Here is a 227841-nt window from a genome sequence, read left to right as displayed (position 1 = left end):
CACCCCAACCCCTCTCCCGCCGGCGGGAGGGGGGAAAGCAAGAGCACAGCAAGGCAGCAGCAGCGGCGTTCGCGCGCTGCATGAATTTCCCTTCTCCCGTACGCGGGAGAAGGTACCCGAAAGGCGGATGAGGGCAGCTTCTGCTCTTCCATCCCAACACCGTTTTTCACTATCAAGAGAGTCATGCAATGAAAATCGCTTTGATGCAGGAGTTCAGCCAGGCCGCCAAGAACCCGGTGGTGCTGGAACAGCTCAACACCGTGGCCGCCACGCAGGGCCATGACGTGTTCAACGTCGGCATGGACGGTGACAGCGATCACCGCCTGACCTACATCCACCTGGGCATCTGCGCGGCACTGCTGTTGAACGCGAAGGCAGTGGATTTCGTCGTTGCCGGTTGCGGCACCGGCCAGGGCGCACTGATGTCGCTCAACGCTTGGCCGGGTGTGTACTGCGGCTACTGCATTGAGCCGACGGATGCCTTCCTGTTTGCGCAGGTCAACAGCGGCAATGCGCTGGCGCTTCCGTTTGCCAAGGGCTTCGGTTGGGGTGCGGAAATCAACATTCGTTACATCTTCGAGAAGGCGTTTGCCGGTGAGCGCGGCCAGGGTTATCCGGCTGAGCGCAAAGAGTCGCAGATGGCCAATGCCGGCATCCTGGCGCAGGTGAAGCAGGGCGCCTCGAAGGACTTCGTTGAAGGCCTGAAGTCGATCGATCAGGAGCTGGTGAAGCAGGCCGTCGGTGGTGAGCGCTTCCAGAAGGCGTTCTTCGACAACGCTCAGGACGCGGACATCGTGGCCTACGTGAAGGGCGTGCTGGGCAAGTAAGCCGCCCTGCATTGCCGCATTGCCTTGACGGGCAGACAAGGGCGCCTGTTGGCGCCTTTGTTGTTTGTGCAGAGGCGTGATGGTTGCCGCGCTGGCAAAACCGCCCTCACCCCAACCCCTCTCGCGTACATGGGAGAGGGGCTTTGAACAGAAGCAAAACATGAAAATCAACGTGCTGTTTCTGGTTGTCGTTTGTTCTTTGGCCAACATTGCCCGAGCAGACGAATCCACCCATCGCGTCTTCATTGCCGCCGATTCCACTGCCGCAACCTACGGCCCGGAACGCGCGCCGCAGGCCGGTTGGGGGCAGGCATTGCAGAGCTGGTTGGACCCGGCGCAGTGGCAGGTGCGCAATCACGCTGTCGGTGGGCGTAGCACGCGCAGCTTCATCAGCGAGGGGCGGTTGGATGCCATCGACAACGCGTTGCAGGCCGGTGATGTGTTGCTGATCCAGTTCGGCCACAACGATGCCAAGGCCGAAGACCCCACGCGCTTTACCGACCCCGATACCGACTACGCCCGGTTCCTGTCGCGCTACATCGCGGTGGCGCGGGGAAAAGGCGCGACGCCCGTGTTGGTTACGCCCGTAGCGCGGCTGCTTTACGACTTCGGTGCATTGCTCGATACACATGGCCGCTACACCTTGGCGATGAAGCGCGTGGCGCGTGAGCAGAACGTGCCGTTGATCGACCTCAACGCCAGTTCGATGGCGTGGATACGCGCGCTGGGTGAGCAGGGCGCCAAGCCTTATTTCATGTTCGTGCCCGAGCAGAACAAGGCCGACGGCACCCACTTCAGTGTTGCCGGCGCCTATGCCGTGGCTTGTCTGGTGATGCGTGACTGGGTAGACGTGCAGCCGCAGATGAAAGCGAGCCTGAAGCGCGATATCGACTGTGGTGTGATCAATGTGCCGGCTTCCCCTGCAGCGCCGGCATCCGCACCACGGCCTTCCGCAGCGGCACCCATCCGCAAAACCGAGGTCGCCAATCCGCAGGGTTCACAGGTGATCCGCGAGCAGGACATCGCACGTGAGCAGCCCGGCCCGCACGGCGGCGCTGGCCCGACCACGGCGTACTCATTCTTCGCCGACGTGGGAGATCTTCCGTTCGTCATGCGCAAGCGCGTGCTGCACAAGGGGGCGGGCATCGGCCTGCATCCGCAGCACAAGGATGAGATCTATTACATCGTCAGCGGTCGCGGCTTGTACGTGCTTGATGGTCAGCAGTACGACGTGGGCCCGGGCCACGCACTGCTCACGCGTGCGGGCAGCAGTCACGCGCTGCAGCAGACCGGAGAGGAAGACCTCGTGGTGATGCTGGCGTATCCGGCAGCGGCCACGCGGTAGGCGTGTTGCCAACCTTGGATCGGACTTTATTGGGTGCTTTCCTGGGCCGCATTTTCGAGCCCGGCGCGGATCGCCCGGCTCATGCTTTCCACATCACCCGATAGCAGCATGCGCCAACTATCGCCGTAGGGCTTCATGCTCACTACTTCCATCTTGGTCAGTTGGGCGCTGCCCAGGGTGACGGCACTGCGGGTGACCAGATGGATCAACTCGCCTTCGCGCACGGAACCCAGAATCTGCAGATCATCCACGCGAGGCTCGGCGTCAGGCATCTGTGATTCAGCCAATTTGACGACGTTCGCCATGAACACCGCAGGTGGCATTTTGCGTACGGTTTCGGCGGTTGCGTCCTTTCCGAAGAATTTGCGCAGCAGCCAGGTGGTGCTCTCGGAGGGATTTTCAATGAACAGCGGCGCCAGTGTGTTCTTGAAGCGCTGCAACTCGTCGGGATGGATGAAATCCGCCATCGCTGCCATGCCGCGCGCGTTGGTGGCTTCGGCCGAAGCGCGGGAAACCTCTTCCGGTGTTTGTGGTGCCTGTGCATTGGCAGAGCAGATACCGCCGAACAGGAGCGCCACGGCAAGCAGACAAGTTCTCATCGTGATTCCACGGAGGGCAGTGCCAGGTCAGGCGGGGCGCAAGCATAGCCCGGTCAACCGCTGTCCGTTTTCGCCAGGAACCCGGGGGGCTTTGGCGCTTTTCCACACAGACGATGACGGCCTGTGATGTACGGGCTCGCTCGGGCATTACCCGCGCGATGCGGCGGCTTTCGTAAGAGCCGGTGAGTGGTTCGGAAGGGCAATTTCCGGCTCGCCGCCAGGCCAAGTTGACAGCGCGCATGGCTGCCTTCAATGTGCCGCGCAAAGGGGATCTGAAGCCATGCCGTTCTGGCGCTGCCATGCAGCGCCCGCCAAGGGCATGTTCCAGACAGGGGACGCCGCGAACGTAACGTCGAGCCAGCTGCACCTCTTGGGTAAGCGGTAACGGATTTCCGGATCAATCCAAAGGAATGCAGATGAATAAACTCGCAGCAGTTGTTGTCCCCCTGGTGTTGATTGCCGGCGCCTCAACGGCGCATGCGCAATCCATCTCTTCCGGCTGGACCACCTATCGCGCCCAGCAGCAGGGCCAGCAGGTGCAACCCGTTTCCACGACGTCGTCCGACGGCACCTCGCAAACGGTCGCCGCGGCCGCATACGCGAGACCCTCGGCACAGCCGGTTCAACGGCAACGGGTTGAACAACCGCGAGGCGGTTTCTTTGTCGGCGCGCAGGCGGGTGCCGGCTGGGTGATTGAAGATATTGACCAGCGCGTGCTGTCGTTCAATGCGGGCTACCGTTGGCAGGCTGGCGATTTCACTCAGGTGGGCATCGAAGTGGCTGCCAGCAGGTTGGAAGACACGGAGTGGCGGGGTTACGAAATTCCGAGCCTGAACTTTGTCAGCGTTGGCGCCAATGCCCGTTTCAACTTTGGTCCCGACAGCGCATGGTTCGGCATCGTCCGCAGTGGCTATTGGTATGCCGAGTCGGATGACTGGTTTGGCGAAGGTGGCAACATCGACGGTGGTTACGCAGGCCTGGGTATCGGTGTGGACATCAACCGTCACTTCAACCTGCAGCTCATGTACACCGCGTACCTGTATTCCAACCCGTATTACAGCTATTACGACGGTGACCGGGTGAACCGCGCCGACGTGCTGACCCTGGGCGGCGAAGTCCGCTTCTAAGCCGACGTGTTGGGTTGGTGCCTGTAGAGCGGAGCCACGCTCCGCTGCGGCACCACGGGCAAAGCCTCGGCCGGGCATGGCTCGGCACCCGGGCGAGCTTCATTCGGCGTATGCGGCCGCCCAAGGTGGTTGTTCCAGGCGCGCGGCCAGGTAGTCGATCAGCGCCTGCACGCGCGCCGGCCGGTGCAGGCCGGGCGGGGTGATGATGCTCAGGGCCAACGGCTCGACCTTCCAGTCGCTCATCACGGCTTCCAGCGCGCCGTCACGCAGTTCTTCCCACACCAGGAATTCTGGTTGCAGGGCAAGCCCAAGCCCGGCGCGCAACGCGGCATCGAAGACTTCAGCGTTGTTGGCCTGTAGCTGGCGCGGCACGGTCTGTGCGAATTCACCGTGGCGGCTGTGGGCGAAGCGCCACGTGTTGCCGCTACGCGTGTAGCTGTACTGGAAGCCGCGATGACGGGCCAGGTCGCGCGGATGCTTGGGCCGCCCGTGTTCTTCAAAATAGGCCGGGGCACCGACCAGCAGGATGCGCACCTGGCACAGCCGGCGCGCGCGCAGGCTGGAGTCCGCCAGCGTGGCGATGCGTAGCGCCAGATCGAAACGCTCGCCCACCATGTCCACCATCTCGTCGCTGAGCTGGATGTCCAGTTCCACATCGGGATGTGCCTGCATGAACTCCGGCAGCAACGGCGCCAACCGCGATACGCCGAACGACATCGGCGCCGCCAATCGGATCAACCCACGCAATGCTGCCGAACGGTCGGCAACTTCGGCTTCCACGGCCTCGCCCTCGTCGAGGATGCGTGCCGCGCGCTCCCGCGCTGCATCACCTGCGCTGGTCAATGACATCCGCCGCGAGGTGCGGTGGAACAGCGTGGTGCCGATGCGGGTTTCCAGCCGGGTGATGGCTTTGGAAACGGTGGCCTGCGACAGCTGCAGTTCTTCGGCGGCACGGGCGAAGGAGCCTGCCTCGGCCACTTTGGCGAAGATGGCCCAGGCTTCAAGGTCGGGGAGTTGGCTCATGGCAGGCGTATGTGGGGTCGTGGCGTGATCATGTCATAAATGGAATGGATGACTTTCCATTGGTTCTATTCTCGCCTTGCGGCTGCGCGCCTAGACTGCGCCCATCGAATCCCACTGCCCGCAGGAGAACGCCATGATTGAACATCGCCCCTTTGCCAGCCTTGGTGGAGCCAATCACGGTTGGTTGGATGCCAAGCATCATTTTTCCTTTGCCGAATACCACGACCCCAAGCGCATGCATTGGGGCGCGATGCGGGTCTGGAACGACGACACCATCCAACCCGGTACCGGCTTCCCGCCGCACCCGCACGCGGAGATGGAAATCATCACCTACGTGCGCGAGGGCGCCATCACCCATCAGGACGACCAAGGCAACAAGGGCCGCACGGAGGCCGGCGATGTGCAGGTGATGAGCGCCGGCAGCGGCATCCGCCATGCCGAGTACAACCGTGAGCCGGGCATCACCCGCATCTTCCAGATCTGGATCTTCCCGGATGAGCGCGGTGGCAAGCCGTCATGGGGCACCAAGCCGTTCCCGAAGGGCGAGCGCTCAGGCAGCTTTGTCGCACTGGCCAGCGGTATGCAGGGGGATGACGACGCGCTGCCCATCCGCGCCAACGCCCGTGTGCTGGGCGCCTCGCTCAAGGCCGGTGAAACCACGGAGTACCGGTTCACCGACGCAACCCGCCACGGCTACCTGGTGCCGAACATTGGCAGGGTTGAAGTGGACGGTGTGACCCTGGATGCGCGCGACGGTGCCGCTATCACCGGTGTGGAAAGCATCCATATCCGCGCGCTGGAAGACACCGAACTGGTGCTGGTGGATACGGCGGCCTGAGCCGTCCGTTGCGGGTATAACGTATGACGCAAAGGCGCAGGCGACTGCGCCTTTGCTGTTCCTGCCAACGTGGAACTTCGCGAGTGGGTGTGGCAACTCGTGCCGAGGCGTATCCGCGCTACGTCGATTCGCCCGTATTTTTCTTCTTTCGCGGCGTGCTCTTGCGCTTTGCCGGTGCGCGGCCCGTTGCAAGGTTGCCGCCTTCGCCACGACTCAGCTGATCCATCCACGTCAGCACATCGACATAGGCAACGAAGTGCTGCAGGTAGTCCGGTGAGATGTCCTGCATCAGCGCCATGGCACGGTAGGTGAGCACGCTGGAATGCAGCGGGCCGGCGTCTTCGGGTAGCGAATCCAGACATTGGCGCAGCAGGCTTTCGATGCGGATGCGGCTCCACAGCTGCTGGAATTCATCCAGCGCCGGCAGCAGCGTCGAGTCGCTCACCTCATTGCTGTCGCCATCCTGTGCCGTGCCAATGTTTGAGCCGTGCAAAGGCAGCGGGTATTGAAGTGGCACCGCGTTCAACTGCTCCAACAACGCACTCAGCGGGCTGGTTGTCGCGGTGACCTGCGCTGCCATAGGTGCATGTTTCGCGATCACTTCGGCATAGGCATCGGCCAGCGTTGATAACCGCGCATCCAACCGCTGCCGTACCAGGCCTTCGTGGCGTTCGGCGCGATCGGCGAGCGCACGCATCAGGTGGAAACGCAGCGGATCGACACGGTCGGTGCCGGCGGCACGCCAGGCTTCCAGCCGCGACTGTGGCGTGGCGGCGTTACTTTGCATCCGCCGTGCCGTCCTGCTTCGGGCGCGGGATGGGCGCGATTTCGACGCGCCGGTTCTTCGCGCGGCCGGCCTCATCGTCGTTGGAACTCACCGGTTGCTCGGCACCGAACGCGGCGGCGAATACCGACGCGGCCGGCACGCCGTCGGCAATCAGCGTACGGGTGACGGTGAGTGCGCGCGCTGCCGACAGTTCCAGGTTGTCGGCGAAGCGGGCGTTGGCCACGCGCACCGGCTGGTTGTCGGTGAAGCCGCTGACCATGAGGATTTCTTCGCGCGCATGCAGGTAGTCGCGCAGCGGATTGGCAATGCTTTGCAGCAGCTCGCGGCCTTCCGGCTGCAGCTGGTCGGAATTGAGCGCAAACAGCACGCTGCCGCTGATGCCGATACGGCCATTGATGACGGTGACGCGGCCAGCGGCCAAGGGTGCGGCCAGGGCCTGCTCCAGCGTCTTGAGTTTGGCGGTCTGTTCCTGTCGCTGTTTCACTTCCTCATCCAGACGGTTGTGCAGCAACAACTGGATGCCGATGACGCTGGCCAGGATCAACACAAACGCGCCCAGCAGCACCGACATCAGATCGCCGAAGGCCGCCCAGGTGGTGGCGGTGGATTCGGCGTCAAATTCGATCTCGTCGCTCATGCGTGGCCGGCCCCGTTGCCGTCACGGGCCACGGCCAGTTGCTGCAGCTCACCGATGATCTGTTTCTGCGAGAGCATGCTGAGGTCGATGACTTCGCGTGCCTGTGCGACGTAATACGCCAGTTGCTCATCGCTGCGTGCGAGCGACTTGTCCAGTGCTGTTTCGATCAGCTGCAGGCGTTCGTTCAAGGTCTCGGTGGACTGCCCGAACAACTGCACCGCGCCGCCAAAGGCTTCGCCCAGGCTGGCCACTTCCACGGCGCTGCTGGTGACATGTGCGGCGGCGTTGTCGAGCTTGCCGGTCTCGGTTTCGATCTGCGCGGTGAAGCGGCTGCCGACGCGTTCCAGCAGGTCGGCCGAGGTGCTGACCAGTGCATCCACGGCGGTACGCTGCTCGTTGGAGGCGTGGTTGACTGCGTTGAGCAACGTTTCCAGCGTGGACAGCAGGTGGCTGCGTTCTTCCAGCATGGCAGTGTCGCGCACCATGCTGTCGGACAGTTTCTGGCGCAGCTCGGCGACCACTTCGGCCGCGGCGCGTGGCGCCTCCGAAGCGCTCTGCACCAAGCGCGACACCTCGGCGATGGTGTCGCGGGCCTGCGCCTGCGATTGCTCGCTCATGGCCTGCGTGGTCTGTGCCAACGTGTCGCAGATCTGCTGTTGACGCTGCGCGACCTGTTCGCCATTGCGCTGCCAGCTTTGGTCCAGCGCGGCGACCATCGTGGTGAGCGTCTGCGACCAGTTCCCCAGGCGCTGTGTGTCGTTGGCGGCGAAGGCCGACTGCAGCTCGGCATGCGACTGCTGCAGAGCATCGAGCAGCGACCGTGAGTGGCCTTCAAAGCTGGCCGAGGCGCTGACCAGCGCCTGCTCGTTGCGCTGTGCCAGTGCTTCGTGTGCCTCGTGTTGCCGCGCGAGCGCGCTGCTCCAGGCCTCGGCCGTACGGCCGGCGTTGTCTTCCATGCGCGAGGCGACGCCATCGAGCAGCGTGGCGGAGCGTTGTTCAAACGTGGTGGTGAACTGCTGCAGTGCCTGCTGCAGTTCGCCGGTGAGCGAGTGGTTGCTGCGTTGCTGTTCGGTCAATGCGGTGCTCCAGCTTTCGCTGGCTGCCGTTGCAGCGCCACGCACGGAAGCATTGAGCCCATCGAGCTGTTTCTGCACCGCGTTGTCGATGGCGACATGCAGCGCATGTGATGTCTCGGCCAAGCCGTTCATGGTGGCATCCACCACCGGTTGCAGTGCCGCGCCCACGGCATTGGCCTGCTGGCTGATGCCATGCTGCATCGATTGCTGCAGCGACGACGCCAGCTGCGTATACGCCGCTTCGGTGCGCTGGTGGAATTCCTGCTGGCCGCTGTGCAGGCGCTCGTTGTTGCTGTGCTGCTGCTGCTCGAGGCTGGCCATCATCGCCTGCAGGCGATCCACCAGGGTCGGCATCAGCGCGTTCTGTTCCTGCAGCAGACGGAAGGTCTCGTTGCGCTGGAATGCCTGCGAATGCACGCGCAGATGCGCGGCGATGCCGGCGTCCAGTTCCTGCACCGCATTGCTGCGTTCGCGACGCAGCAACGCCGACAGCAGGCCGAGCGCGGCCGATGAGGCCACGCCGGCAATCGAGGTGCCGAAAGCGAAGCCCAGGCCTTTGACCGGGGCTGCCAGCGAGCTGCGGATGGCGTCCAGGTCGGTCGCGCTTTCCAGTGCCAGGCCGGTGCCACGCAGCGTGGCCATCATGCCCAACAGCGTGCCCAGCATGCCCAGCAATACCAGCAGGCCGACCAGGTAGGGCGTCAAGGCAGGCGCCGGCAGGCCGACGCGCTCGCCCTGCACGCGCAGGCGCACGGCGTTGCGCAGGCCCGGGTTCAAGCGCGACAGCCAGCCGTCGAGGTTGTCGCTGCCTTCATGGATGGCCGGCAGTGCCTGCAGCAGCGTGGTGGTGGCCTGGCGGTAGCGGAACAACTCCACAGCGCCGACCAGATAGCAGGCGGCAATCACCGAGGCGACCACAGCGGCCAACGGATGCGTGCCGGCATAGCCCACGCCGATCCAACACACGGCCAGCAGGCCGACAAGGAAAACAACGACAGCGACGAAATTTCTGAGCATGGGCGTTGGGTTACCGGGTACGCAGGGCTGCGAGCAGACCTTCGATGGGGTGGAAACGGACATCCAGCTCGGCCAGCAGCGCGATGCGCAGGTCCTGACGGAAGTTGGCCAGCCAAGGGCCGGTGGAGGTCGTGAGGGTGTCCGATGCAGGTGCATCGGCAGGGATTGCGGTGTTGCTGTCGTGCAGGCGCTCGAAATACAGGCCGAGCAGGGCAGGGACGTTGCCCAGCAGGGTGTGCTCGCGCGGGCTGAGCGTGGCTTCCATCACCGCGTCCACTTCGGCCAGTTGCGCCTTGGCCTCGGACTGCCGCGCCAACATGTCGCGTAGGCGGCCGCGCAGCTTGCCGGTGGCGATCTGCATGGAACGCTGCTGCTTGAGGCAATGCTGGCGGTACGGCGCGAACGCGGCCTGCGCGGTGGTTTCAGCCGCCGGCGCGTTGCGTGGCGGGGTCATGTCGATGTCGGCGTGGATGGCATCGGTCAACATAGCGCGGATACGGGCGCACTCGGCGTCCTGTGCTTCGTCAAAGGCGGGGCCTTCCGGCGGCGAGGGCGCGCGGTTGTCCAGCGCCCGCGACAAGGTGATGGCGCGGTTCCAGTCGAACCATTGCGCCAGCCGCTCGGGCACGTCCGGCGCTGCGCGCGAGACGGCATCGTCCTTGAAACGGGCCAGCAGGCGAATGAACGCCGGGCCCAGAACGGGCGCCCGTTGGATAGCTTTCGCCATGTGTCCTGACTAAAAAATCAGCATTTTACATGGCGGTGGAAGCTTCGCCCCGGCGGCGGCATTCAGGCAGAGGGAAGGGGCGGCTTGATATAGGTCATTGTTGAGAATGGTTATTATTCGTACAATGCGGCCCATCAGCCGCTGCCCCGCGCAGTCAGCCAATACTCGCTCTTATCAGTAGGTTGACTCCGTGTCCTTCCCCCGTTGCTCTGCCGCCGTCCGGCCGGCGCTGTTGTCCATGGCGGTTGCCGTGGCCTTGTTCCCCCTCGCCGTGTCCGCTGCCGCACCCGACGTGGGCGAGGCACCCGCCGATCCGGCGCGCACGCTCGATGCGGTGCACGTCAATGCCTACCGCACCACGGCACATGCCTCCAGCGCGACCAAAACCGATACCGCCATCGCTGAGACCGCGCAGTCGGTGTCGGTGATCGCGCGTGAGGAGCTGGACGCCCGTGGCGTGCAGAACCTCAACGAGGCCATGCGCTACGTCGCCGGCGTCACCCTGGAAAGCAGCGGCATCGACAACCGCGTGGATGACTTCCGCATCCGTGGCTTCAATGCCGGCAGCTGGTCCAACAACGTCACCGTTGATGGCATGCGCGCACCGCAGGGCAGCCAGTGGAACCGCACCATGGTCGACAGCTGGAACCTGGACCGGGTGGAAGTGCTCAAGGGCCCGTCGGCGGTGATGTACGGGCAGGTGGCTCCGGGGGGCATGGTCAACCAGGTCAGCAAGACGCCGACACCGGACCAGCAGCAGGTGCTGCGTCTGGGCATCGACGGCAACGGCCAGTACAACACTGCGTTCGATGTCGGCACCGGCACCGACGACAACCGCCACCTGCTGCGCTTGGTCGGGCTGTACCGCGACGGTGACACCCAGATTGATCACACCGAGCAGCAGCATTGGTTTCTGGCGCCGAGTTACACCTTCCAGATTGCCGAACGCACGCGTCTGACTCTGCTCGGCCTGTACCAGAAGGACGATGGCGGCTCGACCTATCAGTTCCTGCCGATGGACGGCACGCTGGTGGCCACGCCCTTTGGTCGCATGAAGAACACCACTTTCATCGGCGAGCCGGGTTGGAATACCTACGACCGCACTATCTGGACCGCCGGTTACCTGTTCGAGCACAGCTTCAACGGCAACTGGACGCTGAGCCAGAGCGCGCGGCATACCGATGTCCAGTCGCTGTTCCGCACCGTCGTCACCAACGGCGGCCTCAATGCCGATGGCCGCACGCAGAAGCGCCGCGGTACCTGGGGTGAAGGCGATTCCAAGGGCGACACGGTGGACACGCGCATCACCGGCAAATTCAGCACCGGTGCGGCTGAGCACACCTTGCTGCTGGGTGTGGATTGGCAGAAGGCTGATTGGACCGGCGCGCGTGGCGCGATGCTCAACCCGGCCGACATCGACATCTTCAATCCGGTCTATACGAACTACGTGCCGGTGACGACCAGCATCAGCTACTCCGGCGGAATCAATCGCCAGACCGGTGTGTACCTGCAGGACCAGATCGCGCTGGACAAGTGGCGGTTGACCTTCGGTGGCCGTTACGACTGGACCAAGGACGACACCTGGACGCGCAGCTATACCGTGGCCACGGGCCGCTACGGCGCGGTCGTGCCGACCCGGATCAAGGACGATGCCTTCACCGGCAATGTCGGCCTGCTGTTCGTGGCCGACAACGGCCTGACGCCGTATATCAGCTATGCGGAGTCGTTCCAGCCGTCGGGCACCAACACCAACATGAGCCACACGCTGTCGCCGTTCGACCCGGTGACCGGCAAGCAGTGGGAAGGCGGCATCAAGTACCAGCCGGCTTCATTCGATGGCCTGCTGACGTTGTCCGGTTACGACCTGCGCCAGCAGAACATCCTCACCAATGATCCGGACACCACGCACAACACCTGCGGTGCCAATGGCGCCAGCCAGTGCCAGGTGCAGGACGGTGAAGGCCGTGTGCGCGGCGTCGAACTGGAAGGCCGTATCACCCCGCTGGAAGGCTTCAGCGTGATCGGCGCCGCCAGCTGGATGGATTCGGAAGTCACCCGCAGCAACAACGGCTACACCGGCAAGCAGTTGGCGATGGTGCCGGACTGGACCGCTGCACTTTGGGCCGACTACACCTTCCAGGTGGGGGGGCTGGAAGGCCTGAGCCTGGCTGCGGGCGTGCGTTACAACGGTGAGAGTTACGGCGACAGCGCCAATCTCTATCTGATTCCGTCATACACGCTGTGGGACGCGGCCATCCGCTACGACGTGGGCCAGCATGGCGCTGTGGGCACGCAGTTCGCACTCAACGTCAGCAACCTCGCTGACAAGCGTTTTGTTTCCACCTGCGGCGGTGTGTCCTCGTGCTACTACGGCACCGGCCGCACCGTGACTGCCACCGCGCGCTTCAGTTGGTAATGCCATCGCGCCCGCCGGGGAAACCCGGCGGGTGTTCTTCATCGCCAACCTCTGAGCCCGATCGAATGAAAACCCGCCTTCCAGCCAGTGGCGCCACGCCATGAACCTGCTGCTGTCCCTCGTTGCCACCAGCGCGTGCATCGTCGCGGCATTGCTGTTGTACATCGCGTCACCACAGCAGCAATTACGCGCGGCCGGGCGGTGGCCGACGCGCCATGCATGGTGGCCGGGCACGCTGCTTTCACTGGTCGCGTTGCTGCTGATGTGGCCGCTGCTGGCGCCGCTTGAGGCAATCACGGCGTGGCTGGTGCTGTTGATGCTGGTGGGGTCGGTGTTGCCGTTCCTGGGTGCCTGGCGTGCCCGAGTGCGCGCACGGAGCGCAGCATGAGCCAGACGTGCGTGCGGCTGCAGAGCAGCCATTGGTTTGGCAAGACCTGCGCGGGCACGGTATTGGGTTTCGGCCTGGCGCTGGCATTGTCGGGCCTGTTCGCGTGGCTGGGCCCGGATGGCATCCATGCGGGCAGCGGCAAGAACCAGTTCAACATGTGGTTGATGGCGCCGATCTGGGCGACGGTGCTGTCCTTCGTCTACCTGTTCCGCAACAGCCTGCGTGCGTGGTTGTGGCTGGGCGCGGCCAACGTGTTGGCATTCGGCCTGCTGTGGCTGACGCGTTGGGTGATGGCGTGAGGGCACCGGCATGAAAATCCGCAGCGACATCATCAAGGTCTACAAGGACGTCCACATCTGGATTGGCATCGTCAGTGGGCTGATGCTGTTCATCGCCTTCTACGCGGGCTCGATCACCATGTTCGAGAAACCGCTGGAACGCTGGGCGGCGCCGCCATCGGCCTTGGCCGCCGCACCGTCGCTGCAGCAGGCCGATGCGCTGGTCGAAGCCGTGTTGGCTGAGCATCCAAAGGCGGCATCGCGCTACTTCATCTCGGTGAAGCCCGGTGCTGATCAGACGGCGCGCGTGTACTGGCAAGAGCGCACGGGAGGGCGGCGTCAGTTCAAGGAGTTCGCCGCAAGCTTCGGCGCCGACGGCAGCCTGCAGGTGGAGCAGACGCGCAAGGCACCGGTAGCGCAGCTGGTGGACACATTGCACCAGCTGGTCGGCCTTCCGTTTGCCGATGCGATCTCACGGCCGATCATGGGCGTGGTAGCGCTGGCCTATGCCGTGGCGCTGATATCCGGCTTGATCGTGTTGCTGCCAACGCTGACCAAGGACATGTTCGCGCTGCGCGTCGGCAAAAACATCAAGCGCATGTGGTTGGACGCACACAACGCGCTGGGCTTGTTCAGCCTGCCGTTCCATCTGGTGATCGCGCTGACCAGTGTGGTGTTCGCTTTCCATGATCAGTTCTATGACGCGCAGGACGCGGCGGTGTATCCCACGGGCATCGAATGGAGCGAGGAGCCGCACGAAGATCCGCCCGTTGGCGCCAAGCTGTTGCCGGCGGCCGAGTTGCTGCGTCGGGTAGCGGTGCAACTGCCTGGGTTTGAAGTGCAGAGCTTCGGCTTCCAGCGCAAGGACGGTCATGTCGAAGCAACGGTGACTGGCCTGGACGTCCGGCACGGCACGCGCGCGCGGCTGTACGCCAGCACCCATCTGGACCCCTACAGCGGGCAGGTGGATCCGCATGATCTGCCCGGCCACATGGACGGTTGGAATGAATCGGTCAATGCATTTTTCATGCTGCACTTCGGCAGCTTTGGCGGTAACCCGGTGCGCTGGTTGTACCTGTTGATGGGCTTGGCCGGCGCGGCGTTGTTCTACACCGGCAATCTGCTGTGGGTGGAATCGCGACGACGCAAACGCAAGGGACCGGAGACGCCCGCACAGAAACTATCGGGCTGGGTATTGGGTTGCCTGACGGTGGGTGTGTCGCTGGGTTGCGTGGCCGGCATTTCTGCCAGCCTCGCTGCAACCAAGTGGTTGCCCGCGTTGGTCGATGATTTGAAAGCGTGGCACACCGGTATCTACTACGCGGTATTCGTGGTGGCGATTGCGTGGGCATTTTTGCGTGGTGCTTCGCGCGGTGCGGTGGAATTGCTGTGGGCCAGCGCGGTATTCACGCTGGCGATACCGCTATCGAGTCTGGCCGGTGTCTGGGGCATTGGTGGTGCGTGGAGCCATGCAGGCAGCTGGCCGGTGGATGTCACCGCACTGCTGTCGGTGCCGGTGATGCTGTACATCGCGCATCGCACGCAGCGGCGAATGCAGCAGGGCCATAGCGACAGCATCTGGGCGCAGACAACAACAGCACCGGCAGGCAGCACGTTGGCGTAGGAACTGCGCAAGCTCCGTCGTTCCGGTGGGCGCGGCGGATCACTTTTCTGGCGGTGTTCGTGGAGCCCCGGTGCCGATTGCCACGAACGAAGAAGCCGCCTTCCGGCGGCTTCTCCATTTGCAAGGAATCCAACGATTCAAACGTCGCCTTCGCCCGACCAGCCTTCGCCGCTGCCGCGTTGGAACACCGTGTCGCTGTCCTGCACATCGCCTGCGGGGAAATGCGCCTGCGTGGCCAGCTGCGCATAGATCGGGGTGAAGTCCGGCTCGGTGGCAGCCATCAACTGGTCGAAGCCGTCGATGACGAAATAGCTCTTCTGGAACGTGTCGATGCGGTAGCGGGTGCGCATGATCCGCTCCAGATCAAACCCGATCCGGTTCGGTGCGGCCGACTCCAGCGAGTACAGCGATTCGCCCTTCGACGAGACGATGCCGGCGCCGTAGATGCGCAGGCCGTCGGCGGTGTTGATCAGGCCGAACTCCACTGTGTACCAGTACAGGCGGGTGAGGTTCTGCAGCGCGTCCGGGCCGATTGCGTGCGCCTTGACCCCGCCACGGCCGTAGGCGGCCATGTAGTCGGCGAACACCGGGTTCATCAGCAGCGGCACATGGCCGAACAGGTCGTGGAACAAGTCCGGCTCGGCGATGTAATCGATCTGGTCCGGACGGCGGATCCACCACGTCACCGGGAAGCGGCGATTGGCCAGGTGATCGAAGAAATCCAGTTCCGGCAGCAGGCCTTCCACGCCGACCAGCGTCCAGCCGGTGGCTGCGCCCAGGACTTCGTTGAGTTGGTCGAAGCGCGGGATCATGTGTTCGCTCATGCCCATTTCGTCCTGCGCATCCAGGAACTCCTGGCAGGCGCGGCCCACCAGCAGCTCGCGCTGGCGCTGGTACAGCGCGCTCCAGGTGGCGTGGTCGTCGGCGCTGTAGTTGTCCCACGGCTGCTCCACCACGGCCGTGGTATAGACCGGCACGTAACCCTTGTCGGTCTGTTGGTGTTCGACGCGGCGTGGGTTGGCTTCCATGGCGGCAGCTCCGTGAGGGAATAGGTAAACCCATGGTAGGAAGCTTGCCGCGCAACAGGTTTGCGAAATTGCGTCCTCAACCCTTTGTGGCGCAAGATTGTTGCGTCAATTCGATGCTGCGGAGCAACAAAGATGGCCTCAGTGACTTTGGATCGCACGGATCTGCGGCTTCTGGCCGATATCCAGCAGCACGGCCGCGCCACCAATGCCGAGCTGGCAGCGCGGGTGAATCTGTCCCCCTCCGCCTGCCTGCGGCGGGTGCAGCGGCTGGAAGCCGAGGGCGTGATTGTCGGTTACGGCGCGCGCCTGGAGCCGCGTGCGATTGGCCTGGGCCTGCAGGCCTTCGTGCGCGTGCAGTTGTCGAAGCACGGGCAAGCGGCCATCGACCATTTCGTCCAGGCCGTACAGCTATGGGATGAAGTGGTGGCCTGCCACGCGCTCACCGGCGACATGGATTACCTGCTGCAGGTCTACGTGCGCGACCTGGACCATTTCTCGGCCTTCCTGTTGGACAAGCTGCTCAACGCCTCCGGCGTGGCCGACGTCAATTCCAGCTTCGTGCTGCGCACGGTGAAGGAGTTCCGCGCGCTGCCGCTGTCGCAGTTGGGGCGGGTGTAAATCACTGCCTCTCTCCTTTTGGCCGTGGCCAAAAGGGAGGATCAAAGCGGAGTTGCGCCTCGCATCAACGTGCGGGTGCGCTGCAATCCTTCACCACGCCACGCAGCTTTTCAATGCGGCTGCGGCTGTCCTGGCAACGCTGGTGGGCTTCGGCCTGTGCGGCGCTGGTACGCACTTCGGCGGTGCGGAGGGCTGCGGCTTGCGCCTGTTGCAGGCGAGCAATGCCGGCACGGATCTGCGGCATCGCCGCCATCGCGGCCTTCTCGCCTTCAAGAATCGCCCGGCCACGTTGTTCGAAATCGGCAGCACCGATATCCAGTACCGCCGGGCGAATCACCACGTCGGCGCGGCCCAGTTCCTGCTCGCCCAGACGCTGGCCCATGATGGTGATGGACTGATTCACCGCGCCCAGCAGGCCGCTCGGGCGCTGGCCGCTGGCACGGCTGGAGATATCCACGGCGATGACGAATTCAGCGCCGAGCTGCCTTGCCGCATCCACCGGCACCGGGCTGACCACGCCGCCGTCCACATAGGTTTTGCCGCCGATGCTCACCGGCTCGAACACGCCGGGAATCGAACTGGAAGCACGCACCGCCTGGCCGACATTGCCGCGCACGAACACGGCACGGTCGCCGGTTTCCAACTGCGTGGCGACCGCGGCAAACGGCTTGCTCAGCCGCTCGGCCGGCTTGTTGCCGACCTGTGCATTGACGTAGTCCTGCAGCTTCTGGCCCTGGATCAGGCCGCCGGAGAACAGGCGCAGATCGCGGATGCTGGCTTCGTCCAGCGCAACGGCCTTCTGCTGCATGTCGAACGCATTCATGCCACTGGCATACAGCGCACCGACCACGCTGCCGGCGCTGGTACCGGACACCACCACAGGCTCGAAGCCGTTGGCTTCCAGCATCTTGATCACGCCGATATGCGCAAAGCCCTTCGCCGCCCCACCACCCAGCGCCACGCCGATCTTCACCGGCTTGACCGGTGTGGCCGGACGTACCGCCTGCGGCGGCGTGGGCTTGGTGTTGTCGCCACCACATGCTGTGAGCAGGCCAAACAGGGCAAGGGACAGCAGCAGGCGGGCGTTGCGCGGTTTCATGATGAATAGGGGTGGTTGGAAAGGGCGCCAGCATAGCGCTTTGCGTTGCCAAGGCCTGCGACGGGACAACCGTTGGTTTAGCTGCGGCTGTCATCCGCGGCCAGATTCAGCTTGCCGGAACGTACACCGTGGGCACCCAAATGATGGTCAGTATCCCCAGCACGATCACCACCCAGTACAGCCCACCCAACACCAGCCATACCCAATTTGCGGCGGTCAGTCGTGAATTTCCGGTGGCGTTGGGATCACCGCTGGCGAGGTTGGCCGCGCGCTGCGCATGGACGAGGGCCAGCGCATTGGCGACGAGCAGCAGGATGCCGATTCCGAAGCCCGGAAGGGCAGGCAAGATGGAATCGGGTAACCGGCTGACGATGCGTGCACCGATTGCTGAGACCACGTACGTGGTGGCCCACATGCCCGGTGACCACTTATAGCCCTTGTCTGAGCGGCGAAGCCGATAGTCGATTTCCTCGTTCAAGCTGTGCGCGAAGAAGATCGGAAAGATGGAGCGCGGCACCGGCCAGATGTTGAGTTTCTTGTCGCGCTTGTGCAGCGTCCAGTGTCGCCAGAACCAATACAGCGAATAGAAGCCCAGTGTCGCGACGTAGAGCAGCACGAGCTTGGTGATGGAAACCACGTAGAACGGCGGAAAGCCCGAACGTTCTGACACTTCTTCCAGCGTCAGTGACGCCTGCGGTGGAGCGTAGACATTGTCCTGCGCGTTCATGGCGTCCTGCCTTCCACTGAAAATGAATGCGGCGAGTATGGCGACGGCTTTGGAGGCCGGCAAGGTGGTCTGGCCGGCGCATGCAGGGCAACAGGAGATTGCTTCGTAATGGCAGGCAGAAGGCACCGCTGCTGCATGCGTTCGAATGCGGTTCCATAGCCCGGCGGGGCTGCACCATCACCGGGCTACGGAACTCACGACGGCATCAGAACTTGTTGTCACCATCCAGCAGGCGACCCAGCCCGCCCAGCACCGAGCCTTCGCCGCGGCTCTGGCCGCCACCTTGCGGCGCAGCGGCGAACATGCGGCCGGCCAGGCGCGAGAACGGCAGCGACTGCAGCCACACTTTGCCCGGGCCGGTGAGGGTGGCCAGGAACACGCCTTCGCCACCGAAGAACATGCTCTTCAGGCCGGCAACGCGGCGCACGTCCATGTCCACGCCAGCGTGGTAGGCCACCACGCAGCCGGTGTCCACATCGATGCGCTCGCCTGCGGCCAACTCGCGTTCGACCACGCAACCGCCGGCATGCACGAACACCCAACCATCGCCTTCCAGCTTCTGCATGATGAAACCCTCGCCGCCGAACAGACCGGTCATCACCTTGCGCTGGAAGTGCACGCCGATCTGCACACCGCGCGCGCCGGCCAGGAAACTGTCCTTCTGGCAGATCAACTTGCCACCGTGCTCGTCCAGCTTCATCGCCAGCACCGTGCCGGGGTAGGGTGCGGCGAAGGCAACCTTGGCCTTGCCGCTGCCGGTGTGCGTGTAGACGGTCGCAAACAGGCTTTCACCGGTGATCACGCGCTTGCCGGCCGACATCAGTTTGTCCATGAAGCCGCCACCCTGGCCGGTGTGCGAGCCGTCACCAAACACGGTGTCCATCTGTACCGCTGAATCCTTGAACATCAGTGCGCCGGCCTCGGCGATGGCGCTCTCGCCCGGGTCCAGTTCAATTTCGACGAACTGCATTTCCTGGCCGACGATCTTGAAGTCGATATCATCGGCGCGGTTGCGGCTGCCACCCACCGGCGGCGGCATTGGCGGTGGTGCGATCTGGCCGCCGAATTCGGGGACCTGGGCGACTGCCTGCCAGCCCTGCATGCCGTCGCGCCACGCCAGCGCCTGGCGGTTGGCCTGGGCGTACTGGCGGGCGGCTTCCTCATCGAGGGGGCCGACGCGGTCGGCCTTGCCGGGGACATGGAAATACCACTGGGTCATGGCGCATAGCCTGGAGCAGGATAGGGATGCCAAGTCTATGCATCCCGTGGACTTCACGCCCCTGACAGGCGTCATGCGGCTGAATACCTGAACGTTTGCGATACGAATGTTGTACTGCAACAATCCCGTGCTAGGCGCAGTCCCCATTTCCCCAACCAGGCTCTCTCCGCCATGTCCCCGACCCATCCCTTTCGTCGCCGTTTCCCGGTGGCGCATCCGCTGTTTGTTGCATTAGCCGCTTTGCTCCCCTCGGCCGTGATGGCCCAGGACGCGACCACCGCACAAAAGGAAGCTGCCACGTTGGATGCCGTGAAGGTCACGGCCGCACGCAAAGTGGAAAACATCCAGGACGTGCCGGTGTCGATCAGCACCGTCAGCGGTGAAAAACTCGATGCGCTGGCGTCCGGCGGTACCGACGTGCGCTATCTGTCCGGCCGCGTGCCCAGCTTGAACATCGAATCCTCGTTCGGCCGCGCTTTCCCGCGTTTCTACATCCGTGGCTACGGCAACACCGATTTCCGCTTGAACACCTCGCAGCCGGTGTCGTTGGTCTATGACGACGTGGTGCAGGAAAACCCCATCCTGAAAGGCTTCCCGATCTTCGACGTGGACCAGGTGGAAGTACTGCGTGGCCCGCAGGGTTCGCTGTTCGGCCGCAATACACCGGCCGGCGTGGTGAAGTTCGATTCGGTGCGCCCGACCCAGGAGTTCGACGGCTACGCCAAGGTCGGCTACGGCAGCGACAACCTGTGGAATGTGGAAGCCGCCGTCGGTGGTGCGTTGAGCGCGCGCTGGTCGGCGCGCGTGTCGGCGTTGTACCAGCGCCGCGACGATTGGGTAAAAAACACCGGCTCCGGCCCGAACGATGGCCTGGAAGGCTATGACGAGTCGGCCGTGCGCGTGCAGTTCCTTTACGAAGGCGACAATTTTGAAGCGTTGCTGGGCGCACACAGCCGCCACCTCAACGGCACCGCCCGTCTGTTCCGCGGCAACATCTTCAAGAAGGGAAGCAACGATTTCGTTCCAGGCTTCGACGAGAACAAGGTCTCCATCGATGGTTTGAACCATTCGGAGCTGGACAGCAGTGGTGCCAACGCGCGCCTGAGCTGGGATTTCGGCAATCTGAAGCTGTCCTCGATCACCGGCTACGAGACCGTGGACACCTTCAGCGTCGGCGACATCGACGGCACCTCGGGCCCGTACTTCACCGCTGAAGTGCCATTCGCCTCGGAGACGGCCGATGGCATTCCCAAGCACTCGCAATGGACGCAGGAACTGCGTCTGGAGTCGCTCAGCGATGGCCCGCTGAACTGGCAGGCCGGCGTGTTCTATTTCAAGGAAGACTACGACGTCGACAGCGTCAGCTACGACACCACCAACGGCAGCAAGCAGGATGGCTTCCAGCGCATCAACCAGACCAATGATGCGTGGGCGGTATTCGGCGGCGCCACCTTCCAGGCCACCGACAAGCTGGAACTGCGTGCGGGCGTGCGCTACACCGTCGACAAGAAAGACCTGACGGTGAAGGACTACTGGAACACCGGCTTTGCGCCGTGCATCGGCCCGTCGTTGGACCCGAATGGCATTCCGAAGTGCGATCTGGCCGGTCTGCTCGCGGCGCAGCAGGCGGCATTCGCCGCTGGTGATGCGGTGGACCCGTACCTGGCGGCGTCGACCAAGGACAAAAAATTCAACTGGGATGCATCGGCCACTTACGCCGTCAATGACGATGTGAATGTATATGGCCGCGTCGCCACCGGCTTCCGTGGCAGCTCGATCCAGTCGGCGGGCGCATTCAATGAAAAGACCGTGGCCCAGCCGGAAACCGTGCTGTCGTTCGAAGTGGGCGTGAAGGCCGACTTCTGGGACAACCGCGCCCGCTTGAATGCCAGCGTCTACCACTACCGCGTCAAGGACCAGCAGCTGACCGCCGTGGGCGGCTCCACCGGCAACGCCAACATCCTGCTCAACGCCGACAAGAGCGTGGGCAAGGGCTTCGAGCTGGACCTGCAGGCCTACCTCACCGACAACCTGTTGGTCACGCTGGGCAGTGGCTACAACCATACCGAGATCAAGGATGCCGACCTGAGCGTTGCCGGTTGCATGTCCTGCACCGTCACCAATCCGCTGGATGGCAATGGCAAGGTGCTGATCAACGGCAATTCGCTGCCGCAGGCACCAGAGTGGACCCACAACATGACCGCGCGCTGGTCGTTGCCGCTGGCCGACGGTGCGCAGTTCTACGTGTTCACCGATTGGGTCTACCGCAGTGAAGTGAATTTCTTCCTGTACGAGTCGAAGGAATTCACCGGCAAGTCGCTGCTGGAAGGCGGCCTGCGCGTGGGTTACCAGTGGAACGACGGTGATTACGATGTGGCGCTGTATGGCCGCAACATCACCAACCAGATCCGCGCCACCGGTGGTATCGACTTCAACAACCTCACCGGCTTCATCAACGAGCCGCGTCTGTGGGGTGTGGAGTTCAAGGCCAACTTCTGATCGTTGCAGGCAGCAGGAACGCAACACGAAGGGCGCGGATTTCCGCGCCCTTTTTTTTTGCCAACGAAGCCGGGGACGTGACCGACGCGGGATCGCCTACTTCACGTTCGCGCGTGCGTCGTGCAACCCCTTGTGCAGCACGTCCAGCAACTGCTCGTTGTCGTCTTGCCGCTGCTCCCAGTACATGATGCCGCCCAGGCCGTGCTGTTTCACGTATTCGACTTTGATCGCCAGCGAGCGTGGGTCGTCATAGCTGACCATGCGGCGCTCCTTGGGATTCCACAGCCACGGCACCTGTGCCTGCTCGTCCCAATGCTGCTCCCAGGCCGGATTGTTCAGGCGGGTGTGGACGATGTCGCGCCATGAAATGAATCCGCCCTCGCGGGTGAATTTCTGGAAGCGACCATTGTTGACCGGTGCCACATCACCAAAGGTGCGGCCGTAGAACGGCACGCCGACGTTGATCTTGTTGGCCGGTACGCCGGCATCCAGGAAGTACTTCACCGCGTCCACGGTGGTGCGGCCGGCAGGCGTGGCCAGCGGCGAACGCGACAACCCGGAATGATGGCCAGTGGTCTTGGTCAGACTGCCGTAGAAGTCGTAGGTCATCAGGTTGATCCAGTCCAGCGACTGCGCGATGCGCGGCAGCTCCAGACCTTCAGCGGCACGGCCTTCGGCGGCGGCGATGGTCAGCAGGTAGTGGCGTTGGCCGCCTTCGGCATTCAGGCGCGCGCGCAGTTGTTCCAACAACACGGTGAAGTTGTGGCGGTCATCCGGGCTGTGGCTGATGTCGGCGTCGCCCAGCGTTGGGTATTCCCAATCGATATCCAGCCCATCCAGTTTGAACTGGTGCATCAGCGCGACGCTGCTGTCGATGAAACGGGTGCGCGCGGTTTCGCTGGCGGCGGCTTCAGAAAAATTGCCGGCGCCCCAACCACCGATGGACAGCACGATCTGCAGCGAGGGGTTGTCCGCACGCTTGGCGACCACCGCGTGCAGCCGTGCCGGATCAACCTCATCGGGCAGATACACGCTGCCATCCAGTTTCACTCTGGCAAACGCGAAGTTCACCACGTCCAGTTTTTCCGCGGACAACTGCAGCGGTGCCGGGCTGTCCATTACGTAGCCGATGACACGGGGTGATTGCGCGTGTGCCGTCGCGGCGGTCAATGAAAGCAGCGCAGCGGCCAGCAGCGTGCGCAGGCCGGAATGTCGATGGAACACAGCCATGGGGATCCCCAGTACGTAAGACCCCGGACTGTAACCGGCCTGCTGTTGGCGAGCCCACGGCGGTGACGTTGGAAACCATCAGCGCATCATTTGTGGGCCAGATGAGACTCTGCCGCAGCGAATGCTGAGCCGGATGCCGCACCACACGTGGGGTGATGCGGAGCAACGCCGCGTCTACCCGCGATGCGTCTGCCGAGCATGGCTCGGCACTAGCACTGCGCGGGGAATCAACGCGCTTCGGGGATATCCGACGTCAGCGCGGCGGTTTCAGCGGCGCAGTCACGCGGCATCGGCAGCGTGAGGGTGCGCGCGTGGTCCAGCTCGCGGCGGGCCTTGACCAGGTCGGCATTGAACTCGGGGTTGTCGTGCAGGCGCGCCACGGCGGCAGCACCCATGAACTGGCCCTGCTGCACATCGCTGTACCAATGCACGTTGCACACCAAGCGGCTATGCCCGTAGTTGCGGCCGCGTTCCAGCAGCGCGGTGGCGCGGTCCGGTGCGATCTCGGCCAGGATCAGCGCCCAGGCCCAACCGATGGCGGTGTGCCCGGACGGGTAGGAGCCGTTCTTGCGCAGGTCGTCCTCGTCTTCTGGCGTGCAGGTCGGCTCATTGTTGACGGTGAACGGACGCGGGCGCTTGTAGTGGTTCTTGGCGGCTTTGGTGGCGGCGCTGGCATCGATGCGGCTGCGTTCAAGCAAGCGGTACAGCGCCGGTGTCTGCGCGGCGGTCACCGACACACCCAGCGCGCAGCTGAACTGGTCAGCGCCTGCGGGGAAGCTCAGGTCGGCGTCGGTATGTGCCTGCTGGAACCGCGCGCTGCCGCGCATGGCGATGGCTTCCCGTGCGACGGCGTCATCCAACTGCGCCCAGGCGGTGCCGGGAGCTGGTGGCGCGGGGCTCAGCGCCAGACTGTCGGGAATGGCGTCACCGTGCAGGTAGCCAGTCGCGCGGTCGGTGGTTTCCTTGCCGGGAGCGGAAGGCGAGGACGGCGTACTGGAGCAGGCGGCCAGCGCGGTGGCCAGCACGAGCGCTGCGGCAATGCGCAGCGGGGAGACGAAAAATGACATTGGAACGATGAAGGGGACAGCGGAACGGACCGGCATCATCGCACCTGCGGTAGGGCGCGGTATGCCTTCGCGGGTGCCTCCTTCAGCTGTTGCCCATCTTCAATACAGCGCCGCCGCTGCAAATCGGTACAGCGCGGTGCCGGTGACGATCACCATCGGTTCGCGATTTCCTGTGTGTCAAACCCGCTTCACATCCACCCAGGCGGTCAGCCGGCCCTCTTCTTCGCGCACTTCAATCGGCCCGCCAAAGACGTCCGACAGCGACGCCGAGCACAGCATTTGATTGCGCGGGCCGTCGGCGAAAATACGGCCGCCCTTCATCAGCACGACGCGGCCGATTTCCGGAATCACTTCTTCGATGTGATGGGTGACCAGCACCAGGGTGATGCCCTGCTGGGCCAGGTGCTGCATGGTGTCGATCAGGTGCTGGCGTGAGATCAGGTCCAGCCCGGTGGACGGCTCGTCCAGCAACAGCGCCTTGGGTTGGTTGACCAGGGCGCGGGCGATCAGCACGCGGCGGGTTTCGCCGGCCGACAGCTCGGCATAACTGCGGCCCAGCAGCGGCAGGGCGCGGGCCAGGCCCAATGCCTCGCGGGCGCGCTGGCGCATGGCATCGGTGACATCGCGGTGGGCCGGGACCACGTAGCTGGCGAAGAAGCCGGAAATCACCGCTTCCTCCACGCTCAGCCCGGGCATGTCGGACAGGTTGCTGGAGAGATCGCCGGTGACGATGCCCAGCTGCGAGCGCAGCCGGTCTACCTGCCAGCGCGTCTGCCCCAACACCTGCACCGGCGTGGGCCCGTCGGCGCGCGCCAGCGGATACAACTCGCGCGTGATCAGCTTGATGAATGAGGATTTGCCGCAGCCATTGGGGCCCAGGATGGCCGTGTGCTGGCCTTGTTCGATGCGCAGGTTGAGTTCGTGCAGCACACGCACCTGGCCGCGGACGACGCAGGCGTGGTTCAGTTCGATCAGCGGTGCCGCGATGGCGGCCGGGGCAATGGTCATTCAGGCGTGAGTTCAGATGTGAAAGGCAGCTGAGGATTCGACCAACGGACGAGCCGCAGCCGGATGAAGTTTGCAGCGGCAGGCCCCATGATGTGTAGCACTGGTTTCATCTGGCACCGACCTGCCTGGAGTTCTGCAATGTCCGAAGCGCTGCTTGCGTTCCTCACTGGTGGCATCGCCGGCCTGGGCTGGTGGGGCATGCTGGTGGTGCTGTTGGTGTTCACCCAGCTCACCATCTTCGCAGTGACCTTGTACCTGCACCGAAGCCAGGCGCATCGCGGTGTGGATTTCCATCCGCTGATCTCGCATTTCTTCCGCTTCTGGGTGTGGCTGACCACCTCCATGATCACCCGCGAATGGGTGGCCATCCACCGCAAGCACCACGCCAAGGTGGAGACCGAGGAAGACCCGCACAGCCCGGTCACCAAGGGCATCCGCCAGGTGTTCTGGCGCGGCGTGGAGTTGTATCGCGAAGCGCGCGCGCAGCGTGCCGATATCGAACAGTACGGGCGCGGCGCGCCGGAGGACTGGGTCGAGCGTCACGTGTACACCCCACATGCCAACCTTGGCCCGGTGCTGCTGTTCGCGGTCAACACCGTGTTGTTCGGTTTGCCGGGCATCGCCTTGTGGGCGATCCAGATGGCGTGGATTCCGTTCTGGGCGGCGGGGGTGGTCAACGGCCTGGGTCATTGGTGGGGCTACCGCAATTTTGAATCGGCCGACACCTCGACCAACCTGACACCGTGGGCGTTCTGGATCGGCGGTGAAGAGCTGCACAACAATCACCATGCCTTCCCGAGTTCGGCGCGGTTCTCGATGCGGCGCTGGGAGTTTGATATCGGCTGGCAGGCCATCCGCCTGCTGCAGGTGCTGCGTCTGGCCAAGGTGCTGCGCGTGGCGCCGACCATGGACATTCGCCCCAACATTGCCGTGCCCGATGCCGACACGCTGAGGGCATTGTTGTCGCACCGTTTCCAGGCCATGACCGATTACCAGCGCAACGTGTTCACACCGGCGCTGAAAGAAGAAGCTGCTGCTGCCGGTGCCAAGCTGCGCAAGTTGTTGCCGCGCCGCATGCGCAAGGGCCTGGTCAACGATGGGCGCTGGCTCAAGCCAGCCTGCCGCGAACAGCTGAACCAATGGGTGCAGCAGCGCCCCCGCATCCAGCAGCTGGTGGAACACCGCGCGCGGCTGTCGGCGTTGCTGGAAGCCCGTAGCCACGACGCTGCTGATCGCCTGCGCCAGCTGCAGCAGTGGTGCCAGGAAGCAGAGGCCAGCGGCAGTGCTGCGCTGCAGGCCTATGCGGCACGCCTGAAGGGCTACTCGCTCAGCGCGACATGAGGCCGGCATTGCTCGGCGCCTGCCTGCTGGCAGCGTTGTCGTCGCCGGTGGTGGCGCAGGTGCAGGACACCGGCCAATACCTGCAGCGCATGGATGCCGATGGCGATGGCCGGGTGAGCCCGGACGAATACCTGCAGTGGATGCTGTATGCATTCGACCGCATGGATCGCAACGGCAACCGCGTGCTTGAGCCGGACGAACAACCCGGCGGACGCGGCAAGCCGATTACCCGTGACGAACAGCGGCAGGTGATTCTGGCCCGCTTCGCACGGCAGGATGCCGATGGCGATGGTTACCTGAGTGCACGCGAGTTGATGGCGCCACCACGTTGATGCAACGGCGGCATGCGATCAGAATGCCGCCCTTGAAGGAATACAGGGGATCAAGGATGAAGCCATTGTTCGCGCCGCTTCTGGCCATGACGTTGTTTGCCATGCCGGTCATGGCGCTGGCGTTTTCACTGGGCAACAAGCCTTATGTGCAACCAGTGGAAGGGGAGCCGGCCGCCGAGGTGAGCATCGATCCCGACGTTGGCATCGTGGGCGCGCTGAACTTCAATGAGGACGGTTGTTACATCGGCCGTACCGGCGCCGAAACGCTGCGGGTGCATGCACAGCGCAAGGTCCATATGGATGCGAAAATCCGGATCGCCCGCGAAACGTGCACAGTGACCTTCGTGTTCACGCCACAGGACGGCCACCAGTACCGCGTGTATCCGGGTCTGGAGCCATCGCGGGGAGGGCAATGCTCGATGGCGTTGATGGGCAAGGGTCCCGATGGCGCCAACGAGGCGGTGGATGTGCAGCCTTTCGAAATGCGCGTGCGGGGCTTTGGCTGCCTGCGCGCAAGCGAGTAAGGCCCGCCCGGAATCAGGTTGGGGTGACGTAATCATCAGGATCGAACGATGCCAGAACTGCCCGAAGTAGAAACTACCCGTCGCGGCCTGGAGCCGCATTTACAGGGCAGACGCATCCATGGCGTGATCCTGCGTCGGCCCGACCTGCGTTGGCCGATTCCAGCGGAGATCGAACAGCAATTACCGGGGCAGCGCATCGAGGCGATCCGCCGCCGTGCCAAGTACCTGCTGCTGGATACCGATGTCGGCAGCGCGCTGCTGCACCTGGGCATGTCCGGCAGCCTGCGCGTGTTGCCGGGAGACACGCCGGTGCGCGCGCATGACCATGTAGATATCAGCCTGGAAGATGGGCGCTTGCTGCGCTTCAACGATCCCCGCCGCTTCGGCAGCCTGTTGTGGCAGCCGGCCGGCGAAACCCATGAATTGCTGCGCGAGCTCGGCCCCGAGCCACTGGACGACGTCTTCGACGGCGACTACCTGTTCCAGCGCAGCCGCGGCCGCAGCGCGGCGGTGAAAACCTTCCTGATGGACCAACGCATCGTGGTTGGCGTGGGCAACATCTACGCGGCGGAAAGCCTGTTCATGGCCGGCATCAACCCCTTGCGCGAGGCCGGCAAGGTGTCGCGTGCGCGCTACCAGCGGCTGGGTGACGCGGTGAAGGACATTCTGGGCCACGCCATCACCCGAGGTGGCACCACGCTGCGGGATTTCATCAGCCCCGACGGCGCGCCCGGTTATTTCGAGCAGGAGTTGTTGGTGTATGGGCGCGAGGGCGAAAACTGCAAGCAGTGCGGCCGCCTGCTGCGCTACGCGAGCATTGGCCAGCGTGCGACCGTGTGGTGTGGCTACTGCCAGCGGTGAGGCTACGGGATGGGTGAAGGGTGAAGCAGAGCAACCGCCCCCGGGACTCCCCTTCGCCAAGAAAAAGGCGGGCGTGAACTGCCAGCACGTGCGCGACTTATCCGCTTGCGATGACGCGGCCTCCACCTCTGCTCTTACGCGCAGGCAGCGGAGGATTGAGCAGGGGAGTTTGCCGTTGCTTCCGCTTCCACCTGCTCCCGCCCCTCTTCAATGAACTCCAGCCCACAAGCGCCAGGTACCGCCAGCACGGGCGGCCATCACGAATCCTGAAGCGGATGTTCAGTCCGCACCGGCCGGACGCTGCCGATTAACGCAACTGCGCCTAACATGCCCGCTGTCCCCATCAGCCTGCCCTCCATGCAACGACGCGACTTTCTGCGCAATGCCTCCGCTGCCCTGGCCGCCTTCGGCCTGCCGTCCTTCGCTGCCTGCGCAGCTGCACCCGCGCAGATGGGATTGCGCCGCATCGGCCAACCACAGCCATTCGACTTTGCGGCCCTGAAGGGCCAGGCGCGCGCGCTGGCGCAGGCGCCGTACAAGAGCCACAAGCGGGTGCTGCCGGCCGAACTGGAAGCGCTGGACTGGGACCAGTACCAGTCCATCCGTTACCGCCAGGACCACGCCCTGTGGGCCGACCAGCCGGGCCGGTTCCAGGCCAAGTTCTTTCACCTGGGGCTGTATTTCCACTCGCCCGTGCGCATGTTCGACGTGGCCGACGGCAAGGCGCAGGAGCTGGCGTATGACGGCGCCGCGTTCGATTACGGCAAGAGCGGCATCCACGGCAAACGCCTGCCCGCTGACCTGGGCTTTGCAGGTTTCCGCCTGAACACCCGCGCCGACACCGACCGCGACTTTGCCGCCTTCCTCGGTGCCAGCTATTTCCGTGCGGTGGGCAAGGAAGGCCAGTACGGCCAGTCCGCGCGTGGTCTGGCGATCGACACGGGCATGGGCAAGCCGGAGGAATTCCCGGATTTCATCGCCTATTACCTGGAACAGCCGGCCGACGATTCGGACACCCTCATCGTGTACGGCCTGCTTGATTCGCCCAGCGTGGCCGGCGCCTACCGTTTCGCCATCACCAATGGCGACGTGCTGCTGATGGATATCGACAGCGCCTTGTACCCGCGCCAGCAGATCGAACGCCTGGGCATCGCGCCGTGCACCAGCATGTACCAGGTGGGTGAGAACGACCGCCGCATGGATTGGGATTGGCGCCCGGAGATCCACGACACCGATGGCCTGTCGGTGTGGACCGGCGCCGGTGAATGGATCTGGCGCCCGCTGTGCAATCCGGCGAACCTGCGCTTCAACATGTTCGTGGACAACAACCCACGCGGCTTCGGCCTGCTTCAGCGTGATCGCAACTTCGACCATTACCAGGACGACGGCGTGTTCTACGAGAAGCGCCCGTGCCTGTGGGTGGAGCCCAAGGGCCAGTGGGGCGAAGGCTCGGTGCAGCTGGTTGAGATACCCACCGTTGATGAAACCTTCGACAACATCGTCGCCTTCTGGAATCCCAAGGCGAAGCCGCAACCGGGCGAAGAGCTGCTGGTCGGTTACCGCCTGTACTGGGGCGCCGAACCGCCGGCACGGCCGCCGTTGGCGCATTGCGTGGCCAGCCGGACAGGCCTGGGCGGCGTGATCGGCAAGAAGCGCGAGTATTTCTCGTGGCGCTTTGCCGTGGATTTTGAAGGCGGGGAACTGGCCAGCCTGATCGACAAGGGCGAGGTGGAAGTCGTGGTGGAAACCAGCCGCGGCAAGTTGGAAACCATTTCCGCGCGACCCTTGCGTGAGATCAAGGGCTACCGCGCCATGTTCGACCTGGTGCCGCCGGAAGGCAGTTCCGACCAGATCGACGTGCGCCTGTACCTGCGCAGTGGCGGCAAGACGCTGACCGAGACGTGGTTGTATCAATACACCCCACCAGCGGCGAACGCGCCGGAAAGAACTTTGTATTGAGGTTGTTGAAACAGTGCATAGAGCCCCAACTCAAGCGTCCAGCCAGTTCCATTTCGCTTGATTCATGCACTGATTTGGCCGAAAGCCATAGGCTGAATCCGCGTCTGTTTGTTTCAACGCTGGAATTTTCTGTCGAGCATAGCCAGTAGGAATACCGGCTATGCTGGAAAATCCGACCTGAATCAGGGTTTGTCTGTGGCAGCGGGAATGGCCATTGCGGGTGTGCCCACTTCCACCGTACCACGCCGGATCTTCATCCAGGTTTCGTCCTGCCATTCATGATAAAGCTTCGGATCCCAGTACTTTTTGTCGTAAAAGCGATCGGCTTTGATCGTCTTGGGCATCCCGCCGTCCATATAAACGACATCCATGTTGCTGGACATTGAGCCAACGCGGCTGCCTGTCATGGCGCGCAATCCCTTTGTCAGGACCTGGGCGATCCGGGGTTTGGCGACGGCGTCTCCATATTCTGCGGCCAGCAGACGGGCCTGCGCGCGCGCTGCCTCGTGTTGTTCCAAGGGCAATGCCGCCCAGTACTGGTCGCGGAGCTCGACAAAGAGTGGATAACCGCGTTCGGCGGCAACATTCATCCACGCATACGCCATCACCTTATCGGCAGGGCGTTCCACTCCGAACCAATACATTTCTCCCAAGTAACCTTGTGATGGCTTGTCGGCGTAGCGTGCGGATAGGCGGAAATTCTCCATTGCACTGTCCACCTCGCCCCGGTGCAATGCATTGACCCCCCACTGCCGATACATCATGTCCGGATGGTTATCCAGAAAGCCGGCATTGAGCAACGTACTGTCGCCTTCCGGCGGCGTTTCGGCGGCCTGGGTAGGCAGGCTCAAGGTCAACAACAGCAGGGGAGCTAAAAGCAGACGCATGGAAGGGTTTCTTCATCCTTGGGAGCAGGCAGCCTAGATGCCTATGGACGCGATGTAAATTGCCGAGCCTTACAGCGGCAACGGCGCCTGCATCGGATCAATACGGCCTTCGCCGCGGGTGATTTTCTTGAACTCAGCGCGGCTCACCGACACATAGCGCTCGTTGCCGCCAATCTCCACCTGCGGGCCGTCCTGCACGGCGAAGCCGTTCTCGTCCACGCGTACGGTCATCGTTGCCTTCTTGCCGCTGTGGCAGATGGTTTTGATTTCCTGCATCTCGTCGGCCCAGGCCAACAGGTACTGGCTGCCTTCAAACAGCTCGCCACGGAAGTCGGTACGCAAGCCGTAGCACAGCACCGGGATGCGCAATTCATCGACCACTTCGGACAGCTGCCATACCTGCGACCGGGTCAGGAACTGGGCCTCGTCCACCAGAATGCAGCCGAGCTTGCCGTGTGCGGCAATGTCCTGCTGGATCAACTTCTGCAGGTCGGTGTCGCGCTCGAATGCAGTGGCTTCAGCCTGCAGGCCGATCCGCGAGGCCACCACGCCGGCGCCGGCGCGGTGGTCCAGGCGCGGGGTCAACAACGCCACCCGCATGCCGCGCTCACGGTAGTTGTGCGCGGACTGGAGCAGGGTGGTGGTCTTACCGGCGTTCATCGCCGAATAGTAGAAATAGAGCTTGGCCATTGGATCAGGAGCAAAAGAGGGGAAATGAGGAATGAGAGCCGGAAGCAGGCGTCCTCAGGTAATGACAGAATACCCCGGAGCCGGCGGTTCGCCTTTGCCTGCTCTCGCCCCTGATCCCTGTTCACTCGCTCCTAGATGCTCGATTCCCTCAATCCCCCCCAACGCGCTGCGGCCGTACACGCTGATGGCCCCTTGCTGGTGCTGGCCGGTGCCGGCAGCGGTAAGACGCGCGTGATCGTGGAAAAAATCGCCCATCTGATCAGCATCGGCCGCTATCCGGCACGCCGCATCGCCGCCATCACCTTCACCAATAAATCGGCCAAGGAAATGCGCGAGCGTGTGTCCAAGCGGCTCAGAGGCGAGGATGCCGCCGAGGTCACCATCTGCACCTTCCATGCGTTGGGGCTGAAGTTCCTGCAGATCCAATATGAACAGGTGGGTTTGAAGCGCAGCTTCTCCATCTTCGATGCCGACGATGCCGGCGCGCAGATCAAGGATCTACTGGGCGGTACCAACGCCAAGCCCGACGACATCGAAGATGTGAAGAGCCTGATCTCGCGGGCAAAGAATGCGGGCATGTCACCGGAGCAGGCCATGGCCGCCGCGCGCAGCAGCCGCGAGAAGAACGCGGCCATGGTCTACGAGCTGTACCAGGCGCGGTTGACCTCGTTCAACGCGGTGGATTTTGATGACTTGATCCGCCTGCCGGTGCAGGTGCTGGAAGAGAACCCGGACATCGCGCTGGCCTGGCGCGAGCGCATCGGCTACCTGCTGGTGGACGAATGCCAGGACACCAACGACGCTCAATATCGGCTGCTCAAGCAGCTGGCCGGGCCGCGTGGCAATTTCACCTGCGTGGGTGACGACGATCAGTCCATCTATGCCTGGCGCGGTGCCAATCCGGAGAACCTGCAGCAGATGGCGCGCGACTACCCGGCGCTGCAGATCATCAAGCTGGAGCAGAACTACCGCTGTTCCAACCGCGTGTTGCGTGCTGCCAACGCACTGATCGCACATAACCCGCATGAACATCTGAAGACGCTGTGGTCCGACCAGGCCGACGGCGAACGCATCCGTGTGTGGGAGTGCCGCAACAGCGAACATGAGGCAGAGAAAGTCGCCTCGGAGATTCACTTCCTGGCGACCAGCCGGAAGATTCCGTGGAGTGAGTTCTGCATCCTGTTCCGTGGCAATTTCCAATCACGCCCTCTGGAAAAGGCGATGCAGCTGGTTGGCGTGCCGTACCACCTCAATGGCGGCACGGTGTTCCTGGAACGGCAGGAAGTGAAGGACACGCTGTCGTGGCTGCGCCTGCTGGTGAACCCGGACGACGACACCGCCTTCATGCGCGCAGTGCAGTCGCCCAAGCGTGATGTCGGTGCCAGCACCCTGGCCAAGCTGGCCGAGCTGGCGTCGGACAAAGACATACCGATGGCGCATGCCGCCGAAGCGATGGGTGCATTGGCGCAGTTGCCGCCGCGCGCAGCCAACAGCCTGAGCAAGTTCACCGACATCCTGCGCGCGCTGCGCATGGACATGCGCGATATGACCTCAGGCGATCTGGTGCGCCGTGTCGCCAAGGATTCAGGCCTGCTTGCAGAAATGCGCAACCAGGCCAAGGACACCACCAGCTACGAGCGTCGCGCCAACAACATTGAAGAACTGGCGTCGTGGTTCGAAAGCGGCCCGCGCGGCGCCAGCGCCGCCGACATGGCCGCGCAGCTGGCGTTGATATCACGCAACGACAAGGACGATGGCGGCAACCAGGTGCGGATGATGACGCTGCACGCGTCCAAGGGCCTGGAGTTTCCCTATGTGTTCATCGTGGGCTGCGAAGACGGCGTATTGCCGCACCAGGTCAGCCTGGACGAAGGCACGCTGCAGGAAGAACGGCGGTTGCTGTATGTGGGCATCACCCGCGCCAAGATCCAGCTGTGGATGAGTTTCAGCCGGCTGACGCGCAAATATGGCGAACACATTCGACTCAAGCCGAGCCGATTCTTCGACGAGATTCCGGCCAGCGAAATCCAGCGCGACGGTGCGGATCCAGTGGCGGATGCAGCGCACAAGCAGGAGCGGGCCAAGGCAGGATTGGCGGCCATCCAGGCGTTGTTTGACTGAGTAGTTCGCGCTGCGATTTTTCCTCTTGCCCCCTGCTTTGGTGACCGGCGCCATCCTGCAATCGCAGGAGTGATTAGGTGACATGCGCCGATTGAAGGCCCAGCCATTCGCGGGAATGGGGAGCTGATGGCAGGCCAGCGATGCTGGGAGTCCATCCCCGCCTACGGTGCAACGTCCAGCACTTGCATCGGATCGCCGAGCACACGACGCTTGCCTCCTTTGATCCCTCGGAGTGCCGGATGTTGACGTTGATTGAAACCGAACGACTGCAGCTGCGTCTTTTGCGCGACGACGATGGGGATGCCACCGGGATGCTGGCGCTGCTCAACGAACCGGGCTTCCATCAATACATTGCCGACCGCGGTGTGCGCACGCTCGAACAGGCGCGCGATTACATCCGCAAGGGCCCGTTTGTCAGCTACGCGGCCAATGGCTTTGGCATGTATGTGATCGAGCGACGCGAAGACGGCGCATGGATGGGCAACGCAGGCCTGGTGCGCCGCAACGGATTGGTACACGTGGATATCGGCTATGCGCTGCTGAGCGATTTCATCGGCCAGGGCTATGCGCTGGAAGCAGCACGCGGTGTGGTCAAGCATGCGCGCGAGGTGCTGGGAATCGAAACACTGTGCGCGATTGTGTCCCAGGGCAATGTGCGTTCGGTGGGCCTGCTGGAAAAGCTGGGATTCGTGGCGGACGGGGTGACGCGTTTGCCGGGTGAGAATGAGGACGTGTTGTTGTTTCTGTTGCCTGCGTTGGCGGGCGAAGAATGAATCACAACGCCCTGACGCAGGGTTCTTGCGCAGCGATGACGTGGCGGGATTGCCCGGGTGAATGGCAACGCCATTGGTCCTTCTACGAAGGGCTGTTCGTTCGCCGTAGCCCCTCCCCGTTTGCGGGAGAGGGGCTCAAGCAAACGTTCTGAGCTAAGCGGAAGTCACGGCATTACCGGCGGGACATACGCCAGCGTCGCGCCCAAGGCCCATAGCAATATCAACACCAACGGAATGTGTACCAGCAGCTGCACGAAAGTGAAGCCGATCAGGTCACGTGCCTTCAGGCCCAGCACGCCCAGCAGCGGCAGCATGTAGAACGGGTTGATCAGATTGGGCAGCGCCTCGGCGGCGTTGTAGATCTGTACCGACCAGCCCAGGTGGTATTGCAGGTCATTGGCCACCTGCATCACATACGGGGCTTCGATGATCCACTTGCCACCACCGGAGGGAATGAAGAAGCCCAGCACCGCCGAGTAGCTGCCCATCAGCAGCGCGTAGGTGTCGTGGCTGGCGATCTGGGTGAAGGCGGTGGAGATGATGTGCGCGACGCTGTGGCCATCGCTGCCGTTGACCGTGGTCATGATGGCCGCGATGGAGCCGTACAGCGGGAACTGGATCAGCACGCCGGTGGTGGACGGCACCGCGCGCGCCACCGCATCCAGGAAGTTGCGCGGGCGCCAGTGCAGCAGCGCGCCGAGCATCAGGAACAGCAGGTTGTAGGTGTTCAAACCAGAGATGGCCTGGATGGCCGGCTTGGTCGAGAACTCATGCACCAGCCAGCCGGCGGCCAACACCACCAACAACAGAATCAACAGCGGGCTGTGTTCCAGCCATTCGCCGGGACGCGTGGGCTTGGCTTTGGGTGGTGCAATGTCGAGCGTCACATCCACGCCGCAGTCGGCAGCGCCACGTGCGGAGCTGGCATTGGGCGCGGTGACGTACGAGATCAGCAACGACACCAGCACCAGCGCAGCCAGCAGCACGCCGGATTGCCACAGGAAGATGGTTTCGGTGAACGGGATGACGCCGGTGATCGACAGGATCGACGGCGGTAGGCTGGCCGGATTGGCCTGCAGCTGCGCGGCCGACGACGACAGGCCCAGCGCCCACACCGCGCCCAGGCCGAGGTAACCGGCGGCACCGGCGGCGCGGTAGTCCATCTTCAATTCGGTACGGCGGGCGAGGGCGCGCACCAGCAGGCCCGCGAACACCAGGCTCAGGCCCCAATTCAGCAGCGAAGCCAGCATCGAGACGATGGCTACCAGGGCGACCGCCGTGCGGCCGTTGCGGGGCACCCGCGCGAGCCGGTCGATCAGGCGTGAGGCTGGGCCGGACGAGGCCACCACGTAGCCGCCGATGACCACGAAGGCCATCTGCATGGTGAAGGGAATCAGGCTCCAGAAGCCGTCACCGAAGGCCTTGGCGGTGTCGGTGGGTGCCGCGCCGATCGACAATGCAGCGAGGCTTACGGCGGCAAGGGCGAGGGCGGCGAACACCCAGGAATCGGGGAACCAACGTTCAGCGAACTGCGCGCAGCGGATGGCGAAACGCGCTGACGCGGTGTCTTGGGTGGAAGTGTGCATGGTGACTACCGAGAGGAAACTACCGCCCGACGGTAACGCGGTGACGGTGGCTGGCGGAACTGGACCTTCGGATAGTGCGGGGTTTGTGGGGGGCTGAATTGGGCTCGGAAGGCACTTTTTTCCAGCACTCCCCATAAAACACCGCTCCCTTTCGCCTCAGGCGACGGGAGCGGTGGCTAGACCGTTGGCGATGACGCTGCTGGTCTCAGTGCTTCAACCGCGCTGGCGTTACTCCGTAGCGTCGTAGGAGAACTGAATGCCCGCCGTGCCGCCGGTGGTGATGAACAGCTCCATGAATTGCTTCGCGGTGTCGGCGCGGTTCCAGTCGCGCTGCAGTTCGCAGAAAAGCTGCGGCACGCTGATCAGCTTTGCGCCGGCCTGTTCGATGCGGCGCAGCGCGGCATCGTGGGCGGCCAATGACGTGCCGCCAACGGCATCCACCGGCACGTACACCTCGTAACCTTCGCGCAACGCATCCAGCGCGGGGAAGGTGAGGCAGGCTTCGGTCCACAGCGCGGTCATGATCAGCTTCTTGCGGCCGGTGGCTTCCACGGCCTTGCGGAATTCCACGTCTTCCCACGAGTTGATGGTGGTGCGGTCGTAGGTGGGTTCGTCCTTCAACACCTTGCGCAGCTGCGGGATCGGCGGCTTGTTCAAGCCGGTCTTTACGTTGACGGTGGAGTGCACGATCGGCAGCCCGTAGACCTTTGCGGCCTTGGCAACGCCGACGATGTGGTTGACCAGCAGCTGGCGGTCCATCGAGGCGATGGAGTTCACCTGCACGGGCTGGTAGTCGATGACGATCAGCGCTGCGTTTTCCGGGGTCAGCAGGTCGTCTTTGATGGGATCGCGTCTGGTTTCACTGGTCATAGTGTGGCTCCTCGGGTGGGGTGTGTTTCAGCGGTGGGCAACCGTGCGGGTTGCCCGGTCAAGCCGCGCCGGCCTGCGGCAATGGCAGGGCGGTGCTCCTGTACTCAGCTGCGTTGTGAGTCGAGCGGTTCGTGGTTCTGCACGACTTCCTGTGCCTTGGTGTAGCTCTCGATCAGCAACTGGTAGTTCGGGAAAATCTGCGTGTAGGCCTGCGCCCACTCGGCTGCGTCTTCGCGGTTCCAGGTCTTCTGCAGTTCCGAGGCCACGGCAGCGACGTCGATCACCACCACACCGGCCTGCATCATCCGCGCCAGCGTCACTTCCTGCGCCTGTTTGGAATAGGTGCCGGAGGCATCAATCACCGCGAACACCTGATAGCCATCAGCCACCGCAGCGATCGATGGGAATGCCATGCACACGCTGGTGATGGTGCCGGCGATGATCAGCTGCTTCTTGCCCGTGTCCTTCACGGCCTGCACGAAATCAGGGTTGTCCCAGGCGTTGATCTCACCCTTGCGCGGCACGTATTTGGCGTGGGGTGCGTTCTGGTGGATTTCCGGAATCAGCGGGCCATTCGGACCCTGCGGCACAGAGGCGGTGGTAATGACCGGAATCTTCGCCAGCGTGGCGATTTTCGCGAGTGTCGAGGCGAGCCGGCGCAGCGTGGTGAACGGCATGTCATGCACGGTCTGGAACAGGCCGCTCTGGTGGTCGATCAGCAGCATGGCGACGTTGTCCGGATCGATTACCGGCTTTGCACCATTGAAATTTGCGGCGTACGGGAAGGCATTCATCGGCGTGATCTCTTGAGAACTGAGCAGCAACATCGCGCTGCGGGAGTTATGCGGACGCGACAGCGGAATGACCGGGCGATAACGCCCGGTCGCGGGGAATCAGGCGGTGATCTGGCCGAAGCGTCCGGAGTTGAAGTCCTCCATCGCCTGACGGATTTCGTCCTGCGTGTTCATCACGAACGGGCCATAGCCGGCGATGGGCTCATCAATCGGCTCGCCCGCCAGGACCAGCACGGTGGCGTCGGTGTTGGCTTCCAGTTCCACCTCGCCGGCAGTGCGGTCAAACAGCACCATCTGGCCTTCTCGCGCCACCTGGCTGCCGTTGAACAACACCGTGCCGTGCAGCACCACCATCGCCACGGTGTTGCCTTCGGCGAAGTCCAGCGTGGTGTGGTGATCGCGCTGCAGGCGCAGGTCCCAGACATCCATCGGTGTGTGGGTGCGGGCCGGGCCACGCTGGCCACCGAACTCACCGGCAATCACGCGGACCTTGCCGGCGCCATCAGGCAGTTGGACGACCGGGATGTCGGCGTTGCTGATGTTCTGGTAACCCGGTGCGGACATCTTGTCCTTGGCCGGCAGGTTCACCCACAGCTGCACCATCTCCAGCTTGCCACCGCGCTGGGTGAAGGCTTCGGAGTGGAATTCCTCATGCAGGATGCCGGAGGCGGCGGTCATCCACTGCACGTCGCCCGGGCCGATCTCGCCGCCAGCGCCGGTGGAATCGCGGTGGGCCACTTCGCCCTCATAGACGATGGTCACTGTCTCGAAGCCACGGTGCGGATGCTGGCCGACGCCACGCGGGGTGTCGGTCGGGGTGAACTCGGCGGGGCCGGCATGGTCCAGCAGCAGGAATGGGCTCAGCTGACGGCCGTGCGTGTTGTAGGAGAACAGCGAACGGACCGGAAAGCCGTCGCCGACCCAATGCGGGCGGGGTGCGCTATAGAGGCCACTGATCTTCTTCATGTTTCTGCTCCGTTGGCGGCGCGGCTGCGCCTTTCGTTGGAGCAAAGATAGGTTTGGAACACTGCGCCCGGTAGACGGCAAAAAGTGGTCTCATAGTCCTATCTGGTGAACGATGGGGTGACCTCGATGCAGGACCTGAACGACCTGTACTACTTCGCCAAGGTGGTCGAGCACGGCGGTTTCGCCCCGGCCGGGCGCGCGCTGGGCGAGCCCAAATCCAAGTTGAGCCGGCGCATCGCGCTGCTGGAGGAGCGTTTGGGCGTGCGCCTGATCCAGCGTTCCACCCGGCACTTTTCGGTAACCGACGTGGGCCAGACCTTCTATGCCCACTGCCGCGCGATGCTGGTGGAAGCCGAAGCGGCTGCCGAGTCCATCGAGATGACCCGCTCCGCGCCGCGCGGCGTGGTGCGGCTGAGCTGCCCGACGATGCTGCTGGATTTCCGCGTGGCGACGATGGTGGCCGACTTCATGGCGCGCTGCCCCGAAGTGCAGGTGCACCTGGAAGCCACCAACCGCCGCATCGATGTGATCGCCGAAGGCTTCGACCTCGCCATCCGCGTGCGCCCGCCGCCGCTGGAAGACAGCGAGCTGGTGCTGAAGGTGTTGGCCGAACGCACGCAGTGCCTGGTGGCCGCACCCGCTTTGTTGGAACGCTGCGGCATGGCGCATGGCCCCGCCGACCTGCACATGCTGCCCAGCCTGGCGCTGGGCGTGCCGCAGGGTGAGCACGTGTGGCGGCTGGTGGGCCCGAATGGCGCCACCGCCGAAGTACCTCACCATCCGCGTCTGATCACGCGCGGCATGATGGTGCTGCACGAGGCCGCACTGGCCGGCGTGGGCGTGGCGCAGTTGCCGACGATGATCGTGCGCGAAGCACTGGACGATGGCCGCTTGAAACACGTGGCACCGGAATGGGCGCCGCCGAAGGAAATCATCCACGCCGTGTTCCCGTCGCGCCGCGGCCTGCTGCCATCGGTGCGACTGTTCATCGATCACCTGGCCACAAGCTTTGCTGCGTTGGACGAATCGTAGGCGCGGCGCGGGGCATTGCATGTGCCCCGCGTCGTGATGGAAATGGGCCGGCCGGTGATCGGCGGCGAAGGCCCACAGCTCACGGTCTTTGCGATCCGTGCGCTCAGTAGTGCAGGCAGATCTTGCCGAAGTGTTTGCCGGCCTGCTGCCGGGAAAAGGCGTCCGCAATCTGTGCCAGCGGGTAACGGCTGTCGATCACCGGGCGCCAGCTGAAGGTATCCAGTGCCCGCACCAGATCCTGCTGCTGCTCACGGCTGCCCACTACCAGGCCCTTGAGGGTCTGGTGCTTGATCATCATTTCCGTGGTGGGCACATCGCCCGAAAAACCGGTGAGCACGCCGATCAACGCAATATGGCCGCCGGCCGCGCAGGCGCGAATGGACTGCGGCAGTGTGCCGGCCCCGCCCACTTCGACCACGATGTCGGCCCCGCGTCCGCCGGTGGCGGCCAGCACCGCGTCGCCCCATTCCGGCTGCTCTTTGTAATTGATGACGGTATCGGCTCCCAGCGCCAACAGACGCTGCTGCTTCGCGTCGCTGGAGGTGGTGGCAATCACGCGTGCGCCCATGGACTTGGCCAACTGCAAGGCAAAGATGGACACCCCGCCGGTGCCCAGCACCAGAACGGTATCGCCTGCGCGGATGCCGGCATCCACCACCAAGGCCCGCCAAGCGGTAAGGCCCGCCGTGGTCAGCGTGGAAGCCTCTTCATGGCTGTAGCCCTTGGGGGCGTGGGTAAAGGCGTTGGCCGACACGGTGACGTATTCGCGGGCAAAGCCGTCCACGCCGTCCCCGGGCACGCTGCCAAAGCCGACGGGCAACGCACGACCTGCTTGCCATCCGGGGAAGAAGCAGGCCACCACGGCATCGCCCACGGCGAATTCGGTCACCGCCTCACCCACGGCGGTGACGATGCCGGCACCGTCCGCCATCGGGATGCGTTTGTCAGCGGTTGGGGAGGCGCCGGTTACCACCAGCAGGTCGTGGTAGTTGAGCGAACTGGCGTGGATGCGCACCTGGATCTCGCCTGCTGCCGGAGCGCTGGGGGCTTGCAGTTCGACCAGGTGCAGGTGGTCCAGGCCGCCGGGTTGTTGGAGTTGAATGGCTTGCATACGGATCCTTTAGGCGAGGGGGGCGCAGCCGGTTGCCATCGTGCCGCCGACCGCCGCGATCATCCTGCATGTAAAGTATCCAAATGGCGATAACGCACATTTTTGAACTGTAGTATCAAAAATGTAAGTAAAGAACGGAGCCGACCTCTTCGCGTCTGGGATGGCTCATTCAACCGATTTCTGGGCAGGTACGCATGCGACGACTGAACAATAAAAGCGGTTGTGCCGTTGAGACCACGCTGTCGGTCATGGGAGGCACATGGAAGCCGATCGTGCTGTTCCATCTTTTGGGTGGAAAGAAGCGCTTCATGGAACTGAGTCGGGCCATTCCTTCGGTTACCCAGCGCATGCTGACGCTGCAACTGCGCGAATTGGAGCAGGCAGGCATCGTCCACCGCACCGTCCATCCCGAAGTACCACCGCGTGTGGACTATGCGTTGACCGCGTTGGGTCAAACACTGCAGCCGGTGCTGTTGGCAATGCGCGAGTGGGGGATTGGCTACGCACAGGCCTTGCAGGACCAACCACTGCCCCAGGCCACATGTGTCGCGATGGATGACGAGGATAGGCTGACGGAAGAGGTCGGCTGATCACGACATCGGTCGACAGCCATGCCTAACGGCCCGTGTCAGGCCACGCAGCGGCGGCGCATCATGGCCCTCTCTGACAAAAACGAGGTTGGTGATGCATGTACTCCGTCCTGCAGTGCTGGGTTTTGCACTGATGACTGCCATGGGCATGGCGAACGCGGCACCGGATGTGCCGAAGGTGGACGCACGCGGCGTCACGATCAGCGAAGCGGCGTATCCGGGCACCCTTGTTCTGGACGTGGATGCCACCGACCTGGGGCAACGGGTGTTCAAGGTGCGGCAGACGGTACCGGTGCGCGGCGGACTGCAGCGCTTCCATTACCCGGCCTGGTTGCCGGGCAGCCATTCGCCGACCGGCCAGATCGAGAAACTGGCCGGCCTGGTCATCACCGCCAACGGCCAACGTCTGCAGTGGATGCGCGACCCGCTCGACGTTTACACCTTCAACGTGCAGGTGCCCGAGGGCGTGACCGAGCTGCGCATGGAGTACCAGTTCCTCAGTCCCACCGACTCGGCGCAGGGCCGCACGGTGATGACACCGAACATGCTCAACCTGCAGTGGAACGCGATGGTGTTGTACCCGGCCGGGCATGCAGCGCATGCCATCACCTACCAGGCCAGTGCGCGTTACCCGCAAGGCTGGGAAGCGGCCAGCGCGTTGACCGTGGCGCGCCGCGACGGCGACACCGTGCACTACGCGCCAACCAACCTGGAAATCCTGGTGGATTCCCCGGTATTCGCTGGGCGCTATCACCGCACCATTGATCTCGCCGCGGCGGGTACCCGCCCCGTGCGCTTGAACGTATTCGCTGACCGCGCCAAGGATCTGGAAGCCAAACCCGAGCATATCGAGCAGCACCGCGCGCTGGTCACGCAGGCACGCAAGCTGTTTGGCGCCGAGCACTACGACCATTACGACTTCCTGTTCGCGGTGACCAACCAGCTCGGTGGCATCGGCCTGGAGCACCAGCGTTCCAGCGAAAACAGCGAAGACCGCGATTACTTCAGCGGCTGGGATGCCAAGGTCGGCAGCAGCGACCTGCTCGGCCATGAGTACACACATTCCTGGGACGGCAAGTACCGTCGCCCGGCCGATCTGGCCACGCTCAACTACAACGTGCCGATGCAGGGCAGCCTGCTGTGGGTGTACGAAGGGCAGACCCAGTATTGGGGCAACGTGCTGACCGCACGCTCCGGCATCCGTCCGCTGGATGCTTCACGCGATGCACTGGCGCTGGTGGCAGCGACCTACGCTGACAACCGCCCGGGGCTGGAATGGCGTTCGCTTGGCGACACCACCAACGACCCGGTCATCGCCCGTCGCAAGCCCAAGCCCTACCGCGGCTACCAGATGAGCGAGGACTACTACCAGGGTGGCCAGATGCTGTGGCTGGAGGCGGATGTGCGCATCCGCAAACTCAGCGGCGGCAAACGCAGCCTGGATGATTTCGCCAAGGCCTTCTTCGGCCAGCACGATGGCCAGTGGGAACGCCCGGACACCTACACCTTCGAGGATGTCGCCGCGACGTTGGAGCAGGTACAGCCCAGCGGTGATTGGGCGCAGTTTCTGGGTGATCGCGTTGAGCGCAGGCAAGGCCTGACCGGCGGTATCGAAGCCGCTGGCTGGAAGCTGGTCTACAAGGACAAGCCCAGCGCTTACTACAAGGCGATGATGAAAGGCCGTGGCGCCAACTTCATCTACTCGCTGGGCATGGCGCTGGACAGCGCCGGGCGCGTGAGCGAAGTGCGCTGGGACAGTGCTGCGTTCAACGCCGGCATTGGCAGTGGCATGCAGGTGCTGGCAGTCAACGACCTGCAGTACAGCGCGGACGAACTGGAAGAAGCGGTGCGCGCGGCCAAAGATGGCCAGCAGTCGATTCGCCTGCTGGTGAAAGAGATGGACGTGTACCGCACGCTCAGCATCGATTACCACGGCGGCCTGCGTTACCCGGTACTGGAGCGCATCGAAGGCACTACCGATTACCTGACGCCGATTCTCAGCGCGAAGAAGTAAGCAGGAAACCTGTAGGAGCGGCGACCACCGCTCCTACAGAAACCTCGTCCCTGGCATTCACCGCAACACAGGCGGGGTTGGAATTCACGCTTGGCCGTTGGCGCATTATTCCGTTGCCTCGCGCAATGCGGCGGTGCTGGATACAGAGAGCGCTGCGCACTCTCTCCTCGCTTGCAGGGAAGAGCGGTAGGGGGTGTTTTTGATCGTTCGGAAACCCACGGCACCCTTTCCCAACCCTCCCTTTGGCGTTCGGCCAAAGGGAGGGCGGTGCTTCACGACATCACTCAGTTCTTGATCTGCACATCGTCAATGTAGACGTTGAGGTCATACGCGGTATTGGCGTGATACAGCCAGATTGCGTCGAGCTTGACGCTGGTGGCGGTGATGCTGCCGTTGCCGTTCACCCACGCGTTCCACTGCGCAGTGCCAGCCAGCGACCACGACACGTAGGTCCAGGTGTTGGCGGCGATGGCCTTGCTGGTGGAGCGCTCAGTGCCGTCGCTGTCATCGATGCCAACCCCCACGCTGGTGCCGCTGCCGCCACTCCATACCCAGAAGCCAAGCACGCCATTGCTGCGGTTCAATGCCGTGTTGCTGGCCGGTGTGCCGCCACCGGACAGCAGGCGCACATTCCAATCAACGCTGCTGGCGGTGTTGTCCTTCAGCAGCACGCGCAGTGAGCAGCTGCCGTTCTTCTGTGTGGTGCAGTCGCGCGTGGCGGTGGAGGCAGTGCTGATGCCGGTGGTGCTGCCGGAGTAGGCCGGGCTGGTGTCGAAATTGCCGACACTGCTTTCAAAGCGATCCAGGTAGGTGACTGTGCCGGTGCCACCCCCCGTGCCCGGATTGAGCAGGGCGTAGTACTTGGACCAGTTCCAGTTGATGCCCGGGTCGGTGTGGGTCTGCCCGCTGTAGTGTTGGTGGCCTTTGATCTTGACGCTGGTGGGCAGCACATTGATGCCGCTGCTGGCAGCCCCGCTATAGGCACTGGCGCAGCTGATGGCGCTGTACTTGGCGCAGAAGTGGCGTACCAACGCTGCGGACGCCTCATACATCGCGTTGGTGTACCACGAGCTGTTGTCGACAAAACCCTCGTGTTCGATGCCCAGCGTGTAGCCATTCTGGCTACCGACATGCCAAGCGGTATGCGCGTCGCGCACCATCTGCGTGACCTGGCCGTCGGAGGAGCGGATGACATAGTGCGCACTCACCTGTGCGCTGGCGTTCTTGAACCAGGAAATGGTGCCGGCATAGCTGCCCTGCGTGGTGTGGATGGTCACCGCACTGATCGCTGCCGAGCGCGAGGTGGAGTAGTTGGAGCTGGACGCCGCACTCCAGATCGCCGGGCCGTAGTCGGTACTCTGGATCGTGGCATCCAGCAGTGGACTGACCTGGGTGCCCGCACGTGTCTGCAGGGTTTCGCTGAGCGGATCAATGCGAAAGGTGTCGGTTTCAACACGGTCATTGGCCACATCCAGCCGCACCATCGGTGCGCGCAGCATGACCAGGCGCGGTGCATCGAACGCTTCTTCCCAGGCGATGGCGCGCTCGGGTACCACGATGCCGCGATCGTTCACGCCACGGTCCTGCGTGAGCAGCACGTCGTAGGCAAAGCTGGTGCGTGCGTAGTCGTCGATGCCACCGGCTTTCAACGTGGCGTTTGCCGCCACGGGTGCAAAGCCTGCGTAGCGCATCAATGCCGGACGAATGGCCTCCGCTGATGGCGCCTTGCCGCGCCGGGCGTTGGGAAAGTCCTGGCGGATCTGTGCATCCAGCAAGGCGGCCGCAGCAAGGATGTTGGTGGCTGGTTGCCTGCGCACGGTATCGGCGCTCACGCCGAGTAGACGGGCGCCTTCTTCCACCTGGTTGGTAAAACCACCACCGGCGTACAAGCCCATTACGCCCCAGCTGGGTGGCATGCGCAGATGCTCGGCATCCTGTGTGGCAGCCGGTTGCAGGTTTGACCAGCGGCTCTGCACATGGGCGATGGCTTCCAGCGTGCCGGCCGGGATGGCGGGATATTGCCGATACGCCTGTTGGAAGTAGCGCAGGTACAACGCGCGTTGCGGAGCCAGGCGTGCTTCTTCAGTATTCAACTGCGCATCCAGGGCCGTGACCTGGTTGATGCGGGATTGTGCAAAAGCTGGTGCGGTCACGAGACCGGTGATGACGGCAGACAGCAGCACTGCGGCATGGCGATGCATCATCGAGTGAACCCCTAGGCTGTGAATCCCCTGTGGCTGCCGTTCTACTGGAGTGGCTGAGCCCGGAAGTGAAGGTTTCCCCCCGTGTTGCCCACAGTGCGGACCGGTGTGCAATGTCTGGGTGATGCAGGTCACAACCTTGGGTTGAATTTCTGCCGCGGCCTTGTGCAAATGCGGCGTGAGCCCGGGAGCCGACGACGCGCGTTGATCGCGGGCGCGTCACCCGGGGCACTGCGTTACCCCGGACGATGTGAGAGGGGTTTCCTGCCGCGTAAGCGGCGAAGCAGTTGGAATCGCAACGACCGGATCAACCGGCTGCTGCGTGACGCATGCGGCGCTTCCGCATGACGTGCGTTGCGGCTTATACCGCGCCTACGGACCTGCGTCGTTCCAGCCACCACAACAGTGCGGCGACCAGGACAAAGGCGATCAGCCACGGCCAGCGCGGGCCGGGTACGGGAACACTGGGGGCGCTGTTTTGTTTGGCGTTGCCATGCAATGCATGTGTTGCATCGCGCGCCTGCTGTGCATGCAGGGCGCGTGCCTCGCCCGGGCTCAACAGCAGCAACGTTGCTTGCGCATTGCCAGCGGTGATTGTGTGCCACCCCGGCTGTGCGGGCCACCATCCGCTGCAGTTGCCGGCCTGTGGATCGGGCAGCAACGCGGTGCGGGTTCCGTCCGGTGCCACGGCCTGAGCACCGGCAGGTAATGCGCACAACGTGTTGCGTTCACCGGCCCAACCCCAGGCCGGCAGCTGCGATAGCGACGTCGCTGGCAGCGGCCGCGCCAACGTTGCCAGCACGCCGTTCCACAACTCGGCGTGACGCGGTGCGTGGCCTGCAAGAACGAGCGTGAAGCTGTCGCTTATCGGCAGCACGCCAAGCCGCCCCTGGCCGATGCCACGCCAGCTGCCAATGCCGCTACCGTCCGCAGCGTGCAGCAGCGGCACGACATCGTTACCGCTGCTGCTCAGGTTGAAGCGTTCGAGCATGGGTATCGGATTGGGGCTATCGGTGCTTTCCGCTGCATCTGTGGCGAGCTTCAGCGGTGCGGTCTGCTCACCGCCGCGTACCTCCAGCCCCCACTCGCGCAGGGCGCGGCGTGCATTGCCGTCCAGTGGACCCCCCAGGCGTACCAGCACGCCAAGCCCGGACCGCATCGCGGCGGCAATGCTGCCGCGCTGTGCTGAAGACAAGGCCGCCAGCCGTCGCTCATCGAGCAACAGCAGATCGAGTTTGGCCAAGCTGGAGGCATCCAGCGCGGCCGGCGCGTCGCCAAGCTGCAGGCCACCGCCGACCTGGATACCGGTCTGCAACGTTGCACCGGTATCGGCGGCCCAGCGTTGCAGATATTTCAGTTCCGGGCCGGGCGCCGCAGCCAACAGCCGCAATGCAGGTGCGGGAACGGCACGCACGCGCACCGGGACCGGCAAGTGATCGAGCACCTTGCCGTCGCCATCGAGCACGCGCAGGGTAAAGCGAACATCGCCTGCATCACGAGCGCTGGAGGCAAGACGCACGCGACCGTCTTTATCCGGCGCTGCAATATCGACACGGTGGCCGGAAGGATCAAGCAGTTCAACGCGCACGTCCTGCAGGCCCTGCACGCGGCTGCTCACGTCAAAGCGGGCGCCAGGCACCAGCAGTGGCGGTGCGTGCAATTCAACCAAACCACGAGGCGCTGGGCTTGCGATGAACTGCACTGCGACGGGCAGTGCGATATCGCGATCGCGTGCCGGCAGTCCCTCACCAACAATGACTACTTCGCGCGTGCCTGGGTGCTGCCGCAACGCGGTGGCCAGGTCAGGTACCTGTGCAACATCGGCCATCACCGCCGCTTCCGGCAGGCGCAGGCGCGTGGTCGCTGGCACCTTGGCCATATCAGCAGCAGTGGCATCACGGGTTGCAACAACCAACGTGCCGGTCTCAACCGGGTGTGTGGGCGGGTAGAGCGTCAGGTAGAGCAATGCCGCAGCAGCGGCCTGCAGCAGCAACAGAAGGGCAAGACGCAGGCGCGGCGGCCGCGGTGCCATGCATAGCCGCACGCTGGCGATCAACACGGCCACGCCGATGATGGCCATGGGCAACCAGGTCATCACGGGCGCTCCTGTGGTGCGGTCAAGGCGTCCAGATAGCGGCGACCCGTGGCATCGGCTGCATTGCGACGTGCAGGTGGTCCGAGCGGCCGTTGCAGTGCCGGCCACAACTGCTCACGCAGCCGCTGGCGGCAGGGTTGGCAGTCCGGCTGCTGGCGCACTTCATCAATGGCGGCGATCACGTCGAGTGGATCCGTCAATGCCTGTGGGTGCGCATCCAACCAGCGCGAAAGGGCATCCAGATCGATTTTCCCTTCACTGCGGGCCAGTGCCTGCCAGGCGTCGGCAACGGTGTTGTCGCCAGGCGGCCGCGTTGCCAATTGCAGCCCACGACTGCCCAGACCATCGCGCTTGCCGGTCATGCGCCGCGCCATGTCGACGGGTGGCAATGCGCTGCCGACGCGGGCCAGGTAGATGCGCTCGGCCTGCTGCACTTGCTTGATGAAACCCAGCGCCTTGTACGCATACGGCAGCGCCAGATCGGGATGGCCCTGGCGCAGGTGGCCCTCGGATTGCCACATCTGATCGAGCGCGGCCTTGAGGATGGCGCGCGTCTGCGGATCGAGCAACGTGGCCGCTTCGGCATGGTCATGGGTATGGCCGTACTCGGACAGCACATCGGTGGCGCTGCCGAATACCGGGGCACTTTCCGTTGAAGCACTGCCGCCGTGATCGTGGCCATCATTCTGGGTGTGCGTGTCGCCATGATCGTCGTCATGCGCATCAGCGGTGGGCGCATCGCTGGTGGGAAGATCGCCAGTGGGCGGAGCCTTCGCGCCGCCTTCGGCTTCTTCACCGAGGAACTGACCATAACGGAGGCGCAGGATGCGTTGATCCACGCCGATGGCATCCGCACGCTTGGTGAACGTTTCGGCATCCAGTGTGCCGCGTTGCTTCTGCAAGGCCTCGGCATCAATGATGATCTGCCGCTGGCTGCGGAAATAGGCCGGCATGACTTTCTTGATCGCGCCTTCCAGTTCACTGGTCTGCACTTCCTGCTCGCTGGGCAGGCGCAGGATCAAACTGGCACTGCGCGCTTCCTGCGGCAGGGGATTGCGGTTGTCGCGCACGGTCAGGCGCGCGACCAGCTCGTCACCGGGGCCGATGCCAAGCGCGGCGAGGTCCGCACGGTAGGCAAAGCGCCGCGCGGTGGCGGGACCACTGCCGCTCAAGGTGAGCTGGCGTTGCTGGAATTCGATGTTTTCGCCACTGCCCTTGGCCGTGGTGATATCCAGCGATGCGCTGTTGTTGATGCCGAAGTCATCGGTGGCTTCAAAGCGCAGCTGCCACTGGCGCTGGCCGGGTGCGGCCTGATTGAGTGTCTGCGCGGGTTCGAGCACTTTCACCTGTGGTGGCCGGTCGGCAATGACCTCCAGGCGATAGGCGCGGCCCGGGACGGCGAGCGCGGGTTCGCTGACGATGCGGTACAGGCCTGGGCGCTGCAGCAGTTCGCTTGCACGCCAGTGTTCGCCGTCGCGCTGCAGTGGCAAGCGCCGACCATCATGGAATTGCAGCCATGCCTGTTGCGGCTGTGGAGTGAATTGCAGTTGCCATTGCAGGCGACTACCTTGCACCGCGCGTACGTCGAGTTTTTCGCCAGCGCTGGCGGCCTGACCGGTGTAGGCAGGCGGCGTCACCTGCAGACGCGCGGCCCGCAAGGCTGGTGCATCCGGGCTGCGGGAAGCGGTGTCACGTGTGGTGTCAGCGGCAATCGCACGCCCATCGGCTGCACGCGGCCACCATGCAGCGCCCGCAGCGATCAATCCCGCAAACGCCAGGCACAACAACAGCCATTTCCACGGCCATGGTTGGCGCAGCTCGGGTGGCGTTTCACGCAGGCGTTGTTCGACGTGGCGGCGCTGGCGCTGCTGCAGTGGATTCAAGCTGTCCGTTGCGGTGAACAGAAGGTCCGCGCTGTCCTCGAAGCGACGGTGTTCGTTGAGGCGGGCGATCAGCCAATGCGTATCCAGTCGCCGCGCTCGCCACATCGCCACGCCGGCTGGGATCAACAAGCCGGCGGTAAGCGTCACGGTGGCCGCATCGACCGTGCTGATGCGCCATGCCAGCAGCGCCACGGCGAATGCGATGGGAATGCCGGCTGTCAGCGTGACCGCCAGTAGGCGCCGGCGCGCATTGCGCAGCAACGGGTGCGTGTTCATGCGTGCCCCCGGCGACGGCGGGCAGTGGCCATCCAGCGTTCCAACAGGAACAACAGTGCGATGGCGAGGATCAGCCACGGTGCAAGTTCACGTGCGGGCTGCGGGTAGGCATCGGCGCCCGGATGCGGCGACATTGCAGCGGCCGTCGCGCGACCGGGTGACGGCGACGCCTGCAGCTGTGCCTGCAATTGTTGCGGGAAGTGGGCATCCAGTAGCGACGGCATCGATGTCGCATCCAATGCCGTGGTCCAGCGCAACCAGCGGGCATTGGCGTGGCTGATCTGCTCCAGCAGCACGTTGCCGTTGTCGTCATGCCAACGCGTGGTGCGCTGTGCGTCGGCGGGAATGGGCGTGCGTGCATCCACCAGCAGCGTGCCGCCAGTACGGGTCCAAGCCAATGTCGCATCGGGGATGGAGCGTGCCGATAGCCAGACGCGCACTGCTGCGCCGTCATCGAACAGACGGCTGTCCTGGCGGCTATCCAACGCCGCATCCGGATGCCACGCCTGATTCACCGCGCGTAGATAACGCAGTGCCGCAGTGCCCGCCTCATCGTGGCGAACCTGCAGCTGCGGTGCCGTGGTCTTTGTGGCGGCAGGAGTGGCAGCGGGCGATTCGACAATCTGCCACTGCACCACGCGTGAAAGCCGCGGGCGCTGTGCATCCAAATCCTGCAACACCGACGGCACGATCACCGTCAGCGGTGCTTCGGGCGGCAACGTGGCATCCAGCTCACGCAGCAGACTGGCAACGGGTTGGTTCGCCGGAGGTGCGGCGGTTCCTTCGTCGATGCGCGGAAAATCCTTGGCCAACCACAGCCATTTGGCCTGCGGTGCGTCCACGGCCGCACGTGCCTTCGCCAACTCCAGGCCGGGCAACACAGCCACACGCGGCGTCGCATCGATCAAACCATTCAGTGCGGGCCGCGCCAGCAACAATGCCAACAGTGCGAGCAGCAGCAACCGCACCAGCAGCAGAGGCCATTCATCGAAACGAATGCGACGGCGTGGGCGCGGTTTGGCCGACAGCCAACGCAGTGCGGCGAAGTCGATCAGTTGTTGTTGGTCGCGTCGCGCAAGGTGAATCAGCAGTGGCAGCAGCAGCGCTGCCAAGGCGAGAAAGCCGGCCGGGAACAGCCACAGCAGGCTCACGCACCGCCTCCGCGTCTGCCAAAGACGCGCTGCAGTGGCGCGTCGATGGGTTCATCAAGGAAGCCGGTGTCATGGCGGATGCCGGCCGACTGCAAGCGCGCATCCAGCGTGCGACGCGCCTCGCCGAAACGTGCGAGATAGTCAGCGCGAACGCTGGCGCCATCACTCAGCAATTCCTGGCCGGTCTCCGGGTCGCGGAAGCGGTGACCGTCACGGAACGGAAAGTCGCGTTCTTCCACGGTAAGCAGTTGCAGGTGCACGACATCGCGGCCGGCATTGGCCAGACGCTCGACCAGTGCAACAGCCGCGTCATCGAAGCCATCGCCGATCATCACCACCAGATCGTGTGCGCCGATGCGTTCCCACACTGGTGTCAGGCGCTCCTGCGGCGGCCACTGCCCCTGCGCAGTCAGTGTGTGCAACTGCAGATGCAGTCGATCGCGCTGGCGCAGGCCGTTGCCGGCGGGTACCAGCTGCAGGCCGTCACCGCTGATGCTCATCAGGCCAAACGCATCGCCTTGCTGCAGTGCCAATTCGACCACGCAACCTGCCAGTGCCTTGGCCGCATGCAGGCGTGTCCAGTCGCGCCGTGCCTGATCAGCCTGCTGCATCGAGGCGGTGGCATCGAGAATCAGCCACACGGTGAGCGGGCTTTCGCGCTCGGATTCGCGTACGAAGAAGCGGTCCGAGCGCGCGTACAACTTCCAGTCGATCTGGCGCAGTTCATCGCCGGGCTCATACGCACGGTACTGCGCGAACTCCAGCCCGGCCCCCCGGCTGCGGCTGGCGTGCATACCGATGCCCCGGCTGCCGCTGGCGCGCTGTGGCCACAGACGCAGCGCACGCAAACGGCTGCGCACGTCGGCGGGAATCAGCGGTGGAGCATGGGGTGCCATCACTGCGTGGTATCGATCAGCCCGGGAACGGCATCGCGCGCAGCAGCGCGGCGATCACGTCATCGGCAGTCTTCTGCTCGGCTTCGGCGGCAAAGGACAGCAGCAGACGGTGACGCATCACCGGTGCGGCCAATGCCAGCACGTCCTCGCGGGTGGCCGCAAAGCGGCCATGCAGCAGCGCACGCGCTTTGGACGCCAGCACCAGCGACTGACCGGCGCGTGGGCCAGCCCCCCATTTGATCCAGGTATTGACCTCGTGTGGTGCGCCATCACCCGGGCGACTGGCACGCACCAGGCGGGTGATCCAGGTCAGCAGATCTGGGCTGACGTGCACATCGCGCACGGCCGCCTGCAATGCCTTGACCGATTCGGCGTCCATCACCTTCGGCACCACGCCGCTGTGGCTACCGGTGGTCTGCGCGAGGATGTCGCGCTCTTCATTCTCGCTGGGGTAATCCACGCGCACATGCAGCAGGAAGCGATCCAACTGCGCTTCCGGCAGCGGATAGGTGCCGGCCTGTTCGATCGGATTCTGTGTGGCCAGCACGAAGAACGGCGAGGGCAGGGTGTAGGTGGTGCCGGCGTAACTGACGGTGCGTTCCTGCATTGCCTCAAGCAACGCCGCCTGTGTTTTGGGTGGGGTGCGGTTGAGTTCGTCGGCCAGCAGCAGGTTGGTGAAGATCGGGCCTTGCTGGAAGCGGAACGCTCGCTTGCCGGTGCCGTGGTCTTCTTCCAGCAGCTCGGTGCCGAGGATGTCGCTGGGCATCAGATCTGGAGTGAACTGTACGCGCCGGAACTGCAGTTCCAGGGCCTGCCCGAGCGACCGCACCAGCAGCGTCTTGCCCAGACCGGGTGCACCTTCCAGCAAGCAATGCCCGCCGGCAAGCAGTCCGATCAGCAGCTGTTCGACCACGGCGTGTTGTCCAACCACCGCCTGCGCCAATGCGCTGCGCAGTTCGCCCAGGCGGGGCAGCAGGGAATCGAGATCGTGGGAGGGAGCAGTCATGCGGTCACCAGTGGGGTCAGTGCGTCAGTGCGTACATCACGATGTTCACGCCGAACTTCGTGTTGTCTTCGGCCAGGAAGCGTTTGTTGCGCCAGTCGTAGTCCCATTCGCAGCCGTAATCCTTGTTGCTGTAGAGCAGGCCAAGGCGGCCATCGATGTCGATGCCTTTCAGGTAGTCATGGACCAGATCGTCGCCCCAGCCATTGAGCTCGAAGCCGGTGGCGGGCGGGCCTTCCGGAAACTTGAAAAAGCTGTTGTAGAGCGCGTGGTTGTTGGGCAGTTTCTTCAAACCATTGGCACCGAAGATGCTGCGCATCTGCGCTTCGAACGAGGTGGCGAACAGCCCGTCGATGTCGTGGTTGCAGTCATCGACGAAGACGAAGCCGCCGTTGCGCACGTAGCGCTCGAAGTTGCGGCGTTCGTCCGGATTGAACTCGACCAGCTTGTGCCCGGCCAGATAGCAGAATGGCGCACGCAGCATCTTCGGGTCGGACAGTGCGATGACGTGCTCGGTGGGGTCCACGCGCAGGGTGGTGTAATCGACCAACGAGGTAATCAGGTTGGACGGCATGCGCGCGTCCACGTCCCAGTCGCCGGAGTCGTACTTCAGGCGCGTGAACCAGAAATCGTAGCGACTGGCCTGTGCCTGCGCCCGCCCGGGCAATGCAGCCGCCACCGCGCCGCCAAGCAGCAGCTGCAGAAATTGCGCACGCGTTAGACGGGACTGGAGCAAAGGCCAAGAATCTCAGAGGAACTGAAAGCCCCTCTCCCGCGAGCGGGAGAGGGGTTGGGGTGAGGGCGCTTTGAAAGCACGTAGAGCAAAAGCTCCCCTCATCCGCCCTTGCGGGCACCTTCTCCCGCACGCGGGAGAAGGGATGAAGCAAAAGCTACTAGCCGTTACACCGCATCCGACAGCGACGTAAACGTGAAGTCACGCAGCTTCATCGGCGGGATCATCATCACGAAGCTGGATTCATCACCGGCCACGCGCACCGGCTTGCCCAGCTCGTCGATGTTGTTGAGCATGATCACCGGCGATTCGTTGAAGCGGAAATTCTTCACCGGGTGCTTGATCTGCCCGTTCTCGATGTAGAACGTGCCGTCGCGGGTTAGGCCGGTCAGTAGCACGGTCTGCGGGTCCACCATGCGGATGTACCAAGTGCGGGTGACCAGGATGCCCTTCTCGGTGCCGCGTACCAGCTCGGCGATGGACTTGGTGCCGCCACTCATCAACAGGTTGCCCGGCTGTGCGTTGGCGGTCTTGCCCTGCTTCTGCGCCCAATAGCGCGAGTAGCTGAGGTTGGCGACCTTGCCGTTCTCGATGATGGCCATGCGCTCACGCGGCATGCCCTCGCTGTCCCACGGCAGCACCGCTGCGTCCGGGTGCCATGGGTCAGCGAACAGGTTCACCTGCGGGTCGTAGACCTGCTCACCCAGCTTGTTGCCGCCGCCCTTCTTGGACAGGAAGCTGCGGCCTTCATCGGCGGTGCGGGCGCTGAAGAAATTCATCATGAAGCTGACCAGGCCCGCCGCTGCGGCCGGCTCCAGGATCACCGTGTATTTGCCGGGTTCCAGCGCCTTGGCCTCGGCCGATTCGGTGGCCTTGCGCTTGGCGATCTCGATGTCCTGGTCGGCCTTGAAGTCCGAGGCGTCCTTCAGATTGCGGCCCACCCAGCCCGAGCCGCGACCGTCTTCGGTGCGCACGGTGCAGGTGTAATTGAAGTTGGTGCTCTTCTGGTAGCCGAAGTTGCCGTTGCTGTTGGCAATGGCGACAAAGCCGTTGCCGTCTTCCAGGAAGCCGGCGGCAATCAGGCCGTGGCCACGGCACGGGGTGATCGAATCGGCGGCCACTTTGGCGCGGAAATCCGGGTCGATGGCAGCGGTGGACGCGCTGAAGGTTGGGCTGGCGGTGTAGGTCTGCTTGGCGATGGCCGGCACGAACTCCGGGTTCTCCGGTGCCAGCTTGGCCAGGTCTTCGGCACGGCGCACCACGCGTTCCAGCGACGCGTCGTCGAACTCATTGATCGAGGCCGTGCCCACGCGCTTGCCGAAAGCCACCTGCACGGCGAGTTCGGCATTGCTGACAATGCCACTGGTGGAAACGTTGTTCAGCGCGAAACGGATGTTGCCGTCGACCGAGCCGGCCAGTGTGGCGGTGCATTCATCGGCCTTGGACAGCGCGATGACCTTGTCCAGGATGGCCTTGGCTTCCTGTTCGGTGAAGATGCTCATGGTTCAAAAGCTCCTTGACGATCAGCCGAGGCTGCGCGCGGTATTGATGACATTGATGCCGTCGAAACGGGCGGTGGACGAGCCATGCGACACCGCCGAGACCTGGCCCGGCTGGCCCTTGCCGTCGAAGAACGAACCGCCCAGGCGGTAGTCGCGTTCGTCGGCCACGGCGCTGCAGGCGTTCCAGAATTCCGGCGTACGGATCTGGTAAGCCACGTCTTCGAGCATGCGGGTGATCTGGCCGTTCTTGATTTCGTAGAACAGCTGGCCGCCGAACTGCGCGTTGTAACGCTGCTGATCGATGGAGAACGAGCCGTCGCCGATGATGTAGACGCCGTTCTCGACGTTCTTGACCAGGTCGGCCACCGACAGCGGGGTCTTGCCCGGCGCCATCGACACATTGGCCATGCGCTGGAACTGCACGCTGGACCACGAGTCGGCATAGCAGCAGCCATCGGATTCGGTCTTGCCGAGGATGTGGGCCTGATCGCGGATGGTCTGGAAATCCACCAGCTTGCCGTCGCTAATCAGCGGCCAACGCTTGGTCTTGACGCCTTCGTCGTCGTAGGCCACCGCGCCGAGCGAGCCGGGCTGGGTCTTGTCGGCGAAGATGTTGACCATGTCGCTGCCGTACTGGAAACGCGCTTCGCGCTTGTCCAGCGTGGCGAAGCTGGTGCCGGCGTAGTTGGCTTCGTAGCCGAGCACGCGGTCCAGTTCCAGCGGATGGCCAACCGATTCATGGATGGTCAGCCAGGTGTGCGACGGATCGAGTACCAGGTCGTACTTGCCCGGCTTCACCGACGGTGCCTTCAGCTTTTCCTGCGCCTGCTTGGCGGCAGCGATGGCGTCTTCGCGCATGTCGTACGACTGCCCATAGACAATCACGCCGTTGGGCAGCTCGGTCTTGCCGCTGGCATCGCCATCCAGGTATTCAAAGCCCAGGCCCATCGGCGAGGACAGCCCGCCACGGGTGCGGAACTTGCCGCTGGCCTTGTCGATGGCGGTGACCGTCATCGGTGCCCAGATACGGTGCACGTCCTGGTCGATATAGGAGCCATCGGTAGAGGCGAAGTACTTCTGTTCGTTGACCAGGAACAGCATGGAGTTGACGAAGCTGGCACCGGCGCCCATGGCGGCGGCGTTCACGCCCAGCAGCAGGTCGGCCTTGTCCTTGATCGGCACTTCCATCGCATTTTTCTTGATCGGCGTGCGCCAGCTGACTTCGCCGTAGCCCGGCGCCTTGGCCAACTGCACCGGCGCGGTCTGCACCTTGGCATTGGCCCGGGCGATGGCGGCGGCCTGCTGCGCGGCCTTGACCACACCGGCCGGGCTCAGGTCGTTGGTGGCAGCAAAGCCCCATGCACCGTTGACGATCACACGGATGCCGGTGCCGGTGGATTCGGTATTCACCACGTTCTGGACCTTGTCCTCACGGGTGATGACGAACTGGCGCAGGTAACGGCCGATGCGCACATCGCAGTAGCTGGCGCCCGCGGCCCGGGCCGCATTCAGCGCGTCATCGGCCAGGCGCTTTTTCAGCACCGGGTCGAGCACGGTGAGCAACTGCTCGGCGGCGATGGCCTTGCCGAAGAAGCCAGGCACCATCAGGCCACCGGCGGTGAGCCCAGTGAGGGCGAGGAAGTCACGTCTTTGCAAGGCTGCTCTCCAAGGGACACGGCCCGCGTGGCGGGCGTTACGGCAACGAACGACGATGGCTTCGCGGTGCTCTGCGAACTGTTTGATTCTTGCGGGTGGGTGTTTGCAGCGTCAAATGACTTTAGGCACAGAGAGACGAACTATCTGCATGTCAAAAGCGTGCCCCCAAGGCAGATGAGGGCAGCTGCTGCACACTTACCCCAACGACCGCGCCGTATTGATGATGTTCACCCCATCAAACCGCGTCGTCGCCGAGCCATGCGATACCGCCGACACCTGACCCGGCTGGCCCTTGCCGTCAAAGAACGAACCGCCCAGGCGGAAGTCACGTTCATCGCAGATCGCGCTGCACGCATTCCAGAACTCCGGCGTGCGGATCTGGTACGCGGCGTCCTCGACCATGCCGGTGATCTCACCGTTCTTGATCTGGTAGCAAAGCTGCCCGCCAAACTGCGCGTTGTAGCGTTGTTGATCGATCGAGTACGAACCACGGCCATGAATATAGATGCCGTTCTCAACGTCCTTGACCATCTGCGCCGGCGTCATTGGTGTCTTGCCCGGGGCCAGCGACACATTTGCCATGCGCTGGAACTGCACGCTGGACCATGAATCGGCATAGCTGCAGCCGTGCGAAGCGTTCTCGCCGAGGATGTGCACTTCATCGCGGGTGGCCTGGAAGTTGACCAGGATGCCGTCCTTGACCAGATCCCAGCGCCGGCACTTCACGCCCTCATCGTCGTAGCCCACCGCGCCGAGGCTGTAGGGCTGGGTCTTGTCGGCGGTGAAATTGACGATGTCGCTGCCCCAACGGAAAGCCGCATCGCGCTTGTCCAGCGTGGCGAAGCTGGTGCCGGCGTAATTGGCTTCGTAGCCGAGCACGCGGTCCAGCTCCAACGGGTGGCCCACGTTTTCGTGGATGGTGAGGAACAGGTTGGAAGGGTCCAGCACCAGGTCGTACTTGCCGGCCTTCACCGACGGTGCGGTGAGCTTCTCGCGGGCCTGCCTGGCGGCGGCGATGGCATCTTCCACCGGGTCATAGGTATGGCCATAGCCGATCACGCCACCGGGCAGCGAATGCTTGTCGGCGGCATTGCCATCCAGGAATTCCCAGCCCATGCCGGCCGGTGCGGACAGCCCGGCACGGGTGCGGAACTTGCCGCTGGCCTTGTCGATGGCCGTCGCGGTGAACGGCAACCAGATGCGGTGCACATCCTGGTCGATCCACGAGCCATCGCTGGAGGCGAAGTACTTCTGTTCGTTGACCAGAAACAGCTGCGAATTGATGAAATTGGCACCGGCGTTCGTCGCCGCTGCGTTGATCGACAGCAGCAGTTCCACCTTGTCCTTGATCGGCACCGCCATGGCGTTCTGGCGGATTGGCGTCTTCCACTGCACCTCACCCACGCCGGGCGTTGGCGCCAGCTGCACCGGCTTGGTCTGGATCTTCGCGTTGGCCTTGGCAATCGCAATGGCCTGCGCCACGGCAGCGGCCACGCCTTGCGCGGTGGACTGGTTGCTGGCGGCAAAGCCCCACGCACCATCCACGATCACACGGATGCCGATACCGGCCGACTCGCTGTTGGTGACGTTCTGCACCTTGTCTTCGCGAGTGACGATGGCTTGGTTGAGGTAGCGGCCGATGCGCACGTCGCAATAACTGGCGCCGCCGCGCTTGGCCATGGCCAGCACGGAATCGGCCAGGGCCTTCTTCTTTGCCGCATCCGCAGGCGCCAACAGTTCTTCGGCGGCGATCAGGCGGGCGTTGGGTAGCATGAAACCGGCGAGGCCGAGGCCGGAAAGCGCAAGAAACTGGCGGCGTTGCATGGTGGGGCAGGACTCCGATTGGGCGATGCCGGGCATCGCGCGTAACCATTGAATCTCGGCGGCAAGCGGTCATCAGCACAAGTGACCATGGTCATGCGTGGGCGCAAACCCCCTGCGCGGGCACAATCGACGCCTACATCCCTGAGCCTTGCTGCGATGAATACCAAGCCCTACGCCGAATCCTGTGACCGCAATCGCGAGCCGATCCTGGCGGTGCTGCAGCGCTACCTGGGCGGCGCCGGCAGTGCGCTGGAAATCGGCAGCGGCACCGGCCAGCACGCGGTGTACTTCGCCCGGGAGATGCCGTGGCTGCGCTGGCAGGCCAGTGACCATCGCGACCATCTGCCAGGCATTCGCCAATGGCTCGAGGAAGCCGCGCTGCCCAACACGCCGCCAGCCATTGAGCTGCAGGCGGTGGTTGGCGCGTCACCGGGGCTGCAGCCGCTGCCGATGTTGCCGCAGGCCGAGGGCGAGACAGGCTTCGACGCCATATTTACCGCCAACACGCTGCACATCATGGGCTGGGACAACGTGCAGGCATTGTTCGCAGGGCTGCCTGCGCTGATGGCGCCGGACGCAGTGTTCATCGCCTATGGCCCGTTCAATTACGGCGGCACATTCACCAGCGACAGCAACCAGCACTTCGATGGCTGGCTGAAGGCGCGCGATCCACGTTCGGGGATCCGTGATTTTGAAGCGGTGGATGCGCTGGCGCACGCGCAAGGGCTGACGTTGCGCGACGACGTGGCGATGCCGGCCAACAACCGCATGCTGATCTGGCAGCGCCTGCGGGCGTGAATGCGGGCTAGGATGCACAAACTCTGGGAGGGCGGGGCGTGGTGAAGCACGGACGTAACTGGTTGTTGCTGATGGCGCTGGGCATGGCCCCGTGGCTGGCGACACACGCGCAGCAAAGCGATGCGCAGCAGGCCACGATGGAGGTCCAGGCCAGCTATCCCGGTGTCATTGAGCTGGAGGTGGATGCCAGTGACATCGCCCGTCGCATCCAGCGGGTACGCGAGCGTATTCCGGTAGCGCCGGGCCCGCTGACGTTGTGGTACCCGCGGTGGATTCCCGGCAACCACGCACCCACCGGGCCAATCAACCAGATGGCCGGGCTGGTCATTCGCGGCAATGGTCAAACACTGCAATGGACGCGCGATTCTGGCGACATGTATGCGTTCACGCTGCAGGTGCCCGATGGCGTGAGCGTGCTGGAGATCGAGTTCCAGTACCTATCGCCGACGGCCTCCGACCAGGGCCGCGTGGCGATGACGCCGAACCTGCTCGATCTGCAATGGCATCGTGTCGTGTTGTACCCCGCCGGTGTCGACGCGCGCGGCATCCAGGTCAAGCCGTCACTGCGGTTGCCGGAGGGCTGGCAGAGCGGCAGTGCGCTGGACATTGCGCAGCGCGATCAGGGAGTCGAGCACTACGCGCCGGTGCCGTTGATGACGCTGATTGATTCACCGGTGTTCGCAGGCCGTCACTTCAAACGCTTTGCCTTGGACGAAACCGCGAAACAACCGGTATGGCTGGATGTGGTGGCCGAGAACCCGCAGGCCCTGCAGGCCGATGCCAAGGTGCTGGAGGCGCATCGCGCATTGGTGCGCGAAGCGGATGCCGTATTCGGCTCGCGGCCCTACACGCGCTACAACTTCCTGCTGGCGGTGTCCGATGTGTTCAGCGGCATTGGTCTTGAGCATGCGCAGTCCAGCGAGAACGGCATGCACGATGGCTATCTGCGCGGCGAGCGTCCCTTCAGCGACAACGATCTGCTGCCGCACGAATATGCCCATGCGTGGGTGGGCAAAGCATGGCGCCCGCGCCCGACCTGGGTGCCGCATTACAACGCGCCGATGCACAACGACGAGCTGTGGATGTACGAAGGCCAGACCCAGTACTGGGCCGTGGTGCTTGCCGCGCGTTCGGGCCTGTGGAAGCCGGACTACGCCATGGCGATGCTGGCGCAGCTGCAGGCCAATTACACCTCCCAACCGGGCCGCCAATGGCGTGATCTGCACGACACGGTCCATCAGGGCATTCTCGATTTCAATGACAAGCCGCAGGCATGGGCCGATTGGCAGCGCGCTTTCGAGTTCTACAACGAGAGCACGCTGCTGTGGCTGGGCGTGGACGCGCGCCTGCGTCTGTTGTCCAAGGGAAAAGTGACGCTGGATGACTTCGCCAAGCGCTTCCACCAAGGCGGCAAGCAGGGCGATATCCGTTTGTACGACCGTGCGGATGTGATGCAGGCATTGGAAGCCATGCAGCCCGGTGGCTGGGACGCCTTCATCGGCAATCGTCTGGATGCACGTGATGGCAGTGCGCCGGATGGATTGAAGGCCTCGGGCTGGGAGTTGCACTTCAGTGACGTGCCGAATCTGGTGGTCGCCGATGGCGAGGCTGACGGCGCAACCGACCTGCAGTACTCCTTGGGTCTGAAGGCAGGCAGTGATGGCGTGCTGCAATCGGTGGGCTGGGAGAGCCCCGCTTTCAAAGCCGGATTGGCCAAGGACATGACACTGGTTGCGGTCAACGGACTGGCGTATAGCGGCGCGCGTTTGAAGCAGGCGGTCATTGAGGGAAAGCAGGGCGGGACGCCGATCGAGCTGATCGTGCGACAGGCGGACAGCTTCCGTACCGTACGCATCGACTATCGCGAAGGGCTTCGGTACCCCCATCTACACCGGATTGCAGGCAGCGCGGATGTGTTGACGAAGATCCTGGCGGCGCGGCGGTAGGGAGCACACGCCGCGTTTGGAAGGCGCGCATCCATGGCCGCGCTTGATCTGCGAGGCCGATGGCGTGAGGTGGGCGCTGCCTATCCGGCGCCCCAAAAAAGTATGCCTTGCGCTCGGGCAAGGCATACGTTGTTTTCAGCCGATTTACGCTGCCTGCACGATATGCAGCGCCTTCGGATTACGCCATGTCGCCAGCAGCGTTGCTTCGCGGGCCTTGGCCTCGTGCAGGTGCGTTTCCTTGACGTGGCCGTAGCCGCGGATGTGCTCGGGAATGCTGGCGATATCCACCGCCAGCGACAGCCGGCGCGCATCCAACCCGCCGAGCAGTTCCTGCAAGGTCTTCTCGTAGTCGGCGATTAGTTGGCGCTCGCCACGGCGCTCTTCGGTGTAGCCGAAGATGTCGAAGCGGCCGCCGCGCAGACCCTTGAGTTTGGCCAGCAGGCCGAACGCCTTGAACATCCACGGGCCGTATTCCTTCTTCTGCAGCCGGCCCTGTTCGTCGCGCTTGGCGAACAACGGTGGTGCGAGATGGAAGCGCACTTGGTAATCGCCTTCAAACTTCTGTTCCACCTGCTTGTGGAAGTCGCCGCTGGTGTACAGGCGGGCCACTTCGTACTCGTCCTTGTAGGCCATCAGTTTGAAGAAATAGCGCGCCACCGATTCGGTCAGCGCGGTACTGCCAGGGATCGCCTGCTGCTCGGTCTTGCGCACCGCGTCGATCAACGTGCGGTAGCGGTTGGCGTAGGCAGCGTCCTGATAGTCGGTAAGGAAGATGCTGCGGCGGGCGATCAGCTCGTCCAACGAGCGCGACAGACGCACATCGTCCAGTGAAGCGAATGCGGCTTCACCCTTGATCTGGCTGGTTTCCGGCAGACCACGCACTTCATGTTCGTTGTCCGGATTGCGCGGTGCGGAGGTGGCACCGGCCTCGCTGCCTTCCCAGCCGCCCGGCGGCAGTTCATGCAGCATGTCCGGCGTGCATTCGGCCTGGGTCGACGCATTGCGAACCAGTCCGGCCGCCTGCTGCACGGCTTGCGGATCAATCGCCGCCAGCCGTCCCCACGCGAAGGCACGCTGGTTCATTGCCACGGCGGCGCCGTTGAGTTCAACGGCACGCATCAGTGATTCCAGCGACAGCGGCACCAGCCCTTGCTGCCACGCAAACCCAAGAATGAACAGGTTGGAAGCGATGGCATCGCCGAGCAGTGCGGTGGCCAGTTGCGTGGCGTCGAGCAGGATCGGGTCGCGCCCGCCCAGTGCCACCTTCACGCCGGCAATGATGTCGGCCGCCGGGAACTGCATGTCCGGGTGAGTGGTGAAGGTGCCGGGCATCGCTTCGTAGGTGTTGAGCACCACCTGGGTGCGCTCGCCACGCACCTTGGACAGCGCCCAGTAGTCGTTGACCACCACCATGTCGCAGCCCAGTACCAGGTCGGCTTCACCGGCGGCGATACGCACCGCGTGGATGTCGGCCGGGCCATTGGCGATGCGGATGTGGGTGGTGACCGCGCCGCCCTTCTGGGCCAGGCCGGTCTGGTCGAGCACGCTGGCGCCCTTGCCTTCGAGATGACCGGCCATGCCCAGCAGCGCGCCGATGGTGACCACGCCGGTACCACCGACGCCGGTGATCAGGATGTTCCAGGGCTGTGTCAGATCGCTGTGGAAGCGCGGATCCGGCAGGTTGTCGAGCAGCGCATTGGCGTCACTCTTCTGGCCCTTGCGCAGCTGGCCACCGTGCACGGTAACGAAGCTCGGGCAGAAACCGGTGGTGCAGGAGAAATCCTTGTTGCAGTTGGACTGGTCGATGTCGCGCTTGCGCCCGAACTCGGTTTCCTTCGGCAGCACTGACACACAGAAGCTCTTTTCGCCGCAATCGCCGCAACCTTCGCAGACCAGCGAGTTGATCATCGTGCGCTTGGGCGGATCGACCAGTTTGCCGCGCTTGCGACGGCGGCGCTTTTCGGTGGCACAGGTCTGTTCGTAGATCAGAATGCTGGTGCCCTTCACCGTGCGCAGTTGCTTCTGCACGGTATCCAGCTCGGCACGGTCGTGGAATTCCACATCGCTGGGGAATTCGTGACGACGCGCCTTCCACTTGGCGATTTCGTCGGACAACACCACGATGGTATGCACACCTTCCGAACGCATCTGGTGCGCGATCTGCGGCACCGTCAACGTGCCGTCCACCGGCTGGCCGCCGGTCATCGCCACCGCATCGTTGTAGAGGATTTTGTAGGTGATGTTGACGCCCGCAGCGATGGCCTGACGGATCGCCAGCGAACCACTGTGGAAGTAGGTGCCGTCGCCGAGGTTCTGGAACACGTGTTCCGTATCGGTGAACGTGGCTTGCCCGGCCCAGGTCACACCTTCGCCGCCCATGTGGGTGAAGGTGTCGGTGTCGCGGTCCATCCACGTCACCATGTAATGGCAGCCGATACCGGCCAGCGCACGCGAGCCTTCCGGCACGGTGGTGGAGGTGTTGTGCGGGCAACCCGAGCAGTAATGCGGCACGCGCGGGAACTGTGCGCGTGGCAGCGCCATCTCAGCTTCTTTCTCGTCCATCCAGCGCAGGCGCTGTTCAATGGATTCGGTATTGAAGAAGCGTTGAATGCGACGGCCAATGACGCCGGCAATGGTGGCAGGTGTCAGCTCACCGGTGGACGGCAGGATCCATTCGCCCTGCTCGTCGTACTTGCCGACGATGGACGGACGCGCGCCCCAGTTGGCCGGCCAGTTGTAGAAATATTCCTTCATCTGTCGCTCGATGAAGGCCTTCTTTTCCTCCACCACGACGATGTCTTCCAGGCCGCGCGAAAACGCGCCGATGCCCTGTGGTTCCAACGGCCAGGTCATGCCGACCTTGTACACGCGGATGCCGATCTCCGCGCAGGCCTTTTCATCCAGGCCAAGGTATTCCAGCGCCTGCAGCACATCCAGATAGCTCTTGCCGGTGGTGACGATACCCAGCCGCGCGCGCGGTGAATCCATCACTACCTTGTCGATGCCGTTGGCGCGGGCGAATGCCTGCGCGGCCTTCACCGCATAACGGTGCAGGCGCATTTCCTGATCCATCGGCGGGTCCGGCCAACGGATGTTGAGGCCGGCGGCGGGCATCTCGAAATCTTCCGGCAGGATGATCTGGCGGGCGAACGGATCCACGTCCACCGACGCCGACGACTCCACGGTCTCGGCAATTGTCTTGAAGCCGATCCAGCGGCCGGTGTAGCGGCTCATTGCCCAGCCGACCAGGCCCATGTCGAGGATGTCCTGCACGCCGGCCGGGTTCAGTACCGGCATCATCGCGCTGACGAATTCCTCTTCACTGCCATGTGGCAGGGTCGAGCTGCGGCAAGCGTGGTCATCGGCAGCCAGTGCCAGCACGCCACCGTGCCTAGAGGTGCCGGCTGCGTTGGCATGCTTGAACACATCGCCGCAGCGGTCCACGCCCGGGCCCTTGCCGTACCACATGCCATACACGCCATCGACGTTGGCACCCGGGAACAGATTGGTCTGCTGCGTGCCCCAGACCATGGTCGCGCCCAGGTCCTCGTTGAGGCCCGGCACGAACTTCACCTTGGCTGCGTCCAGATGCTTGCGCGCACGCCACAGTTCCAGGTCGAAGCCGCCCAGCGGCGAGCCACGGTAACCACTGACGAAGCCGCCGGTGTTCAACCCGGCCGCCACGTCGCGCTGGTGCTGCATCAATGGCAGCCGCACCAAGGCCTGCACGCCACTCAGATAAATGCGCCCGTCGGCCCGCGTGTATTTGTGTTCCAGCGTGTAGTCGTGGTCGCGTACGCCAATCAATGGCGTGTTGGCGGAGGCGGGAGAGGTGAGTTCGGCAGTACTGGTCATGGCTGGCCTATTGCAGAAACGGCTGGCGGCGGGCACCGCACTGCTACGCAGGCGGCGGTCGGCGATTGTAGCAGCGCCGCTTTCATCACCCTGTAACGCAGTCGCGTCAAGGGCTGTGAGCGGGTACGATCAGCCACTTGGCTTGTCAACTGTTTCACGGGGATTGCAGTCATGGGGGTAATGCAGCGAGTGGCTGCCAGCACGTTTTTACTGGCAGGAATGGTGTTTTCGAATGCGCAGGCGCAAAGCCTGCCAACGCTCGTTGAGTTCTATTTTGACGAAGATGCGGCTGCCAAGCCGATCCGTGCTGTACCACCGGAGCAGGCGGACGTGGTGGATCAGCTGATGAAGCTGCGCGAGCGCGGCCGCAAGGGGGTCGAAGCCACTGCGCAACTGGCCAGCATCGCCTATGGCGAAGGCCGCGATGAGCTGGGTGCCAAGTTGTACCAGGAGGCTACTGCCGCGGTTGCCGAGACGTCCGTGCAGGCGCGCGGCCTGCGCTGGAACCAGGGCTGGGATTTGTACCGCCGGGGAGATGCCGAAGGTGCGCTGGGCCTATGGCTCAAGGCGGGCGAGAACACACGGGGCAATCCGTCGTGGATGCCGCCGACGTTGGCGTTGGCATTGTGGAAGCTGGGCCGCAAGGACGAGGCGCTGAGCTGGTTTGCAGCAGCCGTGCGTACCGAACCGGAACAGTGGAGCGACCCGAACCGCTTCGCGCAGTTGTTGCCGAACTGGAAGGACGCTGAGCGTGCCCAGTTGGTTGACGTGCAACAGGCCTGGTTGGCCAATCCGCCGGCTTGGCCGTGAGTTGAAGGTTTGACGTCGCAGGGAGCGCGTCAAACCCCAAGGTTCGATGATGGTAGGTGCTCGGGAAAGAGCGGTGTGCCATTTCTGATCGGGCAGAAATGATCGGAGAAGGCGCATGTGCCTTGGCGTTGGCTCATGCCTTGGTGCTGGCTCTCGTCCATGCGTCTTTCGGGTGCTCTCAGTAGACCATTCCCGCGTATGCGGGAATCGCTCTGGCCCTGCGCCTGACGCCACACCATGGTTCAAGTTGTGGAGGCCGCCGGACTATGGTGGAAACCCGGCAGCCCGGGGATGACCAGCGAAAAATCCCAGTGCGCAGTCATCTGGCTCGACAGCCTTTCCGCCCGGCACTGCGACGGCATGCAATCGATGCCCGGAAAGGGCTGCGATCCGGTTTGGCTCCAAACCAGCCTCCCTATCAGACTTAGGTCTGATGCCGATTCCATCGGCTCTGTCGGCAGTGCATGCTTGGCCCATGGCCTTCGACGCATTCGCACTGATATTGGCCATGCTCGCATTGGGCATGGCCTTCGCACGGTTCCGTACCTTTCCGGACAACGCTGCCGACACCCTCAACAAAGTGGTGCTCTATGTGTGCCTGCCAGCGGCGGTGCTTACGTATGTGCCACGGCTGGAGTTGGATGTGTCGTTGGTTGGCATCATCGCCACACCCTGGTTATTGATGGTGTTGACACTCGGCTTGGTCAGCCTGGCATCGCGTCTGTTCGGCTTCGAGCGGCAGGTGCATGCGGTGCTGTTGCTGTGCGTGGCACTCACCAACTCCAGTTTCATCGGTTACCCGATGGTGCGCGCGCTGCTGGGTGACCATGCCCTGCCTTATGCAGTGGTCTACGACCAGTTCGGCACCTTTGTACTGCTGTCTACTTTTGGCTTGTACGTGTTGGCGCGGTACAGCGGTGATATGCCACCGACGACGGCACAGATACTGCTGCGCATTCTTCAATTCCCGCCGCTGTGGGCGTTGGTGTTTGCTTTGACGGTGATGCCGGCTACGCCGCCATCGTGGATTGCATCGGCACTCAAGGGGTTGGCCGACGCCATGTTGCCGTTGGTGATGCTGGCTGTTGGCCTGACCATCCAGCTGCGCCTCTCTCGCGCGGAACTGGCACCGCTTTCGATCGGCTTGCTGCTCAAACTGGTGGTGCTGCCGGCGGCGGCAATTCCGCTGTCGCTGGCATTCGGGCTGCAGGGCGAGATGCTGCGGGTCAACGTGTTGGAGACCGCCATGCCGACCATGATCACCGCCGCCGCGTTGGCGATCTCGCACCGTTTGGCGCCTCGGCTGGCTGCGGCAATGGTGGGCTACGGCATCGTGTTGTCGCTGGTTACCCTGCCGGCGTGGGTGTGGGTGCTGGGCCGGATTTCTTGATGGAATCCAACGCCCGGCTGTGAGAGGCTCGCACCGTTCCAGGACGGAGACGGGCGATGAAATGCAGGCAATGGGTTGCGTGGTGGATGGCCGCAATGACGGCACTGGGTTCCTTCAATGCGATTGCTGAAAGTGCGCCTGAGCCAGCAACGCAAGTGGCAGTCACCGATGATGTTGAATTTCAGGTGGCGCTGTTGGAGCGGGCGCGAGCAGTGGCAGCCAGCGGCCAGCCACTGGATTTGCTGGTTGCATCGCGGTTGGTGCTTCCTTCAGAGCTGCGTACGCAACCGGCCCCGTCAACGTCGCCGCGCCAAAGCGATGGTTGGCTGGACGAAGCGGTACGCATCGGCAGCGACCAGCCGGCGATTGCCCGCGCCGCCGTGACCCGCTGTCTGGGCGGAGGCAGCTGCGACGTTCCCGCTGCGATCCAGACCCTGCAGACGCGGGAGTCGGATGAAGCCGTTGCGCAATTGTTGTTATGGCGGCTGCACGTAGCCAAGGGCGATACCGAGGCCGCAAGCAATGCCTGGATGCGGGCCACGCAGGCGACACGCTATGTGGATGATTACGCGGAAGGCGTGGCATTGATGGATCGCGCTACCCGTGACGGGCAGTGGCCGGCACCTCCAGCCGGTTTCCTTCAAGGCAAGCCTGTCGACGGCGAGACGACACGCAGCATCACGGTGTTCTCATTGGCAGCAGCGTTCTGGATGCCCGGGCTTGTGGATGCCCATCGGCAGTGCCCGGCCAACGTTGTGGCCGAACGGCGGCGGCAATGCCGTCAGCTGTTCACGACTATGGCCGATAGCAGCTCGACAGTTGCCGTCAGCCTCGGCACCGCGAGGATGATTGACCTCAGCGATGGGCCGGCAGAACGCCAAAAATGGGAAGGCCGTAAACGCGATCTTGCATGGGTGTCCACGCGCTCGGCGGAACTGTTGTCGGGCGAATCCAATGGCGCATCACGGGTGAGCCTGAGTAACTACCTGCGTTGGGTGGGTGAGGCGGGGGAGTTGCCCGCGACCCGCCAGCTGCTGGCCAGCAACGACGTCGCGGCGCAACCGCCAGCCGACTGGGAGCCCCCGCGAATCACCCAGTGAGTGCGTCGGGGGAGCGTGTGTTGCGGTTGTGCAGCCGTACCTGTCGCTCGGGCAAGCGTGAGCACTCGGGAGACAGGTAACCCGTCAAGCACGCAAGGCGATGCATTACGGATGGTTCGACGTTCGTTGTCATCGGGCCCGGCGCATGTTGCTGGATGCGCTTCGCTTTGCCCGATTACCAAACGTGGTGTCGGCGCGTTCTATCTCAATCTGCTTTCCGGCCTGCACGGTCTTTCGGCTCAATCGGCCGGCACTGTCCGCTCGCGCGCCCAGTCGCGCAGGCCCTGTACCTGTTCGGACATCAAGACCGACAGTGGCCGCGTGTTGCGGATTTCCGCCATCAACAGGTCGGTGTCCAGTGGCCTCTGTTCGGCATGTGCCGCGTACAGTCCGGCTACCACCGCTTGTTCGATTTCTGCGCCGGAGAATCCTTCGCTGGCAGCGGCCAGCGGCGGTAGCGCAAAGCTGCCCGGCTCCAGCTGCCGGCGCTGCAGGTGCAGGTGCAGCAGTTCCACGCGGGTATCGGGCGAGGGCAGGTCGACGAAGAAGATTTCATCGAAGCGTCCCTTGCGCAGCAGTTCGGCAGGCAGCTCCTGCACCTGGTTGGCGGTGGCGACGATGAACACGGCACCTTTGCGCTCGGCCATCCACGTCAACAGGTAACCGAGCACGCGCCGCGACACGCCGCCGTCCTCGCCATTGCTGGCCAGGCCTTTCTCGATCTCGTCTATCCACAGCACGCAAGGCGCCAACTGTTCGGCCGAGGCCAATGCGTCGCGCAGGTTCTTCTCGGTTTCGCCGTGGTACTTGTTGTACAGCGTGCCGAAATCCAACCGCAGTAGCGGCACGCCGAAGCCGGCGGCGGTCGCTTTGGCCAGCATGGATTTGCCGCAGCCCTGCACGCCCAGCAACAACATGCCCTTGGGCGGGTCCAACCCCGGAGGTGCGTTGCCGGACACGAACACCGCCCGGCGCTGCTCGATCCAGCGTTTGAGCCGGCGCGCGCCGGCCACCTCGGCAAAACGGGCCGAGTCGTACTCGTAATGCAGGTGGCCGCTGCGGTTGAGCAGCTCGAACTTGAGTTTGGCCAGCTGCGGCAGGTCGTCGGCCCGCAATGCGCCGTCGCCGTAGATCAACTGGCGGGCGATGCGGCGGGCGTCGGTCATGCTCAGGCCGCTGAGGTTGCGCAGGATCTGCTGCACCGCGTCCTGGTCGGCCTCCACCCGGCGACCGCCGTGCTCCCTGGCGTAGCCGGCAGCCTCTTCGCGCAGCATCTTCAGCAGGGCGTTGGCATCGGGCAAGCGCGGGTTGAAGCGTGTGGCCAGCGCTTCCAGTTCTGGCGGCAGCTCGACCTTGGCACCCACCAGTACCAGCACATGCGGCTGGCTGTGACGGCGCTGGATGATGTCGCGCAGCAGCCGCTGGTGGCTGGCGTAGCCCAGATAGGGGTGGAAATCGAGCAGCAGATAGATGCCGCGCTGGTCGGCTTCCTGAATCATCCGCAGCGCCGCGCTGGCGTCGGGTGGGCCGGAGGCCTCGTCCTCGCGGTCGATATCGATGCGGCGCAAGCCCTCGGTGATGGACCAGCGGTGCAGTGCCCGCCATACGTGCATCAACGCCTGCCGGAACAGCTCGACGATGCGTGCCTCGTCCTGGGTCTGGATGACGATCAACGGCGTGTTGGCGCGGATCAGCGCGGTGAGGTCCTGCAGTTCGCTCATGGGGGTTCCATCCGGTGGCGCACACGATAGCGCAGGATCGGGCGCTTCCTCACCCGGTGACTACCTTTGGCGATGCGCTGCGGTGTACGCTGCCGACAGGTTCAGCGGAAGCGAGGCGTGCATGAAGACGATCCTGGTAGCCGGCTCCAAAGGCGGTGTCGGCAAGACCACCATCGCCACCCATTTGGCTGCTCAGTCGGCCTTGGCCGGCAAGGCCACGGTAATAGCCGACGCCGATCCACAGGGCTCCAGTACACGCTGGGCACAGCGGCGCTCCATGTTGGACAGCGCCGTGCTGCCGGTGGACGTGCACCGTAAAAAGAACTGGGAAAAGCTCATCCCCGACGGCGCCGAGCAAGTCATCATCGACGCACCGGCCGGCGCCTATGCCGAGGACCTGGAACGGTTCCTGGACCTGGCCGATGCGGTAGTGGTGCCGGTACTGCCGTCGGCGCTGGACATCGAAGCCATCGTCGGCTTCCTCAACAGCCTCTCCAAAATCAAGCGCGTGCATTCGCGGGCGTTGCCGGTGGGCCTTGTGCTCAACCGCACCAAGCCATGGACGCAGACCTCGCAACAGGCCCAGCAGATGCTGGCGCAGTGGCCGTATGACGTTGTCGCGCAACTGCGTGACAGCCAGAGTTACGTGGTGATGGTTGGGCTGGGACGCAGCCTGTTCGACTATCACTCCGCCCAGGTACGCGAGCACCAGCAGGATTGGGACCCGCTACTCAAATGGTTGAACAAGGCCTGACAGGAGTACTACCCGCCCATGCGTGAATTGATCTTGCTGCGGCATGCCCATGCCGAACCGGCCGACAACGGCCAAGCCGATATTGACCGACCGCTCTCCCCGCACGGGTTGGCCGAGGCTGAAGCCGCCGGGCGCTGGCTGCACGAGCAGCGGCTGGTACCGGACCGGGTGCTCTGCTCGCCGGCGCGGCGCAGCCGTGAAACCCTGGAAGCGGTGCTCAGCCTCACCGGCTACGTCGAGCAGCGGCTGGAAGAACGCATCTACGATGCCGCCCCCGGCACCCTGGCGGCATTGCTGGACGAACACCGCGAAGTTGAACGGCTGCTCGTCGTGGGCCACAACCCAGGGCTGGAACAGCTGGTGGCGTTGATGCACAGCGGCCAGTCCGGCGATTACCGTGGCATGCCGCCGGCAGCAGTGGCGGTGCTGTCGCTCCCGATGGAAGCCGCAATCGAGCCCGGGATTGCCCGTTTGGCAGCCTTCTGGTGGCCGTAAGTCTATGGCAGCAGTACGGGGGATGTTGCTGCTGATGGTGTGGGCACTGGCGGGCACGGCAACTGCCGGGCCGCCAGTGCCACTGCCACAGATTGATACGGCGCGGTCTCAGTTCGGCTTTGAGATACGCACCCGGTTTGGACAGAAAATCGAGGGGAACTTCCCGCGCTTTGAAGCATTGAGCACGCAGCTGTCTGATGGTCGCCACCAGGTGCGGCTGCGCATGTTTGCGCAATACGTGGAAATTCCGGACAAGCCCCGCTACACCGGATGGATGCGGGGCGAGGACTTCTTCGACGTCGCGCGTTACCCGCTCATCGAATTCCAATCTGACCCGTACTTGCCGGCCGTGATTGAACACGGCGGCGAAGTAGAGGGTTGGTTGACCATTCGCGGTATCAGCCGTCGTGAAACACTGCGTCTGGCAAAACCTGAATGCGCAAGGCCCGGCTATGATTGCGACCTCGTCAGCCGAGGTACCGTCCTGCGCGGTCGTTACGGCATGGACAGCTGGCAGATGGCTCTGGGTGATCGAGTGACCTTTATATTGCGTACGCGCCTTGTTGGCGCACCCCAACCGTGAATCCGGCAACCCGGCTTTTCCTGCTGTTGGCAGTGCTGTTGGTCGGTGGCTGCGCGTCGCTGTCACCACAGCAACGCGCGCGTGCCGAAGGCATCGCCATCTCGGCACGTTCGACCACCGTGGAATGCACGCAGCCGGACCGCTGCGCGCTGGACTCGCCGTTGCGCGCGCTCGGTGGCCGCGCCATGGCCGAATCCACCGAACAGGTGCCACGGCACTACGCCACCATCCTCGATGAGGGTGAGTTGTCGCTCGTGGCACGGCTGAACCTGTTGCGCAGTGCCACCCGCAGTATTGACCTGCAGACCTACATTTTCGATACCGACGACAGCGCGCGGCTGGTGATCGACGAACTGCTGGCCGCTGCCCGGCGGGGCGTCAAGGTGCGGGTGCTGATCGACCAGCTGTCTGCGATTTCCGATGTGCAGATGCTGGGCGCACTGTCCGGTGCCCATGCCAATTTCGAGCTGCGTGTCTACAACCCTGCCTTCGGCAAGGCCAAGCTCAATTATCTGGACTACGTCGGCAGCGTGTTGTGTTGCTTCCGCCGCTTCAACCAGCGCATGCACAACAAATTGCTGGTGATTGATGACGTAATCGGCGTGGTCGGCGGCCGCAATTACCAGGATGACTATTACGACTGGGATAGGGAGTACAACTTCCGCGATCGTGACGTGATGGTGGCCGGCCCTGAGGCGCGTGAGATGGCTGCCAACTTCCAGGCCTTCTGGGACGCACGGCGCAGTGTGCCGGCCGAACGGCTGAACGATGTCGGCAAAACGCTGCTGCGCGAGGGCGTGCCAGCCATGCCAGAAGCTGCGTTCCGCTACCCGGAGCGCATCGAGCGGGTGGATGCCGAAGCCTCCGACGCGGACTTCATCAGCCGCGAGTTCGTCGACACGGCGTTGCCGGTGAAGTCGGTGAGTTACGTGGCCGACCTGCCACGCAAACACCGCAACGAGCGCGAGGATGAACCGCTTGATGGCCAGCACCTCACCGAGCCCACGCTGGATGCCTTGATCAACTCGGCGCAGAGCGAAGTACTGCTGCAGACGCCGTACTTGGTGCTGTCAAAGCCGGCGCAGAAGTTGTTCAAAGGCCTGCGTGCGCGCGAAATGCCGCCGCGGGTGGTGGTTTCCACCAATAGTTTGGCGGCGACCGACAACCCGGTTGTCTACGCACTGTCCTACAAGTACAAGCGCCGCAACCTGCGCGAGCTGGGCTTCAACATCTACGAGTACAAACCGTTCCCGCTGGATGCGCCGGTGGACTACCAGAAGCTGGTGCCGGCACCGCTGGGTAACATGGACAAAAGCACCTCGCGCGGCAGTGTAATTGGCGGCAGCGCGGCCGGCAGCAACGTGCGCGGTAGCGGTTCGGGGCGCAAATCCACGCCCGGCGGCAGCGAAGTGGAACGCGAAGTGCTGCGTACCGAAACCCGGCCCTCGTTCCTCAGCACGCGACCGGCCAACCGCCCGGTGCCTGTCACCCGCCAGGGTGCGCGCATGGGGCTGCACGCCAAGTCACTGGTGGTGGACCGCCGCATCGGTGTGATCGGTACCCACAACTTTGATCCGCGCAGCGAGAACTACAACACCGAAGGCGCGGTGATCATCAACGACCCGGTGTTCGCCGAACAACTGGCGCAAAGCATCCTGCGCGACATCCATCCGGACAACTCCTGGGTGGTGGCACCCCGGCAGAAAGCGCTGGTGCTGTCTGGCCTCAATTACAGCCTGGGCAAGGCGTCGGAAGCGTTGCCCGTACTCGACTTCTGGCCTTGGCGTTATGCCACCGACTATGAATTCCAGCCTGGCCCGGAATGCCTCACACCCCTGCGTCGGCAAGACCCGCGCTTCCACGCCTGTTACATCGCAGTGGGCGATTTCCCCGAAGTGGACGTCGGCCCAAAGTGGTTGCTGGTGCGCATGCTGACCGCTTTCGGTGCGGGCCTGGTTCCGATTCTGTAAACAAGCTCTCCCTCTCCCCAACAGGTCATACGCATGTCCCGAGTATTTCGCGCGCCGGTTGATCTACAGCAGGTCAATACACTCAGCCGTGGCACCTTGATCGACCACCTGGGCATTGTTTTCACTGCAGCCGGTGATGACTGGATCCAGGCAACGATGCCTGTGGATGAGCGCACCCGCCAGCCTTACGGTCTGCTGCATGGTGGCGCTTCGGTGGTGCTTGCCGAGACGCTGGGCAGCAGCGCAGGCAACCTGTGTGTGGACCCGGCAAGCCAGGTCTGCGTGGGGTTGGAGATCAATGCCAACCACCTGCGCGCCGCACGTGAGGGCGTGGTCACCGGCACCGCTCGCGCGCTGCATGTGGGCCGTACCACGCAGGTGTGGGAAATCCGCATCGAGAATGAAGCCGGCAAGCCGGTGTGCATTTCGCGGCTGACGTTGGCGGTGGTGCAGAAGTGAGTGAAGGGCGGTGAGATAGGGCAGGGGCGGTTTTGCTCTGGCGGCCGCTGCGGCTCAGCGTTCGTTCTCACCTTGCATCTTCACTCGCTGCTGTCTTTCATTGTCATGTTCCGGACCCAGCTCGCCAGCGCGGCGGCCGGCAACGCCGGGGTGAAGTGGAAGCCTTGCGCGATGTGGTAACCCTGCGCGCCCAGCAGCTGTAGTTGCGCCTCATTTTCCACACCCTCTGCCACCACTTTCAGGTGCAGGCTGTGGCCGATGTGGGCGATGGCCTGGGTCAAGGTGCTGGTCACGCTGTCGTGGACGATGTCGTGGACGAAGCTGCGGTCGAGTTTGAGTTCGCTGATGGGCAACTGGCGCAGGTAGCTCAGGCTGGAGTAGCCGGTGCCGAAGTCGTCCATCGACAACCGTACGCCCAGCGCATGCACCTTGCGTAGCGTGCGCAGCGTGGTGGGGTCGGCGTCCAGCAGCACGTTTTCGGTGATTTCCAGCGTCAGATCCGAGGCGTCGAGCGATTCATCGCGCAGGATCTGGTCGATGGTGGCTGGCAAGGCCGGGCTGTGGAAATTGGTAGGCGAAAGGTTCACCGAAATCGACGGCACGACCAGGCCTTCGTGGCGCCAGCGACTCAGTTGATGGCAGGCTTCCTTCAAGGCCCATAGACCCAGTTGCCCGATGAGTCCGGTTTCTTCGGCCAGTGGAATGAAACACACCGGGGATACGTCACCCAGTCGCGGGTGGTTCCAGCGGGCGAGGGCTTCGACGCTGTGCAGGTGCCCGCTGGCGATATCAATCTGTGGCTGGTAGTGCAGCTGCAGTTGCCCTTGGTCGAGGGCTTCGCGCAGGGCGGTTTCCAGCCCCAGCCGTTCCTGCGCGCTGCGGTCCATCTCGCTGCTGTAGAAACGTGCGTGGCTGCGGCCGCTGTGCTTGGCCTGGTACATGGCCATGTCGGCGTGATGCAGCAGGCTTTCCATGTCGCAGCCGTCGTCAGGAAACACGCTGATGCCGATGCTGGCCGAAGGCCGTATCTCTACATCGCCCAACTGCAGCGGTTGCCCCAGCGCCCGCAGGATGTGCTCGCTGCGTTCGCCAGCGGCCAGACCGTCGCAAACGGCGAGTACCACCACGAACTCGTCGCCGGACAGGCGCCCGACGATATCCATCGGCCCGATTTCCTGCTGCAGCCGCCGTGCCACGGTGCGCAGAAGTTCATCGCCCCCGGGATGCCCGAAGGAATCATTGACCTGCTTGAAGCGGTCCAGGTCGATGAAGAGCATGGCCAGTGAATCGTTCCGGTGCTTGGCGGAGGCGATCGCGTTGTCGGCCTGCGCATGCAGCAGACTACGGTTTGGCAGGCCGGTCAGGTCGTCGTAGAACGCCAGCCGACGGATGCGGTTGCGCGCTTCTTCGCGCTCCAGCGCCAACGCACACAGATGCACGATCACCTCCACCAAGCGGCGGTGGAAGGTGTCCGGGTCGTGTGGTTGCCGGTAGTAGAAAGCGAACGTGCCAAGCACGCGGCCATCGCTGGCCTTGATCGGGGTGGACCAGCACGCGGCCAGGCCGTACTGCAGGGCGATATGGCTGAGGCCTACCCAGTTCGGGTCGCTGGCGATATCACGCGACAGCACCGGTTCGCCACTGTAGGCGGCACTGCCACAGCTACCGCTATGGGGGCCGATCATCAGGCCGTCGACCTGCTTGTTGTAGGCATCGGGCAGACTGGGTGCGGCCAGCGTGCGCAGCCGTCCATCCTCCAGGCGCAGCACCGAGCACAGCACCTGTGGCGCGATCCGCTCCACCTCCGCGCACATCTGCTGCATCAGCTCGACGGTGGGAACCTCGCGGACCATGGCGTCGAGCATCTTGTACTGCAGTACCTCGTGCACCTTGGTGCGGGTGATGTCCATCAACACGATGACCAGGTTCACCAGCGCGCCGTAGTCATCGAAGATCGGGTTGGTACTGACGGAGCACCACAGGGGTTGCCCATTCTTGCGGTAAACGTGCTCATCGGCCTGGATCGGGCGGCCTGCACTCAGGCGTGACGCATAGGCGGCAACGTGCGCGGACCAAGAGCCATCCGGTACCAGCAACGTTGGCACGTACTGTCCCAGCGCTTCAGTATCCAAAAAGCCGAACAAGCGCCGGAAGCCCTTGTTCAAATGCACGATACGGCCTTTGGCATCGGTGATCAGCACGGCGCTTTGGGTTTCATCGAAGCCCAGTGACAGCAGCCGCTCACGTGCCTGGGTCATGCGCCGCGCGGTGACATCGGTCACCAGCGCCATGCGGATATCGCGACCACCGCTGTGGATCTGCGACAACGTGACGCTGATCCAGCAATGGCCACCGTCCCTGCGGACCAACTGGATGTCATGCGGCGTCAACGCCAATTCCTGCACCCGGTTGCTTTCACCGGGGTAGAGGCGGGTGTCGTAGCGATCGCGCATGGACAGCGGCGCCAGCATGCCAAGGTTCTGGCCCAGCACTTCCTTGCGTGACCAGCCGGAGATCGCTTCCATGGCGTGGTTGAAGTACAGGATGCTGTTGCACTCATCGAACAGGATCACCCCGTTGCCGATCTGCTCCAGCGCCGTGGAAAAAAACTGCAGCATGTCTTCGGTCGACGACAAGAGCTGCCGGTCCATCGTTCGCCCCCTTGGCTTGAGATCCGGTTTTACACCTTATAGCGTCCTTGCGGTGTGTGCTGTGCCGTGCCGGCCAATGGCGCAGGGCGCACGCACACGGCCCCGCGCCCTGGCGTGCGCTGCCGTACGTTTCCGGGCCTGCGGCGCAGGTACTGGCGACGGCGTCCCCGCGCTGGCGGAAGCCTGACCGCATCCGGTATCGTGCGCGGATGAAATCCCCCCGTCCCGCCCGCCAAGGCGGCGTGCTTCGCGTGTTCCGTTACCTGTACCGCGTTCCGCTGTTGCTGGTGCACATCGTCCTGTTCCTGCCGTTGATCCTGCTGCTGATGCTGCCGCCGTTCGGGCGCATGGGAGGGCCTGCCGATCCCCTGGAGCACCGGGTGGTGCGCTGGTGGTCGAGTTGTTTGATGTGGATCTTCGGCTTCCGCCTGCATCGCTACGGCCAGCCCTTGCCGGGGCCGGTGTTGTTTGTGGCCAACCATGTGGGCTGGGTGGACATCAGCATGGTTCACAGCCAGCAGATGGTCGGCTTCGTGGCCAAGCGCGAGATCTCCGATTGGCCGGTGGTGGGTTGGGTCGCCAGCCGTGGCCACACCATCTATCACCAGCGCGGCAATACCGAGTCGCTGGGCGGGGTGATGGAGGAGATGGTCAAGCGCCTGCAGGAGCAGCGTCCGGTGGCGGTGTTCCCGGAAGGCCGCACCCGTGGCGGGCATGAAGTCGGGCCGTTCCATGCGCGCATCTTCCAGGCTGCCGTCGTGACCAACGTGCCGGTGCAGCCCATCGCGCTGCGCTACGGCGAGCGTGGCAACGCCCAGACCCTGGTCGCGTTCGCGCCGGGCGAGAGTTTCCTCGGCAATTTCCTGCGGTTGCTGGGCGAAGCGCCGCGTCGGGCGGAAGTACATTTTCTGGAGCCCATCAGTGGCTCGGACCTGGAAGGCCGCCGCCGCATCGCGGAGACCGCGCGTGCGCGTATCGTGGCGGTGATGGAAGGGCCCTGAGAGGATGGCGGTGGTCAACGTCGCATCCAAGCGCACCGGTGCAGCATGCACGGCATGTTGAACGCTGCCGATTACCAGCCACCGCGGTGGCTGCGCAATCCACATCTGCAGTCGATGCTGGCCTCCAGCCGGGTGCGGCTGCGTCGCGGCCAGCAATTGCTGGCCGGTACTGGCGCGGTCACCACCGAGTTGTTGCTGGACGGCGGCGACGGCGTGCGTCTGCAGGCCTGGCACAGCCGGTTGCCGGATGTGGTCCCGGTCGGCATGGCATTGCTGCTGCATGGCTGGGAAGGCAGCGCCGAATCCAGCTACATGCGCATGACTGCGGCACACATGCTGCAGAACGGCTTCGAGGTGGTGCGGCTGAACTTCCGCGACCATGGCAATACCCATCACCTCAACCCCGGTATTTTCCATTCCTGCCGGATTGAGGAAGTGGTCAACGCCGCGGGTGATATCGCCGCACGTTTCCCGATGCTGCCGCTGGTGGCTGCCGGTTACTCGTTGGGTGGCAACTTCGTGCTGCGGTTGGCCCTGCACGCGCCGGCGGCCGGTGTGCCGCTGCGGCACGTGGCCTCGGTCTGCCCGGTGCTGGACCCAGCGGTGACAATGGACAGCATCGAACGCGGGCCGGTGATGTACGACTGGTATTTCCGCCGCAAGTGGACCGGCTCGCTGCGGCGCAAACGCACGCTGTTTCCCGAGCTGGCTGATTGCGATGACACCGTACTCAAGCTGGACATCCGCGCGCTGACTGGCTGGCTGGTAGACCGGCATACCGACTTTGCCTCGCTGCAGGATTACTTCGACGGCTACTCCATCGCCGGGCAGAAACTGGCCGGCCTACAGGTGCCAGCCGCCATCTTGATGGCGCAGGACGACCCGGTGATTCCGTTTGCCACGTTCGACGAATGGCAGCTGCCGACGCACGCGCATCTGCAGATTGCGCGTTGGGGCGGGCACTGCGGTTTTATCGAAAACCTGCGTGGCGACGGCTTTTCCGAGCGCTGGGTAGCGCAGCAGCTGGCAGCGGCGATCCACGGCTGAACCGTGGTGCGGTGGACATCGCCGTTACAATGCGTTTTTTGCGCTCACGCTGGACCGCCATGCAAGACAAGATCATTGAAGCCCTGCGCCGAAACGCCGCTGATGAGGGGGTGACCCTGGCCCGTGAATGGGCGGCCGCCGAACCGCAGCAGGCGCAGGCCCACCGCTGGCTGGCGCTGGCGCTGCAGCAGCAAGGCCAGCTGGCCGATGCCCAGGCCAGCCTGGAGCAGGCTTTGGCGCTCGCGCCGGACGATGCCGCACTGCATCTGCAGCAGGCCGGCCTGTTGCTGGCGCTGCGCCAGATTGCCGCTGCGGGTGAGGCGCTGGAGCGCAGCACCACGCTCAACCCCAATGAATTCTCCGCCTATCTGATGCAGGCGCACCTCGCGCTGGCCCGTGATGATGCTGACGAGGCCGACCGCCTGGGCCGCATGGCCGCGCGCGTGGATCCGGACAGCCCCGAGTTGGCCGGTATCGAGGGCATGGTCGCGCTGCGTCGCGGCGATGTGGATCGCGCGCTGAGCGTGCTGTCGGCGGCCAGCCAAAAGTTGCCCAACGACCCGCGTCTGCTGCACGCGCTGGGCTTTGCGTACCTGGGCAAGGACATGCTGGCCTTTGCCGAACAGGCATTCCGCCGCGTGCTCGAACTGAGCCCCGGCACCCAGGCCCTGCGCGGTCTGCTGGTGCAGCTGGCCTTGCGTCAGGGGCATATCGACCGCGCTGCCGAAGTGATGCGCGAGGTGCTGGCAAATGAAGGGGGCGACAGCCCGGGCATGCGTCGCATGGCCGGTGAGCTGGAGCTGGCCTCGGGCCAGCCACTGCAGGCGCTGGAGTACCTGCGTCCGCTGCTGAGCCAGCTGCCGGGCGACCGCGCCACGCTGCAGATGCTGCTGGTGGCCTGGCAGCGTCTGAGCCGGGACGAAGAAGCGCGCACCGATCTGGAAGCCGCGCTGCTGGACAACCCGCAGCTGCATGACCTGTGGCTGGCACGTCTGGCCGTGGCGCCGGTGGGCAGTGATGAAGCGGTGGACGTGGTCGATCGCTGGCTGGCTGCGATGCCCGAACACCTGCCGGCGCTGGAAGCGCGCATGAGCCTGCACGACATGAACGAGCAGGCCGACGACGCTGAAGCCATCGCGCGTCGAATCGTGGCTTTGGAGCCGGGCCGCGTCAGTGGCGAACAACGCATTGTCGAAGCACTGCTGGTGCGCGAGCCCGCCGCTGCGGTGGCGCATGTGCAGGCGTTGTTGGACAGCAGCCCGGAGGACGCGCATCCGGCGCTGCGCACTTGGCTGGGCAGTGTGCAGGACCGTGCCGGTGATCCGGCTGCCGCACTGGCCACCTGGCTGAGCCTGCACGAAGCATTGGCGCCGACACGCCTGCCGTTGCCGCCGCAGGCCAAGGCCCCCGGCGAATGGCCGGCACTGGGTACCGTGGCTGAAGGCAATGCAACCCGTCCGATGTTCGTCTGGGGCGCGCCGGGTTCAGGCGTGGAGCGCGTGGTGGCGGTGATGAATGCCGGCAGCCGCGTGCTGCGCGGTGACCGTTTCGGCCCGACCCCGCCCAACGATGGCTTCCAGAACTTCTTCACCCTGCAGCGCCTGGCAACGGATGCGCTGAGCCCTGAGCAACTCGTGCAGCAATGGCGCGAGCAGTTGCCGTCGCGTGGCATCGAAGACGGCAACGTCATCGACTGGCTGCTGTGGTGGGACAACGCACTGTTGTGGGCACTGCGCCCGCAGCTGCCGGAAGGCCGCCTGATCATCGCCATCCGTGACCCGCGCGACATGCTGGTCGAATGGCTGGCACTGGGCGCGCCGGCACCGCTGGCGCTGACCTCCTCCAGCGAAGCAGCACAATGGCTGGCCCGCTCGCTGGAGCAGGTGGCCGAGCTGCACGAGCAGGATCTGTATGCCCACCTGCTGTTGCGCACCGATGATGCGGTCAATAGCCCCGCCGCCATGGGCGCACTGCTGGAACAGGCCTTTGGCCTGCAGTTCCCGCCGGTGCGCAGCCTGGGCCCGGGTACCATCGAGGCAGGCCATTGGCGCAAGTACGCTCAGGTGCTGTCGGCTGAGTTCTCGCGCCTGACCCCGGTTGCGGTGCGTCTGGGTTACCCCGAAGTTTGATCCAAGGAACCACAATGAAACTGGACAGCCAAAGCTTTCAAAACACGCAGCCGATCCCGGCTGAGTTTGCGGCCGGCGATGCCAATGGCTTTGCCGGCAACCGCAATCCGCAGTTGGCCTGGAGCGACGTCCCCGAAGGCACGCGCTCGTTCGCGCTGGTGTGCGTGGACCCGGACGTGCCGACCGTGCCGGAGCTGGTTGGCCGTGACGATGTCAGCATCCCGTTGGACCAGGTGCGCGGCGACTTCGTGCATTGGGTGATGGTGGATATTCCAGCCGACGTGCAGCACATCGCCGCTGGCAGCTGCAGCGAAGGCTTCACCCCACACGGCAAGACCGAGGTGGCTGGCCCGGCCGGCGCACGGCAGGGCATCAACGACTACACCGGCTGGTTTGCCGGCGACCCGCAGATGGCCGGCACCTACTTCGGCTACGACGGCCCGTACCCGCCGTTCAACGACGAGCGCCTGCATCGCTACTTTTTCCGCGTCTTTGCGTTGGATGTGGAAACGCTGCCGGTGGAAGCTGCCTTCACCGCCGCTGATGTTTACCGTGCCATGCAGGGCCATGTGTTGGCGGAAGCCGCGATCCACGGCACCTATACGCTCAACCCGGCACTTTGATGTAGTGCCGAGCGATGCTCGGCAGCTGCTCTCCCGGTGGGGCGTGGCTCCGCGCTACAAAAGCAGCAGCAGAAGAAAGGGCGCCTTGCGGCGCCCTTTTTGTGTCGCTTCGCAACGGTGAATTACTTCACCAGTTCCGAGACGACCACCATGTCCAGTACGTAGGCCTGCGACGGCGCATCGGCCGGCGGGTTCTTGATCTGGAAACGCTTCAGGCGCAGTACGTTGCGCACGCCCACCTCGTGGGTGTAGCCCTCGATGTTGCCGTAGAAGTTTTCATACGCGCCGCGCTTGCCCTGTTCCAGGCCCTTGTCGTCGTACTTCACTTCACGTACCTGCAGGCAGGTGGCGTCCTTCATCAGCGGGTGCGGGCACGGCTTGGTCTGTGCGTCCACTTCCATGAAGACCTGCTCGCCGGCGCCGCCGTAGCGGGTTTCAGCGGTCGGCTCGGCGCGGAAGGTCAGCACGTCGCCGGTGGCGGTTGCCAGGGTCAGGGTGGTGGCGTCCAGGGCGCGTACCGTCAGCTTGCCCTGCAGGCGCTGGCTGAGCAGCGCGTCCAGTTCCATCACGCCCGGCTCGGCGCAGGCCTTGTTGGTGGACATCAGGTTGCCGACGGTGAGGGCGTCACCTTCCAGCGTGTAGCCGCCACCCATGTTGTTGCAGGTGTTGCTGGCGCCAACGCGGCCGTCCTTGAAATCAAGCGTTACCGGCTTGTCCGCGCGCACGAACAGGCCATCGATGCGCTTGCCGCTGGCGTCCACGGCGTTGTCCAGCAGCCAGTGGTTGGCGCCCAGCTGGCTGGCGTCGATGCTGGCTGCCGGGGCAGTCGCGGCGGGGGCGCTGTCGGCCGGCGTGGCTTCGGTCTTGGTGGTGTTCGGCGGGTTGCTGCAGGCGACCATCATGGCCACGGGCAGGGACAACAGCAGGATGCGCTTCATGTTCAACTCCTTTGGAGCATGGGTAGGTTCGGGACGATAAACGGCCGCGTCAGAAGACCGGGGTTGCGCTTGTCGCAACGCATTCAGTTTCCAGCAGGCAAAAACAGCAGCAAGCCGATGCCCAGCGCGATGCGGTATAGCGCAAAGCCCGTGAAGGGGCGGCGTTTGATGTAACCCAGCAGCCACTTCACCACGACAAAACCGGTGACCACGGCGGCGGCAAAGGCCACGCCAACGTCGGTCCAGTTCTCGCTGCCCAGTTTTCCGTCTTTGGCAAGTTCCAGGAACGCGTAGCCACTGGCCGCGAACATGGTGGGAATGCCGACCAGGAAGACAAATTCGGCGGCGGCGGCGCGGCGGGTCAGGCCCAGCAGCATGGCCAGGAAAATGGCTGCCGCCGAGCGCGAGGTGCCCGGGAACACGCCGGCAACCACCTGGGCCAGGCCTACGGCGATGGCGATCTTCCAAGTAACGGTGTCGCGGTCGGGCATGCGTGAGGCGAAATGCTCGGCGACCAACATCCACCCGCCGCCGATGACCAGCGCCCAGGCCACCGGGGTGACGGTTTCTGGCAGTTCCCAGCCGGCCAGTCGCACCGGCAGGCCGACCAGGGCGGTGACCAGGAAGGCCACGCCGAGCTTCATGACATAGTCGCGGTTTTCGCGCTCACCCAGCCCGGTTGCCAGCGACCACAGCCGCTGCCGCAGTGCCAGGGTCACGGCGAAGATGGCGCCGGCCTGGATGACGATATTGAAGAAGTCCGAGCGGTTGCCGAGCCAGTGCTGGGCGATCAGCAGGTGGCCGGTGCTGGAAATGGGGAGGAATTCGGTGAGGCCTTCGAGGATGCCCAGCAACAGGGCAGAGAGGAGGTCGGACATGGAAAGGAATGAGAGAAAAGGCCGCCACAGCATAGTCCATTCGATGTTACGCACCAGTTTGGTGCTTCATTTCACAAGCGCACCATGAAGGTGCATTGTTCGGGTGCCAGCGCAAGTGTGTATTCAATAAAAACAACAACTTGGAAGTATTTAAAAGTTGGCACACAAGTTGCTGAAGTACAGTCACATCATCAATCCACCCGAGGTTCCACCCGATGTCCCTGGAAAACGTTGAGAAGCTGATCAAGGACAACCAGATCGAGTTCATCGACCTGCGTTTCGTCGACATGCGTGGTATTGAGCAGCACCTGACCTTCCCGGCTTCGATCGTCGAGCCTGCGTTGTTCGAGGAAGGCAAGATGTTCGACGGCAGCTCGATTGCCGGTTGGAAGGGCATCGCCGAATCGGACATGGTGCTGCTGCCGGACGCTGACAGCGCCTACGTGGACCCGTTCTACGCCGATCCGACCCTGGTGCTGATCTGCGACGTGCTCGACCCGGCCACCATGCAGGGCTACGGCCGCTGCCCGCGTGGCATCGCCAAGCGCGCCGAGTCGTACTTGAAGTCCTCGGGCATCGCCGACCTGGCGTTCTTCGGCCCGGAGCCGGAATTCTTCATCTTCGATTCGATCCAGTTCGCCAACGAGATGGGCCACACCTTCTTCAAGATCAACTCGGAAGAAGGCGCATGGAACACCGGCAAGAGCTATGACGGCACCAACACCGGTTACCGTCCGGCCGTGAAGGGTGGTTACTTCCCGGTGCCGCCGACCGACTCGCTGCACGACATCCGTGCCGAGATGTGCAAGGTGCTGGAAAAGGTGGGCATCGAAGTCGAAGTGCATCACCACGAAGTGGCCAATGCCGGCCAGTGCGAAATCGGCGCCAAGTTCAACACGCTGGTGACCAAGGCCGACGAACTGCAGCGCATGAAGCACGTCATCAAGAACGTCGCTCACCGCAACGGCAAGACCGCCACCTTCATGCCCAAGCCGCTGGTCGGTGACAACGGCAGCGGCATGCACGTGCATCAGTCGCTGGCCAAGGGCGGCGCCAACCTGTTCTCCGGTGACGGCTACGGCGGCCTGAGCCAGATGGCGCTGTGGTACATCGGCGGCATCTTCAAGCACGCCCGCGCCATCAACGCCTTCACCAACTCGGGCACCAACAGCTACAAGCGTTTGGTGCCGGGTTTTGAAGCCCCGGTGATGCTGGCGTATTCGGCCCGCAACCGGTCGGCATCGTGCCGCATTCCGTGGGTGTCCAACCCGAAGGCACGCCGCATTGAAATGCGCTTCCCGGATCCGATCCAGTCCGGCTACCTGACCTTCACCGCGCTGATGATGGCCGGCCTGGACGGTATCAAGAACCAGATCGACCCGGGTGCACCGAGCGACAAGGATCTGTACGACCTGCCGCCGGAAGAAGAGAAGCTGATCCCGCAGGTTTGCTCCTCGCTGGACCAGGCGCTGGAAGCACTGGACAAGGACCGCGAGTTCCTCAAGGCCGGTGGGGTGATGAGCGACGACTTCATCGATGCCTACATCACGCTGAAGATGAAGGAAGTCACCCAGTTCCGCGCGGCCACGCACCCGCTGGAATACCAGCTGTATTACGCAAGCTGAGTTCAGGTGGCGATGACGAAGGGCTCCCCTCCCACCTTCGTCATCGTCACCGCTTTTGTCGCTGGGGAGCCACGAAAGCGGTCTGAAGCAACACGCAAGGCAATACCAGCGGCAAGAGAAGCCGCACGCGCGTCATGGGCCGTTCCTCCCTCCCGCGTCACTGCTGCCGCCACTATCAAGCGTGGTGGAAGCAGCGAGGCCCATGCCACGTTCGGCGCAACAACCAGCGGCCGCCTTGCGGCCGGTGGAAGACACGATTCCGGCCCGCAGGCTTGGGCCGGCCTCCTCCACTTCGGGACATGCGCATGAAACTGATCTCCGCCATCATCCGGCCGTTCAAGCTAGACGAGGTACGTGAAGCACTGGGCGCCGTCGGCGTCTCGGGCATCACCGTGACTGAAGTAAAGGGTTTCGGGCGACAGAAGGGACACACCGAGCTGTATCGCGGCGCCGAGTACGTCGTTGATTTCCTGCCCAAGATCCGCATCGAAACCGCCGTCACCGACGACAGCGTGGATGCGGTGATCGAAGCGCTGCAGACTGCGGCGGGCACCGGAAAAATCGGCGACGGCAAGATCTTCGTTACTTCACTTGAGCAGGTGGTGCGCATCCGCACCGGTGAAACAGGCGCTGACGCGCTCTAAGCATCCGCACACGTTCCTGCTGCGTTCGACAGTTGGTCCGCGCGCGGTGCAGGGAATGCCGCGTATCACGCAATACGGCGCTTCCTGGTTCCGCAACGGCATGACTGGCTTCGCACGCGACAGCGCGTGATCGGGTTCTAACCCCCAACAGTCGGAGTCGAAAATGCGAACGGAATTTTTCACCGGGCTGAAAGCCCGGTTCGGTGGGCTGTGCCTGTCATTCATGCTTTCGGTGGTTGCAGCGGGTGTTTTTTCATCGGTTGCCAGCGCGCAAGAAGCTGCGCAGACGCAGTCGCTCGCAACGGAAAGCGTCGCGGTGCAACCGCTGGAAGCGACACCTGCCGCTGCGCCCGTCACCGAAAACGCTGCCGTCGAGGCAGCACCCAGTTTTGATCGCGGCGATGTCGCCTGGATGCTCACTGCCACGCTGTTGGTATTGATGATGGTGGTGCCCGGGCTTGCCCTGTTCTATGGCGGTCTGGTGCGCGCCAAGAACGTGTTGTCAGTGCTGAGCCAGGTATTGGTGGTGTTCTCGCTGGTACTGATGCTGTGGGTGGCGTACGGCTACAGCGCGGTGTTCAGTGCGGGCAACCAGTTCTTCGGCTCGTTCACGCAGTTCGCTTTCCTCAAGGGTTTCACGCCCGATTCGGTCGGCAACACGCCGATCGCGGGCCTGCCCGATTTCCTGTTCGTGGCGTTCCAGTCCACCTTCGCCGGCATCACCACCGCACTGATCGTTGGCGCCTTCGCCGAACGCATCAAGTTCCGCGCGGTGCTGTTGTTCTCGGCACTGTGGTTCACCCTGAGCTACATCCCGATGGCGCACATCGTCTGGGGCGGCGGTTATCTGGGCGAAATGGGCGCGATCGATTTCGCGGGCGGCACGGTGGTGCATATCAACGCCGGTGTCGCCGGTTTGGTGGCTGCCTGGTTTGTGGGCAAGCGGCTGGGCTACGGCCAGACCGCGTTGAAGCCGCACAACCTGCCGCTGACGTGGGTCGGCGCGATGCTGCTGTGGGTGGGTTGGTTTGGTTTCAACGCAGGCTCGGCGGCGGCAGCGGACACCGTGGCCTCGCTGGCCTTCATCAATACCGTGCTGGCAACGGCGGCGGCCGTGTTGGGTTGGACGTTGGTGGAGGCCATCAGCAAGGGCCATCCGTCGGCGCTGGGTGCGGCATCGGGTGCGGTTGCCGGGTTGGTTGGCGTGACCCCGGCCTGCGGCACCGTGGGCCCGCTGGGTGCGATCGTCATTGGCTTCGTCACCGGCGTGGTCTGCGTGTGGGGCGTCACTGGCCTCAAGCGTCTGCTCAAGGCGGACGACACCGCCGATGTATTCGGCGTGCACGGCGTGGGCGGCATCGTCGGCGCGATTCTCACCGGCGTGTTCAGCGCGCAGTCGCTGGGCGGCACCAAGGTGGATCTGGATATCGGCCACCAGCTGTGGGTGCAGGTGGTCAGCGTCGGCTTCACCGTGTTGTGGAGCGCCGTGGTTACCGCGGTGATCCTATTGGTGGTGCGCGCGCTGGTCGGGCTGCGTGTCAGCGAGGAAGCCGAACGCACGGGTCTGGATGTCACCACGCACGGCGAGTCGGCTTACGAGGTGTAAGCCTTGCTTCTGGAAGCCCCTCTCCCATTCACGGGAGAGGGGTTGGGGTGAGGACGCTTTGGCAGCGGACAGTGTGCTGCTGCAGACGCTCAGAACCCGGCCAACATCATTTCATTTCTCGGCCAGCACCAGCGCCTTCACTCTGTTGGCTTTCTCGAAATGATCCAGCCGATGGGTTTGGATCCACCACGTTGCCGCTTCCATCAGCAACGCCGGGTCATCATTCCTGTTCGCGAAAAACGCATAGAAGGACAGCCCAACCGTTGGTCCTTTCGCTGCGATCTTTTTATCGCAGGTTTCAATGATTTTCTGTTTGAGTGAATCGCGCATTGTTTTTCCATCAGACCGTCGAACACCGTTGATCTGCATAGCCTAGACACCGGCGGCAGAAATCCCCAGCGCATGTTCCTCTCTGGCACGGCGCCAGAACCCCTAACGTCATGAGCACGCCCCATGCACGGATTCGATCACGCGGCATTCCTCGGCCAATTTTCCGTTTCGTGGCCGATCGCACTTGCAAAGCCGCGCGCGGCAACGTGCAATGCCCCGCATGAACCTCAGACTCGCATTGCCGCTGGCGCTCATCGCCGCACTCACCGCCTGTACCTCCGCACCGGTACGCAATCCGCTGGCGCAGTGGGTGCCGTCGCCCAACCACAACGCCCGCAGCCCGGTGATCATCGTGCTGCACCACACCGAACAAGACTCGGTGCAGGAGAGCTTGGACACGCTGCGCTCGGCCAACAGTGGTGGCAAGGTCAGCTCGCACTATCTGGTGGGGCGTGACGGTGACCTCTATCAGCTGGTGGCCGACAGCGAGCGCGCCTGGCATGCCGGTGGCGGCCGCTGGGGTTCGATCACGGATCTCAACTCGGCCTCGCTCGGCATCGAGATCGACAACAACGGCGACAGCCCGTTTACCCAGCCGCAGATCGCCACGCTGCTGCGCCTGCTGGGCGACCTCTGCACCCGCTACAACATCCCGCGTAACCAGATCATCGGCCACGCCGATCTGGCGCCCACCCGCAAGGCCGACCCCAGCCGCTTCTTCCCCTGGCAGCAGTTGGCCGAAGCCGGTTTCGGCATTTGGCCCAACCCGGCCCACGGCCCGGCGCCGGAAGGTTTTGACCGCTGGATGGCGTTGCAGGCGCTGGGTTACTCGCTGGAGGACCGCGCCGCTGCCGCACGCGCTTTCCATCGCCGCTTCCGGGGGAGTGACACGTTGCCGTCCGAGCTGGACGTCGAGGACGCACGCATCCTGCATTCCCTGCTTTTGCAGAAGCAGTGAGCGCCAGTCTTTGCACTATATTGGTGCAATGATCGACCCCGCCGCCGCGCCCTCCGCTGAAATGATGGCCACGCCGCTCGTCTGGAGCGGCGCTGATGGCCGAATCCTGGGTGCCAATCCGGCGTTCTGCCGCTGGCTGGGCGTGAGTGTGCGGCGCCTGCTTGGCCAGCCGCTGGTCTCGCTGGAAACCCAGGGCGACATGCTGGCCGGCCGTCTGGCCCAGCAGACCATGGTCGATACCGTGCGTCTGCCCCGGCTGGCGCTGGCCCTGCCCGGTGACGCCCCGCGCTTTGCCGATGGCTGGCTGAGCACTTTCAACGGCGATGGCTGGCTGCTCGAAGCGCACCCGGTGGACGAGTTCCAAACCGCCGACCCGGCGCAGGTGCTGCCCGGTGCGTTCAGTGCCGCACTGAAGGGTCTGGCGCACGAACTACGCAATCCGCTGGCTGGGCTCAAGGGCGCGGCACAGTTGCTGGCCCGGCGTGCCGCAGGCCGCGATGCCAGCGAGATTGAGTTGATCGAATTGATCGGCTCGGAAATCGAGCGTCTGAACACCTTGCTCGAACAACTGCTGTCACCCGCACCGCCGCGCCCGCACGCACCGTTGAACATCCACGCCGCACTTGAGCGCGTGCTGCGCCTGGTTGAAAACGAAGCGGGCTGGTCGGTGCGGCTGCTGCGCGACTACGACCCCAGCATTCCCGAGTTCCCTGGCGATACCGACCGCCTGACCCAGGCGCTGCTCAACCTGGTGCGCAACGCCATCCAGGCCGGCGCCACCAGCATTACGCTGCGTACGCGCGTCGAACATGGGCTGCGTATCGCCGAACAACCGCACCCGTTGGCGCTACGCCTGGAAGTGGCCGACGACGGCCGTGGCGTGCCCGAAGAACTGGCCGAGCATCTGTTCTTGCCGTTGGTCAGCGGCCGCGCCGAAGGCACTGGCCTGGGCCTCGCTTTGGCACAGCAGGTTGCACGCGAACACCGTGGCACGTTGAGCTACCGCTCGCGTCCAGGCCATACGGTGTTCACCGTGCTGTTGCCGTTGCCTCTCGTCGAAGACACCCCGGAGGTGAGCGATGCGTGAGTCCTCGCAGGTGCCGGCGACGGTATGGGTCGTCGATGACGACCGCTCGGTACGCTTTGTGCTGACCACCGCACTGCGCGACGCCGGCTACACCGTGGAAGGTTTCGACAGCGCCGCTGCCGCGCTGGATGCCATGGCGCAACGGCCGGTGCCGGATCTGTTGTTCACGGACGTGCGCATGCCCGGCGACGGTGGCTTGGTGCTGCTGGACAAACTCAAGACCGCGCATCCGCAGCTGCCGGTGATCGTGATGTCGGCGTATACCGATGTGGCGAGCACGGCCGGTGCGTTCCGTGGTGGCGCACATGAATTCTTGTCCAAGCCGTTCGATCTGGACGATGCGGTGGAGCTGGCGCGTCGCGCCTTGCCAGAAGTTGATGCGACACCATCGCCACTCCCGCCGCCTGCGGTAGCCCGTGCCGATGACCGCGCGCCGCAACTGATCGGCGACACACCGGCCATGCGCGCGCTGTTCCGTGGCATCGGCCGCCTGGCGCAGGCGCCGCTGTCGGTGCTCATCAACGGTGAAACCGGTACCGGCAAAGAACTGGTCGCCAACGCGCTGCATCGCGAATCACCGCGTGCCAAGGGGCCGTTTGTCGCGCTCAATACCGCCGCCATTCCGGCTGAGCTGTTGGAAAGCGAGCTGTTCGGTCACGAGGCGGGCGCATTCACCGGTGCGACCAAGCGCCACATCGGCCGCTTTGAACAAGCCGATGGCGGCACCTTGTTCCTCGATGAAATCGGCGACATGCCGTTGGCATTGCAGACCCGGTTGCTGCGTGTGCTGGCCGAAGGCGAGTTCTTTCGCGTCGGCGGGCGTGAGTTGATTCGCGTCGATGTGCGTGTGGTCGCGGCCACCCATCAAGATCTGGAAACGCTGGTGGAGCAGGGAGGTTTTCGTGCCGACCTGCTGCATCGCCTGGACATGGTGCGCCTGTGGCTGCCGCCATTGCGCGAACGCCTGGGCGACGTGCCGCAACTGGCGGAAACCTTTCTGGCCAACGCCGCACGGCGTCTGGACATGCCGCCCAAGCGCCTGTCCGCACCGGCGGTGCAGGCACTGCGCGAGCATGCCTGGCCGGGCAACGTACGTGAGCTTGAAAACGTGTGCTGGCGTTTGGCCGCACTGGCTGTGGCAGACACCATTTCCGCCGCCGACGTGCGCGCCGCCCTGGCACGGGGTGGACGCGGCCCGCGCTCCACTGCAGCGGTGCCGCCGGAACAATGGGACCGCGCCCTCGCAGCATGGGCGCAGCAGCGCCTGGCCGAAGGCGCACACGGCCTGCATGCACAGGCGCGCGAGCGCCTGGATGCCGTGTTGCTGGAAGCCGCGCTGGCCTTCACCGACGGCCACCGCGCTGATGCGGCTGCCCGGCTGGGACTGGGGCGCAACACCATCACCCGCAAGCTTGGGCCCGGCCGCCGTCGCTGAGCTGTGACTGCCTGCTCGGTTGGCGGGACAGCGCTATGTATACTCGGCCCCCCATGGGGACCACGACACCGCTGGCGGACATCACGGGGCTGATTCGGCGTTGGCAATGCGGTGATCGCATCGCCGCCGAAGCGCTGGCCGCGCAGGTTTATGACGAACTTCATGCGCAGGCAGTCCGGCGCCTCGCGCGTGGCAAACACGCGGACCTGCGGCCAACCGAATTATTGAATGAAGCCTGGATACGGCTGTCGGTCAGCGCGCATCCGTTCCAGTCACGTGAGCACTTTCATGCCGTTGCCGCGCTGAAGATGCGTGACCTGTTGGTGGATCTGGCGCGCATGCAGGGCAGCAACAAACGTAAAGGTGAACAACAGGTGCTGACGTTGTCGATAGCGCTGCTGGACCCCGCGCCGCAGCCTGAAGATCTGCAATCCATTGCCGAAGCATTCGACCAGTTGTCGCAGGTGGATGAGCGCAAGGCGCAGGCCTTCGCGTTGAATGAGCTGGCGGGCTTCACCGTGGCTGAAACCGCCGAGCTGCTCGGTGTCTCCTCGGCGACCTTACAGCGCGATCTGCGCTTCACCCGCGCCTGGCTGTCGACGCGTCTGCCATGCTGAGCGCCGATGCCTGGAGCCGGCTGACCGAGTTGTTCGGGCAGGCCACCGATCTGCCCGAAGCCGAACGGGCTCGCTTCATTCATGCACAGACCGGCGATGACCTTGAGCTGCAGCAGGAACTATTGACCTTGATCGCCGCCGACGTGGACGCCACGCGGCGTCTGCGCGAGCCGCTGCAGCGCGCTGCCGAAGCCCTGTTGCAGGCTGACGAAGCTGAGGTCGTGGAGGGCACGCGGTTTGGTCCCTGGGCAGTGGAGCGGATGATCGGCTCCGGTGGCATGGGCCGGGTGTATCTGGCCCGTCGTGCGGATGGTGCCTATGAGCGCGAGGTCGCGCTCAAGCTGGTACGCACTCCCGCGCTGAGCGAACGTCGTCACGCGCATTTCGAATACGAATGCCGTCTGCTGGCACAAATGCAGCACCCGGCCATTGCGCAGATCCACGATGCCGGCATCGACCCGGAAGGGCGCGCTTACCTGGTCATGGAATACATCCGGGGCCAGCCGATTTCTGAGTGGTGCGACCAGCACGCGCTGAGCATGCGTCAACGCGTGGAGCTACTGGCCAAGGTGGCCGAAGGCGTGCAGCACGCACACCAGAAGGGCGTTATCCATCGCGACCTGAAGCCGAGCAATGTGCTGGTAGGCAGCATTGATGGCATGGCGATGCCGAAGATCATCGATTTCGGCATCGCCATGGAAACCGAAGGCACGGAGCTCAGCAACGGTGGCGGTACGCCGGGCTACATGAGCCCAGAACAGTCACAGCCAGGCAATGATGTCGACGCACGCAGCGACGTGTATTCGCTGGGTGCCATCCTGTACGAACTGGCCTGCGGCACACGGCCCGATGCCACCGCATCCTCGTCGCCTTCGCAGTACCTGCGCGGTCTTCCCGCAGCCGAACAAAAGCGGCTGACCGCAGCGCGCAGCAGCACGCCGGCGCGTCTGCTGCGCGAGTTGCACGATGGGCTGGATGCCATTGCAGTGAAGGCGCTGCGACATGAGCGCGGCGACCGCTACGCCTCGGTGTCGTTGCTGCTGGAAGATCTGCGCCGCTGGTTGCGTCACTACCCGCCGCATGCCGCCGGCCGCGCACGGCTGTTGGCCTCGCGCAAGTTCGCACGCCGCAACCGGCTGATGGTGGGTGCTGCGACGATGGTCGCCGTGGTACTGGTCGCTGGGCTGGCGGCCACGGCTTGGTCGTTGCGCGAGGCACGGCAGGAAGCAGCACGCGCCAAGGTGTCCTCGAACTTCCTGGCCTCGGTGCTGGACAGCATGGACCCGGCCATGGCCAAGGATCTGGACAAGACCTTGATGCTGCGCGTACTGGACGACGCATCACGGCGCGCGCCGCACGACCTGGCGGCGTACCCGGACATCCTCGCCGACATGGAGCTGATCATCGCGGTCAACCAGATGACGCTGGAGGAATACGACCGCGCCATCGCGCACCTGGAGTCGATACGCAAACTCGCCGACACACATCCCGGGAGACTTGAACTGCAGCGCCTGCGAGCACTGCAAGTGCTGGGCGAAGCCTATGTGGTGACCGACAACTACGCGCAGGCGGAAGCGCGGCTTGATGAAGGCATTGCCAGGGTGCGTGACGGTGATCCGGCGCACCAATGGCTGATGTACGACATGCAGTCGCGTCTGTCGTGGGTATGGTACGGGCAGGGCAAGATGGTCGACGCCTTGCGTCTGGCCAAAGAAGCATTGGACGGCTTCATCCGCACCGCGTCCGCCGATGATCAGCAGCGCCTGGATGCGGCCAAACGCTATGCCGACCTGCTGTCCAGCAGTGGTGATTACACGCAATCCATTGCATTGATTGATGACGTGGTTCAGCGGCGTACCCGCATCAATGGTGCCGATCACCCGCTGACGCTGGTGTCGCGTCGTGACCTGGCGACCACACGGCTGCGCATGCGCGACTTTGCCGGCGCTGAGCCGGAACTACGGCAGTTGCTGGCCGCCTATGAGCGCATGTATGGCCCTGACAGCGGCTATCCGGCCAATGTCCGCGGCATGCTGGGCAGCGCCCTGCGTGAACAGGGAAAAGTGGCCGAAGCCGGGCCGTACTATCGCGCGGCCATGGAATGGAACACCAAGCGTTTTGGTCCTGAATCGCAAGGCACGGTGATCGCGCGGCACAACCACGCCAATTGGTTGTTGGACGCTGGCCAGGCGGTGCAATCGCGCGATGAACAACAGGCCCTGTTGGCCATCGCCGACCGTGCGCTGGGTCGCGTCAATCCCATCACCGCTGAAATCCTGCGCGGTCTGGCCGAGGCCGAGCTGGCCTTGGGGGATCGCAACCGCGCACACCAGCACGCCACGGCTGCGGTCAAGGCCATGCGCGAGGTCTACGGTGACCAGCATGAAGGGGCGTTGCGCGATGTGCGGGCCACGCTGCAGAAGGTGGAGGCGGCCGGTGCCGGCTCGCTTCCCGCCGCTGCGCGCGCTGACTGAGCGGAGCAGACGCTCGACCGCATGCCGACAAACAGGCATCTTTACGCCGATACGTTCGCAACAATGCACTGCCGGGCCAGACTGTTGCCGGCACGCCTTTCAAAGGAGTTCCCCATGCGTCAGAGCCTCATCCTGATGACTGCCACCAGCACCTTGTTTCTGGCCGCCTGTGGTTCCGGCCCAGCCCCCAAACCCACCCCGCCTGTTCAGCAGGCCACGGTCAGCACCGCACGCATGGCCGAAGCCAACCTGGCGCCGGCCTCGGCAAGTCTGGTCAGTGGCCGCCTGGCGCTGGTACCGGAAGCCGGCGGTGTGCACATCACCGGCGTGATTGGGAGCTTGCCGCGCGGTCAGCAGGCCGCCTTTCATGTGCACGAAAAGGGAGACTGCAGCGCGGTGGATGCGAGCAGCGCGGGAGGCCACTTCAACCCGACGATGCAGGCGCATGGCCGTGCGGGCGCCGCCGCGCATCACGCCGGCGACATGGATAACCTGCAGGCCAATTCCGACGGTGTCGTGCATGTGGATGTGCATCTGCGTGGCGTGACGCTGGGCGGTGGCGCGGTCAACGACATTGCCGGACGCGCGCTGGTGGTGCACGCTGGTGCAGACGATTACCGCAGTCAGCCAGCCGGCAATGCCGGCGCCCGTGTTGCCTGCGCGGTAATTCGTGTGGTGCGCTGAATGCGCCCATCGTTTTGATCCAATCCCGTAACGGAGTAAGAACATGCGTCTGATCCACACCACACTTTTTCTCGCCAGCGCACTGGCACTGAGCGCCTGCAAGCAGGGCGCCGAACCCGATGCAGCGCAGGCTGACCCGGCTGCTGGCAGTACGCCGGCAACCACGCCGGCTGAAACGCCTGCCACCGATACGGCCGCCCCGCCGGCAATGGCCACGCCGGTGGCTACCGCCGAGTTGCAGTCCACCAAGGACAGCACCGTCAAGGGCGCCATCAGCTTCACGCTGGTCGACGGCCAGCTGCGCGCCAGCGGCGATATCAGCGGTCTGAAGCCAGACAGCGAGCATGGCTTCCACATTCATGAAAAGGGCGATTGCAGCGCGCCGGATGGCACCAGTGCTGGCGGCCACTTCAACCCGGGCAGCAGTGAACACGGCAGCATTGATGCCACCGCACATCACGGCGGCGACATGCCCAACATCAAGGCCGATGCGCAGGGCAATGCCCACATCGACGGCCCGGTGGCCAGCAATGTCAACGTCGGCAAGGGTGATGCATTCGACATCGTCGGCCGTGGTTTGATCGTCCACGCCGACCCGGACGACTACAAAACCCAGCCCACCGGCAATGCCGGCGCACGTCTGGCATGTGCGGTGATCAACAAGGCGCCGTAAGTTGCTCTGCACTCTCCCTCTTGCGGCAGCAAACGGGAGAGGCGGGAGCGGGGGGTGAGTGCGATTGACGTGTTGCGTGCAACGGCGGAAATTTTCAGAAATTCCCCTGCATTCCCTCTCCGCCTGCGGTGGAACGCGTAAAGAAAAGGGCCGCAATAGCGGCCCTTTTTCTGTACTACGCGGTAGCAATCAATGCCCCAGCAATACCTTCGCATCCTGGCCGGCATGCACGTGCACATACAGCACTTCGACGCCGTGGGCTTCCAGCACGGCGGCCATCTGCCGCTGGCGCATCAGGTATTGCTCGTAAACCCGCTGCAGGCGGTCGCAGTCGTTGTTGTCATGCGCGTAGTGTGAGCACCAGCCGGCCGGGTCGAACAGCGCCATGCGCACTTCACCGCCGACGTAGCGCAGCAGCGGTTCGGGCGGTGCTTCCAGCCAGTGTTCCTCGCCGGGCGCGAACATCGCCGTTTCCAGCACCGGCCACAATGCGGCCAGCCCCTGATTGTCGTACTGCATGGCCATCATCGCGGCCAAGTCGTTGAGGGTGAAGTAACGCGCGTGCTCGATCTGCGCGCCAAACGCGTTCTGCGCCAGCATCGCGGTGTCCGGCTGTGCCATGCCATTGGCCAACAACACGTCTTCCAGTGCGTCGCGCGTTTCCTGCAACAGGCCGGTATCGCTGCTGGTCAGCACGAACGGCACTACCCGCAGGCCACCGCCGGTCAAGCTCGCGTCGGCCTGCAGCGGCAATGGCACGTCGCCATTCACGTCAGCGCCAAAGGCCAGCAGGCGCGGGCCCTGGTTGCGGCCCGGGGCGCGCATCTGCAGCTCTTCCAGGCGGCGGTGGATCGGCCAGCCCGGGCGCAATACTTCGGCCGGATCGAAATGCGCGGCGGCCAGTACCAGATCAAGTCCACTGACCTGCGGCACCAGTTTGGCCAGATCGCGGCCGACCAGCGCGGCCAGCTCACCGGCCTGATCCGAAGGCAGCGCGGCCTTGTTCGGTTGCTGGCCACCGGCCAGTTCCAGAGCCATCAGGCCCAAAGCGTTCATGTCGGGGTTGGAATTGCTCATGGTTCGCGGTTGGCCCATCACGGCCTCGAAGCTACACTCAACGCCATTATGCCTGCTATCACCTGCAGGCCACATCGCACTCAACTTCATGTCAGGTACCCGCATGCCCAGCGCTCGTCCCGTCGCCATCCTCGGTGGTGTACGCATCCCGTTCTGCCGCCAGAACACTGCCTATTCGGATGTTGGCAATCTCGGCATGTCGGTACGTACGCTCGGCGCCCTGGTCGAACGGTTTGGTCTGCACGGCCAGCAATTGGGCGAAGTCGCGATGGGTGCGGTGATCAAGCACCCCAGTGACTGGAACCTGGGCCGCGAGGCTGCGCTGTCTTCGGGCCTGTCGCCGCTGACCCCGGGCATCACCCTGCAACGCGCCTGTGGCACGTCGCTGGACAGCATCATCACCGTGGCCAACAAAATCGCGCTGGGCCAGATTGAATCGGGCATCGGCGGCGGTTCGGATACCACCTCCGACGTGCCGATCGTCTATGGCAAGAAGCTGCGCGCGCGCCTGCTGGCTGCCAACCGCGCCAAGAGCACCGGCGACAAGCTGCGTGCGTTGACCAAGGGCTTCAAGTTTTCCGAACTCAAGCCCGAGTTCCCCGGTGTGGCTGAGCCGCGTACCGGCAAGAGCATGGGCGACCACTGCGAAGACATGGCCAAGGAATGGAACATCTCCCGTGATTCCCAGGATGAGTGGGCGGTGTCCTCGCACAAGAAGCTGGCCGCCGCTTACGAGCGCGGTTTCTTCAACGACCTGATCGCGCCGTTCCGCGGCGTGGAGCGCGACAACATCCTGCGCCCGGACACCTCGCTGGAAAAGCTGGCGACGTTGAAGCCGGCCTTCGACAAGGTCTCCGGCCGTGGCACGCTGACCGCCGCCAACTCCACCCCGTTGACCGACGGCGCCGCTGCGGTATTGCTGGCCAGTGAGGAATGGGCGCGCGCGCACGGCCATGAACCGCTGGCTTATCTGCGTGATTCGCAGGTGGCGGCCGTGGACTTCGTGCATGGGGAAGGCCTGCTGATGGCGCCGACCATCGCCGTGCCGGAGATGCTCAAGCGCAATGGTTTGACCCTGCAGGATTTCGACATCTACGAAATCCACGAAGCCTTCGCCGCGCAGGTGCTGTGCACGTTGCGTGCGTGGGAAAGCGAAGACTACTGTCGCAACCGCCTGGGACTGGACGCACCGCTGGGCAGCATCGACCCGCAGAAGATCAACCCGCTGGGTTCGTCGCTGGGCACCGGCCATCCATTCGCTGCCACCGGCGCCCGCATCATCGGCACCGTGGCCAAGGAACTTGCCGCACGCGGTGGTGGCCGCGCGCTGGTGTCCATCTGCACTGCTGGCGGCATGGGCGTTGTGGCGATTGTCGAACGCTGATTCGTTTTTTCAGGGATAGCCGAAGGCGCAAAACTGACAAAGTTCAGCGCCTGCGAAAGCCACCGCAATCATCGGGTGCCCGGTCGAGAATCATCGGCAGCGGGCACACCGCCGGCTTCGCCGCTTAGCCCGCTCTGATACAGGGGCTTTGCTGGTCAGCGTTCATCCGCCGCATCGGCATGGTCCTGCAGAAACTGGCCGATGATCTTGCGTAGCGGCAGGTCATCGGTGTTATGGGCGAATGCCTCGGCCTGCAATGCGTAGCGCCGGGCGACATCGAATTCGTCGAGATTTGAATGGCGCTCGGCCACGGCGAGGCAGATCGATGCCGCGTATTCGGCTGCGTCTGCGGCGCTGGCAAGTGGCAAGGCGCGCAGGTAGATGGCGATGGCATCGCGGTCATCGTCGGTGAAGTCAGCCAGCGTTTCCCACAGGAACGGATGGTCGCGCCCATCGGCCGCGACGGATTCGCAGTAGCGGCTCAGTTCCGCGTACAGGGACTCAGCGCCTTCTGTATCGCCGGATTGGCCGGCATCGATCATGGCGTTGGTGAGATCCACGACGCGCGTGTGGATATCGGCAGGTATGTTCATTGTGTGGGAAGCGCCGTTCGGGAACTGGATGTCACGGTTTCAGCCTTTCAGGCGCGGGAAGCCGTGTTCGTCGCGCTCTTCCGCAACGGCCTGATCCTGGATCTGCTGGCGCAAGTCGCGGCGGTTGATCGCCAGCGGGGCCTGGTTGCGACGTTGGCGCACGGCGTTGAGCAGGCATTGCCGCGCCAACGCGTCGTCGCCCTGCGCGGCGAAGCCTTCGCCGAGCATTTCCCAGGCTTCCGGACCGGCGCCCTGGGCGATGGCGCGGTGCAGGAATTCTTCGCTCTGCATCCACTGTCCCTGGCCATTGGCCAGCCGCGCCAGGGTCAGCAACAGCGCCGGGCTGGAGGGGTGTGATTGCAACCAGCGTTGCGCGCTGGCGCGGCGCGAATCGAGCTTGTCCACCGGCAGTTCGCCATAGAGCGTGACCAGTGCTTCATCCCACTGCGTGTCCAGGGTCTGCTCGATGACTCGCAGCGCCACGTCATTCCAGTTCAGGGCAGCAGCGCGCTGTGCATATCGGGCCACGGCTTCGGGGCTGACGCGCAGCGTCTTGGGCAGCACTTCCCAGCGTGCGGCCAGCACATTCACATCGGTGGCCTCATCCAGCATCTGCAGCGCAAGACGCGTTTCCAACGCGGCGATCGTGTTCGGCGGTAGCGCCTGCTGCTGGCGCAGTGCGCCCAGTTGGCCATAGGCCTCTTCGGCGCGCCCAACGCGGGCCAACGCATCGGTGCGCAGCCACAGGCCGCGCGGCGGCAGCGGCTGGACGCCGGGGGCGTCCAATGCGGTGATTGCTTCCAGTGGTTTGTCCTGCTGCAACCAGCGCTCGGCGCTGTGCAGTGCATGCAGCGCCGGGTCGGCTGCGCCCAGTTGCTGCAGGTGTTGGCCGGCGGCGTTGCTGTCGTCACGCGCTTCGGCAGCGCGCATGGCCGCGACCAAAGCGATCGGGCGTGCCTGCTTTTCGGTAGCCGCGCTTTGCAACAGCTTTTCCGCGCGCTGCCATTGGCCGCCATCCAGCGCCTGCAGCCCATCAATCAGACGCGCGCGGCCCTGCTTGCTGCGGTAGCGCGCCCAGGTGCGGAACGGGGCACTGACCAGCGTCCACACCAGCCACAACAACAACAGTGCGATCACCAGCGCCAGTACCGCCTGCGGCAATGTAGCGATGTAGTCGTGGCCGCCTGCGCGGACGATGACTTCGCCCAGCGAGCGCACCGATTCCTGCCCCAGCCATTGCGCACCGAAGATGCCGACGGCGGCGACCAGCAGGATCACCAACATGGAACGGAAGGCCTTCATGGGAATTCCTTTGCGGCACGCATGGCGCGCAGTTGCTGCAGGGTACTGCCCAATTCGGGAATTGCCGGGCGGAGTTGTGCGTCGCGCATGGCCTGCAATTGGTCGCGGTGCTGCTTGCGTTGCGGTGATTCGGGCCACAGCCGCAGCAACCAGCCATCGGTGCGGTCCAGTGCCTGTTGCCAGCCCTGCTCGTCGCCGCGTTCAAGCGCCGCACGGGCCAGGCTCAGTTCGATCTGCAGTGCATCGGTGGCGGCCATGCGCTCGGAGCGAGCGACCAGCACGCGGCTGTCGGAAGGGTGGATCTGCACCAATGGTGAAAGCAGTTGCTGCCACCATGGTTGTTCCGCGTCGGCAGCGTGTGCCACCTGTTCGGGCAGGGTGTTCAGTGAAGTGGTCCAAGCGGTCAGTTGCCCCGCGGTACTTGCACGGATACCGGGGCCGAGGGCATCAATGGCATTCCGTTCCTGGATCAAGGCCTGGCGCAGGTTGAGGTAATCGGCGTTGTCGGTGCTCTCCAGTACCTCGGCCGCCAGTGCGTACAGGCGGCGCGCACCGTCGATGTCATCGGCATAGACCAAGCGCTGTTGTGCCTGGCTGAGCAGCAGCTCGGCTTCTTCGCGGCGCACGGCCTGCGCGCCCTGGTGCGAACTGTCGGCGAGCTTGGCCACGCTGCCTTCCAGCAATGCGCTGCGCTGGCCGAGGCCGAGCACTTCATCGCGCAGCACGCGGTTGGTGGCGGCGGCATCCTGCAGGCTGCGGGCGTTGTTGCGCTGGTCGCTGCGCAGGGCCTCCATGCTGTCGCGCAACGCGCTCATTTCCTGAACGACGCTGTTGCGGGCAAGTGCGGTCTGTTGTTGCCAGGATTGCCAGGCATGCCAGCCAAACCACCCGGCCGCACACAGGGCGCCGAGCACGATCAATGGCAGCACCCAGCGCAATGAGCTGCGGTGCGTTGAGGTGGGGGAAACGTCATTCATGGAAGCACAGCATCCTTGGCAAGCAGGCCCACAACATGGGGAGTGTGACGTGGGTTTGCTGACGAAGCATCGCCCGCGCCGCTGCTTGCCTGCAAGCCGCGGGCGGTTGCCGAGTCAGCGGGGCGACGGGTGTACGGCAGCGCTGGCAGCTTCAACCAGCTGCGCCGGCAGCGGCCCAGCGGCGGTGCTGACGCGCTGAAAGCCCAATGTGTGCGCCAGAGCGGTAAGCCGCACGCTGGCGGTCACCACCGGTGTTTGCCGCCAGCGTTGTTGCAGGGCAGGGGGCAGTTGCGGCAGTACGGTTTCCAGCGCTTCGCCGCTGCTGACAGCCAGTACCGCCGGTTCTGGCAGTGCCTGCAGGCGCGCAATGCTGGCGGCGCTGACCGGCAGCGGCACGCGTTCGTAAACGTCCACCCGCAGCAGTTCGGCGCCGCGTTCACGGACCTGTGCGGTGATCATGCCGCGACCACCGGGCGCGGTGATCAATGCCACCCGCAGGCCCTGCAACGACTGCATGCAGGGCAATGCCAGCAAGCCTTCGCTGTCCATCCGCGTCGGTGCCTGCACGTCGGTGGCACCGTGCTTGCGCAGTACACGTGCGGTGCCTTCGCCCACAGCGACGACTGTACCCATGCGTAGGGTGCCCAACGGCAGCATGCGAGCAGCCGCTTCGGCAGCGGCAGGGCTGGTGAATACCAGGCGATCGCATTGCGTGGCTTCGACCAGACTGTCACGGGTAATTGAGTCATTGCGAAGCGCCAGACGCCACGGCGACAGTGCAACAGTACGTGCGCCAGCGCGGCTGGCGGCACTGCGCAGGGTGTCATGCTGCCCTTGCGGGCGCAGTGAGATCAGATGCCAAACCGTGTCGGCTGGCACATAGGCGTGGCGGTTCATTCGATGCATTATGCGTGCGCTTTCCGTTTTAGTGCTTTCTTCCATGCTCGAACACGCCGATCCTTCCGCCTTGCTTGCGCAACTCCAGGCAACCCTGTCCGCAATGCCACCGGTGGCGGCGATGGACATCCGCATTGCCGGTTACGACAGCGGTGTGCTGCGGATGCATGCGCCATTGCTGGCCAACGTCAACGACAAAGGCAATGCGTTTGGCGGCAGTCTGGCATCGGTGATGACCTTGTCCGGCTGGGCGTTGGTGAGCCTGCGTCTGGCAATGGCGGGCAAGGAGGCCGAGGTTTACGTGGCCGACAGCAGCATCCGATACCGAGCACCGGTGTACGGCGAGCTGATGGCGTCGGCCAAGGCCGCGCCGGATCAAGATTGGGAGGGTTTTCTGGCGCTGTTCAACAAGCGCGGACGTGCCCGAATAAGCATCCGTGCCGAGATCGTGGGCGGCGCAGCTGAATTGGAAGGCCGTTTCGTCGCCATCAGCAAAGGCTAGGATGGGCAACTGCCCCGGGGGATTCCATGTACAGGTACCTGCTCCAGTCCGTCACCGCGTTGCTCCTGCTCGTTAGCGCTGCCGCCCATGCTGGCGACGGCCCCAGCCGCAGTGAGCGCGCCAAACTCACCACAACGCAGGACGCCTATGTGGCCGCCGTGCGCTGGAGCGACTTCGAGGGCGCCGAGCGCTTCATCGACCCGGAATACCTGAAGCTGCAGCCGCTCACCGACCTGCAGCGCGAACGCTACCGGCAGGTGCAGGTGTCCGGCTACCGCGAGCGCTCCAGCAATGCCGGTGCTGATGGCAGCATTGAGCGACGCGTGGAAATGGGCGTCATCAATCGCAACACCTTGGCCGAGCGCACGGTGATGGTGAACGAGCGTTGGCGCTGGGACCCGGAGAACAAGCGCTGGTGGCAGGCTGCCGGCTTACCGGACCTGTGGCAGGGCCAGTGAGGCCCCGGCCGCCTTGGCGCCGGCTGTGCGACAATCCCCGCCCGCTTATCGACCCGTGACCTGAGTGAATTACGAAGAGTTGCTGGCCTTCGCCGGCCGAAATCCGATGCTGTCGCTGGCCCTGGTCGGCCTCACCGTGGCCATCATCGCCACCGAGATCGCACGCCTGTTCCGCGGCTATAAATCGCTCAAGCCCGCCGAGCTGACCCACCTGATCAATGCAGGCAACGCCGTGGTGATCGACCTGTCGGCCAGCGGTGAGTTTGAAAAGGGCCACATTGTCGGCAGCCGCAACGTGCAGCCGGCTCAGCTGACTCCCGCGCACAAGCTGTTGGCCTCGGCCAAGCAGTCGCCGGTGGTGTTGGTGTGCCGCACTGGCAACGCCTCGGCGACCGCCGCCAAGACGCTGAAGAAAGCCGGCTTCGAGCAGGTTTCCGTGCTCGACGGTGGCATTCCCGCATGGCAGGCGGCCGATCTACCGCTGGTCAAAGGCCGCGGCTGAGCAGTTAATTTGCGTTAAGGCCTTGTGCAGGGCGCGCGTCGCCCCCATCGCTGGTCTGGTACCAATCCCATTAATTGAACAAACAGTTCTGGAGTCTTGAGAAATGTCCGAAGAGAACACCAACGGCGTAGTCCCGGCTGACGAGTCCGCCAACGGCCCGGCTTTCACCATCGAGAAGATCTACGTCAAGGACGTCTCTTTCGAATCCCCGAACTCGCCGGCCATCTTCAACGAGAACGTGCAGCCAGACCTGCAGCTGAACCTGAACCAGAAGGTGCAGCGCCTGTCCGAGACCGCCTTTGAAGTGGTGCTGGGCGTGACCCTGACCTGCAAGGCCGGTGACAAGAATGCCTACGTTGCCGAAGTGCAGCAGGCGGGCGTGTTCGGCCTGATCGGCCTGGAGCCGCAGGCAATCGACGTGCTGCTCGGCACCCAGTGCCCGAACATCCTGTTCCCGTACGTGCGTTCGATGATCAGCGACTTGATCCAGGCCGGCGGCTTCCCGCCGTTCTACCTGCAGCCGATCAACTTTGAAGGCCTGTACGCCGAAACCCTGCGTCAGCGTCAGGCTCAGGGTGAAGGCACCTCGCTGGCCGACTCCGAGCCGGCTGGCAACGCCTGATCGGCGTTAGCGACATCGAATGAGTACGACTGACGCGAACAAGATCGCCGTCCTCGGCGCGGGCTCCTGGGGCACCGCGCTGGCCACTCTGTTGGCCCGGCACGGTCACACGACCGTGCTGTGGGGGCGTGATGCAGCCATGGTTGAGGCCATCGACCAGCGTCATGAGAATCCCCGGTATCTGCCGGGGATTCCCTTGCCCGAATCTCTGCGCGCCAGCACCGACCTCGCTGCCACCGTTGCCGGTGCCAAGTGGATCCTGGTGGTGGTGCCTTCGCATGCCTTTGCCGAAACCGTGCGCGCGCTGGCGCCGCTGCGGCCGGCCGGTGCGGGCGTGGCCTGGGCGACCAAGGGCTTCGAGCCCGGCTCGGGCCGCTTTCTGCATGAAGTCGCGCGTGAGGTGCTGGGGCCGGATGTTCCTTTGGCCGTGGTCACCGGGCCGTCTTTCGCCAAGGAAGTCACCCTGGGCCTGCCCACCGCGATCACCGTCCACGGTGATGACGAGGCGTTCGCCCAGGACGTGGCCGACGCCATGCATGGCCCGGCGTTCCGCGCCTATACCGGTGACGACATGGTCGGTGCCGAGTTGGGTGGTGCGATGAAAAACGTGCTGGCTGTGGCCACCGGCGTGGCCGATGGCATGCAGTTGGGCCTCAACGCCCGCGCCGGCCTGATCACTCGTGGCTTGAACGAAATGCTGCGTCTGGCCGCCGCCATTGGCGGCAAGCCGGAGACGTTGATGGGCCTGGCAGGGTTGGGCGACCTGGTGCTGACCAGCACCGGCGACCTGTCCCGCAACCGCCGCCTGGGTTTGGCGCTGGGCCGCGGGCAGAGCCTGACCGATGCGGTGAAGGAAATCGGCCAGGTGGTGGAATCGGTGCAAACCGCCGATGAAGTCATGCGGCAGGCTAGCCGCCATGGCATTGACCTGCCGATTTCCAAGGCAGTGCAATCGGTACTGCATGGCGATATCAGCCCTTCCGAAGGCCTGCAGCAGTTGCTGGCCCGTGAGCAGAAGCCGGAGTATCCGGATACGCTGTTCAAGTAAAAATCGGCGACGGTCAAGGAAAAAGCCCGGCAATGCCGGGCTTTTTCATGTCTTTTGTCTGGCTTAAGGCCACCTCTAATTCGCTCTCCCCATGGCTTTTGGCGCAAGCGAGGGCGGCTCCGGCAGCCCCGAAGACTCGCAGTGCCGACGCTTTCCCTGCCTTCTTTTGACCAAAGGCCAAGGGAAGGGCGAGGCGCACAAGCCATCAAAGCCCACAAAAAAAGAAGCCCGGTCTGGGGGAGACCGGGCTTCCAGGGCGCGTGGGAGAGAGATCACACGCCTTTGCAACACTGTGCAGCTATCGCTTACCAGGTGAAGCGCGGGCCGACGAACCATTCCTTGTCGCCAGCCTTGGCCAGCTTCACTTCGCCGGTCAGGCCCCAGTTCGCGTTGAACTTGCCGGTCGCGCCGACGCGGCCGTAGAACTCGCCGTCCGGGTTGTAGCCGTTCTTCTTGCTGTAGTCCTCGTAACCGGCCAGTGCATAGGCTTCGAAGTTCGGGGTGAAGGCCGTGCGCACGCCAACTTCAGCGCTGTAGCCGTTGAACTTGGTGCCGTACTCCGGATCAAACTTCTGGTACGCAGCGCGGGCCAGCAGGTCGGTGTTCGGGGCCACGGTGTAGTTGTAGCCCACGCCCAGACGCCACTGGTCGACGTCTACGTTGCCCTTGTCGGTTTCCTGGGCGTTGTATTCACCGAAAATGTGGAAGTTCGGGTGCACAGCCACCGAACCCTTCAGCGCCCAACCATCGGCGTCGCCACCACGGGCGTCGGTGTTGGCGTAACCGCCTTCCACATAGTTGTAAGACAGGCCGTCGGCAGCAGAGGCAGCGAACGGCAGGGCGGCCAGCAGGCCCAGAGCGATCAGGGAAGTCTTCATATTCGGGATTACCTTTTTTTATTGGTTTGGCCGATGCCGCGTGGAAACGTTTGCGGCTTGGCTGATGTGAATTATCCGTTAGCCAACGGAATAAACCCTGAATATCAAACTGACCAGTACATAAATTAAGGGGCGTTTTCGGGAACTTCCCTAGGGCCATGGGTTGACTTGTTTGCAGACGTGGATTCCCCGCAGTCAGGCAAGACTCGTGGCTGCATGGCTTTGTGCACTGCTCGTGCTGATGGCGACTCCCGGCGCGCGTCCAGCAGAGGGCGACATCATCCCGCTGTATCGCGTGGAGACGGCCGCCTATTCGGTGGTACCGCCGCTGTTGCGCGAGACCAGCCTGGCCAGCTTTGGCACATTCCATGAGCGGCAGGGCGAGCAGCGCCTGTTGGCGGGGCAGGGCGGCATGCGCGCGGTATGGCGCGATTGATTGGGCAGAGCCACGAGCAGCATTGGCAAGGCGATGCGCAACCTGGCTTCGATGGCGATATCCAAGGCATCCAGGCGGGCTTGGATCTGTATGCAAATGCCGAGGAGACGCACCGCGATCAGTTCGGCGTGTTCGTCGGCCGCACCCGTGCGCAGGGCAATGTCAGTGGCTTTGCGATCGGCTGGGAAAATGTGGCGGTCGGCCGCTCGCGGTTGGACGACAAGCATGTCGGCCTGTACTGGACACGTGTGGGCAGCGAAGGTGGCTATCTCGATGCAGTGGTGATGCAAAGCCACTACGACGGCGATGCACGCTCTACGCGCGGGTTGGGCATCGACATCGGCGGTGATGGCACCACCGCCTCGCTGGAAGTGGGCAAGCCGCTGCTGCACTTTGGTGAATCTGCATGGTGGCTGGAACCGCAGCTGCAGGTGATCTGGCAGCGCACCGATCTGGATGAAGCCCGCGATGCCGTTTCCAGCGTCCGTTTTGCTACCGACAACGCGTGGACCGGGCGTATCGGCTTGCGGCTGACAGGCGACTACGACATCGCCGGCAACGGTTGGCAGCCGTACGTCAAACTCAATTACTGGCAGACGTTGGACGGCGAGGATCGCATCGACTTCGACAGCAACCGCATTACCAACCAGCAAGGTTCCCGTGCATGGGAAGTGGGGGCCGGCGTGGTGGCGCGGTTCAACCGCAACGTGAGTGCGTTCGCGGTTGCCGATTACACCCGTGACCTGGAGAGTAGCCGGCAGAAAGCGCGTAGGACCGTCGAAGGCAATATCGGCCTGCGCTTCGATTGGTAAGACAGGCAGGCAATCACTGGCGCCGGCAGAATCCGGGGCCAGTGGATGCCGCTCAGGTGATCAGTTCGACGTGTTCGCCGGCCGGGCCGCGCACGCTGCGACGATTGCCGATGGCGGTGACATGCCAACCTGCATCGCGCAGCGTGATGTCATCGACGCGGGGCAGGCGCAGACACAGGCTGTGCTGCCCGGCGTGGCGCGTGGTTGCGGCATGAGGCAATTCCACCTGGTCGATCTCGACCATGCATTGGCCGGGCATCGGCACCACGGCGACGGGGTAACGGCCTTCCAGCGATTTGCCGTAAGCGCGGTTGAGCACGGTGATCTTGGTATCAAATGCCCAGCCTTTGGCACCGAGTAAGGCCGACCACGCGCGTTGCGATGCATCGCGGTCGGGCGTGGTCATCACGCCGATGAAGGTGGACGCGACGGTGGCGTCGGTCATTGGCAGGTCGAATGGCGGAACCGGTGCTTTGATCTGGGTGAGATAGAGCAACTCACCGCACGGGCCAAGCACCTGCGCGGCGCGGATGGCATCACTGAGTTCGAGGTTGGCAGCAGCACCCAGCACGGTGAACGGTGCCTGCAGTCCAGCGGCCAGTGTGTCGATATCGCCAACCAGCACTTCCAGCGACAGCCAGCCGTGGCGGAACATCGGTTCGCTGATGATGGCCAGTGGATCCTCAATGACGCGCAGCACCGGCTCGTCGAAACTATTGGCCAACCATGCGAGCGGTGCGCCGGTCAGATGTTGCAGATCGAGTGCGGCGGCATCGTCGGCATTGAGTGTGCTGCGCTCGTGCAGGCGCATTGCCAGCTGCGTGGTGTAGGCAGCAATCACCTGCTCACTATCGGGTGCAATCAAGGTGGCGTGGACGATGCCTTGAGGTAGCGCGCTCATGCGCGGCGCTCGGCAGCGAGTTTGCGTTCCAACCACGGCATCAGCCCGCCGCCGGCGACGATTTCCATCAATTCGGTAGGGATCTTTTCGCAGATGAACTCACGGCCGCTGCTGTGATTGATGATGCGCCCTTCAACCGGTCGCACTTCCAGCGTATCGCCCCGTGCGGCTTCAATATCTGCGCAGACCAGCGCAGGTACCCCGAGGTTGAGTGCGTTGCGGTAGAAGATGCGCGCGAATGATTTGGCAACGATGGCGCCGACGCCAAGTTCGGCCAGTGCCTGCACCGCCTGTTCGCGCGAGGAGCCGATGCCGAAGGATTCACCGCCGACCACGATGTCGCCGCGCCTCACATCTTTGGCGAAATCCGCATCTACTGCTTCCAGACAATGGCTGGCGAGCACGCTCAATGGCTCACGCATGTAGGGGCCGGGGGCGAGTACATCGGTATCGATGCGGTCGCCGAAAACAAAGGCCTTGCCACGGACGTTCATGCGCTTTCCCCCAGCAGTTCGCGCGGATCACAGATTTCACCTTTTACCGCAGCAGCGGCCACGCTGTACGGTGAGCCCAGGTAAACCTGCGCCTCGGCCGAGCCCATGCGGCCCTTGAAGTTGCGCGCGGTGGTGGACAGGCACACTTCGCCGCTGCTGAGCATGCCCGCACCCATGCCGGCGCACGCACCGCAACCGGAGGGCAGCAGGATGGCGCCCGCTTCGGTGAGCGCGCTCAGCGTGCCTTCGGCGGCGGCCTGCGCGGTCATCGCCACCGAAGCCGGTGCGATCAATAAACGGGTGCCCTTGGCAATCTTGCGGCCCTTCAGGACTTCGGCCGCCATGCGCAGGTCGGTGAGCTTGGCGCCGGTACAGGCGCCTATGTACGCCTGGTCGATATGCACCTTGCCGTGCTCGTTTACCGGGCGGCTGTTGGCCGGGCTGTGCGGTGCAGCGATATGCGGTGCGATCTGTGTGGCGTCATAGCGGTGCAGATGCAGGTAGTTGGCATCGACGTCGCTGCGCCACTGTGCGATGTCACCGCTGAAGGGTTTGCCTGCCAGCTCCAGTGCGGCAAGCGTGACCGCATCCGGTTCGACGATGCCGGTTTCGGCACCGAGCTCGGCAGCCATGTTGCACAGGGTCAGGCGTTCGTGCATCGGCATTGCCTGCACCGCGCTGCCGCCGTACTCAAACACCTGGCCTTCGTTGCCCATACCGTGCTGGCCGCACAGCATCAGCATCACGTCCTTGGCGCTTACGCCGCGGGCGAGCACGCCGTCGAGTTGCACACGGGTGGTCTGCGGTACCCGCAGCCAAACTTCGCCGGTCACCAACGCGCCGGTGATATCGGTGGCGCCCATGCCCACCATGAATGCACCAAACGCACCGCCGCTGGGCGAGTGCGAATCACCGCCGACGCAGAACATGCCGGGCTGCACGTGGCCGTGTTCCTGCAGCACCACATGGCAGATGCCGAGCATGTCGTAGTGGGTGACACCCTGTGCCTGCGCCCATTTGCGGGTGAGCGCGAGGATGTCGGCACTCTCCATATCCACGGCTGGCACGAAGTGGTCCGAGACCACCACGATTTTGTCCGGATCCCACACTTTGGCGCCGAGCTTTTCGAGCCGCGAGGCCACCCGTCGCGGACCGCCGGAGTCATGCATCATCAGCAGGTCGAGTTTGGCGGTGAGGATTTCACCGGCACGCACGGCCTCACGCCCGCAGGCACGGGCGAGGATTTTTTCGGCAAGCGTTGCGCTCACAGTTGCGCTCAAACGGGTGTCTCCGGGTTGAAGGCTTCGTAGTCCAGGCGCATCTGGTAGCGCAGCTGGTCAGGGCGATATTGGATTTCGAGCAGGTCAAGCAGTTGTTGCTCAGGCCCGTAGGAGCTGCGTTCCAGCGTCATCACCGCCTGGCCGGGGGCCATCTCCATGTGCGCGGCGGCCAGTGCGCCCACGCGCAGTGCCGACACGGTCTGCTGCACCTGCACGAAATGGATACCGCAGCGGCGGAACAATTCGATACGTGGGCCATGGGCCAGCTGGTTGGCGTTGAAGTCTGGGTGCGCGGTGCGAGTCCAGCTGGTGTAGTAGCCGAAGGGATGACCGTGCCGCGAACGCACGCGCACGCAGCGCACCAGCATTTCGTCCTGTGTGCTGCCGAACAGTTCGCGAATAGGCTCCGGTGGTACTGCGCGTTCCCAGTCGAGCAATCGCACATGGGTGTTGCCTGCCAGCGTGTCCAGGCTGTGCATCAGCTCCCCCAAGGGCGCCTTCAGCGGCATGGGAATGGTGGACGTGCGCACCTTGCCGCCAATCACCCGTGTGCCACGGCCTCGCTGGCGTATCAGCAAGCCATCGTCGGCCAGCACCTGCAGGGCCTGTCGCACCGTCACCCGCGAAATGCGCAGGCGCCGCGCCAGTTCCTCTTCGCGCGGCAACTGCTCGCCGTCGCCGATCTCGCCGCGCTCGATCAACGTGCGCAGGAATCCTTGCAGCTGGTGATACAGCGGCATGTGCAGGTCGCGGCGGAGGATGCCTTGCAGAGATTGAGTGGTGAGCGGATCCACGGGGAGTGGCCAATGCCTGGAATAATCTTAATGATATATCTATATAACTATATTTGACCGTTACCGCAAACCCCCACGGCGCTTTCATCCGTGGGCTGGCATGTGCGACTATTTGTCCGGACATTGTTGCTGTGACATGCGTGACCGCTCGCCCTCCGTTACCCAAGGGATGCCGATGAAACGTTGTTACCCGTGGCTGATCTGTGTCGTGGCCATGCTGATGCTTGCCATCTCCAACGGCATGACCATGACTGGAATCACCGCCTTCGATCCGTCATTGCTGGATGAATTCGGCTGGAGCCGAGGCCAGCTCAAGTTCCGCGACATGTTCAACCTGTTGCTGGCGGCAGCACTTTCGCCCTTTGTCGGCGCACTGATCGACCGCATCGGCGTACGCACTCTGGCGTTGTTCGGCAGCGTGCTGCTTGCCGTGCTGTACGCGGCCTACTCGCAGGTGCATTCCATCGCTCATGTGTATCTGATCCACGTCGGCTTCGCAGCGGTGGTGGTGAGCAGCGGCTTGAGCGTGGCGGTGATCCTGGTGTCGCAGTGGTTCCACACGCGGCGTGGCACAGCATTGGGAATCGCGCTGGTGGGCAGCAGCCTTGGCGGCATGCTGGTTCCCAAGGTCATCGTTGCCTTGTTGCCAGAGCATGGGTGGCGCGGGAGCTTCCTGCTGATGGCGGTAATCCCGATGGTGCTGTTCTTCGTATGCCTTCTGCTGGTACGACGGCCCAGCGAGGACATGCGACCGTGGGGAGAGGGTCGGGCAAGCGCCGACACCCGGCCAGGCGTGTGCAGTTCGCTGCCGGACCTGAGCTATCGGCAGGCGCTGCGTACCCGCACGTTCTGGGCACTGGCGCTGGTGGCGATCACCACGTTCTGGGGAATCATGTCGTTGTCCTCGCACCTGATCCTGCACATGAAGGACCTGGGCTTCAACGACAAGCAGGCGGCCGATGGCATGTTCCTGCTGTTCGGGTTGGGCATGGTGGGCAAGTTTTTTTTCGGCTTCCTGGCTGATATGACCACGCCGAAAAAAGTATTCGTCTGCAATGTCGCCTTGATGTCGGTGGGCGCTGTGATCATCGCCCTGCAAAGACCGGAGCTGTTGTGGACCGGCCTGGTGGTGATGGGCCTGGGCTGGGGCGGGCTGTACGCGATCCTGCAGCTGCAGATCGTGGAAGCGTTTGGCCTGAGTGCTGCCGGCAAGATCCTCGGTACCATTTCCTTGATGGACGCGACTTCGGCGGGCCTGGGTATCTGGCTGACGGCGGTGATGTTCGACCACTTCGGCAATTACCGCGTGGCTTTCATTGTGATCGCGGTGCTGGTGGTGATCGGCCTGCTGGCCTCGGTGCTGGTACGCGATGAAAGGCGCCGCGCATTCGTAGCATCTGCGGGTGGAACGGCGGGCGACGCGGCGGTACAGCGCGGCATCGCCTGAGGCGCGGATGGGCGGGGAGTCGTGCGGCTTGAATGCACCGCTTCCCACCGCTTCCCACCGCTTCCCTTGCCGATAACAAAGGAGGGGAAGGCTGTTGCGGTGACTCTCCAACACCCGCCTAGAACAAAGGCCCGCTTGCGCGGGCCTTTGCTCATTCAAGATGCAATCACCGCCGCTGCTCAGAACGGCTTCAACTTCCCCAGCACCATGATCGCCAGAATGATCATCCAGATGCACAGCACCGGGAGCTTCACCCGCGCGACCAACTGTTTGAGTGCCTGCTGCTCGGCGTCGCTGGCGGTGTTGTTGACTACTTTGCCGAACAGCGGCCCGAAGGGTCGCAGTTGGATGCGCACCAACAGCCCCATGCTGATGATGACGGCGAACAACACCAGCTTGGCACCCAACCAGCGGCTCTGCGCGATGAACCCACCCTCGGTAAATGCATCGATGCCTGCAGCAACGCAACCCACCAGCACCAGCAGGCGCAGATAGAAGTCGACACGGGCGATGCGGTGGCCAACCGCGGAATGCTCCTTGACGAACGCAGCCCACGCCAAGGCCAACCAGGCCAGCGTGACCAACCACACCAGCCACAGCCAACCCTGCAGGGGTAGCAAACCGGCCAGCGTGGCCACGGTCAGGCCGGTGCCGAACGCCATGATCAGGCAGGTGCGCGGGATCATGTCGAGCAGCATCATCGCCTTGGCCGAGAACAAACGCACCGGCAGTGGTTGTGCCGGGTCAGCAATCTTGCCGGCGATGTAGAAAACACCCACATCGCCACCCAGCCAGTAGCCGCCGATCAGCAGGTGCAACAACAACAGCAGTTGATATTCCATCGTGATCTCCAAAAATAGCATCGCCCCCTTGCGGGAGCGATGTGTGTAGCAAACGGACAGGGCTTACCAGAAGCGGTACTTGAACTCGGCACCATAGGTGCGTGGCACGTTCGGGTAGATCACGCCTACGCCGAGGTTGGCGATATCAAAACCACCGGTGGAGGAGATTTCGTCGCTGAGGTTCTTCCCCCACAGCGCCACCGACCAATTCGCCTCACGCGGCTCGTAGGAGATGCGTGCGTTGTACTCGGTATTGGCGCGGGTCATGATCAGCCGCGACGTGTCCTGGTTTTGGTAGTACTCGTCGGTGTGGCGTGCCTGTGCGGAGAACACCAGGTCGGCATTGCCAACGGGCTGCACATAGGTGCCGGCAAGCGTCCACTGCATGTCCGGTGAGCTCTTCATCGAGCGGCCGTTGAAGTACGCTGCGTTGACGGCGGAGTAGTTTTTGTACTCACCATCAATGGTGCCGATGCTGGCATCCACGCGCAGCTTGTCGGTCAGCTGTGCCTGTGCATCCACCTCGAAGCCCTGGATCAACGCGCCGGTGGCATTGGTCATCACGAACACGCCATCCTGGTTGACAGCGGTGAGCTGGATGCCGTCGTAGTCCAGCCGGTAGTAGTCAGCGTTCAGACGCAGGCGGTTGTCCCACAGTGTGGATTTGACGCCCACTTCATAGGCCCGCAAGGTTTCGGCATCCACCGGGGTGATGGTGGCGAAGGTCGTGCCGCGGCCATTGAATCCACCGCTCTTGAAGCCGGTGGTGACGCTGGCATAGCCCATCACGTTGTCGCTGAAGTTGTAGGACAGCAACGCTTTCCAGTCGGGGCGGTTCCAGCTCTTCTCCAGGTTCTTGGTGAAGTTGGGGTCACCATTGGCGCGGACCGCACGCAGTGAGAAATCCTTGTTTTCGTAGCTGTAGCGGCCACCCAGGGTCAGCGTGAGCTTGTCGTTGAACTTGTAGTCGCCCTGCGCGTACACCGCATAGGCCGTGGTGTCCTGCTGGATGTAGTTGGTGCCTCCGCGAGTGAAGATGTCGTTGCGGGTTGGCTGATCGTTGTGCTCCCAGAAGGTGAACACGCCGGCCACCCAGCTGAAGGGGCCTTCCAGCTGCGAGGTGAACTGCGCTTCATAGCCGCGCTGGTTCTGCTTCTGGTCCTGCTCCAGGTGGTAACGCATCTGGTCGGTGCCATCCACGTCCATGTAGAAGTGATGGTCGAGCGTGCGGTAGTGCAGGATGCTGCGCCAGGAGAACGTGCCGAAGTCGGTTTCACTGGTGAGCGCCACACCGAACTGATCCAGGTCATTGATGCCCAACGTATCGGAGCGGGTCTTGTAGAAGCTGCCGAGTTTGGGAATGACATGGTCGTTGGCATCGAGCATCACCGGCGTGCCCCAGGCCGGGGTTGAACGCTCGCGCAGACGATCGATGCTCAAGGTGGCATACGACGCTTCACCCCAGGTGGAAGCAAACGCCAATCGCCCAGCGAGCACATCCTGGTCGTTCACCCATCGGTTCTGGGCGATGTCACGCATGATGCCGTCGCGGTTGCGGCTCAACACTGCCGCGGAAACGTCGAGTGTTTCGCCGATGCGGGTGGCAAACATGGCACGGCCATCGAAGCGGCCGAGGTTGCCGACACTGCCATCGAAGCTCAGCTTGTCTTCGCCGGTGGGTTTCTTTGAAATGTAGCGGATGGCGCCACCGGTGGCGTTGCGCCCGTACAACGTGCCTTGCGGGCCGCGCAGTACTTCAATGCGGTCGACATCGTACAGGTCGAGCATCGCACCGTTCTGGCGAGCAATGTAGACATCGTCGATGTACAGCGCCACCGCTGGGTCGTTGGTGAACATCGATTCGTCGGCGCCTACGCCGCGCATGATGATCTTGGCACCGGAGCTGGTGCCGGTGTTCTGCTCGATGATGATGTTGGGCGTGGTGAACTTGATGTCGTCCACGCGTTTGATCTGCATGCGGTCCAATGCAGGCCCCGTGATGACGCTCATGCTCAGCGGCGTCTTCTGCATCTGCGCCTCGCGCCGCTGTGCAGTGACACTGACCTGATCCAGCTGCACGGCATCCTTGCTGGACGATTGGGCATAGGCGTTGCCGCTGCCGATGGCTGCCACGATCGCGACAGCCAGAACACTCCTGTACAGAACATCTCTCATGACTCGCCTCGTAGCGTGAATGGAGGAAAAGCTCTAACGAGTGGGGGGAAAGCATCGCCATATAGATATATCAATGCTTCCTAGTGAGTATTCCGTCATTTGTCCGGACAATCAACCGGACTATTGCAACGCCGTTACAGCCCCTGTGCGAACCGGGATATCGCTTCAACTGGCTGAATTAATTGACTTTAGACAACATTAATAGGGGGTTTTGTTTGTTCTATAGGTACGGTGCCTATGTCATTTGCCTGCGGATTGCGGCGGTGGCACACGCCACATGAGGAGCTTGGTGGTAGGTGGGGAGGGACGATAAAGATCGCGTTGTTTATTGATATAACAATGTGTGTCTCCATCCTTCCGGATTGCATCCCATGCAGACAGATGTGTTGATCAAGCGCCAGTTCGTGCGCATCGGAAATCGTCATGTGCATTACCGCTACGCGGGCCATGGGCCAGTGCTGTTGCTGCTGCACCAGTCGCCGCAGAACTCGCGGATGTGGCTGTCGATGATCGAGCGCTTTGCCAGCCGCTATACGGTGATCGCACCGGATACGCCGGGTTTTGGCTACTCCGATCCTTTGCCGGATGACGCACCAGGCATCGAGCAGTTCGCCAACGCAACGCTGGAATTTGCCGACGCATTGGGCATTGATCGCTTCGCACTGTTCGGCATGCACACGGGTGGCTTGATCGGCATGCACCTGGCATGGACCGCGCCGCAGCGGCTGCACTGTCTCATCGTCGATGGCTATGCGTTGTTCGACGACGCAGAGCGCGCGCGCTACACCGACCGTTACCTGCCGCCCTTTATTCCGAGTTGGGATGGCAGCCACCTGCGCTGGTTGTGGTCGCGCATGCGTGAGCAGCTGTACTTCTTCCCATGGTGCGATCCGTCTGCCGAATGTGCGATCCGCCTGCCGCCTTACAGCGCTCAGGGCACGCACGATGCGGCCATGGACATCCTGGATGTCGGTGATAACTACCGCAGTGGCTACGGTGCTGCATTCCGTTACACGCAGCGCCAACGTGTGGGTGAACTGCGCTGCCCAACGTGGCTGGTCTATCGCAGCGATGACGTGTTGCTGACCCACCGGCAGCGGCTGCCGACATTGCCGGCCAACGTCATCAGCGTTGAAGACCCCGATGGCGTGGATGGCCTGCACCGGCGCATGGACGAGATTCTGCAGGAGACCACCTCCGACGCAGTGCACGGGGCGACGCTGGAGGCGCGTGATGTCAGCGGCTGGTCACGACGCATGGTGGCAACCTCGGTCGGCGAGATTGCCGTGTGGTTGAAGCCGGGCGAAGGCACGCTGGTGCTCCACCTGCATGCGCCGGGACAGCAGCCAACGCGGCCAGAACTGCAACGCGACGATGAGTGCATGCACGTGGCGGTCGAGTTGCCTGGTCACGGCGCGTCTTCGGAAATCACGGTAGCGCCATCGGCGGCTGTCATGCATGGCGTGCTGCAGGCGATATGCACACAGTTTTCGTCGACGCTACCGGTTGTCGTGCATGCGCATGAAGCTGCGTGTGCCTACCTCCCCGCACTGGCGCGGTGGTTGGGCGTACGGCTGCAGCAGATCGTGCTGCACCAGCCGTGGCTGCTGCAGGCAGCCGAATGTGCGACGTTCCTGCAGCAGTTGCCTGATCCGCAGGTACATGCCGCCGGAGGCCACATGGCCGAGGCCTGGCAGTGGGAACGCGAACGTCATTTGCTGTGGCCGTGGCTGGCACCGAGTGCACAGGCGCGGCGCCTGCTGGCAGGTCCGGGTACCGCGCAGGTGCATGCCAACGTGGTTGAACTGCTGCGCTTGGGTCAACGCATGCGGCCACTGTTCGTCGATGCGGTAGTACCGCACTTGGCCGAGCAGATTCTTGCGTTGGACGTACCCGTGCGCTTGATCGCGAGCGACGAGGACGATTACGAAGGCCGCATTGCCCTATTGCGCACACAGCGGTTGGTGACGGCATGAACAGCAGCATCCAGCACTGACGCTGCTGGATGCTGCCAGCGATTCAGAGCCGTGGCTGGAACAGCTCCAACTGTTCGCCATCCGGGCCGAGGACGGTAGCGACATCGCACTCACCGAAACCCGGCAGTGCCAGCGTGCCGCGTGCGATGCGTTCTGCGCCCAGTGCGGTGAGCGTTTGCAGGTCCGCGTCCAGGTCGGTACTGGCCAGTGATGCGGAGAGAATGCCGATGTTCGGCGGCACTGCCAGGTCGCGCAGGGGCGCGTCGGGCAGATGCTCCATGTCGAGGTAGCCGAACATCTCCACGCGCCCGGGCACGATGTGGCCGTCCTTGATCAGGTTGACGTTGTGGATGCGCACCGGACGGTCGGTGCCGAGCAGGGTCTGCAGCTCGGGGAAGTCGAGCACGCGGTCGAACAACACCTCAAAGCCGAGTGCCTTGTAGAACGCGACCGCGCGTGGCACGTCGCGGGTAGCGATGGCGATGGTCTGCACCACGCTGACCTCGGTAGTCAGTGGTCCACGCAGATCGCCGCCCTTCTCGTAGGAGAACACGTCCAGGCGGATGCCATCGGGGTCATCGTTGATAGAGTCTCGTACCGCGACTTGGTCGCTCACTTCCCAATAGCTGGGCGCGTGCGCGCTGCTGCCGCCGGCAGCGTTGACGGCCTGCATGGTTGCCAGGGCGTCGCGGCAGCGGAAATTCAACGCGTAGAAGCCATTGCCGTTGTAGAGGTTGTCGGCGTTCCACAAACGCTGGCCAGGCGTGTCGAAGGCCACCAGACGAATGCGCCCCAGCCCGGAATCGTCGGGCGCGAGCATTGCGTACTCGCCCTTGAGCGCGGGGTCAAAACGCCACAGTGGGGCCAGCGCAGGTGTCAGCGCCCCGCGTGTCTGCACGCGGTAGCCCAGGGCGTGTTCGTAGAAGGCGCAGGCGCGTTGCAGGTCGCTGACGCCAAGGGTGACTGCTTTCACTTCGGACAACATGCGGGACTCCCAGTGCAGGATCGAGGAAGGGTCGTGCCAGTCCTGATCCTGCAATATGTCCGGACAAATTGTCCAGCCGTGTCAGGTGGAGTCCGCTATCGGGGCCATCCGCACAGCAGCGGCCACATTCGCACCCTGAAGAAACCCTTCCTCAGTCGTGCCCGCCGTCGTCCACGTCCAGGGTCATCTGGTAGGTGAACTGATCCGGCCGGTACTGCACGTTGAGCAGGTCCACCATGCGGCCGTCGCCGTCATAGGAGCGGCGTTCGAGTGCGAGTAGGGCGGTGCCCGGTTCCACCTTCAGGTGCATGGCGCTGATGGCATCGGCATTGACCGCTGACAGCACCTGTTCCACCTGCTTGATGTGGATGCCGGCCGTTTGGAACAACTTCAAACGCGAGCTGTTGGCCAGCCCGGCTTCGTTGAAATCCGGGTGATCGGTGTGGGTCCAGCTGATGTAGTAGCCGAACGGGGTATCGCCGCGGCGGCGCAGACGGATGGCCTGCACCAGCGGGTCGCGCGGGCCGGTGTCGAACAGGTTGCGGATCGGCTCCGGTGGCACGGCACGGCGGAACTGCAGCAGCTGCACCTTGGTGTGCTCGGCCAGCACTTCCAGGCTTTCCAGCAGGCCGGTGAGCGGGCTGTGCATCGGCTTGGGGCGGGAGCGATGGATGACGTGCGTGCCCTTGCCGCGACGGCGCTCGACCAACCCCTCGGCAGCCAGTTCATCCAGTGCCCGCTTGGCGGTGATGCGCGACACGCCAAAGCCTTCGGCCAGGTCGAACTCGGTGGGAATGCGCGCGCCACGCGGGATCTCACCGTTGAGGATGCGGTCGCGCAGCAGGCTGAACATCTGGTGGTAAAGCGGTGTCGGCAGGTCGTTGCGCAGCAGCTTGTGCGCGTTGGTACTCAACAATGCGGCCAGCGTGTCCTGGGACATCTCGCTTCACCCTCCTTTGGCTTAATGCTATAACGATAGAACAAACAGGGTAGACCATGACGACTGACAATGCCGTGATTTCCTGGAGCCGCGACGGGGCAGTTGCCCGCATCGGCATCCATCGACCGGACAAGCGCAACGCCTTGGCTACCCGCCATTGGGCGGCGATCGAAACCGCACTGGATGCCATCGCCACCAGTGACGCCCAGATCGTGGTGTTGACCGGCGTTCCGGGTGCTTTCAGTGCGGGTGCCGATATCGACGAGCTGGGACAACTGCTCACCGCACCGGACGCCTTCGCCGCCAACAACGCCCAAGTGCAACGCACCCAGCTCAAGCTGCAACGCCTGCCGCAGACCACGTTGGCCGTCATCGACGGTGCCTGCGTGGGCGGCGGGCTTGGCCTGGCGCTGGCCTGCGACCTGCGCCTGTCCAGCGCACGCAGCCGCTTTGCCATCACCCCGGCCAAACTCGGCCTAGTCTACAGCGCCGACGACAGCCGCCGGCTGGTCAACACGGTGGGCATGGCCCGCGCCCGCGAGATGCTGCTGACCGGGCGCCTGCTTGATGCGGCCACCGCGCGGGATTGGGGTCTGGTCAACCAGCTGGCCGATGCCGATGGCCTGGAAGCGCTGGAGCAGACGCACGTGCAGCAGCTGCTGGCGACATCCGGACAGGCGCGGCGTGCGATCAAGACCGTACTTGGCCACCTCGGTGGCGATGCCAGCCTGAGCGCAGCGCAGGCCGATGCCGCGTTCAACGACGCTTTCAGCAGCCGTGATTTCGTCGAAGGCGCCGCTGCGTTTCTCGAAAAGCGCGCGCCGCGTTTCAGCTGAGCCCGCCATGCCTGCCTACCTGATCATCGAAGCGCACATTACCGACCCCAAGGGATTCGCCGCCTACGCGCGCGCCACACCCGCCGTGGTCGGCCGATATGGCGGCCACTACCTGGTGATGGGCGGCGAGCAGCGCCGCCTTGAAGGCGAGCCCGCTACCACCCGCACGGTGGTCTCTTGCTGGCCCAGCCGCGATGCCGCGCTGGCGTTCTGGCATTCGCCGGAATACGCAGCGATCAAACCGCTGCGCGATGGCACCGGCACGTTCCGTGTACTGCTCGCCGACGGCGTGCAGACCCAACCGCTTACCGACACCGCAACCGAAGGTACCGCTCCATGATCGACGCCTACCGCGCGCTGGCACTGCAAACCACCTGTCGCGCCATCAACGCCTGTGCCACGCCGGAAGACGCTGCCCTTGCGGTGGCCGACAACATCACCCGCATTGGCCGCCAGATCCGAGCCTCCAAGGCCTTCATCGGCGCGGACCTGAAACTGGTGGTGCTGCCGGAATACTTTGCTACCAGCTACCCGCTGGGTGACACCATTCCGGGCTGGGCGGCCAAGGGCTGCTTTGCGATGGACGGTGCCGAGTACGAACAGCTGGGCCGTATCGCCCAGGACAACGGCGTGTACCTGTGTTCCAACGCTTATGAGCGCGACCCCAATTTCCCGGAGCTGTACTTCCAGTCATCGGTGATCCTGGATGACAGCGGCAACCAGATTCTGCGTTACCGCCGCTTGATCTCGCTGTACGCGCCAAGCCCGCATGACGTGTGGGACAAATATCTCGATGTGTATGGCATTGATGGTGTGTTCCCGGTGGCGCGCACGCCGATCGGACGACTGGCCTGCATTGCGTCTGAAGAAATTCTCTATCCGGAAATCGCCCGCGCGCTGGGTTTGCGTGGCGCCGAGGTGATCCTGCACTCCACCAGCGAAGTGGGCAGCCCGGAGTTGACGCCCAAGGACATCGCCAAGCGCGCCCGTGCCATCGAAAACATGGCCTACGTGGTATCTGCCAACACGGCCGGAATCAGTGGTGTGGATATTCCGCTCGGCAGCGCGGATGGCATGAGCAAGGTCGTCGATGACCAGGGCCGCGTGCTGGCTGCCGCCGGTGCCGGTGAGTCGATGGCGGCCTATGCCGATCTGGACATCGCCGGCCTGCGCCGTCGCCGGTTGCGCCCGGGCATGGGCAACTTTCTGTCACGTCTGCCGCAGGGGGCGATCACTGCCGGCCTGGCCAGCACGGCACTGAAGCCGAACGCGCTGCTGGATGGCAACACCGTGAAGATTCCGCAGCGAGCGGATTTTGCCGCCCGCCAGAAGGCCACCCTCGATGCACTGCTGAGCGCCGGAGTACTGGGCAATGACTGAAGCCACCACGCTGCCATTGCGCAACCCGCGCACCGGCCAATCCGACGGCGAACTGCCGGTCACCGCCGCCATTGACGTTGCTGCGCTGGGCGCGGCGCTGCGGCAGGCGCAGCCGGCATGGGCCGGGCAAAGCATCGAGCAGCGTTGCCAACGTTTGAGCGCACTGGGAGACGCGCTGGCCGCACGCCGCGAAGGCTTCCTCGCTGCCTTGCTGGCCGATACCGGCCGCTGGCACGAATCGCAGATTGAAGTGGACGGCACCATCGGCGCGATCCGCCGCTGGGCACAGCAGGCACCGGCCTGCCTGGCCGAGAAACCAGTGCAGCAGGAAGCCATTCCCTTCATCCAGACCCAGCAGACCTGGGTGCCGTATGCGGTAGTGGGCGTCATCAGCCCGTGGAATTTCCCGCTGATGCTGACCTTGATTGATGCGGTGCCGGCGCTGGCGGCCGGTTGCAGCATCCTTGCCAAGCCCAGTGAAGTGACCTCGCGCTTCGTGCCGTTGTTGCGTGATGCGCTTGACGAAGCGGGAATGGGCGAGGTGTTCAAGCTCGTCACCGGTGCCGCTACCACCGGCCAGGCCGTGATCGATGCCAGTGATCAGATCTGCTTCACCGGTTCGGTTGCTACCGGTCGCAAGGTCGGCGAAGCCTGTGCACGGCGCTTCATTCCCGCATCGCTGGAACTGGGCGGCAAGGACCCGGCGTTGGTGCTGTCCGATGCCAACATCGAACACGCCGCGCGCGCGCTGGCGTGGGGCAGCTTCGTCAACGGCGGCCAGAGCTGCATGTCCATCGAGCGCGTCTACGTCGAAGCGCCGGTAGCCGATGCCTTCATCGCCGCGTTGGTAAAAGAAGCCGCTGCGTTGGAACTGGCATGGCCGGATCCAATGCAGGGCCAGATCGGCCCGGTGATCGCTGCATCGCAGGTGGAATTGGTGCGCGCACAGTTGGCCGATGCCAAAGCCAAGGGCGCACGCGCACTGACCGGTGGTGAGCTGATTGATCATGGCGGGGTGTGGTGCCCGCCGACGGTGCTGGTGGATGTCACCGATGAGATGGCGGTGGTGGCCGATGAAAGTTTCGCCAGCGTGCTACCGGTGATCGTGGTGGCCGATGAGAACGAGGCCATCGCGCGTGCCAACGCCACCGAGTTCGGCTTGTCCGCTGCGGTATTCACGCAGAACCCGGAACGCGCGCAGCGTGTTGCACGTCAACTGCAGGCCGGTGGCATCTCGATCAATGATGCCTGCCTGACCGGCATGGTGCAGACCGCCGAGAAGCAGAGCTTCAAACTGTCCGGCATGGGCGGCTCGCGCATGGGCACCGCTTCCATCCGTCGCTTTGTGCGGGCACGTGCGCTGCTGATCAACACCGGCACCGCCTCGCCATGGTGGTTCCCCGCAGCCTGAGCAGCTGCGTCAGCAGACCAGGACAAACCGGCCGAGGAAGATTCCGGAGCCCAGCAGCCACATCGCCAGCATTGCCGGAATGCTGGCGATACGCAGCGTCCAGCGCCACGGCGGCCGCGCGCTGCCGGTGGCGCGGAATACCAACCACGGCAGCACCGTGCCGGCGATTACGAACAGCGCGAAGACCGCCCAACCGAGCGCCCAGAATGCAGAGGATTTCTCGCCGAATTCCGGCGGACATTGCTGCATGGCCGACGCGGCACCCGGCACCATGACTGAGCCCATCAGCAAGATCTTCTTGAACACATGCAACGGTCGCAACGCAATGCCCCCGAATTGGTCGGTAGCGCATCCTGCCACAGCAGGCGTGCAGGGAAGGTCAGGCCAGGGAAGCCGTCCGCAAACGCATGTGAGCGTTCAGGGCTCCGGTGTTGCTGCCTGCGCCGCTTCTCAACAGTAACCCCGGCAGCTACAGGCCAAGGACGCCGGGGTTCATTCGTGCCTTCGGATCCAGCTGCTGCTTGATCCCTCGCAGCAGCGCCAATGGCGCCTGATCCAGTACCTCGACGAACGGGTAGGTGCGCCCGATCTGATTGGACGCACCGCCCTGTTCGGCGAACAGAGCGCAGGTCTCCTCTCGCAACTGTGCCACCAGGGCACGTGCGGGTAGGTTGGCTTCTGGCGGAGTGAACCCTGCCAACAGCGCAGCATCCACCTTTGCCTCGTGCAGCGGATGCCACGTGTCATGCCAATGAAACACCGCTTCAAAGCTGAAGCTGTAGGTGCACAGCGCCGAGCATAAATACGTCACGCGCACGCCGTGGGCCTCCATCGCGGCGCGGTGACATTCGATCAGCTGCTGATGCGCGGTGATCAACCCTGCGGCACGCGAATGCGCGACCTTGACGTTGAGTGCGGCCCAGCGGCTGCCATTGGCGCCTAGCACCGCATTGAGGCCGGGGAAGGGATCGGCACGTGCCATGCGCGGCACGGTCGCAGCGATGCGGCTGCCGCCCTGTGCCGATGCCAGGGTCTGCGCATGCGCAAGATCGTGCTCGACGGTTGCACGGCAGTTGCCGGTCGCCACCAAGTGCAGGGTGAATGCGTTATCCGGGATCACGCGCCGGCCCGCCGCAATCAGGCCGGCCATTGCCTTGAACTTGCCGCCGATTCCCCGTGCAGTGCCCAGTACCAGACGCAGCGCACGCCAGGCTGCCGACAGACTGCGGTCGCGCTCCACGTTCGCGGCCACCGCGCCGGCATCCAGTACGTAAACCTCGTCGGCCAGACCCGCGCGTGCAATCGCCGACAAGGCCTTGCCAGCGGCCTCGAAATCGGCAAACGCGAACGACGCAAAGCCCGTGTGCGCTGGCAATGGAATCAACCGGAACGCAGCGCGGGTCTTGACGCCGAAAGCACCGCCGTCGTGCATGAACAGACCCGTGGTATCGGGGCCGAAGTTGCGGAACACCGGCTCGGCATTGGCCTTCAACGCCCATTGCCCGGTGCGCAGGCGGGTGCCGTCGACAGTGATCACCTCCACACCCAATACGTTGTCGGCTGCCGAGCCATGACGCGCGCTGCCGAAGAACAGCGCGCCGTGACTGAGACCACCGCCGATGCTGGCGCCCGCGCCGGAGAACGTGCCGAAGCAGGGCAAGCGCAGGCCCAGTGGCGTGAGCGCATCATCCAGTTGTTTCCAGGTGACACCGGCCTGGGCGACGACGTACATATCCTCGGTGCTGATCTGTTCGATGCGATTCAGCGCGGACAGATCAACGACCACGCTGCGTGCCGGCTCGCAGGCATACCCGCCGGTGTAGCTCAGGCCGCCGCCGCGTGGCACCACGGAGGCACCGCTGGCGGAGATGGTAGCCACGGCCGCGCCCACAAGGGTGTCGTCGACGGGGCGGATCACCGCCAGTGGCAGGGGCCCGGATGCATACAGGTCGCTGGCCATGAGTTGCAGCGACTGAGTGTCGGTCCGCACCGCAGCGTCACCAAGAATCTTCCGCAGGCTTGCGACCAACGCAGGCGCATCCACGTTCATGCCGGTTTCCAGATGCTCACCGCCACGATGGCGGCAATGAACAACCACAGCACTGCCAGCACCGTAGTGGCCCTGACATAGGTACGTCGGATGACGGCATTGGTGGTGTCATTGGGGCCTTCGCTGGCCATGACTTTCCAGGTACGGAAATGGCTGATCAGGGCCAGGCGGATGCCAACACCCGATGCCATCACACCGGCATACAGCGCCAGCTTCCAGCGCAGCCATGCCGGCATGTCCCAACTGCCGCCCAGCAGGCCGGTGGCCAATGCCAGCAGCACGGCCATGAAGACGTAACGCGAGCCGCGATCGATGTTTCCCAGCATCATGCCCACACGCGCGTGGCGCAGCCGATGCACCGCTTCCACAAAGCCAAGCCACAACACGCACAGCACGCCTGCAATGGCCGCAGTGGTTTCAGCGCCAGGCACCAGCCCGTACAGCGCTGCCAGCGAGAAGCCCAGCCCGGCCTGCAGCACCAGCGCGTAGCGCACATGCTGATCCACGTGCATCACGTGTTCCATCAAACGATTGCGCTCGGCAAACGGGATGTGGCTGCCATAGGACACATAGCGGTAGGTGCTGTTGATCACCAGCTCGGCGCCCAGCCAATAGCCGAGCACGGCGATGTGCGCCACCAGCAGGATCTGCAGCAGCATGCTCAGTGCTCCACGACGGCGTAGCTGTCCAGCTCATAGGCGGTCTGCATGTAGCCGGTGACCGTGGCACGCAGCACGATGTAATGCTCGTCGGCCGTCACCCACAGGTCGTAGTCCGGATGTTCTTCGGGCATGCCGACATCCAGGATGCGGAAGTGGCGCGCTTTGAAACGTCCGGCGATCACCTCGATCTCCTCCTCGCCGACATATTCGATGGCCAGCGATACCGGGAAGATCATCGGCCCGGTTGCGCCACGGTGGTCGGGCGAGGACAGCAGCATGAAGAACGTCTGTTTGCCTGGTCCCTGCGACAGGTCATACAACGACATCGCATAGCTGTCGTTGATGATGGCGTGGTTGCCGAATGCCTGTAGTGGCGCCTGCAGCGGGAACCGCTGGGAGATGCGTCCCTCGACCGTGGTGGTGGATTCGCACTGCGCTTCGGTTGGGCCAAAAGCGAACCAGCCCGAGCCACGGAACTGCCCGCCCACGGCGATGCGCACGAAGCACTCCTGCGGCAGGTTGTTGGCATCCAGGCGCAGGTTGACGTCGCGCACCACCGCCGGGGCATCGTCGATCTCGCAATGCGCGGCCAGCACGCGTGAACCGTCACGGTGCACGTCCAGTCGGAAGGATTCACGGCCGCGTTCCACACCCATGCGGTGGGCTTGGTTGCTGGTGTAACGCAAGGTGCCGGTAATCGAACGAATCACACCACTCATGCTGTTGCCTCCTCGGCTAACGGGTCGATCTGCAGGATGCTTACCGGCACGTTGTCCGGGTCGTAAACGATCATTTCGCGGTAGAGACCGGCAGGCGAACGTTCGCTTGCCACCCGCTTGGGATAGGACAGTGGTGGTGTCAGGAACCGATAGCCGCCGGTGGTCAGTGCGCCATGCAGCGCATCGAAGTCCGTGGTGGACAGCACCAGCGCGGTTTGTCCGTGTGCGGGCTTGCCGGTAGGTACGTCGAGGGCATCAATGGCAACGTCGCTGATCTCGAACAGGCCAACGATCACTGCTGTATCGCTTGCCGCAGCCAGCAACGCGATGCGCATCGTGCACGGCGGCAACTGCAGCAGCCCACCGGCCATTGCGCCCTGCAGTGTCTTCTCTTCAACCACGACCAGTCCCAGCGTGTCGCGGTAGAAGCGCAACGACGCTGCCATGTCACGGCAGAACAACGTGAAACGTTCGAACTGGAGATTCATGCCACTCCTTATTGCGGAGGTGGCCCGGCCGGGAGCAGGTCCCGGGGCGGGCGCAGCCACGGGAAGGAAACTCAGGGGGTGGAGAGATACTCGATCAGCGCCTGGCGTCGCGCCGGATCAGGCACGGCGATGACCATGCGCGTACCGGGCACCATGCGGGTGGGCGCGGTGAGGTAGGTATCCAACGTCTTCGCATCCCAGACGATGCCACTGGCCTGCAGCGCCGGCGAATATGCAAAGCCCGTGCTGCTGCCGGCCTTGCGGCCGACCAGCCCCTGCAGGCTGGGACCCATGCGTTGTGGCGCACCGGCCTGGCGGCTGTGGCAGGCGCTGCACATGGCGAATGCCTGCTCACCGCTGATGGTTGCAGCCGCCGTCGTGGAGGCGACTGCCGGGGCAACATCCATGGTCGGGGCTGCTGCTACCGGCGGCGGGGTCGGACTCTGACCGCCACAGGCAGCCAACAACAGTGAAGCTCCCAAGATCAACAGATGACGCATGTTCGTGTCCTTGCGGTGGAGTCAGAAGTGCGAAACCACGCCCAGAACGGCGGCGCTTATTTGTCCGGACATTAAGTAGCAGAATGCCGCCGCGAATAAAAGCTGCAAGGTCCCATCCTGTGCATTGGTTGCCCCCTTTCATGGGGATGCCGCGCCGCAGCTTCTTGTGAATAGGGAAATGACCTAGGCTTCAGGCCAGTCCAACTGACCGCTGGGGAGTTGTCATGGAGAAGGGGATCAGGAACGTCATGTTCCTGTTGCTGGCGGTATGTGGAAATGTGGTGGCATCAACGGCAGCTGCACAGGCCGTACCGGTGGAGGCGTTTGCCAAGGCCAGTCCATTCTCGATGCCGAGACTGTCGCCGACCGGCGAGTATCTGGCGTTTGCAACCGACTTTGGTCAGGGCAATCACGCGTTGCAAGTGCTACGGCTGTCGGACATGCAGCGCACGGCGGTGCTGCGCCTGCCGATCTATCAGTCGCCGTTCCAGATTGCCTGGGTCAGTGACAAGCGGTTGGTGATCGCCAAGGGCCGCAAGTACGGTTCGCTGGAGAAGCCAGTGCCCTCGGGCGAGATCATCGCCAGCGATTTCGACGGCCAGAATCAACGCTACATCTATGGCTACGAGCAGCAGAACGCGGCGACGGGGCTGGACCGTGGCTTTGGCTTCATCGAAGGCATTGCCCAGAGCAACGATGGCCGCTTCTACATGCGCCAGCTCAAGCGTGTCCCAACCTCGTCAATGCTCTACGCCGTCGACACACAGCGACCAAACTTCAAGTTGATTGCCGATATCAACGTGCCAAGCCTGGAGTTCGTCATCGACCGAAATGGCATCGCACGCTATGCCACGGGGCGCGATGAGGACGACAATTACCTGCTGTATACCTCTGACGATGGTCGCCGGTGGGAGCCAATGTCACCGGCTTCCGGAGGCATCTGGACACCGCTGGTGTTCTCGGCGGACAACAGCAAGGTGTATGCCACATACAGCCGCAATGAAGGGCCGATGCAGCTGGTCGTGAGCGATCCAAAAGCCACCGACCTGGATGTTTTGCTCGCCGATGATTTCAGCAACATTGGCTATCTGCAGTGGACCGCATCGCCGTCGATTCCTTTTGCCGCGGCATTGCAGAGCGGGCGCCCTCGCCTGGACTACTTCGATGCCGGTCGTCCGGATGCCCAGTTGCACAAGAGCCTGTCCGACCTGCTGCCGCAACAGCATGTGACCTTCGATGACATCAGTCGCGACGGGCAGACGGTGCTGCTGCATCTGGACAGTGATAGCGACCCCGGGAGCTGGTATGTGTTTCGTCGCTCCACCAACAAACTGGAGAAGGTGCTGTCGCCGCGTGAGGCGATTGATCCTGCCTTGATGGCCGAGCGCCGTCCGGTGCGTTTCACCGCCAGCGATGGCTTGGAGCTGGAGGCCATTCTTACCACTCCACGCAACAGCGAAGGGCGTCGTCTGCCGACCGTACTGCTGCCACACGGTGGTCCGCATGGCGTGAGCGATGACTGGTTCTACGACACAGCCGCCCAGTTCCTGGCCAATCGTGGCTACCTGGTGGTGCAGGTCAACTACCGGGGCAGTGGCGGACGTGGTCGGGCATTCCAGCGGCAGGGCTACCTGCAGTGGGGCACACGCATCCAGCAGGATCTGTTGGAGGGGCTGGATGATGCGGTGGCCAAGGGGTTGGCTGACCCTGCGCGCGTGTGCACGTATGGCGCCAGCTTTGGTGCTTACTCGGCGATGATGTTGGCCGCGCGTTATCCCGAGCGCATCCGTTGCGCGGTGGGTCTGGCGGGTGTGTACGACTTGAAGATGATGTACAAGAAAGGCGACATCAAAGACGACGCGTACGGTCGCAATTATCTGACGCGAGTGATTGGACGAAGTGATGAAGAGCTGGTTGCCAACTCACCGGTGAGCCTGGCAGCACGTATCAAGGCGCCGGTGTTTCTTGCACATGGCGAGCGTGACGAACGCACCCCGATCGCTCAAGCCAATGCGATGCGCAGCGCATTGACCGCCGCTGGCAAACCACCGCAATGGATGGCTGTTCCTGGCGAAGGCCACGGTTTCTACAACGATGAAAACAGCATCGCCTTCTATCAAACGCTGGAGACATTCCTGCAGGAACATATCGGGCAGTGAGCGGCCCGCGCGCATTCCCGTTCGTCCGGCGAGAATGCGCGCGGCAATCCTGGTTTGTGTGCATACGGGGAAGGCGTCGAGCGATCGGCGATTGCGCTGCGCCGCGCGCCGGATTTTGATGGCCGCCCCGGAGCGCCCCGGGATTCGATACGCGCATTTCACCTGGGATTTCCACGCCGCTCTGCAGACTGATCACCCCGGCAACCGGCGTGAACGCATCGGTTGCTGTCTTCCGTACAGCGCCACGCGGGTCTGACAGGAGCAAGCCGCCGATGAATCTTCCCTCGCAGTTCGACCTCAATGGCAAAGTCGCCATCGTTACCGGAGGTGGCAATGGCATCGGCCGTGCGTGCGCTTTGATGCTCGCAGCCTATGGCGCCGCGGTGGTGATCGCCGACCTGAAGCTGGCCGATGCCGAGAGGGTCGCCAGTGAGATCACCACACATGGTGGCCGTGCCTTGGCGCAGGAATGCAATGTGCTGAAGGATGAGGACCTGGTGCAGCTGGTGGAGTACACCACCGCCGAACTGGGTGGCATCCATATTTTGGTCAACAACGCGGGCGGCGGCGGAGGCGGGCATGAAAGCCCGTTCGAGATCACGCTGGAGCAATTCGAGCGGCCGTTCCAGATCAACGTGTTCAGCGCCTGGCGGTTGTCGCAGTTGTGCGCGCCGCACATGAAACGCGCCGGCTATGGTTCGATCATCAACATGTCGTCAATGAGTTCCATCAACAAAAGCCCAGCGATCAGCGCCTACGCTGCCTCCAAGGCGGCAATCAACCACATGACAGCGAATCTGGCACACGACTACGGCCCGGAAATCCGTATCAATGCGGTAGGGCCCGGTGCGGTGCGTACCGGTGCGCTGGCGACGGTGCTGACCCCGGAGATTGAAGCGCGGATGTTGTCGCATACGCCGATCAAGCGACTCGGCGAGCCGGATGATATTGCCGGTGCGGTGCTGTACTTCGCTGCACCGATTTCGAACTGGGTCAGCGGGCAGACCTTGTTCGTCAATGGCGGTGGCGTGCAGACGCTGGATTGATGCCCGCGTTACGAAAGAACACCGAGCGGTTCACTGCTGCTCGGGCAATGCTGACAGGTACTCGATCACCGCTTGGCGGCGTGCCGGATCGGCGGTTGTATTGACCATTTTGCTGCCGGGCACCTGCTTGGTCGGCGACTTGAGGAAGGCATCCAGGGTTTGCGCATCCCAGGTGATGCCGCTGGCCCTCATCGCTTCGGAATAGTGATAACCCGGCGCAGTGCCGGCCTTGCGGCCGATCACGCCGTGCAGGTTGGGGCCGACGCGGTGGCCGAGGTTGGGGCGCGTGTCATGGCAACCAGCACAGATGGCGAAGGCGCGTTCCAGTTCGCGCTGATGCGGATCGGCACTGGCCGAGTGGTTGAAGGCATCGCGTTGACCGCAGGCGCTCAGCGATAGACAGATTCCCAGTACCAGCAGGCGTGACATCGTTTCCTCGTTGCGACGGCAACCGCGTGGCTGCGGCGGGGAATGATGGCCGGTGATGGGTGGGGAAAGCAAAGGCGGGGAGGGGACGCCGAGAAGCAGAAGCGGAGAAGCAGAAGCTTCCCCTCATCCGCCCTTCGGGCACCTTCTCCCGCTCGCGGGAGAAGGGATGCATTCGAGCATTGCTTGAGCTTCGGGTCCGCGGCTCAGCCAAAGCCCCAAAAGCCCCAAAGCCCCAAAGCCCCAAAGCCCCAAAGCCCCAAAGCCCCAAAGCCCCAAAGCCCAAAGCCCAGAGCCCAAAGCCCAAAGCCCAAAGCCCAAAGCCCAAAGCCTCAATCATCCAGCCCCGTCAAACCCCACTCACTTCTTCGCAGCAAAGGTCTGATCCAGACTCTGCTCGAACGTGTGATAGCCGATCCGCTCGTACAGCTCCTCGCGGGTCTGCATGGTCTCCACCACGTTGCGCTGGTGGCCATCACGGCGGATCGCGGTGTACACGTTCTCTGCGGCCTTGTTCATCGCGCGGAACGCTGACAACGGGTAGATGCACATCGCCACGCCCACCGAGCCCAGCTCTTCGGTCGAGAACAACGGTGTCTGGCCGAACTCGGTGAGGTTGGCCAGCACCGGCACCTTCACCGCATCCGCGAAACGCTTGTACGTCTCAAGGTCGTACGACGCTTCGGCAAAGATGCCATCGGCGCCAGCTTCCACGCAGGCCAGCGAACGCTCGATGGCCGCGTCCACGCCTTCCATCTGGATGGCGTCGGTGCGGGCGATCAAGAAAAAGTCCGGATCGGTCTTGGCATCGGCGGCGGCTTTGACGCGGTCCACCATTTCGCCCAGCGACACGATTTCCTTGTTCGGGCGGTGGCCGCAACGCTTGGCGCCTACCTGGTCCTCGATGTGGCAGGCCGCCGCGCCCGCTTTGATCAGCGACTTCACCGTGCGCGCGATGTTGAACGCGCTCGGGCCGAAGCCGGTGTCGATGTCCGACAGCAACGGCAGGTCGCACACGTCGGTGATGCGTCGGATGTCGGTGAGCACGTCGTCCATGGTGTTGATGCCCAGGTCCGGCAGGCCCAACGAGCCGGCAGCGACACCGCCACCGGACAGGTAGACCGCACGGAAGCCCGCACGCTTGGCCAGCAACGCATGGTTGGCGTTGATGGCACCCGGGATCTGCAGCGGACGTTCTTCCCGCAACGCCGCGCGGAAGCGGGCGCCTGGACTGACAATGCTCATCGAAACTCCTGTGGTTGGATGGCGATGCTTACATCGCCGGGTAGTTCGGTCCGCCGCCACCTTGCGGGGTCACCCACACGATGTTCTGGGTCGGATCCTTGATGTCGCAGGTCTTGCAGTGCACGCAGTTCTGCGCGTTGATCTGCAGACGCGTGTCGTTGCCTTCGCCGACAAATTCATAGACGCCCGCCGGGCAGTAACGCGCTTCCGGGCCACCGTAAGTCGCAAGGTTCACGCTCACCGGGATGCTCGGGTCCTTCAGCGTGAGATGGCTGGGCTGGTCTTCTTCGTGATTGGTCGAAGACAGGAACACCGAGCTCAAGCGGTCGAAGGTCAGCACGTTGTCCGGCTTCGGGTAGTTGATCTTGGGCTGCGTGGCGGCTGGCTCCAGGCACTCGTGGTCGGCCTTGGTGCGGTGGATGGTCCACGGCGCGGTACGGAAGCCAAGCATTGGCAGCACCAACTGTTCGATGCCGGTCATCAGCGTGGCCACGGTGCGGCCCTTCTTGAACCACTGCTTGAAGTTCTTGGCCTGCATCAGCTCGGCCTTCAGCCAGCTGTTCTCGAAGGCTTCCGGATACGCGCTCAGTTCATCGCGCGAACGGCCGGCCACCAATGCATCGAACGCCGCCTCGGCAGCGAGCATGCCGGTCTTGATCGCGGCGTGGCTGCCCTTGATGCGGCTGACGTTGAGATAGCCGGCTTCACAGCCGACCAGCGCGCCGCCCGGGAACACGGTCTTGGGCAGCGACAGGATGCCACCGGCGGTGATCGCACGCGCGCCGTAGGCGATGCGCTTGCCACCTTCCAGGTGCTTGCGGATCGACGGATGCGTTTTGAAGCGCTGGAACTCTTCGAACGGGCTCAGCCAGGGATTCTTGTAGTCCAGGCCAACCACATAACCGATCGACACTTTGCCGCCTTCTGCGTGATACAGGAACGCACCACCGTAGGTGTCGTTGTCCAGCGGCCAGCCAGCGGCGTGCACCACCAGGCCCGGTTCGTGCTTGGCCGGGTCGATCTGCCACAGCTCCTTGATGCCGATACCGTAGGCCTGCGGGTCCTTGCCGGCGTCGAGCTTGAACTTGCTGATCAACTGGCGGCCGAGGTGGCCGCGTGAGCCTTCGGCAAACACGGTGTACTTGGCGTGCAGCTCCATGCCGCGCTCGAAGTTCGGGCCGGGTGTGCCGTCTTTGTGGATGCCCATGTCGCCGGTGGCCACGCCCATCACTGCGCCGGTGTCGTCGTACAGCACTTCGGCGGCGGCAAAGCCCGGGAAGATGGAGACCTCCAGTGCCTCGGCCTGCTGCGCCAGCCAGCGGCTCACTTCGCCCAGGCTGATGATGTAGCTGCCCTCGTTGTGGAAGCACTTGGGCAGCAGCGCGTTGGGCGTGGTCTTGGCGCCGGTTTCATTGAGGAACAGGAACTCGTCGCGGGTGACCGCCTGCTTCAGCGGTGCGCCGCGTTCGGCCCAGTCCGGGAACAGTTCGGTGAGCGCACGCGGGTCCATGACTGCGCCGGAAAGGATGTGCGCGCCCGGCTCGGAGCCTTTCTCCAGTACGCAGACCGACAGTTCCTGCCCCTTTTCCACCGCCAGCTGGCGCAGACGGATGGCAGTGGCCAGGCCAGCGGGGCCGGCGCCAACGATGACGACGTCGAACTCCATCGCTTCGCGCGGCGGCAGTGCGGAGGTGGCTTCAGTGTTCATGCAAGGGCTCTTGGGTAAAGGCCGGCGCGTTGGCGACGACGGTTGCCTGGAACCGCCGCCTCAACGTGAGGCGGCGATGATCTCCGAAGGTGCAGCGTTCCAGATCAGCCCCGCGCGGTCGGCCAGATGGGCGAACACGCGTTCCAGGTGCTTGATGCGGTGCGGCTGGCCCATCACCCACGGGTGGATGTTGAGCGCGAGCAGGCGTCCCTGACCGGTGTGCTGTGCTTCCTCAAGCAGGAAGTCGCAGGCATCCACCATCTGGTCCGCATACTCGGCCTCGGCATGCAGATTTTCGCCGACCACGAAGCGATCTTCCAATTCCAGTGACAACGGCAGTGCCGTCATCGGGCCGTGCGCAGTCTGGAATGGGTAGGGCAGCTCGTCGTTTACCCAGTCGGCAAACCACTCAAGACCCATCTGCCGCAGCAGTTCCGGCGTGTTTTCCGATTGCGAGCGGGCCGGTGACAGCCAGCCCCGGAGGGGTACATCGGAATATGGCGCCAAGGCCGCCAAAGTGCGCTGGATGTATTCAGCTTCGCGCGCTGGCGCCAAACCGCCGTAGTGCACGCTGTCCATGTTCCAGCCGTGCGCCACCAGTTCGGCGCTGCGCGCCTTGAGCCGGCGCAGCAACGCGGGGTAGCGTTCGGCCAGTTCGCCATTGACGGCGGTGCTGGCGCGCAGACCGTACGTTTCCAGCGCATCCAGTACGCGGAACACGCCAACCCGGTTGCCATAGTCGCGCAACGTGTAGTGGCGAAGGTCCGGGTAGGGCATGACCATCGCGCCGTGCGGCTTGAAACCGTCACCCTTCGGGTTGAGCGGAAAGTGCTCCAGCGTCAGGTTGATCCACAGCGCCAGCGGCTTGTCGCCGGGCCAGCGCACGGGCGGGCGCTGCGCCAGCATCGACCACGCATAGCGGTCGTGGTCCATGCCGTGGCGCAGTTGCGGGTACTCCAGGAAGCTGCGGTCCAGGCTCATGCGGCGTCCTCCGCGTTGACGGCCGCCATCGAGGCCAGCGCGTCGTCGTAGTGGTTGTCCAGGTAATGCCGGGCGATCTCGCGGCCGGTGGCCTTCCACACCTTGTCGTGGCTGCAGATGTAATCCATCGCGTCCTGGAAGGCGGCCAGGCGATGCGGGTGGCTCACCTGATAGGCATGCAGGGGCACGCACATCACCGTGCCAGACTGCTCGCCCTCGGCGTACAAACGGTCGAACGCGTCCTTGATCATCTGACCATAGCGCCGCGGCTCGATCTTGTTGGTGACGTAGACAATGGTGTCGTTGAGTTCCAGCGAATACGGCACCGACACGAAGCGTTTGCCGGAGCGCGTTTTCACCGGCGTCGGCTGATCGTCATGGAACAGATCGCAGGTGTAGTTGCCACCGGCTTCAGCGAACAGGTCAATGGTGGCATCGGAATGCGACAACGCCGGCGCCAGATAGCCATCGCAATGCTGGCCGGTGTGCTCGGCAATCAACGCCATCGAATGCGCGATCATCTCCCGCTCCTGCGCCTCGTCCATGCCGTAGGTGTAGCGGGTGTTGTAGATGCCGTGGCTGAAGAATTCCCAATCGCGTTCGGCCGCCATCTGGATCACTTCCGGATGGTGCTTGAGCACGGCCGTGGACAACGATACCGAGCCGCGCAGGCCGTATTGGTCCATCACCCGCATCATGCGTTGATGGCCCACGCGGTTGCCGTAGTCACGCGTGCCGTAACTTTGGATGTCCGGCAACGGGCGCGGCCACGGCTTGCGCTGTGGATTGGTCGGCGGCGCGTATTCGTAGAACTCGATGTTGGGCGCGATCCACAACGCCACCCGCGCGCCACCGGGCCATTCGATCTTTGGCCGGCTGTCGTAAGGCCAATAGTCGAACAGGCCCGGGTCGGATTTGCTCGCGGCATTCATGCGCGCAATGCCTGCAGCTGTGCGGCGACATGGTCGACCGGCTCCACATCGCCGTACTTGAGCATGATGTCGCTCAGGTTGGCGAAGTGTGGAATCTCGTGCTTGTCGGCCACGCACTCTTCCGGAACGATGCTGCGATAGCCACGCGACAGGCTGTCGATCACGCAGGCGCGGATGCAGCCAGAGGTGGAGCCGCCGGTGATGATCAGCGTGTCGATCTTGTGGAAGGTCAACAGCGACCAGAGGTTGGTCTCGAAGAACGGGCTGGCCATGCGCTTGTGCATGACAATGTCGCCCGGCTGCACGTCGGCACGCGGGTCGAACTGCGCACGCTCGGAGCCGTGCTTGATGTTCTGCAGCGAATCCGGCGTGTTGGTGCGCGTGCCCCAGGTGCCGGCGTCCTCACCCGATTCCAGATAGGCCACATAGGTCCACACCACCGGCAGGCCGAGCGCACGCACCTGCGCCGACAGCGCATTGATGTGTTCGATCTGGCGTGGGTCGGTTTCATAGGCGGTCTTGAATGCGGCCAGGTCGGTATACGCACGCTGCACATCGATATTGACGATGGCCGGGCGCGCGCCGAAGCCGAACTTCGCACGATTGGGATTGGCCTTGACCTGCTCCCAGTACTGGCGAGCGGTGAGGCTGGACGTTTCCATCACGGGCATGGGGTCTCTCCGTTGCGTCGGGGCGGTATCAGGGCTTGGCCAGGCGCGCGCGTTCGTCGCGCACCAGCGTGGCGGCCAGCAGGGCGAGCACGATCAGCACGCAGATCAGGCTGAAGGCGATGTGGTAGCTCTTGGTCACGTCGAAAATCTTGGCGGTGACCCAGATGCCAAGCCCGGCGGTGGTGGCATCGAGCAAGGTGATGGTGCCGAGGATCTTGCCGGCCGCCGTCAGGCCAAATGCGTTGACGGCCAGCAGCTGGATCATCGTGTACAACCCGCCCCAACCCAGGCCAAACAGCGCCAGCGAATACCAGATCAGGTCGGCGCGCATTGTTGCCAGGATTACCGCACCGGCAGCCATGATTGCCAGATTGAGCAGGAACACACGCTTGGCCGGAAGCACGTCGGCGAGGAAGCCGAACAGGAACTTGCCCACCATTGCCAGACCGAACATCAGGCCCAGCGCGTTGCCGGCCTTGGCCGGTTCAAAGCCGAGGTCGCGCATGTGCAGGAACAGGTTGGCCGACACCGCCATGATCGAGAAGAACGTGGTCATCGCCACGAAGGCCAGCACCCAGAAAGTGCGCGTGCGCATTGCCTGCTGGTAGCCAAGGTCAGCCAGCGGGATAGCGACGGGTTTGCCACTGATGGCATCGGCGGCAGCCTTGTCCGCGCCCCATGGCGGGATGCCACCCGGGCGCGGGCTGCGTGCAAACAGGAAGGCCACGACCAGGAACGCCACCGGCACGGCGGTTTCCCAGACAAAGGCCGCGCGCCAGTCCATGGTCTGCATCAAATGCACGCCGAGCTTGGGGAATACCATGCCGCCCAGGCTGGTGCCGACCAGAGCGATGCCGATGGCAGTCCCGCGATGGGTGACGAACCACTGCGAGACGAAGATCACCGCCACATTCAGGCCCGCGGCGACCAGCACGGCGGCAAAGCCGACGTGGATCCAGTACAGATGGGTCAGCGAATGCACGTGCGCATAGGCGAAGTACAGCGCTGCCAGCAGCGCCAGGCCGCCCAGGATCAGTTTGCGCGGGCCCACGCGGTCGATCAGTGCGCCCATGAACGGCGACATCCAGCCGGCCAGTACCAGGGTGATCAGATCGCGCAGCTTGAGCTCGCTGCGGGTCCAGCCGAACTCTTTGAGCAGCGATTCATCAAACGCTGTCAGGCCGGTAATGGTCAGGCCGTTGGAGACCAGCAACACCAGCATCCCCATTACCGCCATCAGCCACGGGTAGTAACGCTTCATCCAGGCACCTCAATCAATTGGGTTATGGCAAGTAGATACGCCGGTGGGGGAATTCCGCCGCCGGCGTTGACCGGGGGCGAATGGCATGCCTACACTTTGTCCGGACAAAGTGTGCCACAGTCTTTTACCCGGGAGGAAGCCATGCAAACCGTAATTGTTCTGTTCAACCTCAAGCCGGGTGTCAGCGCCGAGGAATACGAAGCCTGGGCGCGCGCCAGCGATCTGCCGGTGGTCAATGCGCTGCCATCGGTGGAGCGGTTCGAGGTGCTCAAATCCAGCGGCCTGTTGATCGGCGAGGGCAAACCGCCGTACGACTACATCGAGATCATGCGTATTCCGGACATGGCAGCGTTCGGCAAGGACCTGGGCGACCCGGCCGTGCAGGCGGGGGCAGCGCAGTTCCAGCAGTACGCGGACAATCCGTTGTTCATCCTCACCAGCGCGCTGTAAGCGCACAAGGAACTTTGGTCATGGCTCGATTCCCCGAACTTCAAGGCAAGGTCGCTCTGATCACCGGCGCTGGCCGCCGCGCCGGCCTGGGCGAGGGCATTGCCCGTCGTTTGCTGGAGGAAGGCTGCAAGGTGGTGCTGACCGATATCGGTAGCGTGCGCGGCGCCGAGATGCCGGTCACCGCTGTAGGCACCGACGAAGAGATGGCGCAGGTCGCCGCCGAGTTGTGCGCAGCCACCGGTGGCGAATGCGTGGCGATGGCGCTGGACGTGCTGGAAGAGGCGCAGGTGGAAGCCGTGATCAAGGCCACCGTCGAGCGTTTCGGCCGGCTCGACATTCTGGTCAACAACGCCGGCATTGGTTACCTGATGAAGTCGCTGGTGGACATCGACGTCAAGGAATGGGATGCAGTGCTGGGTGTGAACCTGCGCGGCGCGTTCCTGACCATCAAGCACGCGGGTCGGCAGATGATTGCCCAGGGCGGTGGCCGCATCGTCAACATCGCATCACAAGCGGCTAAATCCGCTTTCCCGCACGCGGCGGCTTACTGCTCATCCAAGCACGGCCTGGTCGGCCTGACCCGGGTTGCCGCGCTGGAACTTGGCGCGCATGGCATCAACGTCAACGCGGTCTGCCCGAATCACGTCACCACCGGCCTGGGCGCCTGGCAGAACGAATACTTCGCCGCCAAGCAGGGCAAGAGCGTGGAGCAGTACCTGGCCGACATGCGTGCACGCATTCCACTGGGCCGCCCGGGGCTGCCCTCGGATACCGCCGCCGCGACTGCTTTTCTGTGTTCGGACGATGCGGTCTACATCACCGGCGAGGCGATCAACGTCTCTGGCGGCGAAGAGAACCACTGAGTCCACTTACCTCCCCCGATTCTGAGAGAGCCATGTCCAAACCCGCCTATCAGTGGCCCAACAATGCACGTCTGGCATTGTCGGTGGTCGTCAACGTCGAGGAACTGTCCGAGTACAACGTCGGCCAGGGTGACAAGATCACCGAGCCGGTGGACGAACTGCATGTCACCCTGTCCAAGCCGGTGCGCAACTACGGCAACGAATCCAACTACCGTTACGGCGTGAATGAAGGCCACGCGCGCGTGTCCGCGCTGCTGGACAAGTACGGCGTCACCTCCACGTACACCGCGGCTGCCGTGTCGTTGGAACGCGCACCGGAAATCGCTGACTACCTGCGTGGCAGCCGTCACGAAGTGTGTTCGCACGGCCATCGCTGGATTCACCAGTTCCGTTTCAACGAGGAACAGGAACGTCAGTTCATCCGCGACGCTGCCGACAGCATCGAGCAGACCACTGGCGTGCGCCCGGTCGGCTGGTTGTCGCGCTACCTGCACACTGCCGCCACCCGTCGCCTGCTGCAGGAGGAAGGCTTCCTGTACCACATGGATGACTACTCAGCCGATGCGCCGTTCTGGGGTGACGTGGAAGGTGCCGACACGCCGATGATCGTGGTGCCGTACCAGCTCGATACCAACGACATGAAGATGTGGGTGGCGCCGTCGTACCTGCCGAAAGACTGGCTGGACTACGCCATCGACAGCTTCGACACGCTGTATGCCGAAGGCGAGCACACCCCGAAAGTGATGTCGCTGGGCCTGCACCTGCGCATCATCGGCCGCCCGGGTCGCATCGGTGCGTTCGAAAAATTCCTGCAGTACGTCGCACAGAAGCCGGATACCTGGTACGCCACGCGCCGGCAGATTGCCGAACACTTTGCTGCGCAGGTAGCCGCACCATGATCGCGCCCCTCCGCAATCCGCGTCGCTGCCTGTTGTTTGTGCCGGGTTCGCGCCCGGAGCGTTATGCCAAGGCAGTAGCCACTGGCGCTGACCAGGTCTGCATTGATCTGGAAGATGCCGTCGCGCCTGCGGACAAGGAAAGCGCCCGCGCTTCGCTGTTCGCTTTTCTTGCCGGAGGCCATGAAAGCCACAGCGAAATCGGCCTGCGCATCAACCCGCTGTCCACCGCGTTGGGCCAGGCTGACCTGAAAGCACTGGCGGCATCCGGACTGACGCCAGCCTTCGTCATGCTGCCCAAGGTGGAAACCGTCGCCGAACTTCAGCAGGCAGACGCCGCGCTGGCGGCTGTCGATACGGTCTTCATCGCCCAGATTGAAACGCCGAAAGGCCTGCTGGATGCACGCGCGCTGGCCATCGCCATTCCACGTTTGCAGGCACTGATGTTTGGCGGCTTCGATTACATCGTCGCGCTGCGGGGCCGCGCCGGTTGGGAAAGCTTCTTTCACCCGCGCGTGCAGCTGGCAACCATCGCTGCCGAAGCCGGCGTAGGGTGTCTGGATGTGCCGTACCTCGACATCAAGGACGAGGCCGGGCTCATCAGCGAAACCGACCGCGTGATTGATCTCGGGTTCACGGCCAAGGCCGCGATTCACCCGGGCCAGGTTGAACCGATCCAGAGTCGCTACTTGCCCACCGCCGCCGAGTACGACCGCGCCCAGCGCGTGATTGCCGCACTGGCCGCCAGCGGCGGTGAAGCCCTCCAGCTCGACGGAAAGCTGGTGGATCGCCCCATCGAAATCGCCGCCGAACGGGCCATCGCGCTCGGTGCCCACGGCGTCCGCGCCGGCTGATCACACCGCTTCATTGAACACCTGTTGATTGCCTCTCTTTGACCAAGTTGCGCCCAGCGCCAGCCCAAACCGCACGAAAAAGGACATTGCCATGGTTCAGAACGTCAAGCAGATCTCCGAAAACCGTTTCCGCGAAACCTTCGGCCGTTACTACGAAGAGTTCAACGTGGGCGATATCTACGAGCACCGCCCCGGCCGCTCCATCACCGAAACCGACAACACCTGGTTCACGCTGCTGACGATGAACACCCACCCGATGCACTTCGACAAGGAGTACGCCAAGGCATCGGAGTTCGGCAAGGTGATTGTGTGTTCGCCGTTCACCGTGGCGCTGATGGTGGGCATGAGCGTCACCGACGTCAGCCAGAAGGCCGTGGCCAACCTGGGCTGGAGCGAGATCAAGATGACCCATCCGCTGTTTGTCGGCGACACGCTCATTGCCGAGTCCGAGGTTCTTGAGAAGCGTGAATCCAAGTCGCGCCCGGGTGCTGGCATCGTTACCTGCCGTACCGATGGCTTCAACCAGGACGGCAAGCTGGTCTGCACCTTCAATCGCACCATGTTGATCGCCAAGCGCGGCCACTCGGTGGAAGACAAGGTCAACTACTGAGAGCCCAATGATGAGCACCGACATGGAACAGCTGTGGGGCCCGGACGAAGAGCGGGCGTTGCTGGATGCAATCGATCATTGGGTCGAAAAGTCCGTTGCGCCCATCGCGCTGGAATACGACCTGGAAGACAAGTACCCGCATCATCTCGTTGAAGAGATGAAGGACCTGGGTCTGTTCGGTGCCACCATCTCTCCGGAGTACGGCGGGCTGGGCCTGCCGGCACGCATCTACGCCAAGATCGTCATCAAGGTGTCTTCGGTTTGGATGGCGCCGACCGGCATCTTCAACTCGCACCTGATCATGGCTGCGGCGATCGAGCGCTGCGGCACTGAAGCGCAGAAGCGCAAGTACCTGCCGCGTATGGCGACCGGCGAGCTGCGTGGCGCGTTGGGTTTGACCGAGCCGAATGCCGGTACCGATCTGCAGGCCATTCGTACCGTGGCCAAGCGTGACGGCGAGCATTACGTGATCAATGGTGCCAAGACCTGGATCACCAACTCCCTGTACGGCGACATGGTGCTGCTGCTGACCAAGACCGACCCGGAGGCGCAACCGCGCCATAAGGGCATGACCATGTTCATCGCTGAAAAAGGCGAGGGTTTCATCGTCGCCAAGAAGATGAAGAAGACCGGTTACCGCGCCATCGATACGTGCGAGCTGGTATTCCAGGATTACAAGGTGCCGGCGGATTGCATGCTCGGTGGCGAGGAAGGCATGGGCTTCCAGCATGCCGTGGGTGGTCTGGAGCTGGGTCGCATCAATGTGGCCGCGCGCGGTTGCGGCATTGCCGAGGGCGCGTTGCGGCTGTCGGTGCGCTACGCACAGGAACGCATGACCTTTGGCAAACCGATTGCCGAGCATCAGGCCATCCAGCTCAAGCTTGGTGAAATGGCTTCAAAGGTGGAAGCATCGAAGTTGCTGATCGAAAGCGCCGCCAACGCCTATGACAAGGGTGAGCGCTGCGACATGGAAGCCGGCATGGCCAAGTACTTTGCTACGGAAACCGGCGCCTACTGCGCGCAGGAAGGCATGCGCATCTTCGGTGGCTACAGCTATTCGGTGGAATACGACATCGAACGTTTCTACCGCGATGCCATGCTGATGTGCATCGGTGAAGGCACCAACGAAATGCAGCGCATCATCATCGCCAAGCAACTGGTGGCGAGAAACAAGATTTAAGGCGCGCAGCGCCAAGGCGCAAAAAAGGCGCTACAGGCGCGAAGAAGCTACAAGCGCTAGAAAGCTAGAAAGCTAGAAAGCTGGAAAGCTAGAAAGCTAGAAAGCTAGAAAGCTAGAAAGCTAGAAAGCTAGAAAGCTAGAAAGCTAGAAGGCTAGAAGTGCTGGAATGCTAGAAGTACTAGGACTGCTGGAAGCCCCTCTCCCGCGAGCGGGAGAGGGGTTGGGGTGAGGGGAAGCTCTTGGCAAGAAAGGCCAAAGAGCCCCCTCATCCGCCCTTCGGGCACCTTCTCCCGCATGCGGGAGAAGGGCTCAGGCGACAGCCAAAGCAAAGAGCTAAAAACCAAAGCAAAAGCAAAAGCCAAAGCAAAAGCTAAAGCCAAAGCAAAAAGCCAAAGCAAAAAGCCAAAGCAAAAAGCCAAAAGCCAAAAGCCAAAAGCAAAGCCAATGCCAAGCGATCCCTTCACCGCAGTCCTCAACCAGCTGCGGTGCTTTTTAAAAGCCAGAGGCCACACATGAAAGACCTTCCCCTGCAGGGACTGCGCATCCTTGCCGTCGAACAGTACGGTGCCGGCCCCTATGGCTCGATGCACCTGGCCGACCTCGGCGCTGAAGTCATCAAGATAGAATCCCCGCCGGGCGGCGACATCTCGCGCGCCACCGGCCCGTACTTCCTGGGCGAAGGCGACAGCCTGTTCTTCCAGACTTTCAACCTCAACAAACGCTCGCTGCGACTGGACCTGAAAGCGACCGAAGGCCGCGAAGTGTTCGAGAAGCTGGTCGCCAGCGCAGATGCAGTGCTCAACAACCTGCGTGGTGATCAGCCCGCCAAACTCGGCCTGGACTACGTCACGCTGTCCAAGCTCAACCCGAAGATCGTCTGCGCCCACCTGTCCGCCTATGGCCGCGACAACGAACGCGCTGCATGGCCGGGCTACGACTACCTGATGCAGGCCGAAGCGGGCTTCATGGCGCTCACCGGTGAACCCGACGCGCCCCCGGCACGCTTTGGTCTGTCGATGGTCGATTTCATGACCGGCACCACCATGGCAATGGGCCTGCTGGCTGCGATCATCGGCGCCATGCGTACCGGCGAAGGCCGCGACGTCGACGTGAGCCTGTTCGACGTGGCCCTGCACCAACTCAGTTACCCAGCCACGTGGTATCTCAACGAAGGCCATCGCACCGAACGCCTGCCGCGCAGTGCGCATCCGTCCACCGTGCCGTGCCAGGTCTACCGCACCGCCGATGGCTGGGTGATGGTGATGTGCATGCTGGAGAAGTTCTGGCAGACCTTCGTTGAAGGCATCGGCAACCCTGCCTGGGCGTCGGAGTCGCGATTCAGCAACTTCGCGGCGCGTCGTGATGTGCGCGAAGAACTCACCGTGCGGGTTGACGAAATTCTGACCACCCAGCCCACCGCGTACTGGACGCAGAAGTTCGCCGGGCGCATTCCCATCGCACCGGTGCTGGACATCGCCCAGGCGCTGGACAATCCCTATGTGCGCGACGTGGACATGCTGCAGGAGGTCGCGCATCAGCAGGGTTCGCAACGGTTGCTGCGTAATCCGATCAAGCTGGACGGCCAGCGCTTGTCAGGTGATGCCTGCCCCTCATTGAACGCCGATGCCGACGCGTTGTTGCGCGAGCTCGGCTACAACGACACCGACCGCGCACGCCTGCTTGGCGCGTAAGACGAAGGAGCACGACGATGAAGTTGGAAGGTGTACGCGTTCTTGATCTGTCCCTGTTCCTGCCCGGCCCGCACCTGACCATGGTGATGGCCGATCACGGTGCGGACGTGATCAAGATCGAGCCGCCCACGGGGGAACCGGTGCGCGAGGTCGGCCTCAAGCAGGCGGGGGTTTCCACCTGGTTCCGCAACACGCATCGCGGCAAGCGCTGCATCGTGCTCGATCTCAAAAGCGATGCTGGCAAGGCGGCATTCGCCAAACTGGTGGAATGGGCCGATGTAGTGGTGGAAGCATTCCGTCCCGGTGTCGCCAAGCGGCTCGGCATTGATTACGACACGTGCAAGGCGATCAACCCGACGCTGGTGTACTGCGCGATCAGCGCCTTCGGCCAGACCGGGCCCAAGGTCAACCGGCCCGCACATGACCTGGCAATGCAGGCCGACACCGGCGTGGTCAGCCTCAACCGCGCGCCTGATGGCACCCCGGCGATGCCGCATATGCCGGTGGCAGACATGGCGGGTTCGTTGATGGCACTCAACGGCATCCTGATGGCCCTGTTCCGTCGCGAACGCACCGGGCAGGGTGACTACATCGACTTGTCGATGCAGGACGCATTGATGGCGTGGCTGCCGAACGTGCTCGGCCCGCCGTTCGCACTTGGTCGCGATCCGGTCATCAACGAAGAACGTAGCTGGGGCGGCAACGCCCTGTACAAGCTGTACCGCTGCGCGGATGCGCGATGGATCGCGTTGGGCGGCGCCGAACACAAGTTCGCCGAGAACCTGCTCATCGCCCTTGGCCGCCCGGATCTGATTCACCTGTGCCATCTCCCGCCGGGCAGAGGCCAGGATCCGGTAAAGGCCTTTCTGATCGAAACCTTCTCGCGCCGCACGTTGGTGGAATGGACATTGTTCCTGCACGACATCGACGTGTGCTGGGCGCCGGTGAAAACCCTCACCGAAGTGTTCAACGACCCACATACCCGCGCCCGCGAGATGGTCTGGACCGACGAAAAGGGCGGCACTCATCTGGGCATCCCGATCAAGTTCGCCAACGAGCCGGGCCGCATCAATCCACATCTGGATGACGTCGGCGAATCCACCAACGCAGTCCTGGCCGAGTTGGGCCTGGCAGCCAAGTAGCCCTGATCAACGAGCCTCTAGCGACGGTGGAGTAAGAGGGGAAACCTGTACGCCAACGGCTCGCTGCCCATCGGACGCCTTTGCGTCGGCTAGGGCCGGCCGGGAAGCAGGGATGGCATAGGGCGCTTTTGCGTCGGCCCAGGACCGGCGGGGAAGGGAGCAGGGCTGAGGGCGTTTTTGCTCTTGCTCCTGCTGTTGCAGTTGCAGTTGCAGTTGCTGTTGCCCTTGCCGTTTCCGTTGCCGTTGCCGTTGCAGTTGCAGTTGCAGTTGCTCCTGCTTTCGCTTAAAGCCCCTCTCCCGCAAGCGGGAGAGGGGTTGGGGTGAGGGGCGCTTTCGCTTCAGACTTTGCTGCTGCCTTTGCTTTTGCCTTCGCCTAGGCCTTCGTTCCAGCCCCAGCCTTCCCTCACACAGCCTTCAATACGCCTTCCCATCCACCGGGACGCGCGTCACCCCCGCAAGATCAAATGCCTCCAGGCAGCGCAGATTGACCGCCGCCGTCTCCGTGCCATCCGGCGCCGTTCCCAATCCAAACGGCTGACAGCCGCAGGTCGGGCAAAACTGATGTTTGATCATGTGCCGGTTGAACGTATAGGTGCTCAAGCTATCCGCACCCTCGGTGATGCGCATCGCATCACGCGGTATGAACCACAGCAAAAATCCCTTGCGGCTGCAGTGCGAACAATTGCACTCATAGCCTTCCGTCGGCGTGCCTTCGCACTCGAAACGCACCACACCGCAATGACAGCTGCCACTGACCATGTCGCCCTCCCGGGGCATTGAATGACGGTGCCAAGCGTAGCGCCACTTGTTCCGACTGCGGAGCCTCCCGCAGCACGGCCCTCCATTCATGTGGCCAATCAGCGCCGCGTAAGCGCCTCGCCGTCCACGGTCATCTTCCATGCACCATCGGCTTGATGCGGTGGCAACGACACCACGAATCGGGTCGTCAACGGACCGACGCCAACGACCATATCGTTGCCTTCAAATGCCTTGATGGGTGCTTCAATGGATTTGCGGGTGCTCGGTGTGGGCTCGTGCTTGTAGATGACCCGGCCCTCCCGGCTGACGACCAGCGACATCGTCGCTGACTCCCAGGTGCCGATATAGCTCTGCTTATCCGCCGGGATCGGCTTTGTACATGCCACCAGCATCAACAGAGCAACCAGAATCAAACCAATACAACGACTGCGAGTTGCGAGCGTCTTCATCCGTCATCTCTCCGGAAATTCATCGATGCAGCACTGGGCTATCTTTTGAACTCGGTGTGCTTTTCAAGCTGGTAGATCGAATCCTGCAGGTCTTCCATGCGCGCATTCAGCGCCGTCTGCGCATCGTACAAACCGCGGTTGTAGTAATACGGGCCAATCTCTTTGGAAATGAAATCCAGCAGGAATTCGACATCGAACTGACCGATCTGCTGCTGCAGTTCATCGGCGAAGTAAGCCTGCATCTTGCGGACGAGAATGGCCTTCTCGTCCTTGCTGAATTCAACAATTGTCATCGTGGAGCCCATGGTTTGGCGGAAGACCGCCGGATCATTCTGATGGCGTGGCGATCTACGCTTCGCAGGTCAGCACTGGAATCCCAGCACCAACTCGGTTCCGTCGCCATTGCTGCGGTCCAGATCCTTGCGCCGCTCCAGCGGCTGCGTGCAGCCACGCGGTTGGATGTACTCCCCGGCCAGTGCTTCCGCTTCAGTGGTGTCCAGCGCCTGCCCATCTTTTGCACGCACATGGAGGTAGTACGGCTGCTCGAAGAGGACGATGTAGCTGTCCAGCACGTAGGTTTTGCCGCCACGCTCCAGCTCGGCGTGATTCTCATCCACCTTGCTCCAGTTCCTGGCCAGGATGTTCTCCTTGGCGTCGGCCTGGGCAGGCAGCAGCGGCAGCGCCAGCAGTGCCAATACGATGAATCCTTTCATGTGATCTCCTTCGAGTTGCAATGCCGCCGGGGCAGGGGACGGCATGAAGCCACGCGGGTTCGCTCGGCGTCAACGGGCAGTCGTAGAGGCATTGCAGGGTGGCCGGGGCACCGGCAGGATCATTGCGCAGCAGTGCAGGGCACCACGCATAACCGTCAGCTTTCCGGAGCCGCCTGTGCCGGGCCTTTCAATTCGACCGTGTTGCCATCCGGGTCGGAGAAGTAGAGCGATAGTCCGTCGCCCTCTGCACCAAAATTGACCTCTGCCGTCGTCGGCACGATGCCAAACACCTGCAGGTGCGCCGCGATGGCAGCTTCATCGAATGGCTCCACGCGCAGACAAAGGTGGTCGACATTACGGCCTTCCGATGCGGCCGCCGCGCCACCGCGCGAGCCCAGTTTTCCATCAACACTGATCAGGTCGATCATCGATGCGCCGGCGCGCAGATGCACCAGACCAAGGTGATCGCGCCGCCGCACTACCTCACAACCCAACACGGTGCGATAGAAGGCAATGCTGGCTTCCAGATCGCGCACACGGAACACGACGTGATCGATACGTTGCACGGAAAATGGCAGGCTCATCATCATGTCTCGCGGTTGGCTGGCGAATGCAACGGCGGCGTGTCCATCACGGCGTCAGCACCTGGTACTCGCCGAGGCTGCCCAGTGCCGCCTTGAACACATATGGCTCATTGGAATAGGTATGCGTTGCCGGGATCGTCAGCATGTTGTCCTGCAACGGCGTGCTGACGGCATCCGCCTTGCAGGCCCACATGCCGTTCGATGCTTCGGCAAACGGTACCCGAGCCAGCAGTTGCGAAGGAGCGCCGGGGGCGGCAGTCGTCAGCCATTCGATCCACACGCGGCAAGACACATGTTCGAAGCCGACACTCTCAATCCGGATCCGATAAGTGCCCTCGCGGCTGTCCGCCTGCCAGTGACCGCCGTCGATGATGACAGCAGCCGCTTCGTCGTCCGGAGCGGCTTCCACCACGGCCGGCGATACCGCAAATACGAGTGCCAGAAACAAGGAGGGCGTGTTCATGGTGCGATTTTTCGTAGGAACTTCAGGTCGACAGCATATCGCCAGTGCGCGCATCTTTCGTACGAGCGGTGTCCGTCAAGGGATCACCGGGTGAGGCCCGCTGACAACCGCCACTCACGCATCCGCCGGCGGCTCCCACAGCTCCACCTTGTTGCCTTCTGGATCAAGCACCCAACCAAACTTTCCCTGGTCCGATGTCTCGGTCTTGTCGACCACATTGCAGCCTTCGCTGCGCAGCGCGACAAGCAATGCATCAAGGTCGTCGACGCGGAAATTGATCATGAAAGGCGCCGAACTTGGCTGCATGTACTCCGTGTCCTGGGCGAAGGGACTCCAGATGGTCATCCCGGCCGGGCTGTCCGTGCCGCCCCACTGGAACACCGCGCCACCCCACTCCGAAACATCCAGCCCAAGATGATCCCGATACCAAGCGCCTAGTGCCTTGGGATCGGCCGATTTGAAGAAGATGCCACCAATGCCGGTCACGCGTTTCATGGAGTTCTCCAGGATGTTTCGGGTGAGTTGTTCCGTAATCGCAGCCGAGATGGAAGGTGCAGGGCTTAGAACATGCCAAGTGCGTTGGGCGAATCCTTCGGTACTTCCTGCCCGATATCCCACATCTCGACGATCTTCGAGCCCTCGAATCTCAGGATGTGCACAACCGCGTACTCCTGATCGACCTGAGCACGGCGCAGATGTGAAAGAACAGCCACGCGATCACCGGACTCAATGACCTGCTTCACGGTGAAGGCTTTGTTCGGCTCGCTCGCCGCACTCTGCTCCATTGCGACAAGCAGCGATTCGCGATCCCCGGGAAAGTAGGCGTTGTGATGCGTGAAAGCGTCAGCGACATAAAGCGCATAAGCCTCGCGCACGTTGCCCGAAGCCACCATGGCGAGGTAGGTAGTGGCGATTTCGGCGTTGCTTTGAGTGGCCATGAACGGTCTCCGTATGGGCTGACGCAGTAGTTCGGCACGTCGCGGCAACAGTATCGTGTAGAGCGGATTCGCCGATCATCGAATCTTCGGACAACCCGCCCGACGTGTGCCGCCCAGCGCAGGCCGATGATGCCACAGCGCCTTGTGACGGGACTTGCAAAGGGAACAGCGGGACGCCGCTGTCGAAGTCCAGGGAAATGAATGTGCAGGGCGCCCGTGCGGCGGCTTGGGTCTGGTGATTCAGGCGGCTGTTCCCGCGCTGAAGTCGTATATCGGATTGAATACAAATCGCTGCGTGATTCCGGTGCAGATGGACTGCAGGTGCTCAGGACCGCATGCCAAGCCAAATGACTGCCTCGGTGGAGGCCGTCACGATGGGCGTGAGGATGCGAGGCCAGAACGTACCCGTCTGGACATGGCTCGCAGAGTGGTCATGGTGCAGCTGCTCCTCCGCGATGATGGCGGAGATCGCGGCAATGGCGGACGGATCGCTGCCCTGCAGTGAAACAAGCTGCTGCTGCAGATGCCGAAGCACGACGCTCTCCACCGCAACGGTGGTGGCGGCAATCGCGTTGGCTCCCAGAAGCCCGGTCATGAGTCCGAGAACGCGGCCACCGAATCCGCACAACCAATAGCTGCGACAGCGTGGCCGCTGCCGACGAAGCAACTCCGCCGCAAAGATCGCGCGATGCCCACACTCGTGCGAGCGGAACTCTTCCAGCTCACTGAGCATACCGGGCGCGGTAAGGCGCGCCATGAAGATCTGTCCGCCATAGATGTTGACGGCACCATGCTCGCCGGCATGATTGACCTTGAGGATTCGATCACCAAGATCAGTGGTGACAGAGGGTTGCGCGATCATTTCCAGGAAGCTCGATCCCATGAATTTGCCCGGGCGCGAAGCGGCCACGGTTTGGACACATTGTCAGGCCACATCACGTGGACCCTTGCCGACGCTTGCGGCAACAAGACCTGCCACCATGGCACATTCCAAAGCAAGTCCGAGGTCTGCGGCAAAGTAGCCAGGATGGAAGTGGTAGGTATTGCAGATCGAAGACAGACAGTCGCCCCCGATCCTGCGAAACGCATAAGGGAATCCAGCAACTTCCTGGCCATCGTACTGATACGCACCGCGAGACCGCAGGTACGGCAACAGATTGGCAAAAGCGGCAATGCAGCCGGTTATCAGGAACGCTGAGAGGAACCTCAACTTACGACTCATTGGTTGCGGGGCTCGCCATGGAGTAGAGCCGAGCCGCGAAGCGGCTTCGGCGGGAGTGCTGCATCAGACATCGGGGCCGCGAGTGCGTCGCCGCGGCACCTCGATGCCGTAAGCGCGTTCGCTGCCTTCCGTTATGGCCAGAAAACTGATGAACGTTCCTGGCAAACCAAAGATGAAGGCGATGATCCGCCACCCTGCGCTGGCGCTGTTCTGTGCTCGCATGCCCGCACAGCTGATGTTTGCGAGAACCCACAGGCCGGTCACGCCAGCGCGAGCGGTGCCCTGTGATTGGGATGCGGTACTCGAAGCGATGGCCGTGAAAGGAGCAGAAGCTGTCAGGCCTGTCAGGAGCTTCCTTGCGAATTCCATGATGTCTCCATGTGTTTTGTAGTGTCGCTCTGCGTGCAGGAACTGAAATCAAGTGACGCTAGAAGCACCTTCGGCTTGAATGAACCATTGGGAAGCTATTTGTTTTCCCTCTGAGATTCGATCCGCGCTTGAGTCTCTGCGAGCGATGGCACTCCGAGTGCGGCGCGATCAGCATCTGTGACCGCAGCCGGATCAACGGGATAGAGGACACCTTTGCCGGATGAATCCCGTACTGACTGGGTTCCGTACCATTGAGGTTGTTTGAAGTACAGCATCAGCCTGTCCCAGGATGCCGCCAGAAGCCATTTGGCGCGCTTGTGTCCTGGGTCCAGCGTGATGGCGATCGTGGAGAGGGAGTGCGCTAGCCTGATGTCTTCTGCAGAATTGCCATGTTGCAGGACAAGCGCAGCATTGTAGTAATCCCAGGCAGTACTGAGCTGGCCATCCTTGAGAATCTCAAGCACGCGAGTGCGCCGTTCGCTATCCCGCTGCATGACACCACGCCACGTGTCCAAAGTCGGCTCTGAGCGCCTGTCCGCTTGATCTGCTTCCTTGATCGAACGCAACTCAGGGTTGTCCCCGGCGATGGCGAAAAATGGCGAAAACAGCAACAGCGCCAGGATGACCTTTTGTATGACCACGGCAATCTCTCCCTGGTTGCCCAACGACTGAATTATGCCGGACCTTGAAGCGCATTCGGCTTGAATGATTCGCCCGGTCGTCTGGGTGGAGTTCTAGCTGCGATCATGAAAAGCCGATTGAACAAATCGCAACCCTGAAACAACTTGATCGACGCGATCCTGCGACAGCGATCCAATGTAGGCACCCAGTCGAGACTTGTAGACGCAAGATATCTGCGAAGCAACTACGACGCTTTGCCGCTCCAGCCCTCCCTCTCCGATATCCAGTAGAACAGCGCCAGGTTCGGAAGCTTTACGGAGGTTCGTACTCAGCGCGCAGACAATGACAGTGCCGATACGGGAGTGATTGAAGACGTCCTCTTGAACGACGACATGAGGGTGCGGTGTCCCGGGAATGGATCCCTTCGCCTCATCGGCAGCGATCCAGAAGATCTCACCCCGACTGACGTTTCGAATACTGGGTTGCGGTGCTACTTCTCTGTCCATGCGGTCTAACGCCCGAATCAGGCCGATCAGTGAAACGGCTTTGGCTATAGTGAAATGTCAGGCAGCTCGCCCATGATGGTGGATTGCCGTCGTTTCGAAAGACTACCCAGCGCATTGGCATAGGACCACGCGATCAACTCCTGAAGATAGTCGGCTGGAACTGTGTCGACATCCACGATGGTGACCCAGCGGAATCTGGCCATGAAGCGCGCCGGCTTGATGCCAGGTACGTTCGTCAACTCCAGAAAGCGCTCCGAGGTAGTACGGATACTGAAGCGCCATTGCTCCGGCTCGCTGGTCTTGAAGTAGGCGAACTGTTTGCCACCAACGGAGTAGGTGAGCACGTTGATGGGTGGTCCAGACAACTTGGCAGAGGCCCCCGGGTAACGGCTGCAATGCTCTTTGACCGCGACAACATCCATTGAGGGTTCCTATGCGGCTCAACGCTTGAACCAGGCTGATTCGCGAAGCGGGCTCGGATTTAGTGATTTGCTAGGCGATTGGCTCAATATCGCTGGGAAATGCTCCCGCAGCAATCCACTCACTGTCGGTAAAGTCATCAGTGATTTCTCGACGACGCCATGCTCGATTGAGATGGGCGTATACGTGGCCCAGGTCTATCCGCAGCTCCGGCTCGCCGTATTCAGGATCGTTTGTGATTTCCTTGATCAGATTGCCCAAGTGCTCATGCGCATCATCGAGGTCGTCAAGAAGCATGGCCCAGCCAACCGGATTTTCCGTGCGATTGATCATGGTCTTATCGCTTATCGTCTGAGTTACACCGACCCATGTGGCAGGTTCGGGTTGAACGAAGTGTTAGAGCCACCTAGCCAAGACTCCAAGCTCGGAAAGACCACCGAGAACGCACCCTCCCAGTTATCTCCAGGGCCGAATCCGTTTGGATCGAACCGAACTACCGGATTATCTGCAGCAGCCAAGTTTATGCAGTAGTAAATGGCACAACCAACATGAAGGATGGGGAGCAGATGCCCGGGCCAAGCCCAACCTGGATCATCCGGGTCGGGTTGATTGAAGATTTGATAGAGACTTAGTGCCGTGTCGCCTTGATCCGTGACGTGTCCCGATGCGAGGCCAAGCAAGCCGTAGTCTGGGCCGAAGCCTCCGTTACCGTGACTTGCGTAGAGCTTGAGGAGGCTCGCTGGTAGCGGGAAGCCTGCCATCGTCTCAACCTCGTCAATCTCCTGTTGCGTGGGTGCTGTGAAGTTCAAGTGGGCACTACCGCCAGAATGAAGTGGAGCCGCGAAGCGGCTTCGGCTTGAATGAGTAAAAAGAGACTTCCTGCCCTTTCGGCCTCGCGAGCCATGATGGTGTTGCGAAACAACCGTCAGCAGAAGAGGAAGTCTCCATGAGCACTATAACCATCGGTGTGGATTTGGCGAAGAGCGTGTTTTCGGTGTGTGAGACCGATGGCGTCGGTCGTGCTTTGCGCCGGCAGGATCTCAAACGCGAGGCTTTTGCGGTGTGGTTGACGCAGGTGCCAGCAGGTACGGTGGTGGCGATGGAGTCGTGCAGTGGTGCGCACCATTGGGGGCGGCGTTGCCTGGAATATGGCCTGCAGCCACGTTTGATGGCGGCCCAGTTCGTCAAACCGTTCCGCAAGAGTCGCACCACCAAGAACGACCGTAATGATGCCGAAGCGATCGCCACGGCTGCACGTCAGGGCAATATGCGCTTTGTACCGGTCAAAACCATCGATCAACAGGCACGATTGTCGTGGCATCGGGTACGGGAAGGCTACAAGGTTGAAGATCTGTCGATCAGTAATCGCCTGCGCGGTTTGCTGGCCGAATTCGGCATCGTGGTGGCAAAGGGTGATCAGGCGCTACGCGTTGCGCTGGCCGATCTGGACCAGCACACGACATTGCCGCCCGAGATGGGCGAGTTGCTGCGTGGTCTCAGCGCCCACTGGACGCAGGTTCGCACCGCTGTGGACGCGTGCGGTGCAGGCATCGACGCGCATGCACGGATGGACGAGCGGTGTGTACGGCTGCGCGCCATCGTCGGGATTGGCGCGATTACCGCCGACGCGGCGGTCGTCACACTGGGCGACGCCAAGGTCTTTCGCAACGGCCGACAAGTGAGTGCGTGGCTTGGACTGGTGCCGATGCAGCATTCCAGCGGGGGCCATGCCCGCCTTGGCGCGATCAGCTGCCGTGGCGATGGCTACCTGCGCACGCTGCTGATCCAGGGCGCGCGCAGCAGTTTGAATCGCGCCAAAGTGGTCAGCGTAGCGAATTCCACCGCCGAGCAGATCTGGATACGCCAGTTGGCCGGCCGGATGCCGTTTGGCAAAGTGCTGGTGGCCATCGCCAACAGAGACGCCAGGCAGCTGTGGGCGATGTTGGCCTACGACGCCGACGCGTGGTTGAAGCACCCGATGGTGCAGCGTCCGGCGTGCAAGCGCGCCATCGCGATGAGGAGCATGGCGTAACCACAAGCGACACATTTCATCAGTTCAACGTCAGCGCGAAAAGGTAGCAACGGGTCAGACCACCCGGAGAGAACCTGACTAACATTCTGGACGTCCCAACGTGTGCTGGTTGATCACCAGACACCGACGACACCGCTGAATGAACGAGGTCTCCGGGCGCGGTTTATACCCTGGTCCGCGTCAGCAACATCGGCGCAACAAGACCGTTTACGGAAATGCAGTCTGGCAACGTTCAACGCCACACGCACTGACACGCATGACGAACACAAAGGACAACGTGATGAGCAGCGAACGCCTGAAAGCTCAAGGCAAGAACATCAAGTGGGCGGTATTGACGGGAAGTCTCTTATGAAACTGTTAGGCATCACCGGCGCCCTGCTTGCGAATCTCATATGCCTCTGTTCGGGCGGCTTCCAGATACCGAATAACTGCAGCAACGTCATCTGGATGTATCCAAATGACGCTTTCCTCTCCGGTGTACGAGTCTTGCTTTAAGACGACATGCCCCTTGTCGCCAGTATAGATCTCAATTTTGTCGCGTTGTTCAATTACGAAACTAGTCGCTTCTTCACGGTCGCTCATGAGATCCCCTTGTGATGCCTAACTCTAAGTAGACCGCCTAATAGCGGTGTAACACGGAGTATCGCGCGTTTCGATCACGGTGTGCATCACGCCTGATCTCCAACGAATTCATTGTGCTATCCGCCATCCAGCACTTGATTCTACTTTTGAAATCCGCCAGCCGAAGCCGCAGTCAAGCGGTGATGTGGAATACGCCTTCATTTCACCCGGGATAAGCGCATTCCATATCTCCGCAACGGCAGCGCCCTCCGAGCGGTATATCGCGTGCCAGGGCAGACAAGAAGGCCGCAGCTTGCACCTGCGCAACAGACCCTAATGTCACCCCACTTCCCGTGCACGCGCCAGCTCCGCCGCATTTCTCAACGCCTGCAGAAACCTTGCCAGTGGCGCGCTCTGCGGTTCGCCATCGCGCGTATAAACCATCACTGGCCGCTGCCAGGAAAACCCCGGTGCATCCAGCTTCACCCATTGCCCGGCCAGCAACTCTGCCTGCGCCAACCGACTTGGTAACAAAGTGAGATAACCGCCATCGCGGATCATCGCGCGCATGAATTCCGGTGAGCCGCTTTCCATCGTATTGAGGGGCGGCTCCAGTCCGGCTTCATGAAAACGTTGGCGGAATGCACCTTCGACCGCGCCGAGGCGGCGACCGAAGATCCACGCCTGTTCCAGCAATTGCGCGGCGCTGATATCGCGTTGCCGTGCAAGCGGATGACGCACGCTGGCGAGCACGCGGTACTCGTCATGCATCAGTACTTCGCTGCGGATGCGTGGGTCGGGGTCGCCGTCGCCGAAGGTGTGCAGGGTGACCACTGCATCCAGTTCGCGGGCGAGCAGGTTGGGTAGCAGTTCGGGCAGGATGCCGCCACTGACGTGGATGCCGATCTTTGGCCAATGCCGGCGCAGCGTCAGGACCGCCGGGGCAACCAGCGAGCCGGCAGTGCTGGGGCCGGTGCCGATGCGGACCTGGCCTTCTGCGCCGGTCTGCAGCTCCTGCAGGCGGTCCTCGAAACGGCGCACGGCGTCGTGGGCGGGTTGGGCGTGTTCCATCAGCAGGCGGCCGACATCGGTGAGCCGGGCCTCGCGGCTGCCACGCTCGAACAGGCGGGCGCCGAGCTGCTGCTCCAGCGCCTGGATGCCCTTGCTCAGCGCCTGTTGGGTGCGGCCCGTGGCAGCGGCGGCGCGGGTGAAGCTGCCGTGTTCGACCACGGACAGGAAGTAGCGGAGCTGGCGGAGATCCATGGTGGCACGCAGTTACAACCAATGGTTGTGGAGAGTACGCGAATTGGTTGGCGGTCGGCGGGATGGGCGATGGATAGTCGGGCCATCGCAATTCCCGGGAGGGGAACCATGGCCAGCCTCAATGCCGTCAAACAGTGGGACCAGCAGTACGACCTCGTCATCGCCGGCTTTGGCCTGGCGGCCATGTGTGCCGCCATCGAGGCGCATGACCTGGACCCGAACCTGTCCATCCTCATTCTGGAAAAGGCCAACGAGGCCGAGACCGGTGGCAACAGCCGCGTCGCCGGCCAGTCGCTGCTGATCACCAAGAACGCCAAGGTGCTGGCCGAGTACCAGCGCAAGATGAGCGAGGCCAACCCGATCCCGGAAGACATGCTGGTGCCGTGGTCCGAGGCGATGGAAGCACTGGAACCGTGGATCCAGGAACGTGCGGCACAGGCCGGTGCGCAGTTCATCCACGGCACCGGGTTCTCCGAGCGCGATGCGGTGCTGGAATTCCCGGAGTTCGGCGCGCGCGAGGCGGTGCATTGCACGGCGACCATCCTGCCGATTCCGTCGGGCGTGTATCTGGCGTTCCGCGAAAACATCCGTCTGCGCCCGCGTATCCAGATCGCGTTTGAATCGCCGATCAAAGACCTGGTGCAGGACCCGGACACGCTGGAAGTATTTGGCGTGATTGCCGAGCAGAACGGCCAGCGCGTTGCCATTCGCGCCAACAAGGGCGTGGTGATGGCTACTGGCGGTTTTGAAGCCAACCTGGACATGCAGCGCAATTACTTCGGCCTGGCCAATCCGGCGCCGCTGGGCACGCCGCACAACACCGGTGACGGCATCAAGATCCTGCAGAAAGCCGGTGCCGACCTGTGGCATATGCGCAACCAGGGCCAGTCCGGTGGCATCTGGCCGGGCTTCAAGCCGGAAGGCTTCGTCAATGGCTTCCTGCGCAACTTCTTCTGGCAGAGCTTCAGCTGGATTGAGGTCGATGCCAATACCGAGCGTTTCTACAACGAAACCGCCGAGTTGCAGCTCACGCACTACAAGGAAAAGAAGCACGGGCATTGGGTGGACACGCCGCACTATCGCGCGCAACCGGTGCACATGATCTTTGATGCCATCACCTGCCAGTACAACAAGCTGGTGGTGGAAGTGATGAGCTGGAATCCGGTGGTGGGTGGTTACCAGTGGTCGGATGACAATTCGGTAGAAGTGGAGAAGGGCTGGATCCAGAAGGCCGACACCCTCGAAGAACTGGCACTCAAGATCAACCGCGACCCGGCCAAGCTGCGCGCGGAAGTGGAGCGCTACAACGCGGCTTGCGCGGCCAAGAACGATGCGGAATTCGGCCGCAATCCGGACACGCTGTTCCCGATCGCGCAAGCACCGTTCTACGGCATGCGCATTGATCCGGTGATTGTCTGCACGGGCGGTGGCGCGCGTCGCAACATCAAATCGGAAGTGCTCGACCATGACAACAGCCCGATTCCGCGCTTGTACGAAGCGGGCGAGATGGGTTCGATGTTCTCGGATCTGTACCAGAACGGTTCGTACCTGACCGAAGCGATGATCTCCGGCCGCGCGGCGGGCCGTGAAATTGTTGGCCTGAAGCACTGGGAGGGCGGCGCATGAAGGTTGTCACGCCCGCAATGAAACTCGACGTACGCATCAACGACGTCAAGGCCGAGGAGGGCTTGCTGGTGATGGACGGTGTGGCCGGGATGCTGCCCTGCAAGACCAGCCTGACGCCTGCGGAGTTCCGGCAGATGATGCGATTGGCGCTACGGCCGAGCGTGTTGATGTTGTTGTTCAAGAAGTGAGGGCGTGAAGCCGTTGGCTTCCGCCCCTTCCCCCGATCCTTCCGTTGGTGTCACCAACGGAAGGGCGGTTATCAACGGTGGTTGCGCGACAACACCATTGAGTACGCGAACCTGCCCGGCGGGTGCAGGCTGATCGCCATCAGCAGCAGGCGACCGTTGGCATCGCGATAGCGGCGCTGCACGCGCATGGCCGGTTCGGTCTTCTTGATGTCCAGCAGCTTGGCGTCGCTGGCGTCGAACGAGGCAGCATCAAACACCTGCTCAACGCGCGATAACCTGGACGGATCAAGGAACTTGGCGACCGCACGTGCGGCGCCGGTTACATCCAACAGTTTGTCGGTGGGTACACCGCTGCGTACCGGTACCAGCATCTCGGTTACCGCGATCGGTTCGCGGGTTTGTTCTTCAAGACGCAGGCAGTGCAGGCGCAGGTATTCCTTGCCTTCATGGATATCCAGGAGGAGCGCAACCGCTGCATCGGCGATGTGGCGCTCGGCGCTCAGTACCTTCAGGCGGGTGCTGTTGCCGTATTGCATCAGCAGGTCGACCGTGTCGATCTCATGTTCGTAACGCATCGCCGCGCTCTGCGCGATAACGCGGGTGCCGGCGCCGGGGCGGCGCTGTACCAGCCCGGCGCTGATCAACTGTGCCAGTGCCGCACGCGCGGTGTGGCGGCTGACGCTAAAGCGCTCGCACAGTTCCAGCTCGGTGGGCAGCAGTGTGCCCACGGCGTACTCGCCTTTCTCGATTGCCGCCTGCAATAGATCACCAAGTTCGGCATAGCGGGGCTTGCTGCGTCGCGTACCAGTCATATGTACTGATCCTTGTTCAAAGTCTGTGCGAAAGCGCCTGCCAATTGCGTTCCAGGGCTTCGCGGTGTTCGGGAGCGGCAATGGCGATCAGGGCACGGGCCCTGGCGTGGACATCAAGGTGACGCAGATCGGCGACACCGTACTCGCTGACGATGCAGTCAGCATCCACGCGCGCCAGGCTCACTGGCCCCGCGGGAAGCATCGGCACAATCCTGCTTTCGCCCTTGGGGGTGCTGGCAGGGAGTGCAATGATGCCGCGACCACCTACCGATTGGCGAGCGCCTTGCAGGAAATCGGGCAGCCCGCCGACACCACTCAGTTGGCGTCCAGACAGGAACTCGCCGTTCACCTGCCCCAGCAGGTCCACTGACAACGCGCTGTTGATGGCAGTCAAACGGGGCAGGGCGGCAAGCACGGCGTGGTCATGGGTGTGCCCGACCTCGCGGAATACAACGGTGCGTGGAGCAACGTCATACAGCGCAGCGGTGCCCAGCGCTACGCCTGCGACCACCGCATCCGGCGCCGGTGAAAGGGCTCCGGAATCGAGCAGCCCGAGCAGCCCGTCAGAGACCATGCCGCTGTGGATGCGCAGGTTGCGACGTTCGCGCACCGCGCGCAGTACCGCCGATTGCAGCCGGCCCAGGCCCAACTGCAGGGTGGCGCCGTCGTCCACCAACGTGGCTACCTGCGCTGCAACTGCGTCCATTGCCGCATCGCCAGGTGGGTCGGGGATTTCCAGCAGGGGCATGTCCTGTTCGATGGCGGCGCTGATGCGTGCCAGCGGAATGGACGGACCGCGCGTGCGCGGCATGCGTGGGTTGATATGCGCCAGGATGCGCGTTGCACGTGGCCATACCGCCGGGGTGAAGTCGCAGGCGACGCCCAGCGAACAATTGCCATCGTCATCCGGCGGTGACACCTGCACCAGCACGGTGTCGAAGCTCACCTTCTCGCGCAGCCAGCGCCAGGTGGCGGTGTAGGTCATCGGCAGGTAGTCGACACGGCCATCCAACCAGGATGCGCGCAGGTCGCCGCTCAGGAAGATGCTGCGTTGGCGTGCCTTCGGATGCAGGCCTGCGAAATCGAAGGTGTTGACCGTGGGGATGTGTACACCGGTGAAGCGCAACCCGGCACAACGCTCCGGCTGGGCACGCAGCCATGATTCAAACAGCAGCGAGTGGCCGGCGCAGCCCGGCGCGAAGATCTCGCGGCCCTGCGCAAGGTGGTCGAAGAAGGTGTCAGCATCCAGCGGTCGGGGCATGTGGGGTGATTGCAGGTTGCGGGAGGTGAATCATATGATATGTCCGGACAAAGTCGGTTATGCTCCTTTCACCGCAGCGTTTCCGTCCCCCGTTCTTCGTTTGCAACGAGCCCCGCCACGCGATGATTCCGCCTGCTGCCAGCCTTACCGAACAGCTTGCCCAGCGCCTGCAGCAGCCGGTGGATGCCGCCGCACGGCAGCGAGCCGCCTTGTTGCTGGTGGATTGGCTGGGCTGCGCCTTGGCGGCATTGCGCTACCCGGTAGCTGCACAACTGCGCAGCGTGGTGCAGCTGCAATCGTTTGGTTCAGCGACGGCGCTCGGCGTCGGCGGGCGCAGCGTGAATGATGCGCTGCTGCTCAATGGCGCGTTGGGCAATGTGCTGGAAATGGACGATGTGCATCGCGGTGCCATTCTGCATCCCGGCCCGGTGGTGATTCCCGTCGCGCTGGCTGCCGCGCAGGCTGAAAACGCCGACAGCATTGCCCTGCTCGATGCAGTGGTGCGCGGCTACGAAGCCACCATTCGCGTGGGCCGCGCATTGGGCCGTGGGCATTATCGCTATTGGCACCCCACCTCAACGGCCGGTGCGTTTGGCGCCGCTGCGGCGGGCGCCTCGATATTGCGTTTACCCACGGATGCGCTGGCCGATGCGCTGGGCAATGCCGGCAGCCGCACCGGCGGCCTGTGGCAGATGCGTCACGAACCGGTACCGACCAAATCGTTGCATAACGCCGAAGCCGCACGCAGTGGCTGGCTGGCGGCACAGTTGGCGCTGGCGGGCATGCGTGGGCCGCGCAGGATACTGGAAGGCGAGCAGGGTCTGTTTGCCGCCACCGCGCCGGACGCCGTGCCGGAACAGGTGATTGCCGAGGAAGAGGATTGGTTGATCCATAGCACCAGCCTCAAACCGTGGCCGGCATGTCGGCATGCGCACCCGGCCATCGACGCGATGCGGGAGGCCCTCAGCGGGCTGGCCGAGGCCGATATCGCGCAGATCGCGCGTGTTGAAGTGCGCACCTACGCTGAAGCCCTGCGCTTCTGCGACCGCCCGCAGCCTTCCACTGAACTGGAAGCAAAATTCAGCCTGCAACATGCTTTGGCCTCGGTCCTTGTACATGGCCGTCCGCAGCTGGATCACTACACCGCCGAGGCCTGCTCCGATACCGACGTGCTGCATTGGCGCAGCCGCATCAAGGTGGCGGAAGACCGCGACTGCAGCCTGCGTTTCCCGGCACATTACGGTGCCACGGTGCAGCTGTGGCTGGATGATGGTCGCAGCGTCGAGCGCAGTCGCATTGACGCCTGGGGCGACCCGGAATGTCCGCTGTCCGCCGACGATGTGATCGCCAAGGCAATGGCGTTGGCGCAATGGGGTGGCGTATCGGCCGGGTTGGCACAATCCCTCTTTGGGCAGGTGCAGGCGCTGCCCAATGGCGGCAGTCTGGACGCTCTGAACACGATGTTGGCGCGGGTGGCCTGATGCGATTGACCGAAGCCCTGTTGCAGCACGCGAGCACGCTGCGGTTTGAAGACCTCTCGGCCGAAACGGTCGCGGCCACGCGTATCTTCGCGATGGACTCGATTGCCGTTGGCATTTCTGGCTCCGGCGCGCAGGTACCGCTGACCCAGACGGTGCGGCGCAGCGTTGCCAGCTATGGCGCCGGCAATGCCGCGCGGGTGTGGGTCACAGGCGAAGCAATGCCTGCGGCCAGCGCGGCGATGGTCAATGGCTACCAGATACACAGCCAGGAATTTGATTGCGTGCACATGCCGGCCGTGGTGCATCCGCTGGCAGTGATTCAGTCGGCGCTATTCGCCGCCGCCGAGCAGCGCGCAAATGTGGATGGCATGGCGGTGGACGGCAAGGCACTCATCACCGCGCTCAATGTAGCGGTGGATGTGGCGACCCTGATTGGCATCAGCGGGCGTGCACCGATGCGCTTCTTCCGGCCCTCGATGTGCGGCGCGCTGGGTGCGGTCGCAGGTATCGCCCACCTGCACGGTGCCGATGAGGCGCTGCTGCGACGTGTGTTGGGCCTGGCGTACAGCCATCTGTCCGGCACCATGCAGGCGCATGTGGAAGGTTCACCAACGCTGGCCTTGCAGGTTGCATTGAATGCCCGCGCTGCGTTGAGTTGCTGGGAGCTGGCGCGCAATGGCTTCCCGGCACCGCGCGATATGTTGGAAGGCCCATTCGGCTATCTGCCATTGATCGAAGGTGAATTCGACACGGCGCCGTCGCTGCAGAAACTTGCCGCGCGTGAAGCACAGATGCTCAGCGTCAGTCACAAGGTGTTCCCCACCGGCGGCGCGGCGCATGCCGCGCAGGACATGCTAATGGAGCTGCGTCAGCAGCACGGACTGAGCCTGGAGAACGTCGCGTCCATCGAACTGCAGGCGCCGCCCTTGGTGCGTCGCCTGGTAGGCCGGCCCTACGAGCCCGGCATGGAAACCAGCTATGCACGGCTGTGTCTGCCGTTCCTGCTGGGCACCGTATTGCTCGACGGGAAAGTGGGTTTGTCAGCGTATGCGCCGGAGAAACTGGCGGACCCACGTCTGGCGACATTCGCATCGCAGGTGAGCCTGGTGCCGAATGATTGCGAAGACCCCAACGCGCTGGTGCCGCAATCCATGACGGTCGTACTGCGCGATGGCCGCGTCCTGCACAACCACCGCGACGCAGCCATCGGCTCCCCGCAGCGGCCGCTGTCACGTGGCCAGCAACTTGAAAAATTCCACCATTGCCTTGACCACGCCGCGCGTCCGTTCGACGCCGGCCGCCGCGATGCCCTGATCTCCCACTTCGACCATCTGCAGGACATCGACGATGTCCGCCGGCTGGTCGACCTGCTGATTGTCGAGACCCCATGACCCACACCACTTATTTCGAGTCGTTCGATGTCAAGGAGCTGCTCACCCAGTTCCCGATGGACCAGGCCTTCACTGACAAGTTCAAGAACATCAGCCGCGAGCAACTGCGTGCCGAGCAGAACGCAATGTTCCTGCGTTGCGTGGCCCGCGCCTGGCAGATTCCGTTCTATCAACGCCTGTGGGGCGATGCCGGCGTCACGCCCGCCGACATCCAGAGCCTTGATGACATCACCAAGCTGCCGGTGTTCGGCAAGCACGAAATCATGGCCTCGGTGGAAGCCAACCCGCCGCTCGGTGATTTCCATGGTTGGCGCGACGGCACCGAGGCGGGCAACACGCCGTTGGTGTTCCACACGACCTCGGGCACCACAGGACGCCCGCAGCCGCTGGTGTTCTCGCCGCATTCGCGCGAAGTGCAGAGCCTGCTGTTGGCGCGCCTGTACCGCTGGCAGGGCATGCAGCCCGGTGACGTGGTCCATTCGGTATACGGCCACGGCATGATCAATGGCGGCCACTATGTGCGTGAAGCAGTGACGCATTACACGCAGGCGCTGTTCTGCTCAGCGGGTACCGGCATCGAGATGCGCTCTGCACAGCAGGTGCAGTTGATGAAGAGCATGGGCGCCAACGTCATCGTGGGCTTTGCCGACTACATCAAGAAGCTGGCTGACGTGGCACGCGAGAACGGCCTGGTGCCGGGCAAGGACATCCCGGTGCGGATGATCTGCGGGCACCTCGGCCGTGAGTCGCGTGAGTCGTTGTCGGCGGCTTGGGGTGGCGTTGAACTGTACGACTGGTACGGCGTCGGTGACACCGGCGCCATCGCCGGCCAAGGCCCGGATCAGGATGGCTTGTACCTGATGGAAGACGCGCAGTACGTCGAAATTCTCGACGTGGACAGCGGCGCATTGGTGGCCGATGGGGAGACCGGCGACATGGTGGTCACCTGCCTGTACAAGGACGACATCTACCCGATCATCCGTTTCAACACCCATGACGTGACCCGCGTGTTGACCACGCCATCAAAGCTGGGCATGAACCTGCGTCGCATTGAAGGCTTCCTTGGCCGCAGCGACAACATGGTCAAGATTCGCGGCATCAACGTATTCCCGCAGGCGATGGCACCGGTGCTGGAAGAGCACGCATCGTTTGCCGGCGAGTTCATCTGCGTGGCCAGTCGTGACGAGGGCGGCCGCGACGATCTGGCGGTGCACGTGGAAACGCGCGGCGCGGTCGACGACGCACAACTGGCGGCCGAGTTCGGCGCTTTGCTGCGCCAGCGGCTGGGCGTTGAAATGAGTATCGTGCTGGCGGAGCCAGGTGCACTGGCCTCGCTGACCGGCATTGAAGTACGGCAGAAGCCGGTGCGTCTGATCGATAAACGTTTCGCCTGAGGAAAGCACCGTGAGCAAGGCCGATGCGCAACTGCTGATCCAGGACATGACCGCGCAGGCGGCCTTGTTGGCTGCCGGTGAGCTGAGCAGCGTGGAACTGCTGCGTCAGCAGCTGGCTGCCATCGACGCCAGCCAGTCGATCATCAACAGCTATATCCACGTTGATGTCGAAGGCGCATTGGCCGCCGCCGCCGAATCGGACGCCCGCCGTCGCAGTGGCCATGTGCGACCGCTCGAAGGCCTGACGGTTGCGGTGAAGGACAACATCGACGTCGCCGGCATGGTCACCACCGCCGGCATGGAAACGCGCCGTCACGAAGCGGCGTCCGCGTCCGACAATCCTGCCGTGGCCGCGCTGCGTGCGGCCGGTGCGGTGATCCTCGGCAAGCTCAACATGCACGAAGCGGCGATGGGCGCCGACAACGACAACCCGTTCTACGGCGCGTGCCACAACCCGCATCGCCCCGGTTACACGCCGGGCGGATCAAGCGGTGGCAGTGGTGCGGCGGTCGCGGCGGGCCTGTGTTCGGCAGCATTGGGCACCGACACCATGGGCTCGGTACGCATCCCCGCCAGCTATTGCGGCGTGGTGGGCTTGAAGCCGAGTTGGGGCGCTATCAGCACGCGTGGCACGGTCGCGCTGTGCCGCCGGCTCGACCACATCGGCCCGCTCACACGGTCAGCCCGCGACCTGCGTTTGCTGCTGCAGGTGATGTCGGGGTTTGACGCCGATTGCGCGCAATCGCGTGCGATTCATTTCGTACCGGCCGACAACACGCCGCTGCGCATCGGCGTTGTGGATTTCGGCGACACCGTCGACATCGCACCCGATGTGCAGGCGGCCTTTGAAGACGGTCTGCGAGTGCTTACCGGGCTCGGTCATCGCCTACAGCCGCTGCCAGCACCGGCCTTTGCATCCGGCCGTGCACGTCGTGCGGGTCTGTTGATGAGTGAAGCCGAGCTGCTGGTGGAGCATGCCGATGCCTGGGCCGGCGACCGCAGCAAATTCTCACCGCTGCTGGTCAAGTTGATGTCCTGGGCCGAGGGCCGCAGTGCCGCCGAGCTGGCGGCCGCCTCGCAACTGGCGGATCGCGGCCACGTCCAGCTGCAACAGTGGCTGGCGCAATGCGATGTGCTGGTGATGCCGACCGCACCGCAACGTGCCTTCGCTTTCGGCATGCCCGCACCGGCCAGCCAGGCGGACCTCACCGCCTACGCCAACCTGGCCGGCAATCCCGCGCTGTCGGTGCCGCTGCCGGTCGCTGCCGGGGAGCTGCCGGTGGGCATGCAACTGGTCGGCAACATCGGTGACGAGCTGCTGTTGATTGCCTTGGCAGAGGCCTTCCAACGGACCGTGGCATGGCAGCCTTCGCTTCCGGATGCCTGTACTGCGTGGTGGCCGAAATGAAGTTGCTGGAAGGCATCCGTGTTCTTGATCTGTCGCGCATCCTTGCCGGCCCGTGGGCCACGCAGGTGTTGGCCGATTTCGGCGCGGACGTGATCAAGGTCGAGCGTCCCGGCGTGGGTGATGACACCCGCACCTGGGGGCCCCCCTACCTGAAAGATGCTGACGGCAATGACACCGGCGAGTCTGCGTATTACCTGTGCGCCAATCGTGGCAAGCGCTCGGTCGCCATCGATTTCACCACCAACGAAGGGCAGGTGCTGATCCGAGAGCTGCTCGCCCGTTGCGACGTGTTGGTGGAGAACTACAAGGTCGGTGGCCTGAAGAAATACGGGCTGGATTTCGCCAGCGTGCACGCCATCAACCCGGCGTTGGTGTATTGCTCCATCACCGGTTACGGCCAGGATGGCCCGTATGCCCAACGGGCTGGCTACGATGCCGCCATCCAGGCCATTGGTGGCCTGATGAGCGTTACCGGTGAGCCGGATGGCGCACCCGGCGCCGGCCCGCAGAAAGTAGGTGTGGCGGCGACGGATCTGATGACCGGCATGTATGCAGCCACGGCCATCCTTGCCGCGCTGCGCCATGCAGAGCGTACCGGCATCGGCCAGCAGATTGATCTGGCATTGCTGGACACGCAGGTGGCATGGCTGGCCAACCAGGCATCCAACTACCTGATCGGCGGCGTGGTGCCGACGCGGCAGGGCACCGCGCATCCGAACATCGTGCCGTATCAGGTGATGCCCGCGTCCGATGGGTATTTCATGCTCGCCGTCGGTAACGACGGCCAGTTCGCGCGCCTGTGCGAGGTGATCGGCGAGCCGCAGCTGGCAAGTGACCCGCGCTATGCCACCAACAACGCACGTGTGGCCCATCGTGGCGAACTGGTGCCGTACCTGCAGCAACGGCTGAGCCAGCGTCCGACTGCCGAATGGCTGGCAGCGCTGGAGAAAGCCGTGGTGCCGGCCAACCCGGTCAATCGCATTGACCAGGTGTTCGACGATGCGCAGGTGCAGGCGCGTGGCCTGCGCATTGAACTGCCGCATCCCGGCGGTGGCAACGTGGCGATGGTACGCAATCCATTGAAGTTCTCGGCCACGCCGCTGCAGTACACACACGCAGCACCGGTATTGGGCCAGCACACCGGGCAGGTATTGGATGAGGTGTTGGGGGTGGATGCGCTGCGACTGCAGGAGTTGCACGCGCAGGGTGTGATCGGCGGGCAGACGCTTCCGTAGCTCGGGCAGGTGCCGTGTATCCGGGCCAGCCTGAGCGTTTGAACGTGCAGGCAGACCAAGGCAGACGCTTCACTCCTTCACCAACCCTCCCTTCGTGCGCGAACGGGAGGGGGCAGGTCGTGCCGGATCTCTGATGACGGCAGCGGTTGCTTCAAGTCCCCCTTGCCGGTGGCAAGGAGAGCGGCGTTGCGCTTCATCCAGCCGACGAGACAAGGGCTTTGCCACGCCTGGAGAGCGGCTTACGCCCCGCCGGGAAACCCATGCTGGCGCCATGCCTCGAACACCACCACGGCAACCGAGTTGGACAGATTGAGGCTGCGGTTGTTGGGTTGCATCGGCAGGCGCAGACGGCGGCCATCGGGCAATGCATCCAGCAGGTCCTGGGGCAGGCCGCGGGTTTCCGGGCCAAACAGGAAGGCGTCGCCATCGGCGAAGGGCACGCTGTCATAGCGCACGCTGCCGCGGGTGCTCATTGCAAAAAGACGCTTGGGCGCGATGCGCGCCAACGCGGTATCCAGGTCGGGGTGAACCTGCATCTGCGCGTACTCGTGGTAATCCAGGCCGGCGCGCTTGAGCTGCTTGTCACTGAGGTCGAAGCCCAAAGGCTCGATCAGGTGCAGTCGCGCGCCGGTATTGGCGCATAGCCGGATCACGTTGCCCGTGTTGGGCGGGATCTCGGGCTGGTACAGCAGGACATCGAAAACGGGTGCGGAAGTCATCAGCGAAGTTTACGCCGGGCTGCTTCCGGCAGGGTCTGGCTTAGTAAGAAACCAGACCCTTGGCGACCACGTTGCCGACGGCATCGGCGGCCAGTTCGGCAGCCAGTGCCTGCACCTGCTGCACGTCCGGGCGGACGGTGACTGCCGGCAGCGACACCACCCAGTTCGCGACGCTGGCAATCGGCGTGGCAGCAACCAGCTGGTTGGCGGCTTGCTCTGCCATCAGTTCGACGATCTGGCCGACGGTCGGGCGGACCTGCACCGCTGCCAGGGTCGGGATGCTGCTGGTGGCTTCGAGGTTGGCCTGGACCAGCTGGTCGGCCGACGGGCGGACCTGCACGGTGTCCAGGGTGACGATGTCCGAGGCCTGCGCGGTCGAGGCAAACCCGGCGGCAAGGGCGATGGCGAGAGCGAGAGATTTGGCGTTCATGGCGGGGCCTGTTTATGTGTGTGTGAACGGTGGTGTGGTAGTAATGTAGTACACCAAATATCGGGATGCAAGAACTATTTCAACTTCCCAACATTTGTTCAGCATCCAGTCATGTTCCGTTTGATCGATCTGGCTGCACTCAGAAGTACGCAGGACGCGTGCCAACTTTATGTGGCTGATTTAAAAGGGAAAATGTGCCATTCAAAGTGTCCGCTGTCCGGACACTTGGCTCGCAGGACGTTCGGACGCGGACACTTGGCTGTCCGCGGGGTGGGGCATGACGCATGGCGTATGCGGCAATGGCCCGCAGCCGGTTAGGATCGGCGTTCACATTCATGCCCAAGGAAAGTGGAATGAAAGCAGCACCCCGTACCGCCCTTTTGACCCTGGCTCTCAGTGCTGCTCTCGGAGGATTCGTTGGCATGCCCTTGCCGGCTGAAGCCAAGGCCAAGCCCGCAGCCGGCGCGGCCGTCGACATTCCGTATGAAGAATTCACTCTGCCCAACGGCCTGCGTGTGGTGGTTCACACCGATCGCAAGGCGCCGATCGTGGCAGTCAACATCTGGTACCACGTGGGTGCCAAGGACGAGCAGGCCGGCCGCACCGGTTTCGCGCACTTGTTTGAACACCTGATGTTCCAGCGCAGCGAAAACCACGACGGTGAGTTCTTCGAACCGTTCAAGCAGGTGGGTGCCACCGACCAGAACGGCACCACCAATACCGACCGCACCAACTATTTCCAGAACGTTCCGACCACGGCACTGGACATGGCGCTGTGGATGGAATCGGACCGTATGGGCCACCTTGTCGGCGCCATTGACCAGGCAGCATTGGACGAACAGCGCGGCGTGGTGCAGAACGAAAAGCGTCAGGGCGAAAACCAGCCTTACGGCCAGGTGTGGGACAAGCTCACGCGCGCCATGTACCCGGCCAGCCACCCGTACCACCACGGTGTGATCGGTTCGATGAACGACCTCAACGCCGCCTCGCTGGATGACGTCAAAACCTGGTTCCGCACCTGGTATGGCCCGAACAATGCGGTGTTGGTGTTGGCCGGCGACATCGATGTGGCGACCGCCAAGGAAAAGGCCGCCAAGTACTTCGGTGATATCCCGGCGGGCCCGAGCATGGCTCAGCCGCAGGTGAATGTTGCCCAGCGTCCGGCCACCACCCGCGAAGTGATGACCGACAAAGTGCCGCAGGCGCGCATCTACCGCGCCTGGAACGTGGCCCAGGTCGGCACCACCGACATCGACCAGTTGGACCTGTTCTCGTATGTACTGGGCGGTGCCAAGTCGTCGCGTCTGGACCAGCGCCTGCTGCACAACGACAAGCTGGTGGACAACATCAGCGCGATGACCGATGCCTCGCAGCTCGGCTCCAATTTCCTGGTCGTCGCCACGGTCAAGCAGGGCGTGGACCCGGCCAAGGTGGAAGCGGCCATCGACGAAGAGATCAAGCGCCTGATCGCCGAAGGCCCCACCGCCGATGAGCTTGAACGCGCCAAGGTGCAGTCACGCGCGGGCTTCGTGCGTGGCATCGAGCGTATTGGCGGCTTTGGTGGCAAGGCCGATGCGCTTGCGCAATGCGCGGTGTATGAAGGCAACCCGGGTTGCTTCCGTACCTCGTTGGCCAATGTCGAAGCAGCAACCGCAGCCGACGTGAAGGCCGCAGGTGCCAAGTGGCTGGGCGTGGGCGACCACACACTGGTGGTCGAGCCGGGTGAGCGCGTGGCGCTGGAGGAACTGCCCTCGGGCAAGCCGACGCCGTTCAACGTGCCGGCGGTGGATGCCAGGTTCACCACGCTGCCGAGCCAGGTAGACCGCAGCGCCGGTGTACCGCAGACCAAGACCTTCCCGGAGTTGAAGTTCCCGCAGCTGCAGCGCGCCACGCTGAAGAACGGTACCCAGGTGGTACTGGCCGAGCGCCACGATATTCCGGTGGTGCAGTTCAGCTACGAATTTGCAGGCGGCTTCACGGCCGATCAGGGCCGCAAGCCCGGCACTGCCAACTTCACCATGGGCATGCTGGATGAAGGCGCCGGTCAGCTCGGTTCACTGGCCTTTGCCGATGCGGTGGAACGCCTGGGTGCCAGCATTGGTGCAGGCGCCTCGCTGGACGGTGCCAACGTGTACCTGTCGGCGTTGAAGGAAAACCTGGCGCCGTCGCTGGCACTGTATGCCGACGTACTGCGCGCACCGCGCTTCGATCAGAACGAGATCGACCGCATCCGTGCTACCTGGATCGCCGGCATCCAGCAGGAAAAGGTGCAGCCCAATGCCGTCGCCATGCGCGTGCTGCCGCCACTGCTTTACGGTGCAGGCCACCCGTACGCCATTCCGTTCACCGGCAGTGGCGACGAGGCGGCCATCCAGGCGCTGACCCGCGCTGATCTGGTGTCCTTCCACAAAGAATGGGTACGACCGGAAGGCGCAACGTTGGTGGTCGTTGGCGACACCACGTTGAAGGACATCGTGCCGCTGCTGGAGCGTCAGTTCGGTGATTGGAAGGGCGAGGGTGCCGCACCCAAGGTTGCCGCACCGGCCGATGTCGCGCGTCCGCAGGGCGTGCGCGTCTTCCTGATCGACCAGCCCGGCGCGGTGCAGGCCAATCTGTTTGCCGGCGAAGTCACGCCCTCGACGATGGACGCGGGCGCTACCCGCTTCGACATCGCCAACGGCGTACTGGGCGGCGACTTCACCTCGCGTTTGAACATGAACCTGCGTGAGGACAAGCATTGGTCTTACGGCGCACGTTCGATGGCATCCAACGCCCTCGGCCAACGGCCGTGGATGGCGATTGCCCCGGTGCAGATCGACAAGACGGCAGACGCGCTGAAGGAAATGAACGTTGAGATCAGCCAGTTCGCCACGGGCCAGCGCCCGCCCAGCGACGCTGAAGTCAGCCGCATCCGCAACATCCAGACGCTGAGCCTGCCGGGTGCTTACGAAACCGCAGCTGCGGTGATGAACACCGTGGGCAGCATCGTGCGTTACGGGCGTCCGGACGACTATGTGTTCAAGCGCAAGGCCGAGATCGAAGCGATGACCCCGGCGCAGGTTGCCGAAGCGGCCAAGACGCTGGATCCGTCCAAGCTGACCTGGGTGGTGGTGGGTGACCTCAAGCAGACCGAGGCGCCGATCCGTGCGCTGAAGCTGGGCGAAGTCACCGTGATCGACGCCGACGGCAAGCCGGTAGCCGCGAAGGCGAAGTAAGAGAAGGTAAGAGAAGTAAGTAAGGCCGAATGCCTTTGCTCATGCCCCTCTCCCGTTTACGGGAGAGGGGTTGGGGTGAGGGCAGTGTTCGAGCCACGGGCACCTTGCCGTGCGCATCGGTGCCACACCGCGTGTGGGGTGTTCCGTCACCCACGAGCCAATGGCCCGTAAGCCGCGCGCCCTCACCCGCGAGCGGGAGAAGGGATACAAATCAGGCAACCTGCACGATGTCAGACCGCCACATCACCACGCCGCGCAATGACGTCGAGAAACACATCGTCGGCAATTCCGCGCAAATCATCACGTGTTCATCCATTCACGGCACAATCCGTTCTGATCATCACAAGGAATCGTCCATGCGCGTTCTGCTTCTGTCCGTCCTCATCGCCAGCACCGCCGCCTGCACCTGGGTGCCGATCGAGTCCGGCGGCAAGGCCGTGCGTGTGCTGCCAAACGGCCCGGTCGCCCCGGGTTGCGTGGCCAAGGGCGAGATCGTGGTGTCGGTGAAGAACAAGGTCGGCTTCTACAACCGCAACCCGTTGCGCGTGCAGGAAGAGCTGGAAACCCTGGCCCGCAACGAGGCACCGAGCGCCGGCGCCAACGCCGTGCAGGCCAATGGCCAGCCTGCCGATGGCAGCCAGCGCTTCTCGGCCTGGCAGTGCCCCCCGCGCTGACAAGCCCGCGCTGAGGCCCGCGTCAGCAGGCTTCAGCGCACCGGTGGCGGCAACATTGAAGCCACGGCGTCCTTGGCACAGGCATTCCGGCCTTCCATACGCCGGAGTGCTGATTTGTAAAGATGCGGTAAAAAAGCGCAGACGCTAGAATAGCGCCCCCTTCGCCTGAGTCCTGGCGCTTCCCGATGCCTTTCCAGAATGTCTCGATCGCGGGACTGGCGCATATTGATGCGCCGCATACGCTGACCTCCAAGGAAATCAACGAACGGCTCGCGCCGACGTTGGAGCGCCTTGGTATCCGCGCCGACGTGCTGGGCGATATCGCCGGCATCCACGCGCGTCGCCTGTGGGACCACGGCACGCTGGCTTCGGACGCAGCCACCATGGCCGGGCGCAAGGCGCTGGAAGACGCAGGCATCACGGCTGACAAGGTCGGACTGCTGCTCAATACCTCGGTCAGCCGCGACTACCTGGAGCCGTCCACCGCCTCCATCGTGTCCGGCAACCTGGGCATTGGCGAAGATTGCGTCACCTTCGACATCGCCAACGCCTGCCTTGCCTTCATCAATGGCATGGACGTGGCCGCGCGCATGTTAGAGCGTGGTGACATTGACTACGCGCTGATCGTCGACGGTGAGACCTCCAACCTGGTCTACGAAAAGACGCTCGAGCGCATGATGGCCCCGGACATCACCGCACAGCAGCTGCGCGACGAAGTCGCCGCACTGACCACCGGTTCCGGTGCTGCCGCCATGGTGCTGGCACGTTCGGAGCTGGTCCCTGACGCGCCGCGCTACAAGGGCGGCGTGACGCGTGCGGCCAATCAGTGGAACAAGCTGTGCGTGGGTAACCTGGACCGCATGGTCACCGACACCCGCATGCTGCTGATCGAAGGCATCAAGCTGGCGACCAAGACCTTCGAGGCCACCCGCATCGCCTTGGGCTGGGCCGTGGAGGAGATCGACCAGTTCGTGATCCACCAGGTCAGCCAGCCGCACACCAATGCCTTCATCAAGGCCTTCGGCATCGACCCGAAGAAGGTGATGACCATCTTTGGCGAGCACGGCAACATCGGCCCGGCCTCGGTACCGATCGTGCTGAGCAAGCTGCGCCAGCTGGGCAAGCTCAAAAAGGGCGACCGTGTCGCGCTGATGGGCATTGGTTCGGGCTTGAACTGCACGATGGCCGAAGTCGTCTGGTAAGCCGGCACGGCTGAAGCGAAACACAGGGCCGGTTTTGCCGGCCCTTTTTTCAGGTGCGATGCAATGAACACTCTCCCCGGTTACCCCAGCAAGACCCACCGCTTTGAAGTCCGCCCCGGTTTGTCGATGAACTACATCGACGAAGGCCCGCGCGATGGCGAGGTGGTGGTGATGCTGCACGGCAATCCGTCGTGGAGTTATCTGTGGCGGCACCTGGTCAACGGCCTGAGCGACAAGTACCGCTGTATCGTGCCGGACCATATCGGCATGGGCCTGTCCGACAAACCGGACGACAGCCGCTACGAATACACCCTGCAGTCGCGCGTGGATGACGTGGAGGCGCTGCTCAAGCACCTGGGCATCACCGGCCCGGTGACGCTGGCCGTGCACGACTGGGGCGGCATGATTGGGTTTGGTTGGGCGTTGTCGCACAACGCGCAGGTCAAGCGACTGGTCATCACCAACACCGCCTCGTTCCCGTTGCCACCTGAGAAGCCGATGCCCTGGCAGATCGCCATGGGCCGGCACTGGAAGCTGGGCGAGTGGTTCATCCGCACTTTCAATGCGTTCTCGTCCGGTGCCTCGTGGTTGGGCGTGAGCCGCCGCATGCCGGCGGATGTGCGGCGCGCCTATGTGTCCCCGTACAACAACTGGGACAACCGGATCTCGACGATCCGCTTCATGCAGGACATCCCGCTGTCGCCCGCTGACAAGGCGTGGTCGCTGCTGGATCGCGCGGCCAAGGCGCTGCCGTCGTTTGCCGACCGCCCGGTATATATCGCCTGGGGCCTGCGTGATTTCTGCTTCGACCATCATTTCCTCGCTGGCTTCCGCAAGGCATTGCCGCAGGCCGAAGTGACTACGTTCGAGGACGCCAATCACTACGTGCTGGAAGACAAGCACGAAGTGATCGTGCCTGCGGTACGCGCGTTCCTGGAACGCAACCCCATCAGCTGATACCCACTCATGCAGGCCTCTTTCCCCTCCCTTGACCAAACACAGGGGAGGTAAGCACCGGGTGGTTTGCGGTGAAGCGGGTGCTGTTGAAACGCGCGAGGGTGCAGCGGCCGCATCGGCTGCCCTTGAGGCCCGTGCGGACCTTGCCGGTATGCCATGGCCGACATCTGCAGCCGGGCCAGCGCCGTTCGCACATGTCCGGTGCCTGATGTGCGAGGCTGTCGCTCCTCTTGCCAAGCAGGGAGCACTGGATGGATTTCGACAGCCTGGATCGTCAGCTGCGCGACAGCGTGCAGGACATGGCACTCAGTCCGCAGGAAAAACTGGAGCTGCGTGAACTGGGCGGCGAGTTGCCGCCGGATCGCGTGCGTTTCCTGCGCAACCGTGCCTTCGACATCGCGCGCGAGCAGATGCTCAACCAACCCGCCGATGCGTTGCCACTGCTCAAGTGGGTGGAGCAGATCGTGCGCACCCTGGATGTGGCGGTGGATGTGCCCGATGCCCAGACCAGCATCTATTTTTCACCCGGCGATGCCTGCATGCAGCGGCTGCGCTCACTCTGCGCGGGTGCGCGGCAGACGATGGACATCTGCGTGTTCACCATCTCCGATGACCGGTTGAGTGACGTCATCCTGGACGCGCACAAGCGTGGTGTGAACGTGCGCATCATCAGCGACAACGACAAGGTCTTTGACGACGGCAACGATATCCGCCGCCTGCATGAGGCGGGCATCGTGGTGCATGTCGATCACAGCCAGTACCACATGCACCACAAGTTCGCGGTGTTCGACGGCAAGTTGCTGGCCAATGGCAGCTTCAACTGGACGCGCACGGCCACCGAGTACAACGACGAGAACCTGGTGGTCACCAGCGACCGCAACCTGGTGCGCAGCTTCGTGCAGCAGTTTGATGTGCTGTGGGGGCGTTACAAGCCGCTTTGAATGGGCTTGTCATTGCCGCGCAGGTGGGAATGACGGCAGAACGCAAAAGCGCCTGCCGTCACCCGCAATCAGGCGGCGATCGGCGTATTTGGCGGTGACGACGGGGTATTGCCGTTGTCGTCGGGGTGGTCGTCGTCATTGTCGGCGGCATCGCGCCAGCGCCAGTCGGCCAGGGTCAACGGTGCCATGCCATGGGCGACGCGCGCGCGGTCGCACTGCGAGCTGGCCTTGCCGTACTCCCAGGACGCATCCACCTCGCGGCAGACGCTGGGCCGGTTGGGGTGGATCGTGCAGCGTGAATACACGCCTATCTCCGAATCCAGCGCCACGCAGCGGATGGGATCGGAGTAAGTGCCCTGCATGCACAGGCGATGCGGGTCCAGGCGCTGGGTCAATTGGTGCGGAACGCCGCCCTCGGTCACCTCGTCCGACTCCATCCAATGGAAGGCGACTCGGTACTGAGTGCAGCAGGCGCCACAGGTAAGACAGGGATGGGGCATGGGCGCGGCCTTCGGGCGGCGATTAGGACAAGGGGAAGGCGCGGATTTTCCACGCTGCGGGCCCGCGCGCAAGATTTTTCTGCAGCGGCGACAATAGAAAGATGAACAACGCTTGCAATATCGCCGCGCGCCTGCCCGAGTTGGCGCGTGAACGGCCCGACCAGATCGCGATCCGCTGCCCGGGAAAGCCCGGCGCCAACGGGATGGCCGCCTACGACGTCACCCTGGATTACCGCACCCTCGACGCCCGCAGTGATGCCATCGCCGCGGGCCTGTCCGCCTATGGCATTGGCCGTGGCGTGCGCACGGTGGTGATGGTGAGGCCGGGGCCAGAGTTCTTCCTGCTGATGTTCGCCCTGTTCAAAAGCGGCGCGGTACCCGTGCTGGTGGACCCGGGCATCGACAAGCGCGCGCTGCGCCAGTGCCTGGACGAAGCGCAGGCGCAGGCGTTTGTCGGCATCCCACTGGCGCACCTGGCGCGGTTGCTGCTGGGCTGGGCCAAGTCGGCCAAGCGGTTGGTGACAGTGGGCCGGCGCTGGGGCTGGGGCGGAACGACGCTATCGCGGATCGAATCGGCCGGTACGGGTGCTGGCAGCCAGTTGGCAGAAACCTCGCCCGATGACGTGGCTGCGATTCTGTTCACCAGCGGCTCCACCGGCGTGCCCAAGGGCGTGGTTTACCGCCACCGCCATTTCGTCGGCCAGGTGGAGCTGCTGCGCAACGCCTTTGGCATGCAGCCCGGTGGCATTGATCTGCCCACCTTCCCGCCATTTGCGCTGTTTGATCCGGCGCTGGGGCTGACCTCGGTGATCCCGGACATGGACCCGACCCGTCCGGGCAGCGCCGACCCACGCAAGTTGCACGACGCCATTGCTCGCTTCGGCGTGACCCAGTTGTTCGGCTCGCCGGCATTGATGCGGGTGCTGGCCGAGCATGGTCAGCCATTGCCGACGATCAGCCGAGCCACCTCGGCCGGCGCGCCGGTACCGCCGGACACCGTGGCCAAGATTCGTGCGTTGTTGCCGGAGCATGCGCAGTTCTGGACGCCATACGGCGCCACGGAGTGCCTGCCGGTTGCCGTGATCGAAGGCCGCGAACTGCAGGACACCCGCGCCGCTACCGAACAGGGCGCCGGCACCTGCGTGGGCAGCGTGGTGGCGCCCAATGACGTGCGCATCATCACCATCACCGACGCGCCCATCGCCAACTGGAGTGACGTAGGTGAGGTGGCAACCGGTGAGGTGGGGGAGATCACCGTGGTTGGGCCGACCACTACCGACAGCTATTTCAATCGTCCGCAGGCCACTGCTGCGGCCAAGATCCGCGAGGTGCTGGCCGACGGTAGCGAGCGCACCGTGCACCGCATGGGCGACGTTGGCTGGTTCGACGCGCAGGGCCGATTGTGGTTCTGCGGGCGCAAGACTCATCGTGTCGAAACTGCCGCCGGGCCGCTGTATACCGAGCAGGTGGAGCCGGTGTTCAACACCGTGGCGGGGGTGCGCCGTACCGCGCTGGTCGGTGTGGGCGCCTACGGCAGCCAGCGCCCGGTGCTGTGTTACGAGCTGTTGCCGGGTGCGGATGCGACGACGGTTGAAGGGCAGCTGCGCGCGCTTGCGGTCGCTCAGCCGACGCTGGCCGGTATTGGCGACTTCCTGCGACACCCGGGTTTCCCGGTGGATATCCGGCATAACGCCAAGATCGGCCGCGAGAAGTTGGCGGTCTGGGCGGCGAAGGTTGTCGCAGGCTAGCGGTGAGAGTGCTGCGTGGGATTGCATCGCAGATCAACAACAACCCTCGCCTTGATCCGCAGCCAAGGTGAGCCCGGGATGGAAGCGCTGTCCACGCTCCTGCCCAGCAACCACCGCGCATGAACGAAAAGCCCGGTCCTTGAAGTACCGCTGCTGCGATACTTGCGTCCGAAAGTGCTGGCGCAGGGGCCAGCGTGGAGACTATCGATTACATGAAAATTCTCGTCACCGGCGGTGGTGGTTTTCTGGGGCAGGCGCTTTGCCGTGGCTTGGTGGAGCGCGGGCATGAGGTGCTCAGCTTCAACCGTGGTCACTATCCGGCGCTGCAGGCATTGGGGGTGGGGCAGATACAGGGCGACCTGGCCGATGCCAATGCCGTGCACCACGCAACAGCCGGCGTGGGTGCGGTATTCCACAATGCGGCCAAGGCGGGCGCCTGGGGCAGCTATGACAGCTATTTCCAGGCCAACGTGGTGGGCACCCGCAACGTATTGGCGGCCTGCCGCGCCCATGGCGTGGGCCGTCTGGTCTACACCTCCACTCCCAGCGTGACCCACCGTGCCACCCATCCCGTGGAAGGCCTGGGCGCTGACGAGGTGCCATACGGAGCCGATTTCCAAGCGCCGTATGCGGCCACCAAGACCATCGCCGAACAGGACGTGCTGGCTGCCAACGATGCTGAACTGGCCACCGTGGCACTGCGGCCGCGCCTGATCTGGGGGCCTGGTGACAACCAGCTGGTGCCGCGCTTGGCGCAGCGGGCGCATGCCGGCCGCCTGCGGTTTGTGGGAGACGGCAGCAACAAAGTGGACACCACCTTCATCGACAACGCCGCACAGGCGCACTTTGATGCGTTCGATCACCTGGTGATCGGCGCGGCCTGTGCCGGCAAGGCCTACTTCATCTCCAATGGCGAGCCGCTGCCGATGCGCGAGCTGCTCAACCGGTTGTTGGCGGCAGTGGGTGCGCCGGCGGTGGAGAAGTCGATTTCGTTCAAGGCGGCATACCGCATTGGAGCGCTCTGCGAGAAGCTCTGGCCGGTGCTGCGCCTGCGTGGTGAGCCGCCAATGACGCGTTTTCTCGCCGAGCAGTTGTGTACGCCGCACTGGTACTCGATGGAGCCGGCGCGGCGCGATTTTGGTTACGTGCCGAAGGTGTCGATCGAGGAAGGTCTGCGCAGGCTGCGGCAAAGTGCGATGGACGGGAAGGCATAAGGCGGAAAGGCTGCTGTCACCCAACCGCCGTTGCACAAAGAGCCGTTCTTACCCCGCAAACGGGGGCAGGGGTCTTGGCGGAGGTTGCGGTCGCCCGTGGCATCTGAACACGTCATCACATGTCATCACTTCCTGCTGATGCTCCGACCCGCAGACTGGACCCCGGACATTCACCCAGTGAGGTTGCCATGCTGCATTACGCCGTAGTCTTCTTCGTCATCGCCATCATCGCTGCCGTGCTCGGCTTCAGCGGTATCGCTGGCGCTGCAAGCAACATTGCCTGGATCCTGTTCGTCGTGTTCCTGATCCTTGCGGTGATCTCGCTGTTCCGCAAGAAGGGCTAGGACAAGCAAATCGCCGCATGATTCATTGAGCGGCGTCGGCAACAACACGGCCCGCCCTGGGAAACCAGGGCGGGCCGTTGTTTTTTGAATCACGCAGTAATCAGGCCGAGGTGATGGAGCTGCGCAGCGCCTTGTCGGCCGCATGGCGCTCCAGCGCCAGCTCGATCAGGCGGGTGATCAACGAGGTGTAATCCAGCCCGGTGGCGCCCCACAGCTTGGGATACATGCTGATCTTGGTGAAGCCGGGCAGGGTGTTCAGTTCGTTGATCACCACGTCGCCTGCGGTGGTGAGGAACACGTCAACGCGCGCCATGCCGATGCAATCCAGCGCCTGGTAGGCACGGATGGCGATCTCGCGGATGCGCGCCTGCGCGTCGGCAGCGATGTCGGCCGGGATCACCGTTTCGGCACCATTGGCGCTGATGTATTTGGTGTCATACGCGTAGAAGTCGTCATGCACCACGACTTCACCACAGAGGCTGGCTTCAGGCAGCTCATTGCCCAGCACTGCGCATTCGATCTCGCGGCCGCTGATCGCAGATTCCACCAGCACCTTATGGTCAAAGGACAGCGCCAGCGCCATTGCGGTGTCGTATTCGGTGGCATTGCGCACCTTGCTCACGCCCACGGACGAACCCTGGTTGGCCGGTTTCACGAACAATGGTGAGCCCAGCTCGGCGACCAATGCGTCGTAGTGGGTGTGGGCAGCACTGATGCGGTTGAGGCAGACGAATGGCGCGACCGACAGGCCGGCATCGCGCAGCAGGCGCTTGGCCACGTCCTTGTCCATCGCAGCGGCGGCACCCAGTACGCCGGGGCCGGCGAAGGGCAGGTTCAGCGTACGCAGCAGGCCCTGCAGGGTGCCGTCTTCGCCCAGCGTGCCGTGCACGATGGGGAACACCACATCCACCTGCGGCAGCTCGCGGCCATCGGCCGCGACCAGCTGGCCGTGCTCTGCGCCGGGAATCACCGACAGCACCGGGCCGGCGGTATTCAACGCGATGCGCTTGGGATCGTCAGCATTGAGCAGAAAGCTGGCCGGGTCGCACAGGTGCCACAGGCCCCGTTTGTCGATACCGATCAGGCTGACGTCGAACGTGTCCTTGTCCAGCGCGTCGAGGATGTTCTTCGCTGACTGCAGCGAGACCTCGTGCTCGGCCGAACGACCGCCGAAGATGATGCCAACGCGGGTCTTGCTCATTGCCTGTGTGCTCCTGCCGATTGCATTGAAGTGGGTACGCATAGCATGAACCGTTGTTTGGGAGCGGGGAATGGGGGCGAGGAATGGGGGCGAGGAATGGGAAGCGGGAATGCGAGTTATTGCAGGTGATGCTGCGCGAATGAGCCACGGATTATGGAAGGCGGGGAGCGGGGTTTGGGGAACAGGGAATGAACTTGTGGTGGTAGCGAGGATGCAATCACATTCGGTTTGAAGGTGAACCGCAGTAGCGGGCAGGCTCACGGGGTATCGGCCAAAACAACCGCTCTTCCCCCGTTGCCCGCTCCCCGTTCCCCGCTTCGGTAGAATGCCCCGCATGTCTCCCTCCCCATTCAATGTCATCAAGCCGCTGGCCGGGCGTGCGCTGGAAATGGCGCTCAACCGTGCACTGGCGCTGGACCCGGACACCCGCACCGCCTTGGCTTCGCTCGACGGCCAGCGTATTGCGCTGACGCTGGAGTCGCCGTCTTTGGCGATGCAGATTGGCGTCAGCGGTGAGCGCCTGACGGTCGGCCCGGTCGATTCATCGCTGGAGCCAGACCTCGCGGTGCGCAGCACCCTGGGCGGCGTATTGGCGCAATTGCCGTTCATGGCCAACGCACGCCGCAGCGCATCGGCGCCGGCGGGCCGGGTGAAGGTATCGGGCGATGCCGAGCTGGCGCGGCGCCTGCAGCAGCTGGCCACCCGCTTTGATCCGGATTGGCAGCAGCCCTTCGTCAAGGCATTCGGTGAGGTGCTGGGCGTGCAGATCGCGCAGACCTTGCGTTCGGCGTTGGCCCAGGCCCGCCGCAGTGCAAAGGATCTGGCCGAGAGCGCCGCCGAGTACGTCACCGAGGAGTCGCGTGACGTGGTGGCGCGAGGCGAACTGGATGCCTTCCACGACGATGTGGATGTGATCCGTGATGATGTTGAGCGTTTGGGCGTGCGCGTGTCGCGCCTGCGCCAGCGCATGGGAGACGTGGCATGAAGGCAACCCGTGCCATGTTCCGCGCCAGCCGCATCGGCCGGGTGATATTGCGTTATCGCCTGGATGACCTGCTCGACGGCACCCCCGTGGGGCGCTGGTTGCGTGTCGCCAAGCCGTTTGTACCGCGAGCCAGCGCCAGCATCGCTTCGCAATCGCGCGGTGCGCGTTTGCGCCTGGCATTGCAGGAGCTGGGCCCGATCTTCGTCAAGTTCGGGCAGATTCTCTCCACTCGCCGCGACCTGGTGCCGCCGGATGTCGCTGCCGAGCTGACCTTGCTGCAGGACCGGGTCAAGCCGTTCGACGGTGAGCAGGCGTTGCGTATCGTCGAGCAGGCGCTGGGCCTGCCAATCACCGAAGCATTCGCCAGTTTCGACACCGCGCCGCTGGCCTCGGCGTCCATCGCCCAGGTGCATGCCGCGACGCTGGACGATGGCCGCAAAGTGGTGGTCAAGGTGCTGCGGCCGGATATCGAAAAGCAGATCGACGGCGACATCGCGCTGCTGAAATCACTGGCTGCACTGGTCGAACGTACCCATCCACGTGCCGACAAAATTCGTCCGCGCGAGGTGGTGGCCGAGATCGAAACCACGCTGGCTGCCGAGCTGGACCTGCAGCGCGAAGGCGCCAATGCCAGCGTGCTGCGCCGGTTCTGGGAGAACTCCGACGACCTGTACGTGCCGGAAGTGATCTGGAGCCACACCGCCGAACGCGCGCTGACATTGGAGCGGGTGTGGGGCATTCCGTCCGATGACATCGCCGCACTAGACGAGGCCGGCATCGACCGCAAGGCGCTGGCGGCCAAGGGCGTGCGTGTGTTCTACACGCAGGTGTTCCGCGACAACTTCTTCCACGCCGATGCGCACGCCGGCAACATCTGGGTGGATATCGACCCGGCGCGCCGCGACAACCCGCGTTTCATCGCGCTGGACTTCGGCATCATGGGCCAGCTGTCGGAAGAGGATCAGTACTACCTCGCCGAGAACTTCATGGCCATTTTCAACCGCGATTACCGCCGCATCGCCGAACTGCATCTGCAGGCGCAGTGGATGCCGGCCACGGTGCGCATTGATGAGCTGGAAGCTGCCGTGCGCGCGGTGTGCGAGCCGTACTTCACCCGCCCGCTGTCGCAGATTTCGCTGGCCGAAGTGTTGATGAAGTTGTTCCGCACCGCGCAGCGCTACCAGCTGACGTTGCAGCCACAGTTGATCCTGTTGCAGAAGACGCTGCTCAACATCGAAGGCGTGGGTCGCCAGCTCGATCCGCAACTGGATATCTGGGCGGTGGCCAAACCGGTACTCGAACGCATCCTGCGGGAGCGTTACAGCCCGCGTCGCGCGCTGAAAGAGCTGGGCAAGCGCCTGCCGGAAATCATGACCAAGGCTCCGGACATGCCGGCGCTGCTGCACAGCTGGCTGCGCCAGCAGGTGGAAGGCAAGCATGAGCTGGCGATGCGTTCGCAGGACATCGTCAGCCTCAACGAAACGCTCAAGCGCATGCAGCGACGTGTGATCACGGCGGTGACCGGCGTTGGCCTGGTGGTGGTGTCAGCGCTGCTCTATGGCCTGCAGGCCGGTGGCCCACAACTGGCTTCGGTGCCGCTGTGGTCGTGGATCACCGGTGGCGTTGGCGTGCTGGCCCTGGCGTCGGCATGGTTGCGGCGATGAGCCAGGCGCTGGAAACCCCGGAAGCAGCCGTCGTATTCGAGCCGTTGCCGTTGTTGTACCAGGACCAATGGTTGGCAGTGGTCAACAAGCCGGCCGGTTTGATGGTCCACGACAGCAAGCTGGCGCGTGGTGAGGATGATTTCCTCGCCGACCGCCTGCGCGAACAGTTGGGCAAGCCGATCTTCCTGGTGCACCGGCTGGACCGTGCCACCAGCGGCTGCCTGCTGCTGGCCTTTGACCGCGAGACCGCCAGTGCGCTGGGCAAGGCATTGATGGGCGGTGAGGTGAGCAAGGATTACCTCGCCATCTGCCGCGGTTGGCCGGCTGAAGAGGCCTTCACCGTCGACCACGACCTGGACGGCGGCCCCGGCAAGCCTGTGAAAAAGCAGGCCATCACGCATTTCCAGAAGCTGCTGACCGGCGAGTTGGCGATCGAGTCGAACGGCTTTCCCACCTCGCGTTATGCGTTGTTGCGCTGCCAGCCGCAGACCGGGCGCTTCCGGCAGATTCGCCGGCACCTCAAGCATCTGTTCCATCACCTGATTGGCGACACCAGCCACGGCGATGGCCGGCACAACCGCAGCTTCCGCATGCAGGGCGTGCACCGCATGTTGCTGCACGCCGAACGCCTGGGTTTCCCGCACCCGCACGAAGGCGGTCGCGTGGAGGTCAGTGCGCCATGGGACCGTGAGTTCCAGAAAGCGATGGATCTGTTTGGCTGGACGCTGGAAAGCCGGAGTGAGTGATCAGCAGTGAGGCGAATACGGGAGCCGCTGCAATGTGTGGCCTCGCAGCTGCCTTTTCCTGCCTCCGGTAGCCGCTTCCGCAAGGGGAGGGGCGTTGTTGCAACCGCATTGCAACCGATGGTGGTTGGTCTGAAATCCCAGCGCTGTTGATGTACGTCGGTGCTGGGATTTCACCCTGGCCGGCCGCGCGCTGAGCGCACTTCTCTCCAGCCCTTCGCAATGCGGAAGTGGGGACAGACGCGCTGTAATGGCAGGGTGCTTCCAAGTGCGACGGCACGGGCTCCCTGCCTTTGTGCAGGCAAAAGGAGGGTTCGGCTGGGTGCTCTTGAGCCGATCAGTGGGTTGCCCGCCTTCCGAAGCTGTGCAGCGTCAGCGGCGAGCAACCGTTTCCCCGTCCTCAGCGCCGCATGCTCACTTCCGCTTCTCAGCGACGATGACCTCCAGATCTTTCTGCAGGCTGGTCAGCAGTGGATTCACCTTCTGCTGGATCGCCACCATCAGGTTCTGCATCAGCGCCGGGGTTTTGTCGAGCAGGCTCTGTCCAGCCGGGCTCTCGTAGAACTCGGCCATCGCCAATACGTCTTCCTTGGTGAATGACTGCTTGTAGATATCCACGTACATCGGCCGCAGCTGCGACCACGACAGTGCCTCGCGCAAGGTCTGCGAGGTGCGTTGCTGGATGCGCTGCAGTTGCTGCTTCTGCTCGGCGGTGAGTGATTGATCACCTGCCAGCTGAGCGAACTGCTGGGCCTGCATGGCCTCCATCTGCGGCAGCATCGCGTCGAGCATGCTCTGCGCGCGCGAGGCGGCGAGCAGGCGATTGACGTCGCTGTCCGAAGGGGGGCTGGCCGCTGCCAGGGAAACGCTGCCGAGCATCAGGGTGGCGGTCAGCAGCAGGCGTGAGAGCCGGACGAAAGGGCGAGCACGGTGGGCCATGGGACCTCCTGGGGACAAGGGAAGGCCTGAGCATAGCGAGCCTGGGCTGCTGTCAACCACTCGGCGCACGGAAGCCGGGCTACGGGGGACGAATGGCGCCGGGTTCAAGAGCTAACCATTTGTTTTTATTGCCAATCATCTCTTACGAGCGCCGCTTATCAGAAAAGTGTGGCAATTCCATGTCCGTACCCTTAAAAACGCGATACGCATCACAATTTCGAGGCATCAGTGCCCCGGTGATGCCAACAGGGGGAACGCGGCGAGGAAGCCGCGTTCTTGGGAATTGGAAGGAAACGGGGCAGTACGATGCACGCGTTATCCAATCAATCAACGGTACTGGTCGTCGCCGGCTGGGTCGCAGTCCTGACGCTGTTGCTCGCGTTTGTGCTGCTGGCGATCATCGTGATCCTGCGCATCCGCGCGCAACATCGGGAGCGGCGCGACGCCCAGGCCCGACAGTTCTGGACGCAGGTCATCCAGCGTGAGCTGGAGGGCGAGGAGTACAAGGGGCGACGGCTGCAGCACAACGAAGTCGCAGGTTTTGTTGAAGCCTGGAATGCCGCCCACGATTCACTCACTGAAGCCGACTCGCGGCGTCTGGCAGCGCTGGGCCAGCGTGTAGGCCTGGAAGCGGCGGCGCCACGCATGTTGCGCGGCAGCTATCACGACCGCGCGATGACCATCATCGCCTTGGGGCATCTGCATGACCGGCGGCTGTTCGATGTGTTGTCGCCGTTCCTGAGCGACCGCAGCCCCATCGTTTCGTTGTGCGCGGCTCGCGCACTGGCGCAGGTGGATCCGCCGCGGGCGATGTCGATGTTTGTACCGATGATCGTCGAGCGTAATGACTGGGTGCCTGGCAGCGTGGCGCGCATCCTGGCTGAAAACGTCGATGGCAGCGCCGCGCGTGAGATCGGCAATGCCTTGCTGCGCGCCAATGCCGATACCACGGTGAAGCTGGTGCGTTTTCTGGCCGACATTGATGCCAAGCGCGCGGCCGAAGTGGTGCGGCAGCTGCTGGATGGGCATGTCGATGACCACATCATCTCGGTGTGCCTGCAGCTGGTGAATGAAAAACAGGATCGCGAGCGCGTGATCGGTTTTCTGGCCGCGTCACGCTGGCATGTGCGTATGCATGCGGCCACGGCGTTGGGCCGCATCGGTGAGGCCGACGATGGCCCGCGCCTGGAGCCGTTGCTGGCCGACAGTGTGTGGTGGGTACGTTACCGAACCGCGCAGGCGTTGCTGGCGTTGTCGGGGATGGGCGTGGATGCGATGCGGCAGCTGCAGCAGCGCCAGAGCGACCGTTATGGGCGCGACATCATCGACCAGGTTTTGGCCGAGCACGGGCTGAGGAGCATGGCATGAGCGGCTATTGGCAGATGCTGGTGGAATACCTGCAACACGTGCCGTGGATCCAGATCGCGGCATCGATGCAGTGGTTCTTCATGGCGTACTTCGTGGCGATCAACCTCGCCTACCTGCTTCTCAATTACATATCGGCGTACCAGATCGTGCGTTACATGCGCGAGTACCGCGCCAACTACCTGCCGCCGGCACTGCGTGATTATCAACCGCCGGTAAGCATCGTTCTGCCGGCCTACAACGAGACCCGTTCGGTGGTGTCATCGGTGCGCTCGTTGCTGCGCACCAGCTACCCCGAGTTTGAAATCGTAGTGGTCAACGACGGCTCCAGCGACGCCACGCGCGAGGCGTTGATCGAGGCATTTGGCTTGGTCAAAGTGCCCGAAGCCTATCGCGCGCGACTGCCAACGCAGCCGGTTCACGGCGTCTATGCGTCGGCGCTTTTCCCGCGTGTGCACATGGTGGACAAGGACAACGGCGGCAAGGCTGATGCGATCAACGCTGGCATCAACTGCGCGCGTTATCCGCTGTTCTGTGTGGTGGATGCCGACAGCATCCTGCAACCGGAAAGCCTGTCGCGAGTGGTGCGTCCGTTCCTGGAAGATCGTCGCGTGGTCGCCAGTGGCGGCGTGGTGCGCGTGCTCAACGGTTGCACGGTCACCGACGGCATGTTGTCCGAGGTGGGGCTGCCGAACAAGTTGCTGCCCAGCTTCCAGCTGGTGGAGTACCTGCGCGCCTTCCTGTTTGGGCGCATGGGCTGGTCACCGATGAATGCCCTGCTGATCATTTCCGGCGCGTTCGGCGTGTTCTACAAGGAGCGCGTGGTCGCCATCGGCGGCTACAAAGTAGACACGGTCGGCGAAGACATGGATCTGGTGATCCGCCTGCACCGCAACCTGCGCGAGGAAGAACGCGACTACCGCATCGTGTTCGTGCCTGACCCGGTGTGCTGGACCGAGGCACCGTCGGACATCGCATCGCTGCGCAATCAGCGCGTGCGCTGGCAGCGCGGCCTGGCCGAGAGCCTGTGGTCGAACATCGGTTTGATGTTCAACCGTCGCGGCGGCACGCCGGGCTGGGTGGCGTTCCCGTTCATGCTGCTGTTCGAGTTCCTTGGGCCGCTGATCGAAGTGGTGGGCTACGTCTCGATGATTGTGCTGGCGCTGATCGGCCTGGTGCAGCTGGAGGTGTTCCTGGTGTTCCTGGCTGCGGCGGTGGGCATGGGCATTCTGTTGTCGGTGAACGCGATGTTGCTGGAAGAACTTTCGTTCGGCCTGTTCACCAAGCCATCGCAGCAACTGCGGTTGTTCGTGATCGCCGTGCTTGAAAACTTCGGCTACCGGCAAATGAATTCAATGTGGCGCTTCAGCGGCACGCTGGGCTGGCTGCTCAGCCGCAACAAGAAACGCCATAGCTGGGGGCAGATCAACCGTGACGGCTCCTGGCAGAACGTAGCAACGGCCGGCCCCACGTCGGCTCCGAAAAACGGCGCAAGTGAGGGGGGCGCCAAGCCATGATTCGCACGCACGATTTGATCGCAGGAAACCACCGCAGAACCACCACGTCACTGTCGGTGTGGTTGCTGCTCGCATGCGTGGCATGCCCGCTGCCGCTGTTGGCGCAGGAGGCCGAGCCCGATGCATTGACCACGCAGATGCTGCAGGTACGCGAGCTGGCCACCGGCGGTCAGCGTCCGCAGGCCATCGAGCGCTACAACGCGTTGTTGGTCGAGCATCCGGGCAACGGCGATCTGCTGTTGGCACGCGGCCGTACCTATGCCTGGGACGGGCAATACGCTGCTGCCGAAAGCGACCTGAAAGCCGTACTGCAGAACAGCCCGAACTACGCGGACGCCTGGTCGGCGCTGGGGGATGTCTACCGCTGGAGCGACCGCCCACAGCTGGCGCTGGATGCCTATTCGCGTTGGGTGGAACTTGCCCCGCAGGATGCACAGGCGCGCATTGCGCGTGGTCGTGCACAGCGTGATGTCGGCCAGTTTGCTGCGGCGCGTGCCGACTTCGATGCGGCCGCTGCACTGGGCGCTGATCCAGGTGAGATCGCGAGCCTTCAGCAGAGCCTGCTGCCGCGCATGGCCAACCCGGATGTCGTGGCCGGTGGTGGTTACCTGTGGAGCGCCAGCGCCGGGTGGGATCACACCGGTTTCAGCGGTGACCGCGAAAGCTGGAACGACGCGGATCTGTCCATACGCCGGCAGTTCAGCCGTGGCTCGCTGGGCGTGGAGCTGTTGCGTGCCGATCACTTCGGTGAAAGCGACATGGCCTGGGCACTGGATGGCTATGCGCCGCTGTGGTCACGCGCCTATGCCAACCTGCGTTACCAGCAGGGACCGTCCAACGGCATGTTGCCGCGACAGGCATGGCGCGTGGAAGTTTTCCAGGGCGTCGGCAGCGGCTGGGAATTGTCGGCCAGTGTCGACCACCTGCGCTTCTCCGGTGATACCGAGTTCTATGGCGTCGGCGTGGGCCGCTATATGGGCAACTGGTATGGCCGCTACAAGCTGCAGCATGTGCCGGGTGTGGGCTCGGGCAGTTGGAGTCACCGTGTGCTGCTGCGCAACTACTACAACGGCAATGCCGATGACTATCTGGAAATGAGCGTCAGCAGTGGCCGCAGTACCGACATGGACCGTTTTGGCAGTGTTGTACGTGACAGCAACGCCGCCGTCGGCATTGCATGGAAGCGCTACTTCACACCGCAATGGGGCTTCAAAGTGGGCGCCGGCTATGCTGACGACGATGGTGGTTATGACGAGCAGCGCTTCTCGTTGTCGCTGTATACGCGCTGGTAAGGGGAGCCAATGCAGATGACGACCCAACGCGGTGCCAGTGCCTGGTCACGTTTCTCCTCAGCGTTCCCGGCACTGCTGCTGGCGCAGTTCGTATTGGTGGCCGGTGCGGTGATCAATGGCGTTGCCGGCGCCACCTGGGACGGTAATCAAAAGTGGACCATCGCCGGTGTCGCTGCATTGCAGGCCCTGCTGGTACTGCTGCGTGCGGTGCCGATCCTGCTGCTGTTGTCGTTACCGCTGCTGGCGTTGAAGCGCGCCCGGTGGCGTGGCGTGGCGGTAGCGCTGCTGTGGTCGTTGTTCATTGCACTGCAGGCGCTATTGGACCAGTACTACCAGGTGGCACACGTGCCGCTGGGCGCGGACCTGTTTGGCTACAGCGTTGCCGAAATACGCACCACGCTGGCCGACGGTGCACCGTTGAATCCGCGCAACCTGCTGGCGTTGCTTCTGCCGCTGCTGGTGCTGTGGGCGGGCCTGTGGTGGTGGGCGCGGCGTGATGCCCATGGCTCGACCTTGTGGACCACCGTACTGCTGCTCGCTGGCCTGCTGTTGTGGCTGGCACCGTTGCCGGCCGGCGCCGACGCGCTGAAGGACGACGCGGCACGCGAACTGGCCAGCAACAAGCTGGCCTGGTTCAGCGCCGACATGCGGCGTTGGTCCGGTAGTGATGCGCAAGCGCCATCAACGGCGGCGACAGCCTCAGCGGGCAACACGAGTGAACCGGCGTTGGATCCGACCTATCCATTCCTGCGCACGGAACAGACGCCGGACACGCTGGGTCCGCACTTCCTGGCAACTTCCAATGGGCAGCCGCCGAATGTGGTGGTGATCGTGGTGGAAGGCCTGGGCCGGTCGTTCTCCGGGCCGCAGGCCACGTTGGGCAGCTTCACACCCTTCCTCGATGACCTGGCCACGCGCAGCCTGTACTTCGACAGTTTCCTTGCCAACCAGGGCCGCACCTTTGGCGTGCTGCCCACGCTGTTCGGCTCGGCACCGTTCGCCGAAGAAGGCTTCACCGCGCTGGGTGAGCGCATGCCGGCGCATCCGGGCTTGTTCAACATATTGGGCAAGCAGGGTTACCACACCGCGTTCTATAACGGCACCGACACCGCCTTCGACAACGAGCGTGGTTACCTGCAACTGCAGCAGGTGCAGAAGATCGTGGACATGCCGAGCTTCGGCGCGGGTTACCAGCGCAATCCGTTCAGTGCCTGGGGCTACCCGGACAAGGAGCTGGTGTCGCGGGTATTGGCCGACAACGGCCATCTGCAGACGCCGTTCGCGATGGCGATACAGACCATCTCCATGCACACCAGCTACCAGTTCCCGGGGCAGGATGCGTACCGCACGCGCTTGGAGCAGCGCTTGGGTGAACTGCGCATTCCCGAGACCCAACTGGCGGCGTACCGTGCCAACGCCGACATCTACAGCACCATTCTCTACACCGACGATCAGCTGCGTCGCTACTTTGAATCGGTGGCCAACACGCCGTGGTACGCCAACACGATCTTCCTTGTCACCGGTGATCACCGCCTGCCGGAAATCCCGATGGGCGAGCACATGGATCGGTACCACGTGCCGCTGATTATTTTCTCGCCGTTGCTCAAGCAGCCCGAACGCATTGCTGCGGTGTCCTCGCAGCTGGATGTCACCCCCTCGTTGATGGCGCTGTTGTCCAACACCTACGGCCTGCAGCGGCCGGAACGCACGCCGTGGCTGGGCAGCGGCCTGGACATGAACGAAGGCTTCCGCAACATCCATCAGCTGCCGTTGAAACAGACCAAGACCAGTGCCCCGGAATACCTTGCCGACCGTTGGTGGCTGCGCGATGGCAAGTTGTTCGCACTGCAGGAAGGCATGCATCTGGCGCCGGCCGACGATGCTGCGGTGCATGCGTGGGTGACACAGCGGCTGCAGCGTTACACGCAGGCCAATGCGGTCTTCATGCAGCAGGGCGCGTTGATGCCCGATGGCGGCGAACCCCGTTTGGTGGCCTACCAGGTCAGCGCGCAACCGGCGCCGGTTGTCGCCGCTGCTCCGGCGGCACAGGGCCTGACGATGGAATCGGCGCAGGTAACGCCGGCAAACGATGGCGTGCAGTTGATGGCGGTGTTCCGCAACGGCGACGGCAAGCCCAGCAGCGTCTTCGTGCCGCTTGCAGTGATGGCCAGCGAGGACGGCCGTGAATTGCAGGAGGTGTATGGCAGCGCGCTGCAGTTGCCGGCCAACGGTCGCCAACAGGTGCAGCTGCGTTTACGCCAACCGCAGGACTGCAACGGCCGTTGCTACGTTTCGGTCTTCCCCTCTGATCCTGACACTGGCAAGGCTATCGGCCAGGGGCGGTATCGCCTGCCGCTGGACACGCCCGCTGCTACTGGAAGCCAACCCTGATGTCTCTGCCACGTGTGAGTCTGCTGCTATTGCTGTGCGTACTGCCCGCCACGGTGGTGGCCTCGGTCAGCCGCGCGATATGGACTTGGGAAGCCGAGTCCTACGCGATGGTGCAGGACCCGAAGGTCGCCGCAGAGGCGGTGACTTACCTGAAATCGCAACGCATCGACACGGTGTACCTGTACGCCGACGCCTTCCAGGGCCGCAACCTCATCGTCGACCAGCCGCAGTTGTACCGTGACTTCATCACCCAGATGCACGCCAAGCGGATGAAGGTTTACGCGCTGCTGGGTTCGGCGTACCTCAATACCGAAAACTACGTGCTGCCGTCACACCGTGCCGAAGCCGAGGCGATGTTCCGTCGCGTGGTCGAGTACAACGCCGCTGCGCCGGAGAACGCGCGCTTCGACGGCGTCAATCTGGACATCGAGCCGCACATTCTTGACCAATGGGATGACGACACCCGCGAAGGCCTGCTGGTGGGCTTCCTGGACATGAGTGATGCGTTGATGCGGATCAAGCGCGAGTATGGCGCCACGTTGGCGGTGGGACCGGCGATTCCGTTCTGGCTGGATGGCATCGAACTGGAATGGAAGGGCGTACGCCGCCCGGTCAGCGAACACACCATCGACCTGTATGACTACGTGGCGTTGATGGACTACCGCGACAAGGCCGAAGGCAGCGACAGCATCCTCTCGCACGCGGCAAGTGAGATCGCCTATGCCAACCGCGTCGAGAAGAACGTGGTGATCGGCCTGGAAGTGTCGTCCAACGACATCAACAAGGTCACCTTCCATGAAGAAGGCCCGAAGGTGTTCGAGCAGGAGGTGCGCAAGGTGGAACGCGCACTGCGCCGTGAGCCTTCTTTTGCCGGCTTCGCTATTCACCATTACCGGGCCTACCGGCGCTGGGCGGCGCAGGAGTGGGATTGAGCGGAAGCTGCCGGTAGGGGCTCCCTTCGCTTTCGACGCCCCAACAAGCAGACCCCCGGCAGCCCTTACAATGCGCCGATGGGAACAGGCCTGATTGAAATCTCGGAACAGTTGGCGATACCGGAAGCGGAGATCGTCGAGCGTTTCGTGCGCGCCAGTGGGGCCGGCGGCCAGAACGTCAACAAGGTGTCCACCGCAGTGGAACTGCGTTTTGACGTGGCCGGCTCACCGTCGTTGCCTGAGCCACTGCGTGAGCGCTTGCTTGCCCGGCGCGACCGGCGCATGACGGGCGAGGGCGTATTGGTGATTGATGCACAGCGCTTCCGCACCCAGGACCGCAACCGTCAGGACGCCCGTGATCGCTTGGTTGGTTTCATCCAGGCCGGGCTGTCCGTGCCCAAGCCGCGCGTGGCGACCAAGCCGACCTACGGCTCCAAGCTGCGTCGTCTGGATCAAAAAAAAGAACGCGCGCACGTCAAGCGCGGCCGTTCAACACGTAACTGGGAGTAGTGCTTGAGTAACCCTGAGCCGGTGGTGCCTGTCATTCCACCGAACATGCCGCAGGTCAACGGCGGCGCATTCACGCGCTGGCTGGGGCGCAGCATTCTGCGCCTGGGCGGTTGGCGCGTTCGCGGGCCGATTCCGGACCTGGCCAAGGCCGTGGTCATCGCCGCACCGCATTCGTCCAATTGGGATGGGCTGTGGGGCCTGGCGGCAAAAATGGCGCTGGGGCTCGAAGCCCGCATTCTGGGCAAGGACAAGCTGTTCTGGTGGCCGTTGAGCGCGGTGCTGCGCAGCCTTGGCGTGGTGCCGGTGGACCGCAGTTCGCCACAAGGAACGGTCGGCCAGGCCGTGGACATGATCCGCAACGGCGAGCGCGTCTGGTATGCGCTGGCGCCGGAAGGCACCCGCAAGCCAGTCAAGGAATGGAAGGGGGGCTTCCTGAAGATCGCCCGGATGGCGGATGTGCCGGTGGTGCCGGCGTACTTCCATTACCCGGACCGGGTGCTGGGTTTCGGCCCCGTCTTCCAGACCAGCGGTGACGATGTTGCCGATATGGCGGCCATCCGCTTGTGGTACCAGCAGTGGATGGGGAAGAACCGCCAGGGCGGCTGATTCTCCGGCAGGCCGACGTGGCGCGGCAGGTAACGCGCCACCATCGGCACATGCCGCGATTTGGCGAACGGAGTAGGGTGATGGGCTGATAAAAAGCCCGTCCTGAAGGAGTTCGTTTCATGTCGCGTACTGTCATTCTGGCTACCGCCGTCAGCCTTGCGCTGGCCGCCTGTTCCGGCAAGGAGTCCACTGCCCCCGTGACCGCCGATACCCCCGCTGCCGCTGGTCAACCGGCCGAAGCGTCGACCAACCCGTTCATGACGGCGAGCACGCTGCCTTTCCAGGCGCCGGCGTTCGACAAGATCAAGGACAGTGACTACCTGCCGGCCTTCGAAGAAGGCATGCGCCAGCACCTGGCCGAGATCAAGCAGATTGCCGACAACACCCAGCCGGCCACGTTCGACAACACGTTGCTGCCGATGGAGCAATCCGGCGCCATTCTCGACCGTGTGAGCCGCGTGTTCTTCAGCGTGGTGCAGGCCGATACCAACCCCGAGCGGCAGAAAATCCAGGAAGACGTGGTGCCGAAGCTGGCCGCGCACAGCGATGCCATCTATCTCGACGCCAAGCTGTTCGAGCGCGTGAAGTCGGTTTACGACGCGCGCGAAAGCGCCGCGCTGGAGCCGGAGCAGCTGCGCGTGGTCGAAGAAACCTACAAGGGCTTCGTCAAGGCCGGCGCCCAGCTCAACGACACCGACAAGGAAACGCTGAAGCAGCTCAACGCCGAAGAGGCCACGCTGTCCAACGATTTCCACAACAAGCTGGTGGCAGCGACTGCCGCGGGTGCCGTGACCATTGATGACAAGGCACAGCTGGCCGGCATGTCCGACGCCGACATCGCTGCCGCCGAAGATGCTGCCAAGGGCCGCAAGCTGGATGGCAAGTGGGTACTGAGCCTGCAGAACACCACGCAGCAGCCGGTGTTGACCTCGCTGCAGGACCGCGACGTGCGTGCGAAGGTGCTGGAAGCGTCGGAAACCCGCACCGAGCACGGCGATGCCAATGACACCCGCGCAATCATCCAGCGTCTGGCGCAGCTGCGCGCGGCCAAGGCCAAGCTGCTCGGTTTCCCGAACTATGCGGCTTACAACCTCACCGACCAGATGGCGCAGAACCCGACCAACGCGCTGAAGCTGCTCACTGACACGGTGCCGGCAGCCACTGCCAAGGCGCGCGGTGAACTGGCCGAAATCCAGAAAGTGATCGACGCGCAGAAGGGTGGCTTCAAGGCGGCCGCGTCGGATTGGGACTTCTACGCCGAGCAGGTGCGCAAGGCCAAGTACGACCTGGACGAAGCGCAGATCAAGCCGTACTTCGAGTTGGACAACGTGCTGCAGAACGGCGTGTTCTTCGCCGCCAATCAGCTGTACGGCATCACCTTCAAAGAGCGCAAGGATCTGCCGGTCTATCACCCGGACGTGCGTGTGTTCGAGGTGACCGATGCCGACGGCAAGTCGCTGGCGCTGTTCTACGCCGATTTCTACAAGCGTGACAGCAAGTCCGGTGGCGCATGGATGGACGTGTTTGTCGAACAGAACGGCCTGACCGGGACCAAGCCGGTGGTCTACAACGTGAGCAACTTCACCAAGCCTGCAGCGGGCCAACCGGCGCTGTTGAGCTGGGACGATGTGACCACGATGTTCCATGAGTTTGGCCATGCCCTGCACGGCATGTTCTCCAACACCAAGTACCCGAGCGTGGCCGGCACCGGCGTGCCGCGTGACTTTGTCGAGTTCCCGTCGCAGTTCAACGAGCACTGGGCCTCGGACCCGAAGGTGTTCGCCAACTACGCCAAGCATTACCAGACCAAGGAAGCGATGCCGCAGGCCTTGGTCGACAAGATCGCCAAGGCCAAGACCTTCAACCAGGGCTACATGACCACCGAGTACCTGTCAGCTGCGCTGCTGGACCTGGCATGGCATACGCAGGGCGCCGACGCACCGCTGCAGGACGTGGACAAGTTCGAAGCCGACGCGCTCAAGCGCTTCAAGGTGGATCTGTCGCAGGTGCCGCCGCGTTACCGCAGCAGTTACTTCGACCACATCTGGGGTGGTGGGTATTCGGCCGGTTACTACGCGTATTTCTGGGCGGAGATGATCGACCACGATGCGTTCGAGTGGTTCAAGGAGAACGGCGGCCTGACCCGTGAGAACGGCCAGGTGTTCCGCGACAAGATCCTGTCCATCGGCAACACCCGCGACCTGTCCACCGCCTACCGCGATTTCCGCGGCAAGGACCCGAGTGTGGAGCCGCTGCTGCACAACCGTGGCTTGAAGTAAGCATCCACGAAGTAATCACGAACGGCAGGGGAAACCCTGCCGTTCGCGTATCTGCTTTCCGGCGGCGCTTCTATAGCCGGCTCACCATCTTCAGCCGCACCTGTGATGCAGCAACGTCATGCCGCTGCGCGGCCATCCTGCAGAGCAGGTCGAGCAATCCCTGCGGGTCTTTCAGCACTGCGTCACCATCCTCGACACGCACCGCCAGATGCCCCCACCAGAACGGATGCCCGTCGACGTACACCTCGTACCCGGCAAGGTACTGGCGCCCGCATGGAGGCGAGCTCGACTGTGAAGCGGATGGTTGATTCGGGCCCGCGCAGTTACCGGCATTCATGTGATCGGAGCGCCTCTGGGTTTTGCGGCCACGGCCATTCCTACCGGTGGCATCTCAGGTGCCCACATGCACGCGATTACCGACCTCGTTGCAGCACAGGTGTTCCAGCGCCATTTCCAGCGCCAGTACATAACTTTGTGCGCGATAACCCTGTGCCACACCCAGGCGGTGACCTGCGGAGGCTGGCAGGCAGGCATCAAATGCATGGCCGTCGTCATCGTGTATTTCCACATAAGCGTTGCGCAGGCGCGGCAGCAGGCGTCGCAGGCGCTCGCTGTGAACGCAGGCACCCGGCGCGAGCAGCGTGACTTCACCGGGGCTGTGGTCGGCGGCGCATAGCGCTTCAATCAGTTCCTGTTCGCAGCAGCAGCTGCGCATGGCAATGCTGGTGCCGGTATCCAGGGCGCGCTGCACCAGCGATTTCATCACTGCAGCCGGCAAAGGTGCGGCTGCATGCTGCGACAGCCCGCTGCCTTCGGGGCCGCGCACGATGAAGATGGACATGGCTCAGCCCTCCTGCGCTTGCAGGCGACGTGCGGCGATCGCCAATGACAGCCGACAGGCATCGTCGCGCACGCGGCTGCAGATCAGTGCCACGGGGGCGTGTTGCGGATGCAGGTGCGTGTCCAGCGCATCGGCGTCGTGACGTGCGATCTCGATGTAGGGCACAGGCAGGGCATCCAGTGCGGCACACAACGCCGGGCCATGCGCGGACCATTGCTGCTCGTTGGCAGCGGCGACTTCGATCAGTACCCATGCCGGCTGGCTGCGGTGCGCGTGCTGCAGGCAACGAACCAAGGCCGGCAACGTGTCGCAGTCCTGGCAGGACAGGTCATGCCCGGCAACCTGGGCAGGCAGTGGCGAGGTATCCGGCACGATCGTATTGGATGCGTGCCGGATCAGCAGGATGCTCATGTGAAGCCTTGATTGAGCGCCCTTCGGCGCGGTGGTGCCACGATGCGCGCCAGGCACGTAAAGCCTCCATGCCGGGCAACGGGGGGCGCGTAAATAATGCGTAGCATCCAGCGACTTGCCGCCGGGAACTTGCCACGGTTCAGGCATGTCCATTACTCACCTTCCACGGTGGTGATCGGCATGAATGAGACAGCGGCGGTATCCCGGCTTCCTTCTGCACGTGCGTGGTTGCGCCGAGAGGCGTTGCCGCTGGCGGTGATGTTGCTGCTGCTGTTCGCCGCGCGCGACAGCCTGGCCAATCATTACCAGGTACCCAGCGGGTCGATGCAGCCCACCTTGCAGCCCGGTGACCGCGTCGCGGTGGACATGCGCGCCTATGGCTTGCGCCTGCCATTCACCAACGTGCGCCTGCTTGCCAACGGCCAGCCGCAACGCGGTGATGTGGCGGTGTTTGATTCGCCGGCCGATGGCACGCGGCTGATCAAGCGTGTGGTGGCGGTCGCCGGTGATCATGTGGCCCTGCACGAGGGCTACCTGAGCATCAATGGCCAACCGCTGCAGCAATCGCTCGCGCACGAGGCATTCGGCGGCAAACAGGTGCAACTGGATCTGGATGAAGGGGGTGGGCCGGATATCACCGACATCACCATTCCTGCCGGCAAACTATTGGTGCTGGGCGACCATCGCGGCAACAGCTTCGACGGCCGCTTCTTTGGCCTGGTGGATGCCGACACGGTCTACGGCAAGGCGCTGGCAGTGTATTGGCGTCGAGGTGATGGGCCACGCTGGCAGCGGCTGTAAGCCGCTCTACGACGGGCTGCGTATGAACAGGAAACCGGCGCGGAAACGTTGCCGGTTTTTCTTTGCGTGTGGGTCTTTCGGTGAAGGTGCCTGGCCGTTGCGATACGTGTCTAACAGCGGGAGTGCACGAAAAAACGTAGCCCGGGTAAGCGCAGCGCACCTGGGGCTTTACTGCGGGAGCGAGCAGGCGTGGCTGGCACATCTGGACTCCCCGGAGGCGCTGCGCACGCTGCACCAATGCCACCGCAGCGTCCACACGTTGCAGAAAGCCAAAGGTGAAACTACCTCTCCGAATGCCCCGTATCGTCGTATTGCCTCGGCGCAAACAAATCCGGCTGGATCAACTCGACAAACGCCCGCGCCTGCGGTGACAGCACCTTGCCCCGGCGCACCACCACGCCATAACTGCGCGCCGGGAAATAGTCGCTCATCGCGCGCGTGGCCAGCTTGTCGCGGTCGCCATCGTTGAGGCACAGCGCGGTGACGATGGAGATGCCCATGCCCATCGCCACGTACTGCTTGATCACCTCCCAGCCACCGACCTCCAGTGCCACCGTGTACGGCACCCGGTGCTGCTGGAACACCAGGTCCACCAGCCGCCAGGTGATCTGCCGGCGGGGTGGCAGGATCAACGGCCAGGGCGACAGGTCTTCCAGCGTCAGGTTCTTTTTCTTCGCCAGCGGGTGGTCGGGCGGGGTGATCAGCACCTGCTCGAAGCGGTACACCGGCGCGTAGCTGAGATCGGCCGGCACATCCATCATCGAGCCGACGGCCAGGTCGGCCGCGTCGCTGCGCAGCAGGTCGGTACCGTCGGCGCTGATGGCGTTGTGCAGGGTCAGGCGCACGTCGGGGTGCTGGCGGCGGAAGTTTTCGACGATCTTCGGCAGCAGATACAGGATGGTCGACGAATTGGCGGCGATGTTGAGCTCGCCCGCATCCAGGCCGCTGACCTTCTCGCGGAACCGTGGCAGCAGCCCGTCCAGGTTTTCCACCAATGGCTGGGCCATGTCGTACAGCAATTGGCCCTCGCGGGTGGGCAGCAGGCGCCGACCGCTGCGCTCGAGCAGCACCACACCCAACTCCCGTTCCAGCGCCTGCAGCTGCAGGCTCACTGCCGGTTGGCTGACAAAAAGCGCCTCCGCTGCCCGCGAAACCGAACCAAGCCGCACCGTTTGCAGGAAGGCGCGCAGTGGCTTGAGCCGGTCAGACTTGTAGGAAAAACGCGGGGTTACGGGAGTTTTCTTGGCCATTTCAAACTAATTATTAGCACAACTTATAGATAACATTGCAAAAACTGTTTTGTTAAATAAGTGCCTGCGGCTGCACGTTGGAGTCCCACGAGCCCGCAGGAACCGCCCATGTCCGCCGTCGCCCAGGCCATCCCGGCACAGACCATTCCCCGCCCGACCCCGGGCATCACCGTGACCACGCAGCTGGCCGGTCAGTCCGGCCTGTTGCCGGCCGGTGCGCTGGGGCTGCTCGTGTCGTTGCACCGGGCAGTGGAGCCGGAGCGGCAGAAGCGGCTGGCGGCGCGCGAATTGCGTCAGGCCCATTTCGATCAGGGTGGCGCACCGGATTTCCGCAGCGATACCCGCGACATCCGTGAAGGCGACTGGACGGTGGCGCCGATCCCGGCCGCGCTGCAGGACCGCCGCGTCGAGATCACCGGCCCGACCGATCCGAAGATGGTCATCAATGCGCTGAACTCCGGCGCCAAGGTGTTCATGGCGGACTTCGAGGATTCCACCTCGCCGACCTGGCGCAACGTGCTGGCTGGCCAGCAGACCATGCGTGCGGCGGTGCGCGGTGACCTGGACTTCACCGCACCGGCCGCCAACGGAAAGCCGGCCAAGCACTACACGTTGCGCCCGTTCGACGAGCAGGCGGTGCTGATCGTGCGCCCGCGCGGCTGGCACCTGGACGAGAAGCATGTGCTGGTCGACGGCCAGCCGATTGCTGGCGGCCTGTTCGATGCGGCGGTGTTTGCCTTCCACAACGCCCGTACGTTGATGGACAACGACCGTGGCCCGTACTTCTACCTGCCCAAGCTGCAGTCGATGGAAGAGGCCGCGTTGTGGGAGACCGCGCTGTCGCACATCGAGGGAATGCTGTGCCTGCCGCATGGGCAGATCAAGGTCACCGTGCTGATCGAAACACTGCCGGCAGTGTTTGAGATGGACGAGATTCTGCACGCGCTGCGTGAGCGCATCGTCGGCCTGAACTGTGGGCGCTGGGACTACATTTTTTCCTACCTGAAGACCTTCCGCCGCCATGCTGACAAGGTGCTCCCCGAGCGCGGCCAGGTGACGATGACCCAGCCGTTCCTGAAGGCGTACTCGGAGTTGTTGATCAAGACCTGCCATCGCCGTGGCGCCCACGCGATGGGTGGCATGGCCGCGCAGATTCCGATCAACCACGACGCTGCGGCCAACGAACAGGCGATGGCCCGCGTGCGTGCCGACAAGCTGCGCGAAGTCACCGCGGGTCACGATGGCACCTGGGTCGCGCATCCGGCCTTGATTCCGGTGGCGCGCGCCATCTTCGACGAGCACATGCCCACGCCGAATCAACATCAGGTGTTGCGTCGTGACGTGCAGGTCAGCGGCGAGGAATTGATCGCACCGTGCAGCGGCACCGTCACCCGCACCGGCTTTGAGAACAACGTTGAAGTGTGCGTGCGCTATCTGGCGGCATGGCTGGACGGCAATGGCTGCGTGCCCATCCACAACCTGATGGAAGACGCTGCCACTGCCGAGATCAGCCGCAGCCAGATCTGGCAATGGCTGCATGCCGGCAGCCAGCATCTGGACGACGGCACCGCCATCGACATCGCACTGCTGGAAAGCACCCTGCGCGCCCTGCCTGCACGCCTGGGGGATACCTCCGCGTTGCCTGGCAGTGGCCGCATCACTCAGGCCATCGGCCTGCTCGACCAACTCAGCCGCGCCGAAGAACTGGCTGACTTCCTGACCTTGCCGGCTTACCGGCAGATCGACTGACCCTCCTTCCCCTAACGCACGCAATCTTCTTTCGAGGACGACACGATGAGCACTTACCAGCAACAGATCGATGCCCTGCAGCAGGACTGGGATACCAACCCGCGTTGGAAGGGTTTGAAGCGCACCTACAGCGCGGCCGACGTGGTGCGCCTGCGCGGTAGCGTGCAGCCGGAATACACGCTGGCCAAGCGTGGCGCCGAGCGCCTGTGGGGCCTGGTCAATGGCGAGGCCAAGAAGGGCTACGTCAATGCATTTGGCGCGATCAGTGCTGGCCAGGCAATGCAGCAGGCCAAGGCCGGGCTGGAAGCGGTGTACCTGTCGGGCTGGCAGGTGGCTGCCGACGGCAACACCTCCGAAACCATGTACCCGGACCAGTCGCTGTATGCCTATGACTCGGTGCCGACCATGGTTCGTCGCATCAACAACACCTTCCAGCGTGCCGATGAAATCCAGTGGAAGAACATCATCGACGACAAGGTGAAGGCAGAGGATGCCATCGACTTCTTCCTGCCCATCGTCGCCGACGGTGAGGCCGGTTTCGGCGGCGTACTCAACGCTTACGAGCTGATGAAGAACATGATCACCGCCGGCGCTGCTGCGGTGCACTTCGAGGACCAGCTGGCAGCGGTGAAGAAGTGCGGCCACATGGGCGGCAAGGTGTTGGTGCCGACACAGGAAGCCATCCAGAAGTTGTCGGCAGCGCGGCTGGCGGCCGACGTGCTGGGCGTGCCGACAATCGTGCTGGCCCGTACCGATGCCGAAGCGGCCAACCTGCTGACCAGCGACTTCGACCCCAACGATGCGCCGTTTGTTACCGGCCAGCGCACGCCCGAGGGCTTTTACCGCGTCAAGAACGGCCTGGAGCAGGCCATCAGCCGCGGCGTGGCCTACGCCCCGCATGCCGACCTGGTGTGGTGCGAAACCGGTACCCCGGACCTGGGCTTCGCCCGTGAGTTTGCCCAGGCCGTGCATGCCGCCAGCCCCGGCAAGCTGCTGTCCTACAACTGCTCGCCCTCGTTCAACTGGAAGAAGAACCTGGACGACAAGACCATTGCCCGGTTCCAGGATGAACTGGCCGCGCTGGGTTACAAGTACCAGTTCATCACCCTGGCCGGCATCCACATCAACTGGTTCAACACCTTCAAATTCGCCCACGACTACGCCCGTGGGGAAGGCATGCGCCACTACGTGGAGCAGGTGCAGGAGCCGGAGTTCGCGGCACGTGAAAAGGGTTACACCTTCGCCTCGCACCAGCAGGAGGTGGGCGCCGGCTACTTCGACGATGTGACCACCGTGATCCAGGGGGGCGCTTCCAGCGTCACCGCCCTGACCGGCTCCACCGAAGAAGCGCAGTTCCAGACCGAAGAAGCCGCTTGAGCGCTTAGTTAAGGTCGTTTCAAAGGGGCTCTTACGAGCCCCTTCTTTTTGCCTCGCCGGAGACACGGTTTCCCCCTAGGTTTGAGACCCACATCACCTTATTTTGATGCTAGTCTCGCTGGATGACTCGCCGGCCACGGCGGGGATCCATGAGGCAAGGGATGAGCGGCATGGGGGTGGGGGGTCTGGCGTTGCAAGCAGAACTTCCTGTGGGCTCGACGGCCACAGGGGGAGCGGTGCGTCGCGCGCAGGTTTCTGCCGTGGAATGCGCCCTGTTTGCCCAGTTTGGCCGTCGCCGTATCCTGGCCACCGACGAAGTCCTGTTTCAGCGTGGCGACACCGGCTCCTCGATGTTCATCGTCATCAGCGGTGCCATCAGCCTGGACTTTGGTGCCGGCCAGGCGCCCAAGCAACTCGGTGCCAATGATTTCTTCGGTGAACTGGGCCTGCTGATTGACAGCCACTCGCGCTCATCGGCTGCACGCGCGTGTTGCGTCACCGAGCTACTTGAAGTCAGTTGCGCCAGTTTCCATCGCCTGATCGACCAAGACCCGGCGACCGTGGTGTTTTTCCTGCGTCGCACGTTGTGGCGCGTGGTCTCCAGCGAGCAACGACTGATCGGCCAACTCAGCCGCCGCAACGAAGAGCTGGAAGTGGCACTCGGCAATCTGTACAGCGCCAGCCATGAGCTGCAGCACACGCGCGAGCTGATCTATACCGACGACCTGACCGGCATGGGCAACCGCCGTGCGCTCACGGTCTACCTGCAGAATTCGCACCGTTCCGATCGGCGTCCGCAGGGCCTGTTGCTGATCGACTGCGACGACTTCAAAGGCCTCAATGATTCCCAGGGACATCTGGCCGGCGACCACATGCTGCAGTGTCTGGGGCGGGTGTTGACCTCGGTGGCCGGCAAGGACGACATCGCCTGCCGACTGGGCGGCGATGAATTCTGCGTGCTGCTGCAAGAGGCGGATGCCGAGCGGTTGTCGCGTGTGGCGGGATTCGTTCTTGAGGCCGTGCGCGGGCTGGTGGCCTTTCCCGGCGCGATGCCGGGTGCGTGCTCGGTCAGCATTGGTCTGGTGCTGATGGACGGGCGTGACCACTGGAACGATGCCTACTCGCGTGCCGACTGCGCGCTGTATGAGGCCAAGCGCCTGGGCGGCGGTCGCATGCAATGGACACCCGGCTGAGCGGCCACGGGGAGGCTGACGTGGACAGTGAATCCGACAATCTGCAATCCAACCGTCAATTCAAGACGCTGATCCTCACGGATCTGTGCGACTCGGTGACGCTGGTCGAGCGCATTGGCGATACCGCCGCCGCCGATCTATTCCGCAAGCTCGACACGCAGGTGCTGCAGTTGCTGCAGCGCTGGAACGGCCGCTTGATCGACCGTTCCGACGGCATGTTCCTGCTGTTCGATGCACCCGTGGACGGGCTGGGTTTCGCCCTGGACTATGTGGACGAACTGGATGCGCTGGGCACTGAGTTGAACCTGCCGCTGCAGGCACGCGTGGGCGTACATGTGGGCTACGTGCTGTCCTGGCACAACAGTGAAGAAGCGGTGGCTGCCGGTGCCAAAGCGCTGGAAGTGGAAGGGCTGGCCAAGCCCATGGCAGCGCGGTTGATGGCGCTGGCGCGTCCGGGACAGATCCTGATGTCGTCGGCAGCCGAATCAATGATGCGCAGCGGCCAACGCGAGCTGGGTGATCGCGGCGCCAGCCTGCAATGGAAATCGCACGGGCGCTGGCGTTTCAAGGGCATGCCGAACGGGCAGGAGGTATTCGAAGTAGGCCGCAAAGGCCGCGCCCCGCTGCGCATGCCGGCCGGCTCGGTGAAGGCCCGCCGTGAGCTGCCGCTGTGGCGGCGGCCGGTGGCGTTGGCTGCGGAAATAGCACTGCTTGCGGTGGTAGCGGCGGTGAGCTGGGTATTGGTCCGATCGGAGCCCGCCATCGCGTTTGCCGAGCGCGACTGGGTGGTGGTGGGGGATCTGAAGAATCACACCGGCAATGCCTTGCTCGACGATTCCTTGGCACAGGCATTCCGCATCAGCCTGGAACAGTCGCGCTACGTCAACGTGCTCAGTGACATGGTCGCGCGCGAAACGGTCACACGTACCCGCAGAGACCCCGAAAAGGAGCTTATGGGCCGGGCTCTCGCATCGGAGGTGGCACTGCGCAACGGCGCGCGTCTGGTGTTGCTTCCGTCGGTTTCTGAAGTGGGCGGAAAGGTACGCATCAGTGTCGAGGTGATTGATCCCAACACGCAATCCACGGTTCGTTCCGAATCCGTGGATGGAAAGGGAATTGGATCGGTGTTGGCGTCGGTGGACGGCCTTACGTCGAAGCTGCGGACCGCACTTGGTGAATCCGCCAATGTCGTCAGATCCGGCTCTGATCCATTGCCGATCGTGACCACGTCCAACCTGCAGGCGTTGCGAGCCTATGCATTGGGTCTGCGCAGGGCGCGGGAGGGTGAATGGCGAGCGTCGCTGCAGATGTACAGCGAGGCTGTCCGCCTTGATCCGGAGTTCGCACTGGCATATCTCGGCGTCGCTCGCGCCCATGCGGCACTTTCGGAACGCCCCAAAGCGCTGCCCTGGCTGGATAAAGCAGTGGCGCTGCGCGCGCGCCTGCCGGATCGGGAGCGTTTGTATCTGGATGCATGGGAGGCAGAGCTGAAGGCACCTACGCATGCGCTTGAAAAATGGCAGGTGATGGCGGGTTTGTATCCCGACGATTTCGCTGGTCAGGCAAATGCGGCATGGCATCTGTATGTCGCCAATCGTTTCGATGAAGCGTTGCCTTATGCGATGGCTGCCGATGTGCCGCAGGATCCGTTGCGTAATTACGCAGCGGACTATGTCGCCCGGATACTGTTGGCCAAGGGCTTGCCAGCGCAATCGCTGCAGCATCTTGAGAGCATAGGAGGCCCATCCCGCCCGGGACATGCCCGACGTGTCGCCGCTGCGATGGCTGTCATGAAGAAGTTTGGCGAGGCAAACGCCGCGCTGGACAAGGCGGAGCCGATCAACAGCCCTGCCACCGATCTGGTGCCCAATATTGAGCGTGTGTCGATTGCGCTGGATCAGGCACAGCCACACGAGGCGGCGGTTCTTTCCGAGCGCGTCATCGAGGCATCACGGACGTCGGATGCTTTCATCTACCAACAGTTTCGCGTGATCAGTGCCATGGTTGACCTGGTGCGTGAAGCACGCCGCCGCGATGAGCGTCGGCGGCAGCTCGCCGATGACCTGGTCGCCGAAGTCGCCTCGTCGAAATGGGATTCATTGAATCGCAGTGATCTGGGAACCATGCTGCTGGTCAACGCCAATCTGGCGTTGCGTGAGGGCGACCCGACATTGGCAGTGGAGGCGCTGGCGCGCGTTCAGCAGCTTCCCGCTGACAGCCGATACAGCGTGCTGGCCGCCGTAGAGCGCGTTACCAAAGCGGGAGTCATGGGTAACCAAGGCAAGCTGGAGGAGGCGATAGCGTTGTTGCCAGCCCGCGCGGATGATCTCTATCTATCGCGGGTGATGTTGTATGGCTTGCTGAGCAAGGCCGGGCGCCATTCGGAGGCCGAGGCACAGGCACGATGGCTGGTGAGCCAGCGTGGCCGTGCCTACATGGAGGCCAACGCGTCACAGACGTTGCAACCATTGAATGTTGCGGATTCGAAAATGGCGCAACTGTGGATTGCCGAATCTTTGCTTGCGCAGGGAAAAGCGGAACCCGCAGCGCGGGAGTTGGCTGTCTTCCTGGCGCAATGGCCGTTGACGCAACAGCCTTCTCAGCTGCGCTCGAGCGTTGAACAGACCTTGTCCGCCTCGAAACAAAAAATCACGTTGTGATTGCCTGCCGCCACAAGGTGCTGCTGCAGCTTCGCGCGCGTAGCTGCGATCTCTTCCTTGCTGGCCAGCGCGTTGGTGGTCATGCAGTAGAAGTTGTCGCCCGGCTGCGGCGTCCGGCCAGCCATCGCAACGGCTTCGGCGACACCAAGACTGGCCAGCGCCTGGACCGGATCGGCCTGAAACGTCGCACGGAAATCGTCGTCCGTGGACAGCTTCTCCAGCAGGATGTCCACTACCTTGGAGTCGATGCCGGCATGTTCCGGAGTCTTGTCACAATCGTCTGAGAATGTATTCATCATCGTCCACCATCGCCCGGCGGGGAGGGCAGAAACGCCCGTCCGGTCAAAAAGTAATGAGAAGTTGGCCGCGCCCCCTGTGCGGCCGGAGGATGATCCCATGAAAGTGCGGCGTTGTACGTCCGTGTTCTTTGAGCCGCGCGAAAGCACTCACTTCGACCTAAGCAGTTTGTTGTCGGGCGGGAACGGGCTTGCACATACGCGGTGCTGGTTCGCGCTGGCGCCGCACTTGGCCGGCGAATTACGTGTGTCTGAGGAGGAAATGGTGTGCGTTGGCCGCTACAGCCCGGACGAATGGGTGACGCTGGTGCAGGACCTGGATCCGATATCGCGTCGTCTTCTGGAAGTCGGGTTGTTGATATCGGATGCACCCGCCTGTCAAACGCATCGGGACGCCGACGAAGGCTACCGTGCGCTGCATTGGTGGCCGTTGGCGGCTGTCACCCATCATGCGGCGCGCTGGGACGCAGTGAACAGCGTCGAGTCGATGCAACGATTGGGTACGGATAACGTCGCAGGTCTCTTGCGATCCTGTGGCGCCCCGCCTCCAGCGACGATTGAGCGCGAAGCTCGTGGGCCAGACCTGCCGCTGCAGCGGCACGTGCCGCAGTCCCTGGATTCACTGCTCTCGCAACGGGTCACTTGTCGAAACTTCGATCAGGGCCGGCCACTGGGACAGGCACTGTTTTCTCAGGTTCTGGAGCGTGTGTTCGCTGCACAAGGTTCCGTCAACCAAGGTGGAGACGTGCAGTTTCTGAAGAAGCATTCCCCCTCAGGAGGTAGCCTGCATGCTACCGAGGCGTACTTGCTGATCCAGCATGTCGAAGGCATTTCGCCGGGGCTCTATCACTATCGGCCGGTCGATCATTCACTGCGACCACTGCCGAGCCCCGCGATGCCATTGTATGAGTTCGCATGCAATGCGTTGGCGGGCCAGCATTGGTTCGCACAGGCGCCGGTGTTGGTGATCTATGCGCCGCGCATCGCGCGCAGCCATTGGAAGTACCGCAATCATCCAAAGGCCTACCGGGCCCTCATGCTGGATGTTGGGCATCTGTCGCAGACGCTCTATCTGAGTGCGACCGATCTTGGGCTGGGTGCGTTCGTTACTGCCGCGATCAACGAAGTGCAGATTGAGCAGGCCTTCGGTCTTCCTGCCTTGGCGGAAGGGCCCTTCGCCATAGGGGGCTTCGGTTGGCGAGCCTCAACCCAGGAGATCGCCGAGTTCGATCCAACCGGTAGCGTCTGGTGAACGACTTGGCCGCATGGGATGTGCTCCCCTGCGGCGCATTTGATTACGTAGCCTCAAAATCCACCAACACCGTGCCATCCCCCACCTGATCACCGGCCTTGGCGCGGAAGCCGTGCACGGTGCCGTCAGCGGGGGCCTGCAGGGTGTGCTCCATCTTCATCGCTTCCATCACCAACAGCGGCGTGCCGCGGCTGACCTGGGTGCCGGGTGCCACCAGCAGCGTCACCACGCGGCCGGGCATCGGCGCGAGCAGGCTGCCGCCATGGTCGCTGGTGTTGTCGGCATCGGCGACGGGGTCGTGCAGGGTGAAGCGCTGCTGGCGCTCATCGCCGAAGACATGCAGGACGTTGCCGTCGCGCAGCGCGTTGCCGCGGTACAGACGGTCGCCGATCTGCAGGGCATAACCGTCGTCCAGCAGACTGCCGACGACGTGGACCAGCTCCTCGCCGAACTGCACCTGCCAACCCTCGGTTTGCCTGCGGACCTGCAGCGTCTGTTGCTGCTGCAGGTGTTCCAGCGTGACCGACCGCGCTGCTGGCCCGGCCAGGCGCCAGCCGTCGTTGATGGCCCAGGGCGAGGTGTCATTTGTTGCAGCGGCAGAATCGTTGCAAGCCAGCACCGCTGCTAGCGCCCAATCAGCCGGGGTTGCGACGCTGTGCTGGATATCCAGTGCATCGCGCTCGCGTTCGATCAACGCGGTATCCAGATTGGCGTGGCGGAACGAATCCGTCATCACCAAGCGACGCAGGAATGCCGCATTGGTGGTGACACCGACTACCTGGCACTGCGCCAACGCGCGCTGCATACGTTGCAGTGCGCTGTCGCGGTCCACGTCCCAGACGATGAGCTTGGCGATCATCGGGTCGTAGTACGGGGTGATCGCATCGCCCTTTTCAACACCGGCATCCACGCGCACGTTGGCGTTGGACTGCGGCAACTGCAGGTGGCGCAAGGTGCCGGTGGAGGGCAGGAAACCACGGTCGGCATCTTCGGCATACAGACGCGCTTCCAGCGCGTGGCCATGGATGCTCAACTGCTCCTGTGTCTTCGGCAGTGGTTGCCCGACGGCGACACGCAGCTGCCACTCGACCAGGTCGGTGCCGGTGATCATCTCGGTGACAGGATGCTCCACCTGCAGGCGGGTGTTCATTTCCATGAAATAGAAATCGCCATCCGGCCCGGCGATGAACTCCACCGTACCGGCACCCACGTAACCCACCGCACGTGCGGCATCGGTCGCGGCCTTGCCCATCGCTGTACGGCGTTCGGGCGTCATGCCGGGAGCGGGGGCTTCTTCCAGCACCTTCTGGTGGCGGCGCTGTACCGAGCAGTCGCGCTCGAACAGGTACACCACGTTGCCCAGGCTGTCGCCGAATACCTGGATTTCGATATGGCGCGGGCGCTCGACGTACTTCTCTACCAGTACATGCGCGTTGCCGAACGCCGATTGTGCCTCGCGCTGGCAACTGGCCAGGGCAGCCTCGAAATCCGCGCTGGCTTCGACCTTGCGCATGCCCTTGCCACCGCCACCGGCGCTGGCCTTGATCAGTACCGGATAGCCAATGGCATCGGCTTGCGCACGCAGGAACTCCGGCTCCTGACGGTCGCCGTGGTAACCCGGCGTCAACGGCACATTCGCCGCCTGCATCAGGGCCTTGGCCGCGCTCTTGTCGCCCATCGCATCAATGGCGCTGGCCGGTGGGCCGATGAACACCACGCCTGCTTCGGCGCAGGCACGCGCAAAGCCAGCGTTCTCGGAAAGGAAGCCATAACCGGGGTGGATGGCCTGCGCACCGGTGCGGCGCGCAGCGTCGAGGATCACATCCGCGCGCAGATAGCTTTCCGCTGCCGGCGCCGCGCCAATGTGCACGGCTTCATCGGCCAGGCGCACATGCCGCGCGTTGCGGTCCGCATCGGAATACACCGCCACCGTGGCGATGCCCAGGCGACGGCAGGTGGTGATGACGCGGCAGGCAATTTCACCGCGGTTGGCGATCAGGATCTTGTTGAACATGGAAGGTCTCCGGTCGCTGTTACATGCGGAACACGCCAAAGCGTGTTTCCTGTGTAGGTGCATTGAGGCTGGCGGCCAGCGCCAGACCGAGAATGCGACGGGTGTCGGCGGGGTCGATCACGCCGTCGTCCCACAAGCGCGCACTCGCGTAATACGGATGGCCCTGTTGCTCGAACTGGTCGCGGATGGGTTGTTTGAACGCATCTTCTTCCGATGCCGACCACTGTCCACCCTTGGCTTCGATGCCGTCGCGCTTGACCGTGGCCAGCACGCTGGCAGCCTGCTCGCCACCCATCACGCCGATGCGCGCATTCGGCCACATCCACAGGAAGTGCGGCGAATAGGCGCGGCCGCACATGCCGTAGTTGCCGGCGCCGAACGAACCACCGATCACCACCGTGTATTTCGGCACGCGCGCGTTCGCCACGGCCATCACCAGCTTGGCGCCATCCTTTGCGATGCCGCCGTGTTCGTACTTGCGGCCGACCATGAAGCCGGTGATGTTCTGCAGGAACAACAGCGGAATGTTGCGTTGGCAGCACAGCTCGATGAAGTGCGCGCCCTTGAGTGCGGACTCGGAGAACAGGATGCCGTTGTTGGCGATGATGCCGACCGGATGGCCGTGCACATGCGCAAAGCCTGTCACCAGCGTGTTGCCGTAGCGCGGTTTGAACTCATCCAAGCGCGAGCCGTCGACGAGGCGCATGATCACTTCGCGCACGTCGTAAGGCTTGCGCGTGTCGCTGGGAATCACGCCGTACAACTCGTGCGCATCGAACAGCGGCGCGTCGCTGGCCTGCAGCGCCACTGCCGGTTCGGGTTTGCGCCAGTTGAGGTTGGCGATGATCGCGCGGACGCGGGCCAGCGCTTGCAGGTCGTTGTCGGCCATGTGGTCGGCGACGCCGGAAATGCGTGTGTGCACGTCGGCACCACCCAGTTCTTCGGCGCTGACGACTTCACCCGTCGCGGCTTTCACCAGCGGCGGGCCGCCGAGGAAGATGGTGCCTTGTTCCTTGACGATGACGGTCTCGTCGCTCATCGCCGGCACGTAGGCACCGCCAGCGGTGCAGCTGCCCATGACGCAGGCGATCTGCGGAATGCCTTGCGCCGACAGGTTGGCTTGGTTGTAGAAGATGCGACCGAAGTGGTCGCGGTCGGGGAACACTTCATCCTGCAGTGGCAGGAAGGCGCCACCAGAATCGACCAGGTAGATACACGGCAAGCGGTTCTGCTGCGCGATTTCCTGCGCGCGTAGATGCTTCTTCACCGTCACCGGGTAGTAGGTGCCCCCCTTGACGGTGGCGTCGTTGGCGACGATCAGGCATTCCACACCGGAGACGCGACCAATGCCGGCGACCATGCCGGCGCCGGGCACCGGATCGGGATACATGCCATGCGCGGCCAGCGGTGCCACTTCAAGAAACGGGCTGCCGGCATCCAGCAGCGCATCAATGCGTTCGCGCACCAGCAGCTTGCCGCGCGCGGTGTGCTTGGCGCGTGCCGCATCGCTGCCACCGCGTGCGGTGGTTTGAAGCGTGGCGCTCAAGTCATCGACCTGAGCCTGCATCGCGGCGCGGTTGGCTTCGAAGGTATCGCTGCCGGGTTGCAGTTGGGTGGTGAGGATGGTCATGGCCGAAGTCCTGGAGGTTCTGGAGCAACCTGCTCCCGCGAGCGGAAGTTGAGTGTCTGCATCCCTTCTCCCGCATGCGGGAGAAGGTGCCCCGAAGGGGTGGATGAGGGGGCTTTCAAAGCGTTGAGTCCGCGTGCTGGTAGCCTCCCCTCACCCCAACCCCTCTCCCGCAGGCGGGAGAGGGGCTCTGGGTCATTGCGGCTTTGAGTTATGCGGTCTTTTGGAACAACTCGCGCCCGATCAACATGCGGCGGATCTCCGATGTGCCGGCGCCGATTTCATACAGCTTGGCATCGCGCCACAAACGGCCCGCCGGGTACTCGTTGATGTAACCGTTGCCGCCGAGGATCTGGATTGCTTCACCTGCTGCCCACGTGGCCTTCTCTGCCGAATAGAGAATCGCACCGGCCGCGTCCTGACGCGTGGTACGGCCCTGGTCGCAGGCTTTTGCCACGGCATACACATAGGCGCGGCAGGCGTTGAAGCCGACATACATGTCGGCCAGCTTGGCCTGGATCAACTGGAACGTGCCGATCGCCTCGCCAAACTGCTTGCGCTCGTGCACGTACGGCAGCACGACATCCAGCGCCGCGGCCATCAGGCCCAGCGGGCCACCGGACAGCACTACGCGTTCGTAGTCCAGACCGGACATCAGCACCTTCACGCCACCGCCGACGTCACCCAGCACGTTTTCGACCGGCACTTCGCAATCCTGGAACACCAGCTCGCAGGTGTTGGACGAACGCATGCCGAGCTTGTCCAGCTTCTGCGCGGTGGAAAAACCCTTCATGCCCTTTTCGATGATGAAGGCGGTGATGCCGCGCGAACCGGCGTTGGCATCGGTCTTGGCGTAGACAATCAGCACATCGGCATCAGGACCATTGGTGATCCACATCTTGTTGCCGTTGAGCACGTAATGGTCGCCGCGCTTGTCGGCGCGCAGCTTCATCGACACCACATCCGAACCGGCGCCGGGCTCGCTCATCGCCAATGCACCGACGTGTTCGCCGCTGCACAGCTTGGGCAGGTATTTGTGCTTCTGCACCTCGCTGGCGTTCTTGCGCAGCTGGTTGAGGCACAGGTTGGAGTGCGCGCCGTAAGACAGGCCAATACCGCCGGACGCCCGCGAGATTTCCTCCATCGCCACCACATGTGCCAGGTAGCCCATGCCGGTGCCGCCGTATTCCTCTTCAACGGTCATGCCCAACAGACCCTGCTCGCCGAACTGGCGCCACAGTTGATTGGGGAAGTGGTTGGTTGCGTCGGCCTCTTCGGCCAGCGGCGCGATATGCGCGGCGGCAAACTGGGCCACGCTTTCGCGCAGCATGTCGATCTCTTCGCCGAGATCAAAGGAGAGGGAGGGGATGTGCATGGGGGCGGCTCCAGTACTGCTTGGCGAGGGGCGCTCCGGGTTGGGGGTGACGGATGAGGCCGTCAGCACGGGCGTTTGCGCGCAGCCTAGCGGGTCACGGCAAAAAAGTGAACACAAATTCAAAAATTGAACCTAGAATCAACCCATGGCTTACAAACGCTCGGAATTGATGGAAAAACGGCTCGCCGGCAACCGCGAGGCGATCCTGGCAGCTGCCCGCCGGCTGGTCGCTGCCGGTGGCTATCGCAGCGCGCCGATCACTGCCGTGGCGGCCGAGGCAGGTGTTTCCACCGGGCTGATCTATCGCCATTTCCCGTCCAAGGCCGAGCTGTTCGTGGAAGTGCTCACCGCGGCGGTAGAGCACGAGTTGGAGATCCTCTCGGCCATTGCCGATGAAGCATTGCCGGCGCCGCAACGGCTGCAGCGGGCAGTGGCCTCGTTCGTGCGCCGCGCCATGGCTGGCCCCGGTTTGGCCTATGCCTTCATTGCCGAACCGGTGGATCCGGAGGTGGAAGCCGAGCGCATCCGTTGCCGGCGACTGTTCGGCGATGTGTTCAAGCGCATTCTTGATGACGGCGTGCGCAGTGGTGAACTGCCGGCGCAGGATCTGGACGTGAGCGCGGCCTGCATCGTCGGTGCGTTTACCGAAGCATTGGTCGGCCCCACTGCGCCCAGCCGCGATGGACTGCGCGATGGCGAGCATCTGGTCGATGCGATTGGTGCACTGTGCCTGCGTGCGGCGGGAGCACCGATCACCGCCTGAGCCAATACGGCCTGGTGCCACAACACGATGCGGATGTTGCGTTGCCGCACGTTTTGTTGTGTCCGTGCCCATTGCGGGCGGTGGCATGCGCTGGTCTATACTCGCCGGCAGCCATGGTCCACCGACTACTCGCCAGGGGTGTTGAGACGTGCGGAATTACGACCTCGAGTTTCTCAAGCGCTTTTCCATCGTGATCGCCATTCTGGCCATCATCACGATCGGCCTGATCTTCTTTGCGTCCTACTTGCAGAGCACCATTCCCACCGAGGTCTCGCCGACGGCGGCCAAACGCCTTGAAGAACGCATTGCGCCCATCGGTGCGGTGTACGCCGGTGCCACGGGCGCTTCAGCCCAGGCCGCTGCGGCGGCCGCTGCCACTGCCGCTGCAATGGCCAGTGGTGCCTATGGCGGCACGCTGGACGGCAAGGTGATCTTCGACAACCTCTGCACCGCCTGCCATACCACTGGTGTGGGCAAGGCGCCGACGCTGGATCATTCGCATTGGGATGCGCGTCTGGCTCAGGGCAAGGACACGCTCTACAAGCACGCCATGGAGGGTTACACCGGCCCGGATGGCGGGATCATGCCGCCCAAGGGGGGCAACGCCGGGCTCAGCGAGGAACAAATCCACGCGGCGGTGGATTGGATGCTCGACAACCTGAAATAGAAAGCCGCCAGACTCGGCAGCAGGCAACCGGCCTGATTGCTGCAGAATATCCAGCGCCGCCTACTTGAGGCGGCGCTTCTGTTTCCGCTTCCCATGTTTCGTTTTCCCTCGGAGTCGTCCATGCGTTGTTCCCTTTCGTTACTCGCCCTGGCCTTGGCTGCGGCATGCACTGGCCCGGCCTTGGCGGCCCCCCCGGCAACCTTGTTGCCCATCGGCAAGGTGCAGGGCGGCGGGGAGCGCAGTCCTTACGAAGGCAAGCCGGTCACGATCGAAGCCATGGTCACCGCCGACATGCGCGATGGCTTGGGTGGGATATACGTACAGGACGCCGGTGATGGCGATGCGGCAACCTCGGATGGCCTGTTCGTGCGCCTGCCTGACGGCCAAGCGGTGCAGGTCGGCCAATGGCTGCGCATCAGTGGCACGGTGCAGGAGCAGGCTGCCGGCAAGGGCGGCCAGTCGCTGACCACGCTGCAGGCCGGCACGGTGACGACGGCTGCATCGCGCGCGGTACCTGCGGTGACCGTGATCGAAGACATACCCGCCAGCTGGGAAGCACTGGAAGGTATGCAGGTGCGCATCGCCGCGCCGCTGACGCTGGCCGGGCAGGATGGATTGCAGCGTTACGGCGAACTCACCGCCGCGTTCGGTGGCCGTTTGTGGCAGCCCAGTGAAGTGGCCGTCGCTGGCAGCCCGGAGCAGGCCGCCGTGATTGCCGACAACGCACGGCGCCGCCTGCGCCTGGACGATGGCAGCAGCAAGCGCGATCCGGGTGGCGTGTCGTATCTGGCCGAAGGCGTGGTGCTGCGTACCGGTGCGCAGTTGACTGGCGTGCAGGGCATCGTGGACCAGCGTTATGACGGCGACTACCGTCTGCAACTGACCGCACCGTTGACGGTGAGCAGTGATCTGCGTCCGCTGCAGCCGCCGACGGTGGCCGGTGGCCTGCGTATCGCCGCGTTCAACCTTGAGAACTACTTCAATGGCGACGGCAAGGGCGGTGGCTACCCCACCCTGCGCGGCGCCAAGACGGCAGAACAGCAGGCTGCACAGCAGGCCAAGCTGATCACCACCATCCGTAGCCTCGGTGCCGATGTTGCGGCGCTGATGGAGCTGGAGAACGACGGCTACGGCCCGGGCTCGGCCATCGACCAACTGGTGCGTGCCCTCAACGAAGGGCAGGGCAAGCACGGCGATTGGATGTTCGTCGATGCCAAGCAGGGCCCGGGCGACAACCCGATCCGCGTCGGCATCATCTACCGCAGTTCAAAGCTGAGCCCGGTCGGCAAGCCCGCAGTGTTGGAGCGCGAACCGTTTGGCGAACGCAGCCGCGTGCCGCTGGCGCAGGCGTTCCGTATGGGACGCAACGGCACGCCGTTCGTGGTGGTGGCCAACCACTTCAAATCCAAGGGCTGCTCCGAAGCCAGTGGCGCCGATGCCGACCAGAACGATGGCCAAGGTTGCTGGAACGCCACCCGCGTTGAATCAGCGCGACTGCTGCACCAATGGCTGCTGGGCGACCCCACCGGCAGCGGCGGCAAAGATGCGGTGCTGCTGGGTGACTTCAACGCCTATGCGATGGAAGAACCGATCCGCACCTTGAACGCCGACGGTTGGCAGGATGCGTTCAAGGTCGCAGGCGTGGCGCAGCCGTACAGCTATGTCTACAACGGCCTGACCGGACGTCTGGACCACGCCTTGCTGAGCCCTGGCATGGCCGCGCGGCTGAAAGGTGCGGCGGAGTGGCACACCAACGCCGATGAGGCGGATGACGCCGGCTACCAGGGCCGCAATGTGCCCGGCCCATGGCGCAGCTCGGATCACGATCCGCTGTTGCTGGGCTTTGAACCGTAAGTTCCGGAGCTGAAAGCTGCCCCTCCCCAACTCTCCCTTTCGCGCAGCGAAGGGCAGGGCGGGAGGGGCCGTTGCTGTTGGAGCTTTCCAGCAGAGAGAGCTACAACGTCCCGCGTGCGATCAACCCAATCGCCACCACTGCCAGTAGCAGGCCCGCACGGTTCAACCGGCTGGTCTTTTCGCCAAACACCCACACGCCGACCAGCGCGCCCAGGCACACCACGCCGATGTTCATGCCGGCGAAGATGGTTGCCGGGCTGTGCGGCATCGCCTGATGGGCGCGCACGTAAAACAGAATGTTGCCGAAGTTGATCAGGCCCAGCAGAAGCCCATAACCGAGGTTGCCCGCCGTCAGTTTCGACGTGCCGCTGATGTGCCGCTGCAGCTGCCATGCCAGCATCAATACGAAGGCAATGCCAAAGCTGACCAGCAATGCCGCCGTTGACGGTGTACCCGCCAACGCCACGCGCTTGAGCAGGATGTCGATCAGTGCGAAGCCGATCCACACGCCCAACAACCAGCCCCAGGTGCCGCCTGCGCGGCTGGCGGTTTCGCCGTTGCGTGCGCTGACGCCGACGATAGCCAGCAACCCCAGGCCCAGGCCTGCCAGCTTCCAACCGTTGGCATGTTCACCAAACAGCAGGAACGCTGCCGCCAATGACAGCAGCAGTGACAACCGCTGGGCGACGTCGCTGCGTACGATGCCGGCCTCGCGCACCGCGCGCGCCAGCACCAGGAAGATGCCGGGCAACGCTACCGCCAGGCCCAGCAGTGCCAGCCACGGCGTGTGCCCGCTCTGTAGCGTCTGCAGCGAGGGCTGCAGCACCAGCAGCGACAACGCGCTGGCAGCCAGATAGTTCCAGGTCACTGCCTGGGCAATGTCGATACCACGGCGCGGGGCCAGCTTCAGCAGCACCGACACCAGCACGCTGCAGGCCACACTCAGGATCAGGAAAAGCATCGTTTCGGCTACCGTGAAGACAATGGCGGTGGAGCCGCCGGACAGGGCCGGTATTATGGACGGATGCAAACGCCCTCATTCCCCCACGAATCGGCGACCTTGACCCTGGATGGCCCGGCTGGGCCGCTGGAGCTTGGCGTCGATCTTCCCGATGGTGATGCCGCACCGCGTCCCATCATCGCGGTCATCTGCCACCCGCTGTCCACCGAAGGCGGCAGCATGCACAACAAGGTGGTGACCATGGTCTCGCGCGCGCTGCGTGACCTGGGCATCACCACGGTGCGCTTCAACTTCCGTGGTGTCGGCGCTTCGGCTGGCATTTACGACAACGGCGAAGGTGAAGGTGACGACCTGCGCGCGGTGGCCAACTGGGTGCGCAGCCAGCGCCCGGACAACACGCTGTGGTTGGCCGGTTTCAGCTTCGGTGCCTATGTCTCGCTGCGTGCAGCCGCTGCATTGCAGCCGCAGGCATTGATTTCCATTGCCCCGCCGGTGGGCCGTCGCACCTGGGATTTCAGCCAGGTGCAGCCACCGTCCAACTGGCTGGTGGTGCAGGGCGACGCCGACGAGATCGTTGATGCGCAGGGCGTTTACCAGTGGCTGGAGTCGCTTGAAAACCCGCCGCAACTGGTACGCATGCCCGACACCTCGCACTTCTTCCATCGCAAGCTGATTGACCTGCGTGGCGCGATCCAGCATGAAGTGCGGCGCTGGCTGCCCGACAGCAGCAGCTGAGGCATGGACACGATGACCCCCTCACAACGCTACGCCGCCGGCGTGGCTCGCGGCGATTGGCGCGACGATCCTGACCAGCACCCGGCCCTGACCGAGCTGGACCGCATCCATGAAGCGCTGCTGGATTCGGCGCAGGACGGCTGGCTGGACCGCCTGTCCGCCTTCTGGAAGAAGCCCGAGCCGGTCAAGGGTTTGTACTTCTGGGGTGGCGTGGGCCGCGGCAAGACCTTCCTGGTCGACCTGTTCTACGACGGGCTGCCGATCGAACAGAAGTACCGCACCCATTTCCATCGCTTCATGCGCGGCATCCACGAGCGTCTGCGCGAGCACCAAGGGCAGAGCGACCCGCTGGCCAAGATTGCCCAGGAATGGCGCAACAATCTGCGCGTTCTGGTGCTGGATGAATTCTTCGTCACCGACATCGGCGACGCCATGTTGCTGGCGCGCTTGCTGGAGCGCTTGTTCGCCGAAGGCATCACGTTGGTGACGACTTCCAACACGGCTGTGGAAAACCTGTACCTCAACGGCCTGCAACGCGACAGTTTCCTGCCGGCCATCGCACTGCTGGAGAAGCACTGCGTGGAGCTGTACGCCCAGGGTACCGAGGACTACCGCATGCGCGCGCTGACGCGCTCGCCGGTCTATCGCGCGCCGTTGGATGGCGATAGCGAAACGTGGCTGGGCGGACGCTGGAAGGAGCTGAGTGGCGGCGAAGAATCGCGCAGCGGCAACATCGCCATCGAGGGCCGCAAGATTCCGGTGCGTGGGCGCGGCAAGAGCATCGTCTGGTTTGATTTCGCGGCACTGTGCGAAGGCCCGCGTGGGCCTTCGGACTACATCGAGATCGCACGCGAATTCAACACGGTGCTGCTTGGTGGCATCCCGCATTTCGACCGCATGAACGAAGACGCCGCGCGTCGCTTCGTCAACCTGATTGACGAGTTGTACGACCGCCAGGTCAACCTGGTCTGTACCGCACAGGACGCGCCGCCGCTGCTGTATTCCGGCACCCGCCTGGCCGGGGCCTTCGAGCGCACCGCCAGCCGCCTGATCGAAATGCAGAGCGCGGAATACCTGGGTACTGCGCACCGGAACGGGTAGGGCGGGGAACGGGGGATTGCTTCTCCCGCGTGCGGGAGAAGGTGCCCGCAGGGCGGATGAGGGGCCGGCGAAGCCCGTTTCCGGGTAAGCGAAGCCATGCTTCAGCGGGAATGCCCCAGCCGCGCATGGCCCGGCGCGCCCGTTAACCCCACTGACCACCGTCGCCCGTTCCTGTTCCTGCACGCCGCAGCACGCGGCACTCTCACGCACAGGAGCAGGGACCATGAGCTATCGGAATGCATCCACGTTGAAGCGTCGGCCGGTACGTACCGCCGCCTTCGCCGCAGTCGCCACGCTGCTGGTCGGCTTGCCGGTGGTGACAGCTGCGCGCCTGGCACCGGCATCGCCTCCGACCCCGGTGGTCGAAGGCGACCTGCAGGCACCGTCCTCGTTGCGGGTACGTCAGACCCGGCCGAACTTCCAGGCACCCACGGCGACTGCCTGCAGCGATACGCCAGTGCTGCGCGAGGTGGCCGATCCTTATCCTGAATCGCAGCAGCGACGGGCGTTGAAGTCCAGCAGCAGCCGTCACGCCGCCATGAAGGGCAGCGACGATGCGGCGGTGGCGGAAATGATGGCTCCCCCTTCTCCCGCTGCGCCGCCAATGCCGAGCCCGCTGCCGCCGCCGCTCAAGGCGCTTGCCAGCGAGGTGCATTCCACCGAGGGCATGGCGTTCCGCGCGGAACCCACCGCGACCGCCGTGCGTCAGCAGCAACAAACGCCGGTCACCGCAGGCGTGGTCGATGACAACGCCGACTTCGGCGGTTTCCTGCAGTTCCTGCAGGGGCATGAAGAATCCAAACAGTTGGGCCGCGACATCGGCGTGCGCCAGCGTCTGCGTGTGGTGGATGCGCAGGGCCGCCCGGTGCCTGACGCTGAAGTGGCGGTAAGTGCCAGCAACGGCGCGCGGATGTGGGCACGCACCGATGCCGGTGGTCAGGTGTGGCTGCATCCCAATGCTTTTGATGATCGCGACACCGCCAGCTACCAAGTGCAGGTGCGACGCGCTGGCAAGACAGTGAGCGCCCCACTGCAGCGTGGGCAGAAGAACACCCTGCAGGTGGTGATGGCCGATGCCGCGCTGCCGGCACGCGCGAAGCTGGACCTGGTGTTCATGGTCGATGCCACCGGTTCGATGGGCGATGAAATCGACAAGCTGCGTGAGTCGTTGCAGGGCATCGTGCGCGAGATCGGCAAGCTGCCGTCCAATCCGGACATCTGCCTGGGGCTGGTGACCTACCGTGATCGCGGCGATGAGTACTTCGTGCGCGGCTGGGACATGACGCACAACGTGGCCGCGTTCCAGCAGGTGCTCGATGGTGTGCAGGCCAATGGTGGTGGTGACTTCCCCGAGGCCATGAACGAAGCATTCGATCACTCGGTGCAGGCGCTGAACTGGCGGGGGCCGTCGACCACGCGCGTACTGGTGTCATTGGCCGATGCGCCGCCGCAGATGGGCTATCCCCAGCCGCGTTACGACCAGACGATGCTGGCCGCGCTGGGCAAGGGCATCAAGGTATTCAGTGTGGCCGCCTCCGGCCAGGACACCACCGGCGAGATCGTGCAGCGACAGATTGCCCAGTACACCGGCGGGCGTTTCATCTTCCTCACCTACAAGGACGCCGCGGACCCGACCAGTGGCCCCGGCAGCGAGACCGTGCACGAGGTGAGCAATTACTCGGTCGATACCTTGGACAAGCTGGTGGTGCGGCTGGTGCGTGAGGAACTGGCGCAGTTGCCGAAGGGGTGAAAAACCGGGGTTTGTGATTCGGACCGGAGCTGTAGCTCCCTCCCTTGTCGCGGGAAGCGTGGGGGAGGGACGGGTTTTATGGCCTTTCGCGTCTGGCCAGCGGCGCGATCCGTACCGCGTTATCGCGGTGGCAGCGGGATGCTGTTGTCCTGCATGTGCTCGCGGGTCGCCATCGTCGCGGTATCGCCGGTCACGCGCATCATCTGCAGCGGTTGGCCGTTGAGGCGGAACTCCAGCGCCGACTGCAGTCGGTCCAGCACCTGCACCTGCGCGCACAACGATTGCGCATGCTGCTCCAGGGCATGGGTGCGGTGCTGTAGACGCTGCTCCAGTTCGGCGTCGAGTTTATCTGCGCGCGCATCCAGTTTGTCTTCGCCGCCGGTGAACACCACCCACAGCATGCTGCGGGCGATGGAGCCGCTCAGGCTTTCGGCGGCGTCCTGCACCCGGGCTTCGAAATCTTCATTGAACAGATCCTGTTCCCAGCGGCCGCGCCCGATGGTCTGCTCGACAAAGCGTTCGGCCTCCTTGCGTAACTTGCGCACCTTGCGTGAGTTGGCGTTGCCGGTCAGACCTTCGTAAACGGCGTCCAGCGTGTCGAAGCTGATGCCCACCGATTCGTTGGCGATGCCGGTCACCGCCGGCATCAGCTGGCGCACGCCATGCTCCAGTGCGCGCAGGCGTTGTGCGTCCTGGGCCGAGACGGCCTGCATCTGGTTGTCGATGCTTAGCTGGCCATCGTGGAACACGATCTCGCGCATCGGCAGCACATCGCGCCGCAGCCAGATGCCGCCACCGTCCACCAGTACGTTGTAGTCGGTCGCCACGCCGCATTGGTCCGCGGACAGGGCCGGGGACGTGACCGGGCCGGCCTGTACCGCCAGCGGCAGCAGCACGGCCAACGGAATGGTGATGGGCAGCAGGCGCATGGCGGGGATCTTCCAACGGGGCGGCAGCGACCAGCTTGGCGGCTCACGGCAATGGCGGCGTAGGCCGGAAGTCACCCTTGGGAATTTCATCAGAAATTTACGTCTTCAAAGCGAAGGCTTACCTGCGAAAAAGTCTCCAAACCGCTTGACTGCGCACTCCGTTCGGGCACGTCCACATGCGCCGGCCGGGTCTCGAAAGGCATAAGCCTTGCGCTGCAAGGGTTGACGAAAATTCACCACATTTCGTGTTGACCGTGTCATCTACCCCCACTATCTTGTGGCTCGTCGGTTCTGGTGGGTTTGCGCTCACTGGATTGAAAGGGAAGCTGGTGACGCCTTGAAGGGCTATTCCAGCACTGCCCCGCAGCGGTAAATGGGAACGACCCCGTCAATGCACTGAGGCTCAGCCCTTGGGAAGCGACGGAGTAGGAGAAGGCCCCGGCCTTCATGCCCATGAGTCCGAAGACCTGCCGACAGCCGCGCGAAGCACACCGCGCGGTGCCGGCTGCGGTGTCTTCGAGGGGAAGATGGCTGGCGACGTAGTGCTGTTGACGCCGACCGATGGTCGGGTGCGTCTCGGCTGCTGCGACGCCGTCCTTCCATGCTCCTGATCCCGCTCACCGGCCTCGGTTTCCTGCGAGGGCAGGGGCTTGCGTGCAACACGCCATGAAGGACACACCGTCGTGACCACTTCCGCTACTGAAGTCGCCCCGGCCGAGGCCGGCTTTGAACTGACCCCGCCGCCCACCGCTACCGCCATGAGCGTGACCAAGCGCAATGGCAACACCGAACCGGTGGACCTGAACAAGATCGTCCGCGCCATCCAGCGTTGCTGCGAAGGCCTGCATTCGGTTGACCCGATGCGCGTGGCCACCCGCACCATCTCCGGTTTGTACAACGGTGCTACCACCCAGGAACTGGACGAACTGTCCATCCGTACCGCAGCGCTGCTGATCGGCGAAGAGCCGGAGTACGGCCGCCTTGCCGCGCGTCTGTTGGCCAACTTCATTGCCAAGGAAGTTTCCGGGCAGGAAATCCATGCTTTTTCGCAGTCGGTGGGCCGTGGCCACGAAGTGGGCCTGATCAACGACCGCCTGCTCAACTTCGTGCAGATCAATGCACGCAAGCTCAACGACGCCATCGACCCGGCGTTCGACCTGAATTTCGATTACTTCGGCCTGCGCACGCTGTATGACCGCTATCTGCTGCGCCACCCGCACACGCGCAAGGTCATCGAGAATCCGCAGCAGTTCTTCCTGCGTATCGCCAGCGCACTGAGCGAAGACGTGCCTGAAGCACTGGCGCTGTACCAGCGTTTGGGCAGCCTGGATTACCTGCCGTCCAGCCCGACCCTGTTCAACGCCGGCACCAGCCACGAGCAGCTGTCCTCGTGCTTCCTGCTTGACTCGCCGCAGGATTCGCTCGAATCCATCTATGCCAAGTACGGCGACATCGCGCAGCTGTCCAAGTTCAGCGGCGGCATCGGCGTGAGCTACAGCCGCGTGCGTTCGCGCGGTTCGTTGATCAAATCCACCAACGGCCATTCCAACGGCATCGTGCCGTGGCTGAAGACGCTGGATTCGTCGGTGGCTGCAGTCAACCAGGGCGGCAAGCGCAAGGGCGCGGCCTGTGTGTACCTGGAAACCTGGCACGCCGACATCGAGGACTTCCTCGAATTGCGCGACAACGCCGGTGACGATTCGCGTCGTACCCACAATCTCAACCTGGCCAACTGGGTGCCGGACCTGTTCATGCAGCGCGTGGAGACCGACCAGGAATGGTCGCTGTTCGATCCGCGCGTGGTGCCGGAGTTCACCGACCTGTATGGCCCGGCATTCGAGCAGGCCTATGTGCAGGCCGAAGCCCAGGGCAAGGCATCGCGCACCATCAGTGCGCGCAAGCTGTATGGCCGCATGATGCGCACGTTGGCCGAAACCGGTAACGGTTGGATGACGTTCAAGGACAAGTGCAACCTGGCCAGCAACCAGACGCTACGCCCGGGCAACGTGATCCACCTGTCCAACCTGTGCACCGAGATCCTGGAAGTCTGCTCCAACGATGAAACCGCCGTGTGCAACCTGGGTTCGATCAACCTGGGCAATCACTTCGACGAGCATGGCGATTTCGATTTCGACAAACTGGCCGAAACCGTGCGCTTGGCCGTGCGTCAGCTCGACCGCGTTATCGACCTGAACTTCTACCCGATTGAAACCGCACGTCGCGGCAACCTGCGCTGGCGCCCGGTGGGCCTGGGCTGCATGGGTCTGCAGGATGTGTTCTTCCGCAAGCGCCTGCCATTTGATTCGGCTGAAGCGCGCGCGCTGTCGAAGAAGATCGCCGAGACCATCTACTTCAACGCACTGGAAACCTCGTGCGAGCTGGCCACCGAACGCGGCAAACACCCTTCGTTCAACGACACCCGCGCCGCCCACGGCGAGCTGCAGTTCGATGCCTGGAACGTCGTGCCCGAAGACACCGCGCGCTGGGACGCACTGCGTGAGCGCATCAAGCAGCACGGCCTGCGCAACTCGCTGATGATCGCCATCGCGCCAACCGCGACCATCGCTTCGATTGCTGGCTGCTACGAGTGCGTTGAGCCGCAGGTGTCCAACCTGTTCAAGCGCGAGACGCTGTCCGGCGACTTCCTGCAGATCAACCGTCACCTGGTGGGTGAGCTGAAACAGCTGGGTATGTGGACGGCGGAAGTCCGTGACGCGATCAAGCTGGCGGATGGTTCGATCCAGAACGTGCTGCAGATTCCCGAAGCGCTTCGCCTTATCTATCGCACCGCATGGGAACTGCCGATGCGTTCGCTGATCGACATGGCCGCTGAGCGCGGCGCCTTCATCGACCAGTCGGCCTCGCTCAACCTGTTCATGGAAAGCCCGAACATCGGCGCGATGTCGTCCATGTACATGTACGCGTGGAAGCAGGGCGTAAAGACCACCTACTACCTGCGCTCGCGCCCGGCCACCAAGATCGCCAAGACCACGGTCAGCAGCTATACCCCGGTGGAAGCGGTGGCCTGCTCGCTGGAAAACCCGGAAGCCTGCGAAGCCTGCCAGTAACGCTACGCCTTGAAGCCCCTCTCCCGCCTGCGGGAGAGGGGTGGGGGTGAGGGCGCTCTGAAAGCAAGCAGACCCAACCCCAAGAACCACCCCTCATCCGGCGCCACGCGCCACCTTCTCCCGCAGGGAGAGGGGAATGGAGAAACCCATGTCGTCGAACAAACCCACCCAGATGCTTCTCGATCCCGGCTTCGAGCTGACGTTGCGTCCGATGCGTTACCCGGACTTCTACGAGATGTACCGCAACGCGATCAAGAACAGCTGGACCGTGGATGAGATCAATTTCCAGATCGACATCACCGACCTGCATCAGAAGATGACGCCGGCCGATCGCCACCTCATCCATCGCCTGGTAGCGTTCTTCGCCACTGGTGACTCCATCGTCTCCAACAATCTGGTGCTGAATCTGTACCAGCACCTCAATGCGCCGGAAGCGCGCATGTACCTGTCGCGCCAGCTGTACGAAGAGGCGTTGCATGTGCAGTTCTACCTGACCTTGCTGGACAACTACCTGCCGGACCCGGAAGAGCGCTTCAAGGCATTCGATGCGGTGGAAAACATCGATTCGATCAAGAAAAAGGCCGATTTCTGCTTCAAGTGGATCGATTCGCTGCAGGGCATTACCCGCATCGAAACGCGCGATCAGCGTCGCCAGTTCCTGCTCAACCAGATCTGCTTTGCCGCGTGCATCGAAGGCCTGTTCTTCTTTGCCGCCTTTGCCTACGTGTACTACTACCGTTCGCGCGGTCTGTTGCCGGGCTTGGCGTCGGGCACCAACTGGGTATTCCGCGACGAAAGCTGCCACATGGATTTCGCCTTCGAATGTGTGCGCACCATCCGTGCCGAAGAGCCTGATCTGTTCGACGCCAGGATGGAGCAGGAGGTCTACGACATGCTGGCTGAGGCGATCGAGTGCGAAGTGCAGTTCGCCGAGGACGTGTTGTCCGGTGGCGTGGCCGGCATCTCGACCCGCGACATGCGCGAGTACCTGCAGCACTGCGCCGACAACCATTTCATCAAGCTGGGCATGGCGAAGAAGTACAACGTTCGCAACCCGCTGCCGTTCATGGAATTGCAGGACGTGCAGGAGCTGACCAACTTCTTCGAGCGCCGCGTTTCGGCGTATCAGGTGGGCGTGCAGGGCGAAGTGTCGTTCGACATGGCGTTCTGATTTTCACCTACGGCATGCAGCAGCACACTGCGCATGACCCGCCCCTCCCTTTCGCGCCGCGAAGGGGAGGGCGCAACGCCCCGTAGATCCTCCACGACGCTGCGTGGTGCAAGTACGCAGCCGGGCACGAGCTGCACGCGAGCAGGACGTTGCCCAATACCGCTGTTCTCCCTCCTTGATCCCGTGCAGAAAGCCCCGGTGCACTGCGCTTGGCCGGATGGCGCAGGAACGTACCTGTTGGAGGAAGCGCTTCGCAGCCGGGGCCGCTCCAGCGAGTTGCACGAGTCATCACCCCGCATACACCGGTTGCACAGGTAGCCGGGCGTATCATTCGACCAACCTCTGAAGGCTGCCCTCATGACTCCGATTACCGAAGCCGATCCGCCCGTTGAAGTCCGCATGGCCGAGATCGTATTCCCCAACCACACCAATCACATGGGCACGCTGTTTGGTGGCCAGGCCTTGGCATGGATGGACAAAGCGGCGTTCCTGGCTGCTGCCCGTTATTCGCGTCGAACGGTGGTGACCGCGCGTTCGGATCAGGTGGATTTCAAATTGCCGATCCGTGTCGGGCAGATGGTGGAAACCATTGGTCGCGTGGTGCGGGTGGGACGCAGTTCCATGACCGTGGAAGTGGAGCTGGTTACTGAAGACCTGCATTCGGGTGAGCGGAAGTTGTGTACCAAGGGCACCTTCGTGATGATCGCGCTCGACGCCGAGGGACAGCCGACTACCGTACCGGCGCTGCCGCGACAGGATTGAAGCACGCAGCGATGAGTACCTTCTCGTTCACTCCGGCCGAGCGTCTGTCCTCGGCAGTGATCACGGAGCTGCCGGAATTCATCGCCCGGCACCGGCGCTTGTTCGTGGTGACCGGTGCCGGTTGCAGTACGGATTCCGGCATACCGGATTACCGCGATGCCGATGGGCAGTGGAAGCGCACGCCACCGGTTACCTACCAGGCCTTCATGGGTGAGGCCGGCACGCGGCAGCGCTATTGGGCGCGCAGTCTGGTGGGCTGGTCGACGTTTGGCCGCGCCCAGCCCAACACCACGCATCATGCGTTGGCAGCGCTGGAAGCCGATGGTCGCATCGAACTGCTGCTTACCCAGAATGTGGATTGCCTGCATCAACGTGCCGGCAGTCAGACCGTGATCGATCTGCACGGGCGTCTGGACCAGGTGCGCTGCATGGGCTGCGAAACACGTTCGTCGCGTGAGGTACTGCAACAGCGTCTGCTCGACACCAACCCGGGTTGGGGTGGGCTGGACGCGGGTATCGCACCGGATGGCGATGCCGATCTTGAAACGGACTTTTCCAGCTTTCAGGTGCCTGCCTGTACACAGTGCGGCGGCATCCTCAAACCGGATGTGGTGTTTTTTGGCGAGAACGTGCCGCGTGAACGTGTCGCTGCGGTGCATGCACACCTGCAGCGTGCTGATGCCGTGCTGGTGGTGGGCTCGTCCCTGATGGTTTATTCAGGCTTCCGCTTCGTTGATACGGCGGCCAAGGCCGGCCTGCCGGTGGCGGCCGTGAACCTGGGGCGGACCCGCGCCGATGCACTGTTGTCGTTGAAGGTCGAAATGCCGTGCGCGCAGGCGCTTGCATTCCTGCTCGATGGTGCCAAGACGGTGTGATCCACCGCTGCGGTTGAATCGACACCGGCAGAGGCGTCGAATGGCGCTTCTACTTTTCCGGATCACCCCACGTGAGCCATCTGTTCTCGCCCCTGTCGCTGGGCCCGCTTTCGCTTTCCAATCGCATTGTCATTGCGCCGATGTGCCAGTACTCCGCAGAGGAGGGTCAGGCCAGTGACTGGCACACCATTCATCTGGGGCAGCTGGCCCAATCCGGCGCCGGTCTGTTGATCCTCGAAGCGACCGCGGTGTTGCCGGAAGGGCGCATCAGCTGGGCAGACCTGGGCCTGTGGGACGACGCCACAGAAGCCGCGCTGGCCAAGGTGCTGACCTCGGTACGGCGCTGGTCGAAGATGCCGATCGGCGTGCAGTTGGCCCATGCCGGACGCAAAGCGTCCACCGCACGACCGTGGGATGGCGGGCGGGCGATTGCCCCGGATGACGTGCACGGTTGGCAGGTGTTGGCACCGTCCGCGTTGCCGTTCCTCGAAGGCGAACCGACACCCCAGGCGCTGGATGCCGCAGGTATCGATGCGGTGGTTGAAGCGTTCGCCGAGGCGGCGCGGCGTTCGGCACGATTGGGGTTGGATCTGATCGAGTTGCATGCGGCGCACGGCTACCTGCTGCATCAGTTCCTGTCGCCGCTGAGTAATCAT

The 227841-nt window shown here is 63.5% G+C and carries 209 protein-coding genes and 1 riboswitch (1 of these 210 only partly in view); of the genes, 113 read left to right on the top strand and 96 right to left on the bottom strand.

Annotated elements, in window-relative coordinates; translation table 11 throughout:
* Positions 1-188 precede the first annotated feature (188 nt).
* Together PAN08_RS16680 and PAN08_RS16675 are read left to right on the top strand one after the other, a co-directional pair.
* The gene (locus PAN08_RS16680) at positions 189-827 is read left to right on the top strand and encodes an RpiB/LacA/LacB family sugar-phosphate isomerase (RefSeq protein ID WP_269792638.1); all 639 of its coding nucleotides are present in this window, start codon (positions 189-191) and stop codon (positions 825-827) included.
* Between the two features lie 160 nt (positions 828-987).
* Entirely contained in the window at positions 988-2172 is a 1185-nt protein-coding gene (locus PAN08_RS16675; protein WP_269792637.1) for a GDSL-type esterase/lipase family protein, read from the top strand.
* Between the two features lie 26 nt (positions 2173-2198).
* Here PAN08_RS16675 and PAN08_RS16670 read toward each other — a convergent pair whose 3' ends face one another.
* Positions 2199-2771: a hypothetical protein gene (locus PAN08_RS16670; RefSeq protein WP_269792636.1), complete on the bottom strand. Its 573-nt coding sequence runs from the start codon at positions 2769-2771 to the stop codon at positions 2199-2201.
* 416 nt (positions 2772-3187) lie between these two features.
* Here PAN08_RS16670 and PAN08_RS16665 point away from each other — a divergent pair, with 416 nt between their 5' ends.
* Positions 3188-3898, top strand: a complete 711-nt coding sequence (locus PAN08_RS16665; RefSeq protein ID WP_269792635.1) for a hypothetical protein — start codon at positions 3188-3190, stop codon at positions 3896-3898.
* Positions 3899-3997: 99 nt separating this feature from the next.
* Here the strand turns inward: PAN08_RS16665 and PAN08_RS16660 are convergent, their stop codons facing one another.
* Positions 3998-4921, bottom strand: a complete 924-nt coding sequence (locus PAN08_RS16660) for a LysR family transcriptional regulator (protein ID WP_269792634.1) — start codon at positions 4919-4921, stop codon at positions 3998-4000.
* Between the two features lie 133 nt (positions 4922-5054).
* On the opposite strand from PAN08_RS16660, the gene PAN08_RS16655 reads away from it, so the two are divergent.
* Positions 5055-5759 (top strand): pirin family protein, encoded by a 705-nt coding sequence (locus PAN08_RS16655; protein WP_269792633.1) that lies wholly within the window; start codon positions 5055-5057, stop codon positions 5757-5759.
* A gap of 118 nt (positions 5760-5877) precedes the next feature.
* Here PAN08_RS16655 and PAN08_RS16650 read toward each other — a convergent pair whose 3' ends face one another.
* From PAN08_RS16650 to PAN08_RS16635, 4 genes are read right to left on the bottom strand one after another with little or no spacing between them, the layout of a single operon-like run.
* On the bottom strand, positions 5878-6546 hold the full coding sequence (locus PAN08_RS16650; RefSeq protein WP_269792632.1) for a DUF2894 domain-containing protein: 669 nt from the start codon (positions 6544-6546) through the stop codon (positions 5878-5880).
* A complete protein-coding gene (locus PAN08_RS16645) occupies positions 6536-7183 on the bottom strand; it encodes an OmpA family protein (RefSeq protein WP_269792631.1) in 648 nt (215 codons plus the stop codon). Before PAN08_RS16645 ends, PAN08_RS16650 begins: the two co-directional genes overlap by 11 nt.
* A complete protein-coding gene (locus tag PAN08_RS16640) occupies positions 7180-9276 on the bottom strand; it encodes a DUF802 domain-containing protein (RefSeq protein WP_269792630.1) in 2097 nt (698 codons plus the stop codon). Before PAN08_RS16640 ends, PAN08_RS16645 begins: the two co-directional genes overlap by 4 nt.
* Positions 9277-9286: 10 nt before the next feature.
* Positions 9287-10003: a DUF3348 domain-containing protein gene (locus PAN08_RS16635; RefSeq protein WP_269792629.1), complete on the bottom strand. Its 717-nt coding sequence runs from the start codon at positions 10001-10003 to the stop codon at positions 9287-9289.
* A gap of 190 nt (positions 10004-10193) precedes the next feature.
* On the opposite strand from PAN08_RS16635, the gene PAN08_RS16630 reads away from it, so the two are divergent.
* The 4 genes from PAN08_RS16630 to PAN08_RS16615 all read left to right on the top strand — a co-directional run bounded on the left by PAN08_RS16630 (position 10194) and on the right by PAN08_RS16615 (position 14709).
* The gene (locus tag PAN08_RS16630) at positions 10194-12419 is read left to right on the top strand and encodes a TonB-dependent siderophore receptor (RefSeq protein ID WP_269792628.1); all 2226 of its coding nucleotides are present in this window, start codon (positions 10194-10196) and stop codon (positions 12417-12419) included.
* A gap of 100 nt (positions 12420-12519) precedes the next feature.
* A complete protein-coding gene (locus tag PAN08_RS16625; RefSeq protein ID WP_269792627.1) occupies positions 12520-12807 on the top strand; it encodes a hypothetical protein in 288 nt (95 codons plus the stop codon).
* Positions 12804-13106 carry a hypothetical protein gene (locus PAN08_RS16620; RefSeq protein ID WP_269792626.1) on the top strand — a complete coding sequence of 101 codons (303 nt, stop codon included), beginning with the start codon at positions 12804-12806 and terminating at the stop codon, positions 13104-13106. The genes PAN08_RS16625 and PAN08_RS16620 overlap by 4 nt, the downstream gene beginning before the upstream one ends.
* A gap of 10 nt (positions 13107-13116) precedes the next feature.
* On the top strand, positions 13117-14709 hold the full coding sequence (locus PAN08_RS16615) for a PepSY-associated TM helix domain-containing protein (RefSeq protein ID WP_269792625.1): 1593 nt from the start codon (positions 13117-13119) through the stop codon (positions 14707-14709).
* Between the two features lie 137 nt (positions 14710-14846).
* On the opposite strand, the gene phhA is transcribed toward PAN08_RS16615, so the two are convergent.
* Positions 14847-15737: a phenylalanine 4-monooxygenase gene (gene phhA, locus PAN08_RS16610; protein WP_269792624.1), complete on the bottom strand. Its 891-nt coding sequence runs from the start codon at positions 15735-15737 to the stop codon at positions 14847-14849.
* Between the two features lie 132 nt (positions 15738-15869).
* On the opposite strand from phhA, the gene PAN08_RS16605 reads away from it, so the two are divergent.
* The gene (locus PAN08_RS16605) at positions 15870-16355 is read left to right on the top strand and encodes an Lrp/AsnC family transcriptional regulator (protein WP_269792623.1); all 486 of its coding nucleotides are present in this window, start codon (positions 15870-15872) and stop codon (positions 16353-16355) included.
* A 64-nt stretch (positions 16356-16419) separates the two neighbouring features.
* On the opposite strand, the gene PAN08_RS16600 is transcribed toward PAN08_RS16605, so the two are convergent.
* The 3 genes from PAN08_RS16600 to PAN08_RS16590 form a co-directional block, all read right to left on the bottom strand.
* Positions 16420-17457 (bottom strand): patatin-like phospholipase family protein, encoded by a 1038-nt coding sequence (locus PAN08_RS16600; RefSeq protein WP_269792660.1) that lies wholly within the window; start codon positions 17455-17457, stop codon positions 16420-16422.
* Positions 17458-17560: 103 nt separating this feature from the next.
* Positions 17561-18181 carry a hypothetical protein gene (locus PAN08_RS16595; RefSeq protein WP_269792622.1) on the bottom strand — a complete coding sequence of 207 codons (621 nt, stop codon included), beginning with the start codon at positions 18179-18181 and terminating at the stop codon, positions 17561-17563.
* Between the two features lie 205 nt (positions 18182-18386).
* A complete protein-coding gene (locus tag PAN08_RS16590) occupies positions 18387-19400 on the bottom strand; it encodes a TIGR00266 family protein (RefSeq protein ID WP_269792621.1) in 1014 nt (337 codons plus the stop codon).
* Positions 19401-19571: 171 nt separating this feature from the next.
* Here PAN08_RS16590 and PAN08_RS16585 point away from each other — a divergent pair, with 171 nt between their 5' ends.
* Positions 19572-21899, top strand: coding sequence for a TonB-dependent receptor (locus PAN08_RS16585; protein ID WP_269792620.1), 2328 nt, complete (start codon positions 19572-19574; stop codon positions 21897-21899).
* A gap of 96 nt (positions 21900-21995) precedes the next feature.
* On the opposite strand, the gene PAN08_RS16580 is transcribed toward PAN08_RS16585, so the two are convergent.
* From PAN08_RS16580 to PAN08_RS16570, 3 genes are all read right to left on the bottom strand, one after another.
* On the bottom strand, positions 21996-23129 hold the full coding sequence (locus PAN08_RS16580) for a glycoside hydrolase family 18 protein (protein ID WP_269792619.1): 1134 nt from the start codon (positions 23127-23129) through the stop codon (positions 21996-21998).
* 227 nt (positions 23130-23356) lie between these two features.
* Positions 23357-24196, bottom strand: coding sequence for a phosphatase PAP2 family protein (locus PAN08_RS16575; RefSeq protein ID WP_269792618.1), 840 nt, complete (start codon positions 24194-24196; stop codon positions 23357-23359).
* Between the two features lie 177 nt (positions 24197-24373).
* Entirely contained in the window at positions 24374-25204 is an 831-nt protein-coding gene (locus tag PAN08_RS16570; protein WP_269792617.1) for an ATP-binding cassette domain-containing protein, read from the bottom strand.
* Between the two features lie 138 nt (positions 25205-25342).
* Between PAN08_RS16570 and PAN08_RS16565 the strand changes: the two genes are divergently transcribed.
* The 5 genes from PAN08_RS16565 to PAN08_RS16545 all read left to right on the top strand — a co-directional run bounded on the left by PAN08_RS16565 (position 25343) and on the right by PAN08_RS16545 (position 30221).
* Entirely contained in the window at positions 25343-26545 is a 1203-nt protein-coding gene (locus PAN08_RS16565; protein ID WP_269792616.1) for a fatty acid desaturase, read from the top strand.
* Entirely contained in the window at positions 26542-26877 is a 336-nt protein-coding gene (locus PAN08_RS16560; protein WP_269792615.1) for a hypothetical protein, read from the top strand. Before PAN08_RS16565 ends, PAN08_RS16560 begins: the two co-directional genes overlap by 4 nt.
* 56 nt (positions 26878-26933) lie before the next feature.
* Positions 26934-27401, top strand: a complete 468-nt coding sequence (locus PAN08_RS16555) for a hypothetical protein (protein ID WP_269792614.1) — start codon at positions 26934-26936, stop codon at positions 27399-27401.
* Positions 27402-27449: 48 nt separating this feature from the next.
* A complete protein-coding gene (gene mutM, locus PAN08_RS16550) occupies positions 27450-28262 on the top strand; it encodes a bifunctional DNA-formamidopyrimidine glycosylase/DNA-(apurinic or apyrimidinic site) lyase (protein WP_269792613.1) in 813 nt (270 codons plus the stop codon).
* Between the two features lie 357 nt (positions 28263-28619).
* Positions 28620-30221 (top strand): glucan biosynthesis protein D, encoded by a 1602-nt coding sequence (locus PAN08_RS16545; protein ID WP_269792659.1) that lies wholly within the window; start codon positions 28620-28622, stop codon positions 30219-30221.
* Between the two features lie 182 nt (positions 30222-30403).
* Here PAN08_RS16545 and PAN08_RS16540 read toward each other — a convergent pair whose 3' ends face one another.
* Complete coding sequence (locus PAN08_RS16540) at positions 30404-31108, bottom strand: sel1 repeat family protein (protein ID WP_269792612.1); 705 nt, start codon at positions 31106-31108, stop codon at positions 30404-30406.
* 69 nt (positions 31109-31177) lie between these two features.
* On the bottom strand, positions 31178-31798 hold the full coding sequence (locus PAN08_RS16535; protein ID WP_269792611.1) for a thymidine kinase: 621 nt from the start codon (positions 31796-31798) through the stop codon (positions 31178-31180).
* Positions 31799-31933: 135 nt separating this feature from the next.
* On the opposite strand from PAN08_RS16535, the gene PAN08_RS16530 reads away from it, so the two are divergent.
* On the top strand, positions 31934-33919 hold the full coding sequence (locus PAN08_RS16530) for a UvrD-helicase domain-containing protein (protein WP_269792610.1): 1986 nt from the start codon (positions 31934-31936) through the stop codon (positions 33917-33919).
* A 242-nt stretch (positions 33920-34161) separates the two neighbouring features.
* A complete protein-coding gene (locus PAN08_RS16525) occupies positions 34162-34692 on the top strand; it encodes a GNAT family N-acetyltransferase (RefSeq protein ID WP_269792658.1) in 531 nt (176 codons plus the stop codon).
* 164 nt (positions 34693-34856) lie between these two features.
* On the opposite strand, the gene PAN08_RS16520 is transcribed toward PAN08_RS16525, so the two are convergent.
* From PAN08_RS16520 to PAN08_RS16505, 4 genes are all read right to left on the bottom strand, one after another.
* On the bottom strand, positions 34857-36278 hold the full coding sequence (locus PAN08_RS16520; RefSeq protein WP_269792609.1) for a TIGR00366 family protein: 1422 nt from the start codon (positions 36276-36278) through the stop codon (positions 34857-34859).
* Positions 36279-36506: 228 nt separating this feature from the next.
* Positions 36507-37148 (bottom strand): hydrolase, encoded by a 642-nt coding sequence (locus tag PAN08_RS16515; protein WP_269792608.1) that lies wholly within the window; start codon positions 37146-37148, stop codon positions 36507-36509.
* A gap of 104 nt (positions 37149-37252) precedes the next feature.
* Positions 37253-37942 (bottom strand): isochorismatase family protein, encoded by a 690-nt coding sequence (locus PAN08_RS16510; RefSeq protein WP_269792607.1) that lies wholly within the window; start codon positions 37940-37942, stop codon positions 37253-37255.
* A gap of 99 nt (positions 37943-38041) precedes the next feature.
* A complete protein-coding gene (locus PAN08_RS16505; RefSeq protein ID WP_269792606.1) occupies positions 38042-38908 on the bottom strand; it encodes a pirin family protein in 867 nt (288 codons plus the stop codon).
* 126 nt (positions 38909-39034) lie between these two features.
* Between PAN08_RS16505 and PAN08_RS16500 the strand changes: the two genes are divergently transcribed.
* Positions 39035-39940, top strand: a complete 906-nt coding sequence (locus tag PAN08_RS16500) for a LysR family transcriptional regulator (protein WP_269792605.1) — start codon at positions 39035-39037, stop codon at positions 39938-39940.
* A gap of 103 nt (positions 39941-40043) precedes the next feature.
* Here the strand turns inward: PAN08_RS16500 and PAN08_RS16495 are convergent, their stop codons facing one another.
* Positions 40044-41051 carry an NAD(P)-dependent alcohol dehydrogenase gene (locus PAN08_RS16495; protein WP_269792604.1) on the bottom strand — a complete coding sequence of 336 codons (1008 nt, stop codon included), beginning with the start codon at positions 41049-41051 and terminating at the stop codon, positions 40044-40046.
* A 194-nt stretch (positions 41052-41245) separates the two neighbouring features.
* Between PAN08_RS16495 and PAN08_RS16490 the strand changes: the two genes are divergently transcribed.
* Both PAN08_RS16490 and PAN08_RS16485 read left to right on the top strand, forming a co-directional pair.
* Positions 41246-41641, top strand: a complete 396-nt coding sequence (locus PAN08_RS16490) for a helix-turn-helix domain-containing protein (RefSeq protein WP_269792603.1) — start codon at positions 41246-41248, stop codon at positions 41639-41641.
* 94 nt (positions 41642-41735) lie between these two features.
* Positions 41736-43655: a peptidase M61 gene (locus tag PAN08_RS16485; RefSeq protein WP_269792602.1), complete on the top strand. Its 1920-nt coding sequence runs from the start codon at positions 41736-41738 to the stop codon at positions 43653-43655.
* A 284-nt stretch (positions 43656-43939) separates the two neighbouring features.
* Here the strand turns inward: PAN08_RS16485 and PAN08_RS16480 are convergent, their stop codons facing one another.
* The 10 genes from PAN08_RS16480 to PAN08_RS16435 form a co-directional block, all read right to left on the bottom strand.
* Positions 43940-45859 carry a peptidoglycan recognition family protein gene (locus PAN08_RS16480; protein WP_269792601.1) on the bottom strand — a complete coding sequence of 640 codons (1920 nt, stop codon included), beginning with the start codon at positions 45857-45859 and terminating at the stop codon, positions 43940-43942.
* A gap of 358 nt (positions 45860-46217) precedes the next feature.
* Positions 46218-47951, bottom strand: a complete 1734-nt coding sequence (locus PAN08_RS16475; RefSeq protein WP_269792600.1) for a carboxypeptidase regulatory-like domain-containing protein — start codon at positions 47949-47951, stop codon at positions 46218-46220.
* Entirely contained in the window at positions 47951-50110 is a 2160-nt protein-coding gene (locus PAN08_RS16470) for a hypothetical protein (RefSeq protein ID WP_269792599.1), read from the bottom strand. The genes PAN08_RS16475 and PAN08_RS16470 overlap by 1 nt, the downstream gene beginning before the upstream one ends.
* Positions 50107-51261 carry a BatA domain-containing protein gene (locus tag PAN08_RS16465; protein ID WP_269792598.1) on the bottom strand — a complete coding sequence of 385 codons (1155 nt, stop codon included), beginning with the start codon at positions 51259-51261 and terminating at the stop codon, positions 50107-50109. Before PAN08_RS16465 ends, PAN08_RS16470 begins: the two co-directional genes overlap by 4 nt.
* A complete protein-coding gene (locus PAN08_RS16460; RefSeq protein WP_269792597.1) occupies positions 51258-52157 on the bottom strand; it encodes a DUF58 domain-containing protein in 900 nt (299 codons plus the stop codon). The genes PAN08_RS16465 and PAN08_RS16460 overlap by 4 nt, the downstream gene beginning before the upstream one ends.
* 16 nt (positions 52158-52173) lie before the next feature.
* Complete coding sequence (locus PAN08_RS16455) at positions 52174-53163, bottom strand: MoxR family ATPase (protein WP_269792596.1); 990 nt, start codon at positions 53161-53163, stop codon at positions 52174-52176.
* A 16-nt stretch (positions 53164-53179) separates the two neighbouring features.
* Positions 53180-53854 carry a DUF4159 domain-containing protein gene (locus PAN08_RS16450; RefSeq protein ID WP_332840113.1) on the bottom strand — a complete coding sequence of 225 codons (675 nt, stop codon included), beginning with the start codon at positions 53852-53854 and terminating at the stop codon, positions 53180-53182.
* Positions 53855-54060: 206 nt separating this feature from the next.
* Positions 54061-55395, bottom strand: coding sequence for a TldD/PmbA family protein (locus PAN08_RS16445; RefSeq protein WP_269792594.1), 1335 nt, complete (start codon positions 55393-55395; stop codon positions 54061-54063).
* Positions 55396-55416: 21 nt separating this feature from the next.
* On the bottom strand, positions 55417-57051 hold the full coding sequence (locus PAN08_RS16440) for a TldD/PmbA family protein (RefSeq protein WP_269792593.1): 1635 nt from the start codon (positions 57049-57051) through the stop codon (positions 55417-55419).
* 195 nt (positions 57052-57246) lie between these two features.
* Positions 57247-58875, bottom strand: coding sequence for a TldD/PmbA family protein (locus PAN08_RS16435; RefSeq protein WP_269792657.1), 1629 nt, complete (start codon positions 58873-58875; stop codon positions 57247-57249).
* 156 nt (positions 58876-59031) lie between these two features.
* Between PAN08_RS16435 and PAN08_RS16430 the strand changes: the two genes are divergently transcribed.
* Positions 59032-59673 carry a DUF938 domain-containing protein gene (locus PAN08_RS16430; RefSeq protein ID WP_269792592.1) on the top strand — a complete coding sequence of 214 codons (642 nt, stop codon included), beginning with the start codon at positions 59032-59034 and terminating at the stop codon, positions 59671-59673.
* 41 nt (positions 59674-59714) lie between these two features.
* Positions 59715-61619 (top strand): peptidase M61, encoded by a 1905-nt coding sequence (locus PAN08_RS16425; protein WP_269792591.1) that lies wholly within the window; start codon positions 59715-59717, stop codon positions 61617-61619.
* 144 nt (positions 61620-61763) lie between these two features.
* On the opposite strand, the gene PAN08_RS16420 is transcribed toward PAN08_RS16425, so the two are convergent.
* Positions 61764-65474 carry an indolepyruvate ferredoxin oxidoreductase family protein gene (locus tag PAN08_RS16420; protein WP_269792590.1) on the bottom strand — a complete coding sequence of 1237 codons (3711 nt, stop codon included), beginning with the start codon at positions 65472-65474 and terminating at the stop codon, positions 61764-61766.
* A 219-nt stretch (positions 65475-65693) separates the two neighbouring features.
* Between PAN08_RS16420 and PAN08_RS16415 the strand changes: the two genes are divergently transcribed.
* From PAN08_RS16415 to PAN08_RS16405, 3 genes are all read left to right on the top strand, one after another.
* Positions 65694-66284, top strand: a complete 591-nt coding sequence (locus PAN08_RS16415) for a tetratricopeptide repeat protein (RefSeq protein WP_269792589.1) — start codon at positions 65694-65696, stop codon at positions 66282-66284.
* Between the two features lie 475 nt (positions 66285-66759).
* A complete protein-coding gene (locus tag PAN08_RS16410; RefSeq protein ID WP_269792588.1) occupies positions 66760-67674 on the top strand; it encodes an AEC family transporter in 915 nt (304 codons plus the stop codon).
* Between the two features lie 95 nt (positions 67675-67769).
* Positions 67770-68774, top strand: coding sequence for a hypothetical protein (locus PAN08_RS16405; protein ID WP_269792587.1), 1005 nt, complete (start codon positions 67770-67772; stop codon positions 68772-68774).
* A 239-nt stretch (positions 68775-69013) separates the two neighbouring features.
* Here PAN08_RS16405 and PAN08_RS16400 read toward each other — a convergent pair whose 3' ends face one another.
* Entirely contained in the window at positions 69014-70495 is a 1482-nt protein-coding gene (locus PAN08_RS16400) for an AAA family ATPase (RefSeq protein ID WP_269792586.1), read from the bottom strand.
* Between the two features lie 121 nt (positions 70496-70616).
* On the opposite strand from PAN08_RS16400, the gene PAN08_RS16395 reads away from it, so the two are divergent.
* The 5 genes from PAN08_RS16395 to PAN08_RS16375 are packed head-to-tail and all read left to right on the top strand — an operon-like array spanning position 70617 to position 74756.
* Complete coding sequence (locus PAN08_RS16395; protein WP_057633952.1) at positions 70617-71249, top strand: ParA family protein; 633 nt, start codon at positions 70617-70619, stop codon at positions 71247-71249.
* 18 nt (positions 71250-71267) lie between these two features.
* Positions 71268-71744: a histidine phosphatase family protein gene (locus PAN08_RS16390; RefSeq protein WP_269792585.1), complete on the top strand. Its 477-nt coding sequence runs from the start codon at positions 71268-71270 to the stop codon at positions 71742-71744.
* Positions 71745-71778: 34 nt separating this feature from the next.
* Positions 71779-72327 carry a YceI family protein gene (locus PAN08_RS16385; RefSeq protein WP_269792656.1) on the top strand — a complete coding sequence of 183 codons (549 nt, stop codon included), beginning with the start codon at positions 71779-71781 and terminating at the stop codon, positions 72325-72327.
* Positions 72324-74297 carry a phospholipase D family protein gene (locus tag PAN08_RS16380; protein WP_269792584.1) on the top strand — a complete coding sequence of 658 codons (1974 nt, stop codon included), beginning with the start codon at positions 72324-72326 and terminating at the stop codon, positions 74295-74297. Before PAN08_RS16385 ends, PAN08_RS16380 begins: the two co-directional genes overlap by 4 nt.
* A 33-nt stretch (positions 74298-74330) precedes the next feature.
* Entirely contained in the window at positions 74331-74756 is a 426-nt protein-coding gene (locus PAN08_RS16375; protein WP_269792583.1) for a hotdog fold thioesterase, read from the top strand.
* 80 nt (positions 74757-74836) lie between these two features.
* Here the strand turns inward: PAN08_RS16375 and PAN08_RS16370 are convergent, their stop codons facing one another.
* The gene (locus PAN08_RS16370) at positions 74837-77407 is read right to left on the bottom strand and encodes an EAL domain-containing protein (protein WP_269792582.1); all 2571 of its coding nucleotides are present in this window, start codon (positions 77405-77407) and stop codon (positions 74837-74839) included.
* A 209-nt stretch (positions 77408-77616) separates the two neighbouring features.
* On the opposite strand from PAN08_RS16370, the gene PAN08_RS16365 reads away from it, so the two are divergent.
* The 4 genes from PAN08_RS16365 to PAN08_RS16350 are packed head-to-tail and all read left to right on the top strand — an operon-like array spanning position 77617 to position 82207.
* Positions 77617-78408, top strand: a complete 792-nt coding sequence (locus PAN08_RS16365; RefSeq protein WP_269792581.1) for a lysophospholipid acyltransferase family protein — start codon at positions 77617-77619, stop codon at positions 78406-78408.
* Between the two features lie 57 nt (positions 78409-78465).
* On the top strand, positions 78466-79455 hold the full coding sequence (locus PAN08_RS16360) for an alpha/beta fold hydrolase (RefSeq protein WP_269792655.1): 990 nt from the start codon (positions 78466-78468) through the stop codon (positions 79453-79455).
* Between the two features lie 59 nt (positions 79456-79514).
* The gene (locus PAN08_RS16355) at positions 79515-81584 is read left to right on the top strand and encodes a tetratricopeptide repeat protein (protein WP_269792580.1); all 2070 of its coding nucleotides are present in this window, start codon (positions 79515-79517) and stop codon (positions 81582-81584) included.
* A 14-nt stretch (positions 81585-81598) separates the two neighbouring features.
* Positions 81599-82207, top strand: coding sequence for a YbhB/YbcL family Raf kinase inhibitor-like protein (locus tag PAN08_RS16350; protein WP_269792579.1), 609 nt, complete (start codon positions 81599-81601; stop codon positions 82205-82207).
* Positions 82208-82329: 122 nt separating this feature from the next.
* Here the strand turns inward: PAN08_RS16350 and PAN08_RS16345 are convergent, their stop codons facing one another.
* Positions 82330-83145 carry an META and DUF4377 domain-containing protein gene (locus PAN08_RS16345; protein WP_269792578.1) on the bottom strand — a complete coding sequence of 272 codons (816 nt, stop codon included), beginning with the start codon at positions 83143-83145 and terminating at the stop codon, positions 82330-82332.
* Between the two features lie 83 nt (positions 83146-83228).
* Positions 83229-84023, bottom strand: coding sequence for an undecaprenyl-diphosphate phosphatase (locus tag PAN08_RS16340; RefSeq protein WP_269792577.1), 795 nt, complete (start codon positions 84021-84023; stop codon positions 83229-83231).
* A gap of 215 nt (positions 84024-84238) precedes the next feature.
* On the opposite strand from PAN08_RS16340, the gene glnA reads away from it, so the two are divergent.
* The 3 genes from glnA (at position 84239) to amt (ending at position 87898) form a co-directional block, all read left to right on the top strand.
* Positions 84239-85648, top strand: a complete 1410-nt coding sequence (gene glnA, locus PAN08_RS16335) for a type I glutamate--ammonia ligase (protein WP_269792576.1) — start codon at positions 84239-84241, stop codon at positions 85646-85648.
* Between the two features lie 305 nt (positions 85649-85953).
* Positions 85954-86292 carry a P-II family nitrogen regulator gene (locus PAN08_RS16330; protein ID WP_269792575.1) on the top strand — a complete coding sequence of 113 codons (339 nt, stop codon included), beginning with the start codon at positions 85954-85956 and terminating at the stop codon, positions 86290-86292.
* A gap of 163 nt (positions 86293-86455) precedes the next feature.
* A complete protein-coding gene (amt, locus tag PAN08_RS16325) occupies positions 86456-87898 on the top strand; it encodes an ammonium transporter (RefSeq protein ID WP_269792574.1) in 1443 nt (480 codons plus the stop codon).
* A gap of 111 nt (positions 87899-88009) precedes the next feature.
* On the opposite strand, the gene PAN08_RS16320 is transcribed toward amt, so the two are convergent.
* Positions 88010-88228 carry a DUF6500 family protein gene (locus PAN08_RS16320; protein ID WP_269792573.1) on the bottom strand — a complete coding sequence of 73 codons (219 nt, stop codon included), beginning with the start codon at positions 88226-88228 and terminating at the stop codon, positions 88010-88012.
* Between the two features lie 220 nt (positions 88229-88448).
* Between PAN08_RS16320 and PAN08_RS16315 the strand changes: the two genes are divergently transcribed.
* From PAN08_RS16315 to PAN08_RS16285, 7 genes are all read left to right on the top strand, one after another.
* Positions 88449-89186: an N-acetylmuramoyl-L-alanine amidase gene (locus tag PAN08_RS16315; protein ID WP_269792572.1), complete on the top strand. Its 738-nt coding sequence runs from the start codon at positions 88449-88451 to the stop codon at positions 89184-89186.
* A 28-nt stretch (positions 89187-89214) separates the two neighbouring features.
* Complete coding sequence (locus tag PAN08_RS16310) at positions 89215-90273, top strand: ATP-binding protein (RefSeq protein ID WP_269792571.1); 1059 nt, start codon at positions 89215-89217, stop codon at positions 90271-90273.
* Entirely contained in the window at positions 90266-91708 is a 1443-nt protein-coding gene (gene ntrC / locus PAN08_RS16305) for a nitrogen regulation protein NR(I) (protein ID WP_269792570.1), read from the top strand. The genes PAN08_RS16310 and ntrC overlap by 8 nt, the downstream gene beginning before the upstream one ends.
* Before the next feature lie 35 nt (positions 91709-91743).
* Complete coding sequence (locus PAN08_RS16300) at positions 91744-92325, top strand: ECF-type sigma factor (RefSeq protein ID WP_269792569.1); 582 nt, start codon at positions 91744-91746, stop codon at positions 92323-92325.
* Positions 92319-94799: a serine/threonine-protein kinase gene (locus tag PAN08_RS16295; RefSeq protein ID WP_269792568.1), complete on the top strand. Its 2481-nt coding sequence runs from the start codon at positions 92319-92321 to the stop codon at positions 94797-94799. Before PAN08_RS16300 ends, PAN08_RS16295 begins: the two co-directional genes overlap by 7 nt.
* 114 nt (positions 94800-94913) lie before the next feature.
* The gene (locus PAN08_RS16290; protein WP_269792567.1) at positions 94914-95483 is read left to right on the top strand and encodes a superoxide dismutase family protein; all 570 of its coding nucleotides are present in this window, start codon (positions 94914-94916) and stop codon (positions 95481-95483) included.
* 43 nt (positions 95484-95526) lie between these two features.
* Positions 95527-96156, top strand: coding sequence for a superoxide dismutase family protein (locus PAN08_RS16285; RefSeq protein ID WP_269792566.1), 630 nt, complete (start codon positions 95527-95529; stop codon positions 96154-96156).
* A gap of 189 nt (positions 96157-96345) precedes the next feature.
* Here the strand turns inward: PAN08_RS16285 and PAN08_RS16280 are convergent, their stop codons facing one another.
* Complete coding sequence (locus tag PAN08_RS16280) at positions 96346-97233, bottom strand: hypothetical protein (RefSeq protein WP_269792565.1); 888 nt, start codon at positions 97231-97233, stop codon at positions 96346-96348.
* Positions 97234-97321: 88 nt separating this feature from the next.
* Here PAN08_RS16280 and PAN08_RS16275 point away from each other — a divergent pair, with 88 nt between their 5' ends.
* Entirely contained in the window at positions 97322-98617 is a 1296-nt protein-coding gene (locus PAN08_RS16275; RefSeq protein ID WP_269792564.1) for an acetyl-CoA C-acetyltransferase, read from the top strand.
* A gap of 155 nt (positions 98618-98772) precedes the next feature.
* Here the strand turns inward: PAN08_RS16275 and PAN08_RS16270 are convergent, their stop codons facing one another.
* From PAN08_RS16270 to PAN08_RS16255, 4 genes are all read right to left on the bottom strand, one after another.
* On the bottom strand, positions 98773-99210 hold the full coding sequence (locus PAN08_RS16270) for a hypothetical protein (protein ID WP_269792563.1): 438 nt from the start codon (positions 99208-99210) through the stop codon (positions 98773-98775).
* 39 nt (positions 99211-99249) lie between these two features.
* A complete protein-coding gene (locus PAN08_RS16265) occupies positions 99250-100512 on the bottom strand; it encodes a heme biosynthesis HemY N-terminal domain-containing protein (protein WP_269792562.1) in 1263 nt (420 codons plus the stop codon).
* Positions 100509-101489, bottom strand: a complete 981-nt coding sequence (locus PAN08_RS16260) for a uroporphyrinogen-III C-methyltransferase (RefSeq protein WP_269792561.1) — start codon at positions 101487-101489, stop codon at positions 100509-100511. Before PAN08_RS16260 ends, PAN08_RS16265 begins: the two co-directional genes overlap by 4 nt.
* Before the next feature lie 114 nt (positions 101490-101603).
* The gene (locus PAN08_RS16255; protein ID WP_269792560.1) at positions 101604-102395 is read right to left on the bottom strand and encodes a uroporphyrinogen-III synthase; all 792 of its coding nucleotides are present in this window, start codon (positions 102393-102395) and stop codon (positions 101604-101606) included.
* Between the two features lie 34 nt (positions 102396-102429).
* Between PAN08_RS16255 and PAN08_RS16250 the strand changes: the two genes are divergently transcribed.
* The 5 genes from PAN08_RS16250 to PAN08_RS16230 all read left to right on the top strand — a co-directional run bounded on the left by PAN08_RS16250 (position 102430) and on the right by PAN08_RS16230 (position 105518).
* Positions 102430-102888 carry a YiiD C-terminal domain-containing protein gene (locus tag PAN08_RS16250; RefSeq protein ID WP_269792559.1) on the top strand — a complete coding sequence of 153 codons (459 nt, stop codon included), beginning with the start codon at positions 102430-102432 and terminating at the stop codon, positions 102886-102888.
* Positions 102889-102914: 26 nt separating this feature from the next.
* Complete coding sequence (locus PAN08_RS16245) at positions 102915-103346, top strand: hypothetical protein (protein ID WP_269792558.1); 432 nt, start codon at positions 102915-102917, stop codon at positions 103344-103346.
* A 64-nt stretch (positions 103347-103410) separates the two neighbouring features.
* The gene (locus PAN08_RS16240) at positions 103411-103848 is read left to right on the top strand and encodes a rhodanese-like domain-containing protein (RefSeq protein ID WP_269792557.1); all 438 of its coding nucleotides are present in this window, start codon (positions 103411-103413) and stop codon (positions 103846-103848) included.
* A 103-nt stretch (positions 103849-103951) separates the two neighbouring features.
* Entirely contained in the window at positions 103952-104470 is a 519-nt protein-coding gene (gene secB / locus PAN08_RS16235; protein ID WP_057633996.1) for a protein-export chaperone SecB, read from the top strand.
* Positions 104471-104489: 19 nt separating this feature from the next.
* Entirely contained in the window at positions 104490-105518 is a 1029-nt protein-coding gene (locus tag PAN08_RS16230) for an NAD(P)H-dependent glycerol-3-phosphate dehydrogenase (protein WP_269792556.1), read from the top strand.
* 305 nt (positions 105519-105823) lie between these two features.
* On the opposite strand, the gene PAN08_RS16225 is transcribed toward PAN08_RS16230, so the two are convergent.
* Positions 105824-106396, bottom strand: coding sequence for an Ax21 family protein (locus PAN08_RS16225; RefSeq protein WP_269792555.1), 573 nt, complete (start codon positions 106394-106396; stop codon positions 105824-105826).
* A gap of 208 nt (positions 106397-106604) precedes the next feature.
* Here PAN08_RS16225 and PAN08_RS16220 point away from each other — a divergent pair, with 208 nt between their 5' ends.
* The gene (locus PAN08_RS16220) at positions 106605-106832 is read left to right on the top strand and encodes a hypothetical protein (protein ID WP_269792554.1); all 228 of its coding nucleotides are present in this window, start codon (positions 106605-106607) and stop codon (positions 106830-106832) included.
* Entirely contained in the window at positions 106820-107644 is an 825-nt protein-coding gene (locus tag PAN08_RS16215) for an autotransporter outer membrane beta-barrel domain-containing protein (RefSeq protein WP_269792553.1), read from the top strand. The genes PAN08_RS16220 and PAN08_RS16215 overlap by 13 nt, the downstream gene beginning before the upstream one ends.
* A 52-nt stretch (positions 107645-107696) precedes the next feature.
* Here the strand turns inward: PAN08_RS16215 and PAN08_RS16210 are convergent, their stop codons facing one another.
* Genes PAN08_RS16210 through PAN08_RS16195 form a run of 4 tightly spaced genes read right to left on the bottom strand, consistent with a single transcriptional unit; the run spans position 107697 to position 111059 of the window.
* A complete protein-coding gene (locus PAN08_RS16210; protein WP_269792552.1) occupies positions 107697-108545 on the bottom strand; it encodes a hypothetical protein in 849 nt (282 codons plus the stop codon).
* Positions 108542-109039, bottom strand: a complete 498-nt coding sequence (leuD, locus tag PAN08_RS16205) for a 3-isopropylmalate dehydratase (protein ID WP_269792551.1) — start codon at positions 109037-109039, stop codon at positions 108542-108544. Before leuD ends, PAN08_RS16210 begins: the two co-directional genes overlap by 4 nt.
* Positions 109036-110319 (bottom strand): 3-isopropylmalate dehydratase large subunit, encoded by a 1284-nt coding sequence (locus PAN08_RS16200; RefSeq protein ID WP_269792550.1) that lies wholly within the window; start codon positions 110317-110319, stop codon positions 109036-109038. Before PAN08_RS16200 ends, leuD begins: the two co-directional genes overlap by 4 nt.
* Complete coding sequence (locus tag PAN08_RS16195; RefSeq protein ID WP_269792549.1) at positions 110316-111059, bottom strand: GntR family transcriptional regulator; 744 nt, start codon at positions 111057-111059, stop codon at positions 110316-110318. The genes PAN08_RS16200 and PAN08_RS16195 overlap by 4 nt, the downstream gene beginning before the upstream one ends.
* A gap of 229 nt (positions 111060-111288) precedes the next feature.
* Between PAN08_RS16195 and PAN08_RS16190 the strand changes: the two genes are divergently transcribed.
* Complete coding sequence (locus PAN08_RS16190) at positions 111289-112560, top strand: MFS transporter (protein ID WP_269792548.1); 1272 nt, start codon at positions 111289-111291, stop codon at positions 112558-112560.
* Positions 112561-112739: 179 nt separating this feature from the next.
* Here the strand turns inward: PAN08_RS16190 and PAN08_RS16185 are convergent, their stop codons facing one another.
* Both PAN08_RS16185 and PAN08_RS16180 read right to left on the bottom strand, forming a co-directional pair.
* The gene (locus tag PAN08_RS16185; RefSeq protein ID WP_269792547.1) at positions 112740-113402 is read right to left on the bottom strand and encodes a hypothetical protein; all 663 of its coding nucleotides are present in this window, start codon (positions 113400-113402) and stop codon (positions 112740-112742) included.
* A 63-nt stretch (positions 113403-113465) separates the two neighbouring features.
* On the bottom strand, positions 113466-115577 hold the full coding sequence (locus PAN08_RS16180) for a TonB-dependent receptor (RefSeq protein WP_269792546.1): 2112 nt from the start codon (positions 115575-115577) through the stop codon (positions 113466-113468).
* 371 nt (positions 115578-115948) lie between these two features.
* Here PAN08_RS16180 and PAN08_RS16175 point away from each other — a divergent pair, with 371 nt between their 5' ends.
* Positions 115949-117553: an alpha/beta hydrolase gene (locus PAN08_RS16175; protein WP_269792545.1), complete on the top strand. Its 1605-nt coding sequence runs from the start codon at positions 115949-115951 to the stop codon at positions 117551-117553.
* Between the two features lie 43 nt (positions 117554-117596).
* Here PAN08_RS16175 and PAN08_RS16170 read toward each other — a convergent pair whose 3' ends face one another.
* Together PAN08_RS16170 and PAN08_RS16165 are read right to left on the bottom strand one after the other, a co-directional pair.
* Positions 117597-118538, bottom strand: a complete 942-nt coding sequence (locus tag PAN08_RS16170; RefSeq protein WP_269792544.1) for a VOC family protein — start codon at positions 118536-118538, stop codon at positions 117597-117599.
* Positions 118539-118689: 151 nt separating this feature from the next.
* Entirely contained in the window at positions 118690-119478 is a 789-nt protein-coding gene (locus PAN08_RS16165) for a GntR family transcriptional regulator (protein WP_269792543.1), read from the bottom strand.
* Between the two features lie 56 nt (positions 119479-119534).
* Here PAN08_RS16165 and PAN08_RS16160 point away from each other — a divergent pair, with 56 nt between their 5' ends.
* The 4 genes from PAN08_RS16160 to PAN08_RS16145 are packed head-to-tail and all read left to right on the top strand — an operon-like array spanning position 119535 to position 123105.
* Positions 119535-120314, top strand: coding sequence for an enoyl-CoA hydratase/isomerase family protein (locus tag PAN08_RS16160; protein WP_269792542.1), 780 nt, complete (start codon positions 119535-119537; stop codon positions 120312-120314).
* 7 nt (positions 120315-120321) lie between these two features.
* Positions 120322-120654, top strand: coding sequence for a DUF1330 domain-containing protein (locus tag PAN08_RS16155; protein WP_269792541.1), 333 nt, complete (start codon positions 120322-120324; stop codon positions 120652-120654).
* Positions 120651-121694: a nitrilase-related carbon-nitrogen hydrolase gene (locus tag PAN08_RS16150; protein ID WP_269792540.1), complete on the top strand. Its 1044-nt coding sequence runs from the start codon at positions 120651-120653 to the stop codon at positions 121692-121694. Before PAN08_RS16155 ends, PAN08_RS16150 begins: the two co-directional genes overlap by 4 nt.
* Positions 121687-123105, top strand: a complete 1419-nt coding sequence (locus PAN08_RS16145; protein ID WP_269792539.1) for an aldehyde dehydrogenase family protein — start codon at positions 121687-121689, stop codon at positions 123103-123105. Before PAN08_RS16150 ends, PAN08_RS16145 begins: the two co-directional genes overlap by 8 nt.
* 9 nt (positions 123106-123114) lie before the next feature.
* Here the strand turns inward: PAN08_RS16145 and PAN08_RS16140 are convergent, their stop codons facing one another.
* The 6 genes from PAN08_RS16140 to PAN08_RS16115 all read right to left on the bottom strand — a co-directional run bounded on the left by PAN08_RS16140 (position 123115) and on the right by PAN08_RS16115 (position 127524).
* On the bottom strand, positions 123115-123411 hold the full coding sequence (locus tag PAN08_RS16140; RefSeq protein WP_269792538.1) for a hypothetical protein: 297 nt from the start codon (positions 123409-123411) through the stop codon (positions 123115-123117).
* Positions 123412-123574: 163 nt separating this feature from the next.
* Complete coding sequence (locus tag PAN08_RS16135; RefSeq protein WP_269792537.1) at positions 123575-125155, bottom strand: FAD-binding oxidoreductase; 1581 nt, start codon at positions 125153-125155, stop codon at positions 123575-123577.
* Entirely contained in the window at positions 125152-125814 is a 663-nt protein-coding gene (locus PAN08_RS16130; protein ID WP_269792536.1) for a hypothetical protein, read from the bottom strand. Before PAN08_RS16130 ends, PAN08_RS16135 begins: the two co-directional genes overlap by 4 nt.
* A 2-nt stretch (positions 125815-125816) precedes the next feature.
* The gene (locus PAN08_RS16125) at positions 125817-126536 is read right to left on the bottom strand and encodes a hypothetical protein (protein ID WP_269792535.1); all 720 of its coding nucleotides are present in this window, start codon (positions 126534-126536) and stop codon (positions 125817-125819) included.
* The gene (locus PAN08_RS16120) at positions 126533-127024 is read right to left on the bottom strand and encodes a VOC family protein (protein ID WP_269792534.1); all 492 of its coding nucleotides are present in this window, start codon (positions 127022-127024) and stop codon (positions 126533-126535) included. The genes PAN08_RS16125 and PAN08_RS16120 overlap by 4 nt, the downstream gene beginning before the upstream one ends.
* A 71-nt stretch (positions 127025-127095) precedes the next feature.
* Complete coding sequence (locus PAN08_RS16115; RefSeq protein ID WP_269792533.1) at positions 127096-127524, bottom strand: c-type cytochrome; 429 nt, start codon at positions 127522-127524, stop codon at positions 127096-127098.
* A 248-nt stretch (positions 127525-127772) separates the two neighbouring features.
* Here PAN08_RS16115 and PAN08_RS16110 point away from each other — a divergent pair, with 248 nt between their 5' ends.
* Positions 127773-129683, top strand: coding sequence for an alpha/beta fold hydrolase (locus tag PAN08_RS16110; protein WP_269792532.1), 1911 nt, complete (start codon positions 127773-127775; stop codon positions 129681-129683).
* A 272-nt stretch (positions 129684-129955) separates the two neighbouring features.
* On the top strand, positions 129956-130729 hold the full coding sequence (locus PAN08_RS16105) for a glucose 1-dehydrogenase (protein WP_269792531.1): 774 nt from the start codon (positions 129956-129958) through the stop codon (positions 130727-130729).
* Positions 130730-130759: 30 nt separating this feature from the next.
* Here the strand turns inward: PAN08_RS16105 and PAN08_RS16100 are convergent, their stop codons facing one another.
* The 7 genes from PAN08_RS16100 to PAN08_RS16070 form a co-directional block, all read right to left on the bottom strand.
* Entirely contained in the window at positions 130760-131158 is a 399-nt protein-coding gene (locus PAN08_RS16100) for a c-type cytochrome (RefSeq protein ID WP_269792530.1), read from the bottom strand.
* 357 nt (positions 131159-131515) lie between these two features.
* Positions 131516-132400 carry a methylisocitrate lyase gene (gene prpB, locus PAN08_RS16095; protein ID WP_269792529.1) on the bottom strand — a complete coding sequence of 295 codons (885 nt, stop codon included), beginning with the start codon at positions 132398-132400 and terminating at the stop codon, positions 131516-131518.
* 28 nt (positions 132401-132428) lie between these two features.
* Entirely contained in the window at positions 132429-134108 is a 1680-nt protein-coding gene (locus PAN08_RS16090) for an electron transfer flavoprotein-ubiquinone oxidoreductase (RefSeq protein ID WP_269792528.1), read from the bottom strand.
* A 60-nt stretch (positions 134109-134168) separates the two neighbouring features.
* The gene (locus PAN08_RS16085) at positions 134169-135089 is read right to left on the bottom strand and encodes a polysaccharide deacetylase family protein (RefSeq protein WP_269792527.1); all 921 of its coding nucleotides are present in this window, start codon (positions 135087-135089) and stop codon (positions 134169-134171) included.
* The gene (locus PAN08_RS16080) at positions 135086-136021 is read right to left on the bottom strand and encodes a polysaccharide deacetylase family protein (protein WP_269792526.1); all 936 of its coding nucleotides are present in this window, start codon (positions 136019-136021) and stop codon (positions 135086-135088) included. Before PAN08_RS16080 ends, PAN08_RS16085 begins: the two co-directional genes overlap by 4 nt.
* Positions 136018-136692, bottom strand: coding sequence for an isochorismatase family protein (locus tag PAN08_RS16075; RefSeq protein WP_269792525.1), 675 nt, complete (start codon positions 136690-136692; stop codon positions 136018-136020). Before PAN08_RS16075 ends, PAN08_RS16080 begins: the two co-directional genes overlap by 4 nt.
* 28 nt (positions 136693-136720) lie before the next feature.
* Complete coding sequence (locus PAN08_RS16070; protein WP_269792524.1) at positions 136721-137953, bottom strand: MFS transporter; 1233 nt, start codon at positions 137951-137953, stop codon at positions 136721-136723.
* 141 nt (positions 137954-138094) lie between these two features.
* Between PAN08_RS16070 and PAN08_RS16065 the strand changes: the two genes are divergently transcribed.
* The 9 genes from PAN08_RS16065 to PAN08_RS16025 all read left to right on the top strand — a co-directional run bounded on the left by PAN08_RS16065 (position 138095) and on the right by PAN08_RS16025 (position 145639).
* Positions 138095-138403, top strand: coding sequence for a hypothetical protein (locus PAN08_RS16065; RefSeq protein WP_269792523.1), 309 nt, complete (start codon positions 138095-138097; stop codon positions 138401-138403).
* A gap of 20 nt (positions 138404-138423) precedes the next feature.
* Positions 138424-139266 (top strand): SDR family NAD(P)-dependent oxidoreductase, encoded by an 843-nt coding sequence (locus tag PAN08_RS16060; RefSeq protein ID WP_269792522.1) that lies wholly within the window; start codon positions 138424-138426, stop codon positions 139264-139266.
* A 32-nt stretch (positions 139267-139298) separates the two neighbouring features.
* Positions 139299-140165: a polysaccharide deacetylase family protein gene (locus PAN08_RS16055; protein WP_269792521.1), complete on the top strand. Its 867-nt coding sequence runs from the start codon at positions 139299-139301 to the stop codon at positions 140163-140165.
* The gene (locus PAN08_RS16050; protein ID WP_269792520.1) at positions 140162-141016 is read left to right on the top strand and encodes a CoA ester lyase; all 855 of its coding nucleotides are present in this window, start codon (positions 140162-140164) and stop codon (positions 141014-141016) included. The genes PAN08_RS16055 and PAN08_RS16050 overlap by 4 nt, the downstream gene beginning before the upstream one ends.
* A 91-nt stretch (positions 141017-141107) precedes the next feature.
* Positions 141108-141626: a MaoC family dehydratase gene (locus PAN08_RS16045; protein ID WP_269792519.1), complete on the top strand. Its 519-nt coding sequence runs from the start codon at positions 141108-141110 to the stop codon at positions 141624-141626.
* Positions 141627-141636: 10 nt separating this feature from the next.
* Positions 141637-142806: an acyl-CoA dehydrogenase family protein gene (locus tag PAN08_RS16040; RefSeq protein ID WP_269792518.1), complete on the top strand. Its 1170-nt coding sequence runs from the start codon at positions 141637-141639 to the stop codon at positions 142804-142806.
* 294 nt (positions 142807-143100) lie between these two features.
* Positions 143101-143322 carry a hypothetical protein gene (locus tag PAN08_RS16035; RefSeq protein ID WP_269792517.1) on the top strand — a complete coding sequence of 74 codons (222 nt, stop codon included), beginning with the start codon at positions 143101-143103 and terminating at the stop codon, positions 143320-143322.
* Positions 143319-144497: a CoA transferase gene (locus PAN08_RS16030; RefSeq protein ID WP_269792516.1), complete on the top strand. Its 1179-nt coding sequence runs from the start codon at positions 143319-143321 to the stop codon at positions 144495-144497. The genes PAN08_RS16035 and PAN08_RS16030 overlap by 4 nt, the downstream gene beginning before the upstream one ends.
* Positions 144498-144514: 17 nt before the next feature.
* Positions 144515-145639, top strand: a complete 1125-nt coding sequence (locus PAN08_RS16025; protein WP_269792515.1) for a CoA transferase — start codon at positions 144515-144517, stop codon at positions 145637-145639.
* Positions 145640-146053: 414 nt separating this feature from the next.
* Here PAN08_RS16025 and PAN08_RS16020 read toward each other — a convergent pair whose 3' ends face one another.
* The 14 genes from PAN08_RS16020 to PAN08_RS15955 form a co-directional block, all read right to left on the bottom strand.
* Positions 146054-146398 (bottom strand): GFA family protein, encoded by a 345-nt coding sequence (locus PAN08_RS16020; protein WP_269792514.1) that lies wholly within the window; start codon positions 146396-146398, stop codon positions 146054-146056.
* 98 nt (positions 146399-146496) lie between these two features.
* Complete coding sequence (locus PAN08_RS16015) at positions 146497-146847, bottom strand: hypothetical protein (RefSeq protein ID WP_269792513.1); 351 nt, start codon at positions 146845-146847, stop codon at positions 146497-146499.
* 38 nt (positions 146848-146885) lie between these two features.
* Positions 146886-147140 carry a DUF2164 domain-containing protein gene (locus PAN08_RS16010; RefSeq protein ID WP_269792512.1) on the bottom strand — a complete coding sequence of 85 codons (255 nt, stop codon included), beginning with the start codon at positions 147138-147140 and terminating at the stop codon, positions 146886-146888.
* Between the two features lie 69 nt (positions 147141-147209).
* The gene (locus PAN08_RS16005) at positions 147210-147560 is read right to left on the bottom strand and encodes a hypothetical protein (RefSeq protein WP_269792511.1); all 351 of its coding nucleotides are present in this window, start codon (positions 147558-147560) and stop codon (positions 147210-147212) included.
* 155 nt (positions 147561-147715) lie between these two features.
* On the bottom strand, positions 147716-148147 hold the full coding sequence (locus tag PAN08_RS16000) for a VOC family protein (RefSeq protein ID WP_269792510.1): 432 nt from the start codon (positions 148145-148147) through the stop codon (positions 147716-147718).
* 43 nt (positions 148148-148190) lie between these two features.
* Positions 148191-148607, bottom strand: coding sequence for a hypothetical protein (locus PAN08_RS15995; protein ID WP_269792509.1), 417 nt, complete (start codon positions 148605-148607; stop codon positions 148191-148193).
* Between the two features lie 114 nt (positions 148608-148721).
* Entirely contained in the window at positions 148722-149102 is a 381-nt protein-coding gene (locus PAN08_RS15990) for a VOC family protein (protein ID WP_269792508.1), read from the bottom strand.
* Between the two features lie 65 nt (positions 149103-149167).
* Positions 149168-149545 (bottom strand): nuclear transport factor 2 family protein, encoded by a 378-nt coding sequence (locus tag PAN08_RS15985; protein WP_269792507.1) that lies wholly within the window; start codon positions 149543-149545, stop codon positions 149168-149170.
* Between the two features lie 325 nt (positions 149546-149870).
* On the bottom strand, positions 149871-150455 hold the full coding sequence (locus PAN08_RS15980) for a demethoxyubiquinone hydroxylase family protein (protein ID WP_269792506.1): 585 nt from the start codon (positions 150453-150455) through the stop codon (positions 149871-149873).
* Positions 150456-150470: 15 nt separating this feature from the next.
* A complete protein-coding gene (locus PAN08_RS15975; RefSeq protein WP_269792505.1) occupies positions 150471-150767 on the bottom strand; it encodes a hypothetical protein in 297 nt (98 codons plus the stop codon).
* Positions 150768-150830: 63 nt separating this feature from the next.
* On the bottom strand, positions 150831-151136 hold the full coding sequence (locus PAN08_RS15970) for a hypothetical protein (RefSeq protein ID WP_269792504.1): 306 nt from the start codon (positions 151134-151136) through the stop codon (positions 150831-150833).
* Positions 151137-151231: 95 nt separating this feature from the next.
* Positions 151232-151777, bottom strand: coding sequence for a hypothetical protein (locus tag PAN08_RS15965; RefSeq protein WP_269792503.1), 546 nt, complete (start codon positions 151775-151777; stop codon positions 151232-151234).
* A 530-nt stretch (positions 151778-152307) separates the two neighbouring features.
* Positions 152308-152685 (bottom strand): MmcQ/YjbR family DNA-binding protein, encoded by a 378-nt coding sequence (locus tag PAN08_RS15960; RefSeq protein ID WP_269792502.1) that lies wholly within the window; start codon positions 152683-152685, stop codon positions 152308-152310.
* A 70-nt stretch (positions 152686-152755) separates the two neighbouring features.
* Entirely contained in the window at positions 152756-153016 is a 261-nt protein-coding gene (locus PAN08_RS15955; protein WP_269792501.1) for a hypothetical protein, read from the bottom strand.
* Positions 153017-153629: 613 nt separating this feature from the next.
* Here PAN08_RS15955 and PAN08_RS15950 point away from each other — a divergent pair.
* Positions 153630-154715 (top strand): IS110 family transposase, encoded by a 1086-nt coding sequence (locus PAN08_RS15950; protein ID WP_269792500.1) that lies wholly within the window; start codon positions 153630-153632, stop codon positions 154713-154715.
* A 357-nt stretch (positions 154716-155072) separates the two neighbouring features.
* Here PAN08_RS15950 and PAN08_RS15945 read toward each other — a convergent pair whose 3' ends face one another.
* Together PAN08_RS15945 and PAN08_RS15940 are read right to left on the bottom strand one after the other, a co-directional pair.
* The gene (locus PAN08_RS15945) at positions 155073-155297 is read right to left on the bottom strand and encodes a hypothetical protein (protein ID WP_269792499.1); all 225 of its coding nucleotides are present in this window, start codon (positions 155295-155297) and stop codon (positions 155073-155075) included.
* 318 nt (positions 155298-155615) lie between these two features.
* Positions 155616-156539, bottom strand: a complete 924-nt coding sequence (locus PAN08_RS15940; protein ID WP_269792498.1) for a LysR family transcriptional regulator — start codon at positions 156537-156539, stop codon at positions 155616-155618.
* Between the two features lie 108 nt (positions 156540-156647).
* Here PAN08_RS15940 and PAN08_RS15935 point away from each other — a divergent pair, with 108 nt between their 5' ends.
* A complete protein-coding gene (locus PAN08_RS15935) occupies positions 156648-158165 on the top strand; it encodes an FAD-binding protein (protein WP_269792497.1) in 1518 nt (505 codons plus the stop codon).
* Complete coding sequence (locus PAN08_RS15930) at positions 158162-158353, top strand: hypothetical protein (RefSeq protein WP_269792496.1); 192 nt, start codon at positions 158162-158164, stop codon at positions 158351-158353. Before PAN08_RS15935 ends, PAN08_RS15930 begins: the two co-directional genes overlap by 4 nt.
* Before the next feature lie 71 nt (positions 158354-158424).
* On the opposite strand, the gene PAN08_RS15925 is transcribed toward PAN08_RS15930, so the two are convergent.
* The gene (locus PAN08_RS15925; RefSeq protein WP_269792495.1) at positions 158425-159165 is read right to left on the bottom strand and encodes a GntR family transcriptional regulator; all 741 of its coding nucleotides are present in this window, start codon (positions 159163-159165) and stop codon (positions 158425-158427) included.
* A 16-nt stretch (positions 159166-159181) separates the two neighbouring features.
* A complete protein-coding gene (locus PAN08_RS15920; protein WP_269792494.1) occupies positions 159182-160426 on the bottom strand; it encodes an acetyl-CoA hydrolase/transferase C-terminal domain-containing protein in 1245 nt (414 codons plus the stop codon).
* 122 nt (positions 160427-160548) lie between these two features.
* Between PAN08_RS15920 and PAN08_RS15915 the strand changes: the two genes are divergently transcribed.
* From PAN08_RS15915 to PAN08_RS15895, 5 genes are read left to right on the top strand one after another with little or no spacing between them, the layout of a single operon-like run.
* Complete coding sequence (locus PAN08_RS15915) at positions 160549-161907, top strand: MmgE/PrpD family protein (RefSeq protein ID WP_269792493.1); 1359 nt, start codon at positions 160549-160551, stop codon at positions 161905-161907.
* Complete coding sequence (locus PAN08_RS15910; protein WP_269792492.1) at positions 161907-163298, top strand: MmgE/PrpD family protein; 1392 nt, start codon at positions 161907-161909, stop codon at positions 163296-163298. The genes PAN08_RS15915 and PAN08_RS15910 overlap by 1 nt, the downstream gene beginning before the upstream one ends.
* Positions 163295-164692, top strand: coding sequence for a hypothetical protein (locus PAN08_RS15905; protein WP_269792491.1), 1398 nt, complete (start codon positions 163295-163297; stop codon positions 164690-164692). The genes PAN08_RS15910 and PAN08_RS15905 overlap by 4 nt, the downstream gene beginning before the upstream one ends.
* A gap of 10 nt (positions 164693-164702) precedes the next feature.
* Positions 164703-166100 carry an amidase gene (locus PAN08_RS15900; RefSeq protein WP_269792490.1) on the top strand — a complete coding sequence of 466 codons (1398 nt, stop codon included), beginning with the start codon at positions 164703-164705 and terminating at the stop codon, positions 166098-166100.
* Complete coding sequence (locus PAN08_RS15895) at positions 166052-167335, top strand: CaiB/BaiF CoA-transferase family protein (protein ID WP_269792489.1); 1284 nt, start codon at positions 166052-166054, stop codon at positions 167333-167335. The genes PAN08_RS15900 and PAN08_RS15895 overlap by 49 nt, the downstream gene beginning before the upstream one ends.
* 239 nt (positions 167336-167574) lie before the next feature.
* Here PAN08_RS15895 and trmL read toward each other — a convergent pair whose 3' ends face one another.
* Positions 167575-168054 carry a tRNA (uridine(34)/cytosine(34)/5-carboxymethylaminomethyluridine(34)-2'-O)-methyltransferase TrmL gene (gene trmL, locus PAN08_RS15890; RefSeq protein ID WP_269792488.1) on the bottom strand — a complete coding sequence of 160 codons (480 nt, stop codon included), beginning with the start codon at positions 168052-168054 and terminating at the stop codon, positions 167575-167577.
* A gap of 40 nt (positions 168055-168094) precedes the next feature.
* Positions 168095-168484 (bottom strand): hypothetical protein, encoded by a 390-nt coding sequence (locus PAN08_RS15885; protein WP_269792487.1) that lies wholly within the window; start codon positions 168482-168484, stop codon positions 168095-168097.
* Between the two features lie 353 nt (positions 168485-168837).
* Between PAN08_RS15885 and PAN08_RS15880 the strand changes: the two genes are divergently transcribed.
* From PAN08_RS15880 to PAN08_RS15860, 5 genes are all read left to right on the top strand, one after another.
* Entirely contained in the window at positions 168838-171699 is a 2862-nt protein-coding gene (locus PAN08_RS15880; protein ID WP_269792486.1) for a pitrilysin family protein, read from the top strand.
* Positions 171700-172055: 356 nt separating this feature from the next.
* Positions 172056-172373 carry a DUF4156 domain-containing protein gene (locus PAN08_RS15875; protein ID WP_269792485.1) on the top strand — a complete coding sequence of 106 codons (318 nt, stop codon included), beginning with the start codon at positions 172056-172058 and terminating at the stop codon, positions 172371-172373.
* A gap of 185 nt (positions 172374-172558) precedes the next feature.
* A complete protein-coding gene (locus PAN08_RS15870; protein WP_269792484.1) occupies positions 172559-173575 on the top strand; it encodes a 3-oxoacyl-ACP synthase III in 1017 nt (338 codons plus the stop codon).
* A gap of 63 nt (positions 173576-173638) precedes the next feature.
* Positions 173639-174532 carry an alpha/beta fold hydrolase gene (locus PAN08_RS15865; protein WP_269792483.1) on the top strand — a complete coding sequence of 298 codons (894 nt, stop codon included), beginning with the start codon at positions 173639-173641 and terminating at the stop codon, positions 174530-174532.
* Positions 174533-174783: 251 nt separating this feature from the next.
* Positions 174784-175473 carry a phospholipase D-like domain-containing protein gene (locus tag PAN08_RS15860; protein ID WP_269792482.1) on the top strand — a complete coding sequence of 230 codons (690 nt, stop codon included), beginning with the start codon at positions 174784-174786 and terminating at the stop codon, positions 175471-175473.
* Positions 175474-175541: 68 nt separating this feature from the next.
* On the opposite strand, the gene PAN08_RS15855 is transcribed toward PAN08_RS15860, so the two are convergent.
* Positions 175542-175973 carry a YkgJ family cysteine cluster protein gene (locus PAN08_RS15855; RefSeq protein WP_269792481.1) on the bottom strand — a complete coding sequence of 144 codons (432 nt, stop codon included), beginning with the start codon at positions 175971-175973 and terminating at the stop codon, positions 175542-175544.
* Between the two features lie 101 nt (positions 175974-176074).
* Here PAN08_RS15855 and oleC point away from each other — a divergent pair, with 101 nt between their 5' ends.
* The 3 genes from oleC to PAN08_RS15840 all read left to right on the top strand — a co-directional run bounded on the left by oleC (position 176075) and on the right by PAN08_RS15840 (position 179279).
* Entirely contained in the window at positions 176075-177721 is a 1647-nt protein-coding gene (gene oleC, locus PAN08_RS15850; protein ID WP_269792480.1) for an olefin beta-lactone synthetase, read from the top strand.
* A 212-nt stretch (positions 177722-177933) separates the two neighbouring features.
* Positions 177934-178935 (top strand): 2-alkyl-3-oxoalkanoate reductase, encoded by a 1002-nt coding sequence (gene oleD, locus PAN08_RS15845; RefSeq protein ID WP_269792479.1) that lies wholly within the window; start codon positions 177934-177936, stop codon positions 178933-178935.
* 188 nt (positions 178936-179123) lie between these two features.
* Positions 179124-179279 carry a DUF1328 domain-containing protein gene (locus PAN08_RS15840; RefSeq protein WP_065868112.1) on the top strand — a complete coding sequence of 52 codons (156 nt, stop codon included), beginning with the start codon at positions 179124-179126 and terminating at the stop codon, positions 179277-179279.
* A 100-nt stretch (positions 179280-179379) separates the two neighbouring features.
* On the opposite strand, the gene ddlA is transcribed toward PAN08_RS15840, so the two are convergent.
* Positions 179380-180480: a D-alanine--D-alanine ligase gene (gene ddlA / locus PAN08_RS15835; RefSeq protein ID WP_269792478.1), complete on the bottom strand. Its 1101-nt coding sequence runs from the start codon at positions 180478-180480 to the stop codon at positions 179380-179382.
* A gap of 334 nt (positions 180481-180814) precedes the next feature.
* Between ddlA and PAN08_RS15830 the strand changes: the two genes are divergently transcribed.
* From PAN08_RS15830 to PAN08_RS15820, 3 genes are read left to right on the top strand one after another with little or no spacing between them, the layout of a single operon-like run.
* Entirely contained in the window at positions 180815-181465 is a 651-nt protein-coding gene (locus PAN08_RS15830) for an SCP2 sterol-binding domain-containing protein (RefSeq protein WP_269792477.1), read from the top strand.
* Entirely contained in the window at positions 181462-183129 is a 1668-nt protein-coding gene (ubiB, locus tag PAN08_RS15825; RefSeq protein ID WP_269792476.1) for a ubiquinone biosynthesis regulatory protein kinase UbiB, read from the top strand. Before PAN08_RS15830 ends, ubiB begins: the two co-directional genes overlap by 4 nt.
* Complete coding sequence (locus tag PAN08_RS15820) at positions 183126-183875, top strand: pseudouridine synthase (protein ID WP_269792475.1); 750 nt, start codon at positions 183126-183128, stop codon at positions 183873-183875. Before ubiB ends, PAN08_RS15820 begins: the two co-directional genes overlap by 4 nt.
* A gap of 411 nt (positions 183876-184286) precedes the next feature.
* Here PAN08_RS15820 and PAN08_RS15815 read toward each other — a convergent pair whose 3' ends face one another.
* Positions 184287-184811 (bottom strand): DUF2059 domain-containing protein, encoded by a 525-nt coding sequence (locus PAN08_RS15815; protein WP_269792474.1) that lies wholly within the window; start codon positions 184809-184811, stop codon positions 184287-184289.
* A 306-nt stretch (positions 184812-185117) separates the two neighbouring features.
* On the opposite strand from PAN08_RS15815, the gene PAN08_RS15810 reads away from it, so the two are divergent.
* The 8 genes from PAN08_RS15810 (at position 185118) to dcp (ending at position 195703) form a co-directional block, all read left to right on the top strand.
* A complete protein-coding gene (locus PAN08_RS15810; RefSeq protein WP_269792473.1) occupies positions 185118-186179 on the top strand; it encodes a HEAT repeat domain-containing protein in 1062 nt (353 codons plus the stop codon).
* The gene (locus PAN08_RS15805) at positions 186176-187693 is read left to right on the top strand and encodes a glycosyltransferase (protein ID WP_269792472.1); all 1518 of its coding nucleotides are present in this window, start codon (positions 186176-186178) and stop codon (positions 187691-187693) included. The genes PAN08_RS15810 and PAN08_RS15805 overlap by 4 nt, the downstream gene beginning before the upstream one ends.
* Complete coding sequence (locus PAN08_RS15800) at positions 187690-188985, top strand: YaiO family outer membrane beta-barrel protein (protein WP_269792471.1); 1296 nt, start codon at positions 187690-187692, stop codon at positions 188983-188985. Before PAN08_RS15805 ends, PAN08_RS15800 begins: the two co-directional genes overlap by 4 nt.
* 15 nt (positions 188986-189000) lie before the next feature.
* Positions 189001-191376 (top strand): LTA synthase family protein, encoded by a 2376-nt coding sequence (locus PAN08_RS15795; protein ID WP_269792470.1) that lies wholly within the window; start codon positions 189001-189003, stop codon positions 191374-191376.
* On the top strand, positions 191376-192308 hold the full coding sequence (locus PAN08_RS15790; protein WP_269792469.1) for a hypothetical protein: 933 nt from the start codon (positions 191376-191378) through the stop codon (positions 192306-192308). Before PAN08_RS15795 ends, PAN08_RS15790 begins: the two co-directional genes overlap by 1 nt.
* Positions 192309-192386: 78 nt before the next feature.
* Positions 192387-192818 (top strand): alternative ribosome rescue aminoacyl-tRNA hydrolase ArfB, encoded by a 432-nt coding sequence (gene arfB / locus PAN08_RS15785; RefSeq protein ID WP_269792468.1) that lies wholly within the window; start codon positions 192387-192389, stop codon positions 192816-192818.
* A 3-nt stretch (positions 192819-192821) separates the two neighbouring features.
* Positions 192822-193424, top strand: coding sequence for a lysophospholipid acyltransferase family protein (locus PAN08_RS15780; protein WP_269792467.1), 603 nt, complete (start codon positions 192822-192824; stop codon positions 193422-193424).
* 119 nt (positions 193425-193543) lie between these two features.
* Positions 193544-195703: a peptidyl-dipeptidase Dcp gene (gene dcp, locus PAN08_RS15775; RefSeq protein WP_269792466.1), complete on the top strand. Its 2160-nt coding sequence runs from the start codon at positions 193544-193546 to the stop codon at positions 195701-195703.
* A 70-nt stretch (positions 195704-195773) separates the two neighbouring features.
* Here dcp and PAN08_RS15770 read toward each other — a convergent pair whose 3' ends face one another.
* From PAN08_RS15770 to PAN08_RS15760, 3 genes are read right to left on the bottom strand one after another with little or no spacing between them, the layout of a single operon-like run.
* Positions 195774-196040: a hypothetical protein gene (locus PAN08_RS15770; RefSeq protein WP_269792465.1), complete on the bottom strand. Its 267-nt coding sequence runs from the start codon at positions 196038-196040 to the stop codon at positions 195774-195776.
* Between the two features lie 54 nt (positions 196041-196094).
* Positions 196095-196544 carry a 3-dehydroquinate dehydratase gene (locus PAN08_RS15765; RefSeq protein ID WP_269792464.1) on the bottom strand — a complete coding sequence of 150 codons (450 nt, stop codon included), beginning with the start codon at positions 196542-196544 and terminating at the stop codon, positions 196095-196097.
* Positions 196545-196547: 3 nt separating this feature from the next.
* Positions 196548-196955 (bottom strand): hypothetical protein, encoded by a 408-nt coding sequence (locus PAN08_RS15760; RefSeq protein WP_269792463.1) that lies wholly within the window; start codon positions 196953-196955, stop codon positions 196548-196550.
* Between the two features lie 180 nt (positions 196956-197135).
* Between PAN08_RS15760 and lepB the strand changes: the two genes are divergently transcribed.
* Positions 197136-197756: a signal peptidase I gene (lepB, locus tag PAN08_RS15755; protein WP_269792462.1), complete on the top strand. Its 621-nt coding sequence runs from the start codon at positions 197136-197138 to the stop codon at positions 197754-197756.
* 281 nt (positions 197757-198037) lie between these two features.
* On the opposite strand, the gene PAN08_RS15750 is transcribed toward lepB, so the two are convergent.
* Entirely contained in the window at positions 198038-199006 is a 969-nt protein-coding gene (locus PAN08_RS15750) for a LysR family transcriptional regulator (RefSeq protein WP_269792461.1), read from the bottom strand.
* Between the two features lie 108 nt (positions 199007-199114).
* Here PAN08_RS15750 and aceB point away from each other — a divergent pair, with 108 nt between their 5' ends.
* The 4 genes from aceB (at position 199115) to PAN08_RS15730 (ending at position 205985) form a co-directional block, all read left to right on the top strand.
* Complete coding sequence (aceB, locus tag PAN08_RS15745) at positions 199115-200755, top strand: malate synthase A (RefSeq protein WP_269792460.1); 1641 nt, start codon at positions 199115-199117, stop codon at positions 200753-200755.
* Positions 200756-200800: 45 nt separating this feature from the next.
* Positions 200801-202132, top strand: coding sequence for an isocitrate lyase (gene aceA, locus PAN08_RS15740; RefSeq protein WP_269792459.1), 1332 nt, complete (start codon positions 200801-200803; stop codon positions 202130-202132).
* Between the two features lie 260 nt (positions 202133-202392).
* Positions 202393-203325, top strand: a complete 933-nt coding sequence (locus tag PAN08_RS15735) for a GGDEF domain-containing protein (RefSeq protein ID WP_269792458.1) — start codon at positions 202393-202395, stop codon at positions 203323-203325.
* 20 nt (positions 203326-203345) lie between these two features.
* Entirely contained in the window at positions 203346-205985 is a 2640-nt protein-coding gene (locus PAN08_RS15730; RefSeq protein ID WP_269792457.1) for a putative peptide modification system cyclase, read from the top strand.
* Here PAN08_RS15730 and PAN08_RS15725 read toward each other — a convergent pair.
* On the bottom strand, positions 205925-206281 hold the full coding sequence (locus PAN08_RS15725; protein ID WP_269792456.1) for an NHLP-related RiPP peptide: 357 nt from the start codon (positions 206279-206281) through the stop codon (positions 205925-205927). The two genes, PAN08_RS15730 and PAN08_RS15725, sit on opposite strands and share 61 nt — an antisense overlap.
* A gap of 100 nt (positions 206282-206381) precedes the next feature.
* Here PAN08_RS15725 and PAN08_RS15720 point away from each other — a divergent pair, with 100 nt between their 5' ends.
* Positions 206382-207533, top strand: coding sequence for a putative peptide maturation dehydrogenase (locus PAN08_RS15720; RefSeq protein WP_269792455.1), 1152 nt, complete (start codon positions 206382-206384; stop codon positions 207531-207533).
* Between the two features lie 43 nt (positions 207534-207576).
* Here PAN08_RS15720 and PAN08_RS15715 read toward each other — a convergent pair whose 3' ends face one another.
* The 3 genes from PAN08_RS15715 to PAN08_RS15705 all read right to left on the bottom strand — a co-directional run bounded on the left by PAN08_RS15715 (position 207577) and on the right by PAN08_RS15705 (position 212549).
* Entirely contained in the window at positions 207577-209547 is a 1971-nt protein-coding gene (locus PAN08_RS15715; protein WP_269792454.1) for an acetyl/propionyl/methylcrotonyl-CoA carboxylase subunit alpha, read from the bottom strand.
* Positions 209548-209566: 19 nt separating this feature from the next.
* Complete coding sequence (locus tag PAN08_RS15710) at positions 209567-211177, bottom strand: carboxyl transferase domain-containing protein (RefSeq protein WP_269792453.1); 1611 nt, start codon at positions 211175-211177, stop codon at positions 209567-209569.
* Positions 211178-211385: 208 nt separating this feature from the next.
* Positions 211386-212549: an isovaleryl-CoA dehydrogenase gene (locus PAN08_RS15705; RefSeq protein ID WP_269792452.1), complete on the bottom strand. Its 1164-nt coding sequence runs from the start codon at positions 212547-212549 to the stop codon at positions 211386-211388.
* Positions 212550-212694: 145 nt separating this feature from the next.
* Between PAN08_RS15705 and PAN08_RS15700 the strand changes: the two genes are divergently transcribed.
* The 3 genes from PAN08_RS15700 to PAN08_RS15690 all read left to right on the top strand — a co-directional run bounded on the left by PAN08_RS15700 (position 212695) and on the right by PAN08_RS15690 (position 215833).
* A complete protein-coding gene (locus PAN08_RS15700) occupies positions 212695-213312 on the top strand; it encodes a TetR/AcrR family transcriptional regulator (protein WP_269792451.1) in 618 nt (205 codons plus the stop codon).
* Positions 213313-213460: 148 nt separating this feature from the next.
* Complete coding sequence (locus tag PAN08_RS15695; protein WP_269792450.1) at positions 213461-213979, top strand: c-type cytochrome; 519 nt, start codon at positions 213461-213463, stop codon at positions 213977-213979.
* 120 nt (positions 213980-214099) lie between these two features.
* A complete protein-coding gene (locus PAN08_RS15690) occupies positions 214100-215833 on the top strand; it encodes an ExeM/NucH family extracellular endonuclease (protein ID WP_269792449.1) in 1734 nt (577 codons plus the stop codon).
* Positions 215834-215933: 100 nt separating this feature from the next.
* Here the strand turns inward: PAN08_RS15690 and PAN08_RS15685 are convergent, their stop codons facing one another.
* On the bottom strand, positions 215934-216794 hold the full coding sequence (locus PAN08_RS15685; protein ID WP_269792448.1) for an EamA family transporter: 861 nt from the start codon (positions 216792-216794) through the stop codon (positions 215934-215936).
* Between the two features lie 63 nt (positions 216795-216857).
* On the opposite strand from PAN08_RS15685, the gene PAN08_RS15680 reads away from it, so the two are divergent.
* The 3 genes from PAN08_RS15680 (at position 216858) to PAN08_RS15670 (ending at position 220380) form a co-directional block, all read left to right on the top strand.
* Positions 216858-217529, top strand: a complete 672-nt coding sequence (locus tag PAN08_RS15680; RefSeq protein WP_269792447.1) for an alpha/beta fold hydrolase — start codon at positions 216858-216860, stop codon at positions 217527-217529.
* A 3-nt stretch (positions 217530-217532) separates the two neighbouring features.
* The gene (gene zapE, locus PAN08_RS15675) at positions 217533-218630 is read left to right on the top strand and encodes a cell division protein ZapE (RefSeq protein WP_269792446.1); all 1098 of its coding nucleotides are present in this window, start codon (positions 217533-217535) and stop codon (positions 218628-218630) included.
* Positions 218631-218853: 223 nt separating this feature from the next.
* Positions 218854-220380 carry a VWA domain-containing protein gene (locus PAN08_RS15670; RefSeq protein ID WP_269792445.1) on the top strand — a complete coding sequence of 509 codons (1527 nt, stop codon included), beginning with the start codon at positions 218854-218856 and terminating at the stop codon, positions 220378-220380.
* A gap of 119 nt (positions 220381-220499) precedes the next feature.
* On the opposite strand, the gene PAN08_RS15665 is transcribed toward PAN08_RS15670, so the two are convergent.
* A complete protein-coding gene (locus tag PAN08_RS15665; RefSeq protein WP_269792444.1) occupies positions 220500-221309 on the bottom strand; it encodes a DUF2884 family protein in 810 nt (269 codons plus the stop codon).
* A 269-nt stretch (positions 221310-221578) separates the two neighbouring features.
* Positions 221579-221799, top strand: a riboswitch (cobalamin riboswitch).
* Positions 221800-222067: 268 nt separating this feature from the next.
* Between PAN08_RS15665 and PAN08_RS15660 the strand changes: the two genes are divergently transcribed.
* The 5 genes from PAN08_RS15660 to PAN08_RS15640 form a co-directional block, all read left to right on the top strand.
* On the top strand, positions 222068-224377 hold the full coding sequence (locus PAN08_RS15660) for a ribonucleoside-diphosphate reductase subunit alpha (protein WP_269792654.1): 2310 nt from the start codon (positions 222068-222070) through the stop codon (positions 224375-224377).
* Positions 224378-224525: 148 nt separating this feature from the next.
* Positions 224526-225548, top strand: coding sequence for a ribonucleotide-diphosphate reductase subunit beta (locus PAN08_RS15655; protein WP_269792443.1), 1023 nt, complete (start codon positions 224526-224528; stop codon positions 225546-225548).
* Between the two features lie 357 nt (positions 225549-225905).
* Positions 225906-226310, top strand: coding sequence for an acyl-CoA thioesterase (locus tag PAN08_RS15650; protein WP_269792442.1), 405 nt, complete (start codon positions 225906-225908; stop codon positions 226308-226310).
* 56 nt (positions 226311-226366) lie between these two features.
* Entirely contained in the window at positions 226367-227185 is an 819-nt protein-coding gene (locus PAN08_RS15645; RefSeq protein ID WP_269792653.1) for an NAD-dependent protein deacetylase, read from the top strand.
* Positions 227186-227256: 71 nt separating this feature from the next.
* Positions 227257-227841 carry the 5' portion of an NADH:flavin oxidoreductase/NADH oxidase gene (locus PAN08_RS15640; RefSeq protein ID WP_269792441.1) on the top strand. It continues 525 nt past the right edge of the window, so only the first 585 of its 1110 coding nucleotides appear in the window; its start codon is at positions 227257-227259; its stop codon lies beyond the right edge, outside the window.

The organism is Stenotrophomonas sp. Iso1, assembly GCF_027497995.1.
Lineage (GTDB): Bacteria > Pseudomonadota > Gammaproteobacteria > Xanthomonadales > Xanthomonadaceae > Stenotrophomonas.
This window is presented reverse-complemented; position numbering and strand designations above follow the sequence as displayed.

Excerpts from the sequence above, each read along its gene's own strand:
- PAN08_RS16680 (WP_269792638.1), top strand. The coding sequence starts at position 189 with ATGAAAATCGCTTTGATGCAGGAGTTCAGCCAGGCCGCCAAGAACCCG.
- PAN08_RS16675 (WP_269792637.1), top strand. The coding sequence starts at position 988 with ATGAAAATCAACGTGCTGTTTCTGGTTGTCGTTTGTTCTTTGGCCAAC.
- PAN08_RS16670 (WP_269792636.1), bottom strand. The coding sequence starts at position 2,771 with ATGAGAACTTGTCTGCTTGCCGTGGCGCTCCTGTTCGGCGGTATCTGC.
- PAN08_RS16665 (WP_269792635.1), top strand. The coding sequence starts at position 3,188 with ATGAATAAACTCGCAGCAGTTGTTGTCCCCCTGGTGTTGATTGCCGGC.
- PAN08_RS16660 (WP_269792634.1), bottom strand. The coding sequence starts at position 4,921 with ATGAGCCAACTCCCCGACCTTGAAGCCTGGGCCATCTTCGCCAAAGTG.
- PAN08_RS16655 (WP_269792633.1), top strand. The coding sequence starts at position 5,055 with ATGATTGAACATCGCCCCTTTGCCAGCCTTGGTGGAGCCAATCACGGT.
- PAN08_RS16650 (WP_269792632.1), bottom strand. The coding sequence starts at position 6,546 with ATGCAAAGTAACGCCGCCACGCCACAGTCGCGGCTGGAAGCCTGGCGT.
- PAN08_RS16645 (WP_269792631.1), bottom strand. The coding sequence starts at position 7,183 with ATGAGCGACGAGATCGAATTTGACGCCGAATCCACCGCCACCACCTGG.
- PAN08_RS16640 (WP_269792630.1), bottom strand. The coding sequence starts at position 9,276 with ATGCTCAGAAATTTCGTCGCTGTCGTTGTTTTCCTTGTCGGCCTGCTG.
- PAN08_RS16635 (WP_269792629.1), bottom strand. The coding sequence starts at position 10,003 with ATGGCGAAAGCTATCCAACGGGCGCCCGTTCTGGGCCCGGCGTTCATT.
- PAN08_RS16625 (WP_269792627.1), top strand. The coding sequence starts at position 12,520 with ATGAACCTGCTGCTGTCCCTCGTTGCCACCAGCGCGTGCATCGTCGCG.
- PAN08_RS16620 (WP_269792626.1), top strand. The coding sequence starts at position 12,804 with ATGAGCCAGACGTGCGTGCGGCTGCAGAGCAGCCATTGGTTTGGCAAG.
- PAN08_RS16615 (WP_269792625.1), top strand. The coding sequence starts at position 13,117 with ATGAAAATCCGCAGCGACATCATCAAGGTCTACAAGGACGTCCACATC.
- phhA (WP_269792624.1), bottom strand. The coding sequence starts at position 15,737 with ATGGAAGCCAACCCACGCCGCGTCGAACACCAACAGACCGACAAGGGT.
- PAN08_RS16605 (WP_269792623.1), top strand. The coding sequence starts at position 15,870 with ATGGCCTCAGTGACTTTGGATCGCACGGATCTGCGGCTTCTGGCCGAT.
- PAN08_RS16595 (WP_269792622.1), bottom strand. The coding sequence starts at position 18,181 with ATGAACGCGCAGGACAATGTCTACGCTCCACCGCAGGCGTCACTGACG.
- PAN08_RS16590 (WP_269792621.1), bottom strand. The coding sequence starts at position 19,400 with ATGACCCAGTGGTATTTCCATGTCCCCGGCAAGGCCGACCGCGTCGGC.
- PAN08_RS16585 (WP_269792620.1), top strand. The coding sequence starts at position 19,572 with ATGTCCCCGACCCATCCCTTTCGTCGCCGTTTCCCGGTGGCGCATCCG.
- PAN08_RS16580 (WP_269792619.1), bottom strand. The coding sequence starts at position 23,129 with ATGGCTGTGTTCCATCGACATTCCGGCCTGCGCACGCTGCTGGCCGCT.
- PAN08_RS16575 (WP_269792618.1), bottom strand. The coding sequence starts at position 24,196 with ATGTCATTTTTCGTCTCCCCGCTGCGCATTGCCGCAGCGCTCGTGCTG.
- PAN08_RS16570 (WP_269792617.1), bottom strand. The coding sequence starts at position 25,204 with ATGACCATTGCCCCGGCCGCCATCGCGGCACCGCTGATCGAACTGAAC.
- PAN08_RS16565 (WP_269792616.1), top strand. The coding sequence starts at position 25,343 with ATGTCCGAAGCGCTGCTTGCGTTCCTCACTGGTGGCATCGCCGGCCTG.
- PAN08_RS16560 (WP_269792615.1), top strand. The coding sequence starts at position 26,542 with ATGAGGCCGGCATTGCTCGGCGCCTGCCTGCTGGCAGCGTTGTCGTCG.
- PAN08_RS16555 (WP_269792614.1), top strand. The coding sequence starts at position 26,934 with ATGAAGCCATTGTTCGCGCCGCTTCTGGCCATGACGTTGTTTGCCATG.
- mutM (WP_269792613.1), top strand. The coding sequence starts at position 27,450 with ATGCCAGAACTGCCCGAAGTAGAAACTACCCGTCGCGGCCTGGAGCCG.
- PAN08_RS16545 (WP_269792659.1), top strand. The coding sequence starts at position 28,620 with ATGCAACGACGCGACTTTCTGCGCAATGCCTCCGCTGCCCTGGCCGCC.
- PAN08_RS16540 (WP_269792612.1), bottom strand. The coding sequence starts at position 31,108 with ATGCGTCTGCTTTTAGCTCCCCTGCTGTTGTTGACCTTGAGCCTGCCT.
- PAN08_RS16535 (WP_269792611.1), bottom strand. The coding sequence starts at position 31,798 with ATGGCCAAGCTCTATTTCTACTATTCGGCGATGAACGCCGGTAAGACC.
- PAN08_RS16530 (WP_269792610.1), top strand. The coding sequence starts at position 31,934 with ATGCTCGATTCCCTCAATCCCCCCCAACGCGCTGCGGCCGTACACGCT.
- PAN08_RS16520 (WP_269792609.1), bottom strand. The coding sequence starts at position 36,278 with ATGCACACTTCCACCCAAGACACCGCGTCAGCGCGTTTCGCCATCCGC.
- PAN08_RS16515 (WP_269792608.1), bottom strand. The coding sequence starts at position 37,148 with ATGACCAGTGAAACCAGACGCGATCCCATCAAAGACGACCTGCTGACC.
- PAN08_RS16510 (WP_269792607.1), bottom strand. The coding sequence starts at position 37,942 with ATGAATGCCTTCCCGTACGCCGCAAATTTCAATGGTGCAAAGCCGGTA.
- PAN08_RS16505 (WP_269792606.1), bottom strand. The coding sequence starts at position 38,908 with ATGAAGAAGATCAGTGGCCTCTATAGCGCACCCCGCCCGCATTGGGTC.
- PAN08_RS16500 (WP_269792605.1), top strand. The coding sequence starts at position 39,035 with ATGCAGGACCTGAACGACCTGTACTACTTCGCCAAGGTGGTCGAGCAC.
- PAN08_RS16495 (WP_269792604.1), bottom strand. The coding sequence starts at position 41,051 with ATGCAAGCCATTCAACTCCAACAACCCGGCGGCCTGGACCACCTGCAC.
- PAN08_RS16490 (WP_269792603.1), top strand. The coding sequence starts at position 41,246 with ATGCGACGACTGAACAATAAAAGCGGTTGTGCCGTTGAGACCACGCTG.
- PAN08_RS16485 (WP_269792602.1), top strand. The coding sequence starts at position 41,736 with ATGCATGTACTCCGTCCTGCAGTGCTGGGTTTTGCACTGATGACTGCC.
- PAN08_RS16480 (WP_269792601.1), bottom strand. The coding sequence starts at position 45,859 with ATGATGCATCGCCATGCCGCAGTGCTGCTGTCTGCCGTCATCACCGGT.
- PAN08_RS16475 (WP_269792600.1), bottom strand. The coding sequence starts at position 47,951 with ATGACCTGGTTGCCCATGGCCATCATCGGCGTGGCCGTGTTGATCGCC.
- PAN08_RS16470 (WP_269792599.1), bottom strand. The coding sequence starts at position 50,110 with ATGAACACGCACCCGTTGCTGCGCAATGCGCGCCGGCGCCTACTGGCG.
- PAN08_RS16460 (WP_269792597.1), bottom strand. The coding sequence starts at position 52,157 with ATGGCACCCCATGCTCCACCGCTGATTCCCGCCGACGTGCGCAGCCGT.
- PAN08_RS16455 (WP_269792596.1), bottom strand. The coding sequence starts at position 53,163 with ATGACTGCTCCCTCCCACGATCTCGATTCCCTGCTGCCCCGCCTGGGC.
- PAN08_RS16445 (WP_269792594.1), bottom strand. The coding sequence starts at position 55,395 with ATGAGCATCTTCACCGAACAGGAAGCCAAGGCCATCCTGGACAAGGTC.
- PAN08_RS16435 (WP_269792657.1), bottom strand. The coding sequence starts at position 58,875 with ATGCAACGCCGCCAGTTTCTTGCGCTTTCCGGCCTCGGCCTCGCCGGT.
- PAN08_RS16430 (WP_269792592.1), top strand. The coding sequence starts at position 59,032 with ATGAATACCAAGCCCTACGCCGAATCCTGTGACCGCAATCGCGAGCCG.
- PAN08_RS16420 (WP_269792590.1), bottom strand. The coding sequence starts at position 65,474 with ATGACCAGTACTGCCGAACTCACCTCTCCCGCCTCCGCCAACACGCCA.
- PAN08_RS16415 (WP_269792589.1), top strand. The coding sequence starts at position 65,694 with ATGGTGTTTTCGAATGCGCAGGCGCAAAGCCTGCCAACGCTCGTTGAG.
- PAN08_RS16410 (WP_269792588.1), top strand. The coding sequence starts at position 66,760 with ATGGCCTTCGACGCATTCGCACTGATATTGGCCATGCTCGCATTGGGC.
- PAN08_RS16405 (WP_269792587.1), top strand. The coding sequence starts at position 67,770 with ATGACGGCACTGGGTTCCTTCAATGCGATTGCTGAAAGTGCGCCTGAG.
- PAN08_RS16400 (WP_269792586.1), bottom strand. The coding sequence starts at position 70,495 with ATGAGCGAACTGCAGGACCTCACCGCGCTGATCCGCGCCAACACGCCG.
- PAN08_RS16395 (WP_057633952.1), top strand. The coding sequence starts at position 70,617 with ATGAAGACGATCCTGGTAGCCGGCTCCAAAGGCGGTGTCGGCAAGACC.
- PAN08_RS16390 (WP_269792585.1), top strand. The coding sequence starts at position 71,268 with ATGCGTGAATTGATCTTGCTGCGGCATGCCCATGCCGAACCGGCCGAC.
- PAN08_RS16385 (WP_269792656.1), top strand. The coding sequence starts at position 71,779 with ATGGTGTGGGCACTGGCGGGCACGGCAACTGCCGGGCCGCCAGTGCCA.
- PAN08_RS16375 (WP_269792583.1), top strand. The coding sequence starts at position 74,331 with ATGTCCCGAGTATTTCGCGCGCCGGTTGATCTACAGCAGGTCAATACA.
- PAN08_RS16370 (WP_269792582.1), bottom strand. The coding sequence starts at position 77,407 with ATGGACCGGCAGCTCTTGTCGTCGACCGAAGACATGCTGCAGTTTTTT.
- PAN08_RS16365 (WP_269792581.1), top strand. The coding sequence starts at position 77,617 with ATGAAATCCCCCCGTCCCGCCCGCCAAGGCGGCGTGCTTCGCGTGTTC.
- PAN08_RS16355 (WP_269792580.1), top strand. The coding sequence starts at position 79,515 with ATGCAAGACAAGATCATTGAAGCCCTGCGCCGAAACGCCGCTGATGAG.
- PAN08_RS16350 (WP_269792579.1), top strand. The coding sequence starts at position 81,599 with ATGAAACTGGACAGCCAAAGCTTTCAAAACACGCAGCCGATCCCGGCT.
- PAN08_RS16345 (WP_269792578.1), bottom strand. The coding sequence starts at position 83,145 with ATGAAGCGCATCCTGCTGTTGTCCCTGCCCGTGGCCATGATGGTCGCC.
- PAN08_RS16340 (WP_269792577.1), bottom strand. The coding sequence starts at position 84,023 with ATGTCCGACCTCCTCTCTGCCCTGTTGCTGGGCATCCTCGAAGGCCTC.
- glnA (WP_269792576.1), top strand. The coding sequence starts at position 84,239 with ATGTCCCTGGAAAACGTTGAGAAGCTGATCAAGGACAACCAGATCGAG.
- PAN08_RS16330 (WP_269792575.1), top strand. The coding sequence starts at position 85,954 with ATGAAACTGATCTCCGCCATCATCCGGCCGTTCAAGCTAGACGAGGTA.
- amt (WP_269792574.1), top strand. The coding sequence starts at position 86,456 with ATGCGAACGGAATTTTTCACCGGGCTGAAAGCCCGGTTCGGTGGGCTG.
- PAN08_RS16320 (WP_269792573.1), bottom strand. The coding sequence starts at position 88,228 with ATGCGCGATTCACTCAAACAGAAAATCATTGAAACCTGCGATAAAAAG.
- PAN08_RS16315 (WP_269792572.1), top strand. The coding sequence starts at position 88,449 with ATGAACCTCAGACTCGCATTGCCGCTGGCGCTCATCGCCGCACTCACC.
- PAN08_RS16310 (WP_269792571.1), top strand. The coding sequence starts at position 89,215 with ATGATCGACCCCGCCGCCGCGCCCTCCGCTGAAATGATGGCCACGCCG.
- ntrC (WP_269792570.1), top strand. The coding sequence starts at position 90,266 with ATGCGTGAGTCCTCGCAGGTGCCGGCGACGGTATGGGTCGTCGATGAC.
- PAN08_RS16300 (WP_269792569.1), top strand. The coding sequence starts at position 91,744 with ATGTATACTCGGCCCCCCATGGGGACCACGACACCGCTGGCGGACATC.
- PAN08_RS16295 (WP_269792568.1), top strand. The coding sequence starts at position 92,319 with ATGCTGAGCGCCGATGCCTGGAGCCGGCTGACCGAGTTGTTCGGGCAG.
- PAN08_RS16290 (WP_269792567.1), top strand. The coding sequence starts at position 94,914 with ATGCGTCAGAGCCTCATCCTGATGACTGCCACCAGCACCTTGTTTCTG.
- PAN08_RS16285 (WP_269792566.1), top strand. The coding sequence starts at position 95,527 with ATGCGTCTGATCCACACCACACTTTTTCTCGCCAGCGCACTGGCACTG.
- PAN08_RS16280 (WP_269792565.1), bottom strand. The coding sequence starts at position 97,233 with ATGAGCAATTCCAACCCCGACATGAACGCTTTGGGCCTGATGGCTCTG.
- PAN08_RS16275 (WP_269792564.1), top strand. The coding sequence starts at position 97,322 with ATGTCAGGTACCCGCATGCCCAGCGCTCGTCCCGTCGCCATCCTCGGT.
- PAN08_RS16270 (WP_269792563.1), bottom strand. The coding sequence starts at position 99,210 with ATGAACATACCTGCCGATATCCACACGCGCGTCGTGGATCTCACCAAC.
- PAN08_RS16265 (WP_269792562.1), bottom strand. The coding sequence starts at position 100,512 with ATGAAGGCCTTCCGTTCCATGTTGGTGATCCTGCTGGTCGCCGCCGTC.
- PAN08_RS16260 (WP_269792561.1), bottom strand. The coding sequence starts at position 101,489 with ATGAATGACGTTTCCCCCACCTCAACGCACCGCAGCTCATTGCGCTGG.
- PAN08_RS16255 (WP_269792560.1), bottom strand. The coding sequence starts at position 102,395 with ATGCATCGAATGAACCGCCACGCCTATGTGCCAGCCGACACGGTTTGG.
- PAN08_RS16250 (WP_269792559.1), top strand. The coding sequence starts at position 102,430 with ATGCTCGAACACGCCGATCCTTCCGCCTTGCTTGCGCAACTCCAGGCA.
- PAN08_RS16245 (WP_269792558.1), top strand. The coding sequence starts at position 102,915 with ATGTACAGGTACCTGCTCCAGTCCGTCACCGCGTTGCTCCTGCTCGTT.
- secB (WP_057633996.1), top strand. The coding sequence starts at position 103,952 with ATGTCCGAAGAGAACACCAACGGCGTAGTCCCGGCTGACGAGTCCGCC.
- PAN08_RS16230 (WP_269792556.1), top strand. The coding sequence starts at position 104,490 with ATGAGTACGACTGACGCGAACAAGATCGCCGTCCTCGGCGCGGGCTCC.
- PAN08_RS16225 (WP_269792555.1), bottom strand. The coding sequence starts at position 106,396 with ATGAAGACTTCCCTGATCGCTCTGGGCCTGCTGGCCGCCCTGCCGTTC.
- PAN08_RS16215 (WP_269792553.1), top strand. The coding sequence starts at position 106,820 with ATGGCGCGATTGATTGGGCAGAGCCACGAGCAGCATTGGCAAGGCGAT.
- PAN08_RS16210 (WP_269792552.1), bottom strand. The coding sequence starts at position 108,545 with ATGAGCGCGCTACCTCAAGGCATCGTCCACGCCACCTTGATTGCACCC.
- leuD (WP_269792551.1), bottom strand. The coding sequence starts at position 109,039 with ATGAACGTCCGTGGCAAGGCCTTTGTTTTCGGCGACCGCATCGATACC.
- PAN08_RS16195 (WP_269792549.1), bottom strand. The coding sequence starts at position 111,059 with ATGCCGCTGTATCACCAGCTGCAAGGATTCCTGCGCACGTTGATCGAG.
- PAN08_RS16190 (WP_269792548.1), top strand. The coding sequence starts at position 111,289 with ATGAAACGTTGTTACCCGTGGCTGATCTGTGTCGTGGCCATGCTGATG.
- PAN08_RS16185 (WP_269792547.1), bottom strand. The coding sequence starts at position 113,402 with ATGGAATATCAACTGCTGTTGTTGTTGCACCTGCTGATCGGCGGCTAC.
- PAN08_RS16180 (WP_269792546.1), bottom strand. The coding sequence starts at position 115,577 with ATGAGAGATGTTCTGTACAGGAGTGTTCTGGCTGTCGCGATCGTGGCA.
- PAN08_RS16175 (WP_269792545.1), top strand. The coding sequence starts at position 115,949 with ATGCAGACAGATGTGTTGATCAAGCGCCAGTTCGTGCGCATCGGAAAT.
- PAN08_RS16170 (WP_269792544.1), bottom strand. The coding sequence starts at position 118,538 with ATGTTGTCCGAAGTGAAAGCAGTCACCCTTGGCGTCAGCGACCTGCAA.
- PAN08_RS16165 (WP_269792543.1), bottom strand. The coding sequence starts at position 119,478 with ATGTCCCAGGACACGCTGGCCGCATTGTTGAGTACCAACGCGCACAAG.
- PAN08_RS16160 (WP_269792542.1), top strand. The coding sequence starts at position 119,535 with ATGACGACTGACAATGCCGTGATTTCCTGGAGCCGCGACGGGGCAGTT.
- PAN08_RS16155 (WP_269792541.1), top strand. The coding sequence starts at position 120,322 with ATGCCTGCCTACCTGATCATCGAAGCGCACATTACCGACCCCAAGGGA.
- PAN08_RS16150 (WP_269792540.1), top strand. The coding sequence starts at position 120,651 with ATGATCGACGCCTACCGCGCGCTGGCACTGCAAACCACCTGTCGCGCC.
- PAN08_RS16145 (WP_269792539.1), top strand. The coding sequence starts at position 121,687 with ATGACTGAAGCCACCACGCTGCCATTGCGCAACCCGCGCACCGGCCAA.
- PAN08_RS16135 (WP_269792537.1), bottom strand. The coding sequence starts at position 125,155 with ATGAACGTGGATGCGCCTGCGTTGGTCGCAAGCCTGCGGAAGATTCTT.
- PAN08_RS16130 (WP_269792536.1), bottom strand. The coding sequence starts at position 125,814 with ATGCTGCTGCAGATCCTGCTGGTGGCGCACATCGCCGTGCTCGGCTAT.
- PAN08_RS16125 (WP_269792535.1), bottom strand. The coding sequence starts at position 126,536 with ATGAGTGGTGTGATTCGTTCGATTACCGGCACCTTGCGTTACACCAGC.
- PAN08_RS16120 (WP_269792534.1), bottom strand. The coding sequence starts at position 127,024 with ATGAATCTCCAGTTCGAACGTTTCACGTTGTTCTGCCGTGACATGGCA.
- PAN08_RS16115 (WP_269792533.1), bottom strand. The coding sequence starts at position 127,524 with ATGCGTCATCTGTTGATCTTGGGAGCTTCACTGTTGTTGGCTGCCTGT.
- PAN08_RS16110 (WP_269792532.1), top strand. The coding sequence starts at position 127,773 with ATGTTCCTGTTGCTGGCGGTATGTGGAAATGTGGTGGCATCAACGGCA.
- PAN08_RS16105 (WP_269792531.1), top strand. The coding sequence starts at position 129,956 with ATGAATCTTCCCTCGCAGTTCGACCTCAATGGCAAAGTCGCCATCGTT.
- PAN08_RS16100 (WP_269792530.1), bottom strand. The coding sequence starts at position 131,158 with ATGTCACGCCTGCTGGTACTGGGAATCTGTCTATCGCTGAGCGCCTGC.
- prpB (WP_269792529.1), bottom strand. The coding sequence starts at position 132,400 with ATGAGCATTGTCAGTCCAGGCGCCCGCTTCCGCGCGGCGTTGCGGGAA.
- PAN08_RS16090 (WP_269792528.1), bottom strand. The coding sequence starts at position 134,108 with ATGAACACTGAAGCCACCTCCGCACTGCCGCCGCGCGAAGCGATGGAG.
- PAN08_RS16085 (WP_269792527.1), bottom strand. The coding sequence starts at position 135,089 with ATGAGCCTGGACCGCAGCTTCCTGGAGTACCCGCAACTGCGCCACGGC.
- PAN08_RS16080 (WP_269792526.1), bottom strand. The coding sequence starts at position 136,021 with ATGAATGCCGCGAGCAAATCCGACCCGGGCCTGTTCGACTATTGGCCT.
- PAN08_RS16075 (WP_269792525.1), bottom strand. The coding sequence starts at position 136,692 with ATGCCCGTGATGGAAACGTCCAGCCTCACCGCTCGCCAGTACTGGGAG.
- PAN08_RS16070 (WP_269792524.1), bottom strand. The coding sequence starts at position 137,953 with ATGAAGCGTTACTACCCGTGGCTGATGGCGGTAATGGGGATGCTGGTG.
- PAN08_RS16065 (WP_269792523.1), top strand. The coding sequence starts at position 138,095 with ATGCAAACCGTAATTGTTCTGTTCAACCTCAAGCCGGGTGTCAGCGCC.
- PAN08_RS16060 (WP_269792522.1), top strand. The coding sequence starts at position 138,424 with ATGGCTCGATTCCCCGAACTTCAAGGCAAGGTCGCTCTGATCACCGGC.
- PAN08_RS16055 (WP_269792521.1), top strand. The coding sequence starts at position 139,299 with ATGTCCAAACCCGCCTATCAGTGGCCCAACAATGCACGTCTGGCATTG.
- PAN08_RS16050 (WP_269792520.1), top strand. The coding sequence starts at position 140,162 with ATGATCGCGCCCCTCCGCAATCCGCGTCGCTGCCTGTTGTTTGTGCCG.
- PAN08_RS16045 (WP_269792519.1), top strand. The coding sequence starts at position 141,108 with ATGGTTCAGAACGTCAAGCAGATCTCCGAAAACCGTTTCCGCGAAACC.
- PAN08_RS16040 (WP_269792518.1), top strand. The coding sequence starts at position 141,637 with ATGAGCACCGACATGGAACAGCTGTGGGGCCCGGACGAAGAGCGGGCG.
- PAN08_RS16035 (WP_269792517.1), top strand. The coding sequence starts at position 143,101 with ATGCGGGAGAAGGGCTCAGGCGACAGCCAAAGCAAAGAGCTAAAAACC.
- PAN08_RS16030 (WP_269792516.1), top strand. The coding sequence starts at position 143,319 with ATGAAAGACCTTCCCCTGCAGGGACTGCGCATCCTTGCCGTCGAACAG.
- PAN08_RS16025 (WP_269792515.1), top strand. The coding sequence starts at position 144,515 with ATGAAGTTGGAAGGTGTACGCGTTCTTGATCTGTCCCTGTTCCTGCCC.
- PAN08_RS16020 (WP_269792514.1), bottom strand. The coding sequence starts at position 146,398 with ATGGTCAGTGGCAGCTGTCATTGCGGTGTGGTGCGTTTCGAGTGCGAA.
- PAN08_RS16015 (WP_269792513.1), bottom strand. The coding sequence starts at position 146,847 with ATGAAGACGCTCGCAACTCGCAGTCGTTGTATTGGTTTGATTCTGGTT.
- PAN08_RS16010 (WP_269792512.1), bottom strand. The coding sequence starts at position 147,140 with ATGACAATTGTTGAATTCAGCAAGGACGAGAAGGCCATTCTCGTCCGC.
- PAN08_RS16005 (WP_269792511.1), bottom strand. The coding sequence starts at position 147,560 with ATGAAAGGATTCATCGTATTGGCACTGCTGGCGCTGCCGCTGCTGCCT.
- PAN08_RS16000 (WP_269792510.1), bottom strand. The coding sequence starts at position 148,147 with ATGATGAGCCTGCCATTTTCCGTGCAACGTATCGATCACGTCGTGTTC.
- PAN08_RS15995 (WP_269792509.1), bottom strand. The coding sequence starts at position 148,607 with ATGAACACGCCCTCCTTGTTTCTGGCACTCGTATTTGCGGTATCGCCG.
- PAN08_RS15990 (WP_269792508.1), bottom strand. The coding sequence starts at position 149,102 with ATGAAACGCGTGACCGGCATTGGTGGCATCTTCTTCAAATCGGCCGAT.
- PAN08_RS15985 (WP_269792507.1), bottom strand. The coding sequence starts at position 149,545 with ATGGCCACTCAAAGCAACGCCGAAATCGCCACTACCTACCTCGCCATG.
- PAN08_RS15975 (WP_269792505.1), bottom strand. The coding sequence starts at position 150,767 with ATGAGTCGTAAGTTGAGGTTCCTCTCAGCGTTCCTGATAACCGGCTGC.
- PAN08_RS15970 (WP_269792504.1), bottom strand. The coding sequence starts at position 151,136 with ATGGAATTCGCAAGGAAGCTCCTGACAGGCCTGACAGCTTCTGCTCCT.
- PAN08_RS15960 (WP_269792502.1), bottom strand. The coding sequence starts at position 152,685 with ATGGATGTTGTCGCGGTCAAAGAGCATTGCAGCCGTTACCCGGGGGCC.
- PAN08_RS15955 (WP_269792501.1), bottom strand. The coding sequence starts at position 153,016 with ATGATCAATCGCACGGAAAATCCGGTTGGCTGGGCCATGCTTCTTGAC.
- PAN08_RS15950 (WP_269792500.1), top strand. The coding sequence starts at position 153,630 with ATGAGCACTATAACCATCGGTGTGGATTTGGCGAAGAGCGTGTTTTCG.
- PAN08_RS15945 (WP_269792499.1), bottom strand. The coding sequence starts at position 155,297 with ATGAGCGACCGTGAAGAAGCGACTAGTTTCGTAATTGAACAACGCGAC.
- PAN08_RS15940 (WP_269792498.1), bottom strand. The coding sequence starts at position 156,539 with ATGGATCTCCGCCAGCTCCGCTACTTCCTGTCCGTGGTCGAACACGGC.
- PAN08_RS15935 (WP_269792497.1), top strand. The coding sequence starts at position 156,648 with ATGGCCAGCCTCAATGCCGTCAAACAGTGGGACCAGCAGTACGACCTC.
- PAN08_RS15930 (WP_269792496.1), top strand. The coding sequence starts at position 158,162 with ATGAAGGTTGTCACGCCCGCAATGAAACTCGACGTACGCATCAACGAC.
- PAN08_RS15925 (WP_269792495.1), bottom strand. The coding sequence starts at position 159,165 with ATGACTGGTACGCGACGCAGCAAGCCCCGCTATGCCGAACTTGGTGAT.
- PAN08_RS15920 (WP_269792494.1), bottom strand. The coding sequence starts at position 160,426 with ATGCCCCGACCGCTGGATGCTGACACCTTCTTCGACCACCTTGCGCAG.
- PAN08_RS15915 (WP_269792493.1), top strand. The coding sequence starts at position 160,549 with ATGATTCCGCCTGCTGCCAGCCTTACCGAACAGCTTGCCCAGCGCCTG.
- PAN08_RS15910 (WP_269792492.1), top strand. The coding sequence starts at position 161,907 with ATGCGATTGACCGAAGCCCTGTTGCAGCACGCGAGCACGCTGCGGTTT.
- PAN08_RS15905 (WP_269792491.1), top strand. The coding sequence starts at position 163,295 with ATGACCCACACCACTTATTTCGAGTCGTTCGATGTCAAGGAGCTGCTC.
- PAN08_RS15895 (WP_269792489.1), top strand. The coding sequence starts at position 166,052 with ATGGCAGCCTTCGCTTCCGGATGCCTGTACTGCGTGGTGGCCGAAATG.
- trmL (WP_269792488.1), bottom strand. The coding sequence starts at position 168,054 with ATGACTTCCGCACCCGTTTTCGATGTCCTGCTGTACCAGCCCGAGATC.
- PAN08_RS15885 (WP_269792487.1), bottom strand. The coding sequence starts at position 168,484 with ATGAACGCCAAATCTCTCGCTCTCGCCATCGCCCTTGCCGCCGGGTTT.
- PAN08_RS15880 (WP_269792486.1), top strand. The coding sequence starts at position 168,838 with ATGAAAGCAGCACCCCGTACCGCCCTTTTGACCCTGGCTCTCAGTGCT.
- PAN08_RS15875 (WP_269792485.1), top strand. The coding sequence starts at position 172,056 with ATGCGCGTTCTGCTTCTGTCCGTCCTCATCGCCAGCACCGCCGCCTGC.
- PAN08_RS15870 (WP_269792484.1), top strand. The coding sequence starts at position 172,559 with ATGCCTTTCCAGAATGTCTCGATCGCGGGACTGGCGCATATTGATGCG.
- PAN08_RS15865 (WP_269792483.1), top strand. The coding sequence starts at position 173,639 with ATGAACACTCTCCCCGGTTACCCCAGCAAGACCCACCGCTTTGAAGTC.
- PAN08_RS15860 (WP_269792482.1), top strand. The coding sequence starts at position 174,784 with ATGGATTTCGACAGCCTGGATCGTCAGCTGCGCGACAGCGTGCAGGAC.
- PAN08_RS15855 (WP_269792481.1), bottom strand. The coding sequence starts at position 175,973 with ATGCCCCATCCCTGTCTTACCTGTGGCGCCTGCTGCACTCAGTACCGA.
- oleC (WP_269792480.1), top strand. The coding sequence starts at position 176,075 with ATGAACAACGCTTGCAATATCGCCGCGCGCCTGCCCGAGTTGGCGCGT.
- oleD (WP_269792479.1), top strand. The coding sequence starts at position 177,934 with ATGAAAATTCTCGTCACCGGCGGTGGTGGTTTTCTGGGGCAGGCGCTT.
- PAN08_RS15840 (WP_065868112.1), top strand. The coding sequence starts at position 179,124 with ATGCTGCATTACGCCGTAGTCTTCTTCGTCATCGCCATCATCGCTGCC.
- ddlA (WP_269792478.1), bottom strand. The coding sequence starts at position 180,480 with ATGAGCAAGACCCGCGTTGGCATCATCTTCGGCGGTCGTTCGGCCGAG.
- PAN08_RS15830 (WP_269792477.1), top strand. The coding sequence starts at position 180,815 with ATGTCTCCCTCCCCATTCAATGTCATCAAGCCGCTGGCCGGGCGTGCG.
- ubiB (WP_269792476.1), top strand. The coding sequence starts at position 181,462 with ATGAAGGCAACCCGTGCCATGTTCCGCGCCAGCCGCATCGGCCGGGTG.
- PAN08_RS15820 (WP_269792475.1), top strand. The coding sequence starts at position 183,126 with ATGAGCCAGGCGCTGGAAACCCCGGAAGCAGCCGTCGTATTCGAGCCG.
- PAN08_RS15815 (WP_269792474.1), bottom strand. The coding sequence starts at position 184,811 with ATGGCCCACCGTGCTCGCCCTTTCGTCCGGCTCTCACGCCTGCTGCTG.
- PAN08_RS15810 (WP_269792473.1), top strand. The coding sequence starts at position 185,118 with ATGCACGCGTTATCCAATCAATCAACGGTACTGGTCGTCGCCGGCTGG.
- PAN08_RS15805 (WP_269792472.1), top strand. The coding sequence starts at position 186,176 with ATGAGCGGCTATTGGCAGATGCTGGTGGAATACCTGCAACACGTGCCG.
- PAN08_RS15800 (WP_269792471.1), top strand. The coding sequence starts at position 187,690 with ATGATTCGCACGCACGATTTGATCGCAGGAAACCACCGCAGAACCACC.
- PAN08_RS15795 (WP_269792470.1), top strand. The coding sequence starts at position 189,001 with ATGACGACCCAACGCGGTGCCAGTGCCTGGTCACGTTTCTCCTCAGCG.
- PAN08_RS15790 (WP_269792469.1), top strand. The coding sequence starts at position 191,376 with ATGTCTCTGCCACGTGTGAGTCTGCTGCTATTGCTGTGCGTACTGCCC.
- arfB (WP_269792468.1), top strand. The coding sequence starts at position 192,387 with ATGGGAACAGGCCTGATTGAAATCTCGGAACAGTTGGCGATACCGGAA.
- dcp (WP_269792466.1), top strand. The coding sequence starts at position 193,544 with ATGTCGCGTACTGTCATTCTGGCTACCGCCGTCAGCCTTGCGCTGGCC.
- PAN08_RS15770 (WP_269792465.1), bottom strand. The coding sequence starts at position 196,040 with ATGAATGCCGGTAACTGCGCGGGCCCGAATCAACCATCCGCTTCACAG.
- PAN08_RS15765 (WP_269792464.1), bottom strand. The coding sequence starts at position 196,544 with ATGTCCATCTTCATCGTGCGCGGCCCCGAAGGCAGCGGGCTGTCGCAG.
- PAN08_RS15760 (WP_269792463.1), bottom strand. The coding sequence starts at position 196,955 with ATGAGCATCCTGCTGATCCGGCACGCATCCAATACGATCGTGCCGGAT.
- lepB (WP_269792462.1), top strand. The coding sequence starts at position 197,136 with ATGAATGAGACAGCGGCGGTATCCCGGCTTCCTTCTGCACGTGCGTGG.
- PAN08_RS15750 (WP_269792461.1), bottom strand. The coding sequence starts at position 199,006 with ATGGCCAAGAAAACTCCCGTAACCCCGCGTTTTTCCTACAAGTCTGAC.
- aceB (WP_269792460.1), top strand. The coding sequence starts at position 199,115 with ATGTCCGCCGTCGCCCAGGCCATCCCGGCACAGACCATTCCCCGCCCG.
- aceA (WP_269792459.1), top strand. The coding sequence starts at position 200,801 with ATGAGCACTTACCAGCAACAGATCGATGCCCTGCAGCAGGACTGGGAT.
- PAN08_RS15725 (WP_269792456.1), bottom strand. The coding sequence starts at position 206,281 with ATGAATACATTCTCAGACGATTGTGACAAGACTCCGGAACATGCCGGC.
- PAN08_RS15720 (WP_269792455.1), top strand. The coding sequence starts at position 206,382 with ATGAAAGTGCGGCGTTGTACGTCCGTGTTCTTTGAGCCGCGCGAAAGC.
- PAN08_RS15715 (WP_269792454.1), bottom strand. The coding sequence starts at position 209,547 with ATGTTCAACAAGATCCTGATCGCCAACCGCGGTGAAATTGCCTGCCGC.
- PAN08_RS15710 (WP_269792453.1), bottom strand. The coding sequence starts at position 211,177 with ATGACCATCCTCACCACCCAACTGCAACCCGGCAGCGATACCTTCGAA.
- PAN08_RS15705 (WP_269792452.1), bottom strand. The coding sequence starts at position 212,549 with ATGCACATCCCCTCCCTCTCCTTTGATCTCGGCGAAGAGATCGACATG.
- PAN08_RS15700 (WP_269792451.1), top strand. The coding sequence starts at position 212,695 with ATGGCTTACAAACGCTCGGAATTGATGGAAAAACGGCTCGCCGGCAAC.
- PAN08_RS15690 (WP_269792449.1), top strand. The coding sequence starts at position 214,100 with ATGCGTTGTTCCCTTTCGTTACTCGCCCTGGCCTTGGCTGCGGCATGC.
- PAN08_RS15685 (WP_269792448.1), bottom strand. The coding sequence starts at position 216,794 with ATGCTTTTCCTGATCCTGAGTGTGGCCTGCAGCGTGCTGGTGTCGGTG.
- PAN08_RS15680 (WP_269792447.1), top strand. The coding sequence starts at position 216,858 with ATGCAAACGCCCTCATTCCCCCACGAATCGGCGACCTTGACCCTGGAT.
- zapE (WP_269792446.1), top strand. The coding sequence starts at position 217,533 with ATGGACACGATGACCCCCTCACAACGCTACGCCGCCGGCGTGGCTCGC.
- PAN08_RS15670 (WP_269792445.1), top strand. The coding sequence starts at position 218,854 with ATGAGCTATCGGAATGCATCCACGTTGAAGCGTCGGCCGGTACGTACC.
- PAN08_RS15665 (WP_269792444.1), bottom strand. The coding sequence starts at position 221,309 with ATGCGCCTGCTGCCCATCACCATTCCGTTGGCCGTGCTGCTGCCGCTG.
- PAN08_RS15660 (WP_269792654.1), top strand. The coding sequence starts at position 222,068 with ATGAGCGTGACCAAGCGCAATGGCAACACCGAACCGGTGGACCTGAAC.
- PAN08_RS15655 (WP_269792443.1), top strand. The coding sequence starts at position 224,526 with ATGTCGTCGAACAAACCCACCCAGATGCTTCTCGATCCCGGCTTCGAG.
- PAN08_RS15650 (WP_269792442.1), top strand. The coding sequence starts at position 225,906 with ATGACTCCGATTACCGAAGCCGATCCGCCCGTTGAAGTCCGCATGGCC.